The sequence below is a fragment of the Mariniflexile fucanivorans genome, assembly GCF_004341235.1.
GTDB classification, from domain to species: domain Bacteria; phylum Bacteroidota; class Bacteroidia; order Flavobacteriales; family Flavobacteriaceae; genus Mariniflexile; species Mariniflexile fucanivorans.
Genome location: NZ_SLUP01000010.1, coordinates 1 through 171,556, shown reverse-complemented (window position 1 = coordinate 171,556; position 171,556 = coordinate 1). Strand labels below are relative to the sequence as shown.

Genomic DNA, 171,556 nt, shown 5'->3' with positions numbered 1-171,556 from the left:
ACCGTTATGGAAGCATTGGTGTCTCCAAAACATGTCAATAAGGTTGTGCTTGGTGTAACTGTTGCTCCTATTGCTGCGGGGATAGCTAGGTTAACTATTTCCGAATTTACACAGCCTCTTGAATCCCTAACACTTACTAGATATTCACCGGCTGTTAATCCATTAAAATTATACACATCGCTAAATGGAGTAATAATACTTCCTGATGTAAGCTCTAATTGGTACTCATAACCACCTGGCCAACCTCCTGTTGCAGTTGCCGAAATAGTTCCATTATTGTTACCGCTTACACAAGTGATTTCTGTATGTGTTTCTGAAACAGCCAAAGCTGCTGTTGGTGCCGTAATCGTAAAGTTTTTGCTTATTGAACAATACGGTGAATTTGTTAACGTAGCAGATATTGTATAAGTTCCTGATACTAAATTTGTAATAGACACAGGACCAGCATTTGCAGTGCTTCCAGAAGTTACCAAATTGCCTAAAGCATCTGAAACAGTATAACTGAAAAGCCCCGCATTATCTATTGGTGTTGGTACTCTATCAATAAATGTTACATTCACGCTACCATCTGAAGCAGAGAAGCAAGTTACATCTATTACTGAATCTATAGTAAGATCGAACGTATTGGGTTCACTTATATAATGTACTCTTTGTAAACTACAACCTGTATCCAAATTGGCAACAGTAATAATATAATTGCCAATTGGTAAACCTGTAAATACACCAGTAACATTCGTTTGGCTATAAACACTTGTACTACCTATAATATCTACATTAAATTCTAAATTAGTTGGTGTACCTCCACTAGTGCTTACAGAAACCGTAATGTCCTCGTCATTTGTACAGGTAATGGCATTATCAATACTTATATTTATTTTATCTAATTGAATATAAGGAGCAATGTTAACTGTTGTTGTACCTATACACCCATTATCGTCATAAACATTGATAGTATAGTTGCCTCCTGTTAAATCGGACTCAGTATATAAATTATTGTTGCTAAACTGAACAACGTTTCCATTCTTTATAAATTCATAATTAGCGTATGTACCAGATCCTCCTGTTACCGTGTTTACCGTAATAGTTGCAAAATTTGTTGTGTTTGTACCTGTTGAACAAGCATAATCAACAACTATAGGTGCTGAAACTACTATCGGGTTAGGTTCATTTACCGTTACATCTTGTGACAATGTACACCCTCTACCCGAAGTTACCAACACGGTATAAGTGCCTGCCGCCAATCCAGAAAATGAATTAGAGGTTTGAGCCGCAACGGTAATAGGTGCGGTAATTTCATAAGTATAAATAGGGTTATCATTACTCATTGGTAAATTTATAGTAATACCACCATCGTTACCTCCATTACAACTAACCGGTGTTGATGTTGATGTAAATGCAACAGGAGTAGCGGTTGATAACATTACCGATATATCTTTTGTACAAGATGTGGTTGCATCTTCTATTGTAACAACATAATTAACTGCCGATGATAAGCCAGAGAATACATTCCCTGTTTGCGTGATGGATGCCGAAGGATTTATACTATAATTATAAATTCCTGAACCGCCTGAACCCGTTATACTGATAACACCATCTCCTTCTGCACAACTTGGTAATGTTGTGATAGAATATATAAGATCTATAGCTGGATATACTGTTACTGGCGTTGGACTTATAGCTTCACAACCATTGGCATCTTTAATAGTTACATAATACGTACCTGGAGTTGAAACAGTAAACGTATCACTTGATTGGAAACCTGTACCAATAGAATAGGTATATGGTATAACTCCAGATGAACCTATTGCTGTAAAGGTAAACCCTGAAGAAACCGAACATTGGTTAGCAGCCATTGCTGGCACTACTACCGTTGGCATCGGATCAAGTACTACTGTAATTGGATTAGAGGTAACACACCCATTGGCGTCTTGTACATAAACATCCCATACTAAGTCTAATCCCGAATTGGTATCAACCGTCACAACATTGTTATTACCGTAAGCTCCTAGTGCAGGTGCTGGGTTACCCGACAAAACAGCTGCATAGGTATAAGTCGCTGTACCTCCTGATGGAGTCACTGTTATTTGTGATTCATCATTAGTACAATATACATTAGCCGCCGTTGCTGTAAATGTTAATGGGCTTAGTGGCTCTGAAACTATAACTGTTTCCGTTGCGGGACATCCCGTGATATCATCTGTAACCTCAACAGTATAACTACCAACTACCAATCCTGTTAAATCTATCGTGTTGCCTGTTTGAGTCAATGTTCCCGTTCCACTTGTTAATGTAGCGGTATATGTTCCTACATAATCGCTTACCGTAAATTGAATCGCTCCCGTATTATCACCAAAGCAATAAACATCATTTAATTTTAATCCAGCTATTGTAATATTCGTTACCGGTACCACTGTATAGGATTCCTGATAGGTACATCCATTGGCATCGGTCACTTCAAACATATAAGTATCTGGTGCTAATCCAGTAAAGGTTCCAGTTGACAATCCAGTAGTATTTCCTACTTCACTAGCTGGTGAAAGTATCGCATAACTTAATGTGCCTACGCCATTTGTTGTGGTTAGTGTCACATCGGTTGTTGGGGCTATACAGGTCACTGCTGGTGATATGAAATCTAAATCCGTTGGAGGATTTAAAGCTGGTACAGTTATATCTATGGGACCTGCAAAACATCCATGAGCATCTTTTATGAATGCGGATACAGTTTCAGAAGTATATGTAAAATAATTATCGGAAGTGGTATAATTAACTCCCCCATCAAAACTATAGGTATATGGAGCAGTTCCTGTTCCTGGCGTTACCGCAATAGTTATTTCGGCTGCTTGTGTTGCATTGCCCGAGCCACAAGTTAAACCTTGTGTTAAAGCTCCAGTTCCTGCAAGTAATACTGGTTCAGTAATGGTTACAAGAACATTTGATGTACAACTTTTGCTATCCTGTATATAAAACGTATATGAACCTGCTGCTAATCCCGTAAATAATGAAGTAGATGTAAATGTTACATTATCATCACTATAAGTATAACCACCTGAACCTCCAGAACCCGTTAGCTGTACCGTACCATTAAAACCTCCATTACAACTAACATCTGTTTTATTTGATGTAACGATTGGATTGGTTATAGGATCTACTCCTATAGTAGTAGTTGAAGTACAACTATTTGCATCTGTAATTTCAAAAGTATAAGTATCTACATCAACCAAAGCAACTGAATATGTAAATGTGGGACCTACAATAGGTGCGCTTGGGGCACTTACCACACCCGCTCCTTTTTGAACTGTATAAGTGTATGGTCCATTCCCACCCGACATAGTAACTGTAATAATGGCATCTGGTGACGCTGAACAATCTAATTCTTTTGTTATACTAGCAATAGAAGTTAATGGTGCGTAAACTATAGTTGGAGTTGGACTAGTAGCCGTACAGCCATTAGCATCTTTAATAGTAACTGTATAACTTCCTGGTGTATTAACAGTAAATGTTGAACTTGCTTGAAAAGATGCACCGCCATTTATACTATAAACATATGGGGTTACACCAGATGCGCCTACAGCTGTAAAGGTGAAACCTGAACTCACAAAACATTGATTAGATGCCAAAGCGGGAGTTGTTACCGAAGGCGATGGGTCTAAACTTATACTTTTATCAATAATTCTAAACTGACAACCATTGGTATCTTCTACAACAATATCCCAATTAGTTCTGATATTGTAATCTAGGTTTAACACATTGCTTGTACCAAAATCACTAGCTACTGGCACAAAACCTACAGCTCCTATTGCGTATTTATAAGGTCCTGTTCCTCCTGTTGTTGTAAGTGTAAGTTGCGCACCGGAATTACAATTTGCATTTATTTCTGCTGTTATTGCTGATGCAAGAGGCTGAATTGGTTGTGTTATTTGAAATTGTAAAGTAGTACTGCATAATGTTGTACCATCAAATTCTCTAACAAACAAAGTATAATTACCTGCTGGTAATCCTGTAATTGTCCCATTAGCAGGACCAGGATTAAATCCAGTCAAATGACCATTTATTGCCGGTATAACTGCTGTATTCGTTAAATTATCACGTACCTCATAGTATAGATCTGTAGTCGATAAATCATATTGATCAACAGTAAATGTTATTTCACCATTATTAGCACCAAAACAACTAACATTTGTTGCTACTAATGGATCTATGATTATTGGCGAAATAAGCGGTGTTGTAATTTCTAAATAAGAAGGACAGCCATTTATATCAATTACTTCAAATACATAGGTTGTACCTTGATCTAATCCCGAAAAAGTGTACGAAGTAGCAGATGTTGTAACAGATGTTGCGGGTTGACCATATATTAAATAAGTATAATCAGGAATACCTCCAGTTACATTTAATTCAACATCAACTCCTGTTAAACAAGACGCAGAAGCAATGGCACTGGTTAAATTCAAATAAGGAATAGGTTCTATCCGTAGCTTATTACTTCTATACTCGCATCCATTAGCATCTACAATGGTAATATAATAATCACCAAAATTTAAACCTCCAAAATTCCAAACTGGGGTACTTGCGGAAGCTATTTCAGTATAAGTATCAATCTGAGTAAATGAATTATCATATAATGTATATACATAAGGGGCTGTTCCGCCTGAAGCAATATTAATATCAAAACTTCCAGGTGTATTAGGACTACATTGTATTCCATTTGTTATAATATTAGGAACAATTGGAGCTGGATCGTTCAATACAACTGTTCCGCTAATATCACATTCTTTATTATCTCTTACTAAATAATTATAACTACCTGCAACCAAACCACCAAACACATTTGATGTTACAAACGTTGATCCACCATCAATACTGTATCTAAATGGTGCATCTCCTGTTAATGCGGTTAAAGTAATCGAACCATCAGAATCCCCATTACATGTTGGATCTACTTTTGAATTGGATGCAGTGATTGGGATAACTGGATTCACTATAACAATACTAGATTCAGCTTGACAACCTTGTGAGTCTATAACCCTAAATCGATAATTCCCATCTAATGTTGCAGTATATGGAGACCCTGATATTGTAGAGTATCCACCTCCATTATAATCAACTTCATAAGTACTGTATGTTCCTGTACCTCCATTTGGTGTTAATGCGATACTAGCACTAGCAATACAAGTTAAATCTTGCGTCATATTAGCATCCAATAACAATTCTGGCTTCAGTTCAAAAGTTCTAGATGCAATACAACCATTCCCGTCCTTTATGCTCACATTGTATACTCCAGGAGCATTTATACTAAAGTTTGGACTCGTTTGATACGCACCTCCAATACTATAGGTTGGTGTTCCAACAGTTGTTCCAGATAAAGTAATTGCAATAGGGGTTCCCGTGTAACATTGTGATGGTACAGCATCAATGGATGGTGTTCCATCTGAACTAACAACAATATCTAATTTTGTGGTACAACCTTGATTATCCAAAACCCAAACATCCCAATCCGTATTTGTAATAGGATCTAAGGTAGCGCTGCTACTAGAAGCATAAAGTCCAGTTGGAGATGCCCCATCTTGAACAAAAGCATAGGTGTAATTTGGTGTGCCACCTGATGCTGTTACAGTTACTTGAGCTCTATTGAAACAGTTTGCGTTTATATTACTTGTTTCCGAAAGTGTTAATGCATTAGTTGGTTCTGTAATACTTATTGTTGCATTTGCAGTACATTGTGTTGCTGAATCTGTTACTTCCACAGTATAAGTACCCGCCACTACATTTGATAGTGTTAATACATTTCCAGATGGTGTAAGTGTTCCTGTACCCAAGCTTCCTGCTGTTAATACAAATGTGTAATTCCCAACTGTGGCATTTCCTGAAACGGAATAAGTCCCAGATCCACTATTGTCTCCTCGACATAATACATCACTCAATTTAGTTCCTGTTATAGCAATAGGTATTACAGGAGCGATAGTATAAGATTCTGAATAATAACATCCGTTAGCATCGGTCACCCTAAAAACATAAGTTCCTGGCGTTAAGTTGGCAAATGAATTTGATGCCTGCTTTCCTCTTATTATTGGTGAAGGCGAAATGGTTTCATATTGTAACGTTCCAACACCACCAATTGTATTAGTTATGTTTACTGTTGTTGTTGTTGCTGCACAAGTAACTGCGGCTGAATCAAAAACTAAATCCGTTGGTGGAGCTAATGCGATTAATGTAATCGTTTGAGCCGTTGTTAAACAGCCATTGGCATCTTTTACAACGTAGTTAAAGGTTTGGTCCGATCCATTATCGTTTACGGTTAAGGTATTACTTGAACTGAATGATGCACCGTTATTAAAACTGTATTGATATGGTGCTGTTCCTGTTGTTGGTACATCAATAGTGATTAGCGCAGATTGTTTGGTATTCGTTGCACTACAACTAAAAGTCGAAGCATTAGCTGTGGTTGCTAATGGCGTTGGTTGAGTTATGTTTATAGTAATACTTGATGTACAAGCCTTACTATCTTTTACATAAAAAGTATGTGAACCATTCGATAATCCTGTAAATAAGGAAGTTGTTCCAAAAGTAATATTATCATTACTAAAAGTATAGCCACCTGAGCCTCCTAATCCTACTAATTGTGCAGTACCATCAGAAGCACCATTACAAGTTACATTTGTTGTAGTTGCCGTAACTGTTGGATTGGTTATTGAATCAACAGTAATAATGTTTGAAAGCGATTGACAGCTGTTAGCATCTGTAATTCTAAATTGATAAGTTCCTGCGGTTCCTGCTGAATATATAAATGGTGTTCCCGTTGATCCTAACGAAGTATATACCGAACCATTGATGGAAACTTCATAAGTAAATGGCGCATAACCACCTGTAATGGTTCCTGTTATTACGGCGTCTGGTGATGCAGAACAATCCAACTCTTTTGTTAAAGTCGTATTTGCTGTTAATTGAGGTGCAATAGTTTCTGCTGGTAAAGTTACTGTACATCCATAGGCATCTCTTACTATAATGGTGTAAGTTCCAGGTACTAAATTTGCAAAAATATGACTTGATCCAAATGGGCCGCCATTAATGTTATATTCATAAGGTGCAACGCCTCCAGAAGCTGTAACTTCAAGTGTGGCTCCGTTTGTAGAATCGTAACAATAATCTGAAGTTGTGGCAATAGAAGCGGTTGGAGGTACCGAATCTACAAGATTGATTATATCTGTTGCTGTACATCCATTGGCATCAGTTACTCTAACAGTGTAATCTCCAGGAGCTACATTTGTTAAAATGCCATTACTAGGAAAAACGTTTACTAAATTTAATGTTGCTGTATCTAATAATTGATAAGAATATGCAGCAGTTCCCCCCGTTGCTGTTGCAGTAACCGTAGAACCAGCTAGACAAGTAACCGGTGTTCCAGAAACACTAACCTGTAAAGGTGTTGGTTCTGAAATAGTTTGAGGAAGTGTAAAACTACATGTTTCATAACGCACCATAACATTATAATTACCTGCTGCCAATCCTGTAATAGTATATGGTGAAGTCATTTGAGTATTCCAAGTAATACCATTATCTATAGAATATTGAAATCCAGTAGCGATGTCAAAATTTTGGGCAGAAATTGTTATAGTCCCATCGGCACTACCGTTACAGGTAGCGTTTGTAGATCCTGTAGAACTAGAAGTAAAAGCCTTACCTGAATCAACAATAAACGGGAATTCTACTTGGGTTACACAGCTTTTTGGTAGTTGGTATACGCTGATATCATCAATAGCGACATCATTACCACTAACTTGCTGAACATTAGATCTTACGATAAATTTTAAGCTTGTATTTGAACCTGGATCTAATGTCATAGGAGTTTTTGGATAACTCTCCCATAATTGTGTTTTTGGAATGTTACCAGTAGAAAATGAAGATATTTCAATTCCAGAGCTATTAACTAAAGCTACAACTAAATCAGGGTCGTATTGTGTATTTCCCGTTTTAAGTAGGTTCATGGCAAAAAACTCGACATTAATAGGCTGATTAGGAATGATATCATTAATCTGCTTTTCATATAAAGTTTCTGTTTTGGGGATTGTCGCTCCAATGTTTACAACTAAACATCTCCCTTTAGGTGTTGCTGGCACAGTAGCAGGTGTATGATCCCCTGGTTGTACCCATGCACTAAAAGGATGTACAACACGAGCTGTGACACTATAATCGCCATCATTTATTGCTGGATTACCTTTACATTGTGTTGCTACTACTTGTCTTTCAAAACAATAATAAGTTGGATTTATACCAGGAGAGGTCGTATCATCACCATAACCAAACGTCTCATATAATAAATTACTATATGTTGGAACAGAAGATAAAACATACTCAACAGTTATTGTATGCGATCCATCCGGTACATCTAAAAATGTTTTAGGATCTGCTGTATTAGTATTTGGAACGCCATCTAATAAATAATTATAAGTAAAGGAACTGCTTCCTGGGTTTGTTACAGTTACAGTAGCTCCTGCAGTTCCATCACAATTAAAATCAGGATCTGAAACATCTATAGTTGGTGCAACTGGCTCAGGATCCAAAGTGATAGATGACATTGCGTAAACACAACCATTAGCATCTTTTATATATAAAGTATAAGTTCCAGGTAAAACATAGGATTCATTTGTAGTTACCCAAGTAGCCTGATTATCAAAACTATATTCATAAGGAGGTGTACCTCCTTGCGGATTGGTAATACGAACTCTTCCTTCATCTGAAGGGCCACATCCTGCCAATTCCGAAACACCTGAAGAAGCCGTTAAAGCAGCATCTGGTTGAGTTATAGTAATACTTTGTGCTATTGTAAAACATTCTGAAACTCCAATTGAATATTTTAATATAGCTTCATAATCACCTATGGTTAAATTTGAAAAAACAGGATTTGAAACATAGGTAACTCCATTATCTATACTGTATTCTAAAGTATATCCGTTAGCATTTGTTACGCTAAATTCAATACTTCCTGAGTTATCATTATAACATAAAATATTATTTTGATTAATTGTATAAATAGGTGCCGGATTATCATCTATGGTTATGGTTGTATTTGTACTACAGTTTTTAGAATCTACTACAGTTATATTGTAAGTTCCTGCTGATGTAATAACAATTTCTGGCACATCCTGAAATTCAGTTGTACTGTTTACAAAATAAAAATAAGGTGCAGTTCCCCCTGTTGGATATACCGTAATTTCTCCATCGGTACAGGTTAAGGGTTTTGTAATTGCCGACGTTGCCGTTAACAATGGCGGATTTATAATATCAAAATTTACGGTTTCAGTACATCCATCTTCTGTAGATATTGTTGCCGTATAGGTTCCAGGGTTTAGATTTAGAAATGTATAATCACTATCATCAATAGGACCTACACTGTTTACTAAAGTAGCTCCTTGATAAATAGCATATGAATATTGTGCACGTACATCATTAGCTGCTAACTTCACGCTGCCTTTTCCTCCATTACAATATGGTTGAGTAACAACTGTTGATACCGTGAAATTCCTTTGTCTTATTTGAATATCCGGTACTGAAAAAACACAAGGATTAGTAGTTACACCTACTTGTTTTATGTATACTGTATATATGTTTGGTGAACTAACATCAAGAATATTACTTGGCTGATAATTAATATCATCAATACTGTATTCATAACCAGAAGGCACGCCTCCAACAGTTATTTGTCCTGGTGTTGTACATATAATATCTTGAGTTGATACTGTTGGGTTTAATAAATTTTGATAAGAATTGAAATAATATCTATTAAAGCATCCGCCAGCATAATTTAATGTTATCCTAAATTGCCCCGAAGTATTCACGGTATAATTTGGTCCAGTACCAACTTGAGTCCAAGTACACGATGTATTCTCATTAGCACAATCTGTACTATAAACGGCCGCACAACTTGCTTCGTTTAGCTTTTCCCAAATAATTGTTGAACCATCTGAAACGCCTGTTTGTATATCTCTTGATGCATTGGCACCACATAAAAATATATTGGGCAATTGTTTTCCGTCATTAGGACAAATAACAACTTCATCTGCAAAAGGAATTACGGGATTAGTAATAATTCCCCCAAAAGGAATAACCGTAATTTCTTGATTAATAGATAAACAAGGAGCATCAGCTGTATTATGAACATAATAAGTTCCTACATTTGATACTGTTATAGATTGATTTGTTCCAATTACAGGAGTACCTGTTGGACTGGTTGACCACGAATATGTATTATAACCGCTAGCCGCTGTTAGTTCAACCGTTGCTCCACAAAGCACTTCTGTTCCAGTAAACAAACAATCATCTACACCAACTAAAAAATTAGTTGCCTTAGGCGTTAATATACAACCCGAATTACTATTAATACTTGGATCATCTGAAATAGTGAAATTAGGATTAAAAACACCTTCGTAAGTTGCATATGCTTGATTGTCAATACTATTAGAACATGCATCACTTAGCATGTTACAAGATGGCACAACCGAAACTTTAAATCGAATTTCAAGAACAGGATCGTTTATTTCGACTACAGAATCATCAATTTCAAAAATAATTTCTCTTGTTAATGCATTGTAATTTTGCACTGAAATACCTGAAGGTAATACCCCTAAGTCTGCTGGGTAATTGAAAATTACATTTATAGGTAGTATATCTCTAATAGTAAACTTTGTAGCATCATCATTCCCTATATTTTGAAATCCAATAACATAATTTAACTCATCTCCAAGAGTTACATCTGCTCCACCTACATCATTTCCTAATGCGTCTTCAACAACTTTGGTTAATAAAATTTTTGGTTCAATAATATCAACAGCGAAAGACGTAACAAAAGCACCATAACCATCTCCCGATGTTGTTAATTTTAAATCACCTGCCGATGCTCCATTAGGGATTACACCGTTAAGTGGGTTTGGTATTATAACATTTTTAATATCAAAACCAAGAGTATTTTGACTACTAGGATTTCGAGCGGTAATATAAGATCCATTGTTTGTGATTCTAGAATTGAAAAAATTGTTTGCAGGACTTAAAGCGTCACTTATAGTAGTAAATGCTGCCGATGTACTCGCTTTGAATCTAAAAGTATCACCAGACAAACCTAAATCACCCTCTAAAGCAGAAACTCCTATTCTCGCAACAACGGGAGATGGGGCTGGCAAGGTTTGAAAACCAGACACAGGAATATCAATAGAAGTACTTCCTTGAACACCTGCATAACCATCAAAAACTGAAATAAATTTACTAGGTAGTGTCGGACTTTCATATATCACCACAAGTGTCCAACCCCCTGCACATCCTCCATTTCTTCTACCTGTAGTTGCTCTTAAGTTAGCAACAGTATAAGTTCCATCTGCATCGGTTAAACTTTGTAATAGATTTGTAACATTTTTATAACATATTATAGGCGAATCTTTAAAGGAGTTATTGATGTTTGAATAATCATAACCATCAAAAATAATATCATCTTCTTCTCCTACAGGGTCTGTATTAGTATCAGCAACCAAATCAACAAATCCACCCGTTGGCAATTTAAATTTCACTTGATTCCAATCATTGAGTCTCGCAGTACCTACAAAATTTTGACCTGAATTTGTACCTACGGCATTGGGATAAACTGATGCCCAATACAAACCAGCATATAAAATACTTTTACATGAGGTATTTAAAGCTAAATTTGCAGTACTAGAACTGAATATAGAAGCGTCTCCTCCACTTGCCACATTTATATACTCGCCTTCGTAACTATTGTTATTACCAGTACCATTATAAGGATCTGACAAACCTTTTCCTTTAATGATACTATTTCCTATTAAAACAATATCGCCCTTTACTTTAATACTTCCACCTGGTAATCTGGGGCTAAAAGGTACTGCTAGTTGCGAAAAAGCTGTTGCTGTACTTAATAATATTAAGCAAAGCATCAATTGGTAAGTTGCTTTCCTAAATTTTAATAAAAAACCAAAAGCAACATATAATTGTAAATCATATATTTTTTTCGCAATCAATTTGAAAAAAGACAATAATTTTTCAGAAAGGTTTACTAGGATATTTATTTGTGAAAGAATATGTTTTAAAAAAGTAAAGTTTTTCATCATTACTGCATTTGGGATTTTGATTAATCAGAAAGATTTTATAAAATTATAGCTATTTACATTCTATTTTCAACTTTAATTGTTACCCAACATCAATAAAGCCTCTTTATCCTCTTACAAAACCATTATCAAAACCCCCTAAAGAATACCCAACTTTCATAATAATTTTATATCAACCATTATTCTTTATTGGCAACAATATTTCTTAGTAACAAAGTCCAAAAATATAAATAAATTCCATGAAATGCACTTTTTTTTCGATGAAATACACTATTTAATTAATTTATATGTTTTTTCCTATATTAAAGTAAATAATAGATGGTTAAATAATAAATATGAAATATATTTCTTACTAAGTAATGCTTAAGAATTTATATTTGTAAGAATATTTTTTTTTTAAATAGGTGAAGAATATTTTTTATGTACTGGTATGCAAATACAGAAACAAGGTATATATTCTTGTATTCCCTAATTAATCATTTTTTTTATGAAGAAGTTTATGTTTAAAATAATGATTTATTAAGATTGAATGTTACATGATCATTAAGATCAAGCTAATAATGCACAGGGTTTTGTGTACAAGGACAATTGCTGATGCCCTGCAGAAAATCAAGCCCGATGGTTATTACGTGCGTCCCAGAGTTGAAGCCAGAGAGCTCGTTCATGGTGATCTGGTAGGCGTAGCCAAAGTAAAAGTTGCTCTTCTTGAAGCCCGCCATAGGCCCTACGTTCAAGGGCTTGAAGAACTGGTCGTTAAGGTAACGGTACGATAGACCAGCCCAATAATAGTCATCGTTCCTGTTGTATTTCCGGAACTTGAAGTTCACGTCCGTACTCGAGCGCTTGTCGCTGCTGAACATCTGGTAATACACCGATGGCTCGAACTCCAGCCCGCTGTTCTTGGGGCCCTTAAAGGTATACCCCGAATAGATCTGGTAGTTGAGCAGCATGATAGGCTCGGTTTTTCGAATATCCGCATCTATATTCTTTTCAAGAATATTGTTCGCGTTTAAACTCGCGAAGAACCCTTTGTTCCTATACAGTATACCTACATCGAAATTGTTGTTGGCCGTACGCCTATCATCCGTTAAGCCCGAAGGTATTGGTGTCCCGTTATTTTCGTCATAGCCATATAAGTTGTTGACATCAATCCTGAAGGTGTTTAAATTATACGAAATCCCAAAGGACAGGTACTGCTTGGAGTAATAGTCCAACGTTAGGTGGTGCGCAAAGGAAAATTTGGCACCCGTCTGGATGGTGTTACCGTTCTTATCGTTGTAAAATGAAAGCCCTACGCCCGAGCGGTCCGCGATCCTAAAATCGGCATACAGCGATTGGTTGTCTGGCGCGTCCTTGATACCCACCCATTGCGTGAGGCCGTTGGCACGAATCTTTAAGTTATCGCCGATCCCAGCATAGGTCGGTGAGACCACAAAGTTGTTATCGGCCAGATATTGCGTGAATACCGGTAGGTTCAGCTCTTGACCGTGCAACGTGCCCAGTGCCATAAAAAGTAGGTATATGATTGTTTTGCGCATAATGTTTTTATTGCTTAGTGATTAAAATCACTAATTTCATTTACCTGTATAGCGTAAAATGTCCAACAAATTCTCTATCATAATTTTTATCATTTAGTTTTACAACATACCAATAATCGCCTGTAGGTAATTCTATTTCATTGTACTTTCCGTCCCATTTTTCATCCACACCCAAGGTGGCGACTCTTCTTCCATACCTATCATAAATATTGAAGGTTAAGTTTTTGTATTGCGAATCACATCCTGGTCCCCATTCATAATTAGTCTCTTTGTCTGGTGTAAAATAATTTGGAATACACAAATCGATAAACTCAAAATATCTGGTAGCAGTAGCAAAACAACCATAGCTATCGGTTACTGTAACCGTGTAATTACCAGATTCATATATTAAAAACTTATTGGTGCTTCCGTAAGGTTCTCCATTCAAGGTATATTCATAAGCTCCTGAACCTCCAGTAGCTACGGCTATAATTTCATTTAAATCTCCATCATTTAACACTAAGGCCAATTGTGAGTATTGTTCAACATCAAAACTTGCTGTCCTTTTTATACAGCCATTGGTATGCCTTACATCAATATAATGCCCTATACCAGATGGTACGTTTACAAACACATTGCTAATTTGATAGGTACCACCGTTTAATGAATAATCCAGGTCTGCAGGGTCAGTTATACTTTCATCAACGGTAACGGTAACCGTGTTGGCTGTAATGTTGTTAAAACAATCAAATTCAACAGCTGCTTCTGGATTAATGGTCACCGATTCTGGGAACGTGATATTCCATTCTGAAATACAATCAAGCGCATCACTTACATATACAATATGATCTCCTCCTGACAAATTTGTAAAAGGGAATTCTGTTTGCGTTAAGGTCCCTGTTGTATATGTACCGTTAATATCATCTAAAACGACACGGTAAGGTGGTGTTCCTCCAGAAATATCAATACTAAATTCTCCATTCATATCACCTTCACAAACCTCTGGAAACATACTGTCTGGAACAATGGTAAGCACAACTGGTAATGGTTCAACTATTTCAAAATCAGAAATTACAAAACAACCTAATTCATCTTGAGCCATAGCTTGATAATTACCTGGTGCTAGATTTTCAAATAATGATGTTTCAAAAAACTGGTCTAATCTTGGTGAAATAGCATATTTTATAATACCGGTTCCTCCAGAAGCATTTATTACAACAGATCCATTATTTGCTCCACTACAAGTAACGTTTGCAGGAACAAAATTAACTGTTAATGGTACTGTTGGTTGTGTAATTGCTATTTGCGATGTTATAGTTAAACAGTCACCACTATCTACACGTACTTGGTATGTTCCAATTGGAAGCTCCGTGAAAACTCCTGGACTATTCTGAATGGCTCCCGGTATATTAGTTCCAGAAGCATCTTGTAAGGTATAAACATAACTACCTAATCCTCCTTCAGCCTTAGCCTCAATAACACCAGTATTATCGCCGGCACAGTTAATAAAGGCATTGGTAGCATCTAAATTAACATTTAAGCTTGGTAATGGATCTACTTTTATTTCATTTGAAACCCCTGCAACACAACCGTAAACATCTCGAACATAATACATGTAAGTTCCGGGGATTACGGGAATTGTTGAAGACTGTGAAGCAAACGTGCCTAAAACAGTTGCGAAATTTGCTGTATCGCTATATGTATATGGGCCTGTGCCACCTGTGGCACTCAACCTTAATGTAGTGTCGGTTGTACAAGTTTGCGAAGTTACTTTTACTAAACTAGCTTCTACCTGCGTTGGTTCGGTTATTATAATATTTGGTGATGTAAATTCGCAATTATAACTATCGGTAACAACCACATAGTAAGTTCCCTCTCCTAGTCCACTAAATACTGGTGATGCTTGAGGACCAGAAGATGTGATTGTTGGTAAAATTCTATGCAATGTATAGCTAAAATTGCTACCTGCACCTCCACTAGCTGCGTTTGCAGTAATAATTGCATTTGTATCACCAAAACAAGACAATGTTGTTGTATTGGCTGTTACAGTGGCATTTATTGGTAATGGAATTGTTAACGTTACATTATCTGAAGCTATACATCCACCTGCATCTCTAACATATACGGTATAATTTCCTGATGATAAATTTCTAAAAGTTCCATTAGAAGAATAAGCTACGGAAGCTGAGCCTGTTAGTTCGTATTCATAACTACCATAACCACCAGTAGCTGTAGCTGTAATGGTACCTTTATCATCATCACAAGTAACATTCGAGGTTTCTATAGCTACAACTGACAACGGATTAATAGGTGAATTAATAGTAACCACATTTGAAGAAGCCGAACAAAACGGAGTTGCAGTTTCTGTGACTTTCACGGTATAATTTCCTGCTGGAATTCCTGATACCAATAAGGGATTGGTTGAAGTATTTGCTGAAACAACACCATTTATAGATACTCCAGAACTATTGAAAACTTCATAAGAATAAGGTCCCGAATAGCCACTTACATTAATTTCAAACGTTCCAGTAAATTCTCCAAAACAAGTAACTTGTGTTGGTGCTCCAATTGTTATTGTTGGAAGTGGTACTGATGGTAAAAATACCTCAACAATTTCTGTACAAAACGTTATGGCATCTGTCATGGTAACCGTGTAGGTGCCAGAAGGCAATCCAGAAATAACATTACCAGAAATTGTACCCACTGCTGGACTTATGCTAAAGGTATAAGAACCCGACCCACCTGTACCAGTAAAAGTTAATACGCCATCGTCATCATTACATGTTGCCAATGTTGTAACCATGGGAGTTAACCCTAATGGCGCTTCAATATCTATACTTACTAAATTACCGCAACCATTAGCATCCTTAACCTCAACGGTATGGGTTCCCGATGCTAGATTTATTATGGTAAACGGAGCAGTTCTAGTTTGAAAAGCACCTCCATCAATACTATAAGCATAAGGGGCAATACCTGCTGAAGTTAATGTAACATCAATTGCAAAATTGCCTTCAACATCGGTACATTGATTGTTTATCGCAACCGAAATTACAGGTGTAGGATCTGATGGTAAAACAACAACTGCTGTTGTTTTTATACAACCATACGCATCTTTTACGTGAGCATAATAATTACCTGCATCTCTATTAAAAGTTGTTGCATTTGCCCATAAAGGATCTGTCGCTAAAGGCTCGGTAGCCGATGTAGTTAATTGGTATAAATAAGGTGCCGTTCCATCTTTAGCAATAACGCTTATAACTCCAGAATTGGCATTACAATTAGCGTTTTTATCAACGGTAGCACTAATATTTAAATCAAATGCCGATTCACTTATATTAAAAGGAGCAGTAACTACACCACAGCCGGCATTAGGACCAGAAGTTTCACTAATTAAAACAAAATAAGTTCCAAAAGGCAATGCCCCTAGATTGGTAACTGATAAATTTCCGCTTGCGGGTACAACGCCCGTACCGCTAATTCCTGTGGGTGTTGTGGATAAGGAATCCCAAATTTCATAATTTACAGTTGTAGCGATACCATAAGTACTATTAATGGTGAATGATACATTACCATCGGCACTTCCCACGCACGAAATATTATTAGACGTTAAAGCCGTAGCTGTTAATGTTGAATTTGTTGGTATGGATGCTGTAGCCGATTGATAATAACTACAATCTGTGGCATCATCAAATACAATAAACGTATAAGTAACGCCTGGAACCAAGCCTGTAAACGTTGTTTTTTTACTACCATAGGCATCTTCAGGCTGCCAAGTCCCAACTGGATTTGGGTATACTGAAGTCGGTCCGCGGTAAATACTAAAATAGAAAGGTCCTACACTAGCTAAAGCCGTACCTATATGCACCACAGCCTCTCCACCTGTAGTACAATCTGCTGTTGTATTTACAATGATGTCCAAATTATCTGGAGGTGAAGCTACTAAAACATCTTGAATCAATACGGAACATCCATTAGCATCAACTACATTTATTTGATACAACCCAAATTGTACAACATCAAAATTCACAGAAGTTGATCCCGTAGCATTAAGTTCTGAGGCTGAATATCCATTCGATCCTGTAACAAAATAATTATACGGAGCAGTTCCTCCTGAAACAGCATCAATAATAACCGATCCCATTGAAACTCCAAAAAAAGCATCGCAAGTAATATCTACGGGATGATGAGTAACAATAATAGGCGTTGGTTCTGCTATTACAATGGTTTTTATATCAGTACATGATTTAGCATCGGTTAAAGTAATGGTATAAGTTCCCGCAGCTAAACCAGATGTTTGTGTGCCATAATTAGTGCCAGTAGTATCATTATTCACATTAATAACAAAAGGTGGCGTACCAACCGTATTGTCTATGGTGATTTTAATCGCTGCTGAATTATCACTATTACATAAAATTGGTTGTGTTTGTACCACAGAAAAACTAGGTAATGAAATAGCATTAACATTCTGTACACTAGATTCTGCTGTACAACCAACGGCATCTGTAACTAAAAATTGATAAGTGCCATTGTTTGGGGTTGAATAACTAAAAGGAGAACTCGTAGTTCCTAATGAAACATATGCTGCTCCATTAATTGATACCGCATAAGAAAATGGTGCAACTCCACCTGAAAATGTTCCTGTTATGGTAGCATCTGGAGAAGCTGTACAATCTAGATCTTTAGTTAAAACCGTATTTAATGTAATAGGAACTAAAGGAGCAATAGTATAGGACTCCGTATAAATACAGTCATTCTCATCTATAACCCTAAATGTATATGTATTTGGAGCTAAACCTGTAAACACATTAGAAGTTTGGTATGCTGTTGTAGATGCTGCTGGTGCAATAATTTGATATCGTAAAGTACCAAAACCACCAGTAGGCGTTAGCGTTACACTTGATGTTATTAATGGGCAACTTAATGGCGTATGAGAAAAACTTAAATCTGTTAGAGGATCTAATGGGGCTATTGTTATTGAACCTGTAATAAAGGTACAATCGTTTGCATCTTTTATTGTTACGGCATATGTTCCGTTTACCAAACCTGAAAATGTTAATCCTGTTTGGAAATTCACTCCATCAATACTATATGTATATGGTGAAGTGCCTCCTGAAACACCAGAAACGGTTATAACACCATTAGTTAAACAGGTATATGGTGTGGTTAAAGTTGCTGTTCCATTAATATCACTTGTTATTGTAATGGTTTCAGATTGAGGTGTTGACAAACACACATCTGTTCCCATGGTGTATTGAACTACGGTATCATAAGTTCCTGGAGCTAATCCTGTAAAAACAGGTGAATTATAGAATGTTACGCCATTATCAATACTGTACATTAAACTGTTGCCATTTGTATTTGTAACATTAAAAGTTATGGTACCAATATCACCTGCATCCGAACATAAAATATCTGTTTTAGTAATGTTAAAATCTGGTGCTGGTATGGCATTTACGGTTATGGAAGTTTCAGCAGAACAGTTATTAGAATCCATAACTGTAATATTATAAACTCCAGAAGCCGTTACCGGAATTATTGGTTCGCTTTGAAAAACAGTAGTGCTATTTACAAAATAATAATAAGGAGGCGTTCCTCCTACCGGATATACGGTAATTTCTCCATCGGTACATGTTAACGGTTTTGTAAGTGCCGAAGTAGCGGTTAATAATGGTGGATTTATAATTTGAACATCTATAGTTTCAATACATCCATCTTCAGTAGATATCGTTGCCGTATAGCTTCCTGGGTTTAAGTTTTTAAATGTGTAATCACTTTCACTTATTGGCCCCACACTGTTTATTAATGTAGCTCCTTGATAAATGGTGTAGAAATATTGCGGACGCACATCATGAGCTGCTAATTTCACACTGCCTTTTTCATTATTACAATACGGTTGCGTTACAACACTCGAAACGCTAAAATCTCTTAGTCTTATTTGAACATCTGGTACTGAAAATATACAAGGGTTAGGTGTTACATCTATCTGTCTAATATAAACTGGATACTGATTTGGTGTCGTAATTGAAAACACATTACTTGTTTGGTAATTTATTCCATCAATACTAAACTCATAACCACTTGGAACGTTACCAATTTTAATTTCGCCGGGTGTCGTACAATAAATATCTCTAAATGTAACCGTTGGCACTAATAAGTTTTCATATATATTGAAATAAAACTGATTAAAACAACCTCCAGTATAATTTAAAGTTAATCGGTACTGCCCTGCTGTGTCTGCTGTAAAATTTGGTCCCGTTGCTACTTGGTTCCAAGTACATGCCAAATTTTCATTAGCACAATCTTCTTCGGTAATCGCTGTACAACTTGTTTCATCTAATTTCTCCCAAATCATGGATGATGTATCGGTGATATTGGTTTGAATGAAACGCGCATCATTGTCTCCACATAAATAAATATTTGGCAATTGTTTACCATCATTTGGACATGTAACAATTTCATCTGCAAAAGGAAGTACAGGATTTGTTACACCAAAACCAAACGTAATGACATTAAAAACCTGATCTATAGATTGACAAGGTGCCGCTGCTATATTATGCACATAGTAAGTACCTGAAGTCGTAACGGTAATTGACTGGGTAGTGCCTATAACAGGTGTTCCAGATGGACTTGTAGACCACGAATAAGCATCGTAACCACTAGCGGCCGTTAATACGGTGCTTTCACCACAAAGTATCACTTCTTCTTCAAAAACACAATTATTTAAATCGGCTAAAAAGTTTGTAGCTCCGGGTGTTAATAAACATCCTGTGTTTGTATTGTAACTTGGATCGTCTGAAATTGTAAAATCTGGATTAATAGTTCCTTTATAAGTAGCATATGCTTGATTATCGATATTATTGGAACACGCATCATTTAACAAACTACACGATGAAACTACGGTTACTTTAAAACGGATTTCAGAAACTGGGTCATCTTCTTCAACCACAGAAGCATCTACCTTAAAGACAAGTTCACGAGTAGTGGGATTGTAACTTTGAACGGTAACTCCCGTTGGTAAAGTTTCAACATCAACTGGATAATTAAATACAATATTAGTTGGGAGAATGTCTCTAATTATTAAGTTGGTTGCATCATCGTTTCCTGTATTTTGAAACCCTATAGTATAATATAATTCATCACCAAGGTCTACCACTTGCCCTCCAATATCGTTTCCAAGTACATCTTCAACAATTTTGGTTAAAACTATATTTGGTGCAATAATTTCAATAGCAAATGCATTAAAATAGAAATAATAAATATCGGTATTCGTACCTAACCTTATATTAGCAGAAGTGTCTCCATTTGCTATTAAACTGTTTCCTGCATTCGGGATGTTTATAATACCGGCATCAAAACCTAAGGTATTTGAACTTGTAGGGCTTCTATCTGTAAAAAGTATTGGCGAATTAGTAATGGGATCTATAATGGATACCGTACTATTAAAAAAGTTATTGTTAGGACGTATGGTGGTTCCACTGGCATTAGTGGCACTAATTTTTGTTCCATTAATTTCTAAATAATCCTGTGTCCAGCTTCTATCTCCCTCCAAAGCACTAAAGGCATATTTAGCTCGAACGGGGCCTGTAGGTATGGTTTTAAAACCATTAATAACGAAGTTTTGTTGATTATTGGGTGCTTGATTATCTATTTTTGTAAACCCATCAAAAGACGTTATGTATTTACTTGGTAGTAAAGGATCTTCATAAATAACGAAAAGCGACCACCCTGCCGATAGTCCTTCAGTATTACGCCCATCACCGCTATTCATCATTGCAGAGGTCATAGAGGAAATATTAGCTACTGTATAAGTTCCTTCAGGATCGCTTAAAGCTGTTAATATATTTGTTACATCGCTATAGTAAGCATAGGTATTTGAATTTCTATCATTTGTAGAATTTTGATAATAAATCTCTGTTCCAATTATATCTAAATAAGCACTACTTCCAGGAGTTTTAAATTTAATTTCTTCCATGGCCGTGTTGCCTTTTACTACTGAACTCCAATATAAACCAGCATATACAACTTTATAACAGCTAACATCGTTTGGCACATCTAAATCTGCACTACTAGAGTTGAAGGTATTGGTGTCTCCATCAATGTCAACATACACCATCTGGTCTCTATTAGCTGAACTTTCATTATTAGTAGTTCCAGAATATGGGTTTGTTTGATGAACCCCCATATTACTATTTCCAATTAAAAGGATATCACCTTTAATAGCCTCGTCGTAACGTGGATTAAAAGGCACAAGGTTTTGTGCTATAACAACGTTAAAGCATTGTAAAGAAAATAAAACGATGAGTAGGTTAAAAAAAGTAGTTTTTCTCATAGCTGATTATTTTTTATTCCTTTTCTTGGGGCGGAAAAAGAAATATTAATCATAGTTTTTGTTTGAAAAACAACTTTATTCTTACGTAAAATTTATTTTATCCGAAATAATTGTTTTTCAGCGATATAAATATCGTGAAATATTTTTGAACAATTGTAAACTGAAATCATAAATTAAGTCTTTAATCGATGAAATGACACCGAAAACTTATTTGGTCGATTATTTTATGGTATTTATGAGATAAATACATGATAAGGAAGTGGTGCATTCAAAAAAAAAATCTATTTTTTTGAATACCATTTAAAAGCCCTCGAAGCTAAAACCTCAAGGGCTTCATTATTTATTTAGAAAACTAGTATCTGTTCTTTTATATAATTTAAATTGTTTTCGTATAAAATATACAGCTTTTAATTCTCTATTTTAATCATAGATGATTTACTATTATAAGGAGTGCTTCCTTTAGAGCTCATGGCTCCACTTGCTTCTCCTATAGAATCAAATTTCTGATAATATATGTAATATTTACTAGAGGCTGCATCATAAAAGAAATTAATGTCTTTTTGACCTGCAGCAACAGCCTTAGTTAAAAACTCATCTCTTTTAGCCATATCACTATGTACTGCAATTACAATATAATATCCACTTTCTACATTTCGAACACCTTTTATAATTTCAATATTATCACCGCGATCTTCACCAAAATCAAAATCAGATTCCTTAAGTGGCACTGTGGCGGGTGGTGTTGTTTGTTTAATTATATTTAATGCTGCTTTATCTTTATTGTATCTATCCTCTTCATTATCATAAGCAGCTCGTTTTATACGTCGTTTACGTTCATACTCAGTAGCTTCTTGAATAGTTTCCAATTGTGATTCTAAATCTGCTTTTACAGTTTTAGTTTCCGATTGCGCTTCTTTTAAAGCATTAATTTCATTCAAATAAACTACATTTTCAGATCCTTGTCCATTAGAGACGTTTTCGAGTCTTTCATTATAAAGATTTTCTAATTCCTTAATTTTTTCATCTTGAGCAATTATTACATCATCAATTTGATTTTTTAAAGATTCTAAAGCTGCATTTTCACCCGATATACTTTTAAAAGGTTTAGGAGCCGTATAGATACCTTGTTCACTTAAATCATTTTCTCTCTTTAATTCTTGAAGTTCTTTTTCTCTACTAGCAACCGTTTCGTTTAATTTTGTGATTAATTCCTCTTGTTTTAATTTAGCGTCTGTCGCAGATTTGGTTAAATTACTTATAGCAATACTAGCATCATCTTTTGGCACATTTGCTGAAGCCGCATCCAATTTCTGTTGTTTAGCTAGTGCTTCTTTTTCCGCTTTTTCTTTAGCTTGGGCTAATTTAATTCTGGCATATTCTGCATCTGCTTTCGCTCTCGCTTCTTCTTGTAACAATTTAATTCTAGCTTCTTTATCTGCTTTTGCTTGAGCTGCTGCTTCTTGTGCTAACTTAATCTTAGCTTCTTCATCTGCTTTGGCTTGAGATGCTACTTCTTGTGCTAACTTAGCCTTAGCTTCTTCATCCGCTTTGGCTTGTGCTGCTGCTTCTTGCGCTAACTTAGCCTTAGCTTCTTCATCCGCTTTGGCTTGTGCTGCTGCTTCTTGCGCTAACTTAGTCTTAGCCTCTTCTTCTGCTTTGGCTTGTGCAGCTTCTTCTTGTGCTAATTTAATTTTAGCTGCTTCTTCATCGGCTTTAGCTTGAGTATCTTTATTTTCTTCAACAGTTTTAACTCGTTGTTCTTTTTTCTCTTCTAATTTTGCTAATGCTTCTGCTTTTGCCTCTGCTTTTTCTTTTGCAATGGCTTCTCTATCTACTTTAACTTCTGGTGTATTGCGTTTTGCCGACGTGTTTTTTGATTTTTTAGATGGTGAAATTAAGGCGCCTTCATCATCATTATCATCACTATAAATATATCTTTCTTTTTTCTTGAATTTATATGCTAACGTGAATTCATGTGAATTTCCAAAAGTTGACATATCTCCTATTTCCTTCTCATAGTTATATTCAATAGCAATTTCATTGGTAATATTAAGACCAATTCCTGCTGAAACTCCATATAAAGTATTATATCCTGCTTGTCCCCAAATGCCCTTTGAGGTTGTTAACATCATAATTCCAGAAAGAACTGTTTCGTCTTTTTTAAACTCTGAGCGTACTAACCCCGAAAATTTACTTCCATCGAAAAAACCACGACTATCTACAAAACCAGTATACATGGCATGTGCCTGAATACTCTGTTCTGGGTTTTCTTCTATAATTTGAGATGTTTTGATATTGTATGCAACAATATTATTTAGAGACACACCAAAATCAAGAAATGTAGTGCCATAATTTATACCTGGGTTGATAGTAGCTATTAAGTTTGAAGGTATATTTTGTAAAGATGGATCTGGAAAATTTGTAACCACACTCCCCTCATCAATACCACTTTTATACACACCAACATTTAAACCCAAAGTTAAATTGCTATCTCTATTTAAAACCACATTGTAAGCATAATTTATAACACCTCCAAAAGTGGTTAATACACCATAGTTTTGTTGAAAAAAACCAATACCAACACCGGTGTTTTCTGCAAATCTTCCCGAATAACTAAAGAGATAGGTTTGTGGAGCATTTTCAAACTGAACCCATTCCCTCTTATTAGTAAACGTAAGGTATTTATTTGATTCTCTTACAAAACTAAATGTAGGATTGATAGCGTATCTGTTAAACTTTAATGAGTTTCTTATAGGAAGTGATAAAGCAACAACACCGTCATCCTCTTGAGCATGAAGTATTTGCGCTAAACACAAAAATATGATTATATGGATGAGAGATTTTTGCATGTTATTTTACAACTGTTATCGAGCCTTTTAAGGTTTTATTATTTGATGTTGTAATGACGTAATAATAAACAGGGTTTACACTGGTAAAACTTATTTGTGCTTCTGGCCAATTATTTTGATAATCGCCAGTTTGAAACACTATTTTACCTTGAGAATTCATTATAGCAATTTGTGTATTTGTTCCTGAAATATATTCTTGAGGAATTATCCAAGTATCATTAATATTATCACCATTTGGACTTATTAAATTAGGTATATTCTCTACGTCTGGAAATGGTTCTGTAATTGAAAAAAGAAATTCTTGAGATGTTATACAATCTTCTGTTTGTGTTACAATTACTTTATAATCGCCACTTTGCGATGCTTCATAATTATCTGTAATGGCACTTGTAATTATTGTATCGTTAAAATACCATTGAAATTGAGGATTAACAGCATCTGTGGTTACTGTAGCAACTAAAGTTTCACCAGTGTCTAAACTATTAGTTTCTGGTACGTTTATACTACTAGTAAACCCACTCACTTCAAGATCTATACTTGCACTTGTGGTACAAGTTCCTAAATTAATTGTTACTGTATAAGTACCAGACTCATTAGTTATATATGCTTGACTAGTTGCTCCGGTAATTTCGTTACCATCTTTAAACCATTTATAAGTATCTCCATTAATGGTACTTAAAGTGGTAGCGCCTTCACTAGGGCAATATGGATTACCTAAACTAGAATCTATGGATGAACTTGAACCCGAATTAACCTCACTTATAGTTACTGTATTTGAATACGAATCTGAGGTACATGTGCCATAATTAGTTCTAACAAAATAAGTTCCTGGAGTATTTACGGAAAGTGTGTTTCCTGAAGCCACAAAATCGGAAGTTGTTTGGTTAGCATCATTAACTTTATACCAATTATAGGTTAACGATGGGTATTGTAAAGGTGAATTATTACTTCCTGTTCCTGGGTTATCTATAGTCAACAAATAGCTTCCTCCTGCACAATACGAACCTGTAGAAATCAAATTATTAATACTAAAAGGTTCATTTTGTATTTTGTAATATGCCGCAAAAGCATCTGAAGATGAACTAGTTGCCGCGGGCGATGTACTTTTAATTCTAATTTTATAGGCTTCACCTGCTGTTGTTGTTGGTAAAGAAAAGCTTAATGTTGCTTGAGATACTGTGACAGCACCTTCTTCAGATGTGTAAATAACGGTAGGATTTGTAAAACTACCCGTACTATCTGAAAGTTCTATAATAAACTGGTTACTAGAGTTTATTGCAGTATCTGTAAAACTAAATTTTGTGTTGTAAGTATTGAATGAAGGACTTGCACATGCTTGTCCAAAAAGCAAGCTAGGTTTACCAATTACCATTTGCGAATAAATAGTTTGTGTAAAACAAAATGCCAGTAATACAAGAATATTAATAAGAGTAAAGTTCTTCATATATACATTATTATTTCTTAAATAAAATTCCTAAAGTTCTTATTTTTTGAAAATGCTGATTCCATAAGAATTAAAATTCTTAAAACACGACAAGCATATACCAATTAAAAATTTAGCAATTATATTATAGTCATGCTATTTAGTAGGTTATACCTAAAGTTTAGTTTCTTGGGCATAAGTAGCATCTTTTGATGCAATTATTTTATTGATTCGCAATCTGAAATCCGGTCTTTTTTCATTTGAAAAATCAATAAATGTTTCAGCATTATTACTTTTAGAATACACATTAAAAAAAGCACTGTTGCCATACCAATTTTCTAAATCTTCATTATTTGAATCATTTTCAAGAAAAATATTTCCTTTACAATTATTGAAAAACATATTAGCAAACTGTATTTTTTCTAGATTTTGTTGATTAATATTAATTGAACTTTCTAATATCACTGCTGGATTAAAACCAGAAACAACACTTTTATTCATATTCAAACTTGCATTTTGTCCAATAAAAATAGCTTCTTTCACCAAGCCCTTTTCCATATCAGAATTTAAACTTTCACTATCGTTTAAAAATGTTAGGTTATTGGCTTCTACATTTGTGCCTTTTTTGGTAAAATCTACTTCTTCCATTTTATTATAAGAGGCAATTTGTAAACATCTGGCTGCACTACTGCTTGATATATAAGGAGATCTTATAGCTAAAGAATTATCAATTTTACATTGTGCACCGTAATTAAACTTAAAGTCGTCACTATTCGATCTGTATGCTACTAATTTGTTCAAGCAAGTATCACCACCCAAAATTTCAAAAGAATTACCTCCAGAATAGCTTACCATAACATTATCGAAAATGGTTTTATTACCAACACCTGCTAATAGCAATCCGTTATAATATTCATCACCTTTAATTCTTTTGCCAGCAAATTCAATTCTTACGTATCTTAAAATACCAGAGTTACTTTCTGCATTAGAACCACCATAATTTGTATATGAATAATTAAATTGAGCTAAATCGCTATAATAAGATGCTACAGATCCATTACCAAATTTATTTGTAGGAGCATCGCCCAAAAGAATGATGCCGCCCCAATCTCCAGATCTTTTAGTTCCTCTATTTGACGTAAAAATAATAGGGTCTGTTTCTAAACCATCAGCTACAATTTTTGATCCCTTAGTAATTGTTAAAGATGCTTTTGATGCAAAATCGCATATTATTACAGTTCCCGGTTCTATGGTAAGGGTTGCATTGTTTGTTACAAAAACATTTCCCAACAACATATAGGTTTCTCTCTTAACTAACTTTTTATCTTTATCAATATTACCTGCCAATATTTGAGTTGGCTCGTCATACTGCTTTTGGTTCGGTTTAAACTCAGTCCAGTTGTACAACCAATTATTGGCACCTATAATTCCTTTTTCCTGTTGCCCATAAATATTTCCAATTATAAAAAGGAATATAAATGTCATTTGAGTTAAGTTTTTCATAATCATTTTTTTTTGTTACAAAAACCAAATAAGATTTTTCTACTGAATATTTGTCAAATCTATAAAAATATTCCACGAAATACCAAATATTTCGACGAAATACACAAAATTAACAATTTAATAAATAAGTTTAATCGACGAAATACATGTATCATAGACAAAAAACACATTTTCCTACAAAATTATTATAAACCAGTAAATCATAAAATGATTAGAACACGAGTTTATAAAAAAATCAATCTTAAAAGTTAAGATTGACTTTATAGTTTGCGGTTAATTATTAGATACTATCTAATTTAGATGGTTGCTGCTATTTGTATTAGTGATAAGCACTATACTCATGTAAAGATTTCATAATTTCTTCATAAAATATAATGGCAGAAATTAATTTACTAGTATCAGAATAGGGCAATATTTTTTTATGAAACTCTGTAGTAGCTTCATAATAATCATCTGTTGCTTCAAATTGATTATCTAATATTTTTCTATTATCACTATCATTAGGAATTCCTAAAGTAGTCATAGTTACTCCTGGTTTTGTAGCAAAAGCTATATATGGTAAGGTTTTTATTAAAACCTCAATGCGTTCCATGTAAAGGAATAACAACTCTCCTTTTTGCATACGCTCCAACTCTTCTTTTGTATGATATTTTTTAATAGCTACTTTTTCGCTGATAATACTTTTTGGTTCATTCTTGTTTTGAGCAAAACTTATACCTGTAATTAGGAATAAACCAATACTAAATAGAATAATTTTTGTTTTCATATTTACGACTTAGGGATTTAGGGTTTAAAAAAACAAATTTATGTAATTAATCGTCAAAAACAAGCTTTTAATCGAATTTTTTAATATTTTTTTAAGTTTTTGTAGCAAGAAAGGTACTTCCTCTATAAATGTGATGAAGTAATATGCACAGAGAGCTGCATAGATGTATAAAGAACAAAGCAAATTATACTTTAATTATGCTTCTTTTGAAAAGAGAAATGTATTGGGTATTTGATAAAATAAAAGTTTGTCAGGACACTTAGACGTTTCAGAAATTGCAACCGCTCCAAAATAATCTTCATTCAATTTAAAACTAAATACCTGTAATTGTTTGATGGGACCCAAAAACTCTGAGGGTATATTTTGGCATCCATCTAATGATATTATTTCTGAAATATTATCGTCTATTCCCACCCCAATGGCTTTTACAATGGCTTCTTTTCGAGTCCACAATTTATAGAAAGTAACATGCCCACCACTAGTATTAACTTCATCAATTTCAGATTTATTAAAAACAGTTGGTAAAATATCTTCAAAATTAAATTCTTTATTCACATATTCAATATCTACACCTACTGGACTTTTGGCGATGGCAATAATGGCATAATCTGTTGCATGAGAAATATTAAAATGAACGGATGGATGCGATGGTAAAAAAGGTTTTTTATTAGAATCACTTTCAATAAATATGTTGTGAATATCCAATCCGGTTTGTTCTGCTAATAGGAATTTTAATACAGTTCTGCATATTACAAATGTATTTTTGTCTTTAACAAAATGAAATCTATTGGCACGATTGCTCTCTGAATGTGATAAAAATGGCATTAAAGAAGGTGCTAATTTTTGAAAATTTGATAACTCAATTTTGTAAAATTTCACACCTAGATCATCATATTCATCCCTACAATTAAAATCTTTTATTAAAATTTCTAGTGTTCTGAAAAAAACCTCTCTTTTAGTGTTCTGAATCATAGTTATTTAAAAAAAATTAAGACCCTTGCTAAGGTTTCAACAGATGATGAATGATATATGGGTGACTCTATAAATATTATTTTTTAAACTTTTCAATACCCGTTTGAAGCCATGTACGATAATCTTCAACATCTGGAGTATAACCAACAGGATCCAGTAAATTTTCTTCATTATGATCCATCAACACATAAAACGGTTGTGAATTAGCTTTATATTTTATGGTTTGCAATTCACTCCATTTTTGACCAATATATTTTAACTGTTTTCCGGGTTTTAATTTTGATTCTGTAACTTCACTAGCAGCTAACGGGCGTTTATCATCTACATATAGCGATATTAAAACCACCTCATTTTTTAGAATGTTCAACACCTCTGGTTTTGGCCAAACGTTCTGTTCCATTTTTCTACAATTAACACATGCCCAACCTGTAAAATCGATCATAACTGGCTTACCCACTTCTTTGGCATAAGCCAACCCTTTATCATAATCGTTAAACGCTAAAATATCGTATGGAGCTAATAAATGTGCACCATCTGGCAGGCCTTCATGAGAATCTAAAACAGATGCTGTTCCCATTTTTGAAAACCCGACCCCATAAGGCGATTCGCTATATTCCAATGGTGGTGGAAAAGCACTTATCAAATTTAATGGTGCGCCCCAAAGTCCGGGAATCATATAGATAGTAAATGAAAGAACTACCAAACCTAAACTCAATCTTCCCACAGAAATATGTGTTAATGGTGAATCGTGCGGTAGTTGTATTTTTCCGAAAAGATAAAATGCCAAAGCTCCAAAAATAGCTATCCATATGGCTAAGAACACTTCTCGTTCTAGCAAATGTGCTTGTAATACTAAATCGGCTTGTGAAAGGAATTTGAATGCCAAAGCTAATTCTAAAAAACCTAAAACTACTTTTACCGTATTTAACCAACCACCCGATTTAGGTAATGAATTTAACCAACCTGGGAAGGCTGCAAACAAAGCAAATGGTAACGCAATAGCCAATGAAAAGCCTAACATACCTATTATTGGGGCTAAACCACCTTTTGATGCTGCTTCCACAAGCAACGTTCCAACAATGGGACCCGTACATGAAAATGATACAATAGCCAAAGCTAATGCCATAAAAAAGATACCTATAAGTCCGCCACGGTCTGCTTGCGAATCTACCTTATTCGCCCAAGAGTTTGGCAACATAATTTCGAAAGCCCCTAAAAAAGACACAGCAAAAACCACCAACAATAAAAAGAAAATAATATTAAACCACACATTGGTAGCGAGGGCGTTTAAAGCATCGGCACCAAAAATACCCGTTACAGCGGTTCCTAATAACACATAAATAACGATGATACAAATACCGTAAATAATAGCATTTTTAATTCCAGCCGCTTTAGTTTTACTTTGTTTGGTAAAGAAACTCACCGTCATGGGAATCATTGGGAACACACAGGGTGTTAACAGCGCTGCAAAACCAGATAAAAAGGCAATGAAGAATATACCCCAAAGCCCTTTTTGCGAAGATGAATTTGCATGACTTGATGAAGCTTCTACAGTTTCGTTTGCAATTGAAACGGAATCATTTTTAATTTTAAATTCTAATGCCACTTCGGTTGGAGGAGAGCATCTTGTATCATCACAAATCATATATTCCACAAACGCATTGATTGTAGAAACACCATCAGTTACTTTTACTTTTTGCTTGAAAACGGCGGTTTTTTCAAAATATTTAATGGCCATTTCAAAAACGGGATCATCTACAGTATGTCCTTCCTCTTCAACGGTGTTGCCAATACTAGTAAAACCACCATCACTATCATCGTAAATAAACGATGTTGGAATGGGGCCTCCTTCAGGAACATCTTGTGAATACAAATGAAACCCAGAAGGAATCTCTGCTTTTGATACTAAATTAAATTCAGAATCTGATAGTTTTTCAACGGTTGTAGTCCACTTAACAGGATCTATCATTTGTGCATGACCTACTATTGATAAACCTAAAACTACTAATGCAAAAAGAAATTTCTTCATTATATTGTACTCTATATTACTTCAATTATTTTACGTTGAAAACTAAATCTACTTCGGTAGGTGGCAAACATCTGCTATCGTCGCATACCATAAATTCAACTGTGCCTTTTACAACAAACGGTACTTTTCCTTTTAATTTAATACGTTGTTTAAAATTTGCTTTTTTATCAAAATACGTGATTTCCATATCGAAAACAGGGTCTTGAACAGTGTGCCCCTTATCTTCTGATGTATTTCCTTTTTTAAGATAATTCGTATTTCCTTCAAAAGTAAAACTTGTTGCTATTGGACCGTCTTCGGGCACTGTTTGAGAATATAAATGCCAACCTTTATCTATTGTTGCAGTGGCAACTAATTCGTATTCGGTATCAGATATTTTATTAACGGATGTTGTCCATTTTACAGGTTTTAATACTTGTGCATGACTTGCAAACGCTGCTATAAAGATTAAGAATGTAATAATTTTTTTCATTTGAAATACGTGTATTTATATTGATTTTTTTATTTTGAATGATATCAATAGCATGAATCGTTCCATTTGCTATTTTTTGTAATTATTCTCTAATATCTGCAAATTTAACAGCTTAAATTGTTTAAAGTGATAAAACTAAATTTTTAACAGGGTAAACTAGGGTAATTTAACCTAATTTTAATAAAATAGAACTACTCGCTACCGTTCAAATTTACAAAATTCAGTATTTCTATTTATTTGACATCAAATAGTGTCTTATCCCGAAATATGACTACTATTTATAGTTGTCATAATATTTATCGGGATCGCTCTGTTAGTTTAACCTGGAAGTTAGATATTTAAAAATAGCTGCAATTTCTTAAGTATTATAAGGTTTTTTCAATTTCTGAAAACGCTATTGAAGGATTGTTATTATTCGTAAAATCTTTGTCAAATAAGTTTGTTACTAACCCATTTGATTTTTTACTAAATATCATATCGTGCCCCACACATAACCCCATTGAAATGTTCAACTCTGTGCCATGACTGTTTAAAATATCTGCTTGTCCTGCAGGGTTACACATTATTCGATTACTTTCGCCTCCTAAAATCTCTTTTTTTCTTACTTTATTGTGTTTACAGCCAACAGTGTAAACAGTAAAATATTTTGAAAAATATTCTTTTAGCACTTCTGCTTCGTGAGAGAATGTTATACAATGTGCGATTCCTAATCGACTCACATGCATTCCTCTAGCAAAATTTAATATTTCTTCAATTCTATTAGCTCTCATACTTGTATAATCGCAATTTGCTTGCATGATTTTTTGAAATTCTTTAGTATAAATTTTAGAATCCATATTTTTTTTGAAGTTATTCTAGTTTAAAAAACTTTCCTCTTTAACATTTGTTAAATTAAAAATTGGTATCATGTTAAAAAACAAAATCTATATTATTTACTGGGCAAATATATAAATAGTTTTCGTATTATTGTAACAATGTTACAATAAGGAATGAATAAAAGAAAAACTCAATCTAAAAAAGCAATACTTGAATGTATTCAAAGAACTGGTAATTATGGTTTAAAATCAGACAACATAGAAAGTGAATTACCACAATTTAATAGGGTTACTATTTATAGAATATTACAAAGTTTTATTGATGATGGCATTATTCATAAAGTAATTTCTGATGATGGTAAATCTTATTACTTTAAATGTAAAAATTGTGGTGAAAAACATTTTCATAATCACTATCATTTCAAGTGCAATATTTGTGAAAAAGTGGAATGTATGGACAATAATATAGATGTAGAAGTCCCGAAAGATTATAAAATAGAACATGTTAATTTTTGGATATCAGGTATTTGTAATAGTTGTAAAAAATAATCGTTTAAATATTTAATTACATGAAACTATTAAAAAAGAACAGAGGAACCGGGCAAGGCAAAGGACTTGGAGTTGGTGAAGGTCTAGGAAAAAACAAAGGTGGTGGATACAGTGTTGGCGGATACTGTGTGTGTGCAAAATGTGGTGCTAAAGTTCAACACGAACAAGGTATTAAATGTACAACACAAAAATGCCCCGATTGTGGACATATAATGGTTAGAGAAGCCTTATTACATGAAAAACTTTCTAAAGATTAAGCAGATTTAAATTAAAAAAAACAGACAAATGAAAACTTATCTTGATTGTATTCCTTGTTTTATGCAGCAAGCCTTACGTGCAGGACGATTAGCAACTTCCGACGAAAAGGAGTTAAAGGAAATTCTAGACAAAACAGGTGACATGATAAAAACCGTTTCCATGTACAACACACCTGTAGAAATAGGAAAGACAATCTATCGCATAGTAAGTGAAGTTTCTGGGGTTCAAGATCCTTATAAGGAAATCAAAAATCAACATATTAAAGAAACAAAAGCCATTTATCCTGAATTGGAAAAGATTGTAGCTAATTCAGACGATAAGCTTCTTACTGCTATAAAAATAGCCATTGCTGGAAATATAATTGATTTAGGAGTCAATAAAGCATTTGATATAGTAAGTGATGTGAAATATATTCTACAACAGGATTTTGCAATATTTGACTATGAAGCTTTTAAAAATCAATTAAAAAAAACCACCAACATCCTTTATATTGGAGATAATGTTGGGGAATCGGTTTTTGATAAAATATTAATCAAAGAATTAAAAATACCCGTAAAATACGCTGTACGTTCCATACCCATTATTAATGATGTCACTTGGGAGGACGCTGTAGCTTCTGGATTAGATGAAGTTGCAGATTTAATTGATTCGGGATGTAAATCTCCAGGTGTCATTCTTAATCAAAGTACGCCCAAATTTCTTGAGATTTTTAACACTTCCGATCTTGTAATAAGTAAAGGGCAGGGTAATTTTGAAGGATTATCTGATTGCAACAGACAAGTTTTTTTCTTGTTAAAAGCAAAGTGTACGATTATCGCAAATCACCTTGGTGTAAAAGAAGGTTCTATTATTCTTAAAGAGCATAAAATTTAGATATGTATATCCATCTTTTTGGTCCGTTACCTTCGCGTAGATTAGGAATGTCCTTAGGAATTGACTTAATTCCTAAAAAAGTTTGTTCTCTCAACTGTGTTTATTGCGAAGTTGGTAGAACAAAATATTATTTCATTAAAAGAGGTTAATTTATCTAAATTAGTCAATTGTAAATGAAAATAGAATAACTGAAAAACAGAAAAAGCATACATTAAAATACCAACATAAAACCAATGAAAATATTTCTAAAATACGGCTCATTAATTGCTTTTTTAATTTCTCTATTAGGACTGCTCTATCTAATTAAAAATAATTCAATTTTATCGCTAAATCCAATTGCCCTAATAATTCAAATAGCCTCTGTAGGAATCATGGTTTGGGCGAGAATAACGTTTGGAATAAAAAGTTTTCACGTTTCTTCGAATGCAACAAAAGAAAAACTTATTACAAATGGGCCATACAAATGGTGGAGGCATCCTATTTATGCTTCCATAATATACTTTTTTTTAGCATGTTTAATTGCTTTTCCCAACTACAAAACTTTCATTGCTGTTCTTATAATTGTATTTAGCACTTATGTAAGAATGCTTTTTGAAGAAAAAGAATTAATAGAAACTTTTGAGAATTATTCAGAATATTCTAAAAAAGCAAAACGCATAATTCCCTTTATTTTCTAAAAACAAAAATACCGCTTACAGCACAGTGTAAAAGTCATTTTTACCTAAAATTTGTGTTTTAAACTATGTAATATTTTGTTAACTTAGATGTGCCTAAAGAGGCGAAACTGAGCCAAGTGCTCAACGCTGTTTTTGCCGCATTTACAAACAAGCATTTAGCAATAGCTGTTTTAATGAAATCAGAAATTACACAACCATATTGTTATGAATAAAACTAAAATTTTAATGTCCGTCCTTATCGTTTTTATGGGACAATTCACTTTTGCCCAAAATCCGATTCTCAGGGAAAGTGATCCTGATTTTATATATGTTTGCGACCCTTCGGCACAGGTTTTTAATGGTAAGGTATATGTTTACGGTTCGCACGATCAGCCCGATGCCGTGGATTATGAATCGATGAAAGATTACGCTATTCTTGAGTCGTCGGATTTGAAAACATGGATAAATCATGGCGTAGCTCTCGATCCACAATTAGACAAAGGATTTGAATATGCGCAGTCAAATATGAACGCACCAGATGCCGCTTATAAAGATGGCTGGTACTATTGGTATTTCCCAAGCGACATAACCCATGTTGGTGTTGCAAAAAGCCGCACCCCAATTGGTCCTTGGGAATCTGCCGTTACTAATGAAATTACCACCATTTTCGATCCAACTGTTTTTGTGGACGATGATGGGCAGGCTTACATTTATGGTAACGATCATTGGGTGGATATTGGTGAAGAAGGATCGCATATTATGGGAGCTAAGTTGAAGGATAATATGATTGAATTAGATGGTCCTTGGATTCGTTTAAGCAAAGAAAATGTGAATGAGGCCGTTCATATTTTTAAACGCAATGGAATATATTATTTTAGTGCACGGGTTGGTGCTATTACTAAATACTGGATGGCTGACTCTCCACTGCCGCAATACGCGACATTAAAAGGTGAGCTTGCTCCAAATTCACCTGAATCGCCGAATCATACTTCTGCTATAGAATTTAACAATCAGTGGTATCTCTTTTATCATAGAGGGGATGTAAATCATGGTGATCGCCATAGACGCTCCGTTTGTTTCGACAAAATGACATTTCGCAAAGATGGTACCATCGAACCCATTGTTTACACCTTGGATGAAGGCGTAGAAATAACGGTTCCAGTCTATCCCAAACGAGGTAAAAGAAACATTCAGAAGAAAGAGGTTCAAGGTAAAGTGATGGACGATGGTAGCGTGCGTATTGAAGCGGAAAGCTATATGACAAATTCTGGAACTAAGGTAGTAAAGGTTAAAGATGAAGATACAACTAAAGGCATCGGAACTATATTAAATGGCGATTGGACGGGCTACGAGAATATTGAATTTGGAGAAAGTGCCAGTCCATTTACATTCCGTGTTCGTGCATCAACTCCAAAAGACGGGGGTGCCATTGTATTGCGCATAAATAGCCCAACAGGAACTATTATTGGGAATATTCCCATTACATCGACAGGTGGCTGGAACAACTATAAAACATTTTCCACCACACTGAATAGAATAAGAGGATCTCAAACAATTTATCTATGTTATACCGGAGATGATGGCGACCTGTTTAATCTGAACTGGTTTGATTGGACGCCTTCATTAAAATAATACAATAGCACAAACAGCAAAAAAGTGGTATAAGTCATACGAAGATACGTTTTATTTATGAGGTTTCTTGCAGTTAATTTGGCTACTTAGTATTTTTAAAAGTAGGTGTTTTGCTTAATTTGATATGGCTGAGGTGTCGAAGCTGTGCTAAAAACAAAACGCCATTAACATACATACTTAAACATAAGAAACACAAATAAAAGAAGCGTTTACCAGCCGCCTCCGCCTCCACCTCCGCCTCCGCCGCCAGAGAAACCACCTCCACCAGAACCACTACTACTTGAAGGTGCTGTTGCAGAACTGCTAATGGAGTTAGATAACGATGAATTTAATGAATGGTTAAAGGTCGAGAAGTTTCCAATATTTCCAGCATACCATGTGGGTTGGTAGGTTGAATCAATCATGGATTTGTCAATCAAGTTTTGAAACTTTTCTCCCCAAACATCTTCTGCACCCAATACGAGCGCGTATGGCAATAATTTTTCAAAAATTTCTGGGGTTAAATTTGGTGGATTAAAATGGGCAATTTGTTTTTCTTCTGCAGCACTCATATACATTTTAAAACCTTCAATTAAAGATTTAAGCCTCAATTTTTCAACAGCTGGTTTTCTAATTAAATATTGGTAAACTAAAAAGAAAACAAGGTTTAATACAATAAATAAGATAAATACAAAGACATCATTCTCTCCTTCAAAATATTGCGAAGCCAGCATTGTAAATACAAAAATGTAAGCGAACATCATTAAAATTGGCACTATCCAAAATTTTAAATTGAACCCTTGATAAATTAATTTGTGATGCTGTGTTCTTAAAGAATCTTTAAAAGCATTCACCGCAGTTTCAACGGTTTTATCATATTTCCCTTCCAATATTAAAGTAGATGTATTTGAAAATAATTTTGAAAACAACGCACTTTCCTCTTTATTAATTATTCCCGTATTTTCCTTTAATTTATGAAGGATATAGCGTTTGGTTTTGAACAATCCAAAAATATGTTCTTCAATATCTTCTTCAATTTTAATATACCCTTTTACCGCTAAACTTAAAATGGAGCCTGTAACCAAATCGCCATAATAGCGTTGTTTATCTATCATTCCTACGGATGCTGGCGACATGTTTTCTGGCACATTAAACTGAGGAAATACCGTTGGTTTTACAGGGTCGACACCAAATTTCAACCAAGTATAACCGTAATAAAACAGCAGAAATAAACTCATTAATCCGCCTAAAATCAACGCCCCAAACTTTTGAAAAAATGTTGGAGGTGGCGGTGGTGGTGGTTGGTTTACAACACCTTTATCAAAACCGATGGCTATGGTTAAGTTTTCTCCAGCACTTAAATTTTCAGCAGTAAAACGAATGCTGTTTTCGGATAAAATTTCTGAACTACAATTGGAGCTATCACTTCCATAACTACCCGTATAACAAGCATTCTGAATGATTTTACCACCACTGGGAAGCGTAATTTGACTTGACACTTGATTGAAAGGTAAACCCCATTCGAAACCATTAACGTTCCAATAAATTTCGTCATAACCATCAAAAAAACGTATTTGACCACTCATTTGGTACGTAATGGTATAGTTATATTCGCCTTCATTTAAATAAGCATCTTTTTCGCCAACGTAAATGGTTATTTCACCATTCCCTTTTTCAGTATGGTATTTTGAAACGTACCCATCTCTTTCTACAGATATAATTTCAAAATTGAGTTTAGTCTTTTTCCCATTATTATCAATGCTTTCAATAGGAATAGTGCGTGTAATACCTCTTTTAAAAATAGTGCCCGTAGCATAAATTTTAATAGATTCTTTCACGGTAATTACACTCGAGGTATCTACTTTAATATCTGAATAAAACGAAAGAACTCTTTCGCTTTGCGCATACAAAAAAAAAGAGTTCGTAATAATGAGTATAAGAATAAAGAGTTGCTTCACACTTAAAATTTTACTTGTGGATTTTTTCTCTCTGCTTCTGTATCAATTTCAAAAAAGGATGCTTTTGTGAAATTCGTCATACCAGCTATAATGTTTGATGGAAAAGAATCGATTAAAATATTATAATCTCTAGTGGTTCCATTATAATATCTTCTTGATTTTTCAATATCAGATTCCACAACAGATAATTCTTTTTGTAAACTTAAAAAGTTTTCATTTGCTTTTAGCTCTGGATATTGCTCGGCGACTGCAAATAAGTTTAACAATGATTTATTTAATTGATTTTCAGCAGCTTGTTGTCCTTCAACTGTTGTAGCATTTTGTGCTTGACTTCTTGATTTAGTCACACTCTCGAAGGTTTCTTTTTCATGAGTAGCATACCCTTTTACCATTTCTACTAAGTTAGGAATTAAATCGTAACGCTTTTTTAATAGCACGTCTATCCCACTCCAAGCCTCGGCTACCAGTGTTTTTAATTTTACTAATCTGTTATAAATTCCAACACCATAAAATGCTGCCAATAAAATAAGACCAATTAATACATAAAATATTACCATAATATATAAATATTTAAAGAATTAAAGGTATTAAAATATAATGAATATAACCATCGGGTTATATTCATTAATTTAAAATAGAAAGTTTATAGGTAAGTTTTTAAAGTATAAATTAAGGAAAATTATACTTCAATGGTTTATTGATAGTTGGGTAGATATCTGTTTACTAAATGCATTTTTTTAATTTACAAATCAAATCCATAAGCTAATCGTACCATCAATTGTGCTAATCCGTTATCTGCTACATCATTTTTAATAATGGGGAAATCTTTCAAAAATTCGTATCGTAAACTAATATCCACGTATTTTGTAGCATAACCAACACTCGGACAAAAAATCATAGAGTTTTTATCATATTCTTTAGTCGTTGAAAAGGCGCCTCCTATTTCTCCCATCACATAAAATTCATTCTTAAAAAGAAATGTTTTATAACCAACCTTTACGGGCACGTAACCAAAATTAGTTTCATCTTTCACAAATAAATTATTATATCCTGCAGTTAAGCATAAAGAGTACGCTTGTGAGATGTTGTATTGTACACGCACATCGGCTCCCACATTAAAATCGTAAGGATCGTTTAATGGTAAACCTCCGTTAAGACCTACACCAAATTTAAAGTTCCTGTTATAACCATCTGTATTTTGTTGGGCTATTGCAAAATGGCTAAAAATGAAAATGCATAATATGGTTAAGATTGTAGTTGTTTTTTTCATGATTGATTTATGAATTTTAATTTACTTTGTTTGAAATAAAATTTGTGAGACCATATTGCAAAATATACCCTATGATTTTTTTGAAAGACGGTTTATACATGTCATAATGATTTCAAAATGCTCTTTTAAAACTTTAAGTTTTGTTTACTTTCAAGTTCAAAAAGAGCAATTCTATAATCTCTTTCAGTTTTTCGATTTTATAAGATGCCCTCATGAAGCGTTTACTTCATAGACATTTATTTTATTATTTATTCATTTGCTCTCTAACTGTTTTGATGTCTTCCTTTACATCCTTTTTTCCTTCTTTAGCTAATTCTTCAGCTTTATTTATTACAGAATTGTATTTTTCAGCAACCGAATCTACTATTTCGTTTACAGCATCTTTAGCCTTATTTTTAACATCGCTACTTTTTTTAGCAATTTTTTTTCTTGTTTCCTCTCCTTTATCTGGTGCGAATAAAATTCCTAAAGCTGCTCCTACTGCAACGCCTCCTAATACACTCATAATTGTTTTACTTGTTTTCATGATTTTTTATTTTTTATTTATTTGTTTATTTCTTGTACTACAAAGATGCAACACAACAGAAGCTAATTAATTACAACATATTTTATATATGTTACAACATTTCCATTTTCTATAAATTTTACAAAACAAAAACGCATGTTTAAGTATCATAAACTTATTTAGGTCAATCAAATTTTCATTACAGCACATCCCAATATTTTTCTGTATATACCTTTATAAAATCTTAATAATAAAGATTATAATAATATTAATTTAAAGAATTTGAACATGAAATTGACAAACAAAACCGTAGCCATATTAGCTACAGATGGATTTGAAAAATCCGAATTATTTGAACCATTAAAAGCCCTTAAAAATGAAGGCGCCGATGTACATATTATATCTATTAAAGAAGGTGATATTAAAAGTTGGGATGATAAAAATTGGGGAGAAAGCATTAAAGTAGATAAATTAGTGTCTAAAACGGATGCTTCAAACTATAACGCTTTGGTGCTTCCAGGAGGTGTTATCAACCCCGATTTATTGCGTATTAATGAAGAAGCCTTAAACTTTGTTAAAGACTTTTTTAGGCAAGGAAAACCAGTCGCAGCTATATGTCATGCACCATGGCTTTTAATTAGCGCAGATGTTATTAAAAACAGAAACGTTACGTCGTACAAAAGTATTAAACAAGATGTTATCAATGCTGGCGGAAATTGGCAAGATAAAGAAGTGGTTGTAGATTCTGGGTTGGTAACAAGTAGAAACCCTAACGATTTACCGGCTTTTATAAATAAAATTATTGAAGAAATTGTTGAAGGTAAACATAGCGAACAAGTTGCGAATGCCTAAAATTTTGAAATAATTACTGTATATGCGTTTATTCCAAAAAAGTGGAAAATCAGCGATTATCAACGAAATCTGCGGGATAACAAACAAAGTGAATTGGAAAATTAATCCCACTGATTTCGCTGATTTACGCAGAATAAAAACAAATATTTGTTTCTTAGTGACTCCATAAGAACGTCGCCATAAAACAGCAATTTATTAATTTATGATATTTAACGACCATCAAAAAATAATTTTTAAATATCCTAAGAGGTTTTTTTTAACACATCTTATTTAATTTAGGTTTAAAAGTATGAACATAATAGGAAACATTATTAAAAGTGTTATAGATATAACTGAAAAGTTAACACCCGAATCTAGCCCATCGGAAAACCAAAAAGAGGTTTTAAAAAAGTTATTAAGCAAAGCTAAAGATACTGCTTTTGGTCAATTTTATAATTTTGAAGCTATCATGGAATCTGATACCGTTCAAAAAAACTTTTCTGAAAAAATTCCTTATTTTGATTATAATGAAATTAATGATGAGTGGTGGTATAAACTTCATGAAGGTGAAACAAACATCACTTGGCCCGATAATCCAGATTATTATGCATTAAGTTCAGGAACCACCGGAAAAACCAGCAAGCGTATTCCTGTTACCGAGGATATGATTGAGAGTATAAAATCGGCAGGAATCGCTCAAATAATTGCTTTAAGCCATTTTGATTTACCCGCTACTTTTTTTGATAAAGGCATCTTAATGCTTGGTAGCTCTACCGATTTAATTGAGAAAAAAGATCATTTAGAAGGTGAAATCAGTGGTATTAGTGCCCACAACATTCCATCGTGGTTTAGAGGTTATTATAAGCCCGGAGAAAAAATAGCTCAAATTGATGACTGGGATCAAAGGGTTGAAAAAATTGCAAAAAAAGCCAAAGAATGGGATATAGGAGCCATTAGTGGCATTCCATCGTGGATAGAATTGATGCTTAACGAAGTGATTACTTATAACAAAGTAAAAAACATTCACGAAATTTGGCCTAATTTAGAAGTTTACACTTCTGGTGGTGTGGCATTTGGTCCTTATGAAAAGAGCTTCAATGCTCTATTGGGAAGACCAATAACTATTATTGATACTTATCTAGCATCTGAAGGTTTTATTGCCTTTCAAGCCCGACCAGAAACCGACGCCATGCAATTGGTTACAGATGGTGGCATTTATTTTGAGTTTGTTCCTTTTAAACCAGAATACATCAATCAAGATGGTTCTTTGGTGGCGCATGCGCCAGCATTCACTTTAGATGATGTTGAATTAAACCAAGATTATGTGCTTATAATTAGTACCGTATCTGGTACGTGGCGTTATATTATTGGAGACACTATTGAATTTACAGACATTGAACGCGCTGAAATTAAAATAACGGGGCGTACCAAATTTTTCTTGAACACTGTTGGCTCTCAACTTTCTGTTAATAAGCTAGACGATGCCGTTAAACATTTAGAGGAACGTTTTAATATTAAAATTAAGGAATACACTATTTGTGCAAAACGCTATGATGAGGAGTTTTACCATAGTTGGTATTTTGGAACTGAAGATGATGTTGAAGCCAGTTCACTTGCACAAACCTTGGATGACTTTTTAAAGCAAGCTAACAAAAATTATCGAGTGGCACGCTCCAAAGCTTTAAAAGGGGTAAAAGTTAAAACAGTTATACCCGCTATTTTTCATGATTGGAACGCTTTTAATAAGAAAAAAGGTGGACAAGTGAAAATGGAACGTGTTATGAATGAAGATAAATTTACCGAATGGGAAGCTTTTGTTGAAAAAAAATAGTTTGCTATTTAAGGTTAGAAAGTCTTGCTTTTTCCTCACGTTCCTCTACCAACAGCATAATTTCTTCTGGCGATAGGTAATAACGTTTTATTCTATTTATATAAATGTCAGGGAAACCGGCTTCATTTAAAATAAAATTTTTGGTGGCTAAAATGTAATCTTCCATTCCATGAATAACGGCAAAGGTATCTGCACTGCGCTCTGCCTTTTTCATGGCTTTTTCCGAAAATAAATACCCTAAACCAAAACCTATAAGGTTAAAACTACTTCTATGTTGGTAATCCATAACATGCCCTAATTCGTGCCCTAACCAACCTATAAGCACTTTAGAAGGTATGTTTTTTGTGTAATAAACGGTGTCTGCAATTTTAAAATTTTCACTAATTAACACCTTGTATTTACGTTTTGATTTTCCACAAAAAACACTCCAAAAATGAGGTTGTGCTTGCATCGTCGATTTTTTAATTTTGCTTTTAAACTTAAACTCAATAGGTACATTGGCCAATTCAGGATAGTAAGCTAATGCTGTTTTTACTTCATTAGCAATAGATTCAGGATAGATATGTTGAGCTTTCAAAGAATAAAAATTTAAAAAGATTAATAATAAAATGAAATATAGTTTCATTGGGATTGTTTTACAATAAAGGGCTGAAAAATTTAGCAAGACCTTCTATAAATTTTTGAACTTTAGACCTGTTTTTAAACGTTTCATAAGATAATTTGTCTGCATCAGCGCATTCCTTATTAAACTCTTCTAAAATTCGTTTAGTAATGGTTTCATCATAAATTACGGCATTAGTTTCAAAATTATGTTCAAAACTTCTATGATCAAAATTTCCAGAACCCACAGATGCTATTTCATTATCAATTATAATAACTTTACTATGCGAAAAACAATCGCGCACAAAAACATGGATACCAACCGATAAGAACTCTTCAAAATTTGAAAACATAGAATACGTTGCCAAAACAGAATCGCCTTTTCTTGGCACTAATAAATTAACCTCTATACCACTTTGTGCCGCTATCACCAACGCTTGCAATACCGCACTACCAGGAATAAAATAAGGATTCGCTATAAAAATAGTGCGTTCGGCTAAACTTATCATGGCAATATATTGTTGCATAATCGCGGGCTGATTGGAATCGGGGCCGCTGGTTACTATTTGAACTGGTAAGTTTCCTGCTTTTTTAGGCTGCGGAAGATATTTAGCATCCAAAAGTAATTTCTTCTTACTTGAAAAATGATAGTCTTTTATAAAAACACGGTGCAAACTATTTACAACGGGACCTTCTAACTTTATATGCAAATCTTTCCAAACTCCAAGGCTTGATATGGGTTTTATATACTTATCGGAAACGTTAAATCCGCCAGTAAACCCTATGTCCCCATCCACTATAATTATTTTTCGGTGGTTCCTGTAGTTTAAAGTAAACAGCAGGTTACCAAACCGAATGGGCATTACTGGATATGCCTTTACGCCAATACTCCTAAATCGTTTCTTTAATTTTCCGCTAAATGAAAAACTGCCAAACGAATCGTAAAGCATACGTATTTCTACACCTTTCTTTATTTTAGCTTTAAATAATTCATAAAATTCATCTTGCAACTCCCCTTTCTCAAAAATATAGTATTGTACATGTATAAATTTTTTGGCGTTCTCAATCGCTTTAAAAATGGCTCCAAAGGTTTCTTTACCCGTGTTTAAAATTTCAATGTTATTGCCTTCAGAAGCATATAAATATGTGGTGTTAAGAATAAGTTTGGAAAGTTTTTTTGATTTTTCCGAAGGGAAATCGGTTTCAAAAGTATCACTAAACCCTTTCTCATTTTCTACGTTGTAAAGGTTTTCTTTTTGCGATCTTTCTAATCTGAAAAATTTAAATTTTCTTCTGTTAACACCAAATAAATAATATAATAAGGCGCCCCCAAACGGAAAAACCATAATGGTAAACACCCAACTTAAAGATTTAGTGGCTCTAGAACCATACATAATGACGCTGTATATGGCCCAAAGGTTTATTATGAAATACGCTATGATTAGATATTTAGTCATATATACTAAAAGGTAAGGTTAAACCTGTTGAAACAAAAATATGCCACTTTTTAGGGTATTAATATAATGAATGCTTAGTAAAAAAATTGAATACCAAATTAAAGGATAATATTATGAAACCTTAGACTTAATTGAATTAAAAACTAACTCAATAACATGCTTTTTTAAAGTTAGTAACAAAACCGATTGGGTTAATTTTATTGTATACTATATGCGTTATTTGTATAATACCTTTAAAGAATTTAAACAAATGGGAATGATAGCAACCAATGATAATGAGATTAAATTATATTACAGTTCTGAAACTTCTATTGGAAAACAGACGTATGCTTACGTGACTTCATCTGAAAAAAAAGTATTAGGAGTTGATGTATCCAAAACAAATATACCCGGTAGTCATTGGGCTGAAATTGCCGATGGACTTAACATAGAAATCCATAAATTAATAAATACAGAACATCCCAATTTTGTAAAAAACTATGGAGATAAATCCATTGATTTGGATCAACACGATTGGCTTCGTATACTAGAAAAACACCCAGAAACCTTAGCTTTTCCTATAGCTATAATAGGAAAAAAAATGGTTGCCATACATTCGCCATCCGATTTTGTTAAATATATGGAACCAGACACTACAAATCAACCCAAACCCTATAATAAATAGACCATTTTTATGACCCTTTTTAAGAAAAAAAACATTGTCATATTACTATTTATAATAGTTTTTTTCCTGCTTGGTTTTTTCTTATTACAATGGTGGGCCAAAAATTATGTAACGGATTTATTATCGCAGAAATTACCACCTCAGTTTGCATTAAAATATTCAGATTTAGACATTAATATACTTAGTGGCGATGCTATTTTATACCAAACTGAACTGAAAATAAAAAGTAATGATACACTTCAAAACCATACTTTTTTGAAATTAGAATCGCTTGAATTAAACGGTATTGGTTATTGGGATTTGATGTTTAATGAAACGCTTTCCATTAAAAACATTCATTTAAAGCATCCTAAGCTTCATTATTATCCTTATAAAAAAATTGCTTCTAATAAATCGGAATCGAAAGCCAAAAAAAAAGGAATTAAGACCATAAAATTTGATGAACTAAATATTGCCAACGGTAGTTTGGATGTGATGAAACAAAGTACCGATAGCGTTAAACTTTCAGTTAAATCTTATAATTTAAAAGTCTCGGGAAGTAAAATCGATTTAAATTCCGAAACTAAAAGACCATTTGCTTTTGAGGATTATAATCTAAATGCAAAAAATATCATTTTAGGAAATAATGAGTATGAAACCATTAAAATTAGCAGCGTAAACACCAATAAAGATGTTTGGCAATTAGAAAATTTACAAATAGCTCCCAAATATGATAAACAAGAACTTTCCAGACATTTAAGTAAAGAGCGCGATTATATTAATTTAAACATTCCTAGGGTGATACTTAAAAGCTTAACCTTCAATTTTTTTGAGGATCCTTTTACTATTACCGTGGCATCAACAGAAATAGTAGAGCCTAATCTAGAAATTTATAGAGATAAATTATTGCCCGACGATTTAACTTTTAAGCCTCTATACAGCAAATCATTAAGGACATTAACCTTTGATTTGGCAATAAAACAAACCGAAATTAAAAATGGATATATTTCTTATGCCGAATTGGTTGAACCCGATAAAAAAGCAGGCAAAATATTTTTTAATAAAGTGGATGCTACTTTAAAGCATTTAACCAACGTAAAGAACGCTGAAAAAACCGATATAAAAATACATTCTGAACTTATGGGGGAAGCGCCCTTGGAGCTCAATTGGAGTTTTGATGTAAATAATACCTCTGATACTTTTGAAATTTCTGGAGCGATACAAAATTTACCTGCTAATGTTTTAAATCCTTTTTTTAAACCTAATTTAAATGCACTTGCCGAAGGGACTCTCCAACAAATGTACTTTACGTTTTACGGCAATAACGTAACATCTGAAGGAGAAATTAAGATGAAATATGACGATTTTAAATTTAACCTATTACGTCAAAATAGTTCTAAAATCAATAAAGTCCTGACGGCCATAGGAAATATTTTTGTAAGTGGCGACTCTAAAACCAACGATGAAGGATTTCGATTTGGCGATATAGAAGCAGAACGAGATACAACTAAATCGTTCTTTAACTATTTATGGATTAACGTAAAAAGTGGTTTGGTTAGTACTTTAACAGGCAATGGCGAAAAATAAATGTAAGTACCAATGAAAATTACCAGATATACAAAAAGAGCAATAACAGGAGGCATTATCTCCTTGTTAATAATCCTTTTAGGAACGCTTCTTTTAGGGGAATTAAGTGGCTATGAAGCTAAAGTACTTATTAAAAAATCGCTTTCTGGTATTAATACACTTTGCAACACAATTGCTTTGGCATCTGCCACCATTCTAGCTTTATTGTTAACCGTATTAAGTATTAGTTCCAATTCAAAATCTAAACTTAAAAAAGATCATTATTTACAAGTGCTACAAATAGCAAAATTGGATACCGTGGTTTTTATAGCTTCAGTGATATCTTTTATATTACTAAATCTTCCCATCACTGAGTCTGATACCGTACCTACCAATTGGTTTAATTATATTTACTATACGTCTTTAGCCATTTCCAGTATTTTAACTTCTGGACTTATTGTAGTTGTATTAATGCTTTATAGTACCATAGTAAACATTATAAAAATTATTGGTTTAGAAATGTACGATCATCCTTTAGCTGAAGTAGATGAAGATGAAGATGAAGATGAAAACTAAACTATTTAATTTTAATAAATTGAATAAGCAAAAAGACTGTTCATCAAATTAAAAACCGCTAAAAACAAAAAGAAGTCTTTTTATTTTTTAGCGGTTTAAGCTATAAACTTAATAAGCTTTATTTTTTAATATCCACCTAAATTTTACAAATGAATATCAAATACTTATATCTTTTTCCTGCCAGTTATTAGTGAAATAATAAAAAGCACAATAAATATAAAAAATAAAACTTTTGCTATACCAGCAGCTCCAGCGGCTATACCGCCAAAACCTAATATACCTGCTATAATTGCTAAAATAATAAATGTAATTGTCCAACGTAACATAATTTCTAGTTTTTTTAGTTAATAAATAAAAGTGAATAATATATTTTTTATAATCACTCGCTTATAACTTAAAATTACTGTAAATCAACAAAATAAGTTAACGCTATTGCTTAATATATTAACGCAAAAACATAAAGTACGTTTACTCGGTAACACGATATTTCAACAAATTTAAAGCACAAAAAAAGGATAAAAAAGTAACGTACTTTTCTATCCTCTTCTCTAGCAATTTACAATGATATAATTATTGTAAATCTTCAAGTGTCTTAATAGTTTTAAGATCACTTTCTATAATGTCTTTTTGTTTTAGCAAGATGCTATGGGTACTAATGGGTAAGGAAGTTTCATTAAGCACATTGTTATATTCTTGTAAAGTTGCTCGCTCTCCGCTTATGGCTTCTTCCAGCATAGCTTCATCATTATTGCCCGAAAACAATGCTTTAATGTCCATCCAGGTACGATGAGCTGCACCAGTTACGCTACCACTTTTTTTAGGACGCTCGCCAAATAATCTTACTTCATTGTTTAATTCGTATCCAAATTGATAGCGTTCTTTTGATTTTCTTTCAAAATATTGCTTCAAATACGTATTATTTGTGTTTTCAGAGGCTGTTTTAAAACCTTTTTCGGCATCTTTTGTTTTTTCTAAAAGATTATTCAATTTATTACTTATGGTTGCTGTATATGTGCTCATTATTTCTAAAATTTAAAGTTAAAAACGGTTTATTTAAGTAAGCTTAAACAGTTCGTTTTAAATAATAAAAATGTTTATTCTTAACTGTTTTAAGCCGTAATAGCTAATCTGTTTTGATGATTTTGATAATGTTTAGGGCTGCAATTGTATTTGGCTTTGAATATTTTTGAAAAATAACTTCTACTGGTAAGACCAATGGTATATACAATTTCTGAAATATTAAGTTCGGAAGTTCGTATTAAATTTTCTGCTGCTTCTACCCTAACGTTTCTAATAAAATCGGTTACCGTTCTGTTGTGCATTATTTTAAAACCTTCTTGCAATTTAATAGGAGACAATCCTGCTTTTTTACTCAAATACTTTAAGCTATATTGAATTTCTGGATAATTTCTTATAAATTCAGATATGTCCTTAATAGCTTCCATATCAGACTGCGAAAGGGAGTTGTAGCTGTTTTCAGCGTTTATTAAATCGTCTTTATGCTGTTCAAGTTCTAAAGCCAAAATTAAATATACAGTACTGTTTATCAACAAGTTTCTAATCAACCCTTTTTGGCTAATACAATTAAGGTGATCAATTTTTTCTGAAATTTTTAGGTTGAACGAACCAATGTGCGCTAACTCACTATTTTCTTGATTATTTACAAATGTACTTTGCAAATGGGTTTTTAATTCTTTATCTGAAACAGAAAGAACATTTACAGTGATCATAGAAATTTTCACTTCTTCGTTTTTTCTAAAGAATAAAAATGTTCTTTTTTTTGCTGAATTTGAAAAAATACCTGTTTGGAATTGAGCTAAAGTATTCTTAAGTCCATTTTCTCCAAAACTCTGAACCAATTTTCCTTTGGAACAATATCCAAAATGAATGTAGCTTGAATGATCTTGTCTGTATGTAAGTGTGACATCTTCTTTAAAAACAATATCATATTCTATGTAAGAAATTGCAGGTTCTACAGATATTCCTGAAACAAATCCTTCAGCAATAACATTGTTTATTTCTAATCTGTATTCCTTAGATTTAATTTTGAGTTTACCGCCTAATTGAACTTGTATTTGCTCAAAAATAGTAGAAAGATTATTTGAAGTTATTGATATCGTTTTCATGTTTATTTTTTTTATTGTTATGTTACAGCTATGGGTTCTAGATAAACTAATTATTAAATAGCCTAATTATTTATCTGCAATCGAAATAGGATTTAAATCGCTATCTTTAATTTGGGACGGTGCTATATAATTCCCAATAAACTCTTCAAGGCTTAAAGTGCGTTTTACAATGGCATTTTGCTGTGTTTTAAAGCTTAAATTTTTCATGTTTATATGTTTAAATTATATTAATTATCATTTTATGTTACAAAATTGCAACATTAGTGTAATGATGCTGTTACATAATTTTTTCGTTATTTTATATAATTTTAATAACCATGTATTTACTACCAAAAACCAATAACGCTAATACTTTAATGGATTCGATTAAATATATTTATAGAAACTATTTTATTTTGAATAAATAATTTTTATAAATAAAATGGATAAGGATACAAAGGATAATACGTCATTTAAACTAACTCATTTACCAAAACTTCTAGTTAAAACCTATAAGTCTTGGATAGATAAAGAACCTTTTAAATTAGGAGCTGTAGTGGCTTATTATGCTATATTATCGCTTCCCGCATTACTTATTATTATTTTAAATTTGGTTGGAGCCATTTGGGGAAGAGAAATTGTGAGGGGTGAATTACAGTCTGAAATGTCGTCGGCCTTAGGATCGGATACAGCAACGGCCATTTTAAATATGATTGCAGAAAAGGGCGACGCACCCACTTCTTTATTTGCCACTATTTTGGGTATTGGTGTTTTATTATATGGTGCCACCGGCGTGTTTTATCAATTACAAAATGCTCTCGATGATATTTGGGGAATAAAACAAACGTATTCAAATGAAATTATTTCCACATTAATTGGCAGGTTAAAAAGTTTTGGGTTTATATTAATTTTCGGGTTTTTACTCCTAATAAGTTTTGCACTTACCGCATTGCTTACAACCTTTGCCAACAGGATCTCTAATTTGTTTTCAACTGAAATTGTAGGTATTGCTTATATTCTGGACATTACCATATCTCTTGTATTTATTTATATTTTATTCGCCGCCATGTTTAAATTTTTACCAAGCAAACATATAAAATGGAGAGCGGTACGGGTGGGTGCTGCATTAACCGCCATTTTATTCATTTTAGGCAAGTACATCCTTTCCTATTACTTTGGAAAAACAGAACCTGGTTCTACCTATGGTGCCGCCGGTTCTATTATTATTGTTATGTTGTGGACTTCTTATTCTAGTTTAATTCTTTTTTTTGGCGCACAGTTTACCAAAATTTATTCAGACCAATATCTAATTTCAACTACTTAAAACAGCTCAGAACGCACACCAATTTCTGCATTAAAACATCATTTTTTTTTGATTGCGCTAAAAATGGTTTTTATATGAGTTAACCTAGTGCATTCTTTAGCTTTATTTTTAGCTAGATAATTAATTAAACATTCATATTAAATTTCATATCATGAGAAGCATTCTTTGGCTAATAGCTGTCGTTTTTATATTTATTTGGGTTGTAGGTTTCTTTGGGTTTGTAGCAGGAATGGCAACTGGTGGTTTAATACACATTCTTTTGGTAATAGCCATAATTGCAATTCTTTACAATATTATAACCGGAAGAAAACCTTTGGATTAAGTTGAATAAATAGTAACTAAACATTAAAAAACATACAAAATGAAAAGACATACCACTGCCGTTTGGAGCGGCACTGTAAAAGAAGGAAAAGGTTATTTAACCTCTGAAAGTAAAGCACTTGACAACATGCAGTATTCTTACCACAGCCGATTTGAAAACGGTACAGGTACAAATCCTGAAGAATTATTAGCCGCAGCACATGCTGGATGTTTCACTATGCAATTAAGTGCAAACTTAACCGAAGCCGGTTTTACCCCCGAAGTGTTAGAAACCAAATGTTTTATAATCATGGAAGATGGCGTTATAACAAAATCGGAACTTGTTGTTAAAGCTAAAGTAGCCGATATACAAGATGACAAATTTCAAGAAGTCGCCAAAGACGCAAAACAAAATTGCCCTGTAAGTAAAGCCTATAAAGCTCTTGATATAAGTCTTGATGCTAGTTTAGATTAATACTAATGATTTTTTTTTAATTCATTTATTTCAAAATTATGTTACAAAAACCGCTCTTAATTTACCTAGCTGATGATGATAATGAAGACCGTATGCTTTTTAAAGAAGCTCTAGATGAATTAAATATGAATGTAGCAGTTGAAGATTTTGATAATGGCGTTACGCTTATGGAACACCTTTTAATGGCCGGTAAGCCCTTACCAGATGCCATTTATTTAGATTTGAATATGCCTTTGATGAATGGCGAAGAATGTTTAAATGATATTAGAAACGAGCCACAGCTTTCCAAAATCCCTATCATTATATACTCTACTTACATAGATGAAGCGATGGCAGATACATTACAAAATAAAGGAGCCAATTGGTATTTAATGAAACCCAGTACTTTTGGAAATCTTAAAAATTTATTACGAAAAAGTTTAAACTATGTTTACAAAGATTCTAATAAAGATCATTCCTCTTCAGAGTTTATAATAACAGTATCTTAATATAAGACGACATTAAATTCTTAAAAACGCTAATAAAATGAAGGCATTACATAAACTTTTTAAGCTATACAATGCCCTCAAAAATGTAGAAGAACATTCATTCAAATATGTAATTGCTTTGCTAATTTAAGCTATTTCGTTCAGCTAATTTCATGACACAACATTAATTTCGAACTACTCGCAATTTTCAGAATAACCAAGACCTCACAGGTTTTGAAAACCTGTGAGGTCTTGGTATCGAAAAGGCTTTAATATATTATACCTTTTATTAAATTATGATCGTTATGCAAATTCATTTAAAAAAAAGACACGAGTTTACTTTCTTCCGCATTCCAATAATAAGCATTATCAATATTAACATTTAACAATATTAAATTTGGATCGTCTTTTCCTTCAAACCAATTAGTTAGATCGGGGTTCCATAATTCGTTAACTTTTTGTTTATCAACAATATGGGTTGCATTTCCATAAATGGATATATAGCTTTGCTTTTGGTTGTCTACATACATAATTTGTACTCTGTTGTCAAACTCTATATCATTAAAATGGCTACTCGCTTTTGAAGAAAAAAACCAAAGATCACCTAGTTCATCTATTTCTTGAATGGTCATTGGGCAAACCGAAAAAGGGATTTTATCCAATCTGGTGGAAAGCATAATTACTTTGGGATCATCTATAAGTGCTTTTATTTTTTCTAATTTGTCTTTATCCTTTGTATTACTTTTATTGTCCATTTTTCTTAAATTTTTTAGTTTTTAATATTCGTTTTTAAGCCATATGCACTCGGCATTCTTGTGCACATGCAGTACATGAAGCTGCACATGCTTTACAATGCTCATTGTCATGTTGTTGACATTGTTGTGCACACCATTCACAAATTTCAGCACATAGTCTACAATACTTTTTTGCAAAAAAACTATCGACTAACATAAATTTGATGCAAATTAAACAGGCTTCTACACATTGCAAACAACAATTTGGACAATCATTATCACTTTTTTTACCAATCATTTCAGAAAGACATTTTTGACAATCAATTACACATTGTTGACAGGCCTCTATACAACTCTCATAACTTCGTACCATGCTTCTTTATTTTTTTAATTTAAATTCATATTTCTTCTAAATTAAAATATTAGTAAAGTTTACTTTTGCTCAAATGAATAATAATTTAACACAATAGCATTATAAAATCTACGTAAACATGTGATTGAGCGACGAATAAAAGAGAAATAATTACAACTTGATTGTTGTAATTCGGAAAGTAAATTTTGAATTTTAAAGAATAATTATATTTCAATTCGGTTACAAATACCAGTTTGGGCACAGTCAAAATATATTCGACTGCGCCCAATATGACACCTCTATAAATAATTGGTTTTTTAAACTTTTTATAAATTCTGATAAGAAGAAACTAATCTCATAAATTCTGACCGGTAGCCATCTTTATCGTCTCCTCTACCCGATTTTGCCAAGGTGATAACATCTTCTACTTTGGAGTTGTTTTGATATTTTGATTGTCGTAATTGCATACCAAATAAGGCAACCGATGTTGCAAATTTTAAATCTTCGGAAGCTTCAGAAACTACATCATTTTGTACATGCACCATTTCAATACTTGTATCGCCATCAGGTTTTTTGTATCTAAATTTCACAGTAAATAATTCATTTGAATACGCTTTAGTAGCTTCCGGTTTTGTGTATTTTAAATCGGGTACATCTTTTAAATACTTGCTATCAACTCCCACAGGAATAACTTCATATAGTGCAGTTACTGTATGCCCACTACCTAATTCACCTGCATCTTTTGTGTCATCAACAAAATCTTCATCTGCAAGCATTCTATTTTCATAACCAATCAATCTGTAGGCTTGTACTTTATTTGGATTGAATTCAATTTGAATTTTTACATCTTTAGCAATGGTAAACAACGTACCTCCAAATTCCTTTCCAAACACTTTTTGTGCTTCTTGCATATTATCGATGTAGGCATGGTTTCCGTTGCCTTTATTGGCTAAAATTTCCAATTTTGAATCTTTATAATTTCCGTAGCCAAATCCTAAAACAGATAAAAACACACCCGATTTACGTTTTTCTTCAATAAGTTTTTCCATGGCTTTATCAGACGAAGCACCCACGTTAAAATCGCCATCGGTAGCTAAAATAACTCGGTTATTGCCATTCTTTTTAAAATTTTCTTCAGCTAATTTATAAGCTAAGTTAATACCTGCACCACCTGCTGTTGAACCTCCAGAATTTAAATTATCTAACGCATTGATTATTTTTTCTTTGTGTTTCCCCGAAGTTGGTTCTAGCACCACACCTGCTGCACCTGCATACACAACAATAGACACTTTATCCTGCTCGCGTAACTGATTTACCAATAATTTGAAAGCCGATTTTAACAACGGTAATTTATTTTGCGAACTCATAGAACCCGAAACATCTATTAAAAATGTTAGGTTCGATGCTGGCAACTCATCATTTAAATATGTTTTTCCTTGCAAGCCTATTTTAACAATTTTAGTATCTGTATTCCACGGTGTTTTTGCTACTTCGGTGTTTATTGAAAATGGATGTTCTCCAGTTGGTTGTGGATAATTATAATCAAAATAATTTATCATTTCTTCAATTTTAACGGCATCAGGCTCTATGGCCATTCCGTCGTTAATCATGCGTCTTATATTGCTGTAAGATGCTTTATCTACATCTATAGAAAAGGTAGAAAGTGGCGATAACGATGTTCTTTCAAAGTTATTTTCTTCAATTACGGCATAACTTTCTTGATTGTTTAATCTAAAATTTCCTTGATGCGTTGTAATTACAATACAGCCATCTTTAGCTATTTTTCCAAATTTATCTTTGGCTTCTGCTTTATTATAACTTGTTTTAGTATCAATATCCTGTTTTGGTAAATTTTCAATAATGTAATTATGTTCTTTTTTAATTGGCACACCATCAACTATATATAAAGGTTCAGTTAAAACTTCCGCTTTGTTTTTTGTTGAAATGATGATAACACCATTACTCCCTCTATTTCCATAAATAGCCGTCGCATTACTATCTTTAAGAATGGTTATATCTTTAACCTCGTTTGGATTGATGGATTCTACCATATGATAAGGTACAGTATGCCCATCTACAACCACCAAAGGTTCGCTGTTATTTGACAAAGTTGAAGTGCCTCGAATGACAATATGCGCATTGGACGCCGAATTATTTACCTGAACACCTGCTACTTTACCTTGCAAAGCACTTGTTGCCGTATGGTATTGAATTTGATTCGCTAACTTATTTTGATACGCTTTTTGTTTATTTTGACTTTTTTGATGTGATGAAATTCTGGATACAGAACCAGTTACATAAGTTCGTTTTCTTGTTCCGTAACCAACCACGACCACTTCATCTAAACACGAACTATCTTCTTTTAATGTTATTGAAATGGTATTTAATTTTCCAACAACACGCTCTTCGCTTATAAAACCTATATACGAAAACACCAAAATGTCTGTGTCTTTTGCCTTTATTTGATATAAACCGTCAAAATTTGTTGTGATTCCTGTTGAAGTTCCTTTAACAACAACGTTAGCTCCAGGAAGTGCTAACCCTGTTTCATCGGTAACTTTGCCCGAAATTAACCGTTCTTGTGCTTGAATTTGCATTGAAATTGTCAACACAATAATAAAATTTAGTAATGTTTTCATGATAGCTGATTTAAAAGTTTAGCATAAAACTATAACCAACTACTAAATTTTAAAACCGCCAATGAGTAAAGTATGCTTTTGAATGAGTTAACTAATATTTAGTAACTCTAAAGTTTTTTGTCGGTGAATTTTTCCTGAAGATGTTTCAATAAATTCCTTTAAAGTATAAGTTTGTTTCGGCTTTTCGTGTTTATCTAATTCTGAAAAATCAGCAGGACTTACATAATCTGCATTTTCTTCAATAATAAGAATAAGTTGTTCTCCTAATATATCGTGCGGTTTTGAAGCTATGAAAAAACGAGACGGTATTTTATCGTGAAGTTTGGCTTCAATTTGTTCTGGGAATAATTTTAAGCCACCAGAATTTATAACATTATCAAAACGTCCTAACCACTCAAACTCAGTTTTAGAATGAATTTTTACAATATCGTTTGTTATTATTTTTTCTTCTGAAAGTTTTGGTGCATTGATTACTAAACAATCTCTTTCGTCTGTTGAAATAGAAATGTTTGATAGTAATTTGAAGTAAGATTTGACAGATTGCTTCGTCGTACCTCCTCGCAATGACGGGAAATTATTAAGCTTTTTAAGAGCGATGTGAGTCACCGTTTCAGTCATGCCATAAGTTTCATAAACATTGGTTTCTATGTTTTGTATTTTCTCTTTTAATGTGTTTGAAACCGATGCACCTCCAACAATGATAGTTTTAATGGAATTGCATTTTTCTAGGCAGTTTTGAAGTTGTAATGGTATCATGGCACAAAAATGATACGCCTTATTATAATCGAAAATTGGTTTAGATGTGGGTTCTACAATGTCAATTTCTAAACCTAATATCATGGCTCGAACCAGCATCATTTTACCTGCAATAAATTGAGTTGGCAAACAATGTAATGCCTTATTTCCAGCTTCCAAATTAAAGAATTCACCAGTAGCTAAGGCAGAATTTACCATGGCATCCTTCTTTATTCTTACAGATTTTGGTTTACCGGTAGAACCAGATGTTTTAACTTCAACAAAATCGGCTTCATTTAACCAAGAAAACAAAAAGTTGCCAATTTCTTTTTGGTATAATTCACCTTCTTTAACATAACTATAAGCAAGCTCTAAAAGGTCTTCATTTGAATAATGAAAACCGTTAAATTTAAATTCTTCGTTGATGTATTTAAAATTAATTTCCATTTAGATTATTATTTTCTATGATTAAAACGTCCTCTTTTAAAGGTTCAACAACTTTTCCTGAAAGTTTTTCTTTCCAGTCTGTCCAATTATATTTTTTTGATAATACAAACAAAATGATAGGATATACTATAAATAATGGCATTATAATTTCGAGAGCCGAATTATTTGCTTCTTCAGCTGTATATCTAAAAATAGCATCGGTTTGTAATGCAGACCAATCGGAAGTGATTAATAGTGCCGCCAATAAATTATTTCCGAGATGAAAGCCTAATGCCAATTCCAATCCTTCATCCATTAGAGTCATTACACCTAACAAAAGTCCTGTTCCAATATAAAAAAACATGAGCACAAAACCTATTTCTGCCACTTCTGGGTTTGCGCTATGAGCAATTCCAAAAAAGATAGATGTAATTAATAATGGCACCCATTTATTCTTTGCCATAATACCTATTTGTTGCATAAAGTAGCCTCTAAACAAAAATTCTTCCAATCCTATCTGGAAAGGAAACAGCAAAATACTTATTAAGAAAAGAATAGCGAATTTTAACGGGTTAAACTGTAATTCTATTTCTGAAGGATCTGAATAATAAGAGATTCCAAAAGTTACTAAGGTTATAATTACAATCAACAGAAACGAAAATATAATTCTATTAATATCTACTTTTTTTCTAGTTGTTGTTAATGACAAAATGCTTCTTTGGTGTACATATTTCACAAATACAAAAAGTAACCCTAATAAAAACGCAAAGGGCAATAGATTAACTACTAATGAAATATTAGTTGGTATACTTTTCATTAATTCATAAGCTTGATCTAAATCTTCAGGAGAAGTAAATAAATAAGCAATAAAGTTTAAAACAAAAACGCCTGAAATGATGGATGCTGTAATGATAAACATCCATAAATCATTTTTCCCTTTATACGCCTGTTGTATATAATTCATATTATACTAAATTAAAATTCCAATTTAAATCATTATGGTACTGTAAGGTACCGTTTTTTACTTGTAATGGGCAATCAAAATTATTGGTAAACAAACCACCCGTACCCAAACCTTGCGGTAATTTACTTTGCTTTGTGTAGGTATACTGCGCAATGGCATTTAAACCTACATTACTTTCTAAGGCACTGGTAATCCACCAGCCTATTTGGTTTTGTTCTGCTATTTCAATCCACTCATCAGTTCCATTAAAACCACCAACCAAACTTGGTTTTAAAATAATGTATTGGGGTTTTATGGTTTGTAGCAACTTTTGCTTTTCTGCTACAGAAAAAACGCCAATTAATTCTTCATCTAATGCAATGGGCAGCGGTGTTTCTAAACAAAGCTTTGTCATCACTTCAACTTGACCTTGTTTTATGGGTTGTTCTATGGAATGAATATCTAATTCTGATAATATTTTTAGTTTTTCTAATGCTTCGGAAGTTGAAAAAGCACCGTTGGCATCCACACGAAGTTCGATATCTTTTGAAGTGAATTCTTTTCTGATGGATTTTAAAAGATTTATTTCCGTTTGAAAATCAATCGCTCCAATTTTCATTTTTATACAATGGAAACCTGCTTCAATTTTTTCTTGAATTTGTTGCTTCATAAAAGCTTCAGAACCCATCCAAATTAAACCGTTAATACGGATTGAATCTTTACTTTGTGTAAATTTTGAAGGATATAATTCAAAGGGATTACTACTTTTTAATGATTTAAAAGCCATTTCCAAACCAAATTGAATGCTTGGAAACTCCATCAATTCATTCAATAAAAAATTGAAGTCTAAATGAATGTTATTACAAAGCCATTGTAGTTTTTCCTCATAATCGGGTCTATCATCAATAGATAATCCTCTAAAAATACCACATTCACCAATACCTTTTTTCTCTTCAGAATTCAAAAAAAGAAACCAAGTTTCCTTAGTTTTTAAAACACCACGCGATGTACCGCTGGCTTGTTTGAAATTTAAAATGTATTTTCTATAAGATGCTTTCACTAAAATTAAGAATTATCAATTGTTAATTGAAAATTACAATTCAATACTTTCTCCTATTTTTAACAGCATCAAGTCTTTTCCTTTATCAAAAAATTGGCGTTTCGCTTCTTCGTGGTCTATTTCAATATAGCCAAAGGTATCAAAATGATAACCTAAAACTTTATCGCACTTTACAAAATCGCTTGCAATAATGGCATCTTCAATTCCCATGGTAAAATTATCGCCAATTGGTAAAATGGCTAAATCTAAGTCAGTTCTCATAGGAATGAGTTTCATATCGAACGTTAATGCCGTATCTCCAGCGATATAAATGTTTTTGTGCTCCCCTTCAATGACAAAACCTCCTGGTTGCCCACCGTATTTTCCATCTGGAAAGGACGAGGTATGAATGGCGTTAACGTATTTAACAGTTCCAAATTCAAAATCCCAACTACCACCGTGGTTCATCGGGTGACCTTCAATACCTAAGGCTTCAAAATGAGAAACGATTTCAAAATTGGAAACCACAATGGCATTGGTGCGTTTCGCAATAGCCTCTACATCTAAAATATGGTCTTGGTGTGCGTGGGTAAGCAAAATATAATCTGCCTTAAGCGTATCGATATTTATATGCGATGCTTTGGGGTTTGCCGAAATAAAGGGGTCTACAAGTATATTTACATCATTAACATGTATACCTAAACTAGCGTGACCGTAAAATGTAATTTTCATTGTTTTAATTTTTTGAGGTTATTATTTTATTCTAAAATTAAAAATTGTTTTTTTCCTGCTCCACTACTTATCATAACAAAACGTTCATCACTAAAGATACCATAAAAAGGGATATAATAATTATTGTTTTTATTATCTTGAATTTTATTATAGGCAACATCGCCTTTTGAGTTATAAACAATATCGTATAAAGATGTAGATTCGAACAATCCTTTTGAAACCTTTACGCGCCCGTCTTCTTTATCTGTTAAATTCTTTCCTGAATTTAAAATCACATGCAATTCTCCATTTTTTAAGAAGGCATTGTATGATGGGAACTCGTCTCGTTTAAAAATGCTTCTACCCCATTCCAAATCGCCATTTGCATTCAATTTTAAAACCAAAATCGTATTGTAGTGATATACGGTTTGCATATAACCACCTCCCATACCATTTGACACATATACGGTTGTTATAAAAAACTCTTCTGCTAGTATATATGTTTCACCATTTTCATCTTGAATGACGTAATCTACATAAAAACGAGACAATTCATCATCCTTTTTTCTGTCTGATTTGGCTTCAGTATACAAATCTTTATAAACAGTTTCGGGTAGGTTGAATGATTTACCTTCAGCTACGGTCATATTTTCAGAATCTACATTAAAAAATAATGCCCCTTTAATACCTCGTACGTTTTCTTCGGAATAAAAACCAATTAAGCTTAGTTTGTTTTCTTGATTTGTTATAATTAATGAACTAATATGATAATTATTACCAAATTCCACTTTTGTGGTTTTATAAGTTGATGCTGTTAATTTATTTACAACGAAATCATAATTTGCTTTGCCTCCTTTTTTTTGCGATCTACCATCTAAAAATAATTTTCCAATGGTGAAAACATTAGCAAAATCATCAATAAACAAGTCGTTAAGTTCAAAAAATTTATCAATATTTTCTTGATATTTTTTCGTGTAAACCAAGCTTAAATCGTTGGTATTGTATACACGTACGGTATATGAGTTTGAATTCTTTTTAATATCGTCTGTGGAAACAACAAAATAATCGCCATTTGGAGACATTGCTAATCCGGTTTGCCGCTTATTAGCTCCAGAAAAAATAGGTTGGTTCTTTTCTACTTCGGCTTTAAAAAGTTCGGTTTTTTTATGGCTACCATCACTAATATTAAATTCATGACAAAATAAAACACGCTCCTTTTTAGATGGAGAAAGTACTGTAAATACTTTTATAATATTATTAAACGATAAATCTCCACTATAACTTTCGTTTCTATCTTTTTCTATTTGAATGTTTTTAATACGCCCTAACGATTCATTAAAAACATCAAATAATAAATGGTTTTTACTGTTTCTAATAACGCCAATTAAACCAGATTCTGAAGTGTGCATTGAAAGTACTTGCTCGGACCTTACTTCATCTTCAAATTCAGCACTTTCCAAAACCTTAAGTGTTGTTTTATTTTGAGAATAACCAATTGCTAAAACAAAACATGCCAATAGAACTAATATTTTTTTCATTATTTAAATGATTGAATTTTTATAATAAATGCCCAACTCCCATTAAAACTGCTAAAGCCACAGTAGTTAATGCTACTTTTTTTAATTCAGGATCCAATAATTTAGAATCTCTGTTTTTCAATACTTTTTTAATATGAATAATTAAAGGAATATAAGCCACAACAAAAATTAAATTATAAAATGATGTGAAATATAAAATACCGAAAAGCGCAGATAACATAATGGCTAAACCAATAATTATGATATGATATTTCTTTGCATTTTCAATGCCCATTTTAACAACCAATGTTATTTTATTCGATTTTTTATCCGATTCAATATCACGCATGTTGTTTAGGTTTAAAACCGCAGCACTTAACAAACCCATGGTAATTGCCGGCAGAAACACTACATGATCTATCGTTTTAGCATATAAAATATAGCACCCAATAACACTTACCAATCCAAAAAAAACAAACACATAAATATCGCCCAAACCTTTATAACCATAAGCATCCTTACCTACGGTGTATCTAATGGCTGCTATTACCGATGTAACTCCAAGTAAAAAGAAAATAAGCGTTAAGAAAAAATATTTAACACCAAAAGCTGTGAAAATTAAAAAAATAGCGAGGCCAATAGAAATTAACACGTTTATTTTTATAGCATTAAACATCTCTTCTGGAGAAATTTTCCCTGTTTGAATAGCACGGTCCGGACCAATACGATCGTTATTATCGGTGCCTTTAACACCATCACCATAATCGTTTGCAAGGTTAGATAGTATTTGGAAACTTAAAGTTGTTAAAATAGCTAAAACACATATTAACCAATCGAAATAACCATTATATGCGGCAAAACAAGATGCTAAAATAATTCCGGAAATTGATAAAGGGAGCGTTCGTAAACGCATGGTTGAAATCCAAATAGAAACCTTACTCATACTATGGAATCCATTTTTTTACAAAATTAGGTTTACGCTTTTCAAGAAAGGCATTTCTGCCTTCAACAGCTTCTTCTGTCATATAAGCTAAACGAGTGGCTTCACCCGCAAAGACTTGTTGGCCTACCATACCATCATCGGTTAAATTCATAGCGAATTTCAACATTTTTATAGAGGTTGGCGATTTTGCTAATATTTCTTGAGCCCACTCATAAGCCGTAGTTTCTAGTGCTTCATGAGGAATTACAGCGTTTACCATGCCCATTTCAAAAGCTTCTTGTGCAGAATAATTTCTTCCTAAGAAAAAAATTTCTCGCGCTCTTTTTTGTCCAACCATTTTAGCTAAATATGCTGATCCGTAACCACCATCAAAACTGGTAACATCAGCATCCGTTTGTTTAAAAATGGCGTGTTCTTTACTAGCTAAAGTTAAATCGCAAACCACGTGCAAACTATGGCCGCCACCAACTGCCCAACCTGGCACTACAGCAATAACCGCTTTTGGCATAAAACGTATTAAACGTTGTACCTCTAGTATGTTTAATCTATGGTAACCATCTTCACCCACATAGCCTTGTTTTCCTCTTGCTTTTTGGTCGCCACCTGAACAAAAACTCCATATACCGTCTTTGGTTGAAGGGCCTTCAGCCGATAATAATACCACACCTATGTTTACGTCTTCATTAGCATCATAAAATGCATCATACAGTTCACTTGTTGTTTTTGGCCTAAAGGCGTTACGCACATTTGGTCTGTTAAAAGCAATTCGAGCTACGCCATTACATTTTTTATAGGTAATATCTTCATACACCTTTACAGTTTCCCAACTAATTTGCTCCATTTTTTATTATTTTGTTCAAAAATAATTTTTATTTCATATTAAATAATAATATTCAGTAATAATATTGATCACTTCTGTTAAATTTAAACCAAAAAAAATCTTAAAAAGTAAAGAATCTACAATACTAATATGCTTTTTTTGTGATATTCAATAAAATTATACACCTATTAGGATGTAGTCTTTTTTTTAGTATTTTTGTAATCGAATTAATTTCCATAATTACGATTACGTGATTAAACTTATTTTTAAGCATATAATCGATATATTAACCCCGAAAGCCTATGTTAGTTAAAATTACTATTTTAATTTTTGCCTTAGTAGTTTTTAATTTTATTCTATTAAAGTTTAGCAGTAATAAAATTGCAAAAGAGACTAAAGTTAAAAAAATGCCTTTAGTACTTAAGAATGAAACTACCACTGAACAGGAACCTGCAACGCTTGCTCCAACAGGGAGTTAGTTTTACTAAAATGCTTGTTACCAAACCAATACCCTCTATTAGCACTTAATGGGGAAGGATGTCCCGACAATAATATTGAATGTTTATTATGGTTAATTAATTTTTGCTTTTGCTTTGCATAACCACCCCAGAGTAAAAACACGACGTTTTCTTTCTCATCGCTAATCGTTTTTATTACCGAATCTGTAAATAGCTCCCATCCTTTTTTTTGATGGCTTCCTGCTTGATGCGCTCTCACCGTTAAAGTCGCATTCAATAATAGAACCCCTTGATCTGCCCATCGTATTAAATTGCCGCTTTTAGGATAAGGAATTCCTAAATCTGTTTCAATTTCTTTAAAAATATTTATTAATGAAGGTGGATGCTTGATATCGTCTTTCACTGAAAAGCACAAACCATTGGCCTGACCAACATCGTGATATGGATCTTGACCAATAATAACTACTTTTACATCTTCAAAATGACAATGGTTGAAAGCATTAAAAATTTGATTCTCTGGTGGAAAACAGACGTGGTTTTTGTATTCTGTTTTCACAAAGTTTACCAATTCCTTAAAATAAGGCTTCTCGAATTCTGTTTCTAAATATGGTTGCCAACTTTTGTGGATATCAACATTCATACGTTAATTTTATTATTTTTTAATGGCCACATGATACAACCTGTAAACAAACAACTAGGATTCAATTTTTAATTATGGCTGTTTCCTGTGGGTAAATTTAAAATCGAACTAAAATAATACTATCTTTATTCTTAAAAAACAATTTAAGATTGAAAAAAATAAAATTTCCAACTGCACAAACCATACTTATTATAATTGCTGGTTTGGTGGCTGTATTAACTTGGATAATTCCTTCTGGAAAATTCGATTCTCTAGCCTATAACAAAGAAGAAAATACCTTTACAAGAACTATTTTAGAAAAGACGGAAACTTTAAACGCTACGCAAGAAACCTTGGATGCTTTAGATATTAAAATTCCTTTAGAAAAATTCACCAATGGTGATATTTGGAAACCCATTAGCATACCCAATACGTACCATAAAGTAGAAGCAAAACCCCAGGGTATCGTTGCTTTTATTCAATCGCCCATAAAGGGTATTATTGAAGCTGCCGATATTATTTTTCTAGTATTATTTATAGGTGGATTAATAGGAATAATAAATTTTACAGGAGCTTTTGATGCCGGTATTTCTTGGCTTGCTGAAACTTTAAAAGGTAAAGAGTTCATTTTAATAGTATTAGTTACTGTTTTAATTGCTATTGGAGGTACTACTTTTGGTTTAGCTGAAGAAACTATTGCTTTTTACCCCATACTTATTCCTATTTTTTTAGCAGCAAAGTATGATGCCATGGTGGCTTTGGCATGCATATATTTGGGATCATCGATTGGTACCATGTGCTCTACTACCAATCCTTTCAGTGCTATTATTGCATCGGATGCGGCTGGCATTAATTGGACTACAGGATTAACAGGGCGTTTTATTATGCTTGTTTTAGGAACACTTATTTGCATTATTTACACACTTAGATATGCACAGCGTGTAAAAAATGATCCTACAAAATCTGTTATTTATAGTCAAAAAGAAGCTATTGAAAGTATGTTTGGAAATTCCACAAACTCGACTGTGAAACTAACTATTCGCCTTCGACTTATCCTTTTTATATTCGCTATGTGCTTTGTCGTTATGATTTATGGCGTATCTCAATGGGATTGGTGGTTTTTGGAAATGACTGTAGTATTTCTAGTTGGTGCGGTATTGATTGGTTTTTTAGCCAAAATTAACGAATACACTTTTATTGACCTTTTTGTTAAAGGAGCAAGCGACTTACTTGGTGTAGCTCTTATAATAGGTATAGCACGAGGCATAACCGTTTTAATGGACGATGGACAAATTAGCGATACCTTATTATATTATGCAAGTAACTCAACCAACGGCATGAACAAAGGTGTTTTTATAAATGCCATGCTCTATATATATGGTGGCTTGTCGTTTTTTATACCTTCATCTTCTGGTATGGCTGTTTTAACCATGCCTATTATGTCTCCATTAGCCGATGGTGTTGGAATTGGAAGGGAATTGATTGTAAACGCCTATCAATATGGTATGGGATTATTTGCATTTATAAACCCCACAGGGTTAATTTTAGCATCATTAGCCATTGTAAAAGTAGGTTATGATAAATGGTTGAAATTCGTTATGCCTTTAGTTATTATTTTATTGATCTTTACGATGTTAATGATGACTATCTCGGTTTACTTGTAACCAATTTTATAAGCAACCACTTTATTTCCATAAAAAGTGGGTACTAACAGTATTTTTTTATCTGGAATAATACCTATATCTGCGGCATTGAGTTTCTCTTCTTGTGTATCTAAAAGTTTTATTGCTGGAACACCTGGTTGGGTTTTATCAACAAAAAAGATTTCACCTGGCCATGTAGAAACTATATAACCTTCTTTTATAGGGACTATACCGTCTCCTTTAATAATGCCAGTCGCAATAACTGTTTGTTCTTTAGTGTTTTTATCTATAGCAATAAAATCGCCTTTACTAAACGAAACAACTAGCACTCGATCTTTTTCAACTAAAATGCCATTGGGGTTCAGTCCTTTCAAATCTAACCAAACAGAAACTTCATCATTAACTAGTTTATACACTTTGCTATCTCTGGAATCTGTAATATATGCATGTCCATTTGTATCGACATCCAAATCATTTAAAAAAATAGAATTCTCTACTTTAATTATTTTTTCTGTTGAACCCGATTTTATATCAATTTTAATAATAGCATCAATATCAGCTATATACAATTTTCCTTTATAATAATTTGAGCCTTTTGGAGCATTTAGGTTAGTTACCCAGTTCTGGTTAAGCGTTTTTCCTTCAGTACTAATTATAGACATCGTTCCATCTCCATCTTTGGCATCGGTAGGTACATTTCCCATATTGGAAACGTAAATAACGTCTTTAACTTTATCGTACCTAACGGCTTCACAAGTCTTCATTAATGTATCTGTTTCCCATAGTTTGTTTAAAACTATCTCTTTTTGAATTGGAGCTTTTTTATTCAATTTACATGAAGTTAATCCAATAAATAAAAAGGCAAATAAGAGTGTAAAATGTTTCATTTTATGCTATTTAATGATTTACGATAATATTTTTACTAATAATTCTTTTAATAAATCGCCCTGAGGAACCGCATTAGAACCAACACCTTTACTTTTTACATCAAACTCTCTAAGTGTTGCCACTACTTCACTAACTTTTTTCATGGGAAAATTTCTAGCTGCCGTAATATAATCATTAACAAAATATGGGTTCACTTTTAAAGCCGAAGCCACATTTCTTGGTGATTTATCATTCAACCCATGAAAATAAAGTAACTGAGAAAAGAAGCTAAACAACAAAGAAACGGTAACAACCATAGGGTTGTCCTTTGGGTTTTCAGCAAAATAATTCACAATTCTGTACGCTTTGAGTGCATTTTTTTCACCAATGGCATGGCGTAATTCAAAATTATTAAAATCTTTACTGATGCCAATGTTTTCTTCAATATGCTCTGGTGAAATTTGAGTTCCTTTAGGTAAAATTATTTGAAGCTTATCTAGTTCGTTGCTTATTTTACTTAAATCGGTTCCTAAAAACTCTACCAACATTTGTGCAGCTTTTGGAGCAATAGCATAATTTTTAGATGATAAAATACGTCGAATCCAATCAGCTACTTGGTTTTCATACAGTTTTTTACTTTCGTAAACGATACCACTTTTTTGAAGCGTTTTATAAAGCGATTTACGTTTATCAATCGTTTTGTACTTGTAATTTATAACTAAAACAGTTGTTGGTTGTGGATTTTTTGCATAATCTGCCAATTTTTCGATAGTACGCGATAAATCTTGAGCTTCTTTTACAATAATTACTTGGTAGTCTGCCATCATTGGGTAACGTTTGGCATTACTAACTACGTCATCAACGGTTACATCACGTCCATACAATACCATTTGGTTAAACCCACGCTCTTCTTCAGATAGCACAGTATCTTCAATAAAATCTGAAATTTTATCAATATAATAAGCTTCTTCACCCATTAAAAAATAAATAGGTTTCAACTTGCCGTTTTTTATGTCGGTTACTAATTGTTTTACTTCGTCCAAACTCCTAAAATTCCAAATTAAAAATTTTAAATTCCAATAACTTAACACGTATTTTATTGGAATTTAGTATTTGTTTATTGTGTTTTATGCTTTTGAATCTTAACTTTGAAAATTAAACACAATATTATTGCAAGCCCTTAATTTTCCACAGTTTCCGTTTCGATTCAAAAATAGCGAAAATAAAATTTCTATTTTCGATTGCATACGCAAAAAATTTGTGATTTTACAACCTGAGGAATGGGTGCGACAACATTGTGTGTTATATTTAATGGAGGTAAAAGGATACCCAAAATCGCTCATAAATATTGAAAAAGAACTGATTGTTAACGATTTAAAAAAACGCTACGATATTGTTATTTTTAATACCGACGGAAGCATTCATCTCATTGTAGAATGTAAAGCACCCTCCATTTTAATAAATCAACAAACATTTGACCAAATTGCACAATATAACCGTGTATTAAACGCTAATTATTTAATGGTTACAAATGGAATTAATCATTATTATTGCCAAATGGACTTTGAAAATGAACGTTATGATTTTTTAAAAGACATTCCTAATTACAATTAATAAAAAACAAAAACGAATAATAATGCTATGGCTGAATTAAAAATAGCTATTGTAATTCTAAACTGGAACGGGAAAAAACTATTAGAACAGTTTTTGCCTTCAGTTATTGAACATTCACAAAAAGCGACGATTTATGTAGCTGATAATGCCTCTACCGATGATTCCGTGAATTTTGTAAAAACAGCGTTTCCGTTAATTAAAATTATTCAAAATACCGAAAATGGTGGTTATGCTAAAGGTTATAACGACGCTTTAAAACACATGAACGCCGATGTTTTTTGTCTTTTAAACAATGATGTTGAAGTTACCAAAAACTGGCTCGCACCTATTATTGAAACCTTTAACACTGAAGTTAACACAGCAATTATTCAACCCAAATTATTAGATTTTAATAAAAGAGATTATTTTGAATATGCTGGTGCCGCAGGCGGTTTTATAGACAAATACGGGTATCCATATTGTAGAGGTAGAATATTTAACACCATTGAAAAAGATAACGGACAATACAATGATACCTCCGAAATATTTTGGGCATCTGGCGCTTGTTTATTTGTTAGAAAACACGTTTTCAATGAATTAAAAGGTTTAGATGAAGCTTTTTTTGCACACATGGAAGAAATAGATTTGTGCTGGCGTGCTAAAAACCTTGGCTACTCTGTTAAATACATAGGAAATTCTACCATTTATCATGTTGGTGGTGCAACACTTAGCAATACCAACCCTAAAAAAACATTTCTAAATTTTAGGAACAGCTTATATGCATTAACGAAAAATGCAAAAGGCAGCGTTTTACTTCTTATCCTAATGCGTTTGGTTTTAGATGGTATTGCAGCCATGAAATTTCTAATAGAATTAAAACCAAAACACATCTTCGCCATTTTAAAAGCACACGTTAGTTTTTATACACATTTAAATCAGCTTTTAAAACAAAGAAAACAAAAAAAAAACAAAGTTAAATACTACAAAAAAACATCTATAGTTGTAGACTATTTCGTGAAAAATAATGATGTCTTCAAAAGTTAACAATTTCTTTGCAAAAGTTTTGTTAAAATACTGTAAACAGCTGTTTTTTGCATATTTTTGTATTCATATATATAGAATATTAATCCATTAAAATAATTATGAAGAAAATTTTTTTACTTAGTGTAACAGCAATGCTTGTATTAAGCTCGTGTGTCTCTAAAAAACAATTTACAGACCTTGAAACTAAATATCAAGAATCTCAAGATTTACTAAATTCTGCAACCGTTAAATTAAACACTTGTTTAGAAGATAGAGCCTCTGCAACTGCAAGAGCAACAGCTTTAGAAGAACAAGTAGCCGATTTAAGAAAAAGTAATGACAACTTAACTGTTCTATCTTCTAAAGGAGCTAGCAACATTGAAAAAACATTAGAAAGCATTAAAGAAAAAGACATGAAAATCACACGTCTTCAAGATGCTTTAACTAAAAAAGATAGTATTACACTTGCTGTAGTTACTAGCTTAAAACGTGAAGTAGGTATTAACGATCCAGATATTGAAATCAACGTTGAAAAAGGTGTTGTATTTATTTCTATTGCTGATAAATTATTATTCCAAAGTGGCAGCTACAATGTAACTTCAAGAGCTAAAGAAGTGTTAGCAAAAGTTGCTAAAGTAGTAAACAGCAAACCAGATTTCGAATGTATGGTTGAAGGGCATACCGATAGTGTACCTTACGCTAGTGGCGTATTGTTAGACAACTGGGATTTAAGTGTGAAACGTTCTACCTCTATCATAAGAGTTTTACAAACACTTGGTGTAAACCCTGCACAGTTAATTGCTGCTGGACGTGCTGATTATGTGCCGTTAGTAGAAAATAATTCTGCTGAAAACAGAGCAAAAAACAGACGTACTCGTATCGTAGTACTTCCTAAAATTGATCAATTCTATGATATGGTTGAAAAAGAAATGAAAAACCTTTCTGTTCAAAAATAATTAGATTTTAAAATAATCAAGAAAGCTCAACTGCAAAGTTGGGCTTTTTTTTGTGCAGAACTTTTCTCATAATTATAGCGTTCCCCTATCGGGTCAGGCTTTCGGCAGTCGCTCTCTGCGAGGAGCTCCAACAAATGCCTCAATCCTTAACGCAACCAACCCAGTAGTAAGTAACCAATACCACACTTTTAGTCATGTCGACCGCAGGGAGACATCACACAAGTAGCTAATAAAACAAACTGAATAACCAAAATAATGCGACCTCTCACATACGTTCGAGGTAACGGTGTTAGGCGTTCGTTATTTTTTCAGTTTAATAAAATCTTTTTCAATTATTTCTACCTTAAAAACTTCTTTTTTATCGAAATTTCTTTGAACCCATCTTTTATATTCTCCACTTGGGTCTTTAATTCTAGTTTGACCAGAGTTTGAAAATTTATAAACTTTTCCGATAATAATTTCATTCTCCTCTATCTGTATTTTTATAGGGTCAAGATTATTTTTCGGTAAGAATTCAGAATATTTGCTACCAATATTAAAAAAGCCTTGATTATAATATGCTTCTCCGATTTGGATAATAATTTCTTCTTTGTATGCTTTTTCCATTATTTTTTCTTTATTCTCAATTTCTATAATCTTTTTTTGTTTGCTTAATTTTCCATTTTTTCCAAGATAATTCCATTCTGGTAAAAATTCAGCAATTAAATTATCTTCCAAACCTGCTGATAAATTGATTTTCTTTTCTTTATAATTTAATTCAGCATTATCTTCGAATAAATATATTTCAACCTCTTTTCCACCTCTTAATTTTTCAATAATTAGATTATTTAATCTGAAGTTTGTTCGTTGAGAAATATTTGGTCTCCGATAACCATTTAATCTTTGTGAGATTGTTTTGACACTTTTTCCAATGTATTTTATTTCGTATTCAATTACAAAAGAATATAATATATTTTTTGTGGTATAATTTGCGTTTAGTTCAAATTGAAATAAATTATTCTCAAAACTCCATTTTCCCACTTTTTTAAATCCTATTTCAGTAAGTTTTTTCATTTTTCAGAGTTTGAGTGGTAATGACGCCCAACAACAACATAACTATAGCATTAATCAAAAAATCTCCACACTCCCTTTACCTTCTCTCACCACAACAGGTTCTTCTTCAGATAAATCTATAACGGTAGAAGCAAGATTATCACCATAACCACCATCAATAACCAAATCTACCAAATTATCCCATTTTTCTAAAATAAGTTCGGGGTCGGTGGTATATTCAATCACCTCATCTTCATCACGAATGGAAGTCGATATAATAGGGTTACCCAATTTCTTTACAATTTCTAAAGCAATATTATTGGCAGGAATACGAATACCCACCGTTTTCTTCTTTTTAAACGGATTTGGCAAACCCTTTGATCCTGGTAAAATAAACGTGTAAGGTCCAGGAAGCGCCCGTTTTAAAATCTTAAAAGTTGAGGTATCAATTTGCTTAACATAATCGCTTAAATGACTCAAATCATGACATATAAATGAAAAATTAGCTTTTTCTAACTTCACACCTTTTATTTGAGCAACACGCTCTAAAGCTTTTAAATTATTAATATCGCAACCCAAACCATAAACCGTATCGGTTGGATAAATAATTAAACCACCTCGTTTTAGAACAGCTACAACCCTATCAATTTCTTTCGAATTGGGATTTTCTTCATAAATTCTAACAAACTCAGCCATAATAATTATATTGTATTACCGTTAAAAGTAAATATTATTTTTGTTATGAAGTATTTTTATCTATTTTTCTTCTGTATGCTGGCTTCAATTTCTTTTCAAAGTTGTGAAAACGAAACTGAAAACACCAATTCAATACCATTAGAATATTATGAAGAATTAAATATTTCTTATGGTAATGACAGCAATCAAACATTTGATTTGTACTTGCCTGCCAACCGAACACCTGCCACAAAAACACTGATTTTGGTACATGGTGGTGGATGGTCTTCTGGCGACAAAGCAGATATGGATGCTATTAAAAATTTAATCCAACAAGACTTACCAAACCTAGCTGTAGCAAATACTAACTACCGCTTGGCAGATGCAAATAACCCGCCTTACCCCATGCAAATTGATGATATTACTAGCGTTATAAATTATTTAAAAAATAATAAGGACACCTATACTATTTCCGATAGTTTTGGTTTTATAGGCATTAGTGCAGGTGGACATTTAGCACTTTTATGGAGTTATGCTTTTGATACAAACAACAATATAAATATGGTTTGTAGCATTGTAGGACCAACAAATTTAACCGATCCTGCTTATTTGAATAACAACAGTGTTGAATTGCAAGCCATGTTAGATTTATATGGTGTAACCACTGATATATCATTTTTAGAAGAAGTAAGTCCGCTACACCGTGTAACGGCTAGTGCGCCACCAACTATTTTGTTCTATGGCGGACAAGACCCCTTAATTCCTGCAACGCAAGGAACCAATTTACGAGACAAATTGATTGATTTAAACGTTACAAATCAATTTACTTTATATCCAACCGGTGGTCATGGCTGGGTGGGAATTGAATTACTAGACACATGGTTAAATCTTAAAGCATTTACACAAAATCAACTTTAAGTATTTTAAAACTATATGTTTATTCAATATATTTTTGAGTGATATGTCAAAAAAAAAAGCAACTTAGAATTTAATCTAAACTGCCTTTTCTTGCTATCAATTGTCAATATATCATACTATCGCATACCGCCTCCTGGAGGACCACCCATGCCGCCACCTTGTTCGTTTCCTTGACTCGAATTAGAAGGTGTTTTAGGTTGTTTCTCTTCTTTTATTTTTTCCTGATATTTCAACCATTTACCATATTGCTTTTCACTAAGCAACGCTTCTAAAGTTTTGTTTAAATTTTGTTCTGCCTTCTTTACAGCATTTTTAGCAGGTTCTATTTTTGCACTTATTAATGCTTTTGGATCGTCTTTTGAATTTTTACTTCGTTCTCTAGAATTACTGTTTCCGCTAGAGGTTTCTTGGTTACTTCGCTCTCCTCGTTTGGTTTTCATTGATGTATTCACATATACATTCAATGTGTCAAAATTATCTTTGTTAAGCAATGATATTTCATCCATTTTAAGATTATAACCTCCAATAGCACGACTAACCTCTTGAATTAATTTTTTATCTTTTTTAATTTTACTCTTTTTCATAGCCTCATCCACATCATATTTAAAAATACCTGCTACTTGTGCAGCATTAAACTCAGGCATTTTTTCTTGCTGTTGCATATCGCTACCTCTTTGTCCTCCACCTTGTTGTGAACCTCCCATACCGCCACCGCCACCTGGTTGAGCATAGGTTAAACTCATACTCAATACGAATACTAATGCTAAAATCTTTTTCATGTAATTTTTAATTTTTTAATTGAATTGTATATCTATTTATATATAGATGCGAAAACAAAAAAAAACTTTCGGTGCAAGTATGATTTTTTTAGTTAAGTCTTTAGGATGTTTAATTACCCAATAACTTCCAACTTGGCAAATCGTAATAATAATTTTTTAACGCCCCCGTGTTGAAACTTGATTTCAGCTTTAATGTCAGCTCCTGCTCCTTCAATTTTTAAAACTTCACCAGAACCAAATCGTATATGCTTTACAAGGTTTCCAACGGCTAACTTATTATCAAATAAATTAGTATTATCACCTGTTTCAACAACTCGTTTTAAGTTTTTAGGTGTTGTGACTTGGTTTCGAATAGGTTCTTCTTTAGAAGTGTTACCTTTTTTGAATTCTGGTTGTTTGGCAGCTTTAAATCGTATTTTATTAGGATCTAATCTTCTACTTAATTCTGGACTGGTGGCATCACCAAAAATATCAGCATCCAGCATGGGGTTAAAACGGCGTTCTTCAATGGGTGTTGTGATGTTTAGATATTGTTCGTCTATTTCTTCAATAAAACGACTTGGTTCAGAATCTACTAATTTCCCCCAACGGTAACGAGACAACGCATAGGTTAAATAAGCTTGTTTTTCGGCACGTGTTAAGGCCACGTAAAACAAACGGCGTTCTTCTTCCAATTCGCTACGTGTACCCATACTCATGGCGCTAGGGAACAAATCCTCTTCTAAACCAACCACAAATACATACGGAAACTCCAAACCTTTTGCTAAATGTATGGTCATTAATGCTACATGATCTGCATCTCCTTTATCGGCATCCAAATCGGTTGCCAAGGCAACATCTTCTAAAAACTCTGCTAAATTTCCTGTGGTGTCTGCTAATTCTTTTTGACCTTCCACAAAGTCTTTCATACCGTTTAAAAGCTCCTCAATGTTTTCCATTTTGGCTACACCTTCGGGCGTACCATCTTTTTTAAACTCGCTTATTAAACCGGTGGTTCGGGTAACGTGTTCTGCCAATTCAAAAACATCGGCCGTTTGGTTCATGACTTGGTAACTCTCAATCATGGTTACAAAATCTAATAATTTGCCTTTGGTTCCCGAATTTATTTTCACATCGGTTTTATCGATGTTTTTCATCACTTCAAAAATTGAACGCTTGTAACCATTAGCCGCCACAACCAATCTATCTATCGTAGTTCCACCAATGCCTCTTGGAGGGAAATTAATAACACGTTTTAAAGCTTCTTCATCTGCTGGATTAATAATTAATCGCAAATACGACAAAACATCTTTAATTTCTTTTCGTTGATAAAATGATAAACCACCATAAATTCTATATGGAATATCACGTTTACGCAACGCATCTTCAATAGCACGCGATTGTGCATTGGTTCTATATAAAATAGCAAAATCGCTATTTGGAACGTGATGCTGTATTTTATTTTCCCAAATGGTACTTGCTACAAAACGCCCTTCATCACCATCGGTCAAGGAACGGTTTACTACTATTTTTTCACCTTCATCATTGGCTGTCCAAACCACTTTTTCCAACTTCGTTTGATTTTTTTCTATGATGGAGTTGGCTGCATTTACTATGTTTTTGGTAGAACGGTAATTCTGTTCCAATCGAAACTCTTTTACATCATCATAATCCTTCTGAAAATTTAAAATATTACTAATATTCGCGCCGCGGAAGGCATAAATACTCTGTGCATCATCACCCACCACACAAATATTTTGAAACTTATCAGCCAAGGCTCTCACAATTAGATACTGTGAGTGGTTGGTATCTTGGTACTCATCAACCAAAATGTACTTAAAACGGTTTTGGTACTTCATTAACACTTCCGGGAAACGTGTTAATAATTCGTTGGTTTTCAACAATAAATCATCAAAATCCATCGCACCTGCTTTAAAACATCGCTCAACATATTCCTTGTAAATATCACCTAAACGCGGACGTCTCGCCATGGTATCGGCTTCAATTAACTCCGGGTTTTGAAAATAAGCACGTACCGTAATTAAACTGTTTTTATATGAAGAAATTCTGGAACGTACTTGTTTGTACTTGTAAATATCTTTATCAAGATTCATTTCTTTTATAATAGACGAAATTAATCTATCAGAATCTTGTGTATCGTAAATTGTGAAATTACTTGGATAGCCTAATCTATCGGCTTCAATACGTAAAATTTTAGCAAAAACCGAGTGAAACGTTCCCATCCACAAGTTTTTAGCTTCACTAGCACCAACAATAGTGGCGATACGCTCTTTCATTTCGCGCGCCGCTTTATTGGTAAATGTTAATGACAATATGTTAAATGGATCGACACCCTCGCTCATTAAATAAGCGATGCGAATGGTAAGCACACGTGTTTTACCAGAACCTGCACCTGCAATAATAATCATGGGGCCCTCTTTTTGTATAGTAGGCGCTAATTGAGCTTCGTTTAATTGACTTAAATATTTTTCCAAAACTGTATAAAATTTTACGACGTGAAATTAACCATTGTAAAGCTTTTTATGGTTTAGATTTATTAATAATTATAAACAATTCACATATAATTTTACCCTTGTTAATTTTTAGATATATTTATAGTCTAATAAAATTTCTTAAAATACCATGTTATCATTTTTATCAAGTATTGCCTGGTGGGGTTGGATATTAATTGCTTTAGTTTTAGTAGCTATACGAGATATTTTTATCCAAAAAGCGCATACTATAAGTCATAACTTCCCTATAGTTGGGCATTTACGTTATTGGTTAGAAAGTATTGGTCCTGAAATGCGTCAATATTTTGTGGCTAATAATAGAGAAGAACTTCCTTTTAACCGTATTGAACGTAGTTGGATTTATGCTTCGGCTAAAAAAGAAAATAATTACGAAGGTTTTGGTACCGATAGAGATATTTATGCCCACCAGCATATTTTTATTAATAATGCGATGATGCCTTATAAAATTAGTGAAAACCACCCAAATGCTATTGATAAAACATTTTTACCATGTGCTAAAGTCATGGGCGCATTTCATAAAAGAAGAAAACCTTATAGACCCGCTTCCATTATCAATGTATCGGCTATGAGTTTTGGCTCACTTTCCGCGAAAGCCATAGAATCTTTAAACAAAGGCGTTAAAATAGCAGGTGCATACCATAATACAGGTGAAGGCGGCTTATCGCCCTACCATTCGCATGGAGGCGATGTAATTTTCCATTTTGGAACGGGGTATTTTGGCGTTCGTGCTATAGATGGTGGTTTTTCCATGGAAAAATTAATAAAACTGGTTGAAATTAATCCGTTTGTAAAAGCTATTGAAATAAAACTTTCTCAGGGTGCAAAACCAGGTAAAGGCGGTGTATTACCAGGTGCAAAAATCACTGCGGAACTTGCCTTTATTAGAGGTGTTGAAATTGGTAAAGATGTGCTATCTCCACCCAACCATAAAGCTTTTACGAACGTTCCAGAAATGGTTGATTTTATTGAAAAAATTGCCGAATCTACGGGATTACCTGTTGGTATAAAGGCCGCTATTGGAAAATTAGAACAATGGGAAGAACTAGCCAATATTATGGTAGAAACTGGTAAAGGTCCTGATTTTATTACGGTTGATGGTGGTGAAGGTGGCACTGGTGCTGCACCTCCAAGTTTTGCAGACCACGTATCCTTGCCATGGGTGTATGGCTTTAGCGATTTATATAAATTGTTTCAAGACAAAGGCTTAAGTGAACGTATTGTTTTTATTGGTAGTGGCAAATTGGGGTTTCCAGCTAAAGCAGCTATGGCATTTGCTATGGGTGCCGATTGTATTAATGTGGCCCGTGAAGCTATGATGAGTATTGGCTGTATCCAAGCACAAGTATGCCATACCAACCGTTGCCCTAGTGGTGTAGCTACACAAAACAAATGGTTACAAAATGGTATAGATCCTACTTTAAAATCGGAGCGATTAGCTCAATATTTTAAAACATTTAGAAAAGAATTAGTTGAAATTACGCATGCCGCAGGGTATGAGCACCCATGTCAATTTCAAATGCGGGATGTTGAAATTAATGTAGATGACCATAACCTTTCGAAAGAATTAAACAGAACCTACATGTATGAAAAAACACCTGTACCATTTACTTCGATGCAAAATTTAAAAGATTGTTTATATTTGGGAGGGAAAATTAGTTAGCAGTTTACGGTCGCAGTATTCAGTATTTACTTGTGCATTAGAAACAAACATGCTAAGTTTGTAACCAAACATTATTTTTATGGACGCCAACAGATTAATCGACCTATTCTTATTCGCAATTCCTTCATTAATTACAGGACTTATTGCTTATTATTTTTTTAAGGAACATACCAAAAATGAAGATGGTAGAAGACGTTTTTTATTGAAAAAAGAATTACAAGTTAATGCCCTACCCTTGCGCTTACAGGCCTATGAACGTATGGTATTATTTTTAGAACGTATTACGCCTTCAAACATATTAATTAGAATCCCTCCAATATCCTCAAATAAAGAAGATTATGAAGCTTTGATTATACAAAGTATTGAGCAGGAATTTGAACATAATTTAACCCAACAAATTTATATTAGCGAAAAATGTTGGAACATTATTAACGCTGCAAAAAATGCCACGATTCAATTAATTAGAAAGGCTAGTTTACTTGAAAAAACAGATACCGCCAATAAGCTTAGAGAAGTTGTTTTAACCGAAATGATGGAGCGCCGCTCACCAAGCGATGCTGCTTTGTCGTTTTTAAAAGAAGAAGTGTCTGAATTGTGGTAATTACCCAACTCGCAACTCGTTTGACCTCGCTTCTTTATCCTTATTTTTAGCATAATCAAAGCCTTGTTGCCACCATGCAACCATCAATTTTTTATTGAATATTAATGAATTTTCGGTAAGTTTTGATGGGGTATAATACAAATTTAGTTTTACGTCTTTGTTGATGGCTGCTAGTTTGCCTATAAGTATGTCACTTTTTTCTACTTGGTCTAATAAATGCCCAAATAAATTAAGCATCAATGAAAAAGGGTTTTTACCCAACACTTTCATGTACTCCATGTTTTCAGATTCTAAAACCACTGCATCAATTTCTGTAGCACCCCGTTGAATAGCTTCGCGTATGGGTACAACACAACCAAAAGCACCATCGGCATACTCAAAACCATTCACTTTTGCTAAGGACATAAAAGGAATGTAGTTACACGATATCCAAATCCATTCACAAAATTCTTCATATGAAAAATCTTTAATAGACTTATACTCCACCCTATTTTGTGATAAATTCGAAACTGTTACCACAACATCTTCTTTCGTAGCTCTAATTAAATTATACTCTTCTTCTGTAAAATGTTTTTTTAAATAACGTTTCAGCGCTTTACTTTCACCAAAAGTGCGTTTCATTTTAATAAACTGCCATAATGAGTTTAAAAAATTTATGGAAACATACTCTCTATCATTTTTTTTATGGGTTCGAAACGGATTGACACTAAATATATTACTCTGTTTAACATCGGTAAACACATCGTACACCTTGTCTATTTTACCCGCTGCAATGTGTGGCACCAATAAACTTCCTGTAGAAGTGCCTACAAACAAATCATAACTATATCCTTTTTCTTTTATTAAATATTCGGCTACACCACCTGCATAGGCGCCCTTACTTCCACCACCCGAAATTACTAATGCCCTCATAAATTAATTTTCTAATTGACTTGTTTCTTGGTTTTTAAACTTTGCAAAATCGTATCCAATTTGCCACCACTGTGTCATTTTCTCTTTGTTAAAAATAAGCGAATTGATTGTTAAAACAGTGGGTGCATAATAAAAATTTATAATGGCGTTATTATGACTTGCTGTAAATTTTCCGATACGGATGTTTTGAGATTCAATTCTATCCAACATAAAAGCAAACATATTTGTTAACAAAGAAAAGGGGTTTTTTGATGGTAACCTGTTAAACTGATTCACTTCGGTTTGTAAAATAATAGCATCCACTTCGGTAGCACCACGACTGATAGCTTCTTCAATGGGTACCATATTGCCTAAGCCCCCATCGGCATATTCGCAGCCATCTTTTTTAACCAAAGTCATGAATGGTGTGTAATTGCATGAAATCCAAATCCAATCTATAAACTCCTCATATTCAAAATCTTTCAAACATTTATATTCTACTTGATTGAGAGATAAGTTGGAAACCGTAACCACCACATCTTTACTGGAATGTTTCAAAATCAAAAATTCTTCTTCTGCTAATGTTTTTTTGATTAATGTTCTTAAATTATGACTTTCCCCAAAGGTTTTACTTCCTCTTAAAAAATTCATAACCACATTAAAATGATTGATGGCAATGTTTTGGCTGCCATGTTTTTGCTTAACTACAAACGGACATACATTAAAAATGCTATCGTTTGTTACGCTGGTATATACCTCTTTAATTTTTTCGATTTTTTGAAGCGCTAAATGGGATGCTAACAAACTTCCGGTGGATGTGCCAATGTACAATTGATAATCGCGATTCAGCTCTTCTATAAGATATTGGGCAACACCTCCTGCAAAAGCACCTTTACTACCGCCTCCAGAAATTACTAATGCTCTCATGTTGAAATTTTAGTAAATATAGAATAAGAAAATTAATTATGCCGGACACCTAGTTAAAATATTAAATCGTGTATATCTTAAACAGCACTTAATCGATAAGAAAAAAACCAAGAATGCTTTTTATATATTTAATTGTGCATTTCGTAGAAAATCGTCCTTTTTTATTAAAGTAAAAAATTATTATTTGTAAAAAAAACCTACTTTAGTTACTAACTATGACCAATTAGACTACATGAGCAAAAAATACCTTTTAGCGTTTTTATTCTGCGCTATATTAACTGTTTCATTTTTCGGACTCAATAAAATAATAGAAGTTTCCTACAATAGAAATATTACTGTATTAGCTCCTATTATAGATTTCAGTTTTAATAATAACAACTCTTGTTCCGATACTCCCATTACATTTACGCCTTCAGTTACCGGTGATGCTCCTTACACCTATTTATGGGATTTTGGTGGTGGAAAAACGTCTACAAACAGCAATCCTACATTTGCGTTTACAGCTTTAGGATGCGGGTTTCAAAACAATAATGTGACCTTAACCGTAACAGATGTTAATGGCACGAGCACTTCAATAACTAAATCTGTTTCTGTTCAGCAAAAACCAGATTTAAAATTTGTTAATTTGAACGCTCCAAGTGGATCTGCGGCACCTTTTGAAAAATGTGGAGATAATAACACCGATCTTCAATACAGTATTAATGTTGGAAACAATTCAGCTTCTTCTTCCTGTATTGCTTCTTATAATGTGGAATGGGGAGATGGCACCTCTGAGACCAATGTAACATTTCCTAAAATGCATACTTATACAAAATTGGGGTCATTTAACATGGTTATAACTGGCATTGGCTCTAGTGGTTGCAACAATGCCATTACGTATGTTGTAAAAAACTCTAACAACCCCATTGGCGCCCTTATAGCACCTGGAAATACCACCAATTTATGTACACCACTTCAACCCATGCCATTTGCGATTGGGTCTTGGGCATCAAATCCATCAGACACTAGATACAATGTAAATTATGGTGATGGTACTACTGCAAATTATACCCAAGCCCAGTTAGAAAGTTCGCCATATTATAATGCTGCAAACCCACCTGCTTCTCAAGATTTCCCTATTCCACATACATTTACTAGGTTTAATTGCCCCAGTGGCAATACAGTTACTTTAACAATAAGCACCTCTTGCGGCAGTACTTACTTAACGGCTGGACCCATTATTATTTTGGATGTACCAATTGTGAATTTTAATGTTAACAGTATTGTATGCGCCAACACATCCGTTAGTTTTTACAATTCTACCATTGCAGGATTTACAAATGATTGTAGCACTGTAAATGTCTATACCTGGGATTTTGGAGATGGCACTCCCGTATCAAGAGCGGTAAGCCCTTACCATGTTTATAAAACACCCGGAAATTATACGATTACTTTATCTGCCGAAACACCTTGCGGAAAAGGAGTTTCCGTATCTAAAACTATTTGTGTTGAACCTATCTTGCAACCTAATTTCACTTTTGGAAATGCCTGTGCTTCCACCCCATTACAAATAAACAATACAACAGATACTAGTTTAAGTTGTGGTGCTGAAACCTATTCATGGGATATGATATCCTATTCTGAAGCCTATTGTGGAGAAGAACCACAACGTTGGAATTTTGCAAACGGCACCTATTCAAACTCTAAAAATCCTGCTATTTCTTTTATAACTCCTGGTATTTACTACCTGCGGCTAACAACAAGAAATTCATGTGGCATTAGTCAATCAATCACAAAACGTATCGATGTAAAAAAACCACCAGTAACAACGTTGGAACCACTTTCTAATTTCTGTCAATCGGCTTCCATTTTCCCCGTTGGAACCGTAGAGGAATCATGCTCTCCAAGTACTGAAATAACGTATCAATGGAGTTTTCCGGGAGGAACACCAGCATCATCCACCTTATTAAATCCGGGTAAGATTGATTATTCCACTAGCGGAAATTACACAGTAACTTTTAGTGTAACGAATAGTTGTGGCACTACCACAAAAACTCAAAATTTTTCGGTAGACATGGTTTTGTCACCTATCATTTCCCCTAAAACAATAGATATATGTAGCGGCCAAAGCTTTCAGGTAAGACCATTTTCAAATGGCACCGATAATGTTCCTTCTGGCACAACCTATACTTGGGGCAACCCAATAATAACCCCAGCAGGTTCTATAAATGGGGCTTCAGGTCAATCGACACCAAGGTCCAATATCAGTCAAACATTAACAAACAACACCAATACTCCTGCAACCGCAACTTACACCATTTCTCCCATATCAGGATCATGTCCCGGGCCAGATTTCACCGTTACGGTAACCGTTAACCCTTTAATCACAGTTATACCTAACATCGTAAACGGTACGTGTTTCGGGTCCAATGATAGCTCTATAAATATTGATGTTACAGGTGGCGTCCCTTTTTCAACAGGAAATCCTTTTACCATTACTTGGACAGGTCCTAACGGCTTTACTAGTTCAGATGAAGATCTTTCTAATTTAGCACCCGGCAATTATACGTTGAACATAACAGATGATGGAAAGTGCCCATACACCAATTCGTTTCGTGTTACAGAACCTGGATTGTTTAGGTTTTCTGGCAATAAAAATGATATTTCTTGCTTTGGGCTTGATGATGGTCGCATCAATTTAACAACTTTAGGAGGAACGCCACCTTATAATTTCACGTGGACAAAAGTTGGCGACCCTTCATTTTCCGCAACTACAGAAGATTTAAGTAACCTAAAACCTGGGGATTACGAAGTAACCATTACCGAAGTTAATAATTGCAATATTCTAACGGGCGCTTACACGATTATTGAACCACCTTTATTAGAAGTGAGTTTAACCAGCCCTGTAGATATTATTCTTTGTTATGGCTCCTTTACAGGTAAAATTGAAGTTAACGCCGTTGGAGGCAGACCTAATTACAGATGGTCATGGACAGGGCCTAACGGGTTTAGGAGCAATCTCCAAAATTTAAATAATATTGAAGCTGGAACGTATAACTTAACGGTTTCTGATAACTCTGGATGTTCAAAAAACTTACAAGTTATAGTGCCCCAAAACCCAGAAATTAAATTAGATTACACCATAAAAGAAATTATATGCTACAATGATGATAGTGGCGCTATTACCATACATGGCATTTCTGGAGGTGTGCCGCCTTACGAACCTTTAGCATGGAGTAATTTAGGAACAGGCATGGTTCAAAATAATTTATCTCATGGCACCTATGTAGTTACCGTAGCCGATGCTTTAAACTGCGTGGTTAATTTCCCCATTACCTTGGCAAATGCGCCTATATTTGATATCAATCCCACTGTAAAAAATGTATCTTGCTTTGGTAATAACGATGGCAGCATCAAACTCAATCTTGTTGGAGGTGAAACACCTGTTAAACTAGTTTGGGATGATAGTTCAACCTCTGGAAATGAACGGAACAATATCGGTCCCGGAACTTATTCAGTAACCATTACTGATGCCAAAGGGTGCATTATACAAGAAACATTTACCATTATTGAACCTTTGCCTTTAAAATTAATTGGAGATGTTACTGATGCTTTAGATTGTGATGATGTAAACTCTGGAGCCATCGATCTAGAGGTTACAGGAGGCACATTACCCCTTTCAATTTCTTGGAGTAATGGTTCTAGAGTTGAAGATTTAACAAATATACCTCCGGGTGTTTATACGGTAAACATTACCGATGCAAATAATTGTAAACTATCTGAAACTTGGGAAGTAAAACGATTCTTAGCTTTGGAATCCCCGTTTGAAGTTATTACAAATTATAACTGTGAAACTAAATATGTAGACCAGACTTTTATTGCAAAAGTAAAGGGAGGCATCCCACCGTATCAACTTAGTTGGTCCAGTGGTATCATTACAGGTGTTAATAATGAAATTATGAGAACTGATACTAATGGTTTAGTTATTCTTACTGTTGAAGATAGTTTTGGTTGTATTGAAGAGTTTTCCATTCAAGTAGAAACTCCCATATTGGACGATTCACGTTTTACTACAGATTCCTTTGGGTTCAGTGTTTACAACCTCTACTCTATTTACGACCCTATTAAATTCACAAACGGCTCTGTTGGCGATTTCATAAATATCTCATGGGATTTTGGAGATGGTAATTTTTCAGATGAAGAAAATCCTGAGCACGTGTATGTAAAAGAAGGCACCTATACCATAAAACAAACGGTTAGCTACCCTTTTGGTTGCGAATATTCCAGCGAAACCACTTTAGTGCTTGAAAAAGGATATAGCATCATGATGCCAAACGCCTTTACACCAAATAAAGATGGCATGAATGATTATTTCGCTCCTGTTTTTATAGGATTGAATAACATGACACTTCATATTTACGATACATGGGGTGGCATTATTTATGCTGAAACAGGTGAAAACATAAGAGGTTGGGATGGAAAAATAAAAGGAATAGCTACTGAAAATGGCAATTACTACTTTAAACTTACCGCAAAAACCTTTTACAACCATACCATCACTCAAGAAGGCTCGTTAGTTTTAATTAACTAATTAGAAAAAATTATAGATGAAATTAAAACTATTAGCACTCATTATCATAGCTTGTTCTTTTGTAAAAACAAATGCGCAAGATCCTATTTTTTCACAATACTTTTTAGTTCCCGAAACTTTAAATCCTGGATTTTCTGGGTTTGAAGACGCTTCCTATTTCGGTTTAATACATAGAACACAATGGCCGAGTCTCGATTTAAGAGTTGATACCGAATATGCTTTTTTCAATTCATGGATTGAAAATGTTGGCGGTATGGGCGTTAGTATTTTAAATCAGCATGAAAACAAAACCAATTACAACCACCTGCAAGGGAACGTGAATTTTGCTTATCATATAAAGCTTTCAAACGATTGGTTTTTTAGACCTGCCATTGAAGTTGGTTTTGGCACAAAATCGTTTAACTTTAGAAATTTAGTACTCGCCGATCAAATAAATATTGGGTCTGGAACTATTAATCCGTATTCATCCGATCCTTATGCGTTGAATGCAAATAGCAACATAGCGTTTATAGATTTTGGAACTGGTTTTGTTTTCGATAAAAAAAATACAAGAAATGACACCGATTTATGGTTAGGTGCTTCCATAAAACATTTAAACAGACCCAATATTTCGTTTTTAGAAAATGGGCATGTGCCATTAGATATTTTTTATTCCATTCACGGGAATTACAAGTTTCCTTATTTTGATTATAACGACATGATTATTTCTGCCAATTACATGCAACAAGGTGGCTATAATAGGTTTGATTTGGGAACTACCATAAAGCTTGATAAACTAATGTTAGGAGCTATGGCGGTTACAAATCCTGCAAAAAATAATGCTAATAACGATTTGCTTACGTCTATAAACACCTTTATTGGCTTGGAGTTTGAACAACTACGTTTTGGATTTTCATATGATATAAACACCTCTAACATTGGAAGAACCAATGGTGTTTACGAGCTCTCCATCACGTACTTAACAGGCTGCTTGGTTTGTAGAAATCCTGCGAATTTAGAGCGCAGAAAATAGGTTACTTTTTCTCCACAACTTCTAACATAGCTTTAGCAAATTTTGAAAATTGCCAACTATGATGTGTCATTGCCTGTTTCAAATTTTCAACACAAGCATCGTTGCAAGCTTTTATTTCTTGTAAATATAAAAAAGCATTCTGACGAATTTCAAAATTATAAACAGGATTTGTGTATTGGGTTAATTCATCAAAATATTCTTTTTTGTTTTCTGGTTCAAAATCTTCGGTCATCAAAGCTAAAGTTAACCAAAGTATGCGAATATTTTTATCATTAAACCCTTGAATCCCTTTTGTTTTATTCAGATATTTATGTCGCTCTTGCGGAAAATTTAGCCATAAATTGAATAAAGCCTTTTCAATGGTGATGTAGGATTTATCATTTAAAAGCGTTTCATAATCTGTTTTTAATTCTGAAGGTATTTCGGTTAAGTTTATGGCAATGGATTGACGGATTTTTAAATCTTTTGAGTTTAAAATACCTTTTATAAAATCATCCCTATTAACAGAAGGATCAGAAAAAGTTCTTTTAAAAAAGTCTTCACGATAAAAATCATTCATTTTACCAAAAAACAAATCCCATTTACTATAAACTTTAGATGATATTTGATTGGTCATACAAGAATGTATATCATTTCTATTTCTTTGCTCTTCATATATTTCAGTTGACAACTGAATTAATTTAGCTTTAAATGATTCTAAACCTAATAAATAATTTTCCACAAACTTACTCAAATCCTGTCCACTAGCCTTTTCAACTTCACTTATAAAATCATCAGTCTCCACATTCTTAAACTGATACTTTAATAAATAATTTTTAACAGCCGTTTTATAAGCTTTATCCCCTACTTGTTCTCGAAGCATATGTAACACCCAAGCGCCTTTTTTGTAAAACGTGGTGCTGCTAGATTGCGGATCTAAAAGAGAAGTACTTTGTCCCGATTTATCTTGTTCTAATAATTCTTGAGCATACTGGTACAACTGCCAATAGTAATAATCGTCTCCAAAAATATCTTTTTCTGCTAGTAAAGCATAATAAGTAGCAAAACCCTCTTGAAGCCAGTGGTGCGTACCGGAAGTTTCGGTAACCAAATTACCAAACCATTGATGTGCTAGTTCGTGTGCATTTACGTTTACATAGTTTTTATCAACAAAAGCAATGGAATCAATCACAAAACTATCGGCAAAAATAGTCGTAGTCGTGTTTTCCATACCGGCATACAAAAAGTCTTTTACAGGCACTTGTTTGTAATTTTGCCACGGATACTTTACGCCAATTTCTTCTTCAAGAAAATCAAACATGTGTTTGGTATAGCGATATGTTGGCTCAAGTTTTAAGGAATCTTCAGGGTAATAATACATTTCTAAAGGAATTTCACTTTTGGATGTTTCCGTCTTTTTATCATAATTCCCGATGACTAAAGCTACTAAATAGCTAGACATAGGTTGTTGCATATCAAAATTCCATGTAGTAGTTGATTTGTTTATTTGTTTATTTGTTAATTTTCCGTTGGCTATAACTTGATAATTTTTATCGAATTCAATACTTAAATCGAACTCGACTTTCTCATTCATATCATCAATACTAGGCAGCCAATTACTGGTGTATTTTCCTTGACCTTGTGTCCAGATTTGTTTATTCTCGACGGTATTAAAAGTCATATCACTTTTATTTTTCCAATCAATAAAATAGATTGCTTTTTTAGGGTAAGCTTCAAAATTAAAACTTACTTCGTAGCTGTTTTTAGCTTTAAAATCATGTTTTATCCAAAGTTTTTTTAAATCATTTCGGTATTCAACATCCCTTTCATTTAAGCTTACATTATCAAATGTCATATTTATAGCGTCAATGAATATAGAATCTGTATTCTTTAAAATCTCAAAATTATAACGAACAACACCAAGTACTTTTGTAGAATCTGGTTTAAAACCAACTTCCACATTAGCAGTTTTAAAATCAACATAATCCGTTTGCTGCCCTTGAATAAACGAAATAGTGACAAAACATATATAAAAAAAGAAACGATTCATGTATTAAAGTTATCAAGCATTAAGCCAAAATACGAATTTATATTACTCCTTTATGTACAGGAATATAAATTAATCATTGAGGCAGGCTTTCTTTAAACCGTAATAAAGGTTTGAAAACTAACATTTATCATGTTAAAACCCTATTTATATGTATATATTAGTTTTGTGATCATTAATTAAGAAATTAAACTTTTGAAAATGAATCTATTTTAAATAGGTTTCTTGTGTGAAAACGAATTATAATTATTAAGTTTAACAGCCTTAGTCTAAAATACATTTCCAATACGAATATTATTATTTTAACTAGTACAGAATGATTATTAACGATGTTATAAAAAAAATAGTTTTTATTGAAAATTCGCTTAAAAAGGGGGATTATTTATTTGTTTGGAATGGCATTAAAAAGCGAATTAAATCTGAAAATATAGCTTTCGGACTTAAGCGTGATTTATCTGAAGAAACAATTCCCCCAAGGTCGCTTATCAGTTTATCTATCAGGCCCTATCAAATAAGTGATGGTAAATATTTTCTATTGGATAAGAACAATTATGGGTTAATAGAAAAAAATATTAGCACTTGCTATGTTGCAATTACTAATGATGGTGAGCCTTGTTTTCGCCAATGGCTGATTGATTCGTCTCAAAATCCTAAAATTTATAAGTTTTGGGGAGACTCATTTCCTATGCTTAAAAATGATGAAGCTTTGCTGGAAAATGCTTATACAATTCCCAAAAACAGAGGCTTTGGTATTATGGCTACCGCCACACATCTAATTTCAGAAAAAGGAAAGGAACAGGGTGTTAAACACATTATAACTTTTGTTGACAAAAAAAACGTAAGTGCATTGCGTTCAATAGTTTACTCAGGTTACAAACCTTACACATTACGTAAAGAAAAATGGTTTTTATTTATTAAAAAGGTGTCTTTTGAAGAAATTCCAGATGAACTAGCCATATTTTTAAACAAATTTGTTTTTATGAAAAATACAGGTTCGCTAGTTTCCAATAATGCTATAAATCCATATAAATCCCGACAAAAAGTTTCGGGCTAAATTTCAATATAATGCAAATAAAAATTAATATTAAAGATAAAATAAGAGATTACATACTTCAATCTACTTTTGATGATGTGAAAAATGTGATGGATGAAACTCTAATTTTTGAAGAAGGCGTTCTTGACTCCATGGGACTGCTGTTTTTAATCGAATTTTTAAAAGAAGAATTTAACATTACAACTAATGATGAAGAATTAGTTGTGGAGAATTTTCAATCCATTAATAATATAACGGCTTTCGTAGAGAATAAAATGTAACATATAACTTTCTATTCTTTTTAATATGTGTGGAATTTCCGGTTTTTATAAATTTAATACAAGCACAGATAATAAAATAAACACTTTAAGACATATGCTCACAAGAATTAAGCATAGAGGTCCTGATGAAAGTGGCATTTATATATCTGATACTATTGGCATTGGCAGTGTACGCTTAAGCATCATCGATTTAAATACGGGAACCATGCCATTATCAAATGCCGATGCGTCTTTATGGGTTGTTTTTAATGGTGAAATATTCAATTATATTGAGCTTAAAGAAGAATTATTGGCAAAAAACCACACCTTTAAAACACATACGGATACGGAAGTTATTGTGCATTTATATGAAGAATACGGTGCTGAATTTCTACACAAACTTAATGGGCAATTTGCCATAGCAATTTGGGATAAAAATAAACAAGAATTATTTTTAGCTAGAGACAGGGTTGGTATTCTCCCCTTGTTTTACACAACAGTTAACAACGCTTTTGTTTTTGCTTCCGAGATGAAATCATTTTTAGAATTTCCCGATTTTCAACCTAAAATTTCAGCAAAAGCATTATCGGAATATTTCACTTTTTGGACATCCATGTCTACAAACACAGTATTTGAAGGTGTTTTTGAGTTAGCTCCAGGCACTTACATGACCATCAATGCTAACTCTAAAACCATAAAAAAGTATTGGGAATTGCCAATTACAAAACAAGACAGCTACAAGTTCAATAATATAGAGGAAGCAACTAAAGAATTTGAAACCATTTTTACTGATGCCGTAAAACTAAGGTTGAGAGCAGACGTGCCAGTAGCTGCTTATTTAAGCGGAGGTTTAGATTCCTGCATCACAACATCATTTATAAAAAAAATAACCCCCGATAGCCTCAGAACATTTTCAATTGGCTTTACTGAAAAAGATTTTGATGAATCATCATATCAAAACATAGCAAGAGCTTATTTTAATACGCAACATTCCAGTATTACATGCAGCCCTCAAGATATATCGGAACACTTTAAAAATGCAGTATGGCACTCTGAAGCACCTTTATTAAGAACTGCACCCATCCCAATGAGTCTATTAGCAAAAAGTGTTAAAAATAAAAATATTAAGGTTGTTATTACAGGCGAAGGTGCCGACGAACTTTTTGGAGGTTACAACATTTTTAAAGAAACCAAAATTAAGCGATTTTGGGCAAAAGACCCGAATTCAAAATACCGCCCGTTATTATTAAAAAAACTATATCCATACATTCCGCAAATTAAAAATGCAAATAGCAGCATATTAAAACTGTTTTTTGGATACAAACTCAATGAAACAGAATCGCCTATTTATTCGCATTTATTAAGATGGAATAACACGTCAAGAATTAATAATTATTTCTCTGATGATTATAAAGAAGCCATTGGTAATTACAATCCTGTTTCTGAGTTTAAAAAACAACTAGAAAATAAACTCGAAGGTTACGATTACTTAACTAAAGCACAATGGACTGAAATACATTTATTTATGTCTAAATATTTGTTATCATCACAAGGAGATAGAATGGCAATGGCAAATTCTATTGAAGGGCGTTATCCCTTTTTAGATCATCGGGTCATTGAGTTTTGTATGCAATTAAATCCAGACTTAAAATTAAATGGATTAAACGAAAAATATTTGTTAAAAAAAATGATGAAAGGCAGGTTGCCAGAAGACATTTTAAACAGACCAAAACAAGCCTACAGAGCACCAATAAGGAGTGCATTTTTTTCTGAAGAAATGCCAAACTATTTAAAAGACATGTTATCTGAAGAAAAAATCACGGAATTTGGAATTTTCAATCTCAAATTCGTAAATCAATTAAAACAAAAAATGATTTTAAACAAGCAGGTTTCCGAAATTGATAATATGGCAATTACAGCCATTTTATCAACTCAAATATTGTATGATTTATTCATTAAAAAATCAATACCAAAATTACAAGAACAAGAACTTTTGGTACTAGATAAAGTAGTCTTAGATTAATTAATTAGAAAAATATGGAAACAACAATACGTAAACCTTTTTCAAAAGATATTTTACAAATTGAAAATATTGAAATTGTTTGTAATGAAATAATATCTAAACTCAAAAACGATGTAACCAGAAAACTGCAACGTCGCGGTGCTGTAATTGGCATAAGTGGCGGTATTGACTCTTCTGTTTGTATGGCATTATCTGCAAAAGCATTTGGATCAAAAAACGTGACTGCTATCATGCTTCCAGAGCAAGACTCCAATGATGACAGCCGTGTTTTAGCTGAAAAATTAGCCTCTAAATTTGGAATTACAGACTTACTATTAGAAAACATAACGAACGCATTAGATGGCTTTGGCTGCTACAAAAGAAGAGACGAAGCAATCGCACGAGTGATTTCAGATTTTGATCCTGCTGTGGACAAAGCTAAAATCGAGATTAAGCAAAATGCGGCTTCTAATTTACCACCCGCTTTTTCGGTAACTGTCATTAAACCAAATGGGGAAATAATAAGCAAGTTATTGCCCGTAAAAGAGTATCTGCAAATTGTAGCTTCTACAAATTTTAAACAACGAAGTAGAATGAGCATGTTATATTATCACGCCGAACGATTGCATTATGCTGTAATTGGCACACCCAACAAACATGAAGTAGAACAAGGTTTTTTTGTAAAACATGGTGATGGTGGTGCAGATGTGATGCCAATAGGTCATTTATACAAAACACAAGTCTATCAATTAGCAAAACATTTAGGAGTACCTCAAGAAATTATTGACAGAACACCAACTACCGACACTTATACAGCAGAACAAACACAAGAAGATTTCTTTTACCAAATGCCGTTTGAACAAATGGATTTAATCTGGTATGGTTGGGAAAACAACTATCCCGCAAATGAAGTTGGAAACGTTATGAATAAAACAACACAAGATATTGAAAACATCTACAGAAACTTTGAAAGAAAAAGAAAAACTACCGAATATTTAAGAATGCGTCCCATATTCTAAAACTTAAAAAAATGAATGTTTTCGACTACTTATTTGATCTAACCAAAAATATTGAAAAGGATTTCTTGCTAGGTTCAAAAGAAACAAGTTCATTTAAAAAACTTTATAATGATGGTATAAAAATTGCCTCTTATTTAAAAGAAACCATTGGAGAAGGTCAAAATATAGTATTGATAAGTCCTAATTCTGTTTTCTTCATAACCGCTTATTTAGGAATCATCAAATCTGGTAACACTTGTGTTCCGCTAAATTTTGCTATCGAACAAAGTAATTTAGATTACATACTCAATACTACCGAATGTTCAACGGTTTTTATTACTGAAAGTCTAAAACACAGATTAAAATTTAATACCGATATTCATTTAATTGATGAAGAGGAAGCATTATGTCATATTGAAAATCAAAAAACCAATTATTTTAATTCCGATTTTAACAAAAACCAAGCTGCAGAAATCATCTTTACTTCTGGGTCAACGGGCGAGCCTAAAGGTGTTATAATAAGTCATCAAAACATAATTACTAATACCAATTCCATTATTGAATACTTAAAATTATCTTCAACAGATAGAATGCTAGTTGTGTTACCTTTCTATTATTGTTACGGATTATCTTTATTGCATACACACCTAAAGGTTGGAGGATCTATAATTCTAAATAATAATTTCATGTTTTTAGGAACTGTTATTCAAGATTTAAAGCATTATAACTGTACTGGATTTGCAGGAGTACCAAGTCATTTTCAAATATTATTAAAAAAATCAGAGTCATTTAAAGCAACAGAATTCCCAAGTTTAAGATACGTAACTCAAGCTGGAGGCAAGTTACATGACGTATTTATTAAGGAGTTTATAGAAGCATTCCCAACAAAAGAATTTTATGTTATGTATGGGCAAACGGAAGCCACAGCGCGATTATCTTATTTGCCACCAGAATTAATACACACTAAAACAAGTTCCATTGGCAAAGCCATTCCAAACGTAGAGCTAAAGATTGTAAATGATGAAGGGAACGTTATAAAAGCAAATGAAACAGGTGAATTGCTTGCTCGCGGAGAAAACATCATGTTAGGCTATTACAAACATGATGCAGAAACGAACCTTGCCATAAAAGACGGATGGTTATACACTGGTGATATTGCCAAAATGGATGATGATGGCTATATTTACTTAGTGGCAAGAAAAAAAGAGATTCTAAAAGTTGGAGGAAAAAGGGTGAGCCCAAAAGAAATTGAAGCTGTTATTTTATCCATTCCAGAAATAGTAGATTGTACAATTACTGGTTATGATGATGACCTTTTAGGTGAAGCAATTCTAGCAACCATTGTTATTGATCATAAAATAGATGAAAGCACTATAAAAGAAAAAATACTTCAAGTATGTTCTAAAAATTTATCATTTTATAAAATTCCACAAAAAATTGTTTTTAAAACCTCTATAAAAATAAGTGCTACGGGTAAAAAAAGCTAAAATTTCAATTTTAAAAACTTTTAAAAAAGTACAGACCAAGGCTAACAATTAGCAAGTTAAAACCTCTAAATATTCTATTTCTCGAATTGCTCAAAATGCCTTAAATTCGTGCTCTATGACTACCAATCTACAAACTCCTATCGATTACTTAAAAGGTGTTGGCCCAAATCGTGCAGATTTGCTCCGAAAAGAATTGGGTATTCATACGTATCAAGATTTAATCAATTTATTTCCAAATAGATACATAGACCGCACCCAGTATTACAAAATAAACCAATTACAACCAAATAATGCCGATGTACAGGTTATTGGTAAAATAGTAGCGTTTAAAGAGGTCGAACAAAAAAGAGGAAAACGCTTGGTCGCTACCTTTCAAGACGAAACAGGCGTTATGGAATTGGTTTGGTTTCGCGGACAAAAATGGATAAAAGAGAATTTAAAACTAAACACAGCTTATGTTATTTTTGGTAGAACCAATTTATTTGGTGGCAAATTTAATATGCCACACCCTGAACTAGAATTACAGGAAGAACACGAAAAAAATTTACGTTCTGCCATGCAACCAGTATATCCTTCAACCGAAAAACTTTCAAATAAAGGTGTTACAAATCGGTTGATGGTTCAAATTATACAACAATTATTTATTGAAACTGGAGGCAGATTTACTGAAACACTTTCAGAAAATATACTTTCAGAATTAAAATTAATTAATAAAAGTGACGCCCTTTTTAATGTGCATTTTCCGAAGAGTCAAGAGCTATTAGCAAGGGCTCAATTTCGTTTAAAATTTGAAGAACTTTTCTATATTCAGTTTCAACTTATCATCAAAAATTTAATTCATAAATCGAAAATTAAAGGGTTTCCTTTTGAACATGTTGGTTCTTATTTTACCGACTTTTTCAACAACCATTTACCCTTCGATTTAACCAATGCACAGAAGCGCGTTTTAAAAGAAATTCGTGCCGATTTAGGGAGTAATGCACAAATGAATCGCTTGTTACAAGGCGATGTAGGTTCTGGAAAGACCATAGTAGCCTTCATGTCAATGTTAATGGCACTTGACAACGATTTTCAAGCGTGCTTAATGGCTCCGACTGAAATTTTGTCAGTCCAGCACTATAACGGTTTACTTGATTATTGTAACGAATTGAATATCAGCGTTAAAATACTTACTGGCTCAAGTAAAACTTCAGAAAGAAAAAAAATTCATGAAGCTTTAGAAAATGGCGAATTACAACTCCTTATTGGCACCCATGCGTTGCTCGAAGATAAAGTGAAATTCAAAAATTTAGGGCTCGCCATCATCGATGAACAACACCGTTTTGGAGTCGCCCAACGCAGCAAATTATGGAAGAAAGGCCCACCTCAATCCTCCCAAAGGGAGGAGGCTAAATCTATTCGTCAAAAATATATGACTGCTCGCCCATCAGCTTATAATTTAATTAAAGAACTTCAATCTGAAAATAAAAAACACGCAACTGAAGCAGAATCTATTTTATGGGAATGTTTAAGAAATAAAAAAATTAATCATAAATTTAGAAGACAACACATTATTGATGAGTTTATAGTCGATTTTGTATGCCTTGAGAAAAACTTAGTTATTGAAGTTGATGGAGGTTATCATACAACTATTGAACAAAAAGAAGCAGACGATTTACGCACTACTATTTTAACAGAAATAGGATTTAAAGTTATAAGATTCACTAATGAGCAAATCATTGGAGATATAGATAATGTTTTGCGCTATATTACAAAGAGCTTGGAAAGCCTCCCTTCTGGGGAGGTTGGTGGGGCTTTCATCCCTCCACACATATTAGTAATGACAGCTACCCCTATTCCAAGAACCTTAGCAATGTCCGTTTATGGTGATTTAGATATTTCGGTTATTGATGAATTACCCGCCGGAAGAAAGCCCATAAAAACGGTTCATAGATATGATAAAAACCGCTTGAATGTTTTCAAATTTATTCGAGATGAAATTAAAAAAGGGCGACAAATTTATATTGTGTATCCGCTCATTCAAGAAAGCGAAGCTTTAGATTATAAAGATTTAATGGATGGTTATGAAAGTATCTCCAGAGACTTCCCCATGCCCGAATATCAAATTTCCATTGTTCATGGCAAAATGAAACCTGCCGATAAAGATTTTGAAATGCAACGCTTCATTAAAGGTGAAACCCAAATTATGGTTGCCACCACCGTTATTGAAGTTGGTGTTAATGTACCCAATGCCTCTGTAATGATTATTGAAAGTGCCGAACGTTTTGGTTTGTCGCAACTCCACCAATTACGTGGTCGTGTTGGACGTGGTGCTGAACAAAGCTATTGTATTTTAATGACAAGTCACAAATTAAGCGCAGATAGTAAAACTCGCTTGGAAACGATGGTTAAAACCAGTGACGGTTTTGAAATTGCCGAAGTCGATTTGCGTTTACGTGGTCCTGGTGATCTTATGGGCACGCAACAAAGCGGTGTTTTAAACTTAAAAATTGCCGATATTATTAAAGATAAAGACATTTTACAAAGTGCGCGCTTTTACGCTAAAAAACTACTTAAAGACGACCCCAAACTATCCAATCCAGATAATAAAGTGGTTTTAGACACCTATAGGGCTTTAAGCAAGTATAAAAATATTTGGAATTATATAAGCTAACTCCATAATTTAATTCATATACTAAATTCCAGATCAATGTTCTATGTCACACTGAGCTAGTCGAAGTGCAACTTTATGAAGTCTTCGACAAGCTCAGACTGACTTTCTGGAATAAATTGCCCTTTATTTTAAATGATAAAATATTTTATCATAATAATTTTGAATTAAACCCATAACATATCTAATTCATTTTTAATAAAACATAATCCTTAACTTTGCATTCTTATACCATTAAGTTTATAATTTAAGAATGATTCACATTCACGAAAAAACATTAAAAGATTTAGAGTTTTCAACCGTATTACAACAAGTAAGCGAACATTGTGTTACCACATTAGGTAATGAAAAAGCATTGCAAATTGAGCCCTACAAAACACAAGAAACGCTATTAATTAGCTTAAAACTAACCAACGAATACTTATCATCGTTTTACAACGATAACCGAATTCCGAACCATGGTTTTGACGCCATCACTAAGGAAATCAAATTATTACGCATAGAAAACACGTATTTAGAAGTACATAGCTTAAAGAAAATTGTTTCGATGTCGTTAAGTACAAACGAGATTGTAACGTTCCTAAAAAAGTTTGAAACTTATTATCCAAACCTTAACGAATTCGCATCACATATAGAAGTTACCAAAGCCATTATTGAAAAAGTGGATGCTGTAGTAGATCGTTTTGACGATATAAAAGATAATGCCTCTAACCTACTTTTCGATTTAAGACAATCCATAAACAGTGTAAAAGGTAAAATAAACCAAAGTTTTGCTTCTGCTTTAAATACATATCATGGTCTGGAATATCTAGACGATATACGAGAAAGCGTTGTAGAAAACAGACGCGTTTTAGCCGTAAAAGCCATGTACCGTCGTAAAGTGCAAGGTTCCATCATGGGAAGTAGTAAAACAGGAAGCATCGTCTATATGGAACCTGAAGCAACTCTAAAATATTCACGCGAATTGAATAATTTAGAGTTTGAGGAAAATGAAGAAGTAGTTCGCATTTTAAAAGAACTCACCAATTTTATTCGTCCGTTTACACCGCTTTTAGAAAAATATCAAGCGTTTTTAATCGACATAGATGTGATTTCCGCAAAAGCGAAATACGCACAATCCATGAATGCCATACTTCCTGAAATTTCAGAAGACAGAAGCATGTATTTGCGTGATGCCTACCACCCATTACTCTATTTAAACAACGCTAAAAAGAAAGAAAAAACATTTCCCCAAACTATAGAATTAAAACAAGATAGTCGTATCATCGTTATTTCTGGTCCCAACGCAGGTGGAAAAAGTATCACCTTAAAAACCGTTGGTTTATTACAAGTGATGTTACAAAGTGGGATGTTAATTCCTGTGCACGAACGTAGTAGCGTGTGTTTATTCGATCGTATTTTAAGCGATATTGGTGATAATCAATCTATAGAAAATCATTTGAGCACGTACAGTTACCGTTTAAAACAAATGAATTATTTCTTGAAGAAGTGTAACAAAAACACGCTCTTTTTAATTGATGAATTCGGTACAGGTAGTGATCCTGAACTTGGTGGAGCATTAGCTGAAACTTTTTTAGAAGAATTTTACCATCGGGAAGCTTTTGGCATCATTACAACGCATTACTCCAATTTAAAAATATTGGCGAATGAATTGCCTAATATGCTAAATGCGAATATGTTATTTGATGAAAAGACGTTGGAACCCATGTACAAATTGGTGATTGGGCAAGCTGGTAGTAGTTTCACCTTTGAAGTGGCACAAAAAAACGGCATTCCATTTGGATTGATAAACCGAGCGAAAAAGAAGATTGAGCGAAGTAAGGTGCGTTTTGATGCTACGATTGCAAAACTTCAAAAAGAACGTTCTAAACTTGAAAAAACAGGAGAATCATTAAAACTTAATGAAAAGAAAAAGATTCAAGAAGCTGATAAACTTGAGGAAACAAATGCTAAAATTCAGAAAAAATTAGAAAGCTATCAAGAATTGTACGATAGCAACCAACGCTTAATTTACTTAGGACAAAAAGTTGATGATTTATCAGATAAATTCTTCAACAACAAACAAAAAAAGGCTTTAATGGACGAACTTTTTAAGCTCGTTCAAATTGAAAATTCTAAGCGGATAAAAGTAACTCCAAAAGAAAAAAAGGTCATTAAAATTAAAGAAAAACAAGTTATACAAGAAGTTGAAAAGAAAGTTGAAGTAATTCGCGAAAAGAAAAAAGAAGCGAAGAAAAAAGCCATTGAAACCCCGAAACCAAAAGCTATTTTAAGAGTTGGAGACCGTGTACGTATGCAAGATGGTCGTGCCATTGGTAGTATTGATAAAATTGAAAAAAACAAAGCTGTTGTTAATTATGGTATCTTTACGACTAATGTTAGTATGAGTGAATTAGAATTAGTTGAAGCTATAAAAAAATAACATGAAACACATTTTTGCCCTTTTATTTATAATAGTTCCAATTTTTGGAACTTATTCGTGTAGCTCTTCCGATAATGAAGAAGAAATAGTTAAAGAAGAAGAAATCGACGACACCCCTACTGAAGACCCTAAAATAGTATGGAAAAACTGGTATTTATCCGTTCCCATTAATAATGGCAATGGTAATGCGACGTCCATATATTACCAAGCCATTGAAAACAATACACTTAATACTGAACAATCTCAATATTTTTACAAAAACACAGATGGTAGCTATACCATGTTCACCAAATTCACAGGATTTACAACGTCTGGCACAGCCACTTTAAACGATGGCAAATACTGCCGTACTGAGCTTCGTGAGTTCTGGCAAGGCAACCAAACAACCAGCGACAATTGGTCTATGGATACGGGCACTCACATTCTGGAAACCACATTAAAAGTGGACTTTGTTGAAGGAAACGGAAGAACCATTGTAGCCCAAGTTCATGGTATTGAAACAACTGGTTTGGTTGGATCTCCTGCTACCATTAAAATACGCTGGAATAGTGGCGTAATTCAATTAGATCATTACATAAAACCGAACGATGGTGATCCTTGGACGAGTGATTCAGACACAAAAAAAGATGTTGGTACAGTAGATAATGAAGTATTCACTTTTAAAATTAAAATTGAAGGTGGCAAGTTTTATTACGCTTTGATATGCGAAGCCAAAAACATAAATACCGATTATACGTTTGTGTATGATTATGTTACAAATGGTTATGCTTACAACAATTATTTTAAAACTGGCAATTACTATGGCTGGAATTCAGATTATGTAAAAACAGCACAAGTAGTTTTGTATGAAGTAAAAACTGATCATTTTTAATGGGTATACAAGTACCAAATCATAAAAAATTGATATTATTTGATGGTATTTGCAATTTATGTAATGCCTCCGTTCAGTATATTATTAAGCACGATAAAAACAATGTGTTTCTTTTTGCGGCCTTACAAAGCAATACAGGTTTAGAGATTATAAAAAAATTCAATATCGATACCTCAAAAACAGATTCTATTCTTTTGTATACACCTGAAAAAGAACTGGTTTCAAAATCGACAGCAGCTCTAAAAATTGCACGTCATTTACGTTTTCCTATAAACACATTAAGCATATTTATTATTGTGCCACCGTTTATTAGAAATTTTGTATACGATTATATTGCAAAAAACCGCTATAAATGGTTTGGTAAAAAAGAATCCTGTTGGATACCAACCCCCGAATTAAAAAGTAAATTTTTAGATTAAAAAATAACGTTATTTAACATTTAAAAAGCTGCCATTTAAAATACATTTGCACTTTTAAATAAATTGATGAAATGCGTTATAAATACTATTTAGCAGTCATAACAGCCTTTAGTATTTGGGGCTTTTTTAGTCTTGTTTTAAAATCTTTAGATGCATTTCCTGCTTTTGATATTTTAATATACCGTGCGGTAACTTCCGTTTTTATAATGCTGTTGGTCGTGGTGTTTTTACGCCCTAAAACCCTTCGTAAAAACATACAACTATTTCGAACTATTTCTAAAAAAAATCAGCAAAGTATTGTTATCATCAACCTTTTAAGCGGCTTGTTTTTAGCACTTAATTGGTTTATTTTTATTTATGTGATGAACAACGTTAGTGTGAGTGCAACCTCTTTGGCATATCTTATTTGCCCCATTTTAACCATGGTACTCGCCTATCTTATCTTGAAGGAAAAACTATTCAAAATACAATGGATATCGGTAGCATTAAGTTTAATTAGTTGCTTATTGCTTTCGCTTGGTAACTTTATGGATTTATTTTATAGCATGATTATTGCTTTTACCTACGCCATTTATTTAGTGTTACAACGTAAAAATCAAGAAATGGATCGGTTTTTAGTTTTAACGTTTCAAATAGGTGTTGCTGTTGTTTTATTAATTCCTTTTACTCCTAGCTACATTTCCAACATAGAAAAAACAACCTTTTTCTATGCCATTATTGCATTAATAGCTGTCGTTTTCACTATTGTTCCCATGTATTTAAATATTTATGCTTTAAAAGGGCTCAACTCTGCTATTGTTGGCATCTTTATTTATCTAAACCCTATTATTAACTTTCTACTTGCTGTTTTTTATTTTAAGGAACACATAAGTTTTTTACAAGGATTAAGTTTTAGTTTAATAGCAGTTTCCGTTATTATATTTAACATTCCTAACTTTAGAAAGCAGATTAAGAAACGAAAAGCAACTCATATAAAAATTTAAGATGCTATTTATTAAGTGACGCTAAAAGAAAAGAGAAACACTTAATAATAGTTTGTGCTTATTTTATAAGATTGCTGAATTTAAAAGAAACTATTCAGGTACTAAACTGCCCCATTCCGTCCAAGAACCATCGTAAACCGATATGTTTTTATAACCAGACATGGTGGCTCCTAAAGCTAATACACAGGCAGTTATTCCAGAACCACATGAGAAAATGATGGGTTCGTTTTTTTTTGCTAGTTTTTGAAACTTAGCTTCCATTGAATCTTTAGAAAGAAATTGATTGTTTTCTAGTAAATCTTCAAAAGGCAAATTAACCGAATTAGGAATCGTTCCCATACGCAACCCTTCTCTGGGTTCAGCTTCTAAACTTTTAAAACGTGCTTCAGAACGGGCATCAATAATGGTATGACTTTTAGTTTCTGAAGCCTTTTTCATATCCTTAAAAAATTTCATGAATTCTGGCTTGAGTTTCGCTTCAAAATCACCTAATTCACCAGTATAAAGTTTCATGGATTCTGTTGAAAAACCTGCTTTTTTCCATGCAGGAAAACCACCATCCAATACAGCAACATTATCAAAACCAAAAGCTTTAAATAACCACCAAACCCGCGCGCAGGAGTAAATTCCCTTATCATCATAAACTACAAGGGCACTATCGCTATTTATTCCTAATTCCTGTGCAGATTCTTGAAATTGTTTTTCAGACGGAAATGTGGATGGAAATGGCGCAGATGCATCGCTGAACTTATTTTTAATATCAAATAATCTGGTATTAGGTATTTGAAGTTGGTTTTTATCAAACACTTTGTTGATAGTACCATCTAAAACAATTAAATTTTCAGCTTTTAAATTATCATGCAACCATGATACGGAAACTACGGAATTTGATATATTAATTTTAGCCATGGTAAATGTGTGTTTTAATGTGGTTTCTTTAAATTTTTAAGAATCTAAATCGAATGTTTCCGTGGGGTTTTTAGTGTCGTGATAATTTAACATGTTTTCTCCATTAGCAATAATTGAACATACTGTAGCATCACCTGTTACGTTTACAACGGTTCTAAACATATCTAAAATTCTATCCACTGGAAAAATAATAGCTATCCAAACAGGGTTTAATCCCACAGAATTCAATACGACAATCAACATAACCAAACCTGCACTTGGCACTGCTGCAGACCCAATAGATGCTAATGTTGTAGTGATTACAACGGTTAATTGCTGCCCAATAGTTAAATCTATCATATGCATTTGTGCTAAAAATATAACCGCAACAGCTTGATATAGACTGGTACCATCCATATTTACGGTGGCCCCAATTGGCAACACGAAACTGCTTACTTTTTTATCGACCCCTAAATTATGCTCCACACATTCCATAGTTACGGGCAAGGTTGCAGCACTACTAGATGTTGAAAACGCCAAGGTTTGTGCTGGACTCATTGCTTTAAAGAAGCCCGAATACGATATTTTCTTTACAAATAGTTTTAAAATGGTTGGATATGCTACAAAAATCATGAGCAAAAGGCCTACCAAAACGGTTAACGAATACCAACTTAATCCTTTAAAAATTTCGATAACTTTACCAATATCATCACCTGCCATTTTACTTACTACACCTGCTAATAATGCAAATACAAAAAATGGAGCTGCTTGCATTACCAAATCTACCATTTTTAAAAACACCTCATTAATACCATCTACCAAAGCTAAAACAGGTTGCGATTTTTCGTTAGGAATGAATAATAAACATACTCCAAAAAATAAGGCAAAAAAGATGATTTGTAACATCAAGCCATTATTAGAAAGTGATGCGAAAAAATTCTCGGGTACAATATCTATTAAAGGTTGCAACGGCGAAATAGTTTGCTGTTTGGTTGCTTTTTCAACTTTATCTGAAACCGAAGCTTCTTTTAATTCTGATTTTGATAATTCTGAAATCTCTTGAGCACGTTCAAAAAAAGCAGGGTCTTTTAAATAATTGATGCCATCTTTAACCTCATGCCCTTCGGAAGCTGCCCAAATTTCGTAACGAATACGGTTGTCTATTCTGCTTTGTTCATCTATTAACTTTCCTGGTTTTACAAGATTTACCAATAACAACCCTAAGGAAATAGCCATTATTGTTGTTATTAAATAAATGAATAAGGTTTTCCCACCCATACGCCCTAAACTTTTAGGATCGCCAATATTGGCAACACCTCCAATAATAGAAAACAATACCAAGGGCACCGCGATGAGTTTTAATAAATTGATGAAAATAATACCAAACGGGTCTATCCAATTAATGGTAAATGCGCTCCAACCCAATGTACTTGAAAGTAATGCCCAAATAATACCGAGCGTCATGCCTATTAAGATTTTCCAGTGTAGTGCAAGTTTTTTCATAAGACTCTCCTAACCTCTCCAAAGGAGAGGGACTGTTTTTAGTAAATTATTAAATTTTGAAAGCAAGATAAGAATTTAAACTGTTTTGACTATGAGTAGTCACGAGGTTTATACTCAAGGCATAAAATTTTCAACTAAACTGAATATTTATATGATGTTTTTAGCTATTTCATTAAAAACGGGCTGATAAATGAAGCTAATTGATTGTTTTTGCCATTTTAGAATATTTCAAAAATTCAACTGACTTTGTTGCATCACTAAACACCACAGATAGTTTAGCCCCGATTGAGGCGGCATCCTTTTTAAAATAATGAAACTGAAACTTACGGCTAACTAGGAATAGGCAGATTGCTTCGTCGTGCCTCCTCGCAATGACGTTTAAAAAGATATAGCCGAAAGCGGGAAATAGCTTCTAATTATACATTTTATTTCTTAAGAAAAAATCGGCTAAAACCAAAGCTGCCATAGCCTCAACAATAGGTACAGCGCGTGGTACCACACAAGGGTCGTGACGCCCTTTACCATGCATTACTACCACTTTTCCTTCTTTATCGATGGTTTCGTATTCTTGAATTAGCGTTGCGACAGGTTTGAATGCTACGTTAAAATAAATATCCATACCGTTACTAATACCTCCTTGAACACCTCCAGAATTATTAGTTTTTGTAGTGCCATCGGTATTAAACGCATCATTATGCTCGCTACCCAACATGGTGCAACCTTCAAAACCGCTACCATATTCAAAACCTTTTACGGCGTTTATGGACAACATGGCTTTTCCAAGTTCGGCATGTAATTTATCAAAAACAGGTTCTCCTAACCCTACTGGTACATTTTTTATAACGCAAGTTACAACACCACCTACGGTATCTCCTTTTCCTCTCACTTCTTTAATGTAGGTTTCCATGGTTGCTGCCATGGCTGCATCGGGGCAACGTACAATATTCGATTCTATTTGAGTTAAATCCAACTCATTATATGTTTTATCAAGCTTTAAAGCACCAACACCAGATACGTAAGCATAAAACTCCATGCCTTTAAGCATTTGTTTTGCAACAGCTCCAGCTACAACTCTACATGCGGTTTCACGCGCAGAACTACGTCCGCCACCACGGTAATCTCTAAACCCGTATTTTTGGTCGTACACATAATCGGCATGACTTGGGCGATAACTATCTTTAATATGGGTGTAATCGTGCGATTTTTGATTGGTGTTTTCTATCACAAAACCAATAGACGTTCCTGTAGTTTTTCCTTCAAAAATACCTGAATGAAATTGTACAACATCCGGTTCTTTACGCTGTGTAACAATAGACGATTGTCCTGGTTTTCTTCTATCTAATTCTTGCTGAATGGCATCTAAATCTAATTCAATTCCAGATGGACACCCATCTATAACACCTCCTAAAGCAGGTCCGTGAGATTCGCCATACGTTGTTAGAGTAAACAATTTTCCAAAGGAATTTCCAGCCATAATTTTATTTTTTTGCTAAAATAATGCTTTTTTAGAAATCGACTGTACTAAATGTATAATTCATAATTCGTAATTCGTAAATCATACTTCATAAATCCACAACATAACATTTGGATAACAATATGCTCATATTTAATTAATTGTTAGTTAATGCTTAAGTAATATAAAATCGAGTATTTTACAAAAAGCACATTCTTAGTTTGAAAATTAAACGTAAAATAGAAATTGCCGTTATATCCGATGTCCATTTAGGTACACGTGGATGTCACGCAAAGGACTTATTGAATTACTTAAACAGTATTGAGCCTAAAAAACTTGTTTTAAATGGTGACATTATTGATGCTTGGCAATTTAGCAAACGTTATTTTCCTAAATCGCATTTAAAGGTTATTAAGAAGATTATGAACATGTCTGCCGATGGCGTGGAGATTATTTATATTACAGGTAACCATGATGAATTACTTCGAAAATTCACAGGCACCACCATAGGAAGTATTAAAATTGTAGATAAGTTAGTTTTGGAATTGCATGGTAAAAAAGCATGGTTTTTTCATGGTGATGTTTTTGATATGTCTATGCAAAACGCAAAATGGCTTGCTAAATTTGGCGACTATGGCTATAGCGCATTAACACTCGTAAACCGTATGGCAAACTGGTATTTACAACGTTGCGGCAAAGAGCGTTATTCCTTATCTAAAAAAGTAAAGAACAACGTAAAAACCTCTCAAAAACACATTAATAGGTATGAAAAGGTTATTTCAAATTTGGCTATTGAAAATTGTTACGATTACGTGATTTGCGGACATATACATGAACCAAAAATAAAATATTTTGAAACTAAAAACGGAAAAACCATGTATTTGAATTCTGGTGATTGGACTGAAAATTTCACTGCACTAGAATACCAATTCAAACGTTGGAAAATTTACTACTATAGCAAAGATAAACTTTCCCCTTTTTTTGTTGAAGAAGATTTTGAAGACATGAATATGAACGATTTAATAGCTGCAATTACTATTGTAGAGCAACATAAGAAGAAAACTAAATAGTGTTTATTTGTTTATTTGTTGAGTTATTAGTAACTGGTTACTAAGACTGAGACTGAGACTGCAAACTAAACCAAAGCCTCTCGTAAAACAGTAATAGGATGTTTTGCTTCACGCTGTGTACCATCTTTAATTTGATGTCTGCAACTTGTTCCGTTGGCAGAAATAACCGTATCGCTTGGTGCCTTTCTAACGGCTGGAAACAAGGTTTGTTCGCCTACATTCATACTTACTTCGTAATGCTCTTTTTCATAACCAAAGCTTCCTGCCATACCACAACAACCACTTGGAATAATGGTTACTTTATAGTTTTTAGGAAGATTTAAAACATCAAAACTAGATAGTTGATTGCTAAATGATTTTTGATGGCAATGCCCATGAAATTTAATCGTTTTTGCTTCAGAAGTAAATTGATCTGGTTTTATGTTCCCTAATTTGACTTCTTGTTGAATAAACTCTTCAATTAAAAAGCTGTGTTTAGCTATCGCTTCCGCGGAAATTTTATCGTCTGCCAATCTCAAATATTCATCTTTAAAAGTTAAAATAGCCGATGGTTCTATACCTATTAAAGGTGTTTCAGAAGTTATTAAATTTTTGAAAATAGAAACGTTTTTGTTTGCTACTTTTTTAGCTTGTTCTAAAAACCCCTTTGATAAAAACGTGCGTCCAGATTCAGCATGTTCAACTATTTTCACTTCATAGTTTAAAGCGGTTAAAAGCTGGATAGCATCAACCCCGATAGGCGTGTCTAAATAATTTAAAAACTCGTCATTAAATAAATAAACTGTTTTTATATATTCTTTTTTAACTTCTTGTTTTTCAAAAACTTGAAACTCTTTACTTAAACTTTTATTTGAAATTAAAGGCAAGTTTCTTTCTTTCGCAATTCCGAATGATTTTTTTAAAATTGAAGACGTAAAGCCATTTGAAAACACAAAATTTGTTAACCCTGGAAACAGACTTCCTAAACGGTTAAACGTATTGTTATAAGCAAACAATTTAGTACGCATGGAAGTACCATTTACTTTTTGATATTGGTATAAAAACTCCGCTTTTAAACTCGCCACATCCACACTACTTGGGCATTCGCTGGCACAGGCTTTACAACTTAAACAGAGGTCGAAAACGACTTTTAATTCTTTATGGTCGAACTTATTAGCTTTATCGGAATTGGTTAAAAACTCACGCAACGCATTGGCACGAGCGCGCGTTGTATCTTTTTCGTTTCTGGTGGCGCGGTAACTTGGGCACATGGTGCCTCCAAATTCTGGTAGTTTTCTACAATCGCCAGAACCGTTGCATTTTTCAGCTTCACGCAAAATACCTTGAGAATGCGAAAAATCGAGCAGGGTTTCAATTTCAGGCTCTACCCTATCTGGAACATATCTTAAAGATTTATCCATAGGGAACGCATCTACAATTTTACCAGGATTAAAAATGTTATGCGCATCAAACGCTGATTTTATACGTTTCAAAATTTGATAATTCGCATCACCTATCATTAACGGAATAAATTCTCCTCGCACAATACCATCGCCATGTTCTCCACTCATAGAACCTCCGTATTTTTTCACTAAATGTGCGACATCGGTTGTTATTTTTCTAAACAAGACCACATCTTCAGATTTCTTTAAATTTAAAATAGGTCGTAAATGCAACTCGCCAGCACCAGCATGGGCGTAATAGATAGCCTCTTGGTTATAGCCTCTCATTAAAGCAGCAAACTCAGAAATATAGTTTGCTAAATCGGGTACTGTAACCGCAGTATCTTCAATACAAGGGTGCGATTTTTTATCGCCAATTATATTTCCTAGCAAACCCAATCCGGCACTACGCAAGTTATTTGCTTTATTTATTTCATCACCTTCAAGTATAGGAAATGCATAACTTAACCCTGAAGCTTCAATAACATTTACAAGATTTTTTGCTAAAACACCAACTTCTTCTTTTGTAAACGCTCGTACTTCGCACATTAAAATGGCTTTGGGATCGCCTTGAATAAAACTCCTGTTTTCTTGCTGGGTTTTATTATGCTTTGTACAATCTAAAATGGTTTTATCCATCATTTCGCAGGTGTACAAATTATGATTCATAACCATTTCTACAGCACTCAAGCAGGTTTCTATACTATTAAAATGTGCAGCCACCATAACAGCTTCTTGTGGCGGTAATGTGTCTAATTTTAAGGTGATTTGTGTTGTAAATGCCAACGTGCCTTCACTTCCTGAAAGGAGTTTGCACATGTTGAATTTTTCAGATGAATTTGAAAACACATCTGATTTTATCAATTCATCAATCGCATAGCCTGTATTTCTTCGATGTATTTCTGGTTTAGGAAAATTTTCAATGATTTGATTTTGAATGATTTCCGAAGATAATTCAGTATAAATACTTTTATAAATATTTCCTTCTAAACTGTTTAAAGTTGTTTTGTCTTGAAATGCTTCCGAAGATACCTCATTAAAAACCACAGTGCTTCCATCGCTTAAAATAGTATGCATTTCAATTACTTTATCGCGTGTTACACCATATTGAATGGAGGTAGTTCCCGAAGAGTTATTACCAACCATACCACCAATCATGCAACGGTTTGATGTGGATGTATTGGGGCTAAACCACAGTCCAAATGGTCTTAAATAATTATTTAACGCATCTCGAACCACGCCTGGTTGCACGGTAACGGTTTGCTCCTTTTTATTGATGTCTAAAATTTTAGTAAAATACTTAGAAACATCAACCACAATACCATCTCCAACGCATTGACCCGCCAGTGATGTGCCTGCTGTTCTTGGAATTAATGATGTTTTATGTGTTTTTGCAAACTGAATGAGTTGCTTAATATCCTCATTGGTTTTTGGGTATGCCACAGCCAATGGTAACATTCTAAACGCAGAAGCATCGGTAGCATAAATGGACTTTATTAAATCATCATAAAATAATTCACCTGTAAGTTTTTCGCTTAATGTCTGTAAATGTGATGTTAACGCCATAATCTTAATAAAATGTTGATAAAACTAATGAGATGTTAAATATATACACAATTTTGACGTTATTTTTGTAAAATCTATTAGATTAGCAAAAGATCTTTTTTATTAAAAAGGTCGTATATAATTTACTAACAAAAAAACACATTTATGAAGAAATTACTTTTATTTTCAGTTGCATTATTAGGTTTTACAGTGGCGTCTAACGCTCAAGACATTTCGGAAAACGCCATTGGCTTACGCCTTGGTGATAGTGACGGTTTTGGTGCCGAAATATCATACCAACGTGCGTTAGGTGATATTAACCGTTTAGAAGTAGATTTAGGCTTACGCAGTGGAAATGGATACGATGGTTTTAAACTTGCGGGTATTTACCAATGGGTTTGGAGTTTAGAAGGCGACTTTAACTGGTACGCTGGTGTTGGTGGTGGTGTAGCATCTTACAGTTTTGATAGCGTAGAACCTGGGTTTGATGATAGCGAAACCTTTATTTTTGCCGCTGGAGATATAGGTATTGAATATAATTTTGATATTCCTTTACAATTATCTCTTGATATTAGACCAGAATTTGGATTTGGTGATTACAGAGATGATTTAGATTTTGATATTGCATTAGGTGTTAGATATCAATTTTAATCAACTTATTGAAATAAAAAGAGAAACACATTCAAAATATAAAAATGACCATAATTTAGATAGTTATTTTTATAAACAAAATTATTTGATTGTTTTTACTTAGAATAATTTAATTACTTTTGAATGTGTTTTTTACATTAAACGATTGAAATAACATTTAACAACTAACATTAAAAAATTTAAAACATAAAAAATCTCATTACCACTGGCTTTATTTACCATTGGATTTAGCTTTGCTCAAGCACCTATAGAAGAAGGTGGTTTACAATTAAACGCTGGGATTGGAACTTTTGGTAGGGTTACACCAATTTATGCAGGACTTGATTATGGCATTGCACCAAACTTCACTCTTGGAGGTGAATTGTCATACCAATCATATAATCACGGCAGTAATGAATTTAGTAATGATTTTAAAAGTACTATTATAGGTATTCAAGCCAATGGAAACTACCATTTTAATGAAATTTTAGATATTCCTAGTGTATGGGATTTATATGCTGGTGCCAACTTAAATTATTTTAGCTGGAGCAGTAAAATAAATGGAACTAAAACTGATTACAATGGTGCTGATAATTTCGGATTGGGATTACAAATAGGTGGTCGTTATTTCTTTAGTGACAATATGGGAGTTAATATCCAATTTGGTGGAGGAAATGTTGTAAGTGGCGGAAAAATAGGAATTACTTATATATTCTAAATATATTTTTTAAATAAAAAGGGGTTGAATTTTAAATTTGTAATTCAACCCCTTTTTTAATTTTTGGCATTGAAGTATTGAAACCTTAAAGCACCATACACTTTGCTAAAGTATCTTCATAAATAGCTTCGTATTGAGGTACAATGGTGTGCAAATCATATTTTTCAGCAGTTTTTCTAGCATTTATTTTAAAATTTTTCAATCGCTTTTTATCACTTAAAATATAAAGGGCATTTTTGGTCATATCGTCAATATCGCCAACATCACTTAAAAAACCAGAAACTCCATGAATGTTTACTTCTGGAATACCACCTGTATTACTTGATATAACAGGAACGCCCGATGCCATGGCTTCTAACGCTGCCAATCCGAAACTTTCTGTTTGCGATGGTAATAAAAATAAATCGCTAAAACATAAAATCTTATCAATTTCATTACTTTTTCCGAAGAAAATAACTTTATCTAAAATACCTAGTTCTTGACAGCGAAATTCCAAATGTTCACGTTCAGGCCCTTCACCAATAAGCATCAGTTTTGCAGGCATTTCTTTTTGAATGTTGTAAAATATACTAATAACATCTTGAGAACGTTTTACCGGCCTTAAATTGCTAATATGAGTGATGATTTTTTCATCTTCATGTGCCATCATGCCACGTTGGCAATCGGTAAATTTATGATTGTATTTATCCAAATCAATAAAATTAGATACTACATGAATATCGTTTTTAATGTCGAATAAACGTAAGGTATCCTCTTTTAAACTTTGTGATACTGCGGTTACTGCATCGGACTTATTGATACTGAAAGTTACCGCTGGTTTATAAAACGGATGACTGCCAACGAGCGTAATATCTGTTCCATGCAACGTTGTAACTATGGGTATTAAAATACCGTCTTCCTGCAACATTTTTTTAGCCATATACGCTGCATAAGCATGGGGAATGGCATAATGCACGTGTAAAATTTCAATTTTATGAAGTTTCACCATATCAACCAATTTACTTGATAAAGCTAACTCGTAAGGTTGGTAATGAAATAACGGATATTCCGGAACGTTCACCTCGTGATAATGCACATTATTACTTAATAATTCTAATCGAACGGGTTGGTTGTATGTAATAAAATGAATTTCATGACCGCGTTTAGAAAGCTCTAAACCTAACTCGGTCGCCACTACACCACTACCTCCAAACGTTGGATAACACACTATACCTATTTTCATGTTTATGAGTTTATGAGTTTATGAGTTTATGAGTTTAAATCGTTTATAAGGTTATAAACTTATAACCCAATAACCTTATAACCTTGATCACTTTAAGTACTATATTATTCAATTATCGCTTCATAAATTAAGCGTTGTATATCGGTTCTAATATTTTCCTTTAAAAGTAAATTATACGTTGCACTAGGGTATGTTCTATTGGCTAAAAACACATAAACGATTTCCTCATCAGGGTCTGCCCAAGCATAAGTTCCTGTAAAACCAGAATGTCCAAAACTATGTAATGATACACAGCCACAGGTGGGTCCTTCTTTACCTAACTGGGGTTTATCAAAGCCAATACCTCTTCTGTTTCCTTTATCGCAAAAGTAGCAGGTGTTAAACTTATCGAGCGTTTCTGGTTTAAAATAACGCTTGCCGCCATAAAAACCTTTTTGCAAAAATAATTGCATAATTTTAGCTACATCGTTGGCATTACTAAATATACCGGCATGTCCACCAATGCCATTTTGCATAGCTGCTCCCATATCATGCACATAACCATGCACCTCTTGAAACCTGTAATAGTCGTCAACTTCAGTTGGAACAATTTTTTTATTACTTATTTTATGATACGGATTGTACATGGTATTATTTGCCCCCAACGATTTATAAAAATGCTCCTGAACAAGGAAATCTAAGGTTCTGTCGTAATAATTCTCAATATATTTCTTTAAAATGTAATATGGAAAATCGCTATATCTGTATTGAGTTCTGCTTAGCAAATCTGAATCTTTAATAATTTTCTGTATAGAATCTGGATAATCTGAACGTAAATACAAATTATTTGCGACTTCAATATTAAACTTTTCACTACGCTCTGTTCTATAATATTTATCACTTGGTTTCCTTGTGGCAGTGTCTAAAGTATGCGCATAAAACGGTTCCCATGGTCTTAATCGCGCATAATGTGATAACATGGTTTTTAACGTGATATTTGCTTTGTTTGAATTTTTATAACTTGGTAATATTTGAGATAATTTAGTATCTAAAGTTACCTCGCCTTTTTCTTCTAATTCCATTAGTAACGGTAAAGTAGCCAGTATTTTTGTTAATGATGCTACATCATAAATATCATCAGATGCTACCATTTCATTCCCTGAATACGTATGTTTACCAAAGTTTTTATTGTAAATAACCTTTCCTTTTCTAGCTACCAATAATTGAATACCAGGAGTCATTTTACCATCTACAGCCTTTTACGCTAATTCATCTATTTTATTTAGTTTTTCTGAATCCATACCAACACGCTCTGGAACGGTATAACCTAAAGATTTTATAGCGTTATTTTGAATGCCATCGCCCACTTTAAAATAATTTCCAATAGAAACTGGCAACGTGCCTTTTGATGCAATGGCACCGAAAATAAGTTGTGCCGATTTTTCTTGGGCTATTTTACTGTTTTGATAGCTTACTACAATACTTTCTATGTTTTCAATAGTAGCCAAATCTGAAAGCGCATAGGGTTTTACAAATACATCTAAAACCACTTTGTGCGTTTTGGCAATTTCATAAACCCACGTTAGTTCAGTTTGAGTAAATTGATATGATTTCCATGGATTTTGATTTGAACGGTGCAAACCAATTACAACCGTATTATAATCTTGAAGTTTTGCCAATAAATCCTCTATAGAATCTCCTTGTATTTCGTGTATTTTGGTGTACTTTTTAAGTTCATCTAAAAAAACAGCACCATCATCATCTCCCATTTTAACGTAAGCAATTGTTTTATCTTCAAGGTGACGAATTGGTAATAAATTCTTTTCGTTTTTAACAATAGTAATCGCGTTCTCTAGCAGTTCTTCATATAAAATATCATCCTTCAGCCTGTTTAAATCTGTTGATAAATTATTCAAACCAACGGGTTCATAGTTATTTAAACCTACTTTATATTTTGCCTGAAGAATTTTTTTAACCGAAAGCTCTAAACGTGCTTCGCTAATTTCGCCATTATTGTAAGCTTCAATTATTTTTGAAACGCCAATAGCAACGTCTTCAGACATAAGCATGACATCATTTCCTGCTTTAAAAGCAGCCAAATCGATAGCACCAACTTCTTTAAAATCGGCGGCACCTTTCATGGTCAACGCATCGGTAAAAATAAGTCCTTGAAAGCCTAACTTTTCCTTTAAAATATCAGTTACAATATGCTTTGATAATGATGAAGGATAGCCAGATGGCTCTAAGCTTGGAACTTTTAAATGTGCCACCATAACACTGGACAAACCTTCGTTTATTAATTTTTTATACGGATACAATTCGATGGAATCGATGCGTTTTTCGTTAAAATTGATAGTTGGCAAGGTTTTATGTGAATCTTGGTCTGTATCGCCATGACCCGGAAAATGCTTAGCACTTGCCAAAACCCCTGCACCCTGCATGCCTTTCATAAAAGCCGAAGCCTTTTCGGTAACATTATCTCGATCTTCACCAAACGATCGGTTTCCAATAATGGGGTTTAACGGATTGGTGTTAATATCAACCACGGGCGCAAAATTAAAATGAACTCCTAAACGCTTACAATGTTCACCAATTTGCTGGCCTGTTTGTTCAATTAAACTGTTATCGGTTATGGCACCCAATGTCATATTCCAAGGAAATGCGTAGGTGGAATCTAAGCGCATGCTTAATCCCCATTCGGCATCCATACCTATTAAAAGCGGAATTTTAGAAAGCGATTGTAATTCGTTATTTAACTCAGCTTGCTTATCTGGAGTTCCTAAAGAGTAGATAATACCTCCTATGTGATGGGTTCTAATTAAATCGACCAACTGGATTTTTGTTGCTTGATCTTGATTGGACATGACTTGAACCATGTACAACTGTCCTACTTTTTCTTCTAAAGACAAGGATTTATAAATACTATCAACCCATTTTTTTTGTGCTTCCACATCCTTTGAAGCCAATGGGTTATTTTGTGTTTGAGCAAACGTTGAGAGTGATATATATAGAGAGACAACTATTAATAAAATTTGACGCATATTCAGGATTAATTTAACAAGTATTAGGTAGTATTTATTACTACGCAAATAATCATGCCAAAATACTACTTTAAAAAGAAGTTAAAAAGACTTTAAGATAGATTTATAATAAGATTATGAACAATACTATTCCATAACAAACTTAAAGCCTGCCGAAATAATATTAGCTTTTAGCCCTGAGTTTCGTTTATAGTTATTATACTTTAAGTCGATGCTTTTTAATCCGAATTTCCAAACATGGGCATTTGAAAAAATATCGGTATAGCTTATTCCAAAACCAAATTGATTAGCACTGAATTCAGATAAATCATAATCTGAAGTATAATACGCACTTGTTGATAGGTTTTCTTCAAAAGGTGCAAAATAATCGGCTGCGGTTTGGTTATAATAACGATATGATGGATACAGCGTAAACTTTTGCGAAACTTTTATAGGCAATTCCACACTTGCCGTATTCGAACGAATGCCCCAATCATCAAAATAATAACGATAATAGGTTCTTAATGACAGTATTTCATTTAAATAATAATGAAACCTAATGCCTATTGGTACTTTAAATCGGGTATTTGGCAAACGTTCAATATCATCAGCTAACTGAAAAACGTCTCTATTACTTAAGGATGTGTAGTTATCAATACTTTCGGCATTACCAATATAGTAGTTATTTACATCTGCAAAATACACACGTTGCATGGGGTTTGCTAGCCAACCTTTTTGTTGAACCAAATCGAAAAATAACGAAAATTGAGAATTCTTATTTAATATTTGTGAAAAACTAAAAGATAAGGAATATGAATTTCTTGACTTGTTATCTATAAGGCCAAATCCAGAAACAGGCCTCCAATTTGTACTGGCATCGCCGTTTTGGTCTAATATGGTTATACCTTCAAAAAAACCTTGATTTAAATTCCCGTTTACCTCTACATACGAATCTAATTCAGTGGGATATTTAGGCATCCATTGGTCTAAATATATTTTAGTACTTATCCCTAAGGTTGTGTTTTTTTCGTTAAACTGTTTTACTAAACCACCACCAAAACCTAAAGAAAAATAATCATACTCTGTAGCTAATGAAACATCGGCGTTCCAAACTGTATTTCTATCATCCGAACTATGCGAATAATCAATATTTAAATTCCCCCAAGTATCTTGTCTGGAAGCTCCAGATGAAGCTACCCACGGACTTCCAATAACATTGCCTGCATTATTTCCTCCATGATCGTCATCGTCATCGTCATCATCATCATCTCCACCTCTTGAAGCTCCACTAATATCAAACGGATTTAAGTTACTTGACGAAGCTGAAGTATAGGTTGAAATCCCCGCATCAATAGTAAGCACATCATCAGCATTTAAAGGTATGCTAATAACAATAGTTGGCGTAAAATCTGAAAGTTTTTCTGTACCAATACCTCCTGTTACCGAAGCATTATCACCTTGTTGGGTGTAGTAACTTGTTAAAAAATCTACTTCAGCGGTTTCTAAAACACGCTTTTTGTAAGCTGTTTGGTTTGTTTCTTGAGCAAATCCTATGGCCACAAAAAATAAAACGGGTAAGTATGTTAATTTTTTCATCACATCAATTTAGTTACAACCACAACCTCCACCCGATTTTCCACCATTTGCGCCCGAAGCACCTTCTCTATAAACCTGGAAGTTTGTTTCAAACCTATTTGATTTTTTTTGCGACAGTACCATATCGGGGTCGTTTAAATTTACTTTTTCGTATTCTTTAACAACGGTGCAAGATGTTAACACCATTGTAAAAAGTAATACCATTGCTAGTTTTTTCATTAATCAATAGGTTTTAAATTAATATTTTTTGATGTATGCAATTTGTTATCCTTATCAACAATAACACATTCCACGCCTTTTAGTTGATTTACAAAGTCTAAACCTGTTTCTAAACCCATTACAAAAATGGACGTTGCCAATGCATCTGCCAATTCTGCCGTAGCGGTAAATACGGTGGTACTTAATATTCCTGTGCTTGGATAACCTGTTCTTGGATCTATAATATGTGTATACAAAACACCGTTAAAGGTGACGTATTTTTCGTAATTACCAGAGGTTACAACGGCGCTATTACTAACTGGCAACCAAGAGAATACTTTACTTTTGTTTAATGGATTTACAATGGCGACCATCCAATTTTTACCATCGGGTTGTGTTCCCCAAGTATTTAAATCGCCAGAAGCATTTACAATTCCAGAAGTTACCCCTTTGCTTTGTAACAAAGCCTTAGCTTTATCGGCAGCATACCCTTTTCCTATGGCGCCAAAACCTATTTTCATACCTTCTAATTTTAAAAACACCGTATGGTTTTCTTCATTTAGAATAATGTTTTGATACCCTACTTTTGAAACAGAATTTTTAATAATTTCTTCTGAAGGCATCTCGGTCATGCTCCCATCAAAATGCCAAACTTTATCCATGGATGCGTAACTAATATCGAAAGCGCCATTAGTAAGTTTGGATATTTTTAATGAACGCTTAATTAATTGAAACAATTCATCATCAACCACAACTGGTTTAATACCTGAATTTCTATTAATTTCTGAAGTTTGCGAATTGGCATCCCATGACGAAATTAGTTTTTCAATTCTAGCTATTTCATTGACTGCCAAATCTATATATTCATTTCCTTCTGATTCATTTTCGGCAACAACTGTAATATCGAAACGGCTGCCCATGAGTTTCAACGTTCTATTGTAAACGTTTTGAGAAGCAGAAATGGATGTGATTAAAATAACAAGGATGCTAAATAAGCCTTTCAAAATTATTTAAATGATGCTAGTTTATTGTAATATTGGGTCGGTGATGTTTTTTCGTAGCCTAAACTTCCTAGAACTTTGCCAGTTTTATCCAAAACAACCACATAAGGGAAATACCCTTGATTATTATAAGTTTCTGCTAATTTTTTGTTTTGCAATTCTAATTCTTCGGAAAGTTTATTTGCTTTTTTTCTAGGAAAATCTGCCTTCAGCATAACAAAATGATTCTTCGCTAAATTTTGATATTCTTTGGTACTCCAAATTTCCTTGTCCAATTTCATACATGGAGCACACCAATCGGATCCTTGAAATACCAATACTATATTTTCATTGTCTTTTGAAGCCAATTGCTTTGCATCTTCAAAATTGGTAGACCAGTCTTGTGCTGAAACAAATAATGACATAATAAAAACTAAAACAGTTAAACAATAAGCTTTTGTTTTCATATTTTATATTTTATTAAAATGATAAACCAAATAGGATTAAATATTTAAAGGATACTAATTAACGTTCAAACCTTATAAATATTTTGAAAGCCATTTAATTTAGAATAAATCTATTTACTCAAGTAGGTCAATATGCCTATCATGGTAACCTAATAAATACAAAACACCATCTAACCCAATACTTGAAATGGAGCTTTGTGCATTGTCTTTAACCTTTGGTTTTGCATGAAACGCTATACCTAAACCTGCTAAATTGAGCATAGGCAAATCGTTTGCACCATCGCCTACTGCAATGGTTTGACTAATATCAATCCCTTCTTTTGTGGCAAGTTCTCTTAAATATTCTGCTTTTTTGTTACCATCCACAATTTCACCTAGGTAATTGCCTGTAAGCACACCATCTATAATTTCTAATTGATTGGCATACACATAATCTATACCCAGCTCTTTTTGAAGATAATAACCAAAATAAGTAAATCCACCCGATAAAATAGCGGTTTTAAATCCATAGCTTTTTAAAGTGTCAATAAGTCTTCTAGCCCCTTTGGTAATAGGTAGATTAACCGCAACATCGTGTAGCACATCTTCACTTAAACCTTTTAGAAGTTTCATGCGTCGTACAAAACTTTCTTTAAAATCTATTTCACCTTGCATGGCAGACTCCGTAATGGCTTTTACTTCATCTCCAACCCCGGCTAACTCCGCTAATTTATCAATAACTTCCGCTTGTATAAGGGTAGAGTCCATGTCGAAACACACCAAACGGCGGTTTCTTCTGTAAATGTTATCTTCTTGAAAAGCAATGTCAACATCTAAATCTCTAGAAATTTGCATGAATTTTAAGGTGAACTCACGCTTATCTTCTATATGACCTCTTATTGATAATTGTATACAAGCTCTTGGATAGTCTTCTTTTTTTATGAGCGAAGTACGTCCTGTAAGTCTTTTTATAGAATCTATGTTTAAATTCTTTTCAGAAATAATTTTGGTTACTTCCGAAATCTGTTGAGCCGTTAATTTTTCACCTAAAATAGTAATGATATAGCGATCTTTACCTTGAAGTCTAACCCATTTCTCATAATTTTCAAGAGTAATTGGGGTGAACTTTGCTTTTATACCCAGTTCATACGATTTGAAAAGTAAATCTTTTAAAACAGCAGCCGATTTAGATCCCGAATGAATTTCAAATAATATACCTAAGGATAAGGTGTCGTGAATATTAGCTTGCCCAATATCCAATACTTTTGCATTATATTCCGCTAGAACACTCGTTAAACTAGAGGTTAGACCTGGTTTATCTTGTCCAGAAATATTTAATAGGAAAATTTCCTTAGCCATAATTTACTATTTAAGCTGTAAAATTGATTATTGTATTCGAAATATGAAAGTTTTTTTGATTTAAATTTAGAAGAATCTATTTAATAAATCGACTGTGCCAGCTCTCGCTTGCTGGAACTTCCCAGTTTTCGTTAAACTCGGCGATAGTGGTTACTAAATTATTAAAAACAATGGTGTTTTTTGAAATGGCTTTATCTTTTGCCATTTGTTTAAAATCCAGAAGTGTTTTATAAGCGACAAACTCTCCTTGTTTGTAAGATACATTCATCTTATCCAATAAATCAACATTGTATTCTTTCTCTAATTGTTGAATAAAATTAACGGAAGCATCAATAGAACAGCCAGAAGCTGCATTTATTTTTTGGTTTAGGCCCAAAACAATGAATCGGTTATATTTAATAGTATAGCCCGCTTGTAAATCGCTCCCATGTGCTGTCCAGTTTTCGGCAAACGTGTCCAACTTCTCCTTAATTTCTTCAAGTTCTTGCTCTGAAAATGAACGATTGGCTTGGAATATCCAAACACGTGATTCTTCTGGTAATGTATTGAAATCTAATAACATGTAATTGATTTACGATTTTTAATTAATGATTGATGGATTTTGATGTTCTATTATTCTATTGATGAATAGATTCCTGTTTTCGTAGGAATCTTATAAATCTTGAGCATTTGCAATGAGTTCTGCTATATCCATAATAACTACATCGGCTTCTTTTTCTTTAGCTTTTACACCATCGGTCATCATGGTGTTGCAAAATGGGCAACCAGCAGCTATAATATCTGGTTTTACTTCCAATGCTTGTTCGGTGCGCTCTACATTAACATCTTTATTGCCTTTTTCAGGTTCTTTAAACATTTGCGCGCCACCTGCACCACAACATAAACCCGTTTGCTTGCAGTTTTTCATTTCTACCAATTCTGCCTCTAATTTTCGGATTAAATCACGCGGGGCCTCATATACATTATTGGCTCGACCTAAATAACATGGGTCGTGAAACGTGATGCGCTTTCCTTTAAATTCGCCACCTTCAACGGTTAAACGTCCATCATCCAGCAAGGTTTTTAAAAATTGGGTATGATGCATAACCTCATAGTTTCCGCCTAATCCAGGATATTCATTTTTTATGGTATTGAAACAGTGCGGACAAGCAGTTACTATTTTTTTAACTTCATAAGCATTTAATACTTCAATATTAGTCATCGCCTGCATTTGAAACAAAAATTCGTTTCCTGCACGTTTAGCAGGATCGCCCGTACAGCTTTCTTCAGTTCCTAAAACAGCAAACTCTACTTTAGCCTTGTTTAATAATTTAACAAAGGCTTTGGTTATTTTTTTTGCTCTATCGTCAAAACTACCGGCACAACCAACCCAAAACAATACTTCAGGTTGTTTTCCTTGTGCCATAAATTCTGCCATGGTGGGCACTTTTAGTAATTCGCTCATTGTTTTAATTAATTTTCACTGTTTTTTTTTCTTTCCAGCATTAAATTTTGCTTGTATTCTTTAGCTTTTTCCATTAAAGCAGAAGGCATTATCTGATAAAAAAATGGAGAATCGGGGTTATAATTAGCCATAACCCATTCATTATTAGTATTATTGTCTTTTAAAATAATTGTTAAACTATCTTTCACCAACACGCTCATGGTTTTGTTCGATAAGAATTCTACCTCCATGCCTTGAGCTTCCATAATAGGTAGCATCATTTCTTTGGCATCATCATCAAATTCTTGATTATTGAAAGTCATTTTAAAATTCATATCATAAGAAACAAAAGCAAACTTAAGAGTGTCTTTTTCTATATTATAAATTTCTGATAATTTATAGTTTGGAATAATTTTAGGCATATCTATGGAAAGCTCTTCGGTACCTTCAAACATAGACTTTAAAAAATTCTTCATATCTTCTTTTGGCAAAATTTCAAAAACTTTTGGATGTGTCATTTGAAGTAGAGCGTCAAAATCTCTATTGTTTATGTCAACAAACATTTGTTTTGCCAAATTATCTAAATGCATGTGTTCAGCATCATTTGAACTTTGCGCATAATTATTAAAAATAGCTCCAAAGCATACAAAACAGAAAAACAGAACTCTAAAAAACTTTTTTTTCATTTCTAATAATTTAGTCGTTTTTCCAGTTTAATCGATCCATTTGATTAAATGGCCATGGTGCCCCATTATTTTCAATATTGGTCATCATGTTATTTAATTCGGTTGGAGCCGCACTTTGTTCCATAACTAAATAGCGACGCATATCCATGATAATTGAAAGTGGGTCGATACTTACGGGGCAGGCTTCTACACAGGCATTACATGATGTACATGCCCAAAGTTCTTCTCTTGTAATATAATTGTCTAAAAGTTGTTTTCCATCTTCTTTAAACGTCCCTTTATTCGCGTCGATGTTTTTACCAACTTCCTCTAAACGGTCGCGGGTGTCCATCATAATTTTTCGAGGTGATAATTTTTTACCCGTTTGGTTTGCAGGACATTCGCTAGTACAGCGTCCGCATTCGGTACAAGTGTAAGCATTTAGCAATTGCACCCAATTTAAATCGTGTACATCGCTCGCTCCAAATTTTGCTGGCATCTCGTTTTCGGTACCTTCAGCAGGTGCTGCAAATGGATCGACATTGGGATCCATCATCATTTTTACTTCTTTGGTCACCGCTTCTAAGTTATTAAACTGTCCCTTTGGTGTTAATTTTCCGTAAAACGTATTTGGGAACGCTAATAAAATATGAAGATGTTTAGAGAAATACAAATAATTTAGAAACACTAAAATGCCTATAATATGAAACCACCAAGCAGTTCTTTCAACGGTATGCAATGCACTTTCTGACAGACCACTAAACCAAGGTGCTATATATTGACTAATAATATTACCTGTATTGATACTTTGGAAATGGGTATCGGTTGCATTCATTACCAAAAACAACGTCATTAATACCATTTCAAAATAAAGGATGAAATTACCATCATTTTTTGGCCAACTTGTCATTTCACTTTTCCAGAAACGTGCTAATTTAATAATGTTGCGGCGTATCCAAAAAATAATTACTGCTATGAAAACTAAAACAGCCAGCACTTCAAAACTGCCTATTAAAAATCCATAAATGACTTCTGGAAGTATTGACAATCCTATTCTGTGTGTGCCAAAAATACCATCTATAATAATTTCTAAAACTTCAATATTGATAATAATAAAACCTACATAAACTACAATATGCAGAAAACCAGCAATGGGACGACGTACCATTTTACTTTGCCCTAAGGCTATCATTGCCATGTTTTTCCAACGTTGGGATTTGTTATCACTAACGTTAACATCATGACCTAATTTAATATTACGAATGAGTTTTTGTACGTTTTTAGAGAAATAACCAATTCCCAAAACTAGTAGAATAACAAAAAGGATGTTAGGCAAATAATTCATGTTTTAACCAATTAATTTTTCTATTTATCTTAATTTTCTTCAGCCTCGTACTGTTTGGCTTTTTTTCCAAATAAAGAGAAATGAACATATCTTTTTGGATTCAATTTCATGTCTTGAAGTAATTGTTCTAACTGTAAACTTGCTCCTTCCAAATTGTTGTAAACACCTTCATCTTTCAGCAATTTACCTAAAGAGCCTTCACCTTTATCTATGGTTGCTAAAATTCCATTTAACTTATTTAAAGTAACATTTAAATTTTCGACTGTCGCACCTACGTTGGCGTCTTTTAAATCGGTAGTAAGTACTGCTAAATCGGCACTTATTGTTTTAAATTTATCAAGAATAGCCGTAATATTTTTATCATTTTTTGATAAGGTTTCATTAACGGTATTCGAAGTGGTTTTAAATGATTTTAAGGTATAATTTAGCTCTTCAATAGTACGTTTTAAACCAGCATCCGAATTATCGTTAACCAACTTATTGATGCTAACCATCAACGTGTCGGTCGATTTTAAGGTTGAATCTAAATTATCTGTAACTCCAGAAAAGTTTTTAGAAAGGTTGGTTACCAAGCCAAATTCAACTTCAGATGGCAATACATCGCCAGGTTCTGCTTGTTCACCCTCATTACTAATAAGTATAGCAAGTGCATTTCCACCCATTAATCCGGTTTCGTACATTTTAACGACACTGTTTTTTGAGAATTTTAATTGCTCACTTACTGTAAAGGCAACCCGTGTTTTCCCTGTATCATAATTATAAGAGATGTCTTCAATTTTACCAACCGAATTACCCATAACGGTAACTGGTGACGACTTACTTAAAGAATTATAATCAAATTCGGTGTAAAAAACATCGGTAGGCTCGAATATGTTTCTTCCTTTTAGGTAATTAAATCCAAAAATAAAAAGTGCTATTCCCGATAATACTAAAATGCCTGTTTTAACTTCTTTTGATATTTTCAAAGTAAATAGTGTAAATGTTAGAATTACAAATTTAAAATAAATTTAAAAAGAATCTCTTTAATTGGCTGTTGTTTTTAAAGCTTCGGTTAGGCTAATTTTTTTGCCATCTTTAAAAGCGACTATAAAACACGATTTATAACCTTTTTTAGCAGCTTCTTCTTCCAGTTGTTTGGCATCATCATAACTTGAAGTGTTTCCATAAAAATACTTAAAAAATTGGCCTTCTTTTTCTCTAACAACATTCTTTAAACCTTTAAAATTATTAGATTTTACTTCTATTGGCTTTGAAGTAGCTATTAATTGTATTTTATATGCTACTGGAGTATCAGATAAAATTGTATTTTCTGTAACTTTAAGTGCAGGAGACTCCGTATTTGGCTTTATTACCGTGGTTTCTCCTTTAAAAACAAAATCGCCCACATTACCTTCTAAGTTGTGTTTGTACTCCAAAATAGCATTGGAAATGGCTGTGGAAATTTCAGTTTGCCCTTTGTCAGAATTTAAATAGGCACCTTCTTCTTTATTGGTTACAAAACCCGTTTCAATTAAAACGCTTGGCATAGCGGTTTGGTGTATAACCCACAAACTAGCTTGTTTAACCCCTCTACTTTTTCTATTAAATTTACTGGTGAAGTTCTTTTCAATTAAACTCGCCAACATAATACTTTGGTCGGTATATTCTTCCTGACTGAATAAAATACTCATGAAAGATTCTGGTGAACTGGGATCGAAACCTTTATAATGTTTTTCATAATCGTCCTCCAAATAAATTACCTCATTTTCAGCTTTCGCTACCTCTAAGTTTTGATTGGCGTTACCAACTGCCAATACAAAGGTTTCAGTTCCTGATGCTTCGGTGTGGTGTGCGTTACAGTGAATCGACACAAACAAATCTGCCTTAGCATTGTTAGCGATTTTTGGACGATCTTTAAGCTCAATAAAAACATCGGTGGTTCTAGTGTAAATAACTTTTATATTGGGGTTCTTTTCAAGCATTGCCCCCACTTGAAGTGTTATTTTTAAAGCAATATCCTTTTCCTTATATCCATATTTAGAAAGTTTACCAGGATCTTTTCCCCCATGGCCAGCATCTAGAACCACAATAAATTTTTCTACGGCTTGCTGTTTATCATTTTTTATAAATGAAGAAAATGTTAATACTATTATAAATAATACGAAAAGTAATATTTTGGGCGTTTTCATGGAATAAATCTTTTTTAACATAAATCGGTAACTCATAAACATTAACCATAATTATCATTTTTATTATGACATCTCATAGCTCACAAACATTTTAACGATTAAAAAACTTGGTTTATTACTTAATTTAAGTGTCTCCAAGTTTAATTTAAAATTTTAATTGAATAATAAATTAATCACAGAAAAATATATGTAATTTTGGCTTTTCAAAAATCGAGCCATACTTTTACAAAAATACATTTAAAAGCGTTGCACACATACAACTTTAAAATACTTTTTACACTAAGTTTTACAATGTTTATTAACATGTTAAGCTTTGCACAAGACATCCCTAAAAGTGGCATCCCTATAGACAGAAGTGCTAATGACAGCCTTGTTGTTAGCGTTGATAGTTTGCTAATTCCTCAGGTTTCTGAAAAAGTACAAGATTCGACCCTAAAAGACTCTATTAAGCCTAAAAAAGATCTTTTAGAGCATATCGTAAAATACCATGCTACTGATTATACCAAGTTTAACCAAAAAGAACATAAACTATATTTATATAATGAGGCCACTATAGATTATGGTGACATGAATATTGCTGCCGGAAACATTACCATAGATTATACAAAAAACACCGTTTACGCTAAAGGTATTACCGATTCTATAGGTACTTACTCGCAAAAACCTGTTTTTACACAAGGTAGCAATGTTGTAGAACCCGATTCTATTGTTTTTAATACAAAAACGAAAAAAGCACTTATATATAACTCCAAAACAGAACAAGGTGACGGTACCGTTATCGCATCTCTAACTAAAAAAGAAAACGATTCCGTTTACTTTTTAAAGAATGCAAAATACACTACTGCCGAAGATTTAGATGACCCTGAATATTATATTCGGTTATTAAAAGCTAAAATTGTACCAGGGAAAAAAATAGTAACAGGAGCTGCAGGTTTGTATATTTATGATATTCCAACCCCTGTTTGGTTGCCATTTAGTTTCTTTCCACAGTCCGATAAACAAACCTCTGGTATTATAATTCCTAGTTTTGGTGAACAAAACGAACGTGGTTACTTTTTACAAAATGGTGGTTATTATTTAGCGCTTAGCGAATATTTTGATTTAACACTTTTGGGCGACTATTACACTAACGGAAGTTATGGATTTAGTGGCGAAAGCACTTATGCCAAGCGCTATAAGTTTAGAGGTAATTTAAATTTTAGGTATGAAAGCTTAATTAGTAGCGAACGTGGTTTTCCAGATTATTCCAAATCTACGGTTTACAACATACGCTGGTCGCATAGTCAAGATAGTAAATCCAATCCTAATTCACGCTTTTCGGCTTCGGTAAACTTAGGGAGTAGTAAATATTACAAAACCTCTGTTAATCAAATTAATACAGGTTCATTTTTAAATAACACTTTATCGTCTTCGATTTCATATTCTAGAACTTTTCAAGGTGAATTGCAACCTAATATTAGTTTAACGGCTACACATTCTCAAAATACCAATACTGAAGAAATAAACATGACGCTTCCAACCTTCCAAGGAAGTATTGGTAGAATATATCCTTTCGCTTCAAAAACGGGAACAAAAAAAGGAATTATTCAAAACATCAACCTACAATACAGTGTTAGAGGTGAAAACAGAATTACTACTACCGATGAATTTTTCTTTAAAAAAGAAATGTTTGATGATGCCCTAGCGGGGTTTCAACATACGATACCGCTTACTACTAATTTTAAATTATTTAAATATTTTAGCATAAGTGCCAGTTCAAATTTTAATGAAGTTTGGACATTTAATACTGTAAAAAAATCATTCGACACTATCGAGAGAGAAGTTATAACAGAAGATGTTAAAGGATTTGACTCCTTTAGAACTTATAACTTTAGCACCAGTTTAGGAACCACTGTATATGGTATGTTTAATTTTGAAAAAGAAGGGAAAGACCCTAAAATACAAGCTATTAGACACATTATTCGACCTTCTATTAGCTATAATATAAATCCAGCTTTTGATAAATATTATGACACCTATGAAGTTGTAAGCGCCGATGGATTAACTTCAAGTGACGTATCATATACCCGTTTTACAGGAGGCATTTTTGGTGCTCCGGGTAATACTTTCTCTAGTTCTGTTGGTCTTTCACTTTCAAACAATCTTGAAGCTAAAGTGCGAGATAAGGATAGTACGGCTACGGAAGCTAAAAAAGTTATTTTATTGAATAATTTAAATTTTTCAACCTCATATAATGTTGCAGGCGATTCTTTGCAATGGAGTCCCGTTAGTATGAGTGGAGGCACACAACTTTTCGATAACAAAATGAGTATTAATTTTGGAGCTACTTTAGATCCTTATGCACTAGACAATAATAATAACAGAATTAACACCTTTAATATTAATAACGGTGGAAGTCTTTTTAGATTAACCAGTGCCAACCTAACTACCAGTTGGTCTTTATCAAATAGTAAGGATGGTAAAAAGGATGAAAATAAAAAAGGTATACAAGAAAATTTACGAAATGGTGGACGGGATGATGACTTATTTGGTATTTCAGAAGATTTTGCAAATCAGCAAGTAGATAATATGAGAGGGGAAGATGAAGAAGAAGAAAACAAACCTAGCGAATTTTATCATTTTAGCATACCGTGGAATTTACGAATCGCCTATGCGGTAAATTATTCCAATTCAACTCGACAGAATGAAATATCATCGCATTCGCTTATGTTTTCTGGCGATATTAAACTATCAGAAAAATGGTCTATTGGCGCATCTTCTGGATATGATTTAAAAAATGCTGGATTTACCTATACCCAATTGCGTTTTGAGCGCGATTTGATGAGCTGGCGCATGAATTTTAGTTGGGTACCTTTTAGCACAAATGCTTCTTGGAATTTCTTTATAGGAATTAAATCGAGCATGCTACAAGATTTGAAATACGAAAAACGAAATCAAGCTGATAGAAGTCTTTAGAAGAGAAACATCAACCACATGAAAAAAATCATCACTACACCAAATGCACCTGCTCCTATTGGACCGTATAACCAAGCTATTTTAAGTGGAAACACATTATATACTTCTGGACAAATTGCCATTAACCCAGAAACCAACGAACTTGTTTTAAACGATATTGAAACTGAAACAAAACAAGTGATGCATAACATAAAGGCTGTTTTAGAAGCTGCTAATATGGCTTTTGAACATGTGGTGAAATCGTCAATATTTATTAGTAATATGGATGATTTTGCTAAAATAAACGCTGTATATGGTAGTTTTTTTGATGAGGCTACTGCGCCAGCACGCGAAACCGTTCAGGTGGCACGCTTACCAAAAAATGTAAACGTGGAAATTAGCGTGATAGCGGTAAAGTAATTTCTGAAAAACAAACCTTCAACTAGGCGTCTTTTTTCGAATATTTTATTAGTAACTCTTTTAATTTAGCAACCTCCAAGGGTTTTGCTAGAAAATCGTCTATACCTGCAAATTTCGCATTTATAATATCTTCTTCAAAAGCACTTGCCGATACTGCTATGATTGGTATGTTGTAATGTGAGTATTTCTCTGTTTTTTTTATGGCTTTTGTAGCTTCATATCCATCCATATCTGGCATATAAATATCCATAAAAATCATATCGAAATCTAAAATTTTATATAATTCAACAGCTTCTAATCCGTTTTTGGCAAAGGTACAATCGGCACCCTGCTGTTCTAATAAAAATTTAATTACTTTCTGGTTCATTCTGTTATCTTCAGCAACTAAAACACTAAATTTTTCTAATAAAACAGGGTTTTTAATTTCATCTTCACTTTTTATCCCCAATGTTTTTTTAAGTTGTAAACTAAAGTAAAAAGTGGAGCCTTCGTTTTCTTTGCTTTCTAATTTTAAATCACCTCCCATCAATTTCACAAGTTTATGTGAAATTGAAAGCCCTATACCGCCACCTCTGTAATCTCTTTCTTCTGAAACATTAAAAGCTTTAGAGTCATCAAAAATTTGCTTTACTTTTTCAGGTCGTAAACCTATTCCAGTATCTTTCACATAAAATGTTACAATTTGTCCATCTTCAATACTTACGGTTTGATCTACAATTATGGTGATTTTTCCTGAGTTAGTAAACTTAATGGCATTGTTAATTAAATTTATTAGAACTTGTTGAATGCGTAAAGAATCGCCTAAAAGAGAAAATTTACGCCTCTCATCTACTAAAAATTTATATTCAAACTCCAAACCTTTTTCCCAAGCTTGATATTCAAATACTTTAAAAAGTTGAGACAAATCAGACTTTAAATCGAGTGCCAATAAATTGATTTCTACCTCACCATTTTCAACATCTTCATTATCTGTAACCATGTTTACAAGTTGCAATAAATGCTTTGAAGAATACTCGGCAATTTCAACTTGAGCTTTTTGATCGTCATCTAAATGTGTCTGTTTTAGCATATTAAGCATACCCAATACCGTACTAAGCGGTGTGCGTATTTCATAACTCATGTTAGCAATATAAACCGATTTATAATCGACAAGTTTATCGGCCTCATCAAAACTGGTTTGTAATTCCCTGATTCTATTTTTAAAATTAGAAATTCTAACCTCATGCTTTAATTGGTTTTTAAAAAAATATTGCAGCACAAAAATCTGAACAATTATAAATCCGAATAAAAACAAAACGAGCACATTAGTACTTATTTTATTCTCCATAAAAAAATAGACAAATAATAAAACAACAGCTATTGAAATGAAAATAATAATAGATAATACTCTCTTTACTGGAATAGACTTAAGAAACTGCATAGGAAATCTCATATACTTAGCGCACTTTTTAACAAACTTATCTATAATTATATTAATTACAAAAGTAATACAGCTATTTAAAGCTAATATATTATTTTGTTTTATTTAACTTTATCACATATTTAAAACGACCTTAATCTCAATTATAAATGCGCATAGAATATGATATAAAATTAGGTTTTAAAGATGTTATGATTCGCCCCAAGCGTTCGACTTTAAAAAGTCGATCTGAAGTAAGTTTAGAACGCGAATTTAAATTTCTTCATAGTCCTTTTTCTTGGACAGGCATACCTATTATGGCAGCCAATATGGATACGGTTGGCACTTTTGAAATGGCTAAAGCATTATCTAAAAAGCAATTATTTACAGCCATACATAAACATTATTCTATTGCCGATTGGAATACATTTTCATCAAATTTACCAGAAGGCATCGAAAATTACATAGCCGTTAGTACTGGAATTAGCGAAAAAGATTCTGAACATTTAGCGTCTGTATTCAAATTCAACCCCTATTTAAAATTCATTTGTGTTGATGTCGCCAATGGCTATTCAGAGCATTTTGCCGATTTTGTAAAACAAACGAGGGATCAATATTCTGATAAGGTTATAATTGCTGGCAATGTTGTAACTGGCGAAATGGTTGAAGAATTATTATTATCTGGTGCCGATATTGTTAAAGTTGGTATTGGTCCAGGCTCTGTTTGTACCACACGTATTAAAACAGGTGTTGGCTACCCGCAACTTTCTGCTATTATAGAATGTGCCGATGCTGCTCATGGTTTGAGCGGACAAATAATTAGCGATGGTGGCTGCGCTACTCCAGGTGATATTGCAAAAGCATTTGGAGCTGGTGCCGATTTTGTAATGCTGGGTGGCATGCTTGCTGGCCATACCGAAAGTGGCGGCGAACTTATTGAAAAACATGGAAAACCTTATCGGAAATTTTACGGCATGAGCTCTACCACAGCCATGGAAAAACATGTTGGTGGCGTAGCAGATTATAGAGCCAGCGAAGGAAAAACAGTCGAAGTACCTTTTAAAGGTGATGTTGACAACACATTACAAGATATTTTAGGCGGTTTAAGAAGTACATGCACTTATGTTGGGGCACAACGCTTGAAAGAGCTAACCAAACGTACCACATTTATAAGAGTAAATGAACAAGAAAATAGGGTGTATACAAATTAATTAATATATTGATCAAAATTTAAGAAAGGTATTTTTAATATGAAACAAATTATAACATTCGGAGAGGTATTAATGCGGTTATCACCAGAAGGAAACAAAAAATTCATACAAGCTAATTTGTTGGAATTCTATTTTGGTGGCACCGAAGTAAATGTGGGGATCTCCATTGCTAATTTTGGTGAAAAAGTTAAACATATTAGCTGTGTTTCTAACGATTTTATTGGCGATACTGCCATTTCATACATACAAAAATTTGGTGTAAGTACATCGGCTATTGTGCGATCAGACAGACCTTTAGGTGTTTATTTTCTAGAAGTAGGTGCTGTAATGCGTCCAAGTGCTATTTCATATAACCGTTCGCATTCCTCTTTCTCAGAAATAAAACCAGAGATGGTAAAATGGGAAGCTATTTTAAGAAAAGGAAAATGGATACACTGGACAGGAATTACCCCTGCACTTAGCAAAGGCGCTTACGATACCCTTAAGGCAGGTCTTAGTCTAGCTAAAAAATACGGAATCCCAGTGAGTGCAGACCCTACATACCGTAAAGGGTTATGGAAATATGGTGAAAATGCCAAGGATGTTTTAACAGATTTAATTTCATATTCTACCATTTTCATTGGTGGTATTAATGAAATAAATGAAGTTTTAGATACGAATTACGAATATTCAAACGACGATTTTATTGAAGCAAGTAAAGCCTTGATGGATAAATTTCCTTCCATAGAAAAGGTTTTTGATAAAATAAGAACGCCAATAAATGCATCATGGCATAAAATTAGAGCCAGAATGTGGAACGGAAAAGAATTTAGAGAGACAAGTGATTTTGATATTACACACATTATTGACAGAATTGGTACTGGCGATGCTTTTGCCGCTGGTTTAATTTATGGCTTACAGGAGTTTGATGATTATAAATCTATGGAATTTGCAAGTGCAGCATGTGCTTTAAAACACACCTACGAAGGTGATGTAAACTACGCAACAGTCTCCGAAGTTATGGGTATTTTGGATGGTAATGTTTCTGGTAGATTTAACAGATAAACTCATTTAATTTCTATAACTAGCCGAAATTCAATTTGTTTTAATTGCAATTTAAAGAATTGTCATTATTGTATTTTTTGTTATTTATTTTTTTATCAGAAAAAATTAGTTGGAAAAATTGTAGAAATATCAATTTATAATTGAAAAAATACGCATTCTATATTCTTTTGCATTTTTATTCTATTCATTTATTTTTCAGATAAAAATCACTTAAATTGTAATCAAATTAATTGGATTCTTTATGGCATTAAAAATTATAATTTCACATAAAACACTATACAAATACGATCGTTCAGTATCATTATCTCCTCATATTTTCAGGCTTCGCCCTGCCCCACATAGCAGAACACCCATTGAAGCCTATTCTTTAAAAATAAAACCAGAAAATCAGTTTTTTAACTGGCAACAAGATCCTTTTGGGAACTATTTGGCCCGCGTTATTTTTCCAGAGAAAACAAAAGAATTATCTATTGAAGTTGAAATTATAGCCGATTTAAAAACCATCAATCCCTTTGATTTTTTTGTTGAAGAATCAGCCGAAGAAATTCCTTTTAAATATGATGCTATTACAAAAAAAGAGCTTCTTCCCTATTTGGAGATTACTGAAAATGGCGAGCTACTTCAAAATTTTCTTAAAACTATAGATCAAACACCTCGAAAAACCATCTATTTTCTAATTGACATCAATAGGAAAATATATGAGTATCTTAAATATAACATACGTTTAGACCCAGGTGTACAAAAATGTGAAGAAACCTTAAAACTGAAAAGTGGTTCTTGTCGTGATTACGCTTGGTTATTTGTACAAGCTTTACGCCACTTAGGTTTTGGTGCACGCTTTGTTTCTGGGTATTTAGTACAATTAAAATCGGATGAGAAATCCTTAGACGGTCCATCGGGTCCTGAAGAAGATTTTACCGATTTACACGCTTGGGCAGAGGTATATCTTCCAGGTGCTGGTTGGATAGGTTTTGACGCGACTTCTGGGTTATTAGCTGGTGAAGGACATATTCCGTTAGCCTGTACGCCTTCGTTTGAAAGTGCTGCACCCGTATCTGGAATGAGCGATGTTTGCGAAACCGAATTCTTTTTTGAAAATTCAGTAAAACGTATTTTTGAGTCACCTCGCGTTACTAAACCATACACTGAAGAACAATGGGATGCCATAAACGCCCTAGGTTTTAAAGTTGAAAAAGATTTAATAAAAGACGATGTAAGACTTACCATGGGAGGCGAACCCACTTTTATTTCCATTGATGATATGGAAGGTGAAGAATGGAATACAGAAGCCGACGGTGACCACAAACGAGCTCTCGCTAAAAATCTGGCTGCTAAATTATATGATGAATTTAGTGAAAATGGTATTATACACCAAGCACAAGGTAAATGGTATCCGGGTGAGCCTTTACCACGTTGGAATATTGAATTGTGCTGGCGAAAAGATGGTAAAGCCATGTGGAGAAACAGACATAAAAATTTGTTTTGTTTGTTTTCCGAAAATGCAAAATTACCAGCAGATGCCGACAAATTGTTTTTAGAAACACTCACATCATTTTTAGGCATCACAGATAAAACTATTAAACCTGTTTACGAAGATAGTTTCTACTTTTTGTGGGAAGAAGGTAAATTACCTATAGACATTGACCCGACTCAAGAAGACGGTAATATGCTGGTTAAAAATAAACTTAAAGAAATTTTAAAAAATGGCACTACCAAACCTGTTGGGTATGTAGTGCCTATTAATAACCATAAGAATAAATGGTTTACCTGCGAATGGACTTTTAGGCGTCAGCACATCTTTTTAATACCTGGGAATTCGCCCATTGGTTTAAGATTGCCACTTGACTCTCTTTTAAGAAAACCTAAACAGCAGGACTTCCCCATTCATCAACCAGATCAATTTTCTGAGCAAGATGAATTACCACAATACTTTTATTCTGTTTTAGTTCGACGTGAAAAATTTCTAAAAAATAAATTAGATAGTTATAATGATGATTATTTCATAAGAACAGGCTTGTGTGCCGAAGTTAGAGATGAAAAACTTCATTTATTTTTACCTCCTACAGATTCTGCTGAAGTCTTTTTAAATTTGATAGCTTCCATTGAAGCGACTTCGAGTTTATTAAAAATACCCGTGATTTTAGAAGGTTATAGTGCTCCAAAAGATACCCGTTTAGAATCGATGAAAATAACACCAGATCCAGGTGTTATTGAAGTGAATGTACACCCATCAAAAAACTGGTCTGAGCTTACAAACACCACATTCAAATTATATGAATATGCCAAACAATCTCGTTTAGGGACTGAAAAATTCATGCTTGATGGTAAACATACAGGCACTGGCGGCGGTAACCACGTTACTTTAGGGGGTACAACGCCTGCTGATAGTCCGTTACTACGTAAGCCTAGTTTATTACGTAGTTTGTTAACGTATTGGCAGCATCATCCGGGGCTTTCTTATTTATTTTCTGGGGCTTTTATTGGAGCTACGAGTCAAGCACCAAGAATTGATGAAGCTAGAATGGAAAATTTATATGAATTGGAAATTGCTTTCAGTCAAATACCTAAAAATGGAGACGTGCCTTTTTGGTTAACCGATCGATTATTCCGCCATTTATTAACCGACTTAACAGGAAACACACACCGCGCCGAATTCTGTATTGATAAATTATATTCACCCGATTCATCTTCTGGACGTTTAGGTATATTAGAGTTACGTGCTTTTGATATGCCTCCACACCCACGCATGAGTTTGATGCAAAACTTATTGGTTCGTACGTTGGTATCTTGGTTCTGGAACACTCCTTACGAACACGATTTGGTACGTTGGGGTACAGAGTTACACGACAAATTCTTAACAGAACATTACGTAAGAGAAGATATTAAAGATATTGTAGACCAACTAAACAAAGCTGGCTACGCCTTTAAGGAAGAGTGGTTCAATCCGTTTTTTGAATTTAGGTTCCCACTTCATGGCATGGTTGAAATTAATAACATCCACTTAGAGCTGCGTGCTGCCATTGAACCTTGGAACGTTTTAGGTGAAGAAATGACTGGTGGTGGTACTGCCAGATATGTAGATTCTTCCGTAGAACGTGTTCAAGTTAAAGTATCGCATTTTATTGAAGAACGTTATGTGCTTACTTGTAATGGTATTAAGGTACATTTAAATAGTACTGGCGTTAAAGGTGAATATGTAGCTAGTATTCGCTATAAAGCTTGGAATCCGCACTCATCGCTACACCCTACTATTGATGTGGATACGCCTTTAGTTTTCGATATTATAGATACTTGGAACAAACATTCTATTGGTGGTTGTACTTATTTTGTGAATCACCCAGGTGGTCGTTCGTACGAAACCTATCCTGTGAATAGTTATGAAGCAGAATCAAGACGTATTAACCGTTTTTGGGAACAAGGCCATACACAAGGCGATGTTGTTGAAGTTGGAACAATTACTCAAAATGATACCAACTCTGATAGAGGCTTTAAAAAATCTGAAGCTTCGAAAAAATTTATTTATAAAGAATTGCCAATTAATTTCGAATTTCCTTATACCTTAGACCTCAGAAAAAAATAACTGATTGATGCCGATTGATACTAACACGCTTTTCAAAAATTATTTCTCTGATTTTAAGAATTATGATGAAGTTCTAAAATCTAACATGTCCGTGAATACAAATTGGGATAAATTGCTTAATAATATTACCCAAATGGGTACCGAAACCTTGATCTCTAAACAAAAAGAGATGGATTGGTTGATGGATGAAAACGGCGTTACCTATAATGTTTACAACGACCCCAAAGGGATGCATCGTGCCTGGGAATTGAATATTGTACCCTTTATTATCCATGAAAAAGAATGGGAAACTATTGAGAAAGGCATCAAGCAACGCTCCGAATTATTAAATCTTATTTTAAAAGATATATATGGTGAACGCGAGCTTATAAAAAATGGCATAATTCCGCCCGAAGTTATTTTTGCACATCGTGGTTTTTTAAGGCAATGCGACCAAATTCAATATAAAACCGCAAAAAACTTACTCATTTATTCTGCCGATTTAGCCCGTGGTCCCGATGGCCGCATGTGGGTTGTAAACGACAGAACCCAAGCCCCTTCTGGTATGGGTTATGCACTGGAAAACAGGTTTTCGACCAGCAGAATTTTACCAGATATTTTTAAAGATATCAATGTAAAACAACCTTCGCATTTCTTTTTCTATTTCAATCAAATGCTTATTGAAGCGGCACCACAAAACAAGGAAAACCCTAATATTGTTATTCTTACGCCAGGGCCGTTAAACGAAACTTATTTTGAGCATGCTTACATGTCGTCGTTCTTAGGATATCCTTTGGTAACAGGAAACGATTTGGTTGTACGCAACGGTAATGTTTGGATGAAATCTTTAAAAGAACTGAAACAAGTTGACGTAATTTTAAGGCGTGTTGATGATGTTTTTATGGATCCTTTAGAGCTTCGTGAAGACTCCTACTTAGGTGTTGCTGGCTTACTCGATGTTGTGAGACAACAACACGTTTCCATTGTAAACCCTATAGGCAGTGGCGTTTTAGAAAATTCGGGACTCATCCCGTTTATGAATGCTATTTGTAAATATTATTTTAAAGAAAATTTAATATTACCTTCTATAGCCTCTTGGTGGTGTGGACAAAAAGAAGAACGTAGCTATGTTTTAAATAACTTAACCAATTTGGTTGTAAAACGCATAGACCGTTCCAACAGAGAAAACATCTTTTTCTGTGAATTTTTGAAACCAAATCAGCTTGAAGCACTCAAACAAGAAATTCTTTCCAATCCTTGCATTTTTGTAGCTCAGGAGAAAATATCATTCTCTACAGCGCCCGATTTTGTAGATGGTAAGCTAGAACCTAGAAAAGTAATGTGCCGCACCTTTTCTATTGCACATAAAGATGGCTATTCTGTGATGCCTGGTGGTTTGGTACGTGTTGCTGCCGAACGCGAAAATTTATTTGTATCCAACCAACGTGGTGGCGTAAGTAAAGATTTTTGGATTGTTACAGACCAAGAACAAACTAATATACAAAGTTATTCCTGGGATGACAACTGTAAAACTTCCATTTCCGGCATTAACGATTTACCTAGTAATACTGCCGAAAATTTATATTGGTCTGGCAGGTATTTAGGCAGAGCTTTGGTTACTGCCCGTTTTTTACGCACCGTGCTTAACAAAATAAGTAACGAACAATACACGAAACAAAAAACGCAATCGGAGAGTTTACTTAGTTTATTTCAATCGGTTACCAACATTACCTCTACCTTTCCTGGTTTTATAGGTGAAGAAGGCGAAGATGCTTTAAAAGATCCTTTAAAAGAAATACTTTCTTTAATGATTGATGGCGATCGCGTTGGAAGTTTTGCACAAACGCTTTCCAGTTTTAATAACTCGTACTATTCATTACGGAATTTATGGAGTAAAGACATGTGGCGGGTTTTTGATGGTATTCAAAAAATTTGGAAACGCTTTGTAGAAGATGATGATAAAACTTCTACCACTGCCCTTATAAAAGTATTGGATAGGATTATTACCAGACTTATTGCCTTTATGGCTCTTATAGAAGAAAGTATTTTGGTTGAACAAGGTTTACTCTTATATTTTATAGGTTTGCAAACCGAACAAGCCACTATGAATATTGCTAAATGCCGTTCGCTTTTAGTGATGAACCACAAAGAGCAACCTCAATATGAGATTTTAGAAGCTTTATTAACCAGCCACGAAAGTTTAAACATTTACCGCTATAGTTACCGCTCGTATTTAAGTATTGAAAACGTGATCCATTTGGTTTTATTAGATAAAGACTATCCGAAATCGCTAACGTATCAACTACGCCGTATTCAAAAAGATATTGATAGATTACCACACTCTGAAGTGACCGGAAAAGCGACTGACTGTCAAAAATTTATTTCAGAAGCCAACTTTAAAATTCGAAGTTTAAATATCGATACACTTTTAGAATTAGATGCAGAGGGTATTATTAGAGAACATCTGGACAACGTTTTAGCAGAATTGAGCGACTTACTGCATGAAATGAATTTATCCATATCTGATACTTATTTCAACCATTCGTATCAACAATCGCAATTGGTTAATCAAAATTTCCCGCTTTAATTATGGAGTTTCAAGTAATACATACTACCAGTTACGAATATGAAAGTGGCGTTACCTTTTGCCATAACATAGCCACTTTAAAGCCTAAAACTATGTTGGGGCAAACATTGTTAGATTATAAACTAGATATAAGCCCTGAACCGGCAGAAATAACCGAACGCACCGACTTTTTTGGCAATACCATCACGCGTTTTTCTATACAAAAATATCATAAAGAGCTTAAAGTAACTGCAAAAAGTAGGATATTGAGAGATTATACGTTGCAACCCGATATTGGAACCTCTGTTACTGGTAAAACTATTAATTTAGAAAATGCTTTAGAGCTTTTAAAGAAGAACACACCCGAACATATTGATGCGAAGCAGTTTATTTTAGAATCTATATTTATTGCTAAGATTACCCCCGAAATGAAAGCCTATGCTGAAGTTTCTTTTAAACCGGAACGACCTGTTTTCGAGGCGGCTTTTGACTTGATGACCCGTATATTTACTGAATTTAAATTCGATTCTGGCTTTAGTACCATTGCAACGCCACTACACGAGGTGATGAAAGAGAAAAAAGGGGTGTGTCAAGATTTTGCTCAAATTGCTATTGCTTGTGTACGCTCTATAGGCTTGCCTGCACGCTATGTAAGTGGGTATATTGAAACATTGCCACCTCCAGGAAAAGAAAAATTGGTGGGTACCGACGCTTCGCATGCATGGTTTTCGGTTTACATCCCTACGTTTGGGTGGATTGATTTTGACCCTACCAACAACCAAATACCAAAAAACCAACATATTACCGTGTCTTGGGGGCGCGATTACTACGATGTGCCACCTTTAAAGGGTGTGATTTACAGTACGGGTAAAAATAAGATGCAGGTATCGGTTGACATTAGGCCTGCTTAAGGTTTATGCTTTGGTTTATTTTCTATTAATTATTTTTGAACACTTCTTTTTTTAATTCGCAATTTGAAAAACCAGAGGCATTTTATATAAAACATTTACTGGTTTTCCATTTTTTGTTCCTGCTTTTAAATTTGGTAATAATCCGATAACTTCAATTGCATTTTCGTTCATAATTTTTGGTCCCCCATTTGCAGTAATGTTTATTGGTTTTCCGTTTATATCAATTACAAACTCAATATTAATTCTAATCCTACCTGTTACATTTGCCTCTTGCGCTAAATTAGTATTGAATTTCCTAATTAGGTGCATATTGATATATTTACTTGTACAATCTTTTCTTTTATCAACGTTCCATTTTGATTTACATTCAGGTGCTAATGGTGGATTTTCAACTAGGTCAAATTCTACCATTTGAGATTCATCAATTTCTTTAGTTATTATTTCTGATTTTGAGTAATCAGCACTTTCTGTTTTTCCTGATTTTGACTCAACAACTTTAGGTTCTGAAGGCTTATCGTTACTCAGTTTTTCCATTTCTAATCGAATCATAGGCAAAATGAAATAGATTTTACCATTGTTTTCATGGAAAGTAATATGCATTGCAGAAAATCCATCACTTTCTGTTCCAATTAGAATTTGGGAATTTTTTATTATCCAATTTTGATTATCAAGAAAGAACAGTTCTTTCATTCTTTCATCGCCTAACTTTCCGTATTTAATCCGAAAAACTTTATTCCCTTTAAAATTAAATTTTGAGTCTAAAAAAGCATCCTCAATTAATTTTAAAGCTTCTTTTTGTGGAACGTCTTCAGAATTTGGAATATCAACATTAATAGCTTTCCATTCTCCCATTATTATTTCGTCATTCAAGTTTTGAGCCATTGTAAAAAGGCTAAAGATTAAAGTTGAAATTACTAGTAATTTATATTTCATAATGTTCTTTTGAAATTTTGGGTAACTTTTTTGTGTAAGTATAGTTACAATTTGTGTGCGATGGTTTTTCAAAGTGAAATAATAAACTGGCAAATACCCCTGCTACCTTCGCTGCCGCATAATTGTATTGTGCGATTTTGTTTATTATATTTAAAATATACCTTTATTTTTTTTTACAATACACCAAACTCTCCAAAAACAAATCTTTATATTCGTTTCTGGTAAAGACATCGAGCCAACCTACTACAGAAAAACTGATAAAATGCAAACCCCTCTGGATTGTGAATTTATAATTTCTACTCATACTTTTATTTTATATTTTTTTCTTTATATTAATTATAGTTCTTTTTTATGTACTAACCACACGATGCAATCGTGCGGTAGCGGGGTTGTAAGGTTTATTTACAAAGAAGGTTGCATGTTTGTGGGCAAGGATTTTTTGAAGGAAAATTAGAAGGTAGCAAACATTTAGTTGGGCGAAAAACAACTATTTTTATATACCACTTTGTTGTGTGTAACTTTTATTTTCTTTATTAGCGTTATGTACAACTTTCTTTTTTTCATCTAAATACTTAGCTTTAGAAATGGGTTCAATTAAATCTATCTTTCCTTCTTTATCAAGAATTACACGACTATATTTAGATAATGTGTCGGCAACTTGGGAGTAAGAAGGATCGATAAGCGGAGTTGCTTCAACAACATATTTTTGTTCTCCGTATATGTAAGGAATCAACCAAAATTTGGAATAAACAACCCCATCCATTAATGCTAGGCATCCGGGTATTGCATCTATAGTATTGGTGATTGCTTGATCAATTTTCACCATCCTCGTTGGAATAATAATTATCCATCTTGACTTGTCTTCACCTGTAACTTTTTCAGAAGCCTTTTTTAATGAACTTAACTTTTCAAGTTCAACACTTTTAGTTGATATAAGTGTAAAATTAAATAAGTTTTGAGAGCACCCTGATAGGATAAAACTTAGAAGAGCAAGGAGGATGATTTTTTTCATAAGTAATCTTTCATTTTTTTTAATTACACAAAACTACGGTGTAATACAGTTTTTATTTCACATATCCATCATATAAGTGTGCTAGAATGTGTTTTTTTACTACTACGTAAATATAAATAATTACTTATATATGTATTACATACAAACAAATATACTAAATGTTTACCTACAAAATAATACGTTCTTTTAATGTCATTTTAATTTCGTTCCCCCATTGTCCAGCCAAACCCCCAACTAAACAAAATATGGTCGAACCAAGGACGAACAAAACCCGAACAAAACTCGAACAAAACCCCCGTTTTTTTAGCGTTTGTCTCAAATCGTCCCAAATCGTCTCAATTTGTGTCAAATAGTGTCAATATGTATCACGGCTTGATAGTTTACTTATGGTACAGTAATTTTGTTAGTATTTCCCATTTCTATATATAATGTGTATGATATAAGCAAATAGTTATGCTAAATTGAAATACATAGCTATCTAATTTCACCATTAATTTGTAAACTTTTTTATAGCGTGTTTTAAGGATTATAAAAGCCCCCTTAATGTTAAAATGTTATGGAAATTCATAATAAGTTTCCTCCTTAATAATTCAATTTAAAACGAAACTATCACCCCTAAACCACTTTCATGCCCATTATAAAAAGGCATCACCATAGCGTTAAGCGTTTCTTTGTCTTTTAAAAGGTGTTTTTTAATAAAGGGGTGCGTCCAGTACGCTATTTTGGTACTTAGTATACCTATACCGGCACCAGCGGCAACATCGGTAAGCCAATGTCTATCGTTATATACCCTGAATAAGCCAGTTCCTGTTGCAATAACGTAGCCTGTAATACCATACCAAATGGATGTATCTTTATACTCCTGCATTAAAAATTCGGCTCCCATAAAAGCCGTAGCTGTGTGACCCGATGGAAAGGAGTTGTTGGAACTACCATCTGGCCGTACCACAGTACCCGTATGTTTTAAAACGTTAACGGTACCACCCATAATGAGGTAGGCGGTTCCTAAAATAATGGTACGGTCTTTAAAATTATGTTTACCATTTATGCCCAATGCATTTAGTGCGTACACACTGGCAAATGGGGTGTATTGAGAGATGTCGTCTATGGTAAATTTATCGTCAATATGCTCTTTTACTTCTTCGCTTATTTCAGAATTTACTAGCTTTAATGTATGGCTCTCCAACCCTACTACACCATAACCAATTAAAAGTGTTGGTATTATTAAGGCTTTGGGTTTAAAAGTTGTGGTATTACTACTTGGTACAGAGTCGTTCTGGGTATTTTGACTTCTGGATGTGTAACTTATCAGTAAAAAAATAACAATAAAAAAGGTTGGTTTCATGTGGTTGGTACTTTATAGTAAAGCATAAACGAAAGTATCATTTATTCATTAAATACGGCTAACTTCCACAATAATTTAGTATCGATTGATCATAAAAAAACCTTTTCAACTAAATGGAAAAGGTTTGTAAAACATGTAGAGAGCTTTTCTGGTTACAGACAATTAACCAACCAAATTAACCCTAACTTAAAGTTAATCCTGTACACGTACTTGACTCTCTACAATATCTTTTATGGGAATAATAAATTTTCCGCTGGCTGTTTTTAAGGTTATGGTAATACCATCAATAGACACGACTTCACCTTTTACATTGTTAAATTCTATTATTTGTCCAATTTCATAAGTTTTTCTGGCATAAAATGTTCTTAATAAATCGCCAACTACCTTATTGGCACCAATACCAAATGCTAAAGAAAAAGCCAATAGTAGCGACCCAAGAATCATGGTCACGTTATTGGTAATAATTTCTGTATCTATACCTGCTAAATTTAAAGCTGTAATTGAAATAAAAATTAAAAGAATAAAAAACACTATTTGGCTAATAATTTTAGAACCAGACAGTTCCATAGATTCAAATAAAGATTTAAGTCCTTTTTTAATTATGTTAGCAAATAGCAAGCCTGCAATAAATACAATTAATGCGGCGAATAATTTGGGTAAATAACTTAAAAAGTCGCTTATTTGATTAGATATAATTTCTAAACCTAATATATCGGATGCCATAATTAATAGCATGATATAAATTAACCACTTAACAAAAATTGAAACTGTTTTTATAGTATTGAAGTTTAGCTTTTTACCTTCAATAATTTCAATATCGTTTATGGTAGCATCTAATTTATCGGCCTTGGCAAGTATTAGCACCTTTTTTATAATGCGAACAGCCAGTTTAGCAAAAAGCCAACCAATTATTAAAACGACTATGGTTCCTATAATATTGGGGAATATGCTTGAAATTTCAAACCAAACTTTGGTTAAAGATTCCATTGCTATCTCTTTCCATGCTACTGCTTTTTCCATTTTACTTATATTGTTAGGGTTGGTTGTTTTTTACTTTTTTCTATTGCTTATTACGGAGTTTATTACGTTTCCAATATTGTATGAAAACAAGGTTGCTAAATCCATAAGCAACTTAGCCATGGCAATATCGTTCATTACCTTAGCTTTTAGCTCTGGCGGAACTTCCTTGAGTGGCTGGTTTATATGCTTAAACGGGTTTTCCATTAGCTAAAGTTTTCATTATACACGGTTATAAGCCTGTCTTTAGCACGCTTAATTCTCATCTTAACTGCACTTTCACCAATACCTAGTACACTTTCAATATCTTTAATAGACAAGAAATCTTGGTATTTTAATAATAAAATCATTTTTTCATCAGGTGAAATTAATTCGAGAGCTGCCTGTAATTTATCTACTTTCATCGTTAGAAAATCACTTTCACATTCTATATCTGAAATATTTTCTATATCGGCATAATCAACCGATTGTTTCTCAATTTTTTTTGCGGTATTTCTGGTAACATAATTTACACAGTGGTTATAGGTAAACGCATAAAGCCAGGTTGAAAATTTTGCAGTGCCTTTAAAGCTTGCCAATTTAACAAAGAGTTTTAAAAACACATCTTGGGTTAAATCTTTAGCCTCTTCTTCATCTTTGGCAAAACCATAACATTTATTAAAAACCAACCTGGAATACCTATCGTACAAGATTTCGAAAAGCAATGTGTCGTTAGTGCTCACAATGGCTTTTACCAAATCTTCATCAGGCAGTTCGGTACTGTTGGTTAGAGTTTTCAAATGCAGCTTTCGCTAGTTTAATTGTTTATCTTTTGTTTTAGACACAAATGCTTTTGGGAAGTCACATATTCTTAATAAAAAAAATAAAAAAAAAGAGCCTTAGCAAAGACTCTTTTTTTATAATCCCTAAAACAACTTTTTTGTCAATAACAACTTTTGTTTTAGGTTAAATACAATAACTAGAAAAGCTTTGTATTTTAACCAAATTCCAACCACTTAGAAAGACAAAAGTATATGGGTCACTGATAAAACAGTTATCGATTAATAGCATTGCAAATATTGTCAATAGATGTTAAATGTACTAAAATTATACTACGCATTTACTACGCACCTACGTAAATGATTGTTTTTAATGATTTAGGCACAAAAACAATACTTAATTGATATTAGATTATACTAAAGAAATATCTTTAAATAGATCTTTTAGATGGTCAACCAATGATGTTTCTTTCGTATTCAAGTTAATTTTTTTAGAAATTCTGTATCGCTTACTTTCTAAGGCCCTTACCGATATGTTTAAAAACACTGCTATTTCCTTATTTTTAAAGTCCATATACAAATAATAACATATAATTAGCTCAGAGTCATTTAACTGTGGGTATTTAGATTTTATACTATTAAAAAACTCAACATTAAGTATATTTATTAACTCTAAATGATTTTCACTTTTATCTACAAGTGTTGATGAGTTATGATGTAAGTTTTTATATAAGTCTTTTATTTTTTCGCGTTGAACAGGCACTTCGTGTATCGTAGAAATATTTTTTACCTCTTTTTTTAAATTAACGATATACTCCTCTAAACCCAATACCTTTCCGGTTAGTTTTTCATTATTTGATTTTAGGTAAGATAGATTTTTCACTTTATTTAAGGAATCTTTCAATTTATACTTATTTTTTCTGTAATAAATAAAATAGAAAATACTTGAAAAAAACAATACGAAAAATAAAGTTGCTGCCAACACACCATTCCAAAACTTCTTCTTACTTTCATCTTCCAAATCTGATTCTGTTTTTAGCAATACATTGTTTGTTTCGATGCTAGCTTCTAAATTTTTATTGTGTACTTTATTTTCTAAAAGGATGATAGAATCTAGGTATATTTCCGTTTTGTTTAAATCGCCTAATAATTTGAAAGTATCTGCTTTAAGGGTGAAATACTTTCTTTTCATATCATTACTCATAGAATTCCTTTGTTTTACAGCTTGGGATAGATAGTGTGAAACGGAATCTATTGATTCGTGTTTTAAATAATATTCGGCAAACAACAGGTTAATTCCTATGCTAAACGACTCATAATTAAAGCTAACGATAGTAGGGTTGGCTTCTAATCTTTCAAATTCATTTAGGTACTTGTATGCCTTCGGTAAGCTGTCTAATTCAATATAGCTGGAAGTTAGCATATAGGTAGCAAACATATAAAAATAGGCATCTTCTTCTACCTTTTTATAGGTGTTTAAGTTTTTTAACAGCAATTTATTACTAGAATTAAAATGTCTATCTGAAAAGTAGGCGTAAGCATGCATTTGTTCAACTTCTAAAAGCCCGTTAGCATTATTGTCTAATTCAAAATAGGTCTTAGCTTTGTCTAAATAAATGTTAGCCAAGGAATCTTTTCTAGCATAAAATAAGTTAGAAAACAGTTCTAAACAGGCGTTACCTGCCAGTTTATAATTATTCTCTTTATCGGCATATTTAAGTGCCTGTAAATAACTTTGATGGATGCCTGCATGTTCACTATATTCACCATGTAACAAAGCCTTTATTGAATAATAATCGGCAAGACGTCCTTTGATATTATCTTCAATAGGTTCTGGGATAGAATCTAAAAACGCTTCGGCTTTTTTTGAGAATTCATTTATATAAATTTTTGCTGAATCTACAAAACGAATATATTGGTCATGCTTTCCGTTTTGGCAATAGCTGCTAACACAAAACACAAAAAAGCATAAAAATAATGCTATTTTATTTGTATGAATGTTGAGAGACTTGAACAAAAAAAGTGCTATTAAAAATAGTTTGGTTTAATTAAATACTTCTAAATAATAATTATTTAAGCAAAATAACAAAAAACACATATAAATCATTACTGTTTTTTAAGAATTTCTTATTAAAAGACCTAAAATATTTTTAAAAAGAAAGTGCCTTATTGTTTTTTTTATATTGCTTGTTAGGGTTTTGAAATTCAACAAAATACACATATTTTATTGATTATGTATGGTTTAATAAAATATTTGCCAAAGTATAAGAGTCTTTTTTGGTTAAAAAATAAAGTATAACGTATTAAAAAAATTACTCTAATTCTATAATTTCAGCAAGATGCATAAAGTTGTCTTGCCAACGCTCAAAACGATCGTCAAAATTATCAGAAAATACCAAATATTGGCACCTTCCTATACTTTCGGGTGTTCTGGTAACCTCGGCAAAATTGCTATTTCTAAATAAAAATTCGGCATCTTCAACAATACACATTTGCAACTTGTTTAAGTTGATGCCATTTAAATAAAAAATTCTATTTAAACGTTTTGGAGTGGCTATCACAATATCGGTTCCTAAATACAGTTCTTCGCGTTGTAATTCCATGTTATGTTCTTCGTAAGCACAATATATTCTTAAATCGGTTCCTTTGGAATAGGTGTTGAATATTTCAGCAAGCTTTAAAGATTCTTCTTTATCTTTTACAAATATTAAAGCTCTGGGCGCATCTTCAAAAGCAGCTTTTAATTTGTTGATAACGCTAATTACAATACTTGTTGTTTTTCCGGCATTTTTAGGCGCAATTACAAACAAGCTTTTACCTCCTCTTATTTTTGAAAGGATTTCCGTTTGAAGCGGATTGGGCTTAGTAATACCGTTACGTTGTAAATTATCTTTAAGAGGTTCTATTATTTTTTTGAATGACATTGATGAATTTCGTTTTATAAAAAACAAAGGTAACCTTTTAAAAATTCAATTAGAAATTGTTAGTAAGAATATAAATATGTTTTAAACCCAATGCTTTTGAAAGATATTTTAAACACTTTATTTTAATAAATTATGAATAAACGTTAGTTTTTGTATCACTTTGTCGGGTACAATAAATGGGTAAATATCTGGTAACCCCATCGATCTATTTAAACTATTTGCTACACATGTTAAAGCAATACTGGCATCAAAAATATCTTTAAAATTTTCTGTAAAATACGGATTGGGACAGGTATCTATTACTAGTTTTTTTACATATTCTTTATTGGGATAAAACGACATGCCGAAACCACTAGCAGTTTCCAAGGTATCCATTAAGTGTAAATAATGCGCCCAAGTTTCCGCCCAATCTTCCCAAGGATGTGAAGTGGCGTATTCACTAATATAATTTTGATTCCAATTATTAGGAGCCCCATTTTTATAATGCTTTTCTAAAGCCTCGCTATAATCTAATCGTTCATCTCCAAATACCTGTCGGAACGATTCTATATTAGAGTCATTAAATAAAAGTTCCCAGTAATAATGACCAATTTCATGCCTAAAGTGCCCTAAAAGTGTTCGATAGGCTTCATTCATTTGCTTTCGTAATTGCTCGCGTTGTACGGAGTCTGCTTCTGTAAGTATGATGGTAACTACGCCATCTGCATGCCCAGTTACTGCATTTTCTTTATTGTTTTCTGATAAAAAATCGAAAGCAATGCCATTTTCATCTTGTAATTTAGATTTAATAGGCAATTTAAGCTTTAACAACTGATAAATTAAACGATGTTTGGCAGTTTCTAATTTAACCCATTTATTAAAATGATCTGTGTTAGACCTGTTAGGAACTGTTCTGTTTAAACTACATGCTAAACAAAATTCTGTATTTACATTGTTATCTACTAACCAATTACAAACACCCAAATTAAAGTTAGAACACAACTTTGAAAAATTATCTTGATTGTTATTAGGAATATCAAATGCATCCAAATAATGATTATAACCTATAGAAGTGTTGCAGTTTTCGCAAATGGTGTTTTCAAAAAAAACAGGCGATTTACAATTAGGACATTCAAAAATTTTCATAGTGGTATATTTTAAACACGCTTATTTAAGAATGGTTGGCTATAATCAAATGTAATATTTTAATTTAAACTTGGATGAATTAATTATACCAAAAAGAGCGTTCATTTTTTTGAACGCTCTTTTCTAACTATTAGTCACTCTGTAATTAAAACTCTAAATCTGCTACTAAATCAAATTCATCGTAAATAGCTTTGTCCTTCAATCCATCAAAAAAGCTAGTAGAACCATAACGTACATCGTATTTTGTTCTATCCACCTTTAAATTAGCCGTTGCTTTGTTTCCGTATATTGAAACGGTGAATGTTATCGGGTTCGTTTTTCCCTTAATGGTTAAATTGCCAGTAACACTGTATGAATTTTTACCTGAAGCTGTTACTTTACTAAATACTAATGTTGATGTCGAGTGGTTTTCTACACCAAAGAAATCATCAGATTTTAAATGTTTATCCAATTTTCCTTTATATTCTCCTTCTAAATCGGTTGAGCTTATCGTTGTCATATCAATTACGAACTCACCTCCTACTAATTTATCGTTATCAAAACTTAAAGACCCCGATTTGATCGCGATAGTACCCTCATGAGAACCTGTTACTTTGTAACCTTTCCAAACCAATTTACTTTTATCGGTTTTAATGTCTTTTTTCTCAACAGCCTTTGTGAATGAGAAGGTTGTAAACGCTACTAAAGCGACGATTGCTAAACTTTTAATTGCTTTTTTCATTTTTCTTATTGTTTTGTTTTTAGTTTATGATCCGTAATAAAATTTTTCTTTTATAATTTTTCCGTCTTTCCATTCTTGAACAGCCACTTGCGTAAATTTTTTAACCCCTAATTCTTTATGTGTGAAATCTAAATACCACTCTACCATGGTGGTTTTTTCACCTATAGTTACTTTTAATGGTTTGGCACATCTAAATTCGGTTAATGAAGCGTAAAACGCTTGTTTCTGCTTTTTACAAATCTCTTTACCTATACATACTTCATTATCATTTTCTTGCATTACTACATCGTCATGATAATAGGTGTCAAAAGCTTCTAACCCTTTTCCTTGAAGGATTAAATCGTTTACTGCGCTTATTTTTTCTATTAAAGTATTCATAATAAATTACTGGTACAAATATCTAAAACAAATGCGCAACAAAAAATGACCTAGTTTATTAAATAATATTAAACTAGATTAACATTTATTGTTCTAAAATAAGCTGGCTTTTAATTTTACTAAGGAATTCTTTAGTAATACCAAGGTAAGAAGCGATCATATATTGAGGAATACGTTGCTCTATAAGAGGATATTGATCTCTAAAATAAAGATATTGGTCTTTTGCTGAAAGACTAAAATTTCTAACAATACGTTTTTGTGACGCTACAAAGGCCTTTTCTATTATTTGTCTAAAAAAACGTTCAAGCTTTGGGATTTCACGATATAAATCTTCAATAATATCATAAGAAAACATGACTAATTCTGAATTTTCTAAACATTGAATATTAAAATCGGCGGGAGTTTGGGTAATGAAGCTACCCATATCCGAAGTCCACCAATCTTCTATAGAAAACATAAGAATATGCTCTTGCCCTTCTCCATCCATATAAAATGTTTTGGTACAACCTGATAGTACGAAGCACGAAAACTTACATATATCACCCTGTTGCACAATGTATTGTCCTTTTAAATATTTTCTAACGGTAATTTTAGATTCCAGAAAAACAACCTCATCAGAGGTTAAATCTATGTAATTACTCATATATTTTAAAAGTGGCTCAATTGTCATCTTTAAATAGGTTTGATTACAAATTTAACAATATATGAATGGTTTATTAATCTAAATTAACTTTTAACTTATTTAATAAGGGTATTTTTGCAGCATGCAAAAAACAGAGACCTTCAAATTTGAATTTGTGGCTTTAATGGCTTCATTAATGTCTATTGTAGCCTTATCAATAGATGCGCTTTTGCCTGCATTACCAGATATTGGTACCACACTACGTATTAAAAACCCAAGCGACAACCAATTACTTATAACCATGATTTTTTTGGGCATTGGCTTTGGGCAATTAGTATTTGGCCCCATATCAGACAGTTTGGGAAGAAAACCTGTGGTGTTTTTTGGATTTATAGTATTCATTTTGGCTAGTATTGTATGTGTAAACACCAAAAGTTTTGAGGTAATGGTTATTGGGCGCATACTGCAAGGTATTGGTTTAGCTGCACCTAGGAGTTTAACCATTTCAATGATTCGCGATTCGTATAGCGGTAATTATATGGCTAAAATAACCTCTATTGTGGTCATGTTTTTTATAATGGTACCCGTAATTGCACCAACATTAGGCACTTTTTTACTTTACTTCTTTAGTTGGAAAGCTATTTTTTATTTCAATCTTGGTTTTGGTGTTTTAATAATGTATTGGTTTTGGAAACGCCAACCAGAAACACTACCAAAAAAGAAACGTATAAAGTTGACGCCAAATCTATTTGTAAATGGTGCTAAAGAATTTTTTAAATATCCTGAAGCTATTGCATATACATTAATTTCTGGTTTTATAACAGGTTCGTTTATGGTGTATTTAAGTACATCGCAACAAATTTTTGAAACGCAATATAATTTAGCAGATATGTTTCCATACATATTTGCAAGTTTGTCAATCTCTATTGGTCTTGCTACGTATTTAAACAGCACCTTAGTTGTTAAATTTGGTATGTTGCGCCTTGGGTATTTAGCAACTATTGGCTATTGTTTGGTTTCGTTGCTATATGTGGTTTTGTTTTGGTCTGGAAACAACCCAAGTATTTACGTTTTAATTGGTTTTTTTGCTCTTCAATTTTTTTCTGTTGGCTTTTTATTTGGAAATTTAAGAGCCTTGGCTATGCAACCCTTAGGACATATTGCAGGTATTGGTGCAGCACTAAACGGATTTATATCTACCGTTATGGCAGTTCCTATTGCCAATTTTATAGGAAGTTTTGTTAAAACATCTGTATTACCGCTGTTTATTGGTTTTTCTATTTTTGGTGTATTATCATTGCTGGTGTTTCTTCGGTTGAAAAAACAAAACCAAGTGATAAGCTTAGCTTAGGTTATTTAATGATTTAGAAAAAAAAATCATTACAAGACAATATAATTACCCGAATCATTTCAACGCCAACTTACTATAAATAGCGTTCTTTTATAATATTAATATGCCACGTGTAATGTCCTAAAATTACAAACGCTGCTGCTCTTGCAGACATTGGGTTTTCATTGGCATTACCAATACATTCTAAATCTTCATCATTTAAAGACTTTAGCAAAAGTATAAAACTGTGTCGCACCGCTTTAAACTCTTCCAAAAGGGATTCTATACTTTTATTTTTAGCTTGTGAAGGTTCTATATAATCGTTTTCCTCAAAGCCTGGTAGCGATGTTTTATCATGTCTGGCAATACAAAAACAACGGTATTGAAAAACACGTTCGGTATCAATTAAATGTTGAAACACTTCTTTAACACACCACTTTTTATCTGCATAGGCATAATTCAACTTGACCGCAGGAATGTTTTCAAAAAAATCAATAATCGCTTCAGAGCTTTTCTTAAAGCCATCTATTAACTCTATATCTTTTGGCACTAATGCCAAGTAATTACCATAAAACGAATGATGTTCGGTTGGCTGTATATCTGAAATTTTCATAATAACCTTTTTTAAATTTTTGCTTGATACGTATATAAATCGTAATATCTACCTTCTAAAGCAATCAATTCTTGATGGGTGCCACGTTCTACAATATTTCCAACTTCAATCACTAAAATTTGATCTGCTTTTTTAATGGTACTTAAGCGGTGGGCGATCACAATAGTGGTTCGGTTTTTTATTAATTCTGATAAACTTTTCTGAATTAAAGCTTCACTTTCTGTATCTAAACTCGAAGTGGCTTCATCTAAGATAATGATTTTTGGATTAGCAAGAATAGCACGTGCAATCGCTAAACGTTGGCGTTGACCACCTGATAATTTTACGCCACGTTCACCTATCAAGGTGTCTAAACCATCATCAAACCGATCGGTAAATTCGTTAACATAAGCGGCTTTAACAGCGTTTTGTAATTCGGTTTCGCTAGCATCTGGTCGTGGAAACATAATATTTTCACGAATGGTGCCTTCAAACAAAAATTCATCTTGCAAAACCACGCCTAAATATTTTCGATAGGTGCTTAACTTCACTTTCGATAAATCTTGGTTATCAATAGTCACCATGCCCGATTTAGGAGTTAAGAACGTGGCTGATAACCCTGCCATAGTAGATTTTCCTGAACCCGAACTTCCTACTAACGCCGTAACAGTACCTGCAGGAACCGTGAAATTGATGTTGTGCAATACTTCTTTGCCTTCATCATAAGAAAAAGACACGTCCTTAAAGGTAATCTCTCCTTTTAAATCTTTTAAGTGAATGGTGCGCTGTGCATTATCTTCTTCGGCTGTCATATTCATGAGTTCTTCGGTTCTGTCTAAACCTGCTAAAGCTTCAGTAAGTTGACTACCTATATTACTCATTTGCACAATAGGCGCAATCATAAAACCAAGAATTAGGGTGAAGAATAGAAAATCGCCCGTGGTCATTTCACCAATAATCATATAATAACCTCCCATTCCCATAATACCAGTAGTTGCAACACCTATTAAAAAAGTGGAGGAACTCGTCATAAATGCAGTTGCCGTCAAACTTTTTTTTACGTTTTGATATAGTTTATCAACGCCTTTTTCAAATACAATTTGTTCTTGCTCTTCCGCATTAAAAGCTTTAATGACGCGAACACCGGCTAAAGTTTCGGTTAAACGCCCTGTAACCTCAGCATTAATTTTTCCTCTGGTTCTAAAAATAGGACGAATGTATTTAAAGGCACGAAGCGCAATGTATCCGAAAACGGATAATGGTACGAACACAAAAAGCGTCATCCACGGATTTAATTTTATTAAAATAACCAACGACACAATAGCCGTAAAACTACCACCAACCAATTGCACCAAACCAGTACCAATTAAGTTTCGTACACCTTCAACATCACTCATAATACGCGATACCAAAGCACCCGATTTAGTGTTATCAAAAAAACTAATAGGTAATGAAAGTACCTTTTTTTGAACCTGTGCGCGCAATTCGCTAATTAAAAACTGTGCTTGTACACTTAAAATGCGAGTTAGTAAAAAAGAGGTAACGGCTTGCACTAAAATAGCTGTTAAAACAATGGCTATTAGGGTGTAAAGTTGCGTATAATCTTTATTTGGTATCACCTCATCTAGCAACACTTTACTTTGCCAAGGTAAAATTAAACCGGAGATACTTTTAATCACTATTAAAATCAACCCAATAAAAACCAAATTACGCCTGGGCCAAATTATGGTTTTAAAAGCCTGGGCCATTGTTACTTTAGATTTTGTTTTATCGGTGTTTTTTGAAGTTTCTTTTAGGTGTCGCATTTTAAGAATTCTTGTAATAAAAATGTATAGTAAAAATAACCATTCTAAATGGTGTATTGTACAAATAAATTTAAATAAAAAACCACTTTTAAAAAAGTGGTTTTAAATGTGTTAAACGTTATTAGCCTTTAATCGCGTTTTGCTTTTTTAGCAAGTTTTGCAGCTTTCTTTTCTTTTGGGGTTAAAAGTGGCTCTTTTTTAACCGTTTTCTTAGCGTCTTGTGATTTTGCCATAATAAATAAATTTAATTAAACAATATTAAGCTTTTAGCACAATTCTAAATCGTGCTTTGCCATCTTCCAAATGCTTTATGGCTTTATTAACTTCTTCCATTTTAAATTCTTCAACCGTTGGATAGATGTTATGCCTAACGCAAAATTCCAACATTTTTTTGGTTAATGCAATACTTCCTATAGGACTTCCTCCAACCGATTTTTCACCCATAATTAAACTAAACGCTGGAATAGCCATCGGCTCTAAAACCGCACCAACAGTGTGTAGTTTACCTTGTGGTGCCAATGTAGTTAAATAAGAATTCCAATCGAGTGTTACATTGGTGGTGTTCAAAATAAAATCTAATGTGCCAGCAATACCTTCTAAAACTTCAGGTTTTGTGGAATCGACCACATGGTGTGCTCCCATTTTTAAAATCTCTTCTTTTTTATTTGGGTTTGAGCTAAAAGCCGTCACTTCGCAACCCCAAGCTTTTAAAAACTTAATAGCCATATGCCCTAAACCGCCAACACCTATAACCCCTACTTTATCGGTTGGTTTAACGCCAGATAATACAATGGGATTGAATACGGTGATGCCACCACAAAATAACGGACCTGCTTTTGCCATATCCAAATCTTTTGGCAACGGAATTACCCAGGACCAATGCCCTCTAACAAAATCGGCAAAACCACCATGGCGTCCAACAATGGTCGATTCTGAACTTCCGCATAAATGCTGTTTTCCATCCAAACATTGGTTGCAGTGCATACAAGCACCAGAACTCCACCCCATGCCTACTTTGTCGCCAATTTTCAAACCTTTAACATCTTTTCCTAAAGCAGCAACTTCGCCAACAATTTCATGCCCTGGTACTAATGGAAATTGACTCATGCCCCAATCGTTATTAATCATACTTAAATCGGAATGACAAATACCACAATAATCTACCTTAATATCAATTTCTTCTGTACCTATCTCTGGTAAATCATATTGAAATTTTTCTAGTGTTGCACCAGCTTCTTTGGCTGCATACCCATTTACTTTTTTCATAACTTTAGGATTGGATTAATATTTTTAAAGATACAAAAACCTCTGTAACTTTTATCTGAAAGAAGTTAAATATAGTTTAAATTTTATCTGCTTATTCACTAAATTTACAACCTCAACATTAATTAAATTTAAACATTATGAAAGTAATTGGAATTGGTAAAAACTATGTAAGTGATAAATCTGAAATTGCAGAAATTAAAACTGGAGATCAACTCATATTTTTAAAGGCAGAAAGTACTATTGTTACAAATAACAATAATATTGAGTTTCCTTCTATTACTAAAGAACTAGCTTATGAAGTTGAATTAGTTGTTAAAATTGGAAAAAAAGGAAAAGATATTTCAGTTGAAAATGCCCATTCTTACATTTCTGAAATAGCCGTTGGTATTGACTATACCGCTAAAGACGTTCTTACAGCTAGTAGAGCAAACAAAGGCCCTTGGGCATTAGCAAAAGGGTTTGATGGTGCATCGCCTATTTCGGGCTTTAAACCGGTTTCAAATTTTTCAGATTTAAACAATATCAATTTTGATTTAGTTATCAATGGTGAAAAAAAACAAGTAGGAAACACTGATTTTATGATTTATAGTTTTAGTGAAATCATAGCTTTTGTATCTAAGTATATGACGCTAGAACCAGGTGATCTTATTTTTACAGGAACCCCTGCACTTGGTACTGGTTTAAATGTGAAAGGCGATCACTTACAAGCTTCTATTGAAGGTGAATTACTGTTAGATTTTAAATTGATTTAAATATAAAAAGCCTTTAAATAAGACTCGTAACTTTAATGAATGAAAAATTCTATTGCAGAACGTGTTAACGATTTTTTAAAAAATCATCCGCCTTTTAATATTTTAAAAGCGGATGATTTATTAGAAATTTCAAGGCAAGTCTCCATCATTTATTTAGAAAAAGACGATACCCTTTTTAAAAAAGGTGATACTTTTAACGAGCATTTTTATATGGTGAGAAATGGTGCTATCACCTCTTTTCATACCGATTCCAATAATGTACAAGAAATTGTAAACATAAGTGATGCCGGTGATATTTTTGGTGTTCGACCACTTATTGCTAAAGAAGATTATAAACTTACTGCTACTGCCAACGAAGAATCTATTGTATATGCCATTCCTATTAACATCTTTCAAGCAGTAACTCAAAATAACGCTAGCGTATATAAATTTTTAATTACTGCGTTTGCTACTAATGCCTACGATCCATATACAGCGGAAGAAACAGGCAAAATATTTGCAGATTACTTACCTAATACGTCGCAAGATATTGTTAGTTTTCAAACAGCAAATTATTCTAAAAACCCAATTACCTGCAATTTAAATTCGTCGTTAAAAGAGGCTGCTATCAAAATGAGCACCTATAAAATTGGCTGTATAATTGTTGTAAACGATAATACCCACCCAGTTGGTATCATTACCAATAGCGACATAAAAAACAAAATTGCCACGGGTTTATTTCCCATAGAAACGCCCGTTACCAATATTATGACTTCACCCGTAATTACCGATAAAAAAGATTTAACGGTAGCCGATGGACAATTACAAATGATAAAACACAACATTGGGCATTTATGTATTACTAAAGATGGTACAGTGAACTCTAAATTAGTTGGTGTTTTAACACACCATGATGTTTTGGTTACTTTAGGCAACAATCCTTCAGTTATTTTAAAAGAAATAAAACGTGCCAAACGCACTAAAAAATTACGAACTGCCAGACTTAAAGCCAATACACTTTTAAAAAGTTACTTAGAACAAAATATTCCCATTTCCCATATTGTGAAAATTATATCGCAAATCAATGATACTGTTACGGCTCGTGCTATAGAAATAGCTTTAAAAAAAATGCCCATGCCACCTCCTGTTTCATTCTCTTGGATGTCCATTGGTAGCCAAGGTAGAAAAGAACAACTGCTATTTACAGACCAAGATAATGCCATTATTTTTGAAGATGTGACTGAAAAAAACTATGAAGAAACAAAGACTTACTTTTTAGAATTAGCAAAATTGGTAACAAAATCATTAAACAAAATTGGATTTGAATATTGTAAAGCAGACATGATGGCTAGCAAGACGGAATGGTGCAAGTCTTTAACAGAATGGAAACTACAATTTGATGACTGGATTTCTAACCCTGATGAAAAAGCGATCCTGCTATCATCCATATTCTTTGATTATAGTACTGTTTATGGAAACAACAGTTTGGTGGATGAATTATCAGATTCTATTTATAAATCTTTAGAACAATCTTCCCTGTTCTTTAAATTTTTAGGAAGGGATGCTCTTAAAAACCCGCCACCACTAGGTTTTTTCAAACAATTCTTCGTGGAAGAAAATGGTGAACAAAAAGACCTTTTCAACATAAAAAGCAGAGCTTTGATGCCTTTAATTGATGCTGCCCGATTACTCATTTTGAGCCATAATATAAAAGGCATCAACAACACATCGGAACGTTTTGAAAAAATGGCAGAAATAGAGCCTAATAACAAAGAGCTTTATCAATCGTGCTCATATGCTTTTAAAGCATTGTTAAAATTCAAAACCAAACAAGGTCTTTTACATAACAATTCTGGCAAATTCATCAAACTAGAAACACTCACCAAAGAAGAAAAGCTAAAATTAAAACGCTGCTTTAAACCTATTAAAGAAATTCAAGAAACTTTAAAGATAAGGTTCGATTTAAAAAACTTCATGTAAATTTTTAAAAAGCTGCAAACAGATGATTTTTGATTGGTTATTTAAGAAAAAACAAACATTTCCCGATTTTTGGAACGAATACCTAAATACATTCAATAAAAATAAAAGCAATCCTGAAGCTATTTCAAACACACGCTTTGTAGCTTTTGATACCGAAACTACTGGTTTCAATACAAAAGAAGACCGTATTTTATCTATAGGTGCTGTTTCATTTTCAGGGAAAACCATTCATGTAAATGATAGTTTGGAACTCTATTTGGAACAAGATGTATTTAAACCTGAAACCGTTAAAATTCATGGTTTAATGAAAACGGGGTCTCAAGAAAAAATAAGAGAATTAGAAGCTATAAAAACTTTTTTAACTTATATAAAAAACGATGTTTTAATAGCGCACCATGCTAATTTTGATAAGAATATGGTTAACGAAATGCTTTCAAGACATGGCTTAGGAAACCTAAAAAACAAGTTTATTGATACTGGTGTTTTATACAAAAAAGCTATTCACATTATTTATAGAGATAAAGATAAAATTTATACGTTAGATGAATTAGCCAAAGAACTTAATGTGCCTTTGGAAGACAGACATACCGCAACAGGTGATGCATTAATTACGGCATTAGTATTTCTTAAAATTTTAGGGCGCTTAGATAAACGCAAACACCTAAATTGGGGGTATTTGATGGTAAAATAATAGACAATTATCAATTGATAATTGTCTATTATAAAATTGTTTTAAAGTACATTATCAATAATATCCTGTACTACTTCTGGGTTTAATAGCGTACTAGTATCACCTAAATTACTAGTGTCTTTACATGCTATTTTACGTAAAATACGTCGCATTATTTTACCTGAACGCGTTTTTGGCAATCCACTTGTAAACTGGATTTTATCAAGTTTAGCTATCGGCCCTATGTGTTCGGTTATCATCTGGTTAATTTCGTTACGCAAATTGTCGTGTACACGCGTTTCACCAAAATCCTTTAAAATTACAAATCCGTACAGCGCATTACCTTTCACATCGTGAGGAAAGCCTACCACAGCACTTTCTGCCACGGCTGGATGCTCGTTTATGGCATCTTCAATTGGTGCAGTTCCTAAATTATGGCCAGAAACAATAATAACATCATCTACCCTACCTGTAATTCTGTAATACCCTACTTCATCACGCAAAGCCCCATCGCCTGTAAAATATTTATTTTCATACGTTGAAAAATAAGTTTCTCTATAACGTTCATGATTGCCCCAAATAGTGCGAGCAATACTTGGCCACGGAAATTTAATACACAAACGCCCTTCCACTTGATTGCCTTTAAGCTCCTTACCATGCTCATCCATTAACGCTGGTTGTACACCAATAAAAGGCAAGGTTGCATAGGTAGGTTTGGTAGGTGTTACAAACGGTATAGGAGTTATCATAATACCTCCTGTTTCGGTTTGCCACCATGAATCTATAATGGGGCTTTTGTTTTTTCCAACCACATCATTATACCAATGCCATGCTTCTTCATTGATGGGTTCGCCCACACTTCCTAAAACTTTTAAAGATGATAAATCGTATTTTTCAACCATTTCCACACCTTGTTTTGCCAAGGCACGAATAGCGGTTGGTGCGGTATAAAATTGGGTTATTTTATGTTTTTCAACAATATTCCAAAAGCGTCCGAAATCTGGATAATGCGGTACGCCTTCAAACATTACGGTTGTTGCTCCATTTGCTAAAGGGCCGTAAACTATGTAGCTGTGTCCTGTAATCCAACCAATATCGGCTGTACACCAATAAATATCATTTTCGCGATACTGAAAAGCATTTTTAAAGGTATAAGCCGTAAAAACCATATAGCCTGCGGTGGTGTGCACCATGCCTTTTGGTTTTCCTGTAGAACCTGATGTGTAAAGAATGAATAACGGATCTTCCGCATCCATAATTTCTGCTTTACATGCTGTTGAAGCGGCATCTAAAAGTGGTTGTAACCATAAATCACGGCCTTCTTTCATGGTGATTTCAGAATTGATACGTTTTGCTACCAATACACTTTTTACACCTGGGCATTTTTCTAAAGCTTCATCTACAATACCTTTTAAATCGATGGATTTTGAGCCTCTATACGAACCATCAGAAGTAATAACCATTTTACAATCACAATCATTAATTCTTGTTGCCAATGCGGTTGAAGAAAAACCAGCAAAAACAACCGAATGAATAGCACCAATACGTGCACAAGCCAATAAAGAGATGGCAAGTTCCGGAATCATAGGCACATATATACATACACGATCGCCTTTGCCGATACCTTGTTCTTTAAGCACATTGGCAAACTGATTCACTCGTTTATACAACTGATTGTAAGTAATATGCTCTGCAGGTTCATCGGGATTGTTAGGTTCGAACAAAATAGCCGTTTTATCGCCACGAGTTGCTAAATGCCTATCGATACAGTTTTCAGTGATATTCAATTTAGCACCTTCAAACCATTTTACTTCGGGTTTGGTAAAATCCCAACTTAGTACATCATCCCATTTTTTGCGCCAAACAAAATGTTCTTCGGCCACTTCTTCCCAAAAATTTTCTGGCTCTCTTATAGATTTTCTATAAACTTGATAGTATTCTTCTAAATGCTTAATGTGGTAATTACTCATTTGTGCTTATGTTTATTTGTTTAATTGTTGAACTGTGTAATTGTTAATTGTCAATTGTTAATTGTTAATTGAATCAATGCCCTGTAGCTTCACCAGCACCACTAGGTATGCGGATATTTTCAACTATATCTTGCACCTCTTGTGGTGGTTCGGGTGTAAATTTCATAATAATTATAGATACTATAAAGTTAAGAATCATAGCGACAGTACCAAAACCTTCGGGCGAAATTCCAAACCACCAATCGGTTTTTCCTCCACCTCCAAACCATCCGAACTTAAATTTAAGCATATAAAATAACATGGACAAAATACCGACTACCATACCTGCAATAGCACCTTCTTTATTCATTCTTTTATAAAAAATTCCTAAAATAATGGCCGGAAAAAAAGATGCCGCTGCTAAACCGAAAGCCAATGCAACTGTTGCTGCCACAAAGCCTGGTGGATTAATTCCGAAATAACCAGCAACGCAAACAGCTACTACTGCCGCTAAACGAGCAGCAATTAATTCGCCTTTTTCTGAAATGTTTGGGTTAATCATTTTCTTTATTAAATCATGTGAAACTGACGATGAAATAACCAACAACAACCCTGCAGCTGTTGATAAAGCCGCTGCCAAAGCCCCTGCTGCTACCAAAGCAATAACCCAGTCTGGTAATTGGGCAATTTCAGGATTCGCTAAAACCATTATATCGTTATCTACCACCAATTCATTTTTAGTGGCATCGGCTACGTATTGAATATGTCCGTCGTTATTTTTGTCATGAAAAACAATTAAACCTGTGGTTTCCCATTTTTTAAACCACTCTGGCATGGTCGCATACGGTTTATTAGAAACCGTTTCAATTAAATTCGTTCTTGCAAAAACGGAAACTGCTGGTGCCGCTGTATATAAAATAGCAATTAGTAACAACGCTAAACCTGCCGATTTGCGAGCATCTTTAACACGTTTCACAGTAAAAAAACGCACGATTACATGGGGCAAACCTGCGGTACCAACCATTAATGCTAATGTTATAGCAAAAACATCGATCATAGATTTTGAGCCTTCGGTGTATTCAGCAAAACCTAAATCGGTACTTAATCCATCTAATTTATCTAATAAGTAAGTTCCAGAACCATCAGCTAAGGTGCTACCAAATCCTAATTGTGGAATTGGGTTTCCCGTCATTTGAATCGAAATAAAAATGGCTGGCACCATAAAAGCAAAAATAAGCACACAATATTGAGCTACTTGTGTATATGTAATGCCTTTCATACCTCCTAAAACGGCATAAAACAGAACGATTATCATACCTATAATAACGCCTGTATTAATATCGACTTCCAAAAAGCGTGAAAACACCAAACCAACACCACGCATTTGACCAGCTACATAAGTAAACGATACTAAAAGCGCACAAATAACACCTACCAAACGTGCTGTGTTGGAGTAATATCTGTCGCCTATAAAATCGGGCACTGTAAACTTTCCAAACTTACGTAAATAAGGTGCTAGCAGTAATGCCAAAAGCACATAACCTCCGGTCCACCCCATTAAATACACAGCACCATCATAACCGGCAAACGAGATGATGCCCGCCATAGATATAAAAGAGGCAGCACTCATCCAATCGGCTGCGGTTGCCATGCCATTTGCCAAAGGAGAAACGCCACCACCAGCAACATAAAATTCTTTGGTTGAGCCCGCTCTGGTCCAAATTGCAATTCCAATATAAAGTGCGAAGGTTAATCCGACTATGATGTACGTCCAGTTTTGGATCCCCAAACCTGATGCTAAAAATAGACTATTCGCCATACCCATATTTTTTATCAAGTTTATTCATTAGGCGCACATATATAAATATGAGTATAACAAATACATAAATGGAACCTTGTTGGGCAAACCAAAATCCTAATTTAAAGCCTCCCATTTTTATGTTATTAAGTGCATCTTTAAATAAAATTCCAGCGCCATAGGACACTAAAAACCATATAGTTAAAAGTATAAGTACATACTTTATGTTTTCTTTCCAATAGGCTTTTGCATTAGTTTTCGACATATTTTATTTTGGTTAGTTGGTTAATTTTTTTAACAGAGATTAATTTTTTGACCTCTTTTTATTGACTTATTTCAATCAAATACAAATATTTCAAAACAAGCGTGTTATTTTTTGTAATTATTTATTTTTTAAGTTAAAAAGAACATAAAGCAATCAAATTTTAACATAAAAAACAGATAACATATAAGTGCTAATATAACATTTACAATGTAAAATTTAAATACAATTTCACACTTTATATAAATGAATTAAAAAAGGCGAACATTTTACTAATATTAATTATAATTGAATATATCAGATTTTCAAAGCATTGCATTTTCTATTGAAAATATTTTAACATAATTTTATAAATATTATCTAAGCTTTACTCAGTTTTAATTTTTAGAAGTATATTTACCCTAATCAAATTAAATTTTAGATTGCAAACTAATCGCTTATATTTTATTGATGCCGTTCGAGCATTTGCCATTTTAATGATGCTACAAGGGCACTTTATTGATACCCTACTAGACCCGCTTTATAGAAACCCCATTTATCCTGCGTATAATGTATGGTCCTATTTTAGAGGTATAACTGCACCCACATTTTTCACTATTTCTGGATTGGTTTTTACTTATTTGTTATTGCGTGCTAATGCCAAAGGCGACGTTAAAAAGCGAATGAAAAAAGGGCTTTTTAGAGGGCTTTTGCTTTTGGGTATTGGTTATAGTTTACGTGTTAATTTGGTGAGTTGGTTTACGGGTTATTTTAGTCCTTATTTTTTAGTGATTGATGTATTGCAATGTATTGGTTTATCGCTTATACTTTTGGTAATCCTCTATTCCATATTTAAAAACCACAGCTATCTTTTTTCCATTGTACTGTTTTGCATTGGGTGTGCCATTTTTGTATCAGAACCATTATATAGAAATTTAGTAATAGACAAAGTTCCTTTATTTTTTGCCAATTACATGACCAAAGTAAATGGCTCTGTATTTACCATTTTACCTTGGTTTGGATACTCGGCATTTGGCGCATTTTTTTCAACCGTGTTTTTTAGGCATTCACACCGTCGCCGTTTTAAACAATTTACCATTGCCACCTTTTTCATAGCAGGTTTGTTTTTAATTTATTATTCAACCGATTTTCTTTTTTATCTTCACAAAGTAACAGGCTACGAACTGCTATACAGAAGTGCCGATTACAATTATCTTTTTCTTAGAATGGGTAATGTTTTAATCCTTTTTGGATTGTTTTATACGTTTGAACGTTATTTAAAACAATCCATTATTTCAAGAATAGGTGAAAAAACACTGTCTATGTATGTTATACATTTTATTCTTCTTTACGGAAGTTTTACCGGTTATGGCTTAAAAAAATTCTACAACCAAGCTTTAACACCGTGGGAAGCTATTTTTGGTGCGGCAGCATTTGTAATTGTAGTTTGCCTCATATCGTTTTACTATGCTAAAACCAATCACTTTGTTTATAATTTAGCCAGAAGATTTACCAATTTATTTAAAAGGAAAGAGCATGGCATTTGATGCTTTTTTAGCTGATAGAATACGCCAACAGCTAAAAGAAAAGCGCATCTTTTTTGATGAATTAAGCATGATGGGTGGCTTATGCTTTAAAGTAGATAATAAGATGCTTTGTGGCATCCACTTCGATAAAAAGTTTGGCGACAATTTACTCATGGCACGTGTTGGTAAAACGGTATATGAAGCCGAACTTGAAAAACCAAACTGCTTACCCATGGATTTTACTGGACGCCCTATGCGTGGTTATATTTTTGTTACGCCCGAGGGTTTTGATGCTGATGAAGACCTATCCTATTGGCTCGATTTATGTTTAGCATTTAACCCATTAGCTAAGGCGAGCAAACCTAAAAAGAAAGCAAAATAAACTCATTTTTTGGTTTATAAAACTTAACTTCGCTATTCTGTGAGTTTCTTTTTAAAAATACTTTTTGCTACTCACTGTTGCACACAACACTAAAATACATGGATACAAATATAAACTTAGCAGTACTTATTGATGGGGATAACATCCCATCTGCGCACGTAAAGGAAATGATGGAAGAAATTGCCAAATACGGCAACCCAACCATCAAACGTATTTATGGTGATTGGACCAAACCGCACCTCTCTAAATGGAAAAACCTATTGCTAGAAAATGCCATTACTCCTATTCAACAATACGGCTACACCACAGGAAAAAACGCTACCGATTCTGCAATGATTATTGATGCTATGGATGTGTTGTATTCTGGCAAAGTAAATGGTTTTTGCTTGGTTTCAAGTGATAGCGATTTTACACGATTGGCAGTTAGGTTAAGAGAAGCTGGCATGCTGGTGATTGGTATTGGTGAAAAAAAGACACCCAACCCCTTTATAGTGGCTTGCGATAAATTTATTTACGTAGAAATATTAAAAAATAAAGCAGACAGAGAAAACGTTGACCTGGATGCATCTAAAAATCATGTTGACAGCATCACCCCAAAAGATATCGAATTAATTAAAACCACCATTTCTGATGTTTCCGATGATGATGGTTGGGCATTTCTTGGTGATGTTGGCAGTTTATTACAAAAAAAACAACCCAACTTCGATTCTAGAAATTTTGGTTTTGATAAGTTAACGCCACTAATAAAATCGATTGATATTTTTGAGTTGGATCAACGGGAAAACCCAAAAAGTCGCCATAAACTTATTTTTGTGCGTATAAAAGCAAAACAAGTTATTGTTAAAAAGAAACGTGGTAGAAAATAGACTTTCTTAAGTTAAACTTCATTTATATTCTCATATAGTTTATTATTTATTAAAATGCGGTTTTGTGATTTTAAAAACAAACTTCGCTTATTGGTGAATATAAATCATTAAAACAATTTTATATTCTAAACGTTGTAACCATTACACAAAACCTCCTAATAAACTACCTCAAGGCAAGCCCAGGAGGTATTAAATTCCAAAAAAAAGGAAATTCCAAACTCCAAAAATGAAGACGAGGCAAGCCACGGGGTATTAAACCCTAAAGAATAAAATTTAAATATTCCTACTTTCCCTACCCCAGATTAAACCTTTAAGAAAATTAAGTGTCATAGAAGCAAAAGGTTTAAAATGTTAAAACACTTAGCTTTACTACTATTTTTTTTAGGAACATCTTTATTTGCTCAAGAAAATAATGAACATTTAACAGCAGTAATAATAGGCTCTGGATCTCCAAAATTTAATGCTGAACGATCTGGCCCTTCTGTATTAATCACTTACAAAAACACGCAGATTTTGGTTGATATGGGCAATGGAACTCAAGCCAATTTAAACAAAATTAACTCGAAAATTAAAGACATTGATGGTCTCCTTTTTACACACCATCATTTAGACCATAATGAGGAGTTTGCTCCTATTTTTATTCAATCGCTTCTTGGTGGAAATAAAACAATTATTGCAGGACCAAAACAAACTATTTCTCTAATTGATAATACTATCGAAAATTATAGAGAAGATATTGAATATAGATTATCAAAATCTGGCAGAAGTTTAACTGGTGTCAAATCCAACTTCACCGCTAAAAACTTAACAGGAACCACCGCTTTTTATATTGGAGATATAAAAATCACGTACACACCTGTAAACCATAATATTGCTACACTCGCTTATCGTTTTGATGTAGGAAATGAATCCATTGTAATTTCTGGCGATTTAACCTACTCGGAATCTTTACCAATTTTGGCTAGAAATGCAGATTATTTAATCATGGACTCAGGCGGTGCTATTGAAGTAGGATCAAAAAGAAATCCTAACTCCAATAAAACTGGAAATAAAAACGGGAACAAACAACAAGCACACGTAAATTTAGCTGAAAGCTCACAAATGGCAAAAGAAGCCAATGTTAAGAATTTAGTTTTAACACATTTCAACTTTACAAATGTTGATGAAGAATCAACTTCAAGTGAAATACGGAAAAATTATAATGGTACCATTTTATATGGAAAAGACTTAATGTCCTTAACTCTCAACCAAAATATCACGTCAAAAAAGTATTCAAATTCGAATGATAACACACCTTTTATAGATTCAGCGGTTCAAGATAATTATTCTAACACAAAAGAAATTTCTAAACCATCTGTAAAACAATCAAAACAACAACTTAAAAAAAATAAGAAATCGCAACAAACAACGCTACGTAATACAACACCTTCAAATTATATCAGTCAGTATGCTAATGTACATGAAGGAGGTGTAGTAACTAGTGGGAAATTGCCTGATTTAAATGCTTTTTCCGAGCATGGAGATCCATTAAAACTAAGGGAGTTGAGCAAAGGTAAGTACACCGTATTGGCTATGGGTTGTTTAACGTGTCCGGAGTTTCATCAAGCATATACAGGTATTGAGGCTTTAAACGTAGATTATGCGCCTAAAGATGTACAATTCTTTTTTGTGTATAAGAGCTTGCGACACCCCGAATTAGATGGCTATGTTGATGCACAAAATATTTCGGAAAGATTACTTATGATTAAAGAAGTAAAAAAGAAGTTAGGCACAAAGGTTCCGTGGATTGCAGATGCTATGGACGATAATATTCGTATGGCGCTAAATGCTGGTTCTCAATCAATATATTTAATATCTCCACAAGGTGAAATTATTAAAGGATGGGGTAAATTAAAAGAAGCCGAATTACGCCAAGCGTTAAGCGATAAAGTTGGAACTGCAAATACCTTAACCACTATAAATGACCTGGATTTACCTATTATTAAGCGCTACGAAAAACGTTCAAATGAAGATACAAATATCACAATTCATAGACCAGAAGGGTTGAATATTTTAGCTATCGAACCTAAAAACCCTGAAGACACCTACTATGTTAAGTTGCGTGCAGAAGCCGATAGAGAGCTTCTTGAAACGGGAAATGGTAAATTAGGGTTAGGATTCTTTCCTGATCCCATCCTTGATGCACATTGGAATAATCTAACGCCACCAATGAAATATGTACTTGAATTGCCCGAAGGGGTTACTGCTTCGCCACAGGAAGCAAGTGCCGAAAAAGGCGCTGGAGATAGTGACACGAACCCTCGACAATTTTGGGTAGAAATAAAAGGAGCAAAACCTTCAGATAAAATAGAGTTAACGCTCCATTATTATGGATGCACTTCCAGTATGTGTAAAGCACTTACGCATAAATACACAATTAATATAACGCCTGAAAATAAAGGAGCAAGAACCTTTGGTTTTAATAAAGGAAACCAACAAGAAAATCAAAAAGGAAATCAGAAAGATAATAATAATTCACCTCAATCATCTGAAGCTATATTAAAAAGAATGGATGCTAATAATGATGGCAAAATTTCTAAATCGGAAGCAAAAGGTAAATTAAAAGAAAACTTTAACGAACGTGATAAAAACAAAGACGGTTATATTACAGCAGATGAATTGACAAGAAGAAACCGATAAAAACTGGCTTAATTCAGTAAAATAGAATGTTTATAAAACATAAAAAAAATATATTCAGACATCGGAAAATTTAGGTTTAAAATCCGCTATTACTCGTAACCGAAACCGATAAGCGCAACTACTAAAAAACCCACAAAAAAAACCTTATAAATAAAGTTTTTTTTGTGGGTTTTAAAAATTATTACATAATAAAAAAAATTTGTTGAAAACTTTGTGTGTAGATATTGTATTACATATATATTTTGTGATTTTAAAAAACTAACTTCGCTTATCGGTGTTTATAAATCATTAAAATGGGTTTGTGTTCTAATCGTTAGCCACAATCTGAAAAAAATCCGAACTTCCATTAAAAATCCGTCCGAAAAACGCCAACGCAAATTTTAGCACTTTCGGTTTTTGCCACCACATAAAGCCAACGCTCTAAAAACCAAAAGAGCTAAAATTTCCCCACACAATAATTTGGATATTCAAAATAAAAGAGATAGTTTTGTTACTTATAGTCAACAACTAAAAATGAATAAAGGAATTATTAACGAACTGATAAACTCTCAAGAAATTAATCTTATTGAGCAACATCTTATTTATTCTTTTATTCAAAATAAAGAACTTGATTTAAATGAAAGCCCAATCATTTCGGACTTATTAAAAGGCTTCATTCCAAACCCAGAAATATATCTTCAAATTTCAACTCTCGATATAACCGACCTCAAATTGTTGGAAAATTATTTGGAGCTTTTAATTCCAAAAAACGACAGAAAAGTAAATGGAGCATTCTTTACTCCTACATATGTTGTGGACTTTATAATAAATGAAGTTTCCCCAAAAACAAATGATAAATGTTTAGACCCAAGTTGTGGCTGTGGAGCGTTTTTAATAGGATTGGCTGAATATTATAAAAAGCATCATAATAAAAGCGTCAAAGAAACCATCAAAGAAAATATTTATGGTTCAGACATTTTAAATTATAATGTAAAACGTTCCAAAATTATTTTGTCTCTCTTCGGTTTATTAAATAATGAAAAAATCGAAGATTCAGATTTCAACATTTACCATCAGGACAGTTTAAAAGCGGACTGGAAAACCAAATTTGAAATTATTGTTGGTAATCCACCTTATGTAAAGTATCAAGATTTATCAGATGAAAACCGAAAATATTTGATTCGTCATTGGAAAACAATAGAAAGTGGAACTTTCAATCTGTATTTTGCATTCTTCGAGTTAGGACACAAACTTTTAGAATTAGATGGAAGATTGGGCTACATAACACCAAATAATTATTTCACTTCATTGGCAGGTTTGTCACTTCGCCAATATTTCCTTCAAAACAAGTGTTTGACACGAGTAATTGATTTTAGCCACAAAAAAGTATTTGATGCACAAACCTATACAGCAATATCATTTGTGAACAAAAAGGTAAACGAAGAAATACTCTATGACAAAATCAAAAACGACCAAGCTTGTGATGATTTTTTGATTTCTGCAAATGGTTCGCCAAATCAAATTAAAAATCTCAATGTAAAAAAGTGGCGATTATTAAAAACCAAAGAGCAAGAAAACATTCGGATAATTGAAACTATTGGAACTCCAATAAAACAATTATTCAATATTGCAGTCGGAATCGCTACATTGAAAGATGAAGTGTTTTTCGTTGATGGAACAATCGAACAGGATGGATTTTACACAAAAACAACAGAAAATGGAACGTTTCAAATCGAAAAAAGTGTAACCAAACCAGTCTATAAAATATCGCAGTTTAAAAGCCAAAAAGATATTGAAAACAATAGATTAAGAATTATCACTCCATATCATACTGATTCAAAAACTGCATCGCCTATTTTGGAAAAAAATTACTCTCAATATGCACCGTGATTACATCATATTTTTTTTAGAAAAATTGGCAAGGAATCTCAATCGCGATATTGGCGATCTTAATAATGGAGGTTGTGCCGTTTTAGCCAGAATAATGAACAATAAGTTTGGTTTTAATAAATTTGTTTACATCATTGATGAAGAGGAGTTAGAAAACGATCCACCTATTCACATTTTAACAGAAATAATGGATAATGTTTTTTTCGATGGATCAGGAATTCATACCTTACAATCGTTAAACGAAATTTATTCCGATGAAAACCGTTTTTTTTTATTGCAAGATGATGAATCGATACTTTTTTCGAGATATGATGAATTGGGTGAAGGACTTGGAGTAATAGATTATAAGGAGGATTATTTCAAAATAGAAAAATATATTTCAAATAAAATAAAAAGTGATAAGATTATTTTCAAATTCGAATAAAAAATTTTTACAAGCTATTGATAAGTCAGAGAATGAACTGAATAAATTTCTTTCAGAAAATTGGAATAATTTTTTCCCTCAATTTAGTTATGTATCGAGCGAGTTTACGTTAGACGGAAATGTAAGAAGTAAAGGGACATCTGGCAGAATTGATATTTTGGCTTTTAACACCAAATCTAAAACATTTGTAATAATAGAATTAAAAAAGAATTCTGATAAGAATATTCGAAATCAGGCGAGCGATTATAAAGATTTTGTTGAAGATAATTTTGCTGAAATCTATCTTCTTACTTCTCAAAAATTTGGAATAAAACTTCCTAATTATACGGACGTAAAAAAAGAGATAGAATTAGTTATGATTGCAAAACAATTTTCACAAACTGATATTCAAAAAGCCAGTAAAAGCGAAGGTAGAATAACTCTTATACGTTATTTATGGTTTGAAGAAGAATTATTGTTGATAGATTATTTGAATAATGATCCTCTCGAAATTTTGGAGAGAGAAAATACAAGAAAAATAGAAAAAATTAAAGCTATAATTGATAATAAGCCAACTAACGATGTTCCTACCGAAATAGATATGTTTTTTCATAAAAAACCCGAAGCCAAAAGATTGTTTTATATTTTTTATGAACTTCTCAAATCAAAAAGTGATTTGATCATCGAAATACAACAAACAAAAGTTAAATTGTCAACAAAAAAAGAGACTTTTTCAGTAATGGGATTTGGTGGAAAGACAGGACGCAAGGCATTTCTACAAATTAACACTAATATTGCTTCAATTACCTCTTTAAAAAATATAGTTATTGATGATAGGATTAGACCTGGTCAAAAGAAAAAAGGAAGTATTGGAACAGAACGTTTCGAAATTTATATTAAAAATGAAAAAGAAATAATGCTAATTTTTGAAAATATAAAATTAAGTATTTAATTGAATTCTTGTTTATTAAAAAATTCTTTTAATGATACTCCGAGCGCCACAGCAATTTTCTCAATATTGACAATAGAAATATTCCTTTTTCCATTTTCCACACTCGCAATATAACTTCTATCTAAATCAGCCGAATAAGCCAGATCCTTTTGGGACATCTGCTTGATTTCCCTCAATTCTTTGATGCGATTACCTATTTTAGATTTTATTTCCACAAATACAAATTTGATGATTTGTTGACTATAAATCAAAGACTATAAGTAACATCTTAAAAAAGCCAACACTAAAAGCCATACACATTTGCAATTCGCACCAGCCAATGCTAAAGCCAAAAATTGCAAAAGAGTATGTCTTTTGCTTACGCTCAATCCATACTGAAATTGAACATATCGGAATTGAGAAGCAGAACGGAATAAATACAGTGACTAATAATGTGTATAAAAAATTTCTGGAAAGTGCTTAATTTAAAGGTCTTTTTGTATTTTTAGGGTCAATACTAAACCGAAAAAATCACGCTTTTTTACACACAACTTTTCAAGAACTGTGTTAAAAACCAAATGAAAAACAGTTTATTTTTAAACAATATTCTTCTATTACATTTTCACCCTAGAATAAAAATATATTGAAA

130 protein-coding genes and 1 pseudogene are annotated in these 171,556 nt (G+C 33.3%); 54 read left to right on the top strand and 77 right to left on the bottom strand.

The features are described from left to right. The 11 genes from EV196_RS18330 to EV196_RS18280 form a co-directional block, all read right to left on the bottom strand. Nucleotides 1-12,107 (bottom strand): SprB repeat-containing protein (locus EV196_RS18330; protein ID WP_132219236.1); only part of this gene is annotated, 12,107 nt, incomplete at its 3' end. Between the two features lie 551 nt (nt 12,108-12,658). Then, complete coding sequence (locus EV196_RS18325; protein ID WP_132219235.1) at nt 12,659-13,642, bottom strand: PorP/SprF family type IX secretion system membrane protein; 984 nt, start codon at nt 13,640-13,642, stop codon at nt 12,659-12,661. Between the two features lie 40 nt (nt 13,643-13,682). After that, nucleotides 13,683-21,950, bottom strand: a complete 8,268-nt coding sequence (locus tag EV196_RS18320; protein ID WP_132219234.1) for a T9SS type B sorting domain-containing protein — start codon at nt 21,948-21,950, stop codon at nt 13,683-13,685. Nucleotides 21,951-22,357: 407 nt separating this feature from the next. Next, complete coding sequence (locus EV196_RS18315) at nt 22,358-24,799, bottom strand: PorP/SprF family type IX secretion system membrane protein (protein WP_132219233.1); 2,442 nt, start codon at nt 24,797-24,799, stop codon at nt 22,358-22,360. A gap of 1 nt (nt 24,800) precedes the next feature. Continuing rightward, nucleotides 24,801-26,243, bottom strand: a complete 1,443-nt coding sequence (locus EV196_RS18310) for a T9SS type B sorting domain-containing protein (protein ID WP_132219232.1) — start codon at nt 26,241-26,243, stop codon at nt 24,801-24,803. 153 nt (nt 26,244-26,396) lie between these two features. Next, complete coding sequence (locus tag EV196_RS18305) at nt 26,397-27,725, bottom strand: hypothetical protein (RefSeq protein WP_132219231.1); 1,329 nt, start codon at nt 27,723-27,725, stop codon at nt 26,397-26,399. A 319-nt stretch (nt 27,726-28,044) separates the two neighbouring features. Next, nucleotides 28,045-28,491 carry a hypothetical protein gene (locus EV196_RS18300; RefSeq protein WP_132219230.1) on the bottom strand — a complete coding sequence of 149 codons (447 nt, stop codon included), beginning with the start codon at nt 28,489-28,491 and terminating at the stop codon, nt 28,045-28,047. A gap of 195 nt (nt 28,492-28,686) precedes the next feature. Further along, nucleotides 28,687-29,463 carry a 4'-phosphopantetheinyl transferase family protein gene (locus tag EV196_RS18295; protein WP_132219229.1) on the bottom strand — a complete coding sequence of 259 codons (777 nt, stop codon included), beginning with the start codon at nt 29,461-29,463 and terminating at the stop codon, nt 28,687-28,689. Between the two features lie 76 nt (nt 29,464-29,539). Beyond that, nucleotides 29,540-31,492 carry a protein-disulfide reductase DsbD family protein gene (locus tag EV196_RS18290; RefSeq protein ID WP_132219228.1) on the bottom strand — a complete coding sequence of 651 codons (1,953 nt, stop codon included), beginning with the start codon at nt 31,490-31,492 and terminating at the stop codon, nt 29,540-29,542. A 25-nt stretch (nt 31,493-31,517) separates the two neighbouring features. Continuing rightward, nucleotides 31,518-31,964, bottom strand: a complete 447-nt coding sequence (locus EV196_RS18285) for a protein-disulfide reductase DsbD domain-containing protein (protein WP_132219227.1) — start codon at nt 31,962-31,964, stop codon at nt 31,518-31,520. A gap of 365 nt (nt 31,965-32,329) precedes the next feature. Continuing rightward, a complete protein-coding gene (locus EV196_RS18280) occupies nt 32,330-32,800 on the bottom strand; it encodes a DUF1847 domain-containing protein (RefSeq protein WP_132219226.1) in 471 nt (156 codons plus the stop codon). A 153-nt stretch (nt 32,801-32,953) separates the two neighbouring features. Between EV196_RS18280 and EV196_RS18275 the strand changes: the two genes are divergently transcribed. The 5 genes from EV196_RS18275 to EV196_RS18250 all read left to right on the top strand — a co-directional run bounded on the left by EV196_RS18275 (nt 32,954) and on the right by EV196_RS18250 (nt 36,747). After that, a complete protein-coding gene (locus EV196_RS18275; protein WP_132219225.1) occupies nt 32,954-33,328 on the top strand; it encodes a Fur family transcriptional regulator in 375 nt (124 codons plus the stop codon). A gap of 20 nt (nt 33,329-33,348) precedes the next feature. Then, nucleotides 33,349-33,585: a hypothetical protein gene (locus EV196_RS18270; RefSeq protein ID WP_132219224.1), complete on the top strand. Its 237-nt coding sequence runs from the start codon at nt 33,349-33,351 to the stop codon at nt 33,583-33,585. A gap of 28 nt (nt 33,586-33,613) precedes the next feature. Continuing rightward, nucleotides 33,614-34,459, top strand: coding sequence for a damage-control phosphatase ARMT1 family protein (locus EV196_RS18265; protein ID WP_132219223.1), 846 nt, complete (start codon nt 33,614-33,616; stop codon nt 34,457-34,459). Between the two features lie 233 nt (nt 34,460-34,692). Further along, nucleotides 34,693-35,136 carry a methyltransferase family protein gene (locus EV196_RS18255; protein WP_132219222.1) on the top strand — a complete coding sequence of 148 codons (444 nt, stop codon included), beginning with the start codon at nt 34,693-34,695 and terminating at the stop codon, nt 35,134-35,136. A 225-nt stretch (nt 35,137-35,361) separates the two neighbouring features. Beyond that, complete coding sequence (locus EV196_RS18250; protein ID WP_165876197.1) at nt 35,362-36,747, top strand: family 43 glycosylhydrolase; 1,386 nt, start codon at nt 35,362-35,364, stop codon at nt 36,745-36,747. Between the two features lie 209 nt (nt 36,748-36,956). Here the strand turns inward: EV196_RS18250 and EV196_RS18245 are convergent, their stop codons facing one another. From EV196_RS18245 to EV196_RS18230, 4 genes are all read right to left on the bottom strand, one after another. Next, entirely contained in the window at nt 36,957-38,684 is a 1,728-nt protein-coding gene (locus EV196_RS18245; protein WP_132219220.1) for a DUF2207 domain-containing protein, read from the bottom strand. A gap of 2 nt (nt 38,685-38,686) precedes the next feature. Next, complete coding sequence (locus EV196_RS18240) at nt 38,687-39,241, bottom strand: LemA family protein (RefSeq protein WP_132219219.1); 555 nt, start codon at nt 39,239-39,241, stop codon at nt 38,687-38,689. Between the two features lie 185 nt (nt 39,242-39,426). Continuing rightward, nucleotides 39,427-39,954 (bottom strand): hypothetical protein, encoded by a 528-nt coding sequence (locus EV196_RS18235; RefSeq protein ID WP_132219218.1) that lies wholly within the window; start codon nt 39,952-39,954, stop codon nt 39,427-39,429. Between the two features lie 244 nt (nt 39,955-40,198). Beyond that, on the bottom strand, nt 40,199-40,480 hold the full coding sequence (locus EV196_RS18230) for a YtxH domain-containing protein (protein ID WP_132219217.1): 282 nt from the start codon (nt 40,478-40,480) through the stop codon (nt 40,199-40,201). A gap of 267 nt (nt 40,481-40,747) precedes the next feature. Here EV196_RS18230 and EV196_RS18225 point away from each other — a divergent pair, with 267 nt between their 5' ends. Both EV196_RS18225 and EV196_RS18220 read left to right on the top strand, forming a co-directional pair. Beyond that, nucleotides 40,748-41,311 carry a type 1 glutamine amidotransferase domain-containing protein gene (locus tag EV196_RS18225; RefSeq protein ID WP_132219216.1) on the top strand — a complete coding sequence of 188 codons (564 nt, stop codon included), beginning with the start codon at nt 40,748-40,750 and terminating at the stop codon, nt 41,309-41,311. A gap of 289 nt (nt 41,312-41,600) precedes the next feature. Next, nucleotides 41,601-43,121 (top strand): GH3 family domain-containing protein, encoded by a 1,521-nt coding sequence (locus tag EV196_RS18220; protein WP_132219215.1) that lies wholly within the window; start codon nt 41,601-41,603, stop codon nt 43,119-43,121. 4 nt (nt 43,122-43,125) lie between these two features. Here EV196_RS18220 and EV196_RS18215 read toward each other — a convergent pair whose 3' ends face one another. Next, nucleotides 43,126-43,698 (bottom strand): hypothetical protein, encoded by a 573-nt coding sequence (locus tag EV196_RS18215; protein WP_243652280.1) that lies wholly within the window; start codon nt 43,696-43,698, stop codon nt 43,126-43,128. 58 nt (nt 43,699-43,756) lie between these two features. Then, nucleotides 43,757-45,178: a cardiolipin synthase gene (gene cls / locus EV196_RS18210; RefSeq protein WP_132219213.1), complete on the bottom strand. Its 1,422-nt coding sequence runs from the start codon at nt 45,176-45,178 to the stop codon at nt 43,757-43,759. A 256-nt stretch (nt 45,179-45,434) separates the two neighbouring features. On the opposite strand from cls, the gene EV196_RS18205 reads away from it, so the two are divergent. The 3 genes from EV196_RS18205 to EV196_RS18195 are packed head-to-tail and all read left to right on the top strand — an operon-like array spanning nt 45,435 to nt 47,963. Further along, complete coding sequence (locus tag EV196_RS18205) at nt 45,435-45,842, top strand: arsenate reductase family protein (protein ID WP_243652279.1); 408 nt, start codon at nt 45,435-45,437, stop codon at nt 45,840-45,842. 9 nt (nt 45,843-45,851) lie between these two features. Further along, nucleotides 45,852-47,408 (top strand): DUF748 domain-containing protein, encoded by a 1,557-nt coding sequence (locus EV196_RS18200; protein WP_132219211.1) that lies wholly within the window; start codon nt 45,852-45,854, stop codon nt 47,406-47,408. Nucleotides 47,409-47,420: 12 nt separating this feature from the next. Beyond that, nucleotides 47,421-47,963: a hypothetical protein gene (locus EV196_RS18195; protein ID WP_132219210.1), complete on the top strand. Its 543-nt coding sequence runs from the start codon at nt 47,421-47,423 to the stop codon at nt 47,961-47,963. 164 nt (nt 47,964-48,127) lie between these two features. Here EV196_RS18195 and EV196_RS18190 read toward each other — a convergent pair whose 3' ends face one another. From EV196_RS18190 to EV196_RS19960, 4 genes are all read right to left on the bottom strand, one after another. Further along, nucleotides 48,128-48,289 carry a DUF1328 family protein gene (locus EV196_RS18190; RefSeq protein WP_132219209.1) on the bottom strand — a complete coding sequence of 54 codons (162 nt, stop codon included), beginning with the start codon at nt 48,287-48,289 and terminating at the stop codon, nt 48,128-48,130. 244 nt (nt 48,290-48,533) lie between these two features. Beyond that, on the bottom strand, nt 48,534-48,983 hold the full coding sequence (locus tag EV196_RS18185; protein ID WP_132219208.1) for a ferritin-like domain-containing protein: 450 nt from the start codon (nt 48,981-48,983) through the stop codon (nt 48,534-48,536). 89 nt (nt 48,984-49,072) lie between these two features. Beyond that, nucleotides 49,073-50,089, bottom strand: coding sequence for a helix-turn-helix domain-containing protein (locus EV196_RS18180; RefSeq protein WP_132219207.1), 1,017 nt, complete (start codon nt 50,087-50,089; stop codon nt 49,073-49,075). A 66-nt stretch (nt 50,090-50,155) separates the two neighbouring features. Then, nucleotides 50,156-50,296 carry a hypothetical protein gene (locus EV196_RS19960; RefSeq protein ID WP_165876196.1) on the bottom strand — a complete coding sequence of 47 codons (141 nt, stop codon included), beginning with the start codon at nt 50,294-50,296 and terminating at the stop codon, nt 50,156-50,158. Between the two features lie 214 nt (nt 50,297-50,510). On the opposite strand from EV196_RS19960, the gene EV196_RS18175 reads away from it, so the two are divergent. The 4 genes from EV196_RS18175 to EV196_RS18160 all read left to right on the top strand — a co-directional run bounded on the left by EV196_RS18175 (nt 50,511) and on the right by EV196_RS18160 (nt 52,655). Next, nucleotides 50,511-51,392, top strand: coding sequence for a YihY/virulence factor BrkB family protein (locus tag EV196_RS18175; RefSeq protein ID WP_132219206.1), 882 nt, complete (start codon nt 50,511-50,513; stop codon nt 51,390-51,392). A 151-nt stretch (nt 51,393-51,543) separates the two neighbouring features. After that, the gene (locus EV196_RS18170; protein WP_132219205.1) at nt 51,544-51,714 is read left to right on the top strand and encodes a lmo0937 family membrane protein; all 171 of its coding nucleotides are present in this window, start codon (nt 51,544-51,546) and stop codon (nt 51,712-51,714) included. 39 nt (nt 51,715-51,753) lie between these two features. Beyond that, entirely contained in the window at nt 51,754-52,167 is a 414-nt protein-coding gene (locus EV196_RS18165; protein WP_132219204.1) for an OsmC family protein, read from the top strand. A gap of 38 nt (nt 52,168-52,205) precedes the next feature. Next, nucleotides 52,206-52,655 carry a response regulator gene (locus tag EV196_RS18160; RefSeq protein WP_132219203.1) on the top strand — a complete coding sequence of 150 codons (450 nt, stop codon included), beginning with the start codon at nt 52,206-52,208 and terminating at the stop codon, nt 52,653-52,655. Nucleotides 52,656-52,951: 296 nt separating this feature from the next. Here the strand turns inward: EV196_RS18160 and EV196_RS18155 are convergent, their stop codons facing one another. The 10 genes from EV196_RS18155 to EV196_RS18105 all read right to left on the bottom strand — a co-directional run bounded on the left by EV196_RS18155 (nt 52,952) and on the right by EV196_RS18105 (nt 64,591). Then, nucleotides 52,952-53,389: a pyridoxamine 5'-phosphate oxidase family protein gene (locus tag EV196_RS18155; protein ID WP_132219202.1), complete on the bottom strand. Its 438-nt coding sequence runs from the start codon at nt 53,387-53,389 to the stop codon at nt 52,952-52,954. Nucleotides 53,390-54,046: 657 nt separating this feature from the next. Then, nucleotides 54,047-56,359 (bottom strand): VWA domain-containing protein, encoded by a 2,313-nt coding sequence (locus tag EV196_RS18145; protein ID WP_132219200.1) that lies wholly within the window; start codon nt 56,357-56,359, stop codon nt 54,047-54,049. Nucleotides 56,360-56,446: 87 nt separating this feature from the next. Then, nucleotides 56,447-57,541 (bottom strand): AMP-binding protein, encoded by a 1,095-nt coding sequence (locus EV196_RS18140; RefSeq protein ID WP_132219199.1) that lies wholly within the window; start codon nt 57,539-57,541, stop codon nt 56,447-56,449. Next, nucleotides 57,531-58,484 carry a CPBP family intramembrane glutamic endopeptidase gene (locus tag EV196_RS18135; protein WP_132219198.1) on the bottom strand — a complete coding sequence of 318 codons (954 nt, stop codon included), beginning with the start codon at nt 58,482-58,484 and terminating at the stop codon, nt 57,531-57,533. Before EV196_RS18135 ends, EV196_RS18140 begins: the two co-directional genes overlap by 11 nt. 1 nt (nt 58,485) lies before the next feature. Continuing rightward, nucleotides 58,486-59,523, bottom strand: a complete 1,038-nt coding sequence (locus EV196_RS18130; protein WP_132219197.1) for an o-succinylbenzoate synthase — start codon at nt 59,521-59,523, stop codon at nt 58,486-58,488. A 33-nt stretch (nt 59,524-59,556) separates the two neighbouring features. Further along, nucleotides 59,557-60,234 (bottom strand): metal-dependent hydrolase, encoded by a 678-nt coding sequence (locus EV196_RS18125; protein ID WP_132219196.1) that lies wholly within the window; start codon nt 60,232-60,234, stop codon nt 59,557-59,559. Between the two features lie 26 nt (nt 60,235-60,260). Then, nucleotides 60,261-61,751 carry a hypothetical protein gene (locus tag EV196_RS18120; protein ID WP_132219195.1) on the bottom strand — a complete coding sequence of 497 codons (1,491 nt, stop codon included), beginning with the start codon at nt 61,749-61,751 and terminating at the stop codon, nt 60,261-60,263. A gap of 19 nt (nt 61,752-61,770) precedes the next feature. After that, the gene (gene menA, locus EV196_RS18115; protein WP_132219194.1) at nt 61,771-62,673 is read right to left on the bottom strand and encodes a 1,4-dihydroxy-2-naphthoate octaprenyltransferase; all 903 of its coding nucleotides are present in this window, start codon (nt 62,671-62,673) and stop codon (nt 61,771-61,773) included. 1 nt (nt 62,674) lies between these two features. Further along, on the bottom strand, nt 62,675-63,514 hold the full coding sequence (locus EV196_RS18110; RefSeq protein WP_132219193.1) for a 1,4-dihydroxy-2-naphthoyl-CoA synthase: 840 nt from the start codon (nt 63,512-63,514) through the stop codon (nt 62,675-62,677). 411 nt (nt 63,515-63,925) lie between these two features. Continuing rightward, entirely contained in the window at nt 63,926-64,591 is a 666-nt protein-coding gene (locus tag EV196_RS18105) for a uracil-DNA glycosylase (RefSeq protein WP_132219192.1), read from the bottom strand. Between the two features lie 149 nt (nt 64,592-64,740). Between EV196_RS18105 and EV196_RS18100 the strand changes: the two genes are divergently transcribed. Further along, the gene (locus EV196_RS18100) at nt 64,741-66,234 is read left to right on the top strand and encodes a YfcC family protein (protein ID WP_132219191.1); all 1,494 of its coding nucleotides are present in this window, start codon (nt 64,741-64,743) and stop codon (nt 66,232-66,234) included. Here the strand turns inward: EV196_RS18100 and EV196_RS18095 are convergent. Together EV196_RS18095 and holA are read right to left on the bottom strand one after the other, a co-directional pair. After that, a complete protein-coding gene (locus tag EV196_RS18095) occupies nt 66,225-67,100 on the bottom strand; it encodes an SMP-30/gluconolactonase/LRE family protein (RefSeq protein ID WP_132219190.1) in 876 nt (291 codons plus the stop codon). The genes EV196_RS18100 and EV196_RS18095 overlap by 10 nt on opposite strands. 18 nt (nt 67,101-67,118) lie before the next feature. Continuing rightward, nucleotides 67,119-68,123, bottom strand: a complete 1,005-nt coding sequence (gene holA, locus EV196_RS18090) for a DNA polymerase III subunit delta (RefSeq protein WP_132219189.1) — start codon at nt 68,121-68,123, stop codon at nt 67,119-67,121. A gap of 127 nt (nt 68,124-68,250) precedes the next feature. On the opposite strand from holA, the gene EV196_RS18085 reads away from it, so the two are divergent. From EV196_RS18085 to EV196_RS18075, 3 genes are all read left to right on the top strand, one after another. Continuing rightward, a complete protein-coding gene (locus EV196_RS18085; RefSeq protein WP_132219188.1) occupies nt 68,251-68,694 on the top strand; it encodes a type I restriction enzyme HsdR N-terminal domain-containing protein in 444 nt (147 codons plus the stop codon). Between the two features lie 27 nt (nt 68,695-68,721). Continuing rightward, nucleotides 68,722-69,717 carry a glycosyltransferase family 2 protein gene (locus EV196_RS18080; protein ID WP_132219187.1) on the top strand — a complete coding sequence of 332 codons (996 nt, stop codon included), beginning with the start codon at nt 68,722-68,724 and terminating at the stop codon, nt 69,715-69,717. Nucleotides 69,718-69,815: 98 nt separating this feature from the next. Then, on the top strand, nt 69,816-70,652 hold the full coding sequence (locus EV196_RS18075) for an OmpA/MotB family protein (protein WP_132219186.1): 837 nt from the start codon (nt 69,816-69,818) through the stop codon (nt 70,650-70,652). 300 nt (nt 70,653-70,952) lie between these two features. Here the strand turns inward: EV196_RS18075 and EV196_RS18070 are convergent, their stop codons facing one another. Together EV196_RS18070 and EV196_RS18065 are read right to left on the bottom strand one after the other, a co-directional pair. Further along, nucleotides 70,953-71,705 (bottom strand): GIY-YIG nuclease family protein, encoded by a 753-nt coding sequence (locus EV196_RS18070; RefSeq protein WP_132219185.1) that lies wholly within the window; start codon nt 71,703-71,705, stop codon nt 70,953-70,955. 54 nt (nt 71,706-71,759) lie between these two features. After that, complete coding sequence (locus tag EV196_RS18065; RefSeq protein WP_132219184.1) at nt 71,760-72,380, bottom strand: L-threonylcarbamoyladenylate synthase; 621 nt, start codon at nt 72,378-72,380, stop codon at nt 71,760-71,762. 45 nt (nt 72,381-72,425) lie between these two features. Here EV196_RS18065 and EV196_RS18060 point away from each other — a divergent pair, with 45 nt between their 5' ends. After that, nucleotides 72,426-73,277, top strand: coding sequence for an alpha/beta hydrolase (locus EV196_RS18060; RefSeq protein ID WP_132219183.1), 852 nt, complete (start codon nt 72,426-72,428; stop codon nt 73,275-73,277). 116 nt (nt 73,278-73,393) lie between these two features. On the opposite strand, the gene EV196_RS18055 is transcribed toward EV196_RS18060, so the two are convergent. Continuing rightward, a complete protein-coding gene (locus EV196_RS18055; protein WP_132219182.1) occupies nt 73,394-74,056 on the bottom strand; it encodes a hypothetical protein in 663 nt (220 codons plus the stop codon). A gap of 113 nt (nt 74,057-74,169) precedes the next feature. Beyond that, nucleotides 74,170-76,530 (bottom strand): ATP-dependent helicase, encoded by a 2,361-nt coding sequence (locus tag EV196_RS18050; protein ID WP_132219181.1) that lies wholly within the window; start codon nt 76,528-76,530, stop codon nt 74,170-74,172. A gap of 148 nt (nt 76,531-76,678) precedes the next feature. On the opposite strand from EV196_RS18050, the gene EV196_RS18045 reads away from it, so the two are divergent. Then, a complete protein-coding gene (locus tag EV196_RS18045) occupies nt 76,679-78,229 on the top strand; it encodes an FMN-binding glutamate synthase family protein (protein ID WP_132219180.1) in 1,551 nt (516 codons plus the stop codon). A 79-nt stretch (nt 78,230-78,308) separates the two neighbouring features. Then, on the top strand, nt 78,309-78,830 hold the full coding sequence (locus EV196_RS18040) for a DUF7935 family protein (RefSeq protein ID WP_132219179.1): 522 nt from the start codon (nt 78,309-78,311) through the stop codon (nt 78,828-78,830). Here the strand turns inward: EV196_RS18040 and EV196_RS18035 are convergent, their stop codons facing one another. Then, on the bottom strand, nt 78,831-79,742 hold the full coding sequence (locus tag EV196_RS18035; RefSeq protein WP_132219178.1) for a patatin-like phospholipase family protein: 912 nt from the start codon (nt 79,740-79,742) through the stop codon (nt 78,831-78,833). Nucleotides 79,743-79,745: 3 nt separating this feature from the next. Then, entirely contained in the window at nt 79,746-80,648 is a 903-nt protein-coding gene (locus EV196_RS18030; RefSeq protein WP_132219177.1) for a patatin-like phospholipase family protein, read from the bottom strand. A 232-nt stretch (nt 80,649-80,880) separates the two neighbouring features. Here EV196_RS18030 and EV196_RS18025 point away from each other — a divergent pair, with 232 nt between their 5' ends. After that, nucleotides 80,881-85,218, top strand: coding sequence for a PKD domain-containing protein (locus EV196_RS18025; RefSeq protein WP_132219176.1), 4,338 nt, complete (start codon nt 80,881-80,883; stop codon nt 85,216-85,218). A gap of 16 nt (nt 85,219-85,234) precedes the next feature. Beyond that, on the top strand, nt 85,235-86,230 hold the full coding sequence (locus EV196_RS18020; RefSeq protein ID WP_132219175.1) for a PorP/SprF family type IX secretion system membrane protein: 996 nt from the start codon (nt 85,235-85,237) through the stop codon (nt 86,228-86,230). Nucleotide 86,231: 1 nt separating this feature from the next. On the opposite strand, the gene EV196_RS18015 is transcribed toward EV196_RS18020, so the two are convergent. After that, the gene (locus EV196_RS18015) at nt 86,232-88,259 is read right to left on the bottom strand and encodes a M1 family metallopeptidase (protein ID WP_132219174.1); all 2,028 of its coding nucleotides are present in this window, start codon (nt 88,257-88,259) and stop codon (nt 86,232-86,234) included. Between the two features lie 313 nt (nt 88,260-88,572). Here EV196_RS18015 and EV196_RS18010 point away from each other — a divergent pair, with 313 nt between their 5' ends. The 10 genes from EV196_RS18010 (at nt 88,573) to EV196_RS17965 (ending at nt 101,381) form a co-directional block, all read left to right on the top strand. Further along, on the top strand, nt 88,573-89,310 hold the full coding sequence (locus EV196_RS18010) for a hypothetical protein (protein WP_132219173.1): 738 nt from the start codon (nt 88,573-88,575) through the stop codon (nt 89,308-89,310). Between the two features lie 11 nt (nt 89,311-89,321). Continuing rightward, nucleotides 89,322-89,570: an acyl carrier protein gene (locus EV196_RS18005; RefSeq protein ID WP_132219172.1), complete on the top strand. Its 249-nt coding sequence runs from the start codon at nt 89,322-89,324 to the stop codon at nt 89,568-89,570. 25 nt (nt 89,571-89,595) lie between these two features. After that, nucleotides 89,596-91,572, top strand: coding sequence for an asparagine synthase (glutamine-hydrolyzing) (asnB, locus tag EV196_RS18000; protein WP_132219171.1), 1,977 nt, complete (start codon nt 89,596-89,598; stop codon nt 91,570-91,572). 14 nt (nt 91,573-91,586) lie between these two features. Next, entirely contained in the window at nt 91,587-92,570 is a 984-nt protein-coding gene (nadE, locus tag EV196_RS17995) for an NAD(+) synthase (protein ID WP_132219170.1), read from the top strand. An 11-nt stretch (nt 92,571-92,581) separates the two neighbouring features. Continuing rightward, nucleotides 92,582-94,036, top strand: a complete 1,455-nt coding sequence (locus EV196_RS17990; RefSeq protein WP_132219169.1) for an AMP-binding protein — start codon at nt 92,582-92,584, stop codon at nt 94,034-94,036. A 115-nt stretch (nt 94,037-94,151) separates the two neighbouring features. Then, a complete protein-coding gene (locus tag EV196_RS17985; protein ID WP_132219168.1) occupies nt 94,152-96,689 on the top strand; it encodes a DUF559 domain-containing protein in 2,538 nt (845 codons plus the stop codon). Nucleotides 96,690-96,939: 250 nt separating this feature from the next. Beyond that, nucleotides 96,940-99,108: an endonuclease MutS2 gene (locus EV196_RS17980; RefSeq protein ID WP_132219167.1), complete on the top strand. Its 2,169-nt coding sequence runs from the start codon at nt 96,940-96,942 to the stop codon at nt 99,106-99,108. 1 nt (nt 99,109) lies between these two features. Continuing rightward, nucleotides 99,110-99,979, top strand: a complete 870-nt coding sequence (locus EV196_RS17975; protein ID WP_132219166.1) for a polysaccharide lyase family 7 protein — start codon at nt 99,110-99,112, stop codon at nt 99,977-99,979. After that, entirely contained in the window at nt 99,979-100,398 is a 420-nt protein-coding gene (locus EV196_RS17970; protein WP_132219165.1) for a thiol-disulfide oxidoreductase DCC family protein, read from the top strand. Before EV196_RS17975 ends, EV196_RS17970 begins: the two co-directional genes overlap by 1 nt. Before the next feature lie 71 nt (nt 100,399-100,469). After that, nucleotides 100,470-101,381 (top strand): EamA family transporter, encoded by a 912-nt coding sequence (locus EV196_RS17965; protein WP_132219164.1) that lies wholly within the window; start codon nt 100,470-100,472, stop codon nt 101,379-101,381. 90 nt (nt 101,382-101,471) lie between these two features. Here the strand turns inward: EV196_RS17965 and EV196_RS17960 are convergent, their stop codons facing one another. The 3 genes from EV196_RS17960 to aroC all read right to left on the bottom strand — a co-directional run bounded on the left by EV196_RS17960 (nt 101,472) and on the right by aroC (nt 105,246). Beyond that, the gene (locus EV196_RS17960) at nt 101,472-102,290 is read right to left on the bottom strand and encodes a sulfurtransferase (RefSeq protein ID WP_132219163.1); all 819 of its coding nucleotides are present in this window, start codon (nt 102,288-102,290) and stop codon (nt 101,472-101,474) included. A gap of 36 nt (nt 102,291-102,326) precedes the next feature. Further along, nucleotides 102,327-103,772 (bottom strand): dicarboxylate/amino acid:cation symporter, encoded by a 1,446-nt coding sequence (locus EV196_RS17955; protein ID WP_132219162.1) that lies wholly within the window; start codon nt 103,770-103,772, stop codon nt 102,327-102,329. Nucleotides 103,773-104,184: 412 nt separating this feature from the next. Beyond that, entirely contained in the window at nt 104,185-105,246 is a 1,062-nt protein-coding gene (aroC, locus tag EV196_RS17950; protein WP_132219161.1) for a chorismate synthase, read from the bottom strand. Nucleotides 105,247-105,446: 200 nt separating this feature from the next. Between aroC and EV196_RS17945 the strand changes: the two genes are divergently transcribed. Further along, entirely contained in the window at nt 105,447-106,295 is an 849-nt protein-coding gene (locus tag EV196_RS17945; protein WP_132219160.1) for a UDP-2,3-diacylglucosamine diphosphatase, read from the top strand. Nucleotides 106,296-106,360: 65 nt separating this feature from the next. On the opposite strand, the gene EV196_RS17940 is transcribed toward EV196_RS17945, so the two are convergent. Continuing rightward, nucleotides 106,361-109,282 (bottom strand): FAD-binding and (Fe-S)-binding domain-containing protein, encoded by a 2,922-nt coding sequence (locus tag EV196_RS17940; RefSeq protein ID WP_132219159.1) that lies wholly within the window; start codon nt 109,280-109,282, stop codon nt 106,361-106,363. Between the two features lie 144 nt (nt 109,283-109,426). On the opposite strand from EV196_RS17940, the gene EV196_RS17935 reads away from it, so the two are divergent. Together EV196_RS17935 and EV196_RS17930 are read left to right on the top strand one after the other, a co-directional pair. After that, on the top strand, nt 109,427-109,912 hold the full coding sequence (locus EV196_RS17935; RefSeq protein ID WP_132219158.1) for a hypothetical protein: 486 nt from the start codon (nt 109,427-109,429) through the stop codon (nt 109,910-109,912). Between the two features lie 193 nt (nt 109,913-110,105). After that, complete coding sequence (locus EV196_RS17930; RefSeq protein ID WP_132219157.1) at nt 110,106-110,609, top strand: outer membrane beta-barrel protein; 504 nt, start codon at nt 110,106-110,108, stop codon at nt 110,607-110,609. An 85-nt stretch (nt 110,610-110,694) separates the two neighbouring features. Here the strand turns inward: EV196_RS17930 and bshA are convergent, their stop codons facing one another. The 13 genes and pseudogenes from bshA to EV196_RS17865 all read right to left on the bottom strand — a co-directional run bounded on the left by bshA (nt 110,695) and on the right by EV196_RS17865 (nt 125,010). Continuing rightward, a complete protein-coding gene (gene bshA / locus EV196_RS17925) occupies nt 110,695-111,831 on the bottom strand; it encodes an N-acetyl-alpha-D-glucosaminyl L-malate synthase BshA (protein ID WP_132219156.1) in 1,137 nt (378 codons plus the stop codon). Between the two features lie 104 nt (nt 111,832-111,935). Beyond that, nucleotides 111,936-114,851: pseudogene (locus EV196_RS17920) on the bottom strand (glycoside hydrolase family 3 N-terminal domain-containing protein). A gap of 126 nt (nt 114,852-114,977) precedes the next feature. Further along, nucleotides 114,978-116,426 (bottom strand): DUF3570 domain-containing protein, encoded by a 1,449-nt coding sequence (locus EV196_RS17915; RefSeq protein WP_132219155.1) that lies wholly within the window; start codon nt 116,424-116,426, stop codon nt 114,978-114,980. Nucleotides 116,427-116,435: 9 nt separating this feature from the next. Continuing rightward, on the bottom strand, nt 116,436-116,645 hold the full coding sequence (locus tag EV196_RS17910) for a DUF4266 domain-containing protein (RefSeq protein ID WP_132219154.1): 210 nt from the start codon (nt 116,643-116,645) through the stop codon (nt 116,436-116,438). Further along, complete coding sequence (locus EV196_RS17905; RefSeq protein WP_243652278.1) at nt 116,645-117,628, bottom strand: FAD:protein FMN transferase; 984 nt, start codon at nt 117,626-117,628, stop codon at nt 116,645-116,647. Before EV196_RS17905 ends, EV196_RS17910 begins: the two co-directional genes overlap by 1 nt. A 2-nt stretch (nt 117,629-117,630) precedes the next feature. Beyond that, nucleotides 117,631-118,071 carry a thioredoxin family protein gene (locus EV196_RS17900; protein ID WP_132219153.1) on the bottom strand — a complete coding sequence of 147 codons (441 nt, stop codon included), beginning with the start codon at nt 118,069-118,071 and terminating at the stop codon, nt 117,631-117,633. 114 nt (nt 118,072-118,185) lie between these two features. Continuing rightward, a complete protein-coding gene (serB, locus tag EV196_RS17895; RefSeq protein ID WP_132219152.1) occupies nt 118,186-119,409 on the bottom strand; it encodes a phosphoserine phosphatase SerB in 1,224 nt (407 codons plus the stop codon). Nucleotides 119,410-119,485: 76 nt separating this feature from the next. Beyond that, the gene (locus tag EV196_RS17890) at nt 119,486-119,971 is read right to left on the bottom strand and encodes an ABC transporter ATPase (RefSeq protein ID WP_132219151.1); all 486 of its coding nucleotides are present in this window, start codon (nt 119,969-119,971) and stop codon (nt 119,486-119,488) included. Between the two features lie 90 nt (nt 119,972-120,061). Continuing rightward, entirely contained in the window at nt 120,062-120,853 is a 792-nt protein-coding gene (locus EV196_RS17885; RefSeq protein ID WP_132219150.1) for a (Fe-S)-binding protein, read from the bottom strand. Nucleotides 120,854-120,861: 8 nt separating this feature from the next. Next, nucleotides 120,862-121,518, bottom strand: coding sequence for a hypothetical protein (locus EV196_RS17880; RefSeq protein WP_132219149.1), 657 nt, complete (start codon nt 121,516-121,518; stop codon nt 120,862-120,864). 10 nt (nt 121,519-121,528) lie between these two features. Next, nucleotides 121,529-122,842: a (Fe-S)-binding protein gene (locus EV196_RS17875; protein WP_132219148.1), complete on the bottom strand. Its 1,314-nt coding sequence runs from the start codon at nt 122,840-122,842 to the stop codon at nt 121,529-121,531. A gap of 29 nt (nt 122,843-122,871) precedes the next feature. After that, nucleotides 122,872-123,807, bottom strand: coding sequence for an MlaD family protein (locus EV196_RS17870; RefSeq protein WP_243652277.1), 936 nt, complete (start codon nt 123,805-123,807; stop codon nt 122,872-122,874). Nucleotides 123,808-123,864: 57 nt separating this feature from the next. Continuing rightward, nucleotides 123,865-125,010 carry an N-acetylmuramoyl-L-alanine amidase family protein gene (locus EV196_RS17865; protein WP_132219147.1) on the bottom strand — a complete coding sequence of 382 codons (1,146 nt, stop codon included), beginning with the start codon at nt 125,008-125,010 and terminating at the stop codon, nt 123,865-123,867. Nucleotides 125,011-125,205: 195 nt separating this feature from the next. Here EV196_RS17865 and EV196_RS17860 point away from each other — a divergent pair, with 195 nt between their 5' ends. Together EV196_RS17860 and EV196_RS17855 are read left to right on the top strand one after the other, a co-directional pair. Next, entirely contained in the window at nt 125,206-127,965 is a 2,760-nt protein-coding gene (locus EV196_RS17860; protein ID WP_132219146.1) for a putative LPS assembly protein LptD, read from the top strand. A gap of 18 nt (nt 127,966-127,983) precedes the next feature. After that, complete coding sequence (locus EV196_RS17855) at nt 127,984-128,364, top strand: RidA family protein (protein ID WP_132219145.1); 381 nt, start codon at nt 127,984-127,986, stop codon at nt 128,362-128,364. A gap of 22 nt (nt 128,365-128,386) precedes the next feature. Here the strand turns inward: EV196_RS17855 and EV196_RS17850 are convergent, their stop codons facing one another. Then, a complete protein-coding gene (locus EV196_RS17850) occupies nt 128,387-129,691 on the bottom strand; it encodes an ATP-binding protein (RefSeq protein ID WP_165876195.1) in 1,305 nt (434 codons plus the stop codon). Nucleotides 129,692-129,933: 242 nt separating this feature from the next. On the opposite strand from EV196_RS17850, the gene EV196_RS17845 reads away from it, so the two are divergent. From EV196_RS17845 to EV196_RS17825, 5 genes are all read left to right on the top strand, one after another. Next, nucleotides 129,934-130,974 (top strand): GMP reductase, encoded by a 1,041-nt coding sequence (locus EV196_RS17845; RefSeq protein WP_132219143.1) that lies wholly within the window; start codon nt 129,934-129,936, stop codon nt 130,972-130,974. A 39-nt stretch (nt 130,975-131,013) separates the two neighbouring features. Further along, nucleotides 131,014-132,018: a sugar kinase gene (locus tag EV196_RS17840; protein ID WP_132219142.1), complete on the top strand. Its 1,005-nt coding sequence runs from the start codon at nt 131,014-131,016 to the stop codon at nt 132,016-132,018. 241 nt (nt 132,019-132,259) lie between these two features. After that, entirely contained in the window at nt 132,260-135,598 is a 3,339-nt protein-coding gene (locus EV196_RS17835) for a transglutaminase family protein (RefSeq protein ID WP_132219141.1), read from the top strand. 7 nt (nt 135,599-135,605) lie between these two features. Then, nucleotides 135,606-138,164, top strand: a complete 2,559-nt coding sequence (locus tag EV196_RS17830) for a circularly permuted type 2 ATP-grasp protein (RefSeq protein WP_132219140.1) — start codon at nt 135,606-135,608, stop codon at nt 138,162-138,164. 2 nt (nt 138,165-138,166) lie between these two features. Further along, the gene (locus tag EV196_RS17825) at nt 138,167-139,054 is read left to right on the top strand and encodes a transglutaminase family protein (RefSeq protein WP_132219139.1); all 888 of its coding nucleotides are present in this window, start codon (nt 138,167-138,169) and stop codon (nt 139,052-139,054) included. Between the two features lie 51 nt (nt 139,055-139,105). On the opposite strand, the gene EV196_RS17820 is transcribed toward EV196_RS17825, so the two are convergent. The 12 genes from EV196_RS17820 to EV196_RS17770 all read right to left on the bottom strand — a co-directional run bounded on the left by EV196_RS17820 (nt 139,106) and on the right by EV196_RS17770 (nt 149,910). Then, nucleotides 139,106-139,987, bottom strand: a complete 882-nt coding sequence (locus EV196_RS17820; RefSeq protein ID WP_132219138.1) for an energy transducer TonB — start codon at nt 139,985-139,987, stop codon at nt 139,106-139,108. 493 nt (nt 139,988-140,480) lie between these two features. Then, a complete protein-coding gene (locus tag EV196_RS17815) occupies nt 140,481-140,999 on the bottom strand; it encodes a lipoprotein (protein ID WP_132219137.1) in 519 nt (172 codons plus the stop codon). Nucleotides 141,000-141,594: 595 nt separating this feature from the next. Continuing rightward, the gene (locus EV196_RS17810; RefSeq protein WP_132219136.1) at nt 141,595-142,344 is read right to left on the bottom strand and encodes a phosphatase PAP2 family protein; all 750 of its coding nucleotides are present in this window, start codon (nt 142,342-142,344) and stop codon (nt 141,595-141,597) included. 192 nt (nt 142,345-142,536) lie between these two features. Then, entirely contained in the window at nt 142,537-143,364 is an 828-nt protein-coding gene (locus EV196_RS17805) for a mechanosensitive ion channel family protein (protein WP_132219135.1), read from the bottom strand. 30 nt (nt 143,365-143,394) lie between these two features. Further along, the gene (locus EV196_RS19955) at nt 143,395-143,568 is read right to left on the bottom strand and encodes a hypothetical protein (RefSeq protein ID WP_165876194.1); all 174 of its coding nucleotides are present in this window, start codon (nt 143,566-143,568) and stop codon (nt 143,395-143,397) included. After that, the gene (locus EV196_RS17800; protein ID WP_132219134.1) at nt 143,568-144,140 is read right to left on the bottom strand and encodes an RNA polymerase sigma factor; all 573 of its coding nucleotides are present in this window, start codon (nt 144,138-144,140) and stop codon (nt 143,568-143,570) included. Before EV196_RS17800 ends, EV196_RS19955 begins: the two co-directional genes overlap by 1 nt. Before the next feature lie 391 nt (nt 144,141-144,531). Next, nucleotides 144,532-146,136 (bottom strand): helix-turn-helix transcriptional regulator, encoded by a 1,605-nt coding sequence (locus EV196_RS17795; protein WP_132219133.1) that lies wholly within the window; start codon nt 146,134-146,136, stop codon nt 144,532-144,534. A gap of 295 nt (nt 146,137-146,431) precedes the next feature. After that, nucleotides 146,432-147,043 (bottom strand): DEAD/DEAH box helicase, encoded by a 612-nt coding sequence (locus EV196_RS17790; protein ID WP_132219132.1) that lies wholly within the window; start codon nt 147,041-147,043, stop codon nt 146,432-146,434. Nucleotides 147,044-147,160: 117 nt separating this feature from the next. Further along, nucleotides 147,161-148,168, bottom strand: coding sequence for a zinc-binding metallopeptidase family protein (locus tag EV196_RS17785; RefSeq protein WP_132219131.1), 1,008 nt, complete (start codon nt 148,166-148,168; stop codon nt 147,161-147,163). A gap of 145 nt (nt 148,169-148,313) precedes the next feature. Beyond that, a complete protein-coding gene (locus EV196_RS17780) occupies nt 148,314-148,889 on the bottom strand; it encodes a YceI family protein (protein WP_132219130.1) in 576 nt (191 codons plus the stop codon). 24 nt (nt 148,890-148,913) lie between these two features. Beyond that, nucleotides 148,914-149,267, bottom strand: coding sequence for a nuclear transport factor 2 family protein (locus tag EV196_RS17775; RefSeq protein ID WP_132219129.1), 354 nt, complete (start codon nt 149,265-149,267; stop codon nt 148,914-148,916). Between the two features lie 85 nt (nt 149,268-149,352). Further along, nucleotides 149,353-149,910, bottom strand: a complete 558-nt coding sequence (locus EV196_RS17770) for a Crp/Fnr family transcriptional regulator (protein ID WP_243652276.1) — start codon at nt 149,908-149,910, stop codon at nt 149,353-149,355. A 121-nt stretch (nt 149,911-150,031) separates the two neighbouring features. Between EV196_RS17770 and EV196_RS17765 the strand changes: the two genes are divergently transcribed. Continuing rightward, nucleotides 150,032-151,240 carry a multidrug effflux MFS transporter gene (locus EV196_RS17765; protein WP_132219127.1) on the top strand — a complete coding sequence of 403 codons (1,209 nt, stop codon included), beginning with the start codon at nt 150,032-150,034 and terminating at the stop codon, nt 151,238-151,240. A gap of 73 nt (nt 151,241-151,313) precedes the next feature. Here EV196_RS17765 and EV196_RS17760 read toward each other — a convergent pair whose 3' ends face one another. From EV196_RS17760 to ahr, 3 genes are all read right to left on the bottom strand, one after another. Beyond that, entirely contained in the window at nt 151,314-151,832 is a 519-nt protein-coding gene (locus tag EV196_RS17760) for a DinB family protein (protein ID WP_132219126.1), read from the bottom strand. 11 nt (nt 151,833-151,843) lie between these two features. Beyond that, a complete protein-coding gene (locus tag EV196_RS17755; protein ID WP_132219125.1) occupies nt 151,844-153,616 on the bottom strand; it encodes an ABC transporter ATP-binding protein in 1,773 nt (590 codons plus the stop codon). Nucleotides 153,617-153,874: 258 nt separating this feature from the next. Then, on the bottom strand, nt 153,875-154,882 hold the full coding sequence (gene ahr, locus EV196_RS17750; protein WP_132219124.1) for an NADPH-dependent aldehyde reductase Ahr: 1,008 nt from the start codon (nt 154,880-154,882) through the stop codon (nt 153,875-153,877). A gap of 137 nt (nt 154,883-155,019) precedes the next feature. Between ahr and EV196_RS17745 the strand changes: the two genes are divergently transcribed. The 3 genes from EV196_RS17745 to EV196_RS17735 are packed head-to-tail and all read left to right on the top strand — an operon-like array spanning nt 155,020 to nt 158,284. Beyond that, nucleotides 155,020-155,634: a fumarylacetoacetate hydrolase family protein gene (locus EV196_RS17745; protein ID WP_132219123.1), complete on the top strand. Its 615-nt coding sequence runs from the start codon at nt 155,020-155,022 to the stop codon at nt 155,632-155,634. Between the two features lie 39 nt (nt 155,635-155,673). Further along, nucleotides 155,674-157,593, top strand: a complete 1,920-nt coding sequence (locus EV196_RS17740; RefSeq protein WP_132219122.1) for a DUF294 nucleotidyltransferase-like domain-containing protein — start codon at nt 155,674-155,676, stop codon at nt 157,591-157,593. A gap of 22 nt (nt 157,594-157,615) precedes the next feature. Next, nucleotides 157,616-158,284 (top strand): 3'-5' exonuclease, encoded by a 669-nt coding sequence (locus EV196_RS17735; protein WP_132219121.1) that lies wholly within the window; start codon nt 157,616-157,618, stop codon nt 158,282-158,284. Nucleotides 158,285-158,325: 41 nt separating this feature from the next. Here EV196_RS17735 and acs read toward each other — a convergent pair whose 3' ends face one another. The 3 genes from acs to EV196_RS17720 all read right to left on the bottom strand — a co-directional run bounded on the left by acs (nt 158,326) and on the right by EV196_RS17720 (nt 162,275). After that, entirely contained in the window at nt 158,326-160,233 is a 1,908-nt protein-coding gene (gene acs / locus EV196_RS17730) for an acetate--CoA ligase (protein WP_132219120.1), read from the bottom strand. Between the two features lie 73 nt (nt 160,234-160,306). Beyond that, nucleotides 160,307-162,031 (bottom strand): sodium:solute symporter family protein, encoded by a 1,725-nt coding sequence (locus tag EV196_RS17725; RefSeq protein ID WP_394343251.1) that lies wholly within the window; start codon nt 162,029-162,031, stop codon nt 160,307-160,309. Next, complete coding sequence (locus EV196_RS17720; RefSeq protein WP_132219119.1) at nt 162,021-162,275, bottom strand: DUF4212 domain-containing protein; 255 nt, start codon at nt 162,273-162,275, stop codon at nt 162,021-162,023. Before EV196_RS17720 ends, EV196_RS17725 begins: the two co-directional genes overlap by 11 nt. A gap of 419 nt (nt 162,276-162,694) precedes the next feature. Between EV196_RS17720 and EV196_RS17715 the strand changes: the two genes are divergently transcribed. The 7 genes from EV196_RS17715 to EV196_RS17685 all read left to right on the top strand — a co-directional run bounded on the left by EV196_RS17715 (nt 162,695) and on the right by EV196_RS17685 (nt 170,928). Further along, complete coding sequence (locus tag EV196_RS17715) at nt 162,695-163,798, top strand: heparan-alpha-glucosaminide N-acetyltransferase domain-containing protein (RefSeq protein ID WP_132219118.1); 1,104 nt, start codon at nt 162,695-162,697, stop codon at nt 163,796-163,798. Then, nucleotides 163,788-164,159, top strand: a complete 372-nt coding sequence (locus EV196_RS17710) for a TfoX/Sxy family protein (RefSeq protein ID WP_132219117.1) — start codon at nt 163,788-163,790, stop codon at nt 164,157-164,159. The genes EV196_RS17715 and EV196_RS17710 overlap by 11 nt, the downstream gene beginning before the upstream one ends. A 98-nt stretch (nt 164,160-164,257) precedes the next feature. Further along, on the top strand, nt 164,258-165,025 hold the full coding sequence (locus tag EV196_RS17705; RefSeq protein ID WP_132219116.1) for an NYN domain-containing protein: 768 nt from the start codon (nt 164,258-164,260) through the stop codon (nt 165,023-165,025). A 348-nt stretch (nt 165,026-165,373) separates the two neighbouring features. Further along, nucleotides 165,374-167,704 (top strand): MBL fold metallo-hydrolase, encoded by a 2,331-nt coding sequence (locus EV196_RS17700; RefSeq protein ID WP_132219115.1) that lies wholly within the window; start codon nt 165,374-165,376, stop codon nt 167,702-167,704. Nucleotides 167,705-168,163: 459 nt separating this feature from the next. Then, entirely contained in the window at nt 168,164-169,573 is a 1,410-nt protein-coding gene (locus tag EV196_RS17695; protein WP_243652275.1) for an HsdM family class I SAM-dependent methyltransferase, read from the top strand. Beyond that, nucleotides 169,563-169,997 carry a hypothetical protein gene (locus EV196_RS17690; RefSeq protein WP_132219114.1) on the top strand — a complete coding sequence of 145 codons (435 nt, stop codon included), beginning with the start codon at nt 169,563-169,565 and terminating at the stop codon, nt 169,995-169,997. Before EV196_RS17695 ends, EV196_RS17690 begins: the two co-directional genes overlap by 11 nt. Then, the gene (locus EV196_RS17685; RefSeq protein WP_132219113.1) at nt 169,969-170,928 is read left to right on the top strand and encodes a PDDEXK family nuclease; all 960 of its coding nucleotides are present in this window, start codon (nt 169,969-169,971) and stop codon (nt 170,926-170,928) included. The genes EV196_RS17690 and EV196_RS17685 overlap by 29 nt, the downstream gene beginning before the upstream one ends. On the opposite strand, the gene EV196_RS17680 is transcribed toward EV196_RS17685, so the two are convergent. Then, complete coding sequence (locus EV196_RS17680) at nt 170,925-171,143, bottom strand: helix-turn-helix domain-containing protein (protein ID WP_243652274.1); 219 nt, start codon at nt 171,141-171,143, stop codon at nt 170,925-170,927. The two genes, EV196_RS17685 and EV196_RS17680, sit on opposite strands and share 4 nt — an antisense overlap. Nucleotides 171,144-171,556: the final 413 nt, after the last annotated feature.

Excerpts from the sequence above, each read along its gene's own strand:
- EV196_RS18140 (WP_132219199.1), bottom strand. The coding sequence starts at position 57,541 with ATGGAAATTAATTTTAAATACATCAACGAAGAATTTAAATTTAACGGT.
- EV196_RS17720 (WP_132219119.1), bottom strand. The coding sequence starts at position 162,275 with ATGTCGAAAACTAATGCAAAAGCCTATTGGAAAGAAAACATAAAGTAT.
- EV196_RS17765 (WP_132219127.1), top strand. The coding sequence starts at position 150,032 with ATGCAAAAAACAGAGACCTTCAAATTTGAATTTGTGGCTTTAATGGCT.
- EV196_RS17785 (WP_132219131.1), bottom strand. The coding sequence starts at position 148,168 with ATGAAAATTTTTGAATGTCCTAATTGTAAATCGCCTGTTTTTTTTGAA.
- asnB (WP_132219171.1), top strand. The coding sequence starts at position 89,596 with ATGTGTGGAATTTCCGGTTTTTATAAATTTAATACAAGCACAGATAAT.
- bshA (WP_132219156.1), bottom strand. The coding sequence starts at position 111,831 with ATGAAAATAGGTATAGTGTGTTATCCAACGTTTGGAGGTAGTGGTGTA.
- EV196_RS17890 (WP_132219151.1), bottom strand. The coding sequence starts at position 119,971 with ATGTTATTAGATTTCAATACATTACCAGAAGAATCACGTGTTTGGATA.
- EV196_RS18075 (WP_132219186.1), top strand. The coding sequence starts at position 69,816 with ATGAAGAAAATTTTTTTACTTAGTGTAACAGCAATGCTTGTATTAAGC.
- EV196_RS17900 (WP_132219153.1), bottom strand. The coding sequence starts at position 118,071 with ATGAAAACAAAAGCTTATTGTTTAACTGTTTTAGTTTTTATTATGTCA.
- EV196_RS17690 (WP_132219114.1), top strand. The coding sequence starts at position 169,563 with ATGCACCGTGATTACATCATATTTTTTTTAGAAAAATTGGCAAGGAAT.
- EV196_RS17960 (WP_132219163.1), bottom strand. The coding sequence starts at position 102,290 with ATGGCTAAAATTAATATATCAAATTCCGTAGTTTCCGTATCATGGTTG.
- EV196_RS18235 (WP_132219218.1), bottom strand. The coding sequence starts at position 39,954 with ATGAAAAAAACAACTACAATCTTAACCATATTATGCATTTTCATTTTT.
- EV196_RS17985 (WP_132219168.1), top strand. The coding sequence starts at position 94,152 with ATGACTACCAATCTACAAACTCCTATCGATTACTTAAAAGGTGTTGGC.
- EV196_RS18095 (WP_132219190.1), bottom strand. The coding sequence starts at position 67,100 with ATGAAACATTTTACACTCTTATTTGCCTTTTTATTTATTGGATTAACT.
- EV196_RS17885 (WP_132219150.1), bottom strand. The coding sequence starts at position 120,853 with ATGAGCGAATTACTAAAAGTGCCCACCATGGCAGAATTTATGGCACAA.
- EV196_RS19955 (WP_165876194.1), bottom strand. The coding sequence starts at position 143,568 with ATGGAAAACCCGTTTAAGCATATAAACCAGCCACTCAAGGAAGTTCCG.
- EV196_RS17910 (WP_132219154.1), bottom strand. The coding sequence starts at position 116,645 with ATGAAAAAACTAGCAATGGTATTACTTTTTACAATGGTGTTAACATCT.
- EV196_RS18275 (WP_132219225.1), top strand. The coding sequence starts at position 32,954 with ATGAATAAAAGAAAAACTCAATCTAAAAAAGCAATACTTGAATGTATT.
- EV196_RS17880 (WP_132219149.1), bottom strand. The coding sequence starts at position 121,518 with ATGAAAAAAAAGTTTTTTAGAGTTCTGTTTTTCTGTTTTGTATGCTTT.
- EV196_RS18270 (WP_132219224.1), top strand. The coding sequence starts at position 33,349 with ATGAAACTATTAAAAAAGAACAGAGGAACCGGGCAAGGCAAAGGACTT.
- EV196_RS18040 (WP_132219179.1), top strand. The coding sequence starts at position 78,309 with ATGGACGCCAACAGATTAATCGACCTATTCTTATTCGCAATTCCTTCA.
- EV196_RS18175 (WP_132219206.1), top strand. The coding sequence starts at position 50,511 with ATGGATAAGGATACAAAGGATAATACGTCATTTAAACTAACTCATTTA.
- EV196_RS17775 (WP_132219129.1), bottom strand. The coding sequence starts at position 149,267 with ATGAATACTTTAATAGAAAAAATAAGCGCAGTAAACGATTTAATCCTT.
- EV196_RS18185 (WP_132219208.1), bottom strand. The coding sequence starts at position 48,983 with ATGAGCACATATACAGCAACCATAAGTAATAAATTGAATAATCTTTTA.
- EV196_RS18110 (WP_132219193.1), bottom strand. The coding sequence starts at position 63,514 with ATGGAGCAAATTAGTTGGGAAACTGTAAAGGTGTATGAAGATATTACC.
- EV196_RS18155 (WP_132219202.1), bottom strand. The coding sequence starts at position 53,389 with ATGGACAATAAAAGTAATACAAAGGATAAAGACAAATTAGAAAAAATA.
- EV196_RS18010 (WP_132219173.1), top strand. The coding sequence starts at position 88,573 with ATGATTATTAACGATGTTATAAAAAAAATAGTTTTTATTGAAAATTCG.
- EV196_RS17825 (WP_132219139.1), top strand. The coding sequence starts at position 138,167 with ATGGAGTTTCAAGTAATACATACTACCAGTTACGAATATGAAAGTGGC.
- EV196_RS18165 (WP_132219204.1), top strand. The coding sequence starts at position 51,754 with ATGAAAAGACATACCACTGCCGTTTGGAGCGGCACTGTAAAAGAAGGA.
- EV196_RS17820 (WP_132219138.1), bottom strand. The coding sequence starts at position 139,987 with ATGAAATATAAATTACTAGTAATTTCAACTTTAATCTTTAGCCTTTTT.
- EV196_RS18005 (WP_132219172.1), top strand. The coding sequence starts at position 89,322 with ATGCAAATAAAAATTAATATTAAAGATAAAATAAGAGATTACATACTT.
- EV196_RS18045 (WP_132219180.1), top strand. The coding sequence starts at position 76,679 with ATGTTATCATTTTTATCAAGTATTGCCTGGTGGGGTTGGATATTAATT.
- EV196_RS17700 (WP_132219115.1), top strand. The coding sequence starts at position 165,374 with ATGTTAAAACACTTAGCTTTACTACTATTTTTTTTAGGAACATCTTTA.
- EV196_RS18180 (WP_132219207.1), bottom strand. The coding sequence starts at position 50,089 with ATGAAAACGATATCAATAACTTCAAATAATCTTTCTACTATTTTTGAG.
- EV196_RS18285 (WP_132219227.1), bottom strand. The coding sequence starts at position 31,964 with ATGAAAAAAATTATTACATTCTTAATCTTTATAGCAGCGTTTGCAAGT.
- EV196_RS18035 (WP_132219178.1), bottom strand. The coding sequence starts at position 79,742 with ATGAGGGCATTAGTAATTTCGGGTGGTGGAAGTAAGGGCGCCTATGCA.
- EV196_RS18145 (WP_132219200.1), bottom strand. The coding sequence starts at position 56,359 with ATGAAAACATTACTAAATTTTATTATTGTGTTGACAATTTCAATGCAA.
- EV196_RS18295 (WP_132219229.1), bottom strand. The coding sequence starts at position 29,463 with ATGATTCAGAACACTAAAAGAGAGGTTTTTTTCAGAACACTAGAAATT.
- EV196_RS17760 (WP_132219126.1), bottom strand. The coding sequence starts at position 151,832 with ATGAAAATTTCAGATATACAGCCAACCGAACATCATTCGTTTTATGGT.
- EV196_RS17835 (WP_132219141.1), top strand. The coding sequence starts at position 132,260 with ATGGCATTAAAAATTATAATTTCACATAAAACACTATACAAATACGAT.
- EV196_RS18030 (WP_132219177.1), bottom strand. The coding sequence starts at position 80,648 with ATGAGAGCATTAGTAATTTCTGGAGGCGGTAGTAAAGGTGCTTTTGCA.
- serB (WP_132219152.1), bottom strand. The coding sequence starts at position 119,409 with ATGGCTAAGGAAATTTTCCTATTAAATATTTCTGGACAAGATAAACCA.
- ahr (WP_132219124.1), bottom strand. The coding sequence starts at position 154,882 with ATGAAAAAAGTAAATGGGTATGCAGCCAAAGAAGCTGGTGCAACACTA.
- EV196_RS17875 (WP_132219148.1), bottom strand. The coding sequence starts at position 122,842 with ATGAATTATTTGCCTAACATCCTTTTTGTTATTCTACTAGTTTTGGGA.
- EV196_RS18250 (WP_165876197.1), top strand. The coding sequence starts at position 35,362 with ATGTCCGTCCTTATCGTTTTTATGGGACAATTCACTTTTGCCCAAAAT.
- EV196_RS17840 (WP_132219142.1), top strand. The coding sequence starts at position 131,014 with ATGAAACAAATTATAACATTCGGAGAGGTATTAATGCGGTTATCACCA.
- EV196_RS18255 (WP_132219222.1), top strand. The coding sequence starts at position 34,693 with ATGAAAATATTTCTAAAATACGGCTCATTAATTGCTTTTTTAATTTCT.
- EV196_RS17755 (WP_132219125.1), bottom strand. The coding sequence starts at position 153,616 with ATGCGACACCTAAAAGAAACTTCAAAAAACACCGATAAAACAAAATCT.
- EV196_RS18240 (WP_132219219.1), bottom strand. The coding sequence starts at position 39,241 with ATGGTAATATTTTATGTATTAATTGGTCTTATTTTATTGGCAGCATTT.
- EV196_RS17865 (WP_132219147.1), bottom strand. The coding sequence starts at position 125,010 with ATGAAAACGCCCAAAATATTACTTTTCGTATTATTTATAATAGTATTA.
- EV196_RS17845 (WP_132219143.1), top strand. The coding sequence starts at position 129,934 with ATGCGCATAGAATATGATATAAAATTAGGTTTTAAAGATGTTATGATT.
- EV196_RS18320 (WP_132219234.1), bottom strand. The coding sequence starts at position 21,950 with ATGAGAAAAACTACTTTTTTTAACCTACTCATCGTTTTATTTTCTTTA.
- EV196_RS18265 (WP_132219223.1), top strand. The coding sequence starts at position 33,614 with ATGAAAACTTATCTTGATTGTATTCCTTGTTTTATGCAGCAAGCCTTA.
- EV196_RS18205 (WP_243652279.1), top strand. The coding sequence starts at position 45,435 with ATGATAGCAACCAATGATAATGAGATTAAATTATATTACAGTTCTGAA.
- EV196_RS17955 (WP_132219162.1), bottom strand. The coding sequence starts at position 103,772 with ATGAAAAAACTTGCACTACACTGGAAAATCTTAATAGGCATGACGCTC.
- EV196_RS17725 (WP_394343251.1), bottom strand. The coding sequence starts at position 162,031 with ATGGCGAATAGTCTATTTTTAGCATCAGGTTTGGGGATCCAAAACTGG.
- EV196_RS17735 (WP_132219121.1), top strand. The coding sequence starts at position 157,616 with ATGATTTTTGATTGGTTATTTAAGAAAAAACAAACATTTCCCGATTTT.
- nadE (WP_132219170.1), top strand. The coding sequence starts at position 91,587 with ATGGAAACAACAATACGTAAACCTTTTTCAAAAGATATTTTACAAATT.
- EV196_RS17740 (WP_132219122.1), top strand. The coding sequence starts at position 155,674 with ATGAAAAATTCTATTGCAGAACGTGTTAACGATTTTTTAAAAAATCAT.
- EV196_RS18055 (WP_132219182.1), bottom strand. The coding sequence starts at position 74,056 with ATGAAAAAGATTTTAGCATTAGTATTCGTATTGAGTATGAGTTTAACC.
- EV196_RS17980 (WP_132219167.1), top strand. The coding sequence starts at position 96,940 with ATGATTCACATTCACGAAAAAACATTAAAAGATTTAGAGTTTTCAACC.
- EV196_RS17790 (WP_132219132.1), bottom strand. The coding sequence starts at position 147,043 with ATGTCATTCAAAAAAATAATAGAACCTCTTAAAGATAATTTACAACGT.
- EV196_RS18230 (WP_132219217.1), bottom strand. The coding sequence starts at position 40,480 with ATGAAAACAAGTAAAACAATTATGAGTGTATTAGGAGGCGTTGCAGTA.
- EV196_RS18325 (WP_132219235.1), bottom strand. The coding sequence starts at position 13,642 with ATGCGCAAAACAATCATATACCTACTTTTTATGGCACTGGGCACGTTG.
- EV196_RS18105 (WP_132219192.1), bottom strand. The coding sequence starts at position 64,591 with ATGAATGTTGATATCCACAAAAGTTGGCAACCATATTTAGAAACAGAA.
- EV196_RS18195 (WP_132219210.1), top strand. The coding sequence starts at position 47,421 with ATGAAAATTACCAGATATACAAAAAGAGCAATAACAGGAGGCATTATC.
- EV196_RS17830 (WP_132219140.1), top strand. The coding sequence starts at position 135,606 with ATGCCGATTGATACTAACACGCTTTTCAAAAATTATTTCTCTGATTTT.
- menA (WP_132219194.1), bottom strand. The coding sequence starts at position 62,673 with ATGAGTAAGGTTTCTATTTGGATTTCAACCATGCGTTTACGAACGCTC.
- EV196_RS19960 (WP_165876196.1), bottom strand. The coding sequence starts at position 50,296 with ATGAAAAATTTAAGCTTTAAAACACAGCAAAATGCCATTGTAAAACGC.
- EV196_RS18310 (WP_132219232.1), bottom strand. The coding sequence starts at position 26,243 with ATGAAGAACTTTACTCTTATTAATATTCTTGTATTACTGGCATTTTGT.
- EV196_RS18120 (WP_132219195.1), bottom strand. The coding sequence starts at position 61,751 with ATGAAAAAAATATTAGTTCTATTGGCATGTTTTGTTTTAGCAATTGGT.
- EV196_RS17780 (WP_132219130.1), bottom strand. The coding sequence starts at position 148,889 with ATGAAAAAAGCAATTAAAAGTTTAGCAATCGTCGCTTTAGTAGCGTTT.
- EV196_RS18025 (WP_132219176.1), top strand. The coding sequence starts at position 80,881 with ATGAGCAAAAAATACCTTTTAGCGTTTTTATTCTGCGCTATATTAACT.
- EV196_RS18020 (WP_132219175.1), top strand. The coding sequence starts at position 85,235 with ATGAAATTAAAACTATTAGCACTCATTATCATAGCTTGTTCTTTTGTA.
- EV196_RS17970 (WP_132219165.1), top strand. The coding sequence starts at position 99,979 with ATGGGTATACAAGTACCAAATCATAAAAAATTGATATTATTTGATGGT.
- EV196_RS17705 (WP_132219116.1), top strand. The coding sequence starts at position 164,258 with ATGGATACAAATATAAACTTAGCAGTACTTATTGATGGGGATAACATC.
- EV196_RS18290 (WP_132219228.1), bottom strand. The coding sequence starts at position 31,492 with ATGAAGAAATTTCTTTTTGCATTAGTAGTTTTAGGTTTATCAATAGTA.
- EV196_RS18170 (WP_132219205.1), top strand. The coding sequence starts at position 51,544 with ATGAGAAGCATTCTTTGGCTAATAGCTGTCGTTTTTATATTTATTTGG.
- EV196_RS18080 (WP_132219187.1), top strand. The coding sequence starts at position 68,722 with ATGGCTGAATTAAAAATAGCTATTGTAATTCTAAACTGGAACGGGAAA.
- EV196_RS18200 (WP_132219211.1), top strand. The coding sequence starts at position 45,852 with ATGACCCTTTTTAAGAAAAAAAACATTGTCATATTACTATTTATAATA.
- EV196_RS17935 (WP_132219158.1), top strand. The coding sequence starts at position 109,427 with ATGAAGAAATTACTTTTATTTTCAGTTGCATTATTAGGTTTTACAGTG.
- EV196_RS18135 (WP_132219198.1), bottom strand. The coding sequence starts at position 58,484 with ATGAATTATATACAACAGGCGTATAAAGGGAAAAATGATTTATGGATG.
- EV196_RS17810 (WP_132219136.1), bottom strand. The coding sequence starts at position 142,344 with ATGAAACCAACCTTTTTTATTGTTATTTTTTTACTGATAAGTTACACA.
- EV196_RS18305 (WP_132219231.1), bottom strand. The coding sequence starts at position 27,725 with ATGAAAAACTTAACTCAAATGACATTTATATTCCTTTTTATAATTGGA.
- acs (WP_132219120.1), bottom strand. The coding sequence starts at position 160,233 with ATGAGTAATTACCACATTAAGCATTTAGAAGAATACTATCAAGTTTAT.
- EV196_RS18125 (WP_132219196.1), bottom strand. The coding sequence starts at position 60,234 with ATGAAAATTACATTTTACGGTCACGCTAGTTTAGGTATACATGTTAAT.
- EV196_RS18015 (WP_132219174.1), bottom strand. The coding sequence starts at position 88,259 with ATGAATCGTTTCTTTTTTTATATATGTTTTGTCACTATTTCGTTTATT.
- EV196_RS17915 (WP_132219155.1), bottom strand. The coding sequence starts at position 116,426 with ATGAAAAAATTAACATACTTACCCGTTTTATTTTTTGTGGCCATAGGA.
- EV196_RS18060 (WP_132219183.1), top strand. The coding sequence starts at position 72,426 with ATGAAGTATTTTTATCTATTTTTCTTCTGTATGCTGGCTTCAATTTCT.
- aroC (WP_132219161.1), bottom strand. The coding sequence starts at position 105,246 with ATGGCTGGAAATTCCTTTGGAAAATTGTTTACTCTAACAACGTATGGC.
- EV196_RS17990 (WP_132219169.1), top strand. The coding sequence starts at position 92,582 with ATGAATGTTTTCGACTACTTATTTGATCTAACCAAAAATATTGAAAAG.
- EV196_RS17815 (WP_132219137.1), bottom strand. The coding sequence starts at position 140,999 with ATGAAAAAAATCATCCTCCTTGCTCTTCTAAGTTTTATCCTATCAGGG.
- EV196_RS17770 (WP_243652276.1), bottom strand. The coding sequence starts at position 149,910 with ATGAGTAATTACATAGATTTAACCTCTGATGAGGTTGTTTTTCTGGAA.
- EV196_RS17855 (WP_132219145.1), top strand. The coding sequence starts at position 127,984 with ATGAAAAAAATCATCACTACACCAAATGCACCTGCTCCTATTGGACCG.
- EV196_RS18220 (WP_132219215.1), top strand. The coding sequence starts at position 41,601 with ATGAACATAATAGGAAACATTATTAAAAGTGTTATAGATATAACTGAA.
- EV196_RS18190 (WP_132219209.1), bottom strand. The coding sequence starts at position 48,289 with ATGTTACGTTGGACAATTACATTTATTATTTTAGCAATTATAGCAGGT.
- cls (WP_132219213.1), bottom strand. The coding sequence starts at position 45,178 with ATGACTAAATATCTAATCATAGCGTATTTCATAATAAACCTTTGGGCC.
- EV196_RS17975 (WP_132219166.1), top strand. The coding sequence starts at position 99,110 with ATGAAACACATTTTTGCCCTTTTATTTATAATAGTTCCAATTTTTGGA.
- EV196_RS17965 (WP_132219164.1), top strand. The coding sequence starts at position 100,470 with ATGCGTTATAAATACTATTTAGCAGTCATAACAGCCTTTAGTATTTGG.
- EV196_RS17805 (WP_132219135.1), bottom strand. The coding sequence starts at position 143,364 with ATGGAAAAAGCAGTAGCATGGAAAGAGATAGCAATGGAATCTTTAACC.
- EV196_RS18315 (WP_132219233.1), bottom strand. The coding sequence starts at position 24,799 with ATGCAAAAATCTCTCATCCATATAATCATATTTTTGTGTTTAGCGCAA.
- EV196_RS18160 (WP_132219203.1), top strand. The coding sequence starts at position 52,206 with ATGTTACAAAAACCGCTCTTAATTTACCTAGCTGATGATGATAATGAA.
- EV196_RS18070 (WP_132219185.1), bottom strand. The coding sequence starts at position 71,705 with ATGAAAAAACTTACTGAAATAGGATTTAAAAAAGTGGGAAAATGGAGT.
- EV196_RS18280 (WP_132219226.1), bottom strand. The coding sequence starts at position 32,800 with ATGGATTCTAAAATTTATACTAAAGAATTTCAAAAAATCATGCAAGCA.
- EV196_RS18225 (WP_132219216.1), top strand. The coding sequence starts at position 40,748 with ATGAAATTGACAAACAAAACCGTAGCCATATTAGCTACAGATGGATTT.
- EV196_RS17940 (WP_132219159.1), bottom strand. The coding sequence starts at position 109,282 with ATGGCGTTAACATCACATTTACAGACATTAAGCGAAAAACTTACAGGT.
- EV196_RS18065 (WP_132219184.1), bottom strand. The coding sequence starts at position 72,380 with ATGGCTGAGTTTGTTAGAATTTATGAAGAAAATCCCAATTCGAAAGAA.
- EV196_RS17745 (WP_132219123.1), top strand. The coding sequence starts at position 155,020 with ATGAAAGTAATTGGAATTGGTAAAAACTATGTAAGTGATAAATCTGAA.
- EV196_RS17710 (WP_132219117.1), top strand. The coding sequence starts at position 163,788 with ATGGCATTTGATGCTTTTTTAGCTGATAGAATACGCCAACAGCTAAAA.
- EV196_RS18300 (WP_132219230.1), bottom strand. The coding sequence starts at position 28,491 with ATGAAAACAAAAATTATTCTATTTAGTATTGGTTTATTCCTAATTACA.
- EV196_RS17850 (WP_165876195.1), bottom strand. The coding sequence starts at position 129,691 with ATGGAGAATAAAATAAGTACTAATGTGCTCGTTTTGTTTTTATTCGGA.